Source organism: Streptomyces sp. NPDC048419 (assembly GCF_043200415.1).
GTDB lineage: Bacteria > Actinomycetota > Actinomycetes > Streptomycetales > Streptomycetaceae > Streptomyces.
In genome coordinates, this window is sequence record NZ_JBICXT010000013.1 from 1 (window position 1) to 224,497 (window position 224,497).

Sequence of the window (224,497 nt, forward strand, 5' to 3'; positions counted from 1 at the left end):
ACCAAGGGCCCCTGGCCCGTGCGCCGCCTGGACATCGAGAAGATGAAGAAGACCGCCGACCACGAGCTGCGCGCGATGGGCATCGACCTGGACGACCTGGAACAGCCCATCGGGACGCTGTCCGGCGGCCAGCGCCAGTGCGTGGCCATCGCCCGCGCCGTCTACTTCGGCGCCCGCGTCCTCATCCTGGACGAGCCCACCGCCGCCCTCGGCGTCAAGCAGTCCGGCGTGGTGCTCAAGTACATCGCCGCCGCCCGCGACCGCGGCCTGGGCGTCATCTTCATCACCCACAACCCCCACCACGCCTACATGGTCGGCGACCACTTCAGCGTGCTGCGCCTGGGCACCATGGAACTGTCCGCCTCCCGCACCGAGGTCAGCCTGGAAGAACTCACCAACCACATGGCCGGCGGCGCCGAACTCGCCGCCCTCAAGCACGAGTTGTCACAAGTCAGCGGCGTCGACGTCGAGGAACTCCCGGACAAGGAAGACCTCACCGCACCCGTCGCGGCCGGCCCGGAAGGCAAGGCCTGACATGGCGCCCGCCCTGGACCGCATCCGGGTCGGCTCGGCCCCCGACTCCTGGGGCGTCTGGTTTCCCGAGGACCCGCAACAGGTGCCCTGGGAACGCTTCCTGGACGAGGTCGCCGAGGCCGGGTACGCGTGGATCGAGCTGGGCCCGTACGGCTATCTGCCGACGGACCCGGCGCGGCTCAATGACGAGATCGCCCGGCGCGAGCTGAAGGTCTCGGCGGGCACCGTCTTCACCGGCCTGCACCGCGGGCCTGCCGTCTGGGACGCCACGTGGCGGCACGTCAGCCAGGTCGCTGCGCTCACCCGGGCGACGGGCGCGCGGCACCTGGTGGTCATCCCCTCCTTCTGGCGGGACGACAGGACCGCCGAGATCCTGGAGCCGTCGGAGCTGACCGGCGAGCAGTGGGCCCACCTGACCAAGGGCATGGAGCGCCTCGGCCACGAGGTGAAGGAGACCTACGGCCTCGAGCTCGTCGTGCACCCGCACGCGGACACCCACATCGACACCGAGGACCACGTCGAGCACTTCCTCGACTCCACCGACACCGACCTCGTCAACCTCTGCCTGGACACCGGTCATTACGCCTACTGCGGCGGCGACAGCGTCAAGCTGATCGAGACCTACGGCGAGCGCATCGGCTATCTGCACCTCAAGCAGGTCGACCCGGCGGTCCTGGCCGACGTACAGGCCAAGGGCACGCCGTTCGGGCCGGCCGTCGCACAAGGCGTGATGTGCGAACCACCCGCCGGAGTACCGGAGTTGGGGCCGGTGCTGGAAGCGGCGCAGAAGCTGAACGTCGAGCTGTTCGCCATCGTCGAGCAGGACATGTACCCCTGCGCGCCGGACGCGCCACTGCCCATCGCGACGCGCACCAGAAAATTCCTGAGGTCCTGCGGCGCCTGACCGCTCGACCGTCCCGAGGGGGTCACCATGGCTCGGCCCGAGACGCTGAGAGTCGCCGTCGTCGGCGCGGGGAAGATGGGCACCGACCACGTCCGCCGTATCCAGGAGGTCATCAGCGGCGCCCGGGTGACCGCCGTCGCCGACGTCGACGCGGAACGGGCCAAGACCGTCGCGGCCCGCGTCGACGGCTGCACCGCCTACACCGATCCGGCTGCCGCGATGGCGGCGGCCGACGTCGACGCCGTCCTGATCGCCTCCCCGGGACCCGCCCACGAGGCGGCCCTGCTGGCGGCGTTCGCCCGCGACCTGCCGGTGCTGTGCGAGAAGCCGCTCACCCCGGACGCCGCCTCGGCGTTGCGCGTCATGGAAGCCGAGACGCGACTGGGCCACCGCCGCGTCCAGGTGGGCTTCATGCGGCGCTACGACGCCGAATACATGAAGCTCAAGTCCCTCCTGAAAACAGGACAGTTGGGCCGTCCCCTCCTGCTGCACAACCGGCACCGCAACGTCGCCTCGCCGCCCGGCTGGACGAGCGAGATGCTCATCAACGACTCCGTCGTGCACGAGATGGACGTCACCCGCTGGCTGCTCGGCCAGGAGATCACCGCCGTCACGGTGCTGCGTCCGACACTGTCCGCGAACGCGCCGGACGCCGTGCAGGACCCCCAGTTCGTCGTCTTCGAGACCGGCGGCGGCGCGATCGTCGACGTCGAGATCTTCGTCAACTGCGGCTTCGGCTACCAGGTCCAGGCCGAGGTGGTCTGCGAACGCGGCACCGCCCGCATCGGCGACGGCCACGCCATGGTCACCAACATGGCCGGCCGCTGGGGCGGCACCATCACCCAGGACTACATCGAACGCTTCGCCGACGCCTACGACCGCGAGGTCCAGGCCTGGGCCGACGCCACCCGCCGTGGCGAGGTCACCGGCCCGAGCGTGTGGGACGGCTACGCGGTCGCCGCGGTCTGCGAGGCGGGCGTGCGCTCGCTCCAGGAGGGGGGCCGCACGGAGGTGGAGCTGGTGGAGCGGCCGGCGCTGTACGACCTCAGCTGAGCGCCCGCGAGAACACGACCCGGTCCTCACCGGGCCCGTTGTAGTCCTCCTCCACCCGCACGTCGAAGCCTAGGCTGCGGTGGAACGCCACGGACCCCGTGTTGCCGAGACTCGTGATCGCCTTCAGCCGGACCGCCCCCTGTTGCCGCGCGGCCTCGGTGAAGGCGGCGTACAGCTCGCGGCCCAGGCCCGTGCCCCGGGCGTCGTCCCTCGTCGCGATCAGGTGCACGTACCCGGTGCGGGCAGGCGTGACGAAGCCGATCAGATAGCCGAGGATGCCGTCGTCGGCGGAGCGGGCGACCAGGCAGGTCTCGCCGAACTCCTGTACCAGGGCCAGGAGATGGAGATCCCGGAGGTCGCGCTCGCCCCAGCAGCGGGAGTGGTCGGCCAGGACCTGCCGGAGGTCGTGGACTTGGGCGGGGGTGATGTGAACGGCCATGGCGCCGATCATTCCAGAGCCACGCCGGGGCTTTCGGGAGTGCGGGTACGGGGGCCGGTCGCGGGCGCCAGAAGGATGGCGGAGGAGACGAACACCAGGACCACCACCATCGCCGAGCGCAGGCCGTAGTGGTCGCCCAGGAATCCCAGGGCCGGTGGCCCGACGAGGAAGGCGACGTAGCCGATGACGGCGACCAGCGAGACACGGGCGGCCTGGTTCGCACCCGAGTCACCGGCCGCCGACAGAGCGACCGGGAAGCCGAGCGATGCCCCGAGTCCCCAGAAGAGGACGGCGGTTGCCGCGATGCCGGCGTTGTCGGAGAAGATCACCAGGACGAGTCCCACGGCACCGGACACCGCGCTCGCGCGCATCACCGCCGGCCGCCCGAAGCGGTCGAGGAAGAACGAGCCGCAGAAGCGCCCCAGCGTCATCGAGGCGGCGAACCCGACGTAGACGAGTGACCCTACGGCCGCGTCCAGGCCGTGGCCGTCGACCATGAGCAGCGGCAGCCAGTCGTTGGCGGCCCCCTCGGCCAGCGCCATGGCCAGCACGATGGCGCCGATCAGCAGCAGCTTCAGGTCCTTCCAGACCCGCGGCCCGGAGTGCCGCGCCGAGCCCGAGGCCCGAGACCCGGTGCTGATGCCGACGCCGGCCGGAACGGAGCGCAGCGCGTAGGCCAGGAGTGCCGTGGCGATCAGCGTGACCGCGGCCAGATGCCAGTGGGCCGGGAAGCCCGTGGCCGTCGCCGCCATTCCGGCCAGGCCGCCGACCACCGTGCCCAGGCTGAAGCAACCGTGCAGCGTGGGCAGGACCGTTGTGCCGGTGATGCGCTCGACGTCGGCGCCGTCCACGTTGACCGCCACCTCGCCCGACCCCATGCCCGCGCCGAACAGGAACAGCCCGGCCGTGACCGCGGGCGCCGACGAGGCGGCACTGCCCACGCCTATGACAGCCGTGGCGGCGATGATCAGAGCAGTGCCGAGCGCGATGACCGGCCGGGTGCCGAGGCGTGCGACGAAGCGGCCGGAACACAGGATGCCGATCATGGACCCGACGGAGAGACCGAACAGGATCAGCCCCATCTGCCCGGTGGACACGCCCAGTTGGTCACGCACGTCCGGGGTCCGCGTGACCCACGAGGACAGGGCGATGCCGGGGAGGAAGAAGAAGAGGTACAGGGCTTGGCGGCGTCGGCGCACGGCCGGATCTCCTACGGCGCGGTGCGCGGGCGCGGTTCGAAGCCCGCGGCCCGGTAGCACTCGTCGATCAGCGTCATAGTCGCCACCGCGTCGTCCGGGTCCAGGGGCAGCGGCCTGCCCTCGCGGATGCGGGCCGCGAACGCCTCCAACTGGTAGGTGTACGACGACCTGGTGCCCAGATTTTCGGTGCGCTCGCCCTCGTCCGTGCGGATCACGATCCGGTCGTCGAGTTGGGGGAGGACGAAGTTCGCGGCCCGGGCCTCGCCGCGGGTGCCGACGACGCGGCAGCTCATCTCGAGCTCGTCGTGGGCCATGTGGCAGCGTGCGCTGCCGGTGGCGCCGTTCGGGTACTCCAGGTCGGCGTCGAGCCATTCGTCGACTCCGGGTGCGCCCGCCCGTTCGCCGCCCCGCGCGGAGACCAGCCGGGGTGCGCCGCCCGCCCAGGGGGCGAGCATGCGCACGGCGTGCAGGCCGTAGCAGCCGAGGTCCATCATGGCGCCGCCGGCCAGGGCGAGGGACCAGCGGGGGTCGGTGTCGGCGGGGGCCGGGATGGCGACCGTGGTCTCCACCCGCTGCAGCTCGCCCAGTTCGCCGTCGGCCAGGAGTTCGTGCAGGCGGCGGGTGACCGGGTGGAAGAGGTAGTGGAAGGCCTCCATGAAGACGGTGCCGGCCTTGGCCGCCGCCTCCCGTACCTCGGCGGCCTCCTCGGCGTTGCTCGCCGACGGCTTCTCGCTCAGGACGTGCTTGCCGGCCGCGAGGGCGGCCAGGTTCCACGGGCCGTGCAGGCCGTTGGCGAGCGGGTTGTAGACGACCTCGACCTCGGGGTCGGCCAGCAGGTCCGCGTAGGAGTCCGCGACCCGCTCCACGCCGTGCTCGGCGGCGAAGACCTCGGCGCGGGACCGGTCGCGCGCGGCCACGGCGACGAGGCGGTGGCCGCCGGTGCGGGCGGGGTCGAGCAGAGCGCGTTCGGTGATGCGTGCGGCGCCCAGGACGCCTATACGCAGCGGTGCGCGGTCGTCTTGGCTCATGACGTGCGTTCCTCCTTGATCCGTTCCTGCGTGATCAGTGTGCCCTGTGCCGGTGGGAAGTGGCGGCGGACGAGGTCCTGGGCGTGGGCGACGGTGGACTCGACCAGCTCGAAGGCGGGCAGGCCTCCGGTGTAGCAGGTGCGGCTCCGGCCCTGGAGCGCTTCGAGGCGGTCCAGCGCGCCGTCCCGGAGGTCGTCGCTGCCGAAGTGCGGCATGAACGCCCACGGTTGGTGCAGGTGCACCTCCTGAAGACGCCCGCCGAGCCGTGCGATGTCCTGCCGCAGCAGCGTGGCGACCTCCTCGGGGCGGCCGTAGGAGTAGAAGGTCCGTACGTCGCTGTCCGGGTAGCGGTGGTGGTACGAGACGCAGTGGCCCGTCGCCGTGCGGTGCCCGGTGTGGGGGGTGAGGAAGTAGAAGGCGTTGTCGGGCAGGTCGCAGGCGGTGGCGACGGTGGTGTGGTACGCGTTGCTGCGGACCCGGCCGGCCAGGTCGCGTTCCTGGGCGGTGGCGTCCAGGGCCGGCAGGATCCGGTCCAGGGGTACGGCGAGCACCAGGTCGTCGGCCTCCAGCGGACCCGAGTCCGTCAGGACCCGTACGCCGTCCGCGTGCCGTTCCACCGACGTCACCCGCACGCCGCACCGCACGTCCTTCAGCTCCGCGGCGACCCGGCGCCACAGTGTCGCGAACCCGCCCGCGACGGTGAACGAGCCCTCGTGGCCCAGCAGTTCGGGGCCGGGGGAGAGCAGTCCGGTCATCTCGGCGTACTTGACGAAGTACAGCGCGGGCATGGCGTCGTCGAGATAGCCGTAGCCGGCCGCCGTGTAGCCGGGGCCGAACGACGCGGCCATGGACTGCAGCCGGTGATCGGCGAGCCAGTCGGTGACCGGCCTGGCGAGGGCCCGTGCGGAGTGGGCGAGGCCCGGTTCGGCGATGTACGGGAACTCCCGCTCGCGCAGGGCCCGGTAGCGGCGGAAGGCCGGGTCCCGTAAGAAGGACATGGCCTGGCGGGACGCGATGCGCCGCTCGACGTCGAGGATGCGGTAGCGGGTGGTGCGCTCCGTCTCCACACCGAGCTCGTCGATCAACTGGGCCGTCCGCTCGTACCGGTTGGTGCATATGTGGCCGCCCAGGTCGTGGGCCTGGCCCTCGACCTCCAGGCTCCGGCACTTTCCGGCGACCGTGTCCTGCTCCTCCAGGACCGTCACCCGGTGCCCGGCGCCCTCCAGCTCGCGGGCGGCCGTCAGCCCGCTCGGTCCGGCGCCGACGACGATCACACGGCGGGGGCCGTCGGGCCGGGGCGTCTCGGCGTTGTTCATACGGTGGTCGCTCCTCGGTCGGTCGGGCATGAGTGGATCTCATGGTGGTACGGGGGATCCCGTGATGGTGACCGTCGGGGGCAACGTGGTGGTCGACACACTCTCGTGCTCCGGGCGCCGGAGGCCGGCCAACGCCCGGAGCACGAGGGACTGGGGCCGCCGTCAGGCGGTGCGCACCTCGGCGATCGTCACCGGGCGGTGCTCGTGCAGCGAGAGCGTGCAGGCGTCGGCGATCCAGCCTGCCTCCAGCGCGTCCGCGACCGTGCAGGGCGAGGGGCGGGTGCCGGCCACGACCTCGGTGAACGCGGTCAGTTCGGCGCGGTAGGCGGCGGTGAAGCGGTCCATGAAGAAGTCGTGCGGGGTGCCTGCGGGGAAGGTCACGCCGGGCTCGACGGAGCGCAGCGGCAGCTTGTCCTCCAGGCCGACGGCGATGGAGTCCGCGAAGCCGTGGATCTCCATACGGACGTCGTAACCGCGGGCGTTGTGACGGGAGTTGGAGACCACCGCGATGGTGCCGTCGTCGAGGGTGAGGATCGCGCCGGTGGTGTCGGCGTCGCCCGCCTCCTTGATGTACTCGGCGCCGCGGTTGCCGCCGACGGCGTACACCTCGACGACCTCGCGGCCGGTCACCCAGCGGATGATGTCGAAGTCGTGCACCGAGCAGTCGCGGAAGATGCCGCCGGAGGCGGCGATGTACGCGGCCGGCGGCGGCGCCGGGTCCAGGGTGGTCGAGCGCACGGTGTGCAGCTTGCCGAGCTCGCCGCTGTGCACCGCGGCGCGGGCGGCGACGAATCCGGTGTCGAAGCGTCGGTTGTAGCCGATCTGGATCGGCACGTCGCTGCCCTCGATCGCCTTCAGCACCTGTACGCCCTCGGCCATCGTCTTCGCGACGGGCTTCTCGCAGAAGACGGGGATGCCGGCCTCGACACCGGCCAGGATCAGCCCGGGGTGGGCGTCCGTCGCGGCCGCGACCACGATGCCGTCGACGCCGGCGGAGAGCAGGGCCTGAGGCGAGTCCACGACCTCGCCGCCGAACCGCTCCGCGGCGGACTTGGCGGCGTCCGCGAACGGGTCGGTGAGCACGAGCGACTCGACCGCGTCGAGTCCGGAGAGGGTCTCGGCGTGGAAGGCGCCGATGCGGCCGAGGCCGAGGATTCCAATACGCATGGGGGTGTTGCTCCTAGAGAGGGTGCGAGTGCCTTGAACAGTTGTCAGTCGAGGCCGCCGAGTACGTTCTGGTCCCAGTCGATCACCGAACCGGTGACCACGCCCGAGCGCTCCGACAGCAGGAGGACCACGAAGTCGGCGATCTCGTCCGGCTGCCCGAGCTTGCCCATCGGCAGCCGGGTGGCGGCCTCCTCGCGCCAGTCGTCCCCGGCGCCGTGGAAGCGCTTCTGCGTCGCGTCCTCGCCCTCGGTCTGCGTCCAGCCGATGTTGAGGCCGTTGATGCGGACCCGGTCCCAGCGGTGGGCGTGCGCGGCGTTGCGGGTCAGGCCGATCAGGCCCGCCTTCGCGGCGACGTAGGGCGCGAGGAAGGGCTGACCGCCGTGCGCCGAGGACGTGATGATGTTGACGATCGTGCCGGGTGCCTTGCGGGAGACCATGTCGGCGACGGCGGCCTGCATGGCGAAGAACGGCGCCCTGAGGTTGATCGCGATGTGCTGGTCGAACAGCTCGGGCGTGGTGTCCAGCAGCGTGCCGCGGGAGGTCAGACCCGCGGAGTTGACCAGGCAGTCGATCCGCCCGTACGCCGCGACCACGTCGCCCACCGCCGTCCTCGCCTGCTCCGCGTCGGCGAGGTCGGCGCGGACGAACATCGCCTTGCCGCCCTCGGCCGTCAACTCGGCGACCAGCGCCTCGCCCGGGGCCGGGCGCCGCCCGGTCACGGCCACGACCGCCGCGCCCTCGCGGACCGCGGCCCGGGCGACGGCGGCGCCGACGCCCTGACTGCCGCCGTTGACGAGGACGACCTTGCCGTCGAGAAGTCCCATGCGTTCCAGTTCCTTTCAGCTTTCCCGGCGCTCGGCGCCGGCCCGCAGCTCCTGCCGTAGAGCCTCGGGGGTCCATGACTCGCGCAGCGCGCGCCGGACGACGTCCGCCTGCGCGGGCGGGGCGAGGCCGTCGACGGGCGGGTCGCTGTCCAGGTTGGTGGGGAAGGCGTACCCCTCGGCGCTCGCGGCGATCACGTGCTCCAGCCACTCCTCGCCGGCGCCCTCGGCCGCGCGCCTGAGCAGCACGGGGAAGACAGCGTTGGCCACGGCCTCGCGGTCCACCGTCTCCATCGCCCGCCCGAACGCGGAGGACACCTGGAGCAGGTTGGCCATACGGCGGACACCGGTGGAGCGGTTGCCGCCGGCCGCGTGGAACAGCGCGGGGTTGAAGAAGACCGCGTCGCCCTTGGCGAGCGGGAGCTGGACGCGGTGGGCGTCGAAGTACGCCTGGAACGTGGGCAGCCGCCAGGCCAGATAGCCGGGCTCGTACTGCTGCGAGTACGGCAGGTACAGCGTCGGGCCGCTCTCCACCGGCATGTCGCAGTGCGCGACCGCGCCCTGGAGGGTGAGCACGGGGGACAGGACGTGCACATGGGCCGGGTAGGCGGCCGCCGCCTCGCCGGACAGGAAGCCGAGGTGGTAGTCGCGGTGCGCGGTCTGCGCCGCGCCGCCCGGGTTGACCACGTTGACCTGCGAGGTGACCTGGTAGCCGGGGCCGAGCCAGGCCGCCGAGGCCAGCGCGAGCATGTCGTTGGCGTAGTAGTCGGCGAACGCCTCGGGATCGTACAGGGCCGCCTTCTCCAGCGCGTTCCACACCCGGTCGTTGGCGCCCGGCTTGGCGAAGTGGTCCCCGGAGGCCGCGCCCGAGGCGCGCTGCTCGGCGATGAGGGCGTCGAACACGGTGCTGAGCCGGTCGACGACGGACGGGTCGGGGAAGGCGCCCTTGAAGACCACGATGCCGGGCCCCTCGGTGAACGCCCGCACCAGCTCGGAACGGACCGGACGCCGTTCGGCCGCGCGCAGCCGCTCGCTGTCGTAGACCAGGACGTTCTGCTCCACCCCGACGGCGTGCGGGTAGTCCGCGAGGTCCGTGCCCCGTTCGACCAGCTCACGGAAGTCGGACAGGTCGCAGTCCTGTTCGGACAGCCGGTAGCCGTGATCCACGGAGGTGGGGGACATCGTCGTTCCTTCGGTCGGAGGCGCCACGCAGCGCTCGGTGACAGTCCTGGGCTGCCCTGTCATTCTTGTCATGACAAACCTGGCGAACAACCGGCACGCTGCCATCAAAAACCCCTCAAGAAGAGCCCCCAGGGACCCAGCGAGAGGAGCCCGCGCATGGGCCATCCCTTCCCGATCCGGGAGATCGCCCGGCAGGCGGGCCTGAGCGAGGCCACCGTCGACCGGGTCCTCAACGGCAGGGGCGGGGTGCGGGAGAGCACCGCACGGGAGGTCCGGCAGGCCATCGGCGACCTGGACCGGCAGCGCACCCAGGTCCGCCTGGTAGGCCGCGCCTTCATGATCGACATCGTGATGCAGGCGCCGGAGCGGTTCTCCACCGCCGTCCGCAGCGCCCTGGAGGCGGAGCTGCCCGCGCTGCACCCGGCGGTGGTGCGCTCGCGTTTCCACTTCCGCGAGACCGGCCCGGTGGCGGAGCTGACCGCGACCCTGGACCGGACAGCCCGGCGCGGCTCGCAGGGCGTGATCCTCAAGGCGCCGGACGTCCCCGAGATCACGGCCGCCGTCGGCCGGCTCGCCGAGGCGGGCATCCCCGTCGTCACCCTGTTCACCGACCTGCCCGCCACGGCCCGCCTCGCCTACGTCGGCATCGACAACCGCGCCGCCGGCGCCACCGCCGCCTACCTGATGGGGCAGTGGCTGGGGGAGCGGCCCGGCAATGTGCTCACCAGCCTCAGCAGCGGCTTCTTCCGCAACGAGGAGGAGCGCGAGATGGGCTTCCGCAGCGCCATGCGCACCCGCCACCCGGACCGCAGGCTGGTCGAGATCGCCGAGGGGCAGGGCCTGGACGCCACCCAGTACGACCTGGTGCGCGCCGCGCTCGCCCGCGACCCGGACATCCGCGCCGTCTACTCCATCGGCGGCGGCAACATCGCCACCCTGCGCGCCTTCGAGGACCTGGGCCGCGAGTGCGCGGTGTTCGTCGCGCACGACCTCGACCACGACAACACCCGCCTGCTGCGCGGGCACCGCCTGTCCGCCGTCCTCCACCACGACCTGCGCCAGGACCTGCGCGAGGCCTGCCACGTCGTCATGCGTGCTCACGGCGCGCTGCCGCCGGCGGGGCCTACGCTGCCCTCGGTGATCCAGGTGGTGACGCCGTACAACATGCCACCACAGGCGACGGGGTGAGGAGACGGGTCATGACGAGGACCGAACTCGTGGAGATCGAGGGCGTCCGCCTGCTCGCCACGCTCACGACGGGAGGCGAGATCGGGCTGCTCGCGCTGCACGGCAGCAACGAGGGCGGCACGGCCGAACTCGCCCGGTCGGTGTCCGAGCGCTGCGGCGCCACCAGCCTGGTCTTCACCCAGCCGGGAGTGCCCGAGCCGGTGCACATCCCCTCGCCGCGCATGGCGGTGGAGCACTGCGCCCTGCTGCGGGTGTTCCTGTCCCAGGTCACCGTTGCGGTGTCGCTGCACGGGCACATGAGACGGGCGACGCCGCGGTCGATCTTCCTCGGCGGGGCCAACCGCCCGGCCGCCCGGCTGCTCGCCTCGGGACTGAGCGCCCTGCGGCCGCAGTTCGACCCGGTCACCGACCTCGCCGAGATCCCGGCCGGCCTGCGCGGCGTGCACGCCAGGAACCCGGTCAACCTGCCCCGCCGCGGCGGCGTCCAGGTCGAACTGCCGCTGTCCGCCCGCACTCGCAGGCCGGGCTGGGACCGGGAGACCCCCGACAACCCGCCGCGCCCCGTCATCGACGCCCTGGTCACCGGCGTCCGGCTGCTGGCGGCCAAGTCCGTCACGCATCCGGCACGTTGACCCAGGCGCCGCTCGCGGCCGACCGGACCATCGCCTCCAGTACGGCGGCGCTGCGCACGGCGTCCGGCAGGGTGGCCCCGTGCGGCTTGCCCTCCGCGATCGAGCGCAGGAAGCGGTGGGCCTCGATCACCTTCAGGTCGTCGTAGCCCATGCCGTTGGCGGCGCCCGGCTGGAACGCGCCGTACTCACCTGCGCCCGGGCCGACGTACACCGTGCTGACGGGCTGGTCCTGATAGCCGGTGCCCGGGCCGGAAGACCCGCCTGCCCCGCGGCTGACGCCGAGTTCGTTCATGCGGCGGAAGTCCCAGAAGACGGCGCCCTCGGTGCCGTGCACCTCGAAGCCGTAGTTGTTCTGCTCGCCGACCGAGACCCGGCAGGCCTCCAGCACGCCGCGGGCGCCGGAGGCGAAGCGCAGCAGGCAGTTGACGTAGTCCTCGTTCTCGACCGGACCCAGTTCGCCGCCGGTGGCGCGGGTGTGGCCGGCGGTGGCGCCGGTGGGGCGGGCCCGCTCCGGGATGAACACGGCCGTGTCGGCGGTGAGGGACTCGATGTCGCCGAGCAGGAAGCCAGCCAGGTCGGCGCCGTGCGAGGCGAGGTCGCCCAGCACGCCGCTGCCGCCGCGCTCCTTCTCGTAGCGCCAGGTGAGGGCGGACTCGGGGTGGGCGGCGTAGTCGCTGAAGAGGCGGACGCGGACGTGCGTGACGCGGCCGATCCCGCCGGAGGCGATGAGCGCGCGGGCGGTCTCGACGGCGGGCGCGTTGCGGTAGTTGAAGCCCACCGCGCCGTGCACGCCCGCGTGGGCGACCGCGTCGGCCACGGCCTGCGCGTCGGCCGTGTTCAGGCCGACCGGCTTCTCGATCCAGACGTGCTTGCCCGCCTCGGCCATGGCGACGCCGATCTCGCGGTGCAGGAAGTTCGGGGCGGTGATGGAGACGGCCTGCACGCGCGGGTCCTCGGCGACCTCGCGCCAGTCCCGTGCCGTGGAGGCGAATCCGAACTGCGCGGCGGCCTCCTCGGCCCGGCCCGGCACCTCCTCGGCGACCGTCACCAGCCGCGGGCGCAGGCCCAGCCGCGGGTAGTGGTGCGGGACGCGGGCGTACGCCTGCGTGTGCACCCGGCCCATCCAGCCGAACCCGATGACGGCGACACCGAGCGAATCCACCATGACGGCCCCTCTTCGGCACTTCTTGGAACGGTCCACGATCTGTCCAGGCCACCCTGAAGGCCCGAATCCGCCGCTGTCAACCCTCTCCGGACCCGCACGGGCGCCCACCTGACCCTTTGACAAGCCCACCGGTCCATGGAACGGTCCAGGCCATGAAACCGCCGACCATCCGCGACGTGGCCGAAGCCGCCGGCGTCTCCAAGTCGCTGGTCTCGCTCGTGCTGCGCGGCTCCGGGCAGGTCCGGCCGGAGAAGCGGGACGCCGTGCTGCGGGCGGCGCGCGAGCTCGGCTACCGGCCCAACGCCGCGGCGCGCAGCCTCAGTGAGCAGCGCACGCGCACCGTCGGCGTGCTCCTGAATGATTTGCGCAACCCCTGGTTCGTCGACCTGCTCGACGGCCTCAACCCGCTGCTGCACGACAACGGCCTGCGGATGCTCCTTGCCGACGCCCGCCTCAACCGCCGCGCCGGCCAGGACCCCGCCGACCCGCTCCTCGACCTGCGGGTGGACGGCCTGGTCGTCGTCGGCACCCTGCCCGACCCGGCCGCGCTGGGCACGGCCGCCGGGCGCGTCCCGGTCGTCGTGGCCGGGGCCCGGGAGCCCGCCCCGGCCGGTGTCGACGTGGTGGCGTGCGACGACGAGCAGGGCGCGCGGCTGGTCACCGAGCACCTCATCGGGCTCGGCCACCGCCGCATCGCGCACATCGCGGGCTACGGAGCCGTCGGCGAGCTGCGCAGACGCAGCTTCGAGGCGACGATGCGGGCGCACGGCCTCGCGGACCGGGCACTGGTGGAGCCCAGCGACATGACGGAGGAGGGCGGCTACCGCACCACCGTGCGGCTGCTCAGCCGCCCCGAGCGGCCCACCGCCCTGTTCGCGGTCAACGACATCGCCTCCGTCGGCGCGCTCTCCGCCGCCGAGGAGCTCGGCCTGCGCGTCCCGCACGACGTGTCCGTCGTCGGCTACGACAACACGAGCATCTCCCGGCTGCGGCACGTCTGGCTGACCACGGTCGACAACGCCGGGCACGAGGTCGGCCGGCGGGCCGCCCGCTGCCTCCTGGACCGCTTCGAGCAGCCCGGGGGAGCGGGTCAACTGCACCTGGCCGCACCGACGTTGGAGATCCGTGGCACGACCGCGGCGCCACCCGCCGAGTGACTACCGACGCGGGCTCACAGATTGATCGCGTACGCCTTGCGCAGCGTCTCGTGCACCGTCCACGTCGTACGGTCGCCCTCGCGCAGCACGGCCAGGTCACCGGGTCCCACCCGCAGCGTGGGGCCGCCCTCGAACTCGATGGTCGCCGAACCGCTGAGCACGACGAACAGCTCATCCGCCTCGGTGTCGGTGACGACGCCCGGCGTGATCTGCCAGACGCCGCGGATCTGCCTGCCGTCCGCCGACTCCCAGACGACCTTGCCGGTCACCTCCGGCGTGCCGGAGACGATCTGCTCCGGGTCGAGGGGCTCCGGCTCGAGCTCGGCGTCCGGGACGTGCACGACGAAGCTGTGGGGCATGGCGAGGCTGTCGGTCATGCTGCGACCCTAACGAGCGCGTCCGCCGGCCGTGCGTGGACATTGTGTGCGGTATCGGCCCAGGTGGAGGGACACTTCGTCGCGGCGGCCGCGAACTGGCGCGCCGCCCGGACCCGGGTGATCGTTGAGGGTATGGCCGACTCCACGGCGGACTCGACGACGGCCGTCGCCCGGCGGGGCCACGACACCCGCGAGGCCCTGCTCTTCGGCGGCGTCTATGGCTCAGTGCTGGCCTGCTCGATGGTCGCGGCGCTCTCCCAGTACGGCCACACATCCCGGGCCAGCCGCCGCTACGACGCCCTGTGGCTGCTGGTCACCGCGCTGGCCTCCGCCCTGGCCCACGGCTACGCCCACTACATCGCCGAACGCGAACCGCACCGCCGCTGGGACGTCCTGCGTGTCCTCGTCGACGAGTGGCCCCTGATCGCCGCCGTGCTGCCGACCGTGCTGCTGCTGGCGGGCGCCGGGTGGGGCTGGTGGCCGCCGAAAGGCGTGGAGTACGCGGCGTTCGTGCTGAACATCGTCCTGCTGTTCACCCTCGGTCTGGTGACCGCCCGCTGGTCGCACCGCACCTGGCTGGTGGCCGCGGGCACCGGCCTGGTGGACGCGCTCCTCGGCGTGATCGTGGTCGTGGCGAACGCGATCATCAAATGATGGCGTCACAGACCGGCCGTCCTGCCATAAGGTCTGCCGCGTGGGGACGGACATGGATGGTGCCATCGAAAGCCGCCGCGCCGACGGACGCTGGCGGATGGAGTTCGATCTGCTGGACTTCAGCCCGCCGCGGGACTACGTCGCCTGGGACTGCCTCTTCGGCGTGCGCGGAACCGGAGACGTGGAGCGCCCGCTCTTCGCCGACCGCGGACTGCCCGACGACGTGGCGGACCCGGTGCGCGAGGCGGCGTTCGGCGACGGACAGCACGGCCACACGCACCTCAGCTGGGCCGAGGCCGGCGCGGTCGACTGGGACGAGCCGCTCGCCTCCCGGCCCGCCTGGTACTGGACGCACCGCTCGGACCCGGGCGGCGAGCACCTCGTACGGGTGACGCCCACCCTGCGCACGGCCGCCGGCGAGGCCTTCGGCGGCGGTGGCCTGCTGCTCGCGCCGCCGGAATGGCCGCCCGGCGCCGAGGTGCGGCTGGACGGCGCGGTGTACCGGCCCGTGGTCCTCACCGCCCGCATGCTCGCCCCGCCGGACGAGGGATGCTGGGCACAGGTATGGGGCGCCATGCGGCACCTCGCGGCCGACCACGGCGACGACCACGTACGGCTCACCGTCTGGTTCGGTTGACCCGCGCACCCGGGAAGGGAGCTGCCATGACCACCGACGCCACCGGCACGACCACCGAGACGACCCCCACCGAGGCGACCGTCACCGACGAGGCCGTCGGCAGCCTGGCCGGCACCGCCGACCCGCGGCTGCGCGAACTGCTCACCGGCCTGATCCACCACCTGCACGCCTTCGCGCGCGAGACGCGACTGACGCAGGAGGAGTGGGAGAAGGCCGTCGGCTTCCTCACCAGGACCGGCCAGACCTGCACGGACACCCGCCAGGAGTTCATCCTCCTGTCCGACGTGCTCGGCCTGTCGATGCTCGTCGAGACGATCAACGGCGACCGCGCCGCCGGTGCCACCGAGTCCACGGTCCTCGGTCCCTTCCACATGACCGAGTCCCCGGTGCGTGAACTGGGCGCCGACATCGACCTGGTGGGCGGCGGCGAGCCCTGCGTGGTCAGCGGCCGGGTCCTGTCCCGGGACGGAACTCCCCTGCCGGGCGCGGCGATCGACGTCTGGCAGGCCGACGGCAACGGCTTCTACGACGTCCAGCGCCCGGACGTGCAGCCGCCGGGCAACGGCCGCGGACTGTTCACCGCGGACGCCGAGCGCCGCCTCCGGTTCCGCACCTGCGTGCCCAGCCCGTACCCGATCCCGACGGACGGCCCGGTCGGCGGCCTGCTCAGGGCGACCGCCCGGCACCCCTACCGCCCGGCCCACATCCACTTCATCGCGTCGGCCGAAGGGCATGTGCCGGTCACCACGCACATCTTCGTCGCGGGCACCGACCACCTCGACTCCGACGCCGTGTTCGCCGTCAAGCCGAGCCTCGTCAAGGACTTCGCCAGGACGGACGACCCTTCCCTGGCACGGGAGTTCGGCGTCGCGAACCCGTTCCGGCACGCCCGCATCGACCTCGTACTGGAGCGGTCGTGAACGACGTCCTGGACTTCTCCTACGAGTCCCGGCCCGTGCGGGTCGTCTTCAGGCCCGGGGCCGCCACCACCGCCACCCCCGGCGAGGCCGCCGCGCTCGGCCTGCGCCGGCTGCTGGTGGTCTGCGGCAGCCGCGGCGCGGCCACCGCACGCGCGGTCGCCGACTCCCTCGGGCCCGCCTGCGTGGGCCTGCACGACGGCGCCCGGATGCACGTCCCCGCCGAGGTCGCCGCCCGCGCCGTCGAGGTGGCCCGCGCGGCGGGTGCCGACGGCTGCGTGGCGGTCGGCGGCGGCTCCTCGATCGGCCTCGGCAAGGCGGTCGCGCTGCGCACCGGACTGCCGCTGATCGCGGTGCCCTCCACCTACTCCGGCTCGGAGATGACCCCGGTCTGGGGCCTGACCGAGGACGGCGTCAAACGCACCGGCCGCGACCCCGTCGTCATGCCGCGCAGTGTCGTCTACGATCCCGAACTCACCGTCTCCCTGCCCGCGCCGCTCTCCGCCACCAGCGGCATCAACGCCGTCGCCCACGCCGTCGAGGCGCTCTACGCCCCCGACACCTCGCCCCTGGTCGCGCTGATGGCCGAGGAGGGCGTACGGGCCATGGCGGGCGCACTGCCCGCGGTGGCCGACCGCCCGGACTCCCTCAAGGCCCGGGGCCGCGCCCTGTACGGGGCCTGGCTGTGCGGCTCCTGCCTCGGCGCCACCACCATGGGCCTGCACCACAAGCTGTGCCATGTCCTGGGCGGCACCTTCGGCCTGCCGCACGCCGAGACGCACACGGTGGTCCTGCCCTACGCCCTCGCCTACAACGCCCCCGCGGCCCCGGAGGCGGCCGCCGCGGTGGCCCGCGCCCTGTCCGCCACCGACGCCCCGCACGCGCTGCGCTCCCTCGCCGCCCGCCTGGGCGCGCCCCGCTCATTGGCCGAACTCGGCCTGAAGGAGACGGACTTGGCGGAAGCGGCCGCCCAGACGGTGGGCCAGGCGTACGCCAATCCGCGCCCGGTCACGGCGGAGGGGGCGCTCGCGGTGCTGCGGGCGGCGTACGAGGGCGGGGCGCCGGAGTTTCCCGGCAGCTGACCCGGCCCGCGCGTCCTGATCGCGACGTGTCCTGCCCGAGCTGTGCCCGCAATACGGCAGACAAAATTGTTGACAATCTTGTTTGGCTAGATTTAGGTTCGACAGGCACTCACTCAGGGAGGGCAACGATGCCGAAGGAAGCCCGTCCGAGCACCGGAGAGCAGGCCAAGCAGCATGCGTTCGCGCAGCTGCGGCAGGCGATCCTGCACGGCGAGATGGCACCGGCGCAGCGGCTGGTGGAGAACGAACTCGCCGAGCAGTTCGGTGTGACACGGGCCAGCATCCGTGCGGCACTCATCGATCTGGAGGCCCAGGGCCTCGTCGAGCGGATCCGCAACCGCGGCTCGCGGGTGCGGGTGGTGTCCGTCGAGGAGGCGGTCGCCATCACCGAGTGCCGCATGGTCCTGGAGGGGCTGTGCGCGGCGAAGGCGGCCACCCTGGCCAGTGACGAGCAGCTCACCGAGCTGACCGAGCTGGGCACGGCGATGACCAAGGCCGTGGCCGACGGAGAGCCGGTGACCTACTCCGAGCTCAACCAGGAGCTGCACGCCAGGGTCCGGGAGTTCTCCGGCCAGCTCACGGCCGTGGACCTGCTGGAGCGGCTGAACGCCCAACTGGTGCGCCACCGCTTCCAGTTGGCGCTCCGCCCGGGCCGTCCGCAGCACTCCCTGAACGAGCATCTGGCGATGATCGAGGCGATCAGGACCAGGGACCCGCAGGCGGCCGAGACGGCCGTCCGCGCCCACCTCACCAGCGTGATCGAGGCGCTGCGCGACTGACCCACGCGCGCCGGACGCGGGGGAGGCGGGCGCCCACCTGTCCAGCAAGGAGAGAGCAGTAATGACTCAGGCCAACGCGCCCGCCGGCCCGCGCTCCACACTCGTGGTCACCGCGCACGCCGGGGACTTCGTGTGGAGAGCGGGCGGCGCCATCGCCCTGGCCGCCTCCCGCGGCGAGAAGGTCACCGTCGCCTGTCTGACCTTCGGCGAGCGCGGCGAGTCCGCCAAGGCGTGGCGCGAGGGCAGGAAGCTGGAGGAGATCAAGGCGATACGCCGGGACGAGGCCGAGCGCGCCGCGGCCACCCTCGGCGCCGAGGTCCGCTTCTTCGACGCCGGCGACTACCCGCTGGTGGCCACCGCCGAGCTGACCGACCAGCTCGTCGCCGTCTACCGCGACACCCAGCCCGACGTCGTGCTCACCCACCCCGTCGAGGACCCGTACAACGGTGACCACCCGGCCGCCAACCGCATGGCCGTCGAGGCCCGTATCCTCGCGCAGGCCATCGGCTACCCGGGCCAGGGCGACATCATCGGCGCCCCTCCGGTCTTCTACTTCGAGCCGCACCAGCCCGAGATGAGCGGCTTCAGGCCCGAGGTGCTGCTCGACATCACCGAGGTCTGGGACATCAAGCGCAAGGCGATGGAGTGCCTGGGCGCCCAGCAGCACCTGTGGGACTACTACACCGACCTCGCGGTACGCCGGGGCGTGCAGCTCAAGCGCAACGCCGGCCCCAACCTGGGCCTGGCCCACAAGACCCTGGCCGAGGCGTACATGCGCCCCTACCCGCAGATCGCGAAGGAGCTGGCATGAGCGGCGTCATCGTCACCAACCCGCCGAAGGCCGACGCCGACGACGTCCAGGCGCTGGCCGGCTACGGCGTGGCCACGGTCAGCGAGGCGATGGGCCGCACCGGCCTGCTCGGCCCTGGGATCCGCCCGATCCAGCAGGGCGTACGCGTCGCGGGCACGGCGGTCACCGTGCTGAGCTGGCCGGGCGACAACCTCATGATCCACGCGGCCGTGGAGCAGTGCGGCGAGGGCGACTTCCTCGTCGTCACCACCACCTCCCCGTCCACCGACGGCATGTTCGGCGAACTGTTCGCCACCGCGCTGCACAAGCGGGGCGTCAAGGGGCTGATCACCAACGCCGGCCTGCGCGACACCCAGGAGCTGCGCGAGATGGGCTTCGCCGCCTGGACCCGGGCCGTCTCGGCGCAGGGCACCGTCAAGGCCACCGGCGGCTCGGTCAACGTGCCCGTCGCCATCGACGGCCAGGTGATCCGCCCCGGCGACGTGATCCTCGCCGACGACGACGGTGTGGTCGTCGTCCCGCGCGAACGCGCCCGCGAGACGGTCGAGAGGTCCGAGGCCCGCGAGGCCAAGGAGGCCGCCACGCGCGCCGCCTTCCTGGAGGGCCAACTCGGCCTGGACCGCTACAACTTGCGCGAGAAGCTCAAGGAACTCGGCGTCGAGTACCGCACGTACGAGGAGTACGAGGGAGTACGGCCGTGACCGAGGAGCTGCCCTGTCTGCTGATGCGCGGCGGCACCTCCAAGGGCGCCTACTTCCTCGCCGACGACCTGCCCGCCGAACCCGCCCTGCGCGACGCGCTGCTGCTGCGCGTCATGGGCAGCCCCGACGACCGCCAGATCGACGGCCTGGGCGGCGCGCACCCGCTCACCAGCAAGGTGGCCGTGGTCTCGCCCTCCGCCGACCCGCGAGCCGACGTCGACTACCTCTTCCTGCAAGTCGTCGTCGACCGGCCCGAGGTGAGTGACCGTCAGAACTGCGGCAACCTCCTCGCGGGCATAGGGCCGTTCGCCGTCGAACGCGGACTGGTCCCGGTGGAGGGCGAGCGGACCTCCGTCCGCATCCGCATGGTCAACTCCGGCGACTACGCCACCGCGACCTTCCCCACCCCGGGCGGCCGCGTGGACTACACGGGCGACGCCGAGATCTCGGGCGTGCCCGGGACGGCCGCCGCCGTGGTGATCGAGTTCCCGCCGAGCGCGAACCCGCTGCTGCCCACCGGCAACGTCCGCGACGAGATCGCCGGCGTCCCCGTGACCTGCGTGGACAACGGCATGCCGACGGTGCTCATCGCCGCCTCGTCGCTCAAGGTCACCGGCTACGAGTCGCCCAAGGACCTGGAGGAGGACCTGGCGCTCGCCGACCGGCTGCGCGAGATCCGCCTCGAGGCCGGCCGGCTGATGGGCCTCGGCGACGTCTCCGACACCACCGTGCCCAAGCTGACACTGCTCGCCCCGCCGCGCGACGGCGGCGCGGTCAGCACCCGCACCTTCATCCCGATCCGCTGCCACACCTCGATCGGTGTGCTCGGCGCCGCCAGCGTCGCCGCCGGGCTGCGGATCGAGGGCAGCGTGGGCGCGGACCTCGCGCGCATCGACGCCGGCACCGACCGGGTCCGTATCGAACACCCCACGGGATTCCTGGACATCGAGAGCAGCCTCACCTGCCCGGCCGGCGGCCGGCCCTCGGCCCGCCGCACCGCCGTGGTCCGCACCGCCCGCAAGATCTTCGACGGGACCGTGTTCCCGCGATCCGCCGAGACGGCACCGATCCCCCCGCAACCCCAAGGAGGTCAACGATGACTCCGCCGCTCGGCGACATCGCCCACATCGGCCACGCCCAGCTGTTCACGCCCGAACTGGACGCCAGCGTCGCCTTCTTCACCGACTACCTCGGCCTCACCGTCAACGGCCAGGACGGCGACACAGTCTATCTGCGGACCTTCGACGACTACGAGCACCACAGCCTGGTCCTGACCGCCCGCGAACAGCCCGGCCTCGGCCGGCTCGCCCTGCGCACCTCCAGCGAGGAGGCCCTGCACTGCCGTATCAAGGCGGTCGAGGAGGCGGGCGGCAGCGGCAAGTGGGTCGAGGACGAACCGGGCCTGGGCAAGCTGTACCTGACCACCGACCCCGACGGCCACGAGCACGCGCTGTACTGGGAGAGCGAGCACTACCAGGCACCGCCGGAACTGCGCCCGGCGCTGAAGAACCAGCCGCAGGCCAAGCCCAACCGGGGCGTGGGCGTGCGCCGCCTGGACCACATCAACTTCCTCGCCGCCGACGTGCTCGCGAACGCCGAGTTCCAGCAGCAGGTGCTGGGAGCCCGGGCAACCGAGCAGATCCAGCTCGACTCGGGCCGGATCGCCGCGCGTTGGCTGACGTACACGAACAAGTCGTACGACGTCGTCTACACCGAGGACTGGACCGGCTCCGAGGGCCGGCTGCACCACGTCGCCTTCGCCACCGACACCCGCGAGGACGTCCTGCGCGCCGCCGATCTCGCCATCGACAGCGGCGTGTTCATCGAGACGGGCCCGCACAAGCACGCCATCCAGCAGACGTTCTTCCTGTACGTCTACGAGCCGGGCGGCAACCGCATCGAGCTGTGCAACCCGCTCACCCGCCTCGTCCTGGCGCCCGACTGGCCGCTGATCACGTGGACCGAGGAGGAGCGCAAGAAGGGGCAGGCCTGGGGCCTGAAGACCATCGAGTCGTTCCACACGCACGGGACGCCGCCGGTCGCGTAACAGCGCCCGTCGAAGCGCCGTAGGAGCCGCACCGAAGCCGTCGTGTCCAGGGGATCCCTGGATTGTCGATGAGATTGTTGACAAAAACGTTGACTCTTCGGGTGTGGCTCCTTAGCGTCTAGCGCACCCGCACGAGAGGAAGAACAAAGATGTCCCCCCTCGCTCCATCCGCCCGCGGCAGCAGACTGGCCCTCCTGGTCGTCGGCCTGTGCTGGCTGGCCGTGCTCTTCGACGGCCTCGACATGTTCATCTACGGCTCCGTCCTGCCGCGCCTGCTGGAGACGAAGACCTTCGGCCTCACCGCCGACCAGGCCGGCGACCTCGGCAGCTACGCCACCTTCGGCATGCTGGTCGGCGCGCTCACCGCGGGGACGGTCGCGGACCGGATCGGCCGCAAGAAGCTGATGATCGGCTGCGTGACGCTGTTCTCGCTGGCCTCCGGGATCTGCGCGATCTCCGGCAGCGTCGCCGCCTTCGGTCTCGGCCGGACCCTGGCGGGCGTCGGGCTCGGGGGGCTGCTGCCCACCGCGATCAGCATGGTCTCCGACTACGCCCCGCGCGGCCGCGGCGCCATCGTCATCGGCCTGCTGATGACCGCGCACCACGCGGGCGGCATCCTCTCCGCGTACGTGGCCAAGTGGCTGGTCGACCCGGCCGGCTGGCGCGCCGCCTTCTGGGTCTGCGTCGTCCCGCTCGTCTTCACCCCGGTGCTGGTCAAGTTCCTGCCGGAGTCGCTGAGCTTCCTCGTCGCCAAGGACCGTGACGACGAGGCGCGCGCCCTGGCCGACCGCTTCGAGGTCGAACTGCCCGCCGCCACCGGCAGGAAGACCGCCGCCGACCGCTGGGACGCCCTGGTCGGCCTCTTCCGGGGCGGCGAGTGGATCCAGACCCTGCTGTACTGGCTCGCCTCCTTCGGCGGCCTCCTCCTGGTCTACGGCGTCGCCACCTGGCTGCCCACCCTGATGCGCACCCAGGGCTACGAGCTCGCCAACGCCCTGACCTTCGTCGTCGTCTTCAACCTCGGCGGCATCGTGGGCATGCTGGTCGCCGGCCGGGCGGCCGACAGGTTCGGCGCCCCGCGCATCTCCGCGATCTGGTTCGCGCTGACCGCCGCGGGCGTCGCCCTGCTCAGCGTCCACATGCCGACGGGCGTCACCACGCTGGTCGTCTTCCTCACCGGCGTCTTCCTCAACAGCGCCCAGACGATGATCTACGCGACGGTCTCCATCCGCTCCACGCCCGACAACCGCGCCACCCGCCGTCGGCTGGACCTCCGGCATGGGCCGCTTCGGTGCCGTCTTCGGCCCCTGGCTCGGCGGCCAGCTCCTCGCCGCGGGCCACGGCGGCTGGGGCTTCACCGCCTTCGCCCTCGCCGGCGTCTCGTCCATGATCTTCATCGGCGTCGCGGCCCTGCGCACGGCGAAGTCCGGTGCACCGGCGGGCCGGGACCAGGAGCTGGTCACCGCCCACTGACCGGTGCTCTGACCCGGTCACCGGGTATGCGCCCCTGCCCGGTCAGGGGGGACGGGGACGGACGCCGGCCACCGCAGCGGATGCGGGGGCCGGCGTCCGGCGTCACGCTCGGAGTATGAACGAGCGGTGGCACATCCGCCGTGCGGGCCCCGAGCAGGCTCCGCACCGGGTGCTGATGATCCCGGGCGGGCTGTGCTCGACCGAGTTCTACGCCGACGTGATGGCCGAACCGGCCCTGGCGGGACAGGGGTTGGTCGCGGCCACCATGCCCGGCTTCGGCGGCACCACGGCGTGGGCCGGCAGCCGGGCGTGGTGCTCCATGCTCACGTCCTCGGGCACGAGGACCATCCCACGTGGCCGGGTCGTCGGCGGCCATGTCCGCGGCCGGCGCCTCGGCGAGGTGCGCGGGCAGTTCACGTTTCATGGCCCTGGGCAGCAGCTTCCACATGAGGGTCCAGCCCGCGCTGCCGAGGCCGGGCACCCGGCCCAGAGCGTTCATCACCGCCAGGAACGTCGCCTCGTCGGCGCGGGAGAAGATCGGTGACAGCAGCACGGGCGGTCCGCGGCGACCACGACGAGATCGGGCTGACGGACGGCGAACAGCGGGGCCTTCAGGCCTGCCCGCACGTCCGCATGGTCACGGTGCGCGACGCCGGGCACGCCGTGCTGGTCGAGCGGCCCGCACCGGTCGCCGACGTCGTGGTGGACGCGGTCGCGGCGACGGGCTGGGGGAAAACCCCCAGGTGAGGACGGAGGGCAGCCGCGTTCCGGGCGCCGGTCCGCGCGGCTAGCTTCGGTGGTACGAGTGCGGCCACCACCTCGGTGGCCTGAGCGCAGCCACCAGGAGCAGCCATGATCGAAGCGCGCGGTCTGACCAAACGCTACGGACCGACCCTCGCCGTCGACGGGCTCGGCTTCGACGTCCGGCCGGGCGCCGTCACCGGCTTCCTCGGCCCCAACGGGTCCGGCAAATCCACCACCATGCGCCTGATCATGGGCCTGGACCGCCCCGACCGGGGCACCGTCCGCATCGACGGCCGGGCCTACCACGAGCTGCGCCGGCCGCTGCGCGAGGTCGGCGCACTGCTGGAGGCCCGCACCCACCACCCCGGCCGCAGTGCGGCGGCGCACCTGGCGGCGCTCGCGGCCTCGAACGGCATCCCCCGTGCCCGGGTGGGCGCCGTCCTGGACACCGTCGGTCTCACCGGCGTCGCGCGCAAGCGGGCCGGCGGCTTCTCGCTCGGCATGGCGCAACGGCTCGGCATCGCCGCCGCGTTGCTCGGCGATCCGGCCGTGCTGCTCTTCGACGAGCCGGTCAACGGGCTCGACCCGGAGGGCGTGCGCTGGATCCGCACCCTGATGAAGTCCCTCGCCGCCGAGGGGCGCACCGTCCTGCTCTCCAGCCACCTCATCAGCGAAATGGCGCTCACCGCCGACCACTTGATCGTGATCGGGCAGGGACGCCTGCTCGCCGACACCTCCGTCGCCGAACTGACCGCGGGCGGCCGGTCGTTGGAGGAGGCGTTCTTCGCGATCACCGGGTCCAGCGCCGACTACCGGGGCGTCGCCCCCGCCGAGAACAGGAGGCAGCCGTGAGCGCCGTGGAGACGAGCCTTCCGGCCGGCCACCACCGGTTCGGGCATGCCGCACACATGGAGTGGATCAAGCTGAGCAGCCTGCGCTCAACGCTCTGGGCACTGCTCGCCACCGTGGCCGGGATGATCGCCATCGGGGTCGTCACGATGGCCAACACCAAGGTGCCCGGCCCGGACCACGCGGACACCTTCGACCCGGTGAACAACGTGCTGGCCGGCATCGCCCTCGGCCAGATGATCGTCGGCGTGCTCGGCGTGCTCGTGATCACCGGCGAGTACTCCTCCGGCGCGATCCGGTCCGCCTTCGCCGCGGTCCCGAACCGGCCGCTGCTGCTCGCCGCCAAGGGCGCGGTCCTCGGCGCCGTCACGCTGGCCGTCGGCGAGGTCGTCACCTTCGCCACCTTCCTGGCCGGGCGGCTCGCCCTGACCGACGGGGTGCCCCGGCCCGGGCTCGGCGATCCGGGGGTGCTGCGCGCGCTGCTGCTGTCGGGCGCCTACCTCGCCCTGGTCGGGCTGATCGGTCTCGCCTTCGGAGCGATCGTGCGGCACACGGCCCTGGCCATCGGGCTGCTGGTCGGCGTGCTCTACGTCGTGCCCGCGGTGCTGGCCGGGCTGACCGGGGTCACCGTCGCCAAGTTCTTCCCGACCATGATCGCGGCGAATTCACTGGCCGTGAGCAAGCCGGTCGCCGGGTGCCTGTCTCCGTGGTGCGGGTTCGGGGTGTTGTGTTTCTACGTGGCGGTCGTGCTCGGTATCGGCGGGCGACTGCTTGTGCGGCGCGACGTGTAACCCTGGCCGCTGGTCGGCTGCGGGTGCGTCGTGGCTGGTCGCGCAGTTCCCCGCGCCCCTGGAGGGTGGTGCGGAACCGCAGCGCGCAGAGTGACGGGACACTGGGATCATGCAGGAGACACAAACGGGGGCGGTTCGACTGCGGGCCGTGCTGCGTGCTCCGTTCACAGCCCGGGCCGGGAGCGAGGCCGCGTACTGTCTGGCCGGCCTTCCCCTCGCGCTCGTCGGGTTCGTTCTCGTCCTCGTGCTGCTCGCGCTCGGCGCCGCCTTCACCGTGTCCCTCGTGGGGGCCGTGCTCGGACTGCTGCTCGTCGTCACCGCGACCGGGCTCGCCCGTGCCTTCGCCGCCGTGCATCGCGCGCTGGCCGCGCGGCTGCTGGGGGAACGGGTGCCGGCACCCGCGCAGCTCAGGCCCGAGGGCAAGGCGTTCGCGCGGCTCGACGCACGGCTGCGGGACGCCGCGGGCTGGCGCTCGGTGGCGTACGTGCTGGTCAAGCTGCCCGTCGCCGCCGTTCAGTACTACGCCCTGAGCTGGTGGATCACCGGCCTGCTCAACCTGTCCGCGCCGCTGCGCTGGGCCGCCTTCGGCCAGCGCCCGCACCCCGGCGGGGAGGGCATGGCGACCATCACCCCGATCCCGGTCGGCGGCGGCGCCCCGCACAGCACCGGCTTCGCGGGAACCCTCGTGGCCGCAGCGGTCGGCGCCGCCACGCTGCTCGCGGCGCCGTGGCTCACCCAAGGCATCGTCGCCGTGGACCGCTGGCTGATCCGCGCGCTGCTGGGTCCCGGTGAACTCGCCCAGCGCGTACGGAACTTGGAGGAGACCCGGGCTCTCGCCGTCGACGACTCCGCGGCCCTGCTGCGCCGCCTGGAACGGGACCTGCACGACGGCGCGCAGGTACGGCTCGTCGCGCTGGCCATGAGCCTCGACATGGCGCGGGAGCGGCTGGGCGCCGGGGGCGAACCCGTCGCCGACCCCGAACGGCTGCGCCGGCTGATCGAGACCGCCCACACCAACGCCACCGAAGCCCTCACCGAACTGCGCGACCTGGCCCGCGGTCTCCACCCGCCCGTACTGGACGACGGTCTGCCCGACGCCCTCGCGAGCCTGGCGGCGCGCAGCACCGTACCCGTGGAGCTGGCCGTGGACGTCCCCGAGCGGCCCACCCCGGCGATCGAGACCATCGCCTATTTCTGCGCCGCCGAACTGCTCACCAACGTCATCAAGCACAGCGGCGCCGGCCGGGCGGTCCTCCGCGTCACCCTGGAGGACGGCCTGCTGCGGCTACGGATGACGGACGACGGCCACGGCGGCGCGACGCTCGGCGCGGGCAGCGGTCTGACGGGACTCGTGCAGCGGGCGCGCACGGTCGACGGCACCCTGGACATCAGCAGCCCCGCGGGCGGCCCGACGTCCGTGACGATCTCGCTGCCGCTGCACGCATGACCGACGACCAGGAGGCCGACAGCCGTGAGAGCATTCCCGCCATGCGCGTCGTGATCGCCGAAGATGCCGCGGTGCTACGGGAGTTGCTGGCCCTGATGCTCACCGACCGCGGCCTTGAGGTGTGCGCGGCCGTCGGTGACGCCGACGCGCTCAGGGCGGCCGTGGCCGAGCACCGGCCGGACGTCGCGGTCGTCGACATCCGGATGCCGCCCACCCACACCGACGAGGGCCTGCGCGCGGCCATCGCCGTCCGGCAGGAGTTCCCCGGCACCGGGGTGCTGCTGTTCTCCCAGTACATCGAGACGAAGTACGCGACGAGACTGCTGGCCGCGGGGTCGGCCGGGGTGGGCTATCTGCTCAAGGACCGGGTCGCGAACGTCGCCGAGTTCACCGACGCCCTGCACCGCGTGGCGGGCGGCGGCACCGCCCTCGACCCCGAGGTCGTCACCCAGCTCGCCGGCGCCGCCCGCGGCGCCGAGGCCCTGGAATCGCTGACGGCCCGCGAGCGCGAGGTGCTGGCGCTGATGGCGGAGGGCCGGTCCAACGCCGCGATCGCGCAGGCGCTGACGGTGTCGGCCGGCACGGTGGAGAAGCATGTGGCCGCCGTCTTCGGCAAGTTGGGCCTCCCGGCGTCGGAGGACGCGAACCGGCGGGTGCTGGCGGTGCTGCGGTACCTCGGGGCGCTCGGCACCTGAGGTCCTGCCCGGACGCCCGGCGCGGGTGCCCGGGGTGCGTGCTTCAGCCCCCGGTCCGCACCCCGTCCAGCGCGATGGCCAGCACGCGGTCCCGCTGGGTGTCGTCGGCGAACACCGTCCCGGTGATGCCCGCGACCATGCGGATCAGGTCGCCGAAGTCCATGTCCTCGCGGGCCACGCCCGCCTCCTGCGCGCGCGTGAACAGCGGCCCGCCGGCGGCGTACATCGACTCGCGGCAGGCGTCGAAGATCTCGGACTCCTCGTCCAGCGCCTCGCGCACCGCCCGCTTGGTCACCATGTAGTCCGCGAACCGGGCGAGCCAGGAGGTCAGCGCCTCCCACGGCTCCCGGCCGGCGACCTCCTCGGCGACCCGGACGAGTTCGTTGACCTCCTCCGCGTACACGCTCTCGAACAGCTCGCGGCGGGAGGGGAAGTTCCGGTACAGGGTGCCGATGCCGACGCCCGCGCGCCGCGCGATGTCCTCCAGGGACGCCTCGGCGCCGTGCTCGGCGAACGCCTCGCGCGCGGCGGCCAGCAACGCGTCGTAGTTGCGCGCGGCGTCCTTGCGGTGCGGGCGCCGGGACGCCACGAGCTCTCGGACGGGGTACGGCTGGGCCGACACTGCTGCCTCCCGGGCGGGACGAGGTTGAACCGGAGGGATACCTCCGCTACAGTGGAGGCGTACCTCCACTTTACCAGTGCGAGTTGCGATCGCCGTGGCTGCGTGCGGCCGCACGCAGCACACCCCCTCACCTTTCCGCGACCGCTCACCGCGGCCGTCGGCGTGCCCCAGGGCGCCCAGCAGGCGCCGCGGGCCCGTACGACCGCGCCCGAGGACCTCGGCCGCACCCCGTTCGTTCGGAGAGGCACTTCCATGCCCCGCAAGTCCACCCGTCTCACCTTCGCCGTCCTTGCGACCGGCGCCGGTGTGTTCGCCATGCTGCAGTCGCTGATAGCGCCGGCCCTGCCGACGGTCCAGCACGCGCTGCACACCTCACAGTCCACCGCGACCTGGGTGATGACGGCCTACCTGCTGTCCGCCTCCGTCTTCACCCCGATCCTCGGCCGGGTCGGCGACCTGATCGGCAAGAAGCGCACGCTCGTCGCCGTCCTGTTCGTCGTGCTGCTCGGCTGCCTGCTCGCCGCGCTCGCCCCGAGCATCGGCGTACTGATCGTCGCCCGCGTCGTCCAGGGCGTCGGCGGCGCGCTCTTCCCGCTCTCCTTCGGCATCATCCGCGACGAGTTCGACGCCTCGCAGGTCAGCGGCAACATCAGCAACCTGTCCGCCGTGATCGCCGCGGGCGGCGGCGTCGGCATCGTCGCCGCCGGGCCCATCGTGTCCGCGCTCGACTACCGCTGGCTGTTCTGGATCCCCGTCGCCGTCGTCGCGGCCACCGTCGTCATCGCGATGCGCTACGTCCCCGAGTCGCCCAGCAGGGCCGAGGGCAACGTCAGCTGGCTGGGCGCGGGCCTGCTGTCGGCCTGGCTCGTGGCGCTGCTGCTGCCGCTGAGCCAGGCGGGCACCTGGGGCTGGGGTTCGGTCAAGGTGGTCGGGCTGTTCGCCGCGGCGGTCGTCCTGTTCACCGCCTGGCTGCTGACCGAGGCCCGCTCCCGCTCCCCGCTGATCGACCTGCGCGTCATGCGGCTGCCCGCCGTGTGGACCACCAACACCGTGGCCCTGCTGTTCGGCGCGGGCATGTACGCGCTGTGGTCCTTCCTGCCCGGCTTCGTGCAGACGCCCGGTGCCGCGGGATACGGCTTCGGCGCAAGCGTCACGGCCTCCGGCCTGCTGATGCTGCCCATGCTGGTGACCATGTTCTGCTCCGGCATCCTCAGCGGCCGCCTGGAGCCGGTCGTGGGTGCCAAGACCCTGCTGACCGCAGGCGCCGCGCTTGGTGCCGTCGCCCTCGGGATGCTCGCCCTCTGGCACCACCAGCAGTGGCAAGTCGCCCTCGTCTCCGGGGTGTTCGGCCTCGGCATCGGACTGGCCTTCGCCTCGATGGCCAACCTGATCGTGGGCAGCGTCCCGGCCTCCCAGACCGGCGCCGCGACCGGCATGAACGCCAACATCCGCACCATCGGCGGCTCCATCGGCGCGGCCGTGACCAGCGTCCTGGTCACCGGCCACCTCCAGCCCTCGGGCCTGCCGTACGCCTCCGGCTACACCCATGGCTTCACCCTGCTGGCGATCCTCTGCCTGGGCGCGGCCCTCGCGGCCCTGCTCGTCCCGGTGGCCCGCGCCGGCCGCCTTACCCCCGCGGCGAGCTCCACGGACACCCCGGCCCCCGCGGAGCCGCAGGCCGCCGTGCCCGCCGCGCGCGGCTGACGTACGGCGTCGGCCCGGCCCCGCAGCCGGGCGCCGGGCCGACGCGGACACCGCTGCCCGTACGGTAAGGTCGACCTGCGCGTTCACGCGGTTCACCGCGCGAGACGCACCGGGACGTGGCGCAGCTTGGTAGCGCACTTGACTGGGGGTCAAGGGGTCGCAGGTTCAAATCCTGTCGTCCCGACTTCGCGAAGTCGGATCGCAAGGGGCTGTTTCGGAGGACATCCGAGACGGCCCCTTGAGCGTTCCCGGGGGTCGGTGGGACACCGGGCAACTGTTCACGAAGCCGACCGTACGCCGGACCTGACAGCCTCCCGACGCCCGCGGCGGATCTTCCCGGAAGAGGAGCGCGACGAGTGACGTCCCGACAGCAACCTGACGACCGCCGTGCGGAACGCAGCCCCGCCGCACCGGCACCGTGCCGCGTCGTGGTCTGCCGGGACTGCTGCTGCGGCAGCCCGAAAGTGAGTGGGGTCGACCACGAAGGGCAGACGGCGCGTCTGACCGACCAGGTCCCCGTACGCATCTCGGCCTGCCTCGACGTGTGCGAACACGCCAACGTGATCGTCGTCCAGCCCTCCGCCGCAGCACGCGCCACCGGCGCCCGTCCTGTCTGGCTCGGCCTGGTCAACGACCCGGACGCCACCGACGACATCGCCGCGTGGGTGGAGGCAGGGGGCCCCGGCGTCGCGCCCTGCCCCGACATCCTCGACCTGTACGTCTTCACACCGCCCCGGAGGGCGCGATGAGCCGGTGCCCCATCCGTTCGGCGGGCGACGGGTGACCCGTACGGTCAGCGGCTGACCAGCAGACCCCGGCTGCGCAGCACCCACCGCTCCAGCGGGCTGAAGATCAGCAGGTCGATGGCGATGCCGACGAGCAGGATCAGGAAGATGGCCAGGAACACCTGGGACATGCTGCTGTTGGTGCGCCCGTTCTCCAGCAACTGGCCGAGTCCCACGCCCAGATCGGGCGAGGAGGCGATGATCTCGGCGGCCATCAGGGACCGCCAGGCGAACGCCCAGCCCTGCTTCAGCCCGGCCAGATAACCGGGCAGCGCACCTGGCATGACGATGTGCCAGGCTCCGCGCAGCCCGGTCGCGCCGAGCGTGCGTCCGGCCCGCAGATACAGCGGGGGGATCTGGTCGATGCCGGCGACGAGGCCGTTGGCGATGGAGGGGACCGCGCCCAGCAAAATCACCGCGTACATCATCGAGTCGTCCAGGCCCAGCCAGATCACGGCGGGCGGCACCCAGGCCACCGACGGCAGCGACTGCAGGCCGGACAGGACGGGCCCGATGGCGGCCCGGACGAACGGCACCCGGGCGACCAGCAGACCGAGCGGCGTGCCGATGACGAGGGCCAGCAGGAAGCCGAGCAGGCCGCGCGAGACGCTGGTCCAGATGTAGTCGAGCAGCGTGCCCTGGAGCCAGGCCGTGCGCAGTTCGCCCCACACCTCGGCCGGCGAGGCCAGTTTGTAGTCGGGCACGGTCCCGCTCCACACCAGCGACTGCCAGACCACCAGCACCAGGGCGACGGCGGTGAGGGGCGGCAGGACCTTGCGGACCAGGGTCTCGCGCAGCGGAGTCCGGCCGGTCTGCACCGAGTCCAGGGCGTCGAGCCCGGCCTCCAGTCCCGCCAGTCCGCTCACGGGCCGGGGCTCCCCGGCCGCGGGCGCGTCGTCCTTGGTGACGTCGACGCCGGTGTCAGTGCTGGCCATGGCGGCGGATCTCCCCACGCAGTTCTTCGGTGATCTCGACGGACAGTTCGGCGACCGCGGCGTCCTCGATACGGCGCGGCTGCGGAATGCCGACCGTCCACTCCCGGGCGATGCGGCCCGGGCGGGAGGAGAGCAGGACGACCCGCTGGGCCAGCCGTACGGCCTCGCGCACGTTGTGCGTCACGAACAGGACGGAGAGGCCGGTCTCGGCCCAGATGCGGGTCAGTTCGTCGTGCAGGACGTCCCGGGTGATGGCGTCCAGCGCCGCGAACGGCTCGTCCATCAGCAGCAGCCGGCTGTCCTGGGCCAGGGCACGGGCGAGCGCGACACGCTGGCGCATACCGCCCGACAGCTCGTGCACGCGCTTGCCGTACGCGCCCTGCAGCCGGACCAGTTCGAGCAGCTCCTCGGCCCTGCCGCGCCGCTCCGGCTTCGCGACTCCGCGCAGTTTCAGCGCGAGTTCGATGTTCTTGCCCGCGGTCAGCCACGGGAACAGGGCGTGCTCCTGGAACATCAGGGCCGGGCGCCCGTCGGTGCCGATGGTGCCGGCCGACGGCAGGTCCAGCCCCGCCACCAGGTTGAGCAGGGTGGACTTGCCGCAGCCGGAAGCTCCCAGGAGGGTGACGAACTCGCCCGGTGCGACATCGAGCGTGATGTCGTCCAGCACGAGCTGCTGCCCGCCGGGCGTGCCCGGGGCGGGGAAGGACTTCGAGACATGCTCGATGCGGGCGGCGTGCGTCACCGCCGTGGTGGTGTCCTCGACCGCCTTGCCGATCGCGGTGGCCATGGTCGTCATCTCCTGGGAACTCGTCCTGTGCGGTGGGTCGTTACCGGGCGCCGAGACCGGCGTCGTCGACCGTGGCCTTGCCCGCGGCCTTGAGGACCTTGTTCAGCGGCGCGAGGTCGTAGATGCCCTTGAGGTCGGGCTTGTCCAGCAGCCCGGCCTTCACCGCGTGCTTCGCCTCGGTGTCGAGGGTCGAGGCCAGCGGGTCGTCGGTGAACTGGATCGACTTCCAGGCCAGGTCGATGACCTCGGCGGGCAGCGCCTTGCCCGACAGCTTCTGCAGCGCCGTGTTGGCGGACGCCTTCGCCTTGTCGGGGTTGGCGTTGATCCACTGGTTGGTCTTCACCGAGCCGCGCAGCACGGCCTCGACGACGTCCGGGTGCTCCTTGAGGAACTTCTGCGACACGATGATGTTCGTGATCACGAACTTCTTGTCCGGCCACAGCGTCGACTCGTCGAGGAGCACCTTGCCGCCCTCGGCGACCAGCTTCGACGCGGTCGGCTCCGGCACCCAGGCCCCGTCGATGGAGCCGGACTTGTAGGCGTCCGGGGTGATCTTGTTGTCCGAGCGGACGACGGAGACGTCACCCTTGCCGCTCTGCGGGTCGACCTTCCAGCCCTTCTCCGCGATCCAGTTGAGGAACGCGACGTCCTGCGTGTTGCCGAGCTGCGGCGTGGCGATCTTCTTGCCCTTGACGTCGTCCAGGGACTTGATCTTCTTCGGGTTGACGACGAGCTTCACCCCGCCCGAGGCCGAACCGCCGATGATCTTCAGGCTCTTGCCGTTCGACTTGGTGTAGCCGTTGATGGCGGGGGAGGGGCCGATCCAGCCGATGTCGATGGAACCGGCGTTGAGCGCCTCGATCTCGGAGGGCCCCGCGTTGAAGGTCGACGGCTTGATCTTGGTGCCGCCCAACTCCTTCTGGAACAGGCCTTCCTGGACGCCCACCAGCGCGGTGGCGTGCGTGAGGTTGGGGAAGTAGCCGATCTTCACCTCGTCGGCGGAGAGCTTCTTGGCCCCTGCCGCGACCGCGTTCTGCTTGCTGTCGTCGTCGGTGGACTTCGAGCCGTAGCCGCAGGCGGTGAGCAGAAGGGGAAGCGCTGTGATGACAGCGAGGGTGCGCAGGGTCTTGAGCGGTCTTACGGCAGACACGGAGGTGTCCTCTCAGGGAACGGGCGGATCGGGGAGATGCCGATGGCGCGAGGCGCGGTGCCGCGGCGCCAGGCGTGGAACTACGGCGCGAGGCGTGAAGCCGAAGAGCGCGCAGGGGCGCTTCGCCCGCCGGGCCCGCGGAGACAGGAGTGCGTCGCGGGTTCGGCGGCGGAGACGCATGGCGCGGGGCCGGCCGAAGAACGTTCTGCGGACGGCCTTCAGACGGGCCGACAGATGGCGCTGGACGTGCGGCCGAAGTCGATGTGGCGACGCGAGGTCAACAGGGGAAGCGGCCGCCGCGCGCGCTTGAGCGTTCTCATGGCCCCCCGATCCCTAGTATTCCTACCTGGCTGGTAGGGATCGTGGCAGAAAGTTGCGCCTACCCCAAGGGCGTGTTCATATGATGGACGCCTCTATCTCGGATATTGGGATAGCGGCAGGGCTCGGGCTGTTCTCCCAGGTCAGGAGGGCAGGACGAACGGAGGGTGGGCGCCGTTGAGGACGTAGTCCCCGACATCGCGGAGCCGGTGGGTGACGGGCGCGTGCAGGGTGTGGGCCCGGGCGTTGCGCCAGAAGCCGTCGAAACCCAGCCGTGCGGAGGTGGAGCGGGCGCCGACGATGTCGAGGGCGCGGGCGGTGGACTCCTGAGCGGCACGGGAGGCGGCGGCTTCGGCCATGGCCACCAGGGCGGCCGTCTCGGCGTACTCGTCGTAGGTCACGTCCTCGCCATGTGCCAGCAGGTCCTGCACCCCCTCCATCGCCTGATCGGCGAGGGCGGAGGCGGAACGGGTGAGGACGGTGAGTTCTCCGTAGGCGGTCAGCACCTGTGGGTCGTGGGAGGTGCCGACCGGCCAGGTGGGGTGCTGCCACGGCGTGTGTCCCGTCCGGATGTACTCACGGACCTCGGCGAGCACACCCTCGGCCATGCCGAGACAGAGCTGCACGGAGACGAGGCGCCCGACCGGCGATGCCAGGGCGGACCGCGGCGACAGGATGTCCTCGTCCGCGGACAGGGAGCCGAGCACGTCGTCGGCCTTGACCGGTACGTCGTCGAACTCCACGCTGCCGCCGGCCGCGAGGCGCTGGCCGAAGGCGTCGGTGTCGTCGTCGATCCGCACGCCGCGATGGGCGGTGTCCACCAGGACGGCGAAGGGTTCGCCCGTGTCCTCGCGCACGGCGCACACGGCGAGACGGTCGGCGACCAGGGCCCCGGTGGTGTAGCTCTGCCGGCCGTTGAGCACCAGGCCGCGGGAGGTCCGGGCCAGCGGCAGCGGCGGTTCCTGGCGGGCGAAGGCGCCGCCCCAGCACCACTCCCCGGCCGTGGACCGCTCCTCGATCCGCGCGGCGAGGGCGGGTTCGGCCAGGAGCCGGGCGCTGTACGACAAGAAGTAGTGACAGCCGAGGAGTTGACCGATCGCGCCGTCGGCCGCGGCGATCTCCCGGACGACGGCGTAGACCGTGGTCAGGTCGGCGCCGCCGCCTCCCGACCCGGCCGGCGTCAGAAGCGTCAGCAGCCCCGCCTCGCGCAGCCGGGACACCTCGTCGAACGGGGCCTTGCCCGCCTGCTCCCTGGCCACCGTGTCCGTGGCGAGGTCGTCCGCCACCTCCCGCGCCACGCGCAGCCAGTGCGCGTGGCCCGGCCCGGGGCGGTCGGACGGCGAGGTGGGGCGGAACGGCGGCGAGGCCAGGCCCATGGAAGTGCTCTCCTCAGTCTCGGCGGCAGGGCGCGGCGTCGGCGCCCTGCCGCTGGTCGGGCACGTACTTGTAGCCCAGGCGCCGTACGGTGACGATCCGGTGCCGGTTGGCCGCGCCCAGCTTGCGGCGCAGGCGGGCGATGTGGACGTCGACGGTGCGGCCGTCGCCGATGTGGTCGTAGCCCCAGACGGCGGTCACCAGCTGGTCGCGCGTCTGCACGTGGTGGGGGTGCTGAACGAGCTGCGCCAGCAGCCCGAACTCCAGGTAGGTGAGCTCGAGTTCGCGTCCGTCCACCTCGGCGACATGGCGCGCGGGATCGATGCGTACGACTCCGTCGTCCTCCGCCGGGCGGGCAGGTGCCGGGGCCTGGGCCGGGGCCGTGGTGACGACCGGCCGGATCTCGGGCCGCGGCCGGTCCTTGGCGAACAGCTCGGCGGGATCCGTGCCCTCGGGGACGAGGACGAGATAGCCGACGAGCGGGGCGGAAGTCCGGCTCTGTGCGTCGCCGAGCACGGCGTCGCCCACCAGGCGGAGATGGCGGGCGTCGGGCAGTGGCTGGTCGTGCGGGGCGGCCTGGGCCGGAAGCGCTGTGGTCATGGGGGTTGTCCCTCGGAAGTGTGTCGAGCCATCGGGCGCGGTGGGTGAGTCGCCTGATCGCCTGGAAAGGGGGCGGAGGGGCACCGGCGAAGGGGTGGGCCGGGTGCCTTACGCGTGACAGCAGGCGGCGCTGACGACGTGACCGAAGTCGACATGCCGACGACGAACGAGTCGTTGCTGCGTACGGGACATGTCCATCATGCTGCGCATCCGCCTCGAACGCCGTCAAGCTTTCCCTAGTAATTCGATAGGGAAAGTAGGGAAAGTCTCACACTCTGAGAAAAGGACGGGCGTCGACTGCTCGCCCGGGGTGTCTTCTCGCCCCGCCCGACGGCTAATTGGTGAGGTCCGCGACCAGTTGGTCCACCCCGGGGAGCGCGAGCATCTGCCGCTGGAATCCGCGTGCGCGCTGCCGGAAGCCGGGGTCGTCGAGGACGCGACGACAGGCGTCCGCGAGGGCCGTGCCGGCGTCCTCGGGCCGCACCGTGAGGCCGAGCCCGAGCTCGGCCAGCCGGTCCGCGTTGACGGGCTGGTCGGCGAAGAGCGGGACCGCGACCATCGGCACGCCGGCGGCCAGGGATTCGCGGATGCCGTTGGCCCCGGCGTGCGTGACGAACAGATCGCAGGCGGGCAGCAGCAGCCGCTGCTGGACGAAGGAGGTGAGATGCGCGTTGGCGGGCCCGCGGCCCGGTCCACCCGGCAGGGTCCAGGTGGGAGCCGAGAGCGACCACGCCCTGGCAGGGGACCTCCCCGAGCGCCGCGACGACGTTCTCCAGGACGGAGTCGTCGGCCTGCATGTGGCCGGTGTTCGACCCCAGCGTCGCCAGCACCAGCGGACGATCCGAGGGCAGCGCGGCGATCGCCGGGTCGAGGGGAGCCTGGTCCGGGGCGGGGGCCAGCCGGTAGTGGCCTTCGGCGGAGGACTGCGATGCGGCGGGAGACCACTCCACGGGCATCGCCCCGAACCACCGGTGGCGGGCGAGGTCGGCCACGTCCGTGATCGGCGGCAGGCCCAGTGCGGCCCGGGACCCGTTCAGCCGGCCGAGCATCCCCGGGTGGCGGGTGGGCACCAGCGGCACATGGTCGAGTACGGCCTGCGGGACGCCGAGCCGTTCGCCCGCCAGGTAGCCGCCGAACTCGGTGCACTCCCGGATGATCAGGTCCGGCGGCCATCCGTCGAGCGCCTCGAGGAGATCCTCGGCGGCGCGCACGGCTACGCGCCCGCGAAGAGCCGGCCGAACGCCTCACCGGGATCGATCGGCGCCGCGTCGGCGATCGGTGCTCCGTTCGCGTCCAGCCCGATGCTCCTCGCCAGCTCCGGATCCTGCCCGAACTGGTGTGGGGCGAGCGCGCGTTGGAGCGGCAGATGCCGTACGCCGTGCCGGTCGAGCTCTTCGGCCATCGCGGCACCCGTCGCGACCGCCACCTCGTGACCGGCCTGCGCGAGAGCCTGCGCCAAGGGCATCACCAGGGGCACCAGATGAGACATGACCGGCATGCTGGTCAGCACGATGCGCACGCAACTCTCCCCGTTCCGGCTCAGCGACAGTCACGTCGGCTGCCGCGACGGCCAGTGTGCACCGCCGGTCAGCCCATCCGCAGAACATCAAGTGCCGCCAGCGCCACATGCAGTTCGGTGCGCTGCTCGCCCGATTCCAGGTCGCGGTCCAGCAGCCGTTCGACGGTGCGCAGTCGCTGGTAGACCGTCTCGCGGGAGAGGTTGCCGTGGCGGGCCGTGGTGGTCTTGTTGCCGGCCGCGTCGAGGTAGTGGCGCAGGGTCGTCAGGAGGTCCGTGCCGTGGCGGGCGTCGTGGTCGACCAGACGGCCGAGGAGGCGCTCGGCGTACTCCTGGATGCGGACGTCCTCGCGCAGCGCGAACAGCAGACGGCGCAGGCCGATGTCGGACAGCTCGTGGAAGGGACGGCCCTCGGGCGGCGACGCGCCGGGCGGCACGGCCTCCGCCACCCGCCCGGCCTCGCGGAAGGAGCGGGCGGCGTCGGAGAGGTCCGTGACCTCGGAGCCGACGCTCACCACCGCCTCCGGATCGAGGGCGAGGACGGCGCGGCTCAGCCGCTCGACCGCCGGGCGCCAGGACCCCGCGGCGGCGCGCAGGGCGAGCAGGACGCCGAGCCGGCCGGGCGCCAGGACGCCGACGAGCGCCGGCACGCCGGCCGCCCGCAGGTCCTCGGCCAGCCGGCTCTCCGCCTCCGCGTCGCCGGCCTCCGTACGCAAGTCCACCCGTACGGCGACGAAGGCGCAGTCCGCGACGGGCAGGCCCAGCGCGGCGAACCGGGCGGGCGCGTCCGCGGGGGAGCGGTGGCGCTGTTCGGCCAGGTCGCGCAGGGCGTCCCGGTGGGCGGTGCGCTCCCAGGGCGTGGCGTGGATGAGGCGGGCGATGGTCAGGGCCATCGCCGTCCGCTCCAGGACGGTGACGTCCTCCGGTCCGAAGGCGGAGGACCCGACGGCGGAAGATCCGGAGGCCGAGGACCCGACGGCGGCGGAACCCGCGCGGGCCGGGAGCATGACCGCGCGGCCCCGGCGCTCGCCCTGGTACTCCACGGGCGCCACGAGCCAGCCCTCGGGACCGCGCACCTCGGTGCGCTCGCGGGGCGGTACGGCCCTGGAGCGCCGTTCCCAGCCGGTGAGCGCCTCCTCCACCGTGCAGCCGGAGGGCTCGCAGATCAGCGCCTGGTGCACCAGGTTCTCCAGGACGACCGTCCGGCCGCTCATCTCCGCCGCCGCACGCACCACCTCCTCGGGCCCCGCACCGCGCAGCGTCAGCGCGGTGAACGCCTCGTGGATCCGCTGGGTGCGGCGCATCGCGTCCGCCTGGTTGCCAAGGAGCAGCGCGTGCACGACCTGGGTCACGTCCAGGAAGTTGACGTCCGCGGCGAGCGTGACCAGGGGCAGGCCGCGGGCCCGGCAGGCGTCCACGAGCGCGGGCGGCGGGCGGTGGTAGCGCCGTACGAGCTCGATGACCAGGGCCGCCGCCCCGACGTCGGCGAGCTCGTCGACGTACCGGCGCACGCCTGCCGGCTCCTCGGGCAGGGGCATGCCGGTGGTCAGGACGAGTTCGCCGCCCTTGAGGAAGGACGCCGGGTCCGTCAGCTCGGTGATGTGCACCCAGCGCACCGGCCGGTCCAGGTGGGCCACCCCGGTGACGACCTGCGGCTGCCCGGCGGCGAGCACCGGCAGGGCCAGGGCGTCGGCGACGGTGAGCGGACGCCTCGCCAAGCCGGAGGTCGTGTCGGTGGTCGGGTCGGTGGTCTCGCGCAGGGAGGGCTCGTTCTCGCGCATAGGGCCTACCTGCCCGCCCGGACACTGTGACAAGCGGCGCTGACCTGCACATGGGGGGCCGGACCCCCGTCCCGGCGTCCTGGATCGGCAGGCCGGTCCGCGGCGCGGCTGACACAACGTCCGAACACCGTCCTCCGGCTGGACAGTTCAGGCGTTGTCGTCTCCCACCGGGGCCGGGACGCTCGAAAGGACGGAGTCCCCCCGTACGGCCCAGGAGGCCACCATGACCGCACTGTCGCCGCACCTCCGCCAGGCCACGCCCGTCGTGGCGGCCCGGGGCGAAGGCGTCCACCTCTACGACGAGGAGGGCCGCCGCTACCTCGACTTCACCGCCGGCATCGGCGTCACCAGCACCGGCCACTGCCACCCCAAAGTCGTGGCCGCCGCTCAGGAACAGGTCGGCACGCTCATCCACGGGCAGTACACGACCGTCATGCACCGGCCCCTGAGGCAGCTCGTCGAGAAGCTCGGGGAGGTGCTGCCGGCCGGTCTGGACAGCCTGTTCTTCACCAACTCCGGCAGCGAGGCCGTCGAGGCCGCACTGCGGCTGGCCCGCCAGGCCACCGGCCGCCCGAACGTGCTCGTCTGCCACGGCGGCTTCCACGGCCGTACCGTCGCCGCCGCCTCCATGACCACCTCCGGCATCCGCTTCCGCTCCGGCTTCTCCCCGCTGATGGGCGGTGTGGTCGTCGCCCCGTTCCCCACGGCGTTCCGCTACGGCTGGGACGAGGAGACCGCGACCCGCTTCGCCCTCACCGAACTCGACTACACCCTGCAGACCATCTCCTCGCCCGCCGACACCGCCGCCGTCATCGTCGAACCGGTCCTCGGCGAGGGCGGCTACGTGCCCGCCAACCGCGCCTTCCTGGAGGGTCTGCGCGAGCGGGCCGACCGCCACGGCTTCCTGTTGATCCTCGACGAGGTGCAGACCGGCGTCGGCCGCACCGGCCGCTTCTGGGGCCACGACCACTTCGGCGTCACCCCCGACATCCTGGTCACCGCCAAGGGCCTGGCCAGCGGCTTCCCCCTGTCGGGCATCGCCGCATCCGAGGAGCTGATGAGCAAGGCCTGGCCGGGCTCGCAGGGCGGCACGTACGGCGCCAACGCCGTTGCCTGCGCCGCCGCTTGCGCCACCCTCGACGTCGTACGCGAGGAGAAGCTCGTCGAGAACGCCGACGCCATGGGCGCACGCCTGCGCGCGGGCCTTGAGGAGATCGCCGACCGTACGGCCGCCATCGGCGACGTACGCGGCCTCGGCCTCATGCTGGCCAGTGAGTTCGTCACCGAGGACGGCAGCCCCGACCCGGACACCGCCTCCCGCGTGCAGCGGGCCGCCGTCGAGGAGGGCCTGCTCCTGCTCCTGTGCGGGGCCTGGAACCAGGTCGTACGCATGATCCCCGCGCTGGTCATCGACGAGAGCGCGGTGGACGAGGGACTCCAGGCGTGGGCGAAGGCAGTAGCGGCCGGGACCGCCGGGCAGGCGGGCCGATGACCGACGCCCGCCCCTCCGCACAGCCGGCCCAGCCACCAGGAGAGACCCCATGACCGACACACCCACGCAATTGTTCATCGGCGGAGCCTGGGTCGACGCCTTGGACGGCGCCACCATGCCCGTCGACGACCCCGCGACCGGCGACATCCTCGCGCACGTCGCCGACGCCGGCCCCAAGGACGCCCGGCTCGCGGAGGACGCGGCCGTCGACGCCCAGCGGGAGTGGGCCCGTACGGCACCTCGCGCCCGCAGTGAGATCCTGCGCCGCGCCCACGAGATCATCCTCGACCGCACCGACGAACTCGCCCGCCTGATGACCGCCGAGATGGGCAAGCCGCTGGCCGAGGCACGCGGCGAAGTCGCCTACGCCGCCGAGTTCTTCCGCTGGTTCTCGGAGGAGGCGGTCCGTATCGACGGCGGTTACGGCACCGTCCCCGACGGCCGCAACCGCATGCTGCTCACCCGCCGCCCGGTGGGCCCCTGTCTGCTCATCACCCCGTGGAACTTCCCCCTGGCCATGGGCACCCGCAAGATCGGCCCCGCCATCGCCGCGGGCTGCACCATGGTGCTCAAACCGGCCCCGCAGACGCCCCTGGCCAGCCTGGCGCTCGCCGCGATCCTCAAGGAGGCCGGGCTGCCCGAAGGCGTGCTGAACGTCGTCACCACCTCCCGCGCGGGGGAGGTGTGCGAACCGCTCCTGCGCGGCGGGCGCATCCGCAAGCTCTCCTTCACCGGCTCCACCGCCGTCGGGCGGCTGCTGCTCGCCCAGTGCGCCGAGACCGTCGTACGGACCTCGATGGAGCTGGGCGGCAACGCGCCGTTCATCGTCTTCGACGACGCCGACCTCGACGTGGCCGTGGCCGGCGCCATGGTCGCCAAGATGCGGAACATGGGGGAGGCGTGCACGGCGGCCAACCGCTTCTTCGTCCACCGTGCCGTGGCCGAGGAGTTCGGGCGGCGGCTGGCCGAGCGGATGGGCGCGCTCGTGGTGGGCCCCGGCACGCGCGACGGCGTCGACGTCGGACCGCTCATCGACGCGGCCGGCCGCGCCAAGGTCGAGGAACTCGTGGCCGACGCGGTGGAACGCGGTGCCCGCGTGCTCGTCGGCGGCCGTAGGCCCGAGGGGCCGGGCTGCTTCTATCCGCCCACCGTGCTCACGGACGTCGCCCCCGGAAGCCGTCTGATGGACACGGAGATCTTCGGACCCGTGGCGGCGATCCTCACCTTCGACGAGGAGGACGAGGTCGTCGACCGCGCCAACGACACCCCCTGGGGACTGGTCGGCTACCTCTTCACCGAGGGCCTGGACCGGGCCCTGCGCATCGGGGAGCGGCTGGAGGTCGGCATGGTCGGCCTCAACACGGGCCTGGTCTCCAACCCGGCAGCGCCCTTCGGAGGCGTCAAGCAGTCCGGACTCGGACGCGAGGGCGGCCGGGTCGGCATCGAGGAGTTCCTGGAGTACCAGTACTTGGCGGTACCCGTGCGCTGACCTATGCGCCGGATGCGAGGATGAGGGCGCCATGACAGCAGGGTGGTGTTCTCGCACGCTACGGGCCGCGGTGTTCGCGGCCGTCTGCGTGCTGCTCGCCGCCCTCGGCCACGTGATGATGTCCGGAACCGACGTGCCCGCGTGGGCACTTGCCGCTGCCGCGATCGTCACAGGTGGCGCCGGCTGGTGCCTGGCGGGCCGTGAACGCGGCCTCCCGCTGATCGTGACGGTCGTGGTCGCCGCCCAGACGGCGCTGCACTCGGCGTTCTCGCTGGCGCAGTCGGCGACGGGCGGTACGGACTCCATGAGCTCCATGAACTCCATGTCCATGGCGCAGATGGACGCGACCCACATGTCCATGGCGCACATGGACATGGACATGGGCATGGGCATGGCCTCGATGCCCGGCAGCGGCGACATGGGTGGCATGGGCCAATCCGCCGGTGGCTCCTGGTCGTTCGGCATGCTCGCCGCCCACCTCCTCGCCGCGCTCCTCTGCGGGCTGTGGCTGGCCTACGGCGAACGCGCCGCCTTCCGCATCCTGCGGGCGCTGGTCGGCTGGCTGACGGCGCCGCTACGGCTGCTGCTCGCCCTGCCCGACACCCCGGACCGCCCGCGCGTCCGCGCCCGCCGGCGCCGCTCGGCACGGGCGCCGCGACTCCTCCTCGTCCACGCGATCACCTCTCGGGGCCCGCCTCCGGGGACCGCTGTCGTCTGAAGACAGCCGGTACCCCGAGGACGCCCAACTGCGCCTCGGGCCACGGTCGTACGCCCGCACAGGCGCCGTACGGCCGTCTCCCCGTCGCGGACCACCCGAGAAGGACACCAGGTGATCACTCCTGCCCTCCGCTCCACCCATTGCCGCCATGCCGCACAGGACGAGTCGACGACCGCTTGGGCGCTGGCCGCCCGCGGTGGCGACACCGTCGCCGTGGACCACCTCGTCCGCGCCCTGCACCGAGACGTCCGGCGCTACGTCGCCCATCTGTGCGCCGATCCGCAGGCGGTCGACGACCTGGCGCAGGACACGTTCCTGCGCGCGCTCGGCAGCCTGCACCGGTTCGAGGGCCGCTTCTCGGCACGCACCTGGCTGCTGGCCATCGCCCGCCGCGCGGTGACCGACAGCTACCGGTACGCCGCCGCCCGGCCCCGCCTGTCCGACGTGCCGGACTGGCAACTGGCCGTGGAGAAGGCCCAACCGCGCGGCCTGCCCGGCTTCGACGACGGCATCGCCCTGCTCGACCTCCTCGCCGCCCTGCCCGAGGAACGCCGCCAGGCCTTCGTCCTGACCCAACTCCTCGGCCTGCCCTACGCCGAGGCGGCCGAGCTGACCAACTGCCCGGTGGGCACAGTCCGTTCGCGGGCGGCCCGAGCGCGCGAAACCCTGCTGAACCAGTTGGACGAACACGCACGCACATGAACGACCGGCCCTCACACGCGGTGCTTGTGAGGGCCGGTCGGTGCAGCCAACCCATAGGGGCGCGGGGAACTGCGCGACCAGCCCCCACGCACCCGCAGAGACGAACCGGCCGAATCCAGCGAAAGCGCTACCGCCGAGCGGCCCTGCGGCGGCGCGCCACCACGACCGCCCCCGTACCCGCGGCGACAGCCGCAGCCGCCGCCCCCGCGATGGGCAGCGTCGCGCCGGATCCGGTGCTCGCCAAGTCGCCATCCGCGGCAGGGGAGTTCGAGGTGCCAGCGGTGGAGTCGCCGCCCGAGGAGCCGTCGCCGGAGCCGGCGCCCGCGCTCGGGGTGGCGGTCGAGGAGCCCCCGGAACCGCCGGCCGAGCCGGAGCCGCCCGTCGCTGATCCGGAGCCGCCCGTCGAGCCGCCGCCGGAGACGGCGAGCGTGATGGCGGCCGTGTCGTCCGCCGTGTTCTTGTCGAACGGCCGGGGCTCACCGGCCAGCGTCACCGAACCCTTGGCCCCCGGCACCGCCTTGTCGATCCGCAGCTTGAAGGTGTAGGTCTCCCCGGTGCCCTCGTCCTGCCAGGACTCGCTGGTGCCGCACTCGTAGGTGCCGGAGGCCACCTTGTCGCAGAAACCGTGGCCCTTGGTCACCGTCGTACCGGCCGGCATCTTGATGCGGACCTTGGTCACCGAGACGGTCCCGTCCCGCAGCACCCAGCCCGGCCCCGCGTTGGTGAAGTTCACCTTCAGGTCGACCGTGTGGCCGACGGCGCCCTTGAGCTGGTCGCCCGTCACCTTGAAGTCGGCCGTGTTGTCCGCGGTCACCTTCACGTTGGCGTCGTCCCAGTCGGGGTGGTCGCCGCCCGGGCCGGCCGGGGAGGCGTTCGGCTGCTCCACGAGCTTGACCGCGGGACCGGTGCCGCGCACGGGCTCGCTCGCGTTGTCGTCGAGGCCGGGTTCGGTGGTCTCCACCACGACGCGCAGCCGGTCGTAGAGCGCGTGGTCGAGGACCTTCAGCGTCAGCGCCTTCTCGGGCGCGTAGACCGTGCCGGGCTTGACGGTCTGGTCGAACTCGCAGACCGCCTGGGACTGGCTCGGCGCCTCGTCGTAGGCGGGGACCTCGTAGCGAAGGCAGTTGGAGGGGAGTTCGGTGTGGCTCAGGCCGCGCGTGACGGTGTACGAGAGCCAGACCTTGTCCGCCGCCGCGGTGCCCGTGTTGGTGAAGGTGACCGGAACGTCGACGCTGCTGCCCGGCTTCACTCCGTCCATCGGGGCCACTTCGCCCAGTCTCACGGCCGCGGAGCCGTCGTCGGCGACAGCCGGTGCGGCACCCAGCGCGATCAGCGCGACGGCGCCGACCGCGCCTGCGGTCTGGCGAAGCGGACGGAGACGGGAAGAGCTCTGGAGCATGTGGGGGGTCCTCTGGTGAAGCATCGGTGGCGGGCGAACAAACTGCGTGGGAACGCGAGTTCCACCACAGGAGACATACCGAAGCGCCGGATGGTTGCACTGGGACCCATGGGTGCGCCGGTGATGCGAGGGGCGCGTTCCATCGAGGTGTCCGCGATGCGGGACGGCTCTCTTGACGTGGCTCCGTGCCGGACCGACACTCCAGATGGGAATCCTAGTGAATGGGTAGGGAAGTATGAGGCGCCTTGAGCCGGTCACCGTCCGCGTGATTCGTGCGCTCCTTCTCACGTCCCGCCGGCACATCGACCTGCAGCGCGTGTGCAGCTCGATCAGCCCCCAGGGCTGAGCAGCCCGACGTCGCCTCCGCCGCGCGTACGTCCGCGCCCACTCCCGGGGAGAACCATGTCCGTCACACCGCTGGCCGCCCACATCTCCGACCGGTCCGAGCCCGTCTTCCGGGGCCGGATCGGCAGCGACGCCCGCAGCGGCCACTACGCCGTGCCCGGCCGCTACCGGCTGCATCTGTCGACCGCCTGTCCCGACGGCCTGCGCATCGCCGTCACCCACAGCCTGATCGGCCTCGGCGCCGTGTGTCCCGCCACCTTCCTGCCCGCCGTCCCCGACTGCCCCGAGAGCGGCCACGCGGTCCTGCGTCCGCTGTACGAGGCGAGTGCCCACCGCTACACCGGTCCGGCGACCGCGCCGGTCCTCAGCGACGACTGGTCCGGACGGATCGTCAGCACGCACGCCCCGGACATCATGCGCGACCTCGCCCGGCGCTTCGGCCGCGACCGGCCCCAGCCGTACCCGTGCGGCGCGGAGTCGGAGATCGAGGCCGTCGAGCGGATGTGCGCCCAGGGCATCGAGGACGCCGCCCAGCGAGCCGGAACGGCCGGCGGCGAGCCGGCGCAGCGTACCGCGGCACTCGAAGCACTCCTGGAGACGCTGGGCGCGCTGGAGCGGTGGCTCGACGGCCGCACGTACCTGATCCGCGACGAAGTGACCGCCGCGGACGTCGAGTTGTGGGTCGCGCTGGTCCAGCTCGACACCGTGCACCGTCACCACCTGGACGCCTCGGCCGTGCAGCGCATCGCCGCCCACCCGGCGCTGTGGGCCTACGCCCGCCGCCTGACCGCCCACCCCGCCTTCGGCCGGCACCTCGACCTCGACGGCATCGAGCTCCGCCACCACGCCCGCTGCCGGGGGCTGGAGGACGCCGGGGCGGCCGTCCAGATCCTGGACTGGGCCAGGTACGCGGGCTGTCAGCAGGTCCACTCGGTGGACCGGCGTTGACAGGCGATCGGACACATGTCTTGAATTCCGGGCAACCGTCTTGATCGACGGCCCCTTTCCAGCAAGCGCGAGGCCCGCAGGGCCGGAACAGCGACGGTGACCTCATGTACGCAGCTCCCAGGACGGCCGCGAGCCGCCTCCAGGGCTGCGTACGGCCGTACGCGAACCCGCTCGTCGCCGACCGCGCCGTCGATCTGCTCCGCGTGAACAGCGCACTGTGTACCGCGTGCACCGCACCGGGCCGCGCCCGCTGCCAGGGCTGACACCTCGCCGAGCCCTCCGCGAGGGCTGACAGCTCCCCGCAGTCCCCGCATCCCCTGACGAACACCGCCCGTGCGGTGTGCCGTCGTCCGCCCAGCCCACGGTTCACGCGCATCCGCGTGCGCTGCGCCCTGCCGCAGCGCACGCCCACCGCGGCCCGGGCTGTCCCACTCCGCCGGAGCCCGCCATGACCCAACCCCCAGGCGCCGCCGTGTCCCTCGCCGAGGCGCCGCCCGCCGACACCCCGTCAAAACCACTCACCGCACAGCGAGTTCTGCCGCTGAGACGCCCCGGACGCTGGATCGCCACCGCCGTCGTCCTGGTCCTCGTCGTGCAGTTCGTGCACGGCCTGACCACCAACCCCTTCTACCAGTGGGACCGCTTCGGCTACTGGTTCCTGCGGCCGACCATCCTCGACGGCCTCCTCATCACCCTCGAAGTGGCGGCCTACAGCGCCGTGTTGGGCCTGGCCGGCGGCATCCTCCTCGCGCTGGCCCGGCTCTCCGGGAGCCCCGTGCTACGGGCGGTCAGCTGGACCTACACCTGGGCGCTGCGCTCCATCCCGCTCATCGTGGTCCTGCTCTTCCTGTACAACTTCAGTGCCCTGTACAAGACGTTGAGCGTCGGCGTTCCCTTCGGTCCCGCGTTCTTCTCCTTCGACGAGTCCAGGCTCGCCACCGACATGGCCGTCGCGGTCATCGGCCTCAGCCTCAACGAGGCGGCCTACGCCGCCGAGGTCGTCCGCGGCGGCATCCTCTCCGTCGACCAGGGCCAGCACGAGGCGGCCGCGGCGCTCGGCCTGCCGAAGGGCTACCAGTTCCGGCGGATCGTCTTCCCGCAGGCGCTCAGGTCGATCACCCCGAACTACGTCAACCAGCTCATCGGCCTGATCAAGAGCACCTCGCTGGTCTTCTACGTCTCGCTGCTGGACCTGTTCGGCTCCGCGCAGACGATGGGCGCGACCTACCCCGGCGACATCGTGCCGCTGCTGCTGGTCGTCACCGTCTGGTACCTGATCCTGACGAGCGTCGTCTCCGTCATCCAGTTCTACGTCGAGCGGCACTACGCCCGGGGCGCCACGCGCTCCCTGCCGCCGACGCCGTTGCAGAGGCTCCGCACCGGCCTGACCGAGCTGCGCGCCCGCATCCGCAGGGAGGCCGCCGTATGACCGCCAAGACCTTGGAGCCCCTGGCGGAGGTCGCCCCCGCCGCCGTTGAGGTGCACGACGTACACAAGTGGTACGGCACCCACCGGGTGCTGGACGGGGTCTCCCTGACCGTACGGGCGGGCGAGGTCACCGTGATCCTCGGCCCGTCCGGCTCCGGCAAGTCCACCCTGCTGCGGGTCGTCAACCACCTGGAGAAGCCCGAGATCGGCCACGTCAGCATCAACGGCGAGCCGATCGGCGTGAAGCGGCACGGCGACCGCCTGAAGGAGCTGAGCGAGCGGGCGATCCTGGCCCAGCGCGGCCGGATCGGCTTCGTCTTCCAGAACTTCAACCTCTTCCCGCACCTGACCGTGCTGGACAACGTGGCCGCCGCGCCCGTCGCCACCGGCCGGCTCGGCAGGCCCGAGGCCGAGGAACTCGCCCGCGAACTGCTCGGCCGCGTCGGCCTCGCCGACAGAACAGGCGCCTACCCGCGGCAGCTGTCCGGCGGCCAGCAGCAGCGCGTCGCCATCGCCCGCGCCCTCGCGCTGCGCCCCGGCGTCGTCCTCTTCGACGAGCCCACCTCCGCCCTGGATCCCGAACTCGTCGGCGAAGTCCTCGCCGTCATCAAGGACTTGGCGGCCACCGGCACGACCCTCGTCATCGTCACCCACGAGATCGGCTTCGCCCGCGAGATCGCCGACCGGGTCGTCTTCATCGACGGCGGAAAGATCGTCGAACAGGGCCCGCCGTCGGAGGTCCTGGACAAGCCCCGCCACGAGCGGACCCGCGACTTCCTCAGCAAGGTCCTCTGACCGCACCGCCCTCCTCCTCCACCTTCACCCTCTCCCAGCGACAAGGAACGGCCATGTCTGTCCACTTCACCCGACGCAGCCTGATACGCGGCCTCACCACGGCGACCGCCGTCGCCACCCTCGCCACCGGGCTCGCCGCCTGCGGTGGGGACAGCGACGCCGCCACCACCACCGGCGCCTCCTCCGGGGGCGTGACCATCGGCCAGGTCTCCAACGGCGCCGCCGAACCGACCACCCTCAAGGTGTCCGAGGTGAAGTCGATCAGCGCCGAACTGCCGGCCGCCGTCAGAAGGAGCGGCACGCTCTCGATCGGCATCGGCGCCCTGCCGTCCGGCTTCCCGCCGCTGGCCTACGTGGGCAGCGACCAGAAGACCCTCACCGGCGCCGAGCCCGACTTCGGCCGCCTGGTCGCCGCCGTCCTCGGCCTGAAACCCGAGACGAAGAACTTCACCTGGGAGAACCTCTTCGTCGGCATCGACAGCGGCAAGGTCGACGTGGCCTTCTCCAACGTCACCGACACCGAAGAGCGTAAGAAGAAGTACGAGTTCGCCTCCTACCGGCAGGACAACCTCGCCTTCGTGGTGCCGAAGAAGAGCACCTGGAACTTCGACGACGACTACGAGAACCTCGCCGGCAGGACCGTCTCCGTCAGCTCCGGCACCAATCAGGAGAAGCTCCTGCTGGAGTGGAAGGCCAAGTTGGCCAAGGAGGGCAAGAAGCTGACGGTCAAGTACTTCCAGGACAGCAACAGCGTCTACCTGGCCCTGTCCAGTGGCAAGATCGACACCTACCTCGGCCCCAACCCCGGCATCGCCTACCACAACCGTCAGGTCGCGAACACGTCCAACGCCACCCGCACCGCGGGCACTTACTCCGGCGCCGGCGCCAAGCTCCAGGGCCTGATCGCGGCCACCTCGAAGAAGGGCAGCGGGCTGGCCAAGCCGATCGCCGACGCCATCGACCACCTGATCGAGAACGGCCAGTACGCCCGGTGGCTCAAGGCCTACAACCTCTCCAACGAGGCCGTCGCCAAGTCCGAGGTAAACCCGCCCGGCCTGCCGCTCGACAACTCCTGACCCACCACGCGACGTCAGCACCGGAGCCGACACCCCATGTCCTCTCACGTCCTGGACAACCCCGCCTGGGCCGCGCTCACCGGCCCCCACGCCCACTTCGCCGAGCGGGTCGGCAAAGCGGCCCGCTACCCGGCCGACGTAACCTCCTTCCACGCCGTCGCCGACACAGCCGACGCGCGCGCCTGGGCCGACCTGGCCGCCCTCGTCGGCCCGGGCGGCACGGCGTCGGTGCGCGGTGTCACGCAGCCACCGCCCGGCTGGGAGACCGTACGCACAGGCCACGGCGTGCAGTTGACCGACACCGGCCTGCGCGCCGAGGCCGACCCGGAGGCCGTACGCCTCCGTCCCGCCGACGTGCCCGAGATCCTCGACCTGGTCGCCCGCACCCGGCCCGGCCCCTTCCTGCCGCGTACGGTCGCGATGGGCACGTATATCGGCATCCGCCGCCACGGCCGGCTCGTCGCCATGGCCGGTGAACGGCTGCACCCGCCCGGCTGGACCGAGATCAGCGCCGTGTGCACCGACCCCGGTCACCGCGGGCAGGGCCTGGCGACCCGACTGGTGCGCGCGGTCGCCGCAGGGATCAAGGAGCGCGGCGAACGCCCCTTCCTGCACGCCAGTGCCACCAACGCGGGCGCGATCCGCCTGTACGAGTCGATCGGCTTCACCCTGCGCAGCCGTACCGTCTTCGCCCTCCTGCGACCGGTCGAAGCCGCCGTGCTGGAAGAAACGGCGTAGCGATGCCGTTCTCCTTGTCCAAGGCACTCGTACGGAGGTGGGACACGTGACGCGGATACGCCGTGCCGTCCGCCTCCACTCCCGGCCCCACATCGATCTGCAGCGCGTGGCCGGCGCCCTCTGTTGCTCCTGACCCGTTGCCCCGCCCCGCCGCGCGCCCCTGCCCGCGCGCCGGCGATCCCGTACGGACCTTCAGGAAGGCACCTCCGTGTCCTCAACTCGCTCTACCCCTCTGCACCTTGCCGTCGCCCTCGACGGCACCGGCTGGCACCCCGCCTCCTGGCGCGAGCAGGTGGCCCGCCCCCGCGACCTGTTCACCGCCGGATACTGGGCCGACCTGGTCGCCGAGGCCGAGCGCGGACTGCTCGACTTCGTGACCCTGGAGGACGGCCTCGGCCTGCAGTCCTCCCACTACGGTGAGCTCGACGGCCGCACCGACCAGGTCCGCGGCCGCCTGGACGCCGTACTGACCGCCTCCCGGATCGCGCCCCTGACCCGGCACATCGGTCTGGTGCCGACCGTGATCGCCACCCACACCGAGCCGTTCCACATCTCCAAGGCGATCGCCACCCTCGACTACGTCAGCGCCGGCCGCGCGGGCCTGCGGGTGCAGATCAGCGCCCGCCCGCACGAGGCCGGCCACTTCGGCCGCCGCACCCTCCCGCCGATCAGCCTGGACGAACTGCGCACCCCGGCCGGCCAGGAGCGGCTGACCGGGCTGTTCGACGAGGCCGCCGACCATGTCGAGGTCGTGCGCCGGCTCTGGGACAGCTGGGAGGACGACGCCGAGATCCGGGACGCCGCCACCGGCCGCTTCATCGACCGCGACAAGCTGCACTACATCGACTTCGAAGGCAGCCACTTCAGCGTCAAGGGCCCCTCCATCACACCCCGCCCGCCCCAGGGCCAGCCCCTGGTCACCGCGCTCGCCCACCAGACGGCGCCGTACCGGCTGGTGGCCCGGCAGGCCGACGTCGGCTACGTCACCCCGCACGACACCGGTGATGCCCGCGCGATCGTCGCCGAGATCCGCGCCGAGCAGGAGGCCGCCGGGCGCGGAGACGAACTCCTGCACGTCTTCGGGGACCTGGTGGTCTTCCTAGACGACGACCAGGCCGCCGCCGAGGACCGGCGCGCACGCCTCGACGCCCTCGCGGGAGAACCGTACGAGAGCGACGCACGCGTCTTCACCGGTACGCCCGCTCAACTCGCGGATCTGCTGCAGGAGTTCGGCGAGGAGGGGCTGAGCGGCTTCCGGCTGCGGCCCGCCGTCGCCGGACACGACCTGCCGGCGATCTCCCGGGGCCTGGTCCCCGAACTCCAGCGCCGAGGCGCCTTCCGCACTGCCTACGAGGCCGACACCCTGCGGGGCCTGCTGGGCCTCGCCCGCCCCGCCAACCGCTACGCCGCCAGCGCCAGCGTCACCGCCTGAGCCGGAAGGACCGCACCGACATGAGCAAGCCGCAGAAGCAGATCCATCTGGCCGCGCACTTCCCGGGCGTCAACAACACCACCGTATGGAGCGACCCGGAGGCCGGCAGCCACATCGAGTTCAGCTCCTTCGCGCACTTCGCGCGGACCGCCGAGCGCGCCAAGTTCGACTTCCTCTTCCTCGCCGAAGGACTCAGGCTGCGCGAACAGGGCGGGAAGATCTACGACTTGGACGTGGTCGGCCGCCCCGACACGTTCACCGTGCTCGCCGCACTCGCCGCCGTCACCGAACACCTCGGCCTGACCGGCACCATCAACTCCACCTTCAACGAGCCCTACGAGGTGGCCCGCCAGTTCGCCAGCCTCGACCACCTCTCCGGCGGCCGCTCCGCCTGGAACGTCGTCACCTCCTGGGACGCCTTCACCGGCGAGAACTTCCGCCGCGGCGGCTTCCTGCCGCAGGAGGAGCGCTACTCCCGCGCCAAGGAGTTCCTGGCCACCGCGAACGAACTCTTCGACTCCTGGCACGGCGCCGAGATCGTCGCCGACCAGGCGACGGGCGTCTTTCTGCGGGACGCCCAGGCCGGCTCCTTCGTGCACAGCGGGCAACACTTCGACATCCAGGGCCAGTTCGACGTCCCGCGCTCACCGCAGGGCCGCCCGGTCGTCTTCCAGGCGGGCGACTCCGAGGAGGGCCGCGAGTTCGCCGCCGCCGGTGCGGACGCGATCTTCAGCCGGTACGCCGCGCTGGAGGCGGGCCAGGCCTTCTACCAGGACGTGAAGAAGCGGCTCGCCAAATACGGCCGCCGGCATGACCAGTTGCTCATCCTGCCCGCCGCGAGCTTCGTCCTCGGCGACACCGACGCCGAGGCGCAGGAGCTGGCCAAACAGGTACGCCGGCAGCAGGTCAGCGGAGCCACCGCCATCAAACACCTGGAGTTCGTCTGGAACCGGGACCTGTCCTCCTACGACCCGGAGGGCCCGCTGCCCGACGTCGACCCGGTGGTCGGCGAGGACCACATCTCCCGCGGCCGGGCCCAGGTGCGCATGTACCGCGATCCGCTGGCCACGGCCCGTGAGTGGCGCGAACTGGCCGCCGCCAACAACTGGTCCATCCGCGACCTGGTCATCGAGACCGGCAATCGCCAGACCTTCATCGGCTCCCCGGCGACGGTCGCGAAGACCATCGACGACTTCGTGCAGGCCGACGCGAGCGACGGCTTCATCCTCGTCCCGCACATCACCCCCGGCGGCCTCGACGTCTTCGCCGACAAGGTCGTACCGCTGCTCCAGGAACAGGGCGTGTTCCGCACGGAGTACGAGGGCTCGACCCTCCGGGACCACTTGGGCCTCGCGCACCCCGACGCGGCCGGCGACGAGGTGCGGGTGGCGTCGTGAAGGCGGCCGCGCGGGCTCAGAAGACGCCCTGACCGGGGACCAGGATCCCGCACGGGTCGTAGCTGCGCTTCGCCGCCGCCAACCGAGGCCAGGCGGAGCCGAAGTGGGTGCGCCAGTCCGCGCGGGTGAAGGGGATGCTGCCGACCGGGTACTGCGTGCCGCCGACCGCCGCGGCCGCCTCGTAGGCCGAGCGGTTGGCGGCCAGGAGGCGGTCGACGGTGGCGGTGTCCTCGGGCGGCGTGGTGCGCAGGACGGCGAAGAGGTACGGCACGGGGTCGTCGGGCGTGCGCAGCAGGGGAGTGGTGAGGCGCTCGCGCAGGACCGGGTAGACGAGGACGATGCCGGGGCCGACGTCGCCGGGGGTCAGGGCGTCCAGCAGGTCACCCGTGACGGCGGCCGCGGCCCTCCCGGGGAGCAGCAGATTGAGCCAGGGGTGGGCGTACGTCCACAGACCGGCCTTCTTGAGCGCCTCGACGGAGGGCGCGATCCGGTCGAGGAAGTCGTAGTAGGGACGGTCGGTCCGCTCGACGCCGGCAGGGTCGTGGCGCAGGCCGCGCAGCAGGACGGCGTCGTCCGGTGCCGGGCCGGCCGGTGGTCCGTAGGCCGCGGCCTCCAGGGTGAGGACGCGGAAGACTCCGTCGGCGTCCGCGGAGACCTGGCCCTCGACGTAGGCGAAGCGTTCCTCCTGGACGAGGAGGCGCTGGTCGTCGAGGAAGGTCTCCAGGTCGTCGTACGGCAGCAGGTAGTGCCGTACGGTCTCCGGCGCCCGCACCAGGCGCAGGGTGGCGCCGACGACGATCGCGCACTGGCCGAGACCGGCCAGGACGGCGTGGAAGAGGTCCGGGTGGCGGGTGGGGGAGCAGTCGGTGAACTCGCCGGCTCCGGTGACGACCTGGAGTCCGGTGACGTTGTCGACCTGGGCGCCGTGCCGGTGGGTCATGCCGCCGAAGCCGCCGACGGACAGGGTGCCGCCGACGGAGAGTTCGAGGTAGTCGGTGAAGACGGGCGGGGTGAGGCCGTGGGCGAGGGCGGCCTCGGCCACCTCGCTCCAGCGGGCACCGGCGCCCACCGTGACCGTCGTGCTGTGCGGCCCCACGGGGCCGATGTCCGCTAGCGTCGCGGTTTCGACGACCAGCCCGCCCTCGACCTGCGCCTGGCCGTTGGTGGCATGCCCCTGGCCGCGAGGTGCGACCGGCAGACGGTGCGTGTTGCAGAACCGGACCATGGCGACGACGTCCCGGACCGAGCCGGGGCGCAGGACGGCGACGGGGCGGCGGTGCACGATGTGGCCGTAGTCGTCGGAGGCGGCCGAGAGCGAGGCGTCGTCCATGACGAGCGTCCCGTCCAGGGCGGGAACCCTCGCAAGGCCGGACCCGGACCCGGACCCGGAGGCGGTCGTGGCCCAGCTCCGCGTGCCGGTGTCGAAGCCCATCACGACCGCACCGGTGATCGCGACTCCACGCAGAACAGCACGCCGTGACGGTGTGTGGGGCATGTTCACTACCACCTCGTACGCAGCTCGGGACGGTCAACGCCAGCTCATACTAGGGGAGTTGGCGGACGCGGACATGGGTTGGAGGACGTCCCCCTCCCCCGAAGGTGACGTCCTCCAACCGCTCCCCCGGCGCCGGACTGTGGGCCGGCCGACCGCGTGGGGTGGCGGTCCGTGCTGTCACCAGCACATGACCGCTGTCTCCCCCGGACCCCACGCGGAGTACAGACGGACGCGGACGTAATAGCGGCGTCCTTTGACCAGGCGGGCCTTCATCGTGGCGTTGTGCGGCTCTCCGCCGTCGTCGCGCCCTGCGACGTAGCGGGGCACGTCGTCCCGTTCCTCGAAGAGGACCAGGACGGAGTCGTTCGCGCCGAACGTGCCCACGGTGTACTCGCGGGTCTCCGGCGGGTCGATCACGAAGTCGGCCTGCTCACCGGGCGCGAGACGCAGCGGCACCGAGCGGAAGGGCTCCAGCGCGGGCAGCTTCGGCGAATCGGCCGGCGGGTACCAGCGCAGCGCGAACTCCTTGTCTGCGGGCGAGAGCGTGCCCTGCGGGTTCAGGCCCGCACGGAACTGCTCCGGCTCCAGGATCAGCCCGCCCGGGAACGGATACTCCATGATCGACTGCGGGTCCCAGACCGAGCCGTTGACCTCGGAGGGGTCCAGCTTGCGCAGGATGTTGAAGAACGTCGTGTCCCGGCTCCAGAAGTTCGGCGGCCCCGCCAGCTCGGCGTAGACGGCCTCGTCGTCCCAGTGGATGCCGGCGAACGGGCTCTGGTGCTCGTGCAGCATGCCGAGCGCGTGCCCGATCTCGTGCAGGGCCGTCCCGCGCTCCCCGGGCACGGTCAGGTCCCAGCCGAAGTTCATGGTGCGCTCCTGCTGCCCGGCCTGCAGGCAGTCCTTGCCCACGGTCGACCAGGAGCCGTCGCCGAGCTGGAAACCGATGCGCAGTTCGGCCTCGGAGCGGTCGCCGACCTCGACGAAGGAGACCCCCATGCCGAGGTCCTGCCACTCCCGGAAGCACTCGCGCACCACGTCCTGCTGCTCCTTGGCACCGGCCCACGACACCCGGCGGGACTGGCCCGTCCCCGGTACGGGGATGACCGAGCCGTCCTCGTCGCCGTCGAAGAAGTAGTAGTGCAGGACCGTGCCGTTGACCCACATCGCCCGTCCGGCGATGAGCGCACCGAGCCTCTCGGCGGTCAGCCCCGGTGTGAAAGCGGGGGCCGACTGCTGCGCGAGGGAGCAGTAGCGTCCGGTCATGCGCACAGACTGCCGCGAGGGACGGCACAGGCGCCTGAGTCGAGGTCTACTCAAGTCGCCCTGTATCAGGAATGAGTACTCGCACTCATACTCCCGTGACGACCTTCGAACGCGACGCGAAGACCCTGGAACTGCCCTGGCCGTTCACCGGACGTGAGGACGAGCTCGAGCTGATCCGCCGGTCCCTGAGCGCCGGTCACCACGGCATCGTGGTGACCGGCCCGGCCGGCTCCGGCAAGACCCGGCTGGTCACCGAGGCCGTGCGGGGCAGCGACCGCGCCCGCGCGGCCGGCACGCCCGAGACGCGTCACATCCCCTTCGCCGCGTTCGCCCACCTGCTGCCCGAGGCGGTCTCCCTGCACCGGGCGGTCCAACTCCTCTCCGACGTACGGCTGCTGGTCGTCGACGACGCGCATCTGCTCGACGACGCCTCCGCCGCCCTCGTGCACCAGCTCGCCGTGCACGGCCGCACCCGGCTGATCGCCGTCGCCGTGGACGGCGGCCCGTATCCCGGCGCGGTCTCCCGGCTGTGGACCGGGGAGCTGCTGCCGCGCCTCGCCCTGGAGCCGCTGCCCCGCGAGGACACCGAGCAGCTGCTGGCCGCGGGCGTCGGCGGCAGCCTGGAGCCGCTCACCCTCAACCGCCTGCAGCACCTGTGCCGGGGCGATCTGAGGCTGCTTCGCGACCTGGTGGACGCGGTGCGCGAGCGCGGCCTGCTCACCCGCGCCGCGGACGCGGACGGCTGGGTCTGGCGTGGCCCGGTGCCGGTCACGGCGACCGTCCGCGAGCGCACCGCCCGGGTCCTGGAATTCGCGGGCCCGCAGGAGCGCGGGACGCTCGAACGGCTCGCCTTCGCCGAGCCCCTGCCGCTGCACCTGGACGACCTCGACCTGCGGATCCTCGAGAACCTCGAGGCCGGCGATCTGATCCGCGTCGACGACCACGGCACCGTCCGCCTCGCGCACCCGCTGCACGGCCCGGTGCTGCGCGCCGCGGCCGGCCGGCTCAGGGCGGCCCGCCTGTCCCGTACGCCGGCCCAGTGCGACGCGGCACTCACCGCCGAGGCGGCCATGCTGGCCGGGCGGATCGAGCGGGGGGACGTACGACCTGCGGCCACGCCGGTGGGGGAGTGGCTGGCCCAGGAGGGCGCGACGGTACCGGCGGGGTATGCCGCCGTGCGCGCCCGATTCGCGCGGCTTCGGGGGGAGCTGCGTGAAGCGGCGGCCTGGGCGAGGGAGGGGCTGCGGGACACTGTGCACGACGTGTCCTGCCGCACCGAACTCGCCCTGGCCGCCGCGCAGTCGGGGGACGCGGCCACGGCCCGGGAGACCGTGGCGGGCTGCCCGGACCTTCCGGAGGCGTCGGCCTGGCTGGCCGCGGCCCGCGGGGACGCCGACGCGGCGGTGGCGGCGATCGGCGACGTCACCGACGGCATGGTGCAGACGTACGGCGCGGGCGGCGACTGCACGGACACGGCGTTCGCGCTCTACGACCTCGTACGCCTCGGAGCCCCTGAGAAGGCCGCCGGGCGCCTTCCGGCCGAGGGCGTGTTCGCCCGGCACGCCGAAGCGCTGGCCCGCGCGGACGGGCCGGCTCTGGACCGGGCGGCCGAGGCCCTGGAGGAGCGCGGGTTCGTGCTGTTCGCCGCCGAGGCGCACGCGCAGGCCGTCCGCGCCCACCGCGACCCGCACGCCGCACGCACCTCACGCACGCGTGCCGCCGCGCTGGCCCGCCGCTGCCAGGGCGCCCGCACCCCGGCCCTGTCCGGCCTGGTTCTGGGCGAACTGACCGCCCGCCAGCGCCAGATCGTCACCCTCGCGGCCGCGGGCCTGAGCAACCGGCAGATCGCGGAACAGCTCACGCTGTCCATCCGCACCGTCGGCAATCACCTCTACAGCGCCTACGCCCGCCTCGGCGCGAGCGACCGGGGCGCGCTGCCGTGGCTCGTCGAGCTGCCGGAGGTGCAGCCCGCCTGAGCCGCGCCCATGAACCGGCGGTCTGACCCCCAGTATTCGGGGGAGGGGTCAGGCCGCCGCCTTGTGCCGTGACGCCCTTGCCGCGCCGGGCCGTTCAGGCCGCGCCGAACGCCGTGAACGCCCAGCCCGTCGCCTGGTGCAGCGCGTCCCAGGGCAGGGATGCGCGTGCGTCGCGCAGCGCCTCCGCCAGCGACAGGCCCGTGTCCAGGCCCTTGTGCAGCGCGAGCATCAACGGCACCACGGCGGCGTCGTTGACGGGTGCGCTGCTGGCCACCACGCCCGCCGTGCCCAGCGGCAGCAGGGCGGTGACCAGGCCGAGGAGCTCGTCCGCGCCGACCGAGGCGAGACGGGCGGTGTCGCAGCAGGACAGGATGATCCGGTACGGGCTGCGGTCCAGGCGCTCGAAGTCGTGCACGATCAGCGGGCCGTCGGCCATCCGCAGCGAGGAGAACAGCGGGCTGTCGGCCCGGAACGTGCCGTGCGCGGCGATGTGGGCGAGCGCCGCGCCGTCGAGCTCCTGAAGGACGCGCGTCGCGCGCGCGGCGTCCTCCTCGAGGAGCAGCGGTGTGCCGTAGCGATCGGCGAGTTCGGACACCTCCGCGCCGCCGGTGGCCAGGCCCGGGCCGCGCACCAGGACATGGCGGCCGCCGGGCGGCGGCTCGGTCTCGCGGGCGCGCAGCCAGCTGCTCGCCGACGGGGACACGCTCAGCACCCGTTCGCGCAGTGAGGGCAGCAGCGCCCACGGCACGCTGTGCAGCCGGCCCGGCGGCACGATGACGACCGGCCCGGAACCCAGGTGCGCGGCGGCCGGGCCGAGCAGCAGTTCCTCCAGGCGGCGGCCCATGGCCTCGACCACCGGGAGCCGGCCCTCCGCGCCGGGATGGGCGAGCCGGCGGAGCCCGGCCTGCACATGCTCGGTCTCGGTCTCGGCGTCGGCGAGCCGCCCCGCCTCGAACCGCCGCACCCGCCCCTGACCGCACAACAGCACCTGCACGCGCCCGTCGAGCACGGCGAGCTCCACCAGCCGTACCTCGCCCAGCCGGTGCAGCAGCCGGGCGGGCTCGAAGCGGTCCTCGGCACCGGGCGCGGCGCCCTTCAGGTGCAGGGTCCGGGCGCGGATCTCCCGCTCCAGACGCCGCTGTTCGCGCTCCAGGACGGGGATCGGGCGGCCGTCCCTGCGTCCCTCCTCCGCACGTGCGGCGATCTCCCGGAACGCGGTCAGATCGCCGAGCAGGGCGGGGTCGGCGGGCGGCCTGGTCGGCGGTGCGGTCAGGACGGTGGCCCGCCAGCGTTCGCTCCACGTCAGCAGCCGGCGCGGGCCGCCGGAGTCGAGGCTGGCCTGCTGCGCCAGCGCGGCCAGTTCGGCGCCCTGCTCGGTGGCGCGGGCCCTGAGCTCCGAGGCGCCCAGCGTCATCCGGTGGTCGTCGAGCACGTCGAGGCCGCGCCTGCACGCCTCCAGCACGCCCCGCCCGGAGCCGGCCGCCCGGGCCCGCAGCGCCTGCGCGGCCCAGCCCGTCATCCGCGCCAGCGGCGGCCCGCCGTGCCGGCTGCGGGCGGCGACGGCCAGATGCCGCTCCGCGTCCGCCGTCCAGCCCAGGCCGAGCGCGATCCGGCCGGCCAGCAGCGAGGCCTCCGGCGCGGCCGGTGCGCCGAAGGACGCCAGCCGTTCGGCCACCGCCGCCGCGTCCGCGACCAGCCGTCCCGAGCGGCGCCCGGAGGCCACCCGCGCCTGGAGCAGCACCAGCTGGGCGTGCGTCTCCCACCAGGTGCGGCGCTGTCCGGCGAACAGCCGCACCGCCAGCGCCGCACGCGCGATCGCGGTGTGCGGGTCGCCCGCGAGCCGGGCCGCGCGGGCCGCGACCAGCAGCAGCTCCGCCTTGCGGGTGGACTGCCCGCCGATGCCGTCCAGCGCCCCGATCACCGCGTCCGCGACGGTGAGCGCCTCCGGGGCGAGCCCGGCCGCCATCAGGACGTCACAGCGGCGGATGGAGAGCATGAAGGACGGTGTGCCGAGCTTGGCGTAGCGTTCCTCGGCCTCGTCCATGAGCCGCAGCGCCGCCGGGATGTCGCCCTGGCGGAAGGCGGCCAGGCCCCGGCTCTCCACCACGTCCGCCTTGTCGTGGTCCTGGCCGGTGGTGTCCCACAGCGCCTCGGCCGCGGTGAAGTCGGCGTCCGCCCGGTCCACCGCGCCGAGCGCCAGATGCACGGTGGCCCGCAAGGTCAGCGCGCGCGCCGTCCAGATGACGTCGTCGGCCTGGCGCAGCACCGGGATGGCCCGGCGTACGTCGTCCAGTGCCTCGCGGTGGCGGCCCAGCACCCAGGAGGCGTAGGCCCGCCGGAACAGCACCCGCGCGCGGGTGTGGCCGCTGCTGACGGTGACGCCCCGCTCCAGCGCCTCCAGGCCCTGCCGGGTGCGGCCGGCGTGCACCAGCGCCACGCCGAGCGCGGCCAGGACGTCCGCCTCCCGGTCGGGTGCCTGTGCGCGTGCCGCGAGGTCGCGGGCCTGGCGCAGATGGTGCAGGGCGATCTTCATGTCGCCCCAGTCGCGCTGCCAGATGCCGATCACCTGGTGGGCGACGGAGGCGCGCCAAGGCGACGGATCGGCGTCGAGTACGCCCTGCGCCCGGGCCCGGGCCTCGCCCGGGTCGGCGAACACCATCGGCAGCAGTTCGAGCACCGTGTCGCTTGCCCCTGTCACTCCACGGATAGTAGTGGCCCCTGGTAGCGGCCACACCGGTTTGGTGCTGTATCAACCAAAGGCCCCGAGACTCTGATTGACGACTGCCGCCTCAACGGGAGGACCTGCCATGGCGCCTCAGCGATTCCGAGAGCAATTCGACCAGATCCAGCGCTCGATGCCCGATGTCTCCCTGGCCCTGGGGCCCGACGACGCGGCCGAGTTCATCTACGAGAAGGGTGTGGTCCTGGCTCGTGACGGCGAGGAGGCGCGGCTCGTCGAGGACACCGTGCGCACCCACTTCACCGAGGCGACCGGCCTGAGCGCCGACCGTGTGCAGCGGGTCAGCCCGGAGACCAACCGCTCGGGCATCACCCGCATCCAGGTCGGCGACCCGGGCCACGGCGACCGGCACGGCGACCGGTCGGTCGCGCACGCCCTGCGGGCCATGCGCGAGCACGAGGGCCGTCAGCAGCGCCGGCTCGTCAGCCGCAACCACGTGGTGTCGATCGCGGTCAACTCCTGTCCCGGCGACGAGCCCGTGCCCGCCCCGCTCGCCCAGGGCACCAACCCGGCCGCGGCCGAGGGCCGGCACGACGCGGACAGCGCGGTCGGCGTCCTGGTCATCGACAACGGCCTCACGCACGACTACGGCATGGTGCCCCTCCTCGCCCACGTCCAGGGCGACCTGCACGGCATCGAGACCGACGACCAGGGCAACCTGCTGCAGTACGTCGGCCACGGCACCTTCATCGCGGGCCTGGTCGCGGCCGTCGCGCCCAACACGGACATCACCGTGCGCAGCACCCTCAACGACGCAGGCGCGATCCTGGAGTCCGAGTTCGGTGAGCGGCTGTTCGCGGCGGTGGACGAGCACGGCTGGCCGGACATCATCAGCCTGTCCGCCGGCACCTCAAACGGCCGCGTCGACGGCCTGCTCGGCGTCGAGGGCTTCATGCAGGAACTGCGCGGGAAGCGCACCCTGATGGTCGCCGCCGCCGGCAACAACGCCAGCGCCACCCCGTTCTGGCCCGCCGCCTACGCCTCCCTGCCCGACTTCGCGGACGTCGTCCTGTCGGTCGGCGCGCTGCGCAGCGACGGCGAGTTCGGCGCCTGCTTCTCCAACCACGGTGCCTGGGTGAGCGCCTTCGCCCCCGGCGAGCGCCTGACCAGTGCGCTGACCGGCTTCGACGCACCGGTGCCGTACCTGTACCAGCATTCCACCTACGACGCCTGCCGCTTCGGCTTCGGCTACGCCTGCACCTGCCAGTACCCGCGCCACACCGGGGCGCTCAGCGAGGCCGGCACGCCCACCGCCGCCAAGGCCGACCAGGTGATGTTCGAGGGTTACGCGCACTGGAGCGGCACCTCCTTCGCGGCGCCCGTGGCCGCAGGCATGGTCGCCGCCTACATGACGGCCAACAAGGAGGGCGACGCGCGCGCCGCGTGCAAACAACTGCTCACCGCGAACACCGAGTTCGCGGAGGTGCGCGGGGCGCATGTACCGGCGCTGCGCCCGGCCGGCTGGCGCCCGGCTTCGGTCGTGCAGCTGTCCCCCGGAGCATGAGGTCAGGAACGGCCCCTTCCACGGCGTACGATGTCATGCCGTACTCGAGGGGTGGAACCGTGGACCGAGCAGATGTCGGCGCGCTGGTCCAGTCCGCCGTCGACGGTGACGCGGCGGCCTGGAAGGCGCTCGTGGAAGGGCTGAGCCCACTGGTGTGGTCCGTCGTGCGCTCGCACCGGCTCTCCGAGGCCGACGCGCACGAGGTGTACCAGACGGCCTGGTTCCGTTTCGCCCAGCACCTGGGCCGGATCCGGGAACCGGAGAAGGCCGGGGCATGGCTGGCCAGTACCGCGCGGCACGAGTGCCTGAAGGTGCTCAAGAGCTTAAGGCGGCTGACCCCGACGGACGATCCGCAGCTGCTCGACCGGGTCAGTGAGGACCGTACGCCCGAGCAGTCGTTCCTCGACCTGGAGGAGGCGGCCGCCCAGAGCGAGCGGATCCGGCACCTGTGGCAGGAGTTCGAGGAACTGGGCGAACGCTGCAGGCAGTTGCTGCGGGTCCTGATGTCCACGCCGCCGCCCAGCTACCAGGAGGTGTCCGCGGCGCTGGGGATCGCCGTGGGCAGCATCGGACCGCTCCGCCAGCGCTGTCTGCGGCGCCTGCGGGCACGACTCGAGGCACGGGGAGCGGTGTGAGGGACATGGACGACGACATGAGTGACATGAGCGGCGAGGACGCCTTCGAGGGCGAGTTGCAGGGCGACGACCTGGAACTCGACCTGCTGGAGGAGGAACTGCGCCGGGCCACGGCCATCCTGGACCCGGTGCCGCCCGAGCTGCGCCAGATCGCCGTCGAGGCGTTCGCGCTGCACGACCTCGACGAGAAGATCGCCGAGCTGACGTTCGACTCGGTCGTCGACGCGATCCCGGTGCGGGGAGCGGTGGACGTGCCGCGGATGCTGACGTTCCACGCGGGCGGGGTGACCGTCGACGTGGAACTGTCCGCGCAGGGCCTGATGGGGCAGGTGCTGCCGCCCCAGACGGCCGGGATCGAGGTGCTCAGCGGCCCGGTCTCGGGCTCGCCCCTGGAGACCGACGCCATGGGGCGCTTCACCTACGGCGAGCCTCCCGCCGGCCCGTTCGCGCTGCGGCTGCGGACCGGCGAGGGCGTGCTCGTCACGGACTGGCTGACGGTCTGAGGTTCCGGGGCCCTGCCCTCACCAGGTGACGGGCAGGGTCTGCGGGCCGCGGATCATGGTCTTGCGGCGCCAGACGACCTCGTCGGCGGGCACCGCGAGCCGCAGGCCGGGCAGCCGCTCCAGCAGCGTGCCGACGAGCAGTTCGGTCTGCAGGCGGGCGAGGACGGCTCCGGTGCAGTGGTGCGGGCCGTTGCCGAACGCCAGATGCGCGTTGGGGTCGCGGTCGGGGTCGATCCGGTCCGGGTCGGGGAAGACCTCCGGGTCGCGGTTGGCGGCCAGGTAGGAGACGTACACGGGCTCGCCGGCGGTGATGCGGTGGCCGTGCAGCTCCACGTCCTCCAGGGCGATACGGGCCAGCCCGACCGAGGCCCGGTGCGGGATGAAGCGCAGCAGCTCGTCGAGCGTCTCTTCGCGCGTGTGCGGCTCCTTGACGCGCTCCTTCAACTCCGGGTGGGAGAGCATCAGGAACAGCATCTGACCGCAGTTGTGGGTGACCGCCTCGCCGCCGATCTGCAGCGGTCCGGCAAGGCCCACGGCCTCCTCCTCGCTGATCTCACCGCGGCCGACGGCGGCACCGAGCAGCGAGTACACGTCCTCGTCCGTGCTGCCGGCCCGTGCGCGGACGGTGGCGGTGATCCACCCGTACATGCCCTTCTTGGCACGGTCGGCGGCCTCGGCCCCGCCGGAGGTGGAGATGATCTGGCGCGTCCAGGCGTGCACCCGCTCCCGGTCCGCCACAGGTACCCCCATCACCTCGCTGACCACGGTGATCGGGAACGGCTCCAACACCCGCTCGACCAGATCGGCCGGCGGCCCATCGCCTACGACACCGTCCACCAGACCGTCGAGGATGGTCTGCGCCCGGGGCCGCAGCCGCTTCATCGCACCCACCGTGAACGCGCCCGCGATCGGCTTGCGCAGCCGGTTGTGCTCCGGCTGGTCGGCCCAGGCGAGCGAGCCGGACCGGGGAGCGAAGTTGGGGGCGAGCCGGGTGACTTGGCGGCGGGTGACCTCGGTACGGCTGAACCGCGGATCGTTCGTGATCAGCTTCACGTCGTCGTACCGGGTGGCCAGCCACGCCCAGCCCTCACCGTGCGGCAACCGGATCCGCGTCAACGGCCCCTCACGCATCAGCTCCGCGAGCACCGGATCGAACTCGGTCCCGCCCAGATCGAGCGCCGGCCACTCCCGCACCGGCGGCGGCACCTGCTCCGTCAACGTGCTGATCTCCTCGCTCATGCCTCCCACCCTGGGCCTGCGCGCGGGGGCTGTCGCGCGGGAGTGCTCCAGGCGGAGGCCGGTGATCACGCGCGAGATAACGGGACACCTGGTCAGAACTTCGTCGTCACGTCCGTCCTGGCCACCTTCCGGATCGCCGCCGCGGTGATGCCCCGAGCACCCGTCAGGTCGGCACCCCTGAGATCCGCGTCCTCCAGATTCGCTCCGGTCAGGTCCGCATATCTCAGAGACGAGCCCGTCAGACGTGCGTCGCTCAGCTCCGCGTGGCTCAGGTTCGCCTCGGTCAGGTTCATGTAGCTCGCGCGCGCAAAGGCCAGGTTCGCGCCCTTCAGGTCGGCGCGGAAGAGGTTCATCCCCGACAGTGTCCGGGTCGGCAGCTCGACGCCAGGGACCCTGATCCGGTGCAGGTCGGTGAACTCATGCGACGCACGAGGGAGTCGCCCCAGCACGGTCAGCGCGGCCTGGACGTCCGTATCCGGCTCCGGCGGGAGCTTGGCGTCCGGGACGGACGTCGCCGGATCGTGTTCGCGCACGAACGCCGCCAGCACATCGATGATGGTGGCCCGGTCCCGCGCGGAGTCGTGGGCGATGCGCTCCAGGGCGTAGACGGCACTGGTCCGGACATCACGCCCCGAAGCGCCCAGCTCCTCGGTGGCTCTGGTGTACCGGTCGATGATCTGGCCTTCCCGGGCCGTGCGCAATTCGTTCTGCCCGGTCCGCCACGACAACGCGGTGGCGACCAGGCCGGCCGCGGCGAAGAACACTCCGAACAGGATGCCGATGCTGTTGAACCACTGGTGCCGGCTCTGACGCCGCCGCTCCCGCTCCTCGGCTTCGTACTGCTTCTCCTGCTGGAGCAGCTCCCAACGGCGTTCCGCGGGCAGCGCGTTCAGCTCGTCCTGGGTCGGTTCGGTGACGCGGACCGGGGTCGGCTGCGCCGGTGCCGGCCCGTCTGGATTCTCCGAGTCCGCGGCATTGGGTGCCGGGTCACCGGGCCCCTCATCGGGATCCTCACGGGATTCGGGATCGCGGTTCACGCACGGCACGATACGGGTCGTGATCGCCGTGCAACAGCCTGCTACGTGACCGGACTTGAGGCGCGGCCAGTCGGCCCGTCAGCATCCCGTCACGGCGGCGGCGAGTGTGGACAGGGCCGTTGCCGGGCGGGTGAGTGCGGGGGTGGCAGGGCCGCCCGGTTCGATCATGTACGTGTCGCGGCGGATCTCCACCATCAGCGCGCTGACACGGGTGTCCTTGCCGTAGAACTCCAGTGGTACGTAGGCGCCGCCGAAGGGGCTGTCCAGGGCCGTTTCCCCGCAGGGTGCGAACGCTTTTTTCGCCGCCGCGAGCAGTTCGGGCGGTGTGTGGAAGGGGTCGGTGCCGAGGCAGATCGGTGGGCGGGGGCCCGTGCCGTGGAGTTCGTAGGGGAGTGGGGCGGTCGGGTAGGAGTGGACGTCGATGATCACGGCTCGTCCGGTGGTGGTGAGGCGGTCCGCGACCGCCTCGGTCATGGCCTCGGCGTACGGCCGGAAGTAGCGGGCGATCAGCGGCTCGGGGTCGGTGGCCGTGGGCCGCAGTGCCTCGCGGTGCGTGGTGCGGGTGTAGACCGCGCCCATGCCGACCGACAGCATCTCCTCCCGCTCGTCGGGGAAGCGCTCGGGGTCGACGACCAGCCGCGAGAGCCTGTTGACGAACCTCCAGGGAGTCACCGCCGACAGCTCGGCCGCCGCCTCGGCGATCTCGGCCGTGTGCGCGTCGGTGATGTGGTCGAGCTCCCGCTCCAGCGCCGCGTCGTCCAGCACGATGCCCGCGCGTACGTCGGCGGGTATGTCCCGCGCCGAGTGCGGCACATGGAGGATCACGGGGGAGTCGGCGGCGCCGGGCAGGTACGCGAACGACGGGGCGCTGTGGGGCATGGGCTGCTGCTCCTGGGGTGGCGATGCGGCCAGGGCCGCGGAAACGACCCACGGCCAATGATCGCGCAGCGGTCCCGCCCGGCCCCGGCCTCGCAGGGTGGGCTTGTCAGACCCCTCGCCTACTCTCGATCCATGACCGTCCACGAGCTCTCGCGCACCGACGCCCGGCGTATCGCCGTCCGCGCCCAACTCCTGGATGCCACGCGGCCGGACGGGCTGCTCGACGTGGTGCGCGGGCTGACCCTGCTGCAGATCGACCCGATCGCCGCGGTCGCGCCCAACGCCGACCTCGTGGCGTGGAGCAGACTCGGATCGGCGTACGCGCCGGACGAGCTGGCCGCGGCGCTGGAGAAGCGGACGCTGGTGGAGCTGCAGGCGATGGTCCGGCCGGCCGAGGACCTCGCGCTGTACCGCGCGGAGATGGCCGAGTGGCCCGAGCGGGGGACGCCGTCGTCGTGGCGGGAGTACCACCGGACGTGGGTGGCGGCCAACGAAGCCTGCCGCCGGGACATCCTCGACAGGCTCGGAGCCGACGGGCCCCTGCCCTCCCGCGAGCTGCCGGACACCTGCGCCGAGCCGTGGAGATCGAGCGGCTGGACCAACAACCGCAACGTCACCAAGCTCCTGGAGCTGATGGTGCAGCGCGGCGAGGTCGCCGTCGCCGGACGCCGGGGCGGCGACCGCCTGTGGGACCTGGCCGACCGGGTCTATCCCGGGACGGCGCCCCTCCCGGTCGAGGACGCCCTGCGCCTGCGCGACGAGCGACGGCTGAGAGCCCTCGGCATCGCCCGCGCCCGCGGACCGGAGTGCCAGGTCGAGCCCGCCGATGTGGGCGAGGCGGGCGAGCCGGCCGTCGTCGAGGGCGTCCGGGGCAAGTGGCGGGTGGATCCGGCCCAGTTGGGCCTGCCCTTCGAGGGACGGGCGGCCCTGCTCTCCCCCTTCGACCGCCTCGTGCACGACCGCAAGCGCATGGCGGAGCTGTTCGCGTACGAGTACCAACTGGAGATGTACAAGCCCGCCGCCAAGCGCCGCTGGGGCTACTTCGCGCTGCCGGTCCTGTACGGCGACCGGCTGGTCGGCAAGCTGGACGCGGCGGCCGACCGCAAGGCCGGCGTCCTGCGTGTCAACGCCCTCCATGAGGACGAGCCGTTCACGAAGGCGATGAGCGCGGAGATCGGCCGGGAGACCGAGGATCTGGCCCGGTGGCTGGAGCTGGAGCTCGTTCTGCCCGACCGGACGGGTGTCAGCCGACGCCGCTGACTCCGGAGGCGACGAAACGGCGGTGCATCGGGGAGAACGTGACCTCGGGCTCGCCGGTGATGCCGGCCTGCTTGATGGCGGGCATCAGCCGCTCGGCGAAGAAGCGCTGGAAGTTTGCCTGGTCGTTCCAGACGTCGGTGACGTGCAGCGCGCCTGCGTCGAACCAGGCCACGTGCAGGGCGATGCCCTCCGGCTGGTCGTTCTCCCAGTCGACCGCGTTTCGCAGGGTGTCATAGTGATCGGGCGTGAGCCCTGTCCAGGTGAGGGACAGCACAACAGCCATAGGAGGGCCTCCTCAGTTCGGTTTCCCCTGCGCCCAGTACACCGACCCGGGCCACCGATCTCCCGCCGGGCTACGCCGTTCGTGACACGGCTTCGCCCCGGCCGGGCAGTGTGCCGGCCGGGGCGAAGTCAGGAACGGGCCGTCGAGGCCAGGCGCGTCAGCTCAGCGACGCGAGCGCCTCGTTCCACGTGGCCGACGGGCGCATGACCGCGGCGGCCTTGGCCGGGTCGGGCTGGTAGTAGCCGCCGATGTCGACCTGCTTGCCCTGGACGGCGATCAGCTCGTCGACGATCTTCTGCTCGTTCGCGGCGAGCGTCTCGGCGAGCGGGGCGAAGGCCTTCGCCAGATCCGCGTCGTCGGTCTGCTTCGCCAGCTCCTGCGCCCAGTACAGGGACAGGAAGAAGTGGCTGCCGCGGTTGTCGATGCCGCCGACGCGGCGGGTCGGGGACTTGTCCTCGTTGAGGAAGGTCGCCGTGGCGCGGTCGAGGGTGTCGGCCAGCACCTTGGCGCGGGCGTTGCCGGTGGCCGTGGCGTACTGCTCGAAGGCCGGGACCAGGGCGAAGAACTCGCCGAGGGAGTCCCAGCGCAGGTAGTTCTCCCTGACCAGCTGCTGCACGTGCTTCGGCGCGGAGCCGCCGGCGCCCGTCTCGAACAGGCCGCCGCCCGCCATCAGCGGGACGACCGACAGCATCTTGGCGCTGGTGCCCAGCTCCAGGATCGGGAAGAGGTCGGTGAGGTAGTCACGCAGCACGTTGCCGGTCACCGAGATGGTGTTCTCGCCGCGGCGGATGCGCTCGACCGACAGCTTGGTCGCGTCGACCGGGGCGAGGACGCGGATGTCCAGGCCCTCGGTGTCGTGCTCCGGCAGGTAGGCCTCGACCTTGGCGATCAGGTTGGCGTCGTGCGCGCGGGTCTCGTCCAGCCAGAACACCGCCGGGTCGCCGGTGGCGCGGGCGCGGGTGACGGCGAGCTTCACCCAGTCCTTGATCGGCGCGTCCTTGGTCTGGCAGGCGCGGAAGATGTCACCCGGGGCGACCGGCTGTTCGATGACGGCGTTGCCGCCGCCGTCGACCAGGCGGACCGTGCCGGCGGTCTTGATCTCGAAGGTCTTGTCGTGGGAGCCGTACTCCTCGGCCTTCTGCGCCATCAGGCCGACGTTCGGCACCGAGCCCATGGTCGAGGGGTCGTAGGCGCCGTTGGCCCGGCAGTCCTCGATGACGGCCTGGTAGACGCCCGCGTAGGAGGAGTCGGGCAGGACCGCGAGGGTGTCGGCCTCCTGGCCGTCCGGGCCCCACATGTGGCCGGAGGTGCGGATCATGGCCGGCATCGAGGCGTCGACGATCACGTCGGACGGTACGTGCAGGTTGGTGATGCCGCGGTCGGAGTCGACCATCGCCAGCTCGGGGCCGTCGGCGATCTCGGCGTCGAAGGAGGCCTTGATCTCGGCGCCCTCGGGCAGGGCCTCCAGGCCCTTGTAGATGCCGCCCAGTCCGTCGTTCGGGGACAGGCCGGCCGCGGCGAGCGTCTCGCCGTACTTCGCGAAGGTCTTCGGGAAGAAGGCGCGCACGACATGGCCGAAGACGATCGGGTCGGAGACCTTCATCATCGTCGCCTTGAGGTGCACGGAGAACAGGACGCCGTCCTGCTTGGCGCGGGCGACCTGCGCGGCGAGGAACTCGTTCAGCGCGGCGGCGCGCATCACGGAGGCGTCGACGACCTCGCCCTCGAGGACCGGCACGGACTCGCGCAGCACGGTGGTGGTGCCGTCCTCGCCGACCAGCTCGATCCGCAGGGAGCCGGCCTCGGAGATCACCACGGACTTCTCGGTGGAGCGGAAGTCGTTCTCGCCCATGGTCGCGACGTTGGTCTTCGAGTCGGAGGACCAGGCGCCCATGCGGTGCGGGTGGGTGTGGGCGTAGTTCTTGACCGAGGCGGGGGCGCGGCGGTCGGAGTTGCCCTCACGCAGGACCGGGTTCACGGCGGAGCCCTTGACCTTGTCGTAGCGGGCCTGGATCTCCCGCTCCTCGTCGGTCTTCGGGTCGTCCGGGTAGTTCGGCAGCGCGTAGCCCTGGCCCTGCAGCTCGGCGACCGCGGCCTTGAGCTGCGGGATCGACGCCGAGATGTTCGGCAGCTTGATGATGTTGGCCTCGGGCGTCTTGGCCAGCTCGCCCAGCTCGTGCAGCGCGTCAGGAATGCGCTGGTCCTCGGTCAGGTACTCCGGGAACACCGAGATGAGGCGTCCGGCCAGCGAGATGTCCCGCGTGGACACGGCGACACCCGCCTGCGAGGCGTACGCCTGGACCACCGGCAGGAAGGAATACGTCGCCAGGGCCGGGGCCTCGTCAGTGTGCGTATAGAAGATGGTCGAGTCAGTCACCGGGTGCTCCGCTCCACGTCTGCAACATTGCTCGACATCAAGATATCTCGTGAGCGGGCCGGGCTCGAAAGGGGTCGGCCACACGTCCCACACTCCGGTACCCGATCAGAGCGGTCGATGCGCCCCGGCGGTGCGGGCGAAACGGCTGTTGGTGCAACCAAAGGGGTCCCTGCCGGGTCCTGGAAGTTGATCGTGCATTTGATCGTCGACGGCCGGATCTGACCACCCGGCCGCCCGAGCGAAAGCTGACCATGAGATATCGCGCCAGAGTGACGGCCCCCGTGGCCGCCCTGATCGGTACCGCAGCCGCCCTGACCACGGCAAACGCGGCCTATGCCCGCCCCTCCAACCTGAAGGACCCCGGTACCCCGGGCCCCGAGACCCTCGGCGACTCCGTCTTCCCCGGCCTCGGCAACGACGACTACCGGGTCTCGGCCTACCACCTCGACATCGCCTACGACGGCACGACCCGGCTGGTCGACGCCGCGGTGACGATCTCGCTGACCACCACCCAGGCCCTGAGCCGCTTCTCCCTCGACGCCCTCGGCCTCGACATCCGCACGGTCCGCGTCGACGGCCACAAGGCCACCTTCGAGCAGGCCGGCGAGAAGCTGCGCATCACGCCGAAGACCGCCCTGGCCGCGCGGGCCCGGGGCAAGGTTCGGGTGGAGTACTCCGCCGACCCGCGCCGCACCCTGGCCCACACCGCCTGGGTGCCCACGCCGGACGGCTTCGCGCTGTGCCCGCAGCCGGACTCCGCGCACACCGCCTTCCCGTGCAACGACCATCCCTTGGACAAGGCCGACTTCAGCTTCCGCATCACCGTCCCGAGCGGGCTGCGCGGCGTCGCGAACGGCGTCCAGACCGGCACCGAGAGCCTGTCCGGCGGCCGTACGGCGTACTGCTACCGGTCCCGCTCGCCGATCGCCACCGAACTGGTGCAGATAACCGTCGGCGACTACGTGATCAAGGACCGGCAGGGCCCCAACGGCCTGCCGCTGCGGGACGTCGTGCCCACCGCCCGCGCCGCCGCCCTCGAACCGGCGCTCGCGCTCACCCCGAACCTGGTCCAGTGGCTCGAGGCGCGGCTGGGGGCCTTCCCGTTCGAGACGTACGGGCTGCTGCCGTGCAACTCCGACGACGCCAACGCCTTCGACTTCACCGGCCTGGAGACGCAGACCCTCACCCTGTACAAGCCGAACTTCCTGCTCCAGCCGGAGAAGAGCATCGGCTCGCACATGATGCACGAGCTGGTCCACTCCTGGTTCGGCAACCTCGTCAGCCCCGGCAACTGGGCCGACCTGTGGCTGAACGAGGGCCACGCCGACTTCTACGGACTGCTCTACCGGTACGAGCGCGGCTGGGCCGACTCCCTCGGCCTGACCACCATGGAAGCCCGGATGAAGGACACCTACGCCCGCGGCGACCAGTGGCGCCACGACTCGGGTCCGGTGGCCGCGCCGAACGCGGCCGATCTCTTCGACAGCCAGCGCTATCTGGGCGGCGTGCTGGTCCTGTACGCCCTGCGCCAGGCGGTCGGCGAGGACGTCTTCAGCGCGATCGAGCGGACCTTTCTGGACCGGCACCGCAACTCCTCGGCGACGACGCAGGACTACATCGCCGTCGCCTCGGAGGTCTCGGGCCAGGACCAGTCCGGCTTCCTGACGGACTGGCTGTACGGCACGAAGACGCCGCGGATGCCAGGCCACCCGGACTGGACGGTCACGCCGGTGAACTCGGCGCTCGCCTCACCGCACAGCCGCAGGGGCGGGCACTACCACGACAACTCGGCGACCCTGTAGGTCAGTCGAGGCGGGTGGCGCTCGCGTCGCCCGCCTCCTCGTACGCGTGGCGCTGCTGCGGGATCACCACGGAGCCCTGCTGCAGCGCCACCGTGCGCGCGGGCGACGGGATGCGGATGCCCTCCTCGCGGTAGCGGCGGTGCAGTGCCTTGATGAACTCGTGCTTGATGCGGAACTGGTCGCTGAACTCGCCCACGCCCAGGATGACCGTGAAGCCGATGCGCGAGTCGCCGAAGGTGTGGAAGCGGATCGCCGGCTCGTGTTCCGGGACCGCGCCGTCGACGTGGGTCATCACGTCGCCGATGACCTCCGTCGTCACGCGCTCGACGTGGTCCAGGTCACTGTCGTAGGCGACGCCCACCTGCACCAGGATCGTCAGCCGCTGCTCGGGACGCATGTAGTTGGTCATGTTCGTCCGGGCGAGTTCGCCGTTGGGGATGACGACGAGGTTGTTGGAGAGCGCGCGGACCGTCGTCTGACGCCAGTTGATGTCCTCGACGTAGCCCTCCTCGCCGCTGCTCAGCCGGATGTAGTCGCCGGGCTGCACGGTCTTGGAGGCGAGGATGTGGATGCCGGCGAAGAGGTTGGCGAGCGTGTCCTGAAGCGCGAGCGCGACCGCGAGTCCGCCCACGCCCAGGGCGGTGAGCAGCGGCGCTATGGAGATGCCCAGCGTCTGCAGCACCACCAGGAAGCCGATCGCCAGGACCAGCACCCGGGTGATGTTGACGAAGATCGTGGCCGATCCGGCGACGCCGGAACGGGAGGTGGTGACCGCCCGCACCAGGCCGGCGATCACCCGGGCCGCCGTCACGGTGACGACGAAGATGAGCACCACGGTCAGCACCTGGTTGACGTGGTTCTGAACGGTTCTGGTCAGCGGCAGCGCCGCGCCCGCCGAGGCGGCGCCCGCGACGATCGCCGCCCACGGCAGCACCGTTCGCAGCGCGGCGACGATGACGTCGTCGCCGCTCCAGCGGGTGCGGTCGGCGTGCTTGCCCAGCCAGCGCAGCAGAACGCGCAGCAGGAACGCGGCCAACAGGCCCGCGGCCACCGCGATTCCGGCGATGACCAGGTCGTCCACGGTGACTGCGCGGTTCACCGGTCACCTCCGGAAAGCCGATCTGCGGCGGACGGCGCCGCGGAGTACCGGATGTGAAGTGTCGTCACGTTCCCACCTGCTCGAATCCGAATGTACGACCGCCCATCCTGCCGTACCGGGCACCGTGGTACCGCACGGGAACGCAGCGAGGCCGAACCGGGTCCGTCACATGTCCTGGAACGACCCGTGCCGCCCCGCCCCCGAGGCGAACCGGGCCGCCCCCTCCAGGCTTTCCGTCAACACGCTCATTCCGTGGCGGAGTTCGCCGTGCATGGCCGTCGTCTCGTCCTGGCCGGCCTGTTCCAGTACCGACGCGCGGTCGCCGCGGAGGCATGCCTGGGGGAAGCGGGCGATCTCGGCGGCGAGGGACTCCGCCTCGGTTCGGGACGCGCCGGTGGGGACCACGCGGTTGGCGAGGCCCATGTCGTACGCCTCCTGGGCCGGGACCGGGCGGCCCGTGAGGATCATGTCCATCGCGCGGCTCTGACCGATCAGTCGGGGGAGTCGCACCGTGCCGCCGTCGATCAGCGGTACGCCCCAGCGGCGGCAGAACACGCCGAAGACCGCGTCCTCCTCGGCCACCCGCAGGTCGCACCACAGGGCCAGTTCCAGACCGCCGGCCACCGCGTGCCCCGCGACCGCCGCGATCACCGGCTTGGACAGCCGCAGCCGCGTGGGGCCCATCGGGCCGTCGCCGTCCTCCGCGACCTGGTTGCCGCGTTCGGTGCCGATCGCCTTCAGGTCGGCGCCCGCGCAGAACATGCCGCCCTCGCCCCACAGCACCGCCACCCGCGCCTCCTCGTCCGCCTCGAACTCCCTGAAGGCGTCGGCGAGTTCGGCGGCCGTCGGGCCGTCCACGGCGTTGCGGGCCTCGGGGCGGGACAGGACGACGGTGCTGACGTGTCCCTGGCGCTCGGTACGGACCGGCATCTCGGGTCCCCTTTTCCTGTGCGAGTTTTCCTGTGCGAGGCTGAAGTTCCCTACAGAGGGAGTGTTCCTGATGGCGGTCGAAGGCGTGGCCCTGCCGGTCGCCGTCGTGACCGGAGCCAACCGCGGCATCGGGTACGAGGTCGTACGGCAGCTCGCCGGGCGCGACCACCGCGTCGTGCTCGGCTCGCGCGACCTCGGCAAGGGCCGGGCCGCCGCCGCGCGCATCGACCCGAGCGGGGAGCGGGTCGTCGCCGTACGGCTCGACGTCGCCGACGCCGCGAGCGTGGCCTCCATGAGCGAGCGGGTCACCCGCGAGTTCGGGCGCACGGACGTCGTCGTCAACAACGCCGCCATCCTTTACGACACCTGGGCCCAGGCCCGCACCGCCGACCTCGGCGAGGTCCAACGCGCGCTGGACACCAACCTGTTCGGTGCCTGGCGCGTCACCCAGGCGTTGCTGCCGCTGCTTCGGCGCAGCCCGCACCCTCGCGTGGTCATGGTGAGCAGCGAGGGCGGTTCGCTCGAGTCGATGAGTGGCGGGACGCCCGCCTACAGCGTCTCCAAGGCCGCGCTCAACGCCCTGACCCGGCTGCTCGCCGGTGAGCTGAGCGGGCCGCGCATCCTCGTCAACGCGATCTGCCCCGGCTGGGTCGCCACCGACATGGGCGGCCGCGGCGGCCGTCCCGTCGGCGAGGGCGCCGCCGGGATCGTATGGGCGGCGACGCTGCCCGACGACGGGCCGAGCGGGGGCTTCTTCCGGGACGGCGAGCCCGTGCCGTGGTGACGTCCGCCCGGCTCAGATGACCTTCAGCCGCACCAGTGCGCCCAGCGTCAACGCTCCCGGCACCAGCGGGAGCCAGACCGTGATGATCCGGTAGGCGAGGACGACGGCCGTGGCCACGGCGGCCGGGGCGCCCGCCGCCACCAGCGCCACGATCAGCGCCGCCTCCACCGAGCCGATGCCGCCCGGCGTCGGCACCACCGCGACGGCGACCGTAGCCGCCAGATACGCCACGGCCATGTGCACGGGCGGCACCGGCAGCCCCAGCGACAGGCCGACCAGGACCAGCCCGGCCGCCTGGAGCGCGGGGAAGGCGAGCGAACCGCCCCACAGCGCCAGCGCCCGGGAGGGACGGGTGTGCACCGAGCGCAGCTCGCCCAGCGCCGTGCGCAGGAAGGACAGCGCGGCCGTCCGCAGCCGTCGTACGAGAAGCAGGAGTGCGGCGGCCACCAGCACGACCGCGGCGACGGCGAGCAGCAGCGGGGCCGTCGAGCCGTGGGGCAGCAGGCTGCCGAAGCGCAGCGCGCCGGGGAACACGAGCAGCAGCGTGATCAGCAGCGCCACCCGGGTGACGGACTCCGCCAGCAGATACAGGGCCAGGGCGGCCGAGGAGCGGGCCAGCGGAATGCCGCAGACCGTCATGAAGCGCAGGTTCACCGCCCCCGCGCCGAGACCGGTGGGCAGCAGGTGGTTGGCCGAGCCGGCCGCGAACTGCGTGGCCAGCAGCCGCCGCCTGGGCAGCCGGTCGACGACCGCGCCCTGCCGGGTGAAGGCGGCCGCCACCCAGGTCAGACAGGTGGCACCGGCCGCCGCCAGCAGCCACGGCCACTCGGCCGCCCGCAGATGACCGAAGCCCTCTTCGAGGACCGACCGGTGCTGCACGGCGACGACGGCGACCAGCAGGAGCGGAACCAGGCACAGGATCTGGCGGACCGGGACGCGACGGGGGAGTCGTCCCGGAGGAGGGCCTTGGGGAAGTTGAACCGCAGTCACACCTGGAGAGGTTCTCCGCACCGCGCCAACTGCGGGTTGCGGGATCGCGGACAGCGTCTTACGGACGGGAAGCGGCTGGGGAGGCAGGGCCATGGATGCCTTCGTGCGGGGGGACGGAGCAGCGGAAGTGTTGACCTCAACAACGCTCGAGGTTCTAAGTTCTCTCCCATGAGCATGGAGACCACAGCGTGGACACAGCTGCACAGTGTCATGACGGCCCAGCAGCAACGGCATCCTGTGGCGCGTGCCACGCTGCGCCGTATCGCCGCCTTCGCCCGCCCGCACCGCGCCCGTATGGCGCAGTTCGTGCTGCTCGGGGTGGTGACGGCACTGCTCGCCGTCGCGACCCCCGTCCTGGCCGGCCGCGTCGTCAACGCGATCGTGTCGGGCGGCGACGAGGGCAAGGTCGTACACCTGGCCCTGCTCATCGCGCTGATCGCGGTCGCGGAGGCGGCCCTGGGCATCCTCGGCCGCAGGCTCTCGTCGACGCTCGGCGAGGGGCTCATCCTCGATCTGCGCACGGCTGTGTTCGATCATGTGCAGCGGATGCCGGTCGCGTTCTTCACACGCACACGTACGGGCGCGCTGGTCTCCCGACTCAACAACGACGTCATCGGCGCGCAGCGTGCCTTCAGCAACACGCTGTCCGGCGTGGTCACCAACCTGGTCACCCTGGTGCTCACGCTCGTCGTGATGCTCACGCTGTCCTGGCAGATCACCCTGCTCGCACTGGTGCTGCTCCCGGTCTTCGTGGTGCCCGCCCGGCGCATGGGCAGCCGGATGGCCCGTATGCAGCGGGAGGCGGCCGAGCTGAACGCGTCGATGGGCACCCGCATGACCGAGCGGTTCTCCGCCCCCGGCGCCACCCTGGTCAAGCTCTTCGGACGTCCCGAGGAGGAGTCCGTCGAGTTCGCCGCGCGCGCCCGCCGGGTCGCCGAGATCGGGGTACGGACCGCCACCGCCCAGTCGGTGTTCATCACCGCCCTGACCCTGGTCTCCTCGCTGGCCCTGGCGCTCGTCTACGGCCTCGGCGGCTGGTTCGCCCTGCGCGGCAGCCTGCAGCCGGGCGCGGTGGTCTCACTGGCGCTGCTGCTGACCCGGATGTACGCGCCGCTCACCGCGCTCGCCGGCGCCCGCGTGGAGGTGATGAGCGCCCTGGTCAGCTTCGAGCGCGTCTTCGAGGTGCTCGACCTCAAGCCGCTCATCGAGGAGAAGCCTGACGCGCGCGCCGTGCCCGACGGCCCGGTCGCGGTCGAGTTCGACGACGTCCGCTTCGGCTACCCGTCCGCCGACAAGGTCTCCCTCGCCTCCCTGGAGGAGGTCGCCTCCCTCGACACGCGCGGCGGCGCCGAGGTCCTGCACGGCATCTCCTTCCGCGCCGAACCGGGCCAGACCGTCGCTCTCGTCGGCTCCTCCGGCGCGGGCAAGTCGACCATCGCGCAACTCCTGCCGCGCCTGTACGACGTGGACGAGGGCGCCGTACGCATCGGCGGCACGGATGTCCGTGACCTCACGGCCGCCTCGCTGCGGGCAACGCTCGGCATGGTCACCCAGGACGGGCACCTCTTCCACGACACCGTCCGGGCCAACCTCCTGCTCGCCGCCCCCGCGGCCACCGACGCCGAACTGTGGGACGCGCTGCGCCGCTCCCGCCTCGACGATCTCGTACGGTCCCTGCCGGACGGCCTGGAGACGGTGGTCGGCGAACGCGGCTACCGCCTCTCCGGCGGCGAGCGCCAGCGCATGACCATCGCTCGTCTGCTGCTGGCCCGCCAGCGCGTCGTCATCCTCGACGAGGCCACCGCCCACCTCGACAACACCTCGGAGGCCGCCGTCCAGGAGGCCCTGACCGAGGCCCTGGCCGGCCGCACCGCCGTCGTCATCGCCCACCGCCTGTCCACGGTGCGGGCGGCGGACGTGATCCTGGTGATCGAGGCCGGTCTGATCGCCGAGCGCGGCACGCACGAGGAACTGCTCGCGGCGGGCGGACGGTATGCGGAGCTGTACCGGACGCAGTTCGAGGAGGGCACCGAGGTCGCGCCCGCGGCCTAGGGGGTGTCTGACAATTCCCGCCTGCTCCGCGGCGCCTGGCACGCACTCCCCCAGAGGGGGCGCCCCCAGCCGCGTTGCCGGACCGCCCACGTGACTCCGCCACGCGAGCGGTCCGGCGCCTTGCGATCGCACGCACCAGACGCCGCGGGGCCCGCCCTCCGAGCGGACGACGGGAATTGTCAGACACCCCCTGGAGCGGGTTGCGAAAGCGGTCCCCGGTGCTCAGCCCGCCAGCAGGGCGCCGGCGCCCGGGACCACCGGGTCGAGGTCGAGGGCGCGCAGGGTGCGCCAGACGGTGGCGGCGGACGCGGTCACCACGGGGATGTCGAAGGCGTCCTGGACGGTCTGCAGGGCGGGCAGCGACGGCATCTGCACGCAGGCGCTCAGCACCAGCGCGTCGACGCCCTTGGTGTCCACCTTCTGCGCCAGGCCGGGCAGTTGGCCCGGGTCCAGCCGGCCCACCTCCAGGTTGTCCGGCACCTCCAGGCTCAGCGCGTCGTGCACCTGGAGGCCCTCGGCCTCCAGGTAGTCGCAGACCATGGTCGTCAGCGGCTGCATGTAGGGCGTGATGACGGAGATCCTCTTCGCGCCCAGATGCTGCAGCGCCTCGCCGAGCGCGCCCGCCGACGACAGCACCGCCGGCGCCTTGCGCTCGCCCGCCGACTCGGCGGCCGCGGCGCCGAGGCGCTCCTCGCTGCGGCGGTGGTAGCCGGCGCCCTGCGCCATGATGGCGACCAGGCACGCGTAGGCCATGACGTCCACGTCGGCGTCGGCGAGTTCGACGGCGCAGCGGTCGGAGGCCGCGTCCATCGCGGCCAGCTGATCGGGCGTCACCTGCTGCATGCGCATCCGGGCGGAGTGGAAGGTGAAGCGCTCCGGGCGGATCTTCTCGCGGGCCTGGAGCATGGCCGGGATCTCCGTCTCCATCGTGGTGTTGGAGCTCGGGACGATCATGCCGATGCGGTAGGCGCTGCTCATGGGGGTGCCCTTTCAAGGGGAAGCACGAGGGGGAGGAAGAAGGTGTGCGGGGCACGCCGAGGGAAGGCCGCGGGACAACCGGCGGCCCTGGCGCGGCCCGGAGGCGACTGCGGGTGAGGTCAGTCGGCGGGACGGTGCTCGACGTTGGCGGTACGGGCCTGCGGCATGGCGACCGCGCCCGGCCGCACCCACTCCAGGCGCACCGGCCGGGTGACGCTGCCGTCCGGAGCGTGCTGAAGGTGCACGCCCAGACCCTTGGCGGCCGTCAGCAGGGCGTCGAAGCGGTAGTCGGGATCGATGTCGAGTGCCATGCCGAGGGCCGCGTCGATCAGGTGCAGTTCGAGCAACTGGCGGGCGAGCTCGCCCTCGTGGGCACGCACGGCCTCCAGGAACTGGCGGTCGACCTGGGTGAAGTGCTCGGGGACGGCGGGCCGGGACATGTACAGCCGCTGGTGGCGGAAGATCCGCGAGTACTGCTGGTTGGTGATCTCGGCCAGCAGGGGCGGGTAGCGGTGCAGGAGGGTGGCGTGGAACTGCAGGTGCGCCTTCTGGAAGTCGCGGGTGCGCCCGGCGAGGCGGTCCATCTCCTCCAGGGCCTCGCCCATGGCCTTGATGTCCTGGTCGGTGATCTCCTTGACCAGGGCCGCGACCAGCGGCGGCTCCATCAACAGCCGTGCCGCGTACGACTGTTCGGCCTGGTCGTGGTGGGCCGGGCTGACCGTCATGCCGCGGTTGGCCTCGGCGATGACGAGCCCGTCGGCCTCCAGGCGATGCAGGGCCTCGCGCAGCGGGGTGCGGCTGACGCTGAGCTCGTCGGCCACGGCCTGCTGGGACAGCCGTATGCCCGGCGCGTAGGTGCCGTCGACGATACGGTCGCGCAGCTCGGTGTAGATCTCCTCCACGGTGCGCCCTGACCTGGCCATCAGTTGCCGTCCTCCTCGTCGGAGCCGAACTGGACCGCGAACAGCTCACTGAACCGCTCCGGGTCCTGGGCGGCGACGATCTCCAGCTGCATGGCGTCCAGCAGGATGCGGTGGCCGCGCTTGGGAACCTCGATCTCCAGCCGCTCGCCCTGCGGCGTGAAGACCTTCCGCAGCCGGACACCGGTGAATTCGTTGCCGATGCCGATCCAGTCGCCGTGACGGACGATGCCGTCGTCTTGTCGGTCACTCATCGTGCGGGCTCCTGTGTCGGCTCGGGTCGGCGGGTGGCGCCGGCGTTCAGTCGGCCGGGGGTGCGGGCGTAGGCGTCGGTGCGGATCTGCTGGAGCACCGGCAGGGCGGCCCTGGCCTTCGCCACCTGCGCGAGGTCGAGTTCGACGACGCGGTGGGCGAAGGGTGCCTCGCCCAGGTCGGCCATGACCTCGCCCCAGGGGGTGACGGCCATGGCGTGCCCGTAGGTGTCGAAGGCGTCGGCGCCGGGCTGCTCGCCGTGGACCGTGGCCGAGGCCACGACGAAGGCGCCGTTCTCGATGGCACGCGAGCGCAGCAGCACGTCCCAGTGGGCGCGCCCGGTGGTGCGGGTGAACGCGGCCGGGACGAGCAGGACTTCGGCGCCCGCGCGGGCGAGGGAGCGGTACAGCTCGGGAAAGCGCACGTCGTAGCAGATGGTGATGCCCACCGTGACGCCGTTCACCTCCAGCAGCAGCGGCTCGGAGCCGGCCTGTTCCACACCGGACGCCTCGAAGGAGCGCCCGTCGATCCGCGCGTCGAACAGGTGAATCTTGTCATAGGCGCCCAGCACCGCCCCGTCATGGCCGATGACGAGCGCGGAGTTGGTGACCCGGTCGGGCCTGCGGTGCTTCATGCCGCCGAGGACCACGACGGTGCCGGCCCGCCGTGCCGCCTCGCGCAGCTCGGTGATCTCCGGGGAGTCGGGGGTGAAGGCGTGCGCGCGCATGTCGCCGCCGGTGCCGAGCATCAGCCCGTTCTCGGGCAGCAGCACGAGATCGGCGCCGTCGGCCGCCGCCCGGGCGACGGCCGTGCGGGCAAGCTCGGTGTTGCGCGCCGGGTCGCCGGTGGCGTGCCACTGGGTCAGGCCGACCCGCAGCAGGCGTCGCTCACTCATCGCGGGCGCCCTGCTGCGGGAGGACCATGTTGACGACGGCCCAGCCGCCGCCGGAGGCCTCCATCGGCTCGTAGGCGTAGACCTCGCCGCGCACACCCGGGCCGACCATGCCCAGCATGATGAGCCAGTTGGGGAACTCGTACTGGCCGTGGTCGAGCAGGGCGTACGGCTCGAGGTTGGCGATGTCGGTGCCGCGGCCGGCCTGGAGCATCTGCAGCAGATAGGTGTCGAACTCCACGTCGGCCTTGCCGAACTTGCCCGGGTCCAGCCAGTGCGACAGGCCGCCGGTGGCCAGCACGGCCACCCGCAGGTCGCGGGATTCCAGGACGTCGCGCAGCACCTCGCCGAAGACGCGGGCGCCGAACGGCGAGAAGGACCGGCCGGGCTGGGTGACGATCGGGACCACCGGCAGGTCCGGGCGGGGCAGCAGCAGCCGCAGCGGCACGATCTGGCCGTGGTCCAGGGGGAATTCGGGGCTCTCCTCCACTTCCAGGCCCTCGGCGCGGATCGCGTTCGCCATCGCCCGGGCGAGCTCCGGCGCCCCGCTCACGGTCAGATCGAGGTCGGGGCGCTTGAAGAACTCCATGGAACCGGAGTACGACGCCCCGGTGCCGATGACGTACGCGCCGGTGCGGAAGGACTGGAAGTGGCAGTCGGCGGTGATCAGCAGGACGTCCGGGTCGGCCGCCGCGAGGTCCTTGCGCAGCCGCTCGTACCCGGCCGTGAGCCGGCCGACCGCGTCCGGCGGGTCGATCTCCGGGCGGGCCAGCAGGTCGGGGACGTGCGAGGCGCCGCCGGCGAAGACCAGGTTGGCCGGGACGTCGGGGTCGGGCAGCGGCGATGTGGTGTCGACGTGGAAGGCGCCCGTGCTGGCCGAGTCGGCCAGGTCGTCGGCGAACCAGCGGCTGACCAGGATGGTCACGCCGTCGGGCAGACCGGCGGAGCGGAGCCGGTCGCGGTCGCCCGCGGCGATGACGCCGGACCATTCGGCGTCGAGGCCGAGGCCGGCGCCGACCGACGTGGCGTCGGCGCGGAAGGAGCGGAGCAGTTCCTGGTCCCGGGCGAGCGTGAGGATCGCCTGCTCCAGAGTGGTGCGGTCCACGGTGCCTCCTTGGGCTGTGGCGGGGGAGGAGGGTCGGGTCAGACGAGCCGGCCGTCGACGACCACGGCCTCACCGTCGATACGGACGGTGCAACCGCGCATCGGGATGTCCAGGTGCGCCGGGGTCTCGCGGTCGGCGAAGCGGTTGGGCCCGGTGGACCACATGAAGTTGCCCGCGGTGGAGCGCAGTTCCTGGCCGTAGAGGCTGCGCGGGTCATAGACGTCGAAGGCGGACCAGCGGGCGGCGGGCAGCAGGCCCCAGCCCATGTGGGAGACGGCGTAGACCTCGTTGTCGTCCCACGCCTCGAAGTAGTCCCGCAGCAGGTGGGCGTCGGCGCCGGTGCCCTCGACCTCGGTGATGAAGCCCTTCTCGACGCTGATGGCGACCTCGTCGCGGACGTAGCGCTGCCAGGGGATGAGCGCGTCGCCGGGCTGCAGGACGATACGGCCCTCGGCGGTGCGGTCGTGCGGGAAGCAGGCGACGAAGCCGCTCGGCCAGTGGTCCCAGCGGTGCTCCTGGTCGACGTAGCCCCACTGGTGGGTGATGGGCAGGTCGCCGCCGCTGATGTCGGCGGTCAGGTCGGTGCCGGCGGCGCTGGTGACGTGCAGGGTGGAGCCGGCCCGCAGCCGGTCGCCGCCCGCCTCGACGGAGGCGCGCAGGGCCTGGTCGCCCATCAGCCGCTCCAGTACGTCGGCGGGTTCGGCGACGAAGAGCATCCGCTTGCCGTTGCCGGTGATGCGGGTGCGGACGTCGGAGTGGATCAGCCCGCCGACGGTGACGTCGACGACCATGTCGCACTCGGCCGCGGCGGCGAGCAGCGCGGGCACTTCGCGGCCGTCGGCCTCGTAGGGCGGCAGCATCGGGTTGGACAGGCTGGAGGCGGTCAGCACCAGGGCGGAGGCGCCGAGGTCGCGGGCGGCGGCGACGGCCGCCTCGACGTACTCGCCCTTCTGGCCGAGTTCGGCGATGACGGCCACCTGCTGGTCGGTGCCGACGTGGCACAGACGCAGCTGCTCGACGAAGAGTTCGCGCAGGGTACGGGGCATGGCGGGGGTCCTTTCGGGTGCGTGGACGAGGGGGGCCGCGGGGGAGCGGCTACGGCAGGGAGCGGACGGCGCCGCCGTCGACGGTCAGCGAGGCTCCGGTGGTGAACGAGGAGCGCGGTGAGGCGAGGAAGGCCACGGTGTCGGCGATCTCCTCGGCCTCGGCCCAGCGGCCGAGTGGGATGTCCTTCACGACCTTGTCGATCTCCTCGTCCTCGGTGGTCCGGTTGGCGGCGGACTTGGCGGCGACGATGTCGCGCATCCGGTCGGTGCCGGTGGCGCCCGGCATCACCTGCACGACCCGCACCCCGAAGGGGGCGACCTCGGCGGCCAGTTGCTTGGCCATGGCGGCGACCGCGGAGCGGAACGAGGAGGAGAGCACTCCGCCGGGGGCGGGCTGGCGCACCCAGGTGGAGGTGAGGAAGACGATGCAGCCGCCGCCCTGCTGTGCCATCTGCCGCGCGCCGGCCCGGGCGAGCTGTACGGCGGGGCGCAGCAGCAGGTCGTAGCCCGCCGCCCAGTCCTCGTCGGTGGTGTCGAGGAACGGGCCGAGGCGCGGTCCCGCGGTGTTGACGACCAGGACGTCGACGCGGCCGTGCTCGGCGACGACGTCCGGCACGAACCGGGCCGTCGCCGCCGCGTCGGACAGGTCCAGCTTCACGGGCAGGACGCGGCCGGGACCGGTCTGCGGTACGGCCGGGGCGGTGCGGGAGGCGGCCACCGCGGTCGCTCCCTCGGCGGCGAACCGGCGGGCGACGGCGGCCCCGATCCCGCGGCTGGCGGCGGTGACGGCGGCGACATGGCCGGTGAGGCCGAGATCCATGGGTGTTCCCTCCTGGGTGGTGCCGGTGTCCGGTGCGGTGACGCGGGTCAGTCCTCGGTCAGGGTGATGGCCTTCTCGGGGCAGTCGGCCAGCGCGGCGCGGGCGGACTCGAGGGCCTCGGCGGGGACGGTTCCGTCGCCCACCACGGCGGCGTAGCCCCACTCGTCGAGCTGGAAGACCGACGGGCAGATCTCCGTGCAGGTCCCGTAGGCGTTGCATTTGGTCGCGTCGACTGCGGCTTTCATCTGATGGCTCCTCACTTTCGGTCACGGCAGGGCCGGGAAGACTTCCGGGTATTGGGTGACGGCGGAGCGGGCCAGGGTGGCCGCCCCGTCCAGGAAGGCGCACGCGCCGCGGCGGGGCAGGGTCTGCCCCCAACGGGCGAGGCGGCCGGTGTCGTCCGCGGTGCCGGCTCCGTCGGCGAGCCGGGCGAAGGTGTCCCGGATCGCCTTGGTGCCGTTGACGCACACGCCGCACTGCGCGGCGGACTCGCGGGCGTACCAGACGGACAGTTCGGCGGCGACGCGCAGCGGGGAGTCGTCCGTGCCGAGGGCGGTGATGGCCCCGCAGCCCAGGCCGCTGCCCAGGGTGCGCAGCGCGTCGTAGCAGCAGGCGGTGGCGAGGTGGTCGTGGCGCAGCATGCCGCCGAACCAGCCGCCCATCAGCACGCCGTGCACCCCGTCGGCGAGGCCGCCGCCGACCTCGTCGAAGAGCTGCCGCACCGTCAGGCCCAGCGGGACCTCGTACACGCCGGGCCGGGCGCAGGCGCCGCCCAGGGTGACCAGGGTGGTGCCCGGCGAGGTGTCGGTGCCTTCGGCGCGGTAGGCCTCGGCGCCGTGCCGGGCGATCCAGGCGGCGTGCGCCAGCGTCTCGACGTTGCTGACGAGGGTGGGCCGGCCGTCGACGCCGCTCTCGTGCGGGCGCGGTGGTTTGGCGGTGGGCAGCGCGGGGCCGCCGCTGATTGAGCGGCACACCGCGCTCTCCTCGCCTGCCACGTAGGTGGGTTCCACGGTGTGGATCTCCACGCGGTGGGCGCGTTCGTCGCCGTCCGCGGCGAGTTCGTCGAGCGCCGTGCGGACGGCCTGGACGGTCTCCGGGTGCGAGAGGTAGACGACGGCGCGGTCGGCGCCGACGGTGCGGGCGGCGTGCAGCAGCCCGTCCAGGACGAGGTGCGGGCGGCGGGTGAGCAGCCAGCGGTCCTTGGCGGAGGCGGGTTCGCCCTCCTCGCCGTTGGCGACGACCACGCGGGGGCCCTCGCCGGCGGCGACGCCGCGCCACTTGAGGTGGGCGGGGAAGGCGGCGCCACCCCGGCCGCGCAGCCCGGAGGCTTCAAGAGTGTCGAGGAATACGGCGGGGTCGGCGTCGTACACGCGGGGCAGGTAGGTGCCCAGGTCGTGTTCGGCGTCCAGGCCGAGCGGGGCGTCCGCGGCGCCGGGGACGACCAGCCGGGGGGTGATCGCGGGGTGGGCGGCCGCGGTGAGGGTGGCGCCGGTGTGGGCCAGGGTCGGGGCGGCGGTCATGAGGCGGCCCTCCCGGTCGACGGATCGGGCAGGAGGGACAGGGCGTGTTGCAGGCCGACGACGTCCGCGTACTTGGCGTCGATGTCGAACAGGCTCGCCTCGTGCGGTGCCGCGGCGCGGTCGCCCACGCAGTCGGCGACGACGAAGGCCGGGTAGCCGGCCGCGCAGGCGTCCACGGCGGTGGCGCGGACGCAGCCCGAGGTGGTGGCCCCGGTGACGATCAGGCTGTCGGCGCCGAGGGAGGTCAGCAGGGCGGTGAGTCCGGTGCCGGCGAAGGCGGACGCGGCGCGCTTGACCACGAGGGGTTCGTGCCCCGTGCGGCCGAGTCGCTCGTCCGTCTCGACCCAACGGCTGCCCTCGGCAAGGATTTTGAGGGCCGGCATCTTGCGCAGCCACAGCGTGCCCTCGACGCCGTCGGCGGCGAACGCGATGGTCGTGAACACCACAGGGGTGTCGGTGGCCCGGGCCCGGTCGAGCAGGGTGCGGGTGGCGGCGACGACGGCGTCCAGGTCGCTGCCGGGCGGGCAGTCGGGGTCGGTGAAGCCGTTGATCAGGTCGACGACCAGGAGGGCCGGCCGGCGTCCGGGGGTGAGCCGGCCGCCGAGGCCACGCGCCGCGTAGAGGTCCTTGACCGCGGAGGGGGTGCTCACAGGTCGTCACCTCCCGCCGGTGCGGCCAGACCGCGGGCGAGCAGTCCCGAGTCGGCCACCAGCACCGAGCCGGTGACGGCCGCGGTGTCCGCCGCCGAGGCGAGGGTGACGTACAGGCCGGCCAGGTCGTCTCCGGTGGGTATCCGGTGCAGCGGCAGGGCGTCCTCGGTGCCGGGCAGGACGGCGTCGCGCGTGCCCTGTCCGAGGGCGCCGATGCCTGTCATGACGGTGGGCAGGACGCCGGGCGCGACCGCGTTGACCCGCACCTTGGGGGCGAGTTCGTGGGCGAGCTGCTTGACCACGCCCAGCACGGCGTGCTTGGAGGAGGTGTAGAGCACTCCGCCGCCGGCGGCCGCGTAGGAGGCGTAGGAGCCGGTGAGCACGACCCGGCCGCGGGTGGCGATCAGGTCGTCCAGCGCGGCGCGGAGGTTGACCAGGATCGAGCCGACGTTGATGCGCCAGCACTCCTGCAGGGCCTCGGCCAGCTGCTCGCCGGGCAGGTCCACCAGGCGCACGTTGTGGTCGTACACGCCGACGCAGGAGGTGTAGACGTCGATCGGGCCGAAGTGGCGGTGGGCGGTGTCCACCATCTCCACGGAGGTCTTCCAGTCGGAGGCGTCGCCCGCGACCACGGCCAGTCCGGCGGGGCGGCCGAGCCGGTCGGCGAGTTCCCGGAGCGGATCCGGTCGCAGGTCGGCGGCGACCACGCGGGCGCCCTCGGCGAGGTAGCGGCGCACGACCGCCGAGCCGAGGCCGCCGGCCGCTCCCGTGACCAGGGCGACCTGCCCGTCAAGCCTGCTGCTCATGGCTGCCCTTCGCCTCCTGCGGGGCGCCGTCCCGGCTCTCGGGGAAGACCAGGTCGGGCCAGGTGCCGGGAGCGGCGCGCATCATGTCGGCGTAGAAGGCGTACATGTTGCGCTGCACGCCCTCCTCGTAGCGGGTCCACTGGACGCGGCCGGGGCCCGGCCAGTCCTTGACCGGCTCGGAGATGCCGATGCCGGGCTTGCCCATCTCGTAGTTGAGCTGGAAGTCGAGGAGTTCGGCGGCGGTGGAGCGGCCGGTGCGGCCGACGGTGATCCACGGCTCGGTGTCGTCGACCTCGAAGGCGCCACCCATGGAGAAAGTGCCGAGACCCGCACGGTAGGCGCGGTCCTTCTGCTCGGGGGTGAGGTTCTTGTAGGCGGCGAACCAGTTCCACACCTCGACCTGGCCGGGGCCGTGCGGCTGCCAGGTGCGCAGGGTGAGGATGCCGGTCGGCGCGTGGTGGGCGCCGTCCTCGGTCATGGGCAGGGCGAGGAGGGAGAAGTTGGGGAAGACATTGGCGACCATGACGCGCGAGCGCTGGGCGACCGAGAGCTGTTCGGCGCTGATCCTGCTGGTGTCGAAGGTCTGCGCCAGTTCCTCGGGGAAGCCGAAGAACTTCGGGCCGGGCTCGTTCTCGTCCGGGGCCATCGAGAAGGACAGCGAGTGCCCGGGGGAGGCCTGGATGTGATAGCCCATCATGTTCTCCCGGAACGGCACCGGGAAGGCGCCGATCTCCCACACCGAGCGGTGCAGGGTGCCCAGGTGGTAGTCGTCGCCGGAGAAGTTGTCCGCGCCGGACTTCCAGTTGGCGTCGATCACGAAGCGCTGCGGCGGGCCCAGCACCTCCATGCCGTGCTCGTTGAGCCCGAAGAGCAGGTCCAGGTACCAGGCCATGCCGCCCAGGTACTCCTTGAGCGGGGGCGCGCTCTCGTCCAGGGTGGCGAAGACGAGCCCCTGGTAGGAGTCGGCCTGGGCGGCCTTGACCAGGCCGTTGCCCTCCTTGGACATGCCGCCGAAGGCGTTGCGCCACAGCGGGGCGCCCACCAGGTTGCCCTTGGTGTTGTACGTCCAGCCGTGGTACGGGCAGCGGAAGTGGGAGGTGTTGCCGGAGTCCGCGCGGCACACCTGGACGCCGCGGTGCCGGCAGGCGTCGAACAGGACGTTGACGCCGCCCTCTTCGTCGCGCACGACGATGAAGTTGTCCTCGCCGATCTTCCGCAGGACGTAGTCGCCCTTGGCGGGTATCTCGGACTCGTGGGCGAGGAACACCCAGCAGCGTCCGAAGACGTTGCGCAGTTCCTGGCGGTAGAGGTCGGGGTTGCCGAAGATGGTGGCCGGGATGCTGCCCCGGTCGGCGCCCTCGGCGACCGCGTCCAGCAGCCGGCCGGTGTCGGTGTGGCTCGTCATGATGGGTTCCTCGCTCAGAAGAAGATCGCCAGGTTGTGCGTGCGGATGACGGTCAGGTCGAGCAGGACGTCGCGGCGCAGCAGCATGAACCGGCCGTCCTCGCGGCGCAGCAGGTCGACGCGCTCGCCGGACAGCAGCTGCGGGACGCTCTGGTCCTGGCGGGTGCGGTGCAGCAGCAGGTTGCTGCGCACCTCGACGGTGTCGGGCTCCTCGGTGGCGCGGACCCGGACGTTGGTGACGAAGTGCCGGATGCGGGAGGGCGGGTCCTCCGCCCAGGCGTACTGGGTCTCGTTGCGGGCGACCCGGCTGCCGAGCGAGCCGTAGCTCTCCAGCAGGTGGTAGGTGTCCTTGGCGAAGCCGCGTCCGCGGGCCCGCTCCACCGTCTGCCGCAGTGGCACGGTGTAGGTGATGTCGCGGCTGACCATGGTCTCGAGCCACTCGCGCTCGCGGAGATCGTCCAGTAGTTCGGCCTCGGTGTGGATCCAGTCGAGGACCTCCGCGTAGAGCGCGGTGTCCGCCGGGACCCGGGACAGTGTCGAGTCCATCCGTCACACTCCTCCGGTGGGTTGAACACACTTTTGCATGCACTTTTGTGTGCGGCAAGACCTGGCGCGGAATTCTGCGTGTCCGCGGACCCGCGTACCCGGCCATTCTCGCCGCGGCGGCGCGCCCGTGCAGGGCGTGCCGCAGCCCGGCCCCGCCCCGTTCGACGGGGCCTGGGCGGGCCGCCGGGACACCGGCGGCAGCAGGGCCGGGGTCAGATCAGGCGGGCCGCGAAGAACGCCGTGTGCAGGGCGTCGTAGACCCGCCCCGGCGCCGTGGCCGAACCGATGGCCGTGACCGGTACGCCCGCCTTTTCGACCTCGGCCGCCAGGGTGCCGGACGACGGCTCCCGGCCGAGGGCGAGCAGCACCGCGTCCGCCTCCACGGCCTCCTCGGTACCGTCCGCGCGGCGCACGCGCACGCCCTTGGCCTCGACGGCGACGACCTCGGCACCGGTCCGCACCTCGACGCCCGTCTCGTCGAGACGGCTGGGCAGCACCAGCGCGTCGTACTTGACCTCGTCGCCGCGCAGCAGGCCCTCGCCGGCTTCGAGTACGACGACGGAGGTGCCGGACAGCTCGGCCAGCCGCAGGGCCGATTCGCAGCCCTGGAAGCCGCCGCCGACCACCACCACACGCCGCCCCGCCAGGTCCTCGCGCCGGGCCGTGATGTCGGCCGGGGACAGCACCAGGGCAGCCTCGGCGACGGGGCCGGTGAAGGTGCGCTGCGGAGCCCCGGTCGCGACCACGACCTCGTCGAACCCGCCGGTGACGGCGGCGTCCGCGGCCACCTGGCGGACTTCGATCCCCCGCCGGGTCACCTCGTGCACCAGGTGCTCGCGCAACCCGGCGAGGTCCTGCTTCACGGTCGATCCGAGAGCGTGGTTGAGCGCTCCGCCCAGCTCGCCGGGCTCGAAGAGGACGACCGTGTGGCCGCGGTCGTGCAGGATCGCGGCGGCGCGCAGTCCGGCCGGTCCGCCTCCGGCGACGGCCACCCGCTTGGGCACCGGGGCCGTGCCGATCGGGAACCGGCCCTCCTCCGTGACCTCGGGGTTGACCGTGCAGCCCGTACTGCGTTTCTGGTCCAGGCCGCGCTCCAGGCAGCCGTCGTTGCAGCGGATACAGGGCACGATCTCCAGCTGGCGGCCCTCGCGGGCCTTGTTCGCCCAGTCCGGGTCGGCCAGCATGGCGCGGCCCAGCGAGACGAAGTCGGCGCTGGAGGAGGTGAGGATCTCGTCGGCGATCTCGGGTGTGATCAGCGAGCCCGAGGCGATCACCGGGATGGACACCGCGTCCTTGATCGTCTCCCAGCCCCAGCGGTGCGGCTGCCGCGGCATGTACCAGGAGCTGACCTCCCACTGCTGCAGGGCGTGGTGCCCGCCCGAGGCGTGGATGACGTCGACGCCGTGCTGCTCCAGCAGCCGGCACAGCTCCACGGTCTCCTCGAGCACGATGCCGTCCGGCTCGTAGTCGGTCACCGACAGCCGCACGCTGAGCGGGAAGCTGCGCGGCACCCGGTCCCGGACGCTGTCGACGATCTCCAGCAGGATCCGGGCGCGGTTCTCGAAGGAGCCGCCGTACTCGTCGGTGCGGTCGTTGGTGTGCGGGGAAAGGAAGTTGGTGATCATGTAGCCGTGCCCGGCGTGGACCTCCACCAGGTCGAACCGCGCCATGTACGCGCGCTGCGCGGCCTCGCCGAAGCTGCGCACCACCCCGGCGATCTCGTCGACGGTCAGCGGTGTCGGGACCACGCCGAACGGCATCTCGGCCACCTCCCAGGAGGAGGTCGAGGCCGACTTCATCGGGCTGGTGCCCAAAAAGCGCTGGCGTCCGGCGTGCACCAGCTGCAGCCCGACCGCCGCGCCGGTCGAACGGACCTCGTCGGCGAGCAGGCCGAGGCCGGGGACGTGGTCCTGCCGGCTGGCCCCGGGCTGGCCGTGGATGGACTTGCTGGCGTCGTCGTCGACGTAGGTGTACTCGACCATCACCAGGCCGGTGCCGCCCTCACCGAGCCGCCGGTAGTGGCTGACCGTGCGCTCGCTGACGGTGCCGTCCGGGTTGCAGGTGGCCGTGGTGTTGGGGGACTTCACGACGCGGTTGCGCAGGGTCAGGTCCCCGATCGCGCCGGTGCGGAACAGGCTGTCGAAAGCCATTCTGTCTACCTTCTTCTGTCGGGGGAGGTCAGGAGCGTCCGGGCACGAGGCTCGCCGTGGCGCAGGCGTCGCAGACCGCCGCTCCGCCCGCCGCCGGCTCGCGGTCCATCTCCAGGACGACGTATGCCTTCTCGCAGCGGTGGCACTCGGCCCAGGTGCCGGCCGGTTCGGCCACCTCGGCGCGCGGGTCGGGCCGGTCCGGGACGGCCGGCGGGCGCAGCTTCACGGCGATCGCGTACAGCACCGCGCTGACGACCAGCGCCACCAGCGGCGCCGCTCCGGCGAGCGCCGCGGGCACGCCGTGCGCCTCGGCGAGGAAGATGCCGACGGCGGAGGCGAGCACCCAGGCCGCGAGCCCCCAGGTGACCCGGGGCAGGCGCAGCGCGCGGAACTCCGGCCCGGCCGCGCGGTCCTGCGGCACCAGCACGTAGTGCGTCAGCGCGATGCCGACCCAGCTGACCAGGAACACGCCCTGCCAGGTCAGCGCGGACTGCAGATAGCTGAAGACGTCGGTCAGCATCAGCAGGAACACCACGGCCGAGGTGGCGACGACCAGCAGGGCGCGGTTGAGCCGGACGCCGGTCAGGTCCCTGATCAGCCGTCCCCAGTTCGCGGACGACAGGTAGTAGTTGATGCTGTTGATCCTGGCCTGGGACACCACGATCAGAAGCAGCCCGGCCACTCCGAGGCTCGCGATGATCGCCTGCACCACGCCGGTCTCGGCGCTGGGCTGGTCCGGGATGGCCGCGCGGACGAGGAAGATGCCGGCCGCGCCGTTCGCGGCGAACAGCCAGATGTAGAAGACCCAGCCGAAGGTGACCTTGCGGTGGAAGCCCTCGTCCTCGACCTTGGCGAAGCGCGCGAAGTCCGCCGTGACCGGCATGCACAGGTAGATGCCCATGTAGAGGATCGCGCCCAGCAGCCAGCCGGGCAGGGCCCGTGCCTGCGGCGGGACGACCCCGCCGAAGGAGAGCCAGTCCGAGGCGCCCGGGAAGCGGACGGCGGCGAACACGACGGCCGCGATGATGCCCACGACGTAGAGCGGCAGCAGGATGCCGTTCAGCCGTGCCATCCAGGTCTGCACGCCGCCGAGCATCAGCGGCAGCATGGCGACGACGATGATCGCGTACCAGATGCGGATGTCCCAGCTCGGCGTGTAGTGGCCGAACGCGACCGCGAGCGTGCTGCTCTCGAAGACCGCGTAGTAGGTGGCGTTGGCGGCGATGAGCAGGGCGGTGAGCGAGGCGCCGAGCACGCCGAACATCCGGCGCGAGAGCAGGGTGCTGTTCAGGCCGCTGCGCAGACTCCACCGGGTGAACAGGGCGTTGATCAGGGAGTACGTCACGACGGAGACACCGATGGCGATGAGCGCGTCGACGGTGCCGTACAGGCTGGCCGCCAGGGCGCCGTAGAACAGCCAGACCATCGCGCTGAGCAGGGACCAGAACGACATCGTCAGCTGCCAGCGCCCGACGCGGGCGGTCAGCGGGACCAGATGGTTGCTGTAGTCGTCGGCGCGCTGCTCGGCCACGACGGCGGGGTCGTCGGTGGATCTCGTCCGCAGCGGTGAGAGGGAGACTTCCGGGGCTAGCGACATGGCCGCTCCTGAGGGAGGGAGGTCGGGAGTGCACACTAAAGTGCATGCAGAAGTGAATACTTTGCATCCCGGGGAGGTCCCGTCAATGGGTGTGCCGATGATTTTCCGGGGGTGGAGCGGGGCCGGTGATCGGGGCGGTCGGTGCCGGACGCGGCAGTGATCATGGGGTTGTTGATCTCCGGGAAGGGGTCGGCGGGCCGCCGTGGGCGGTCGCGGTGCCGAGCACGACGCCCACGTCCCCGGTGTCGGCCGGGCGGCAGCCACACCTCGGTGCTGAGATCGCTCAGCGGCAGCCGGTCCCAGCCGCTGTGCGGTAGCGGGCGATCGCGCACACCCGGCCGGTCCTCGGCACGGACGCCGTCATTGTGCCGTTCCCGCGGGGGTGTTGCCCGCGCCGATGAGGTCGGCCGCCTTCTCCGCGGCCATGATCGTGGGCGCGTTGGTGTTGCCGCGCGTCACCGCCGGGAACACGGACGCGTCCACGACCCGCAGACCCGCCACGCCGAACACGCGCAGCTCGGGATCGACCACGGCGCCGATCGCACAGGTCGACGTCGGGTGGTACAGCGTCTGCCCGGTGCGCTGCGCCCAGGCCAGCAGGTCGGCGTCCGCATCCGAGGCCGGCATCTCCCCGAACGGACCGGTGACCAGGTCGGTCACGGCCTGCTGCGCCGCGATGTCCAGGGCGATCCGTATCCCGGCGACGATGCAGTCCCGGTCCTCGGCCGTCGTCAGGTAGTTGTGCACGATCCGGGGCGCGGCGTCCGGGCGCGGGGAGCGCAGGGTCACCGCCCCGCGGCTGGTCGGGGAGAGCACGCACGGACCGAAGGCGAAACCGTGCTCGGCGACCGGGCCGAGCCCCTCCTGGTGGAAGAGCACGGGCGCCGCGTGGAACTGCACGTCGGGCGCGGCCAGCCGCTCACGGCTGCGGAAGAACCCGCCGGCCTCACCGATGTTGGAGGTCAGCGGGCCGCGGCCCTCGCCCTGCAGCAGCGCGGCGTTCTCCGGACTCGCCGCGCTGATCAGCGACTCGGCGTCGGTGCGGAAGTTCAGCAGCGCCATGTAGTGGTCCTGCAGCCCCTGACCGACCGGCAGGTCCCCTACGACCTCGATGCCGAACGCGGACAGAACCGCGGCCGGCCCGATCCCGGACAGCATCAGCAGCTTCGGCGACTCGTAGGCGCCCGCGGACAGGATGACCTCGCGCTCGGCGCGGACCACCTCGACGGCGCCGCCCCGCTCCACCTCCACACCGGCCGCCCGGCCGCCCTCGACCACCACGCGCAGGGCGCGCGCCGCGGACAGCACGGTCAGGTTCGGCCGCTCGAGCGCGGGATGCAGATAGGCGACGGCGGTGCTGCAGCGCATGCCCCCACGCTGCGTCAACTGGTAGCGCCCGACACCGAATTGGGACTCGCCGTTGAAGTCGTCATTGGCCTTGTGCCCGGCCTGCTGGGCGGCTTGCACGAAGGCCGAGGCGAGCGGATGCCCAGACCGTCCCTCACTGACCGTCAACGGCCCGCCCACACCGTGGAATTCGTCCTCACCGCACTCGTTGTCCTCGGAGCGCCGGAAGTACGGCAGGACCTCGTCGTACGACCAACCGGTGGCCCCGGCCGCCGCCCAGCCGTCGTAGTCGGCGCGGCTGCCCCTGATGTAGATCATCGCGTTCATCGAGCTGGAGCCGCCGAACACCTTGCCCCGGGGCAGATATCCGCGCCGCCCGCCGATCCCCGGCTCCGGCTCGGTGTCCAGGTCCCAGTCGAGGTCGGACTTGAACAACTGAGGGAACGCGGCCGGGACATGGATGTCCGGAGAGGTGTCGGGGCCGCCCGCCTCGATCACCGCCACCAGGACCCCCGGGTCCTGCGACAGCCGCCCCGCGAGAACGCAGCCCGCGGATCCGGCGCCGACGATGACGTAGTCGTACGTGTTCATGTCCATCCCCTTCGATCGCGAGTACAGGTGCCGTAGGCCCGCCCGCCGGCGGCGAACTTCAGGGCGCGGTCCCCGACGGGCCCGTTGCACATGGCCTGCGCTGAGGTCCATGTACGGCACCCGCTTCATGCCGGGGGCGCCGGCACCGGGTGCTCGCGGACCAGATCCACCTTGAGCGGCGGGGTGGGGTTCGTACAGCCCAGCGTGAAGACAAAGTCGGACAGCTCGAAAGCATCTGTCGGCGAGGCCGACCTCAGGAGTCGCAAAGCGCAAGGTGACCTAGATCGCGTCGTCAGCGAGCCCGGCGCCATAGGCACGGGACGGACGCCCGCCGTACCCTGTGCGGCGTCGGCGCGTACCCGACCGCGGGACGCGACCCTCTTCACCACGGGAGCCTCAGCCCATGCTGCGCACCATGTTCAAGTCCAAGATCCACCGCGCCACCGTCACCCAGGCCGACCTGCACTACGTCGGCTCGGTGACCATCGACGCCGATCTGCTCGACGCCGCCGACCTGCTGCCCGGCGAGCTGGTGCACATCGTCGACATCACCAACGGCTCGCGCCTGGAGACGTACGTCATCGAGGGCGAGCGGGGCTCGGGCGTGATCGGGATCAACGGCGCCGCCGCCCATCTCGTCCACCCCGGCGATCTGGTGATCATCATCAGCTACGCTCAGGTGACCGACGCCGAGGCCAGGGCACTCGAACCGCGGGTCGTGCACGTGGACCGCGACAACCGCATCGTCGCCCTGGGCGCCGACCCGTCCGAGCCGGTGCCGGGCTCGGACCAGGAGCGCAGCCCGCAGGCCGTTTCGGCCTGACCTTCACCACCTTCGGACCAGGAGCGTGCCGATGAGCGAGATCGAGATCCGCGACGACCGGGCGGCGGGCCGCCTGGAGGCGATCGGCGACGGCACGGAGGGCGACGTCGTCGGCCACATCGAGTACTTCGTCCTCGAAGCTCCCGCACACGCCCTGGTCCCCGTGCACACCCTCGTGGAGCCGGCCCACGAGGGGAAGGGCATCGCGGGCTCGCTCGCCCGTGAGCTGTACGCCATCGCCGAGCGCGACGGAGTCGTCGTCGCCCCGCTGTGCCCGTACGTCGTCAAGTGGGCCGAGCGCCACCCCGACGAGGCCCCGGCGGCCGACCCGGAGCTGCTGCGGGCGGCGAAGCGCTGGCTGGCGGAGCACCCCGGGCGGTTCTGACAGGTCGCGTACGGCCCGCTCGGCCACCTTCGATCGGGCACCCTCCCGACCCGGCCCCCTGGACAGGACTGCCCGCCCCCGTCTGGACCTGCCCGGACTGCGCAGTTGATGCCGTAGGCAGGACTCTGGAAGCCAGTGCCCGGTCGAGGAGGCAGCATGGCTGACCAGCAGGAGAAGACGGACCGCATCGTGGTCGGGGTGGACGGTTCGGAATCGTCCAAGCTGGCCCTGCGCTGGGCCGCGCGCCAGGCGGAGCTCACCAAGGGTGTGGTGGAGGCGGTGACCGCCTGGAACATCCCGCACCTCTACGGCGCCCGCGCCTGGCTGCCCCCGTCCAGCTCGGACGAGGCGGCACTGGAGGGTCAGGCGCGCAGAGAACTCACGCAAGCCGTGGAAGAGATCCTGGGACCGTCGCCGCATTCGGTCGAGGTACGTGTCGAGGCGCGCTACGGCACCGCCGCCGGCGTGCTGATCGACGCGTCGCGTGACGCCGCCGTACTCGTGGTGGGCAGCCGGGGGCTCGGCGGCTTCTCGGGGCTGCTGCTGGGATCGGTGGCCCAGCACTGCGTTCAGCACGCCGCCTGTCCGGTTCTCGTGGTCCGGGGCGGCGAGGAGTGAGCCCCGGGGGCCCGGGCGCGGCATCCAGGGCCGCTGCGCCGAGCGACTCCTGATATCACCGGAAAGCACCATTGCATCGGTCGGCCGGATCGCGGTCCAGCCCCATTCCCGCGAACGTGGAAGCAAGAGCGGCGCAGGCAACGGCCCCCCAGGCGCAGGGCGCCGACTCGTTCTGCATCGCAGCCCGACAGGACCATCGCCACGAGCCGCCGCCTCGGAGGAAGACTGCGCATGCACGATCCCGATCCGCCGTTCCGGCCGGTCCGAAGCCGCGACGGCTATCTGCCGCTGGAGGATCTCGGCCTCATCGGGGACGGAGCCACCGCCGCCCTGGTGGGCCTGGACGGTTCCATCCCGTGGATGTGCCTGCCCCGCTTCGATGCCGAGCCGCTGTTCTGCGGCTTGCTGGACCACGCGCGAGGCGGCCGCTTCACCCTGGCGCCGGAGGACCTGGTGGAGGCGCGGCAGCGCTACGAACCGGACACCGGCATCCTGACGACCGAGTTGCGCAGCCGCACCGGCCTGGTGCGCGTCACCGATGCACTGGTCCTGCGTTCCGGCGCAGACCTCACCGACGACGTCCCGGCCGACCGGTCCGAACTCGTGCGCTCGGCGGTCGTGCTGGACGGAAGCGTCCGCCTGCGCGCGGACCTGGAGCCCCGCGGCGGCGCACAGGTGCGCGCCCTGTTCAGCGGACTGGAAGTGCGCCCCTCCCGGCGGCCGGACCTGCGCCTCCACCTGCGCTCCAACCGGCCCCTGACCGGTCTGCACAGCATCCACGACCTGCGGCAGGGCGATCGCCTCGATCTCGTGCTGTCCTGGGGCCGCTTCCACCGCCACCACCGCTTCGACACCGACACGATGCTGCAGACCACCGCCGACGCATGGCGGCGCTGGATGCGGCACTTCGACTACGGCGGCCCCGAGGAGCCCCTGGTCAGGCGGGCCGCGATCACCTTGAAGCTGTGCGACGACTGGGCCAACGGCTCGCTCGTCGCGGCACCCACCTCCTCCCTGCCCGCGCCCATCGGCGGCATCCGCAACTGGGACTACCGCTACGCCTGGATCCGCGACGCGGCGTACGCGGTGTTCGCCCTGCGCCGCATCGGCTTCCGCGGCGAGGCCGACGCCTTCCTCGGCTGGGTCCTCGACGCCTTCGAGTACAGCGGGCGGCCGAGGATCATGTACGGCCTGCGGGGCGGGCTCGTACCGGACGAGGTCGAGGACGCCGAGCTGGAGGGCTACCAGCGCTCCGCCCCGGTGCGCTGGGGCAACGGCGCCGCCGACCAGCGCCAGCACGACGTCTACGGCGAGATCCTGGACTGCGCCCACCAGTGGCTGCGCTCCGGCGGTGAGATCCAGCCCGCCCTGTGGGCCGGTCTGGCCGGGCTCGCCGACACCGCGGAACAGGCCTGGCGGCAGCCGGACCAGGGCATCTGGGAAGTGCGCAGCGAGGGCCGGGTGTTCACGTACTCGGCCGGGCTGTGCCAGGTCGCCCTGGACCGGGCCGCGCAGATCGGCGAGCGGCTCGGCCTGCCCGGGCGGGTCGCCGAGTGGCGGGCCTCGGCCGAGGAGTTGCGCCGGCTCGTCCTGGAGCAGTCCTGGGACGAGAAGACCCAGACCCTGAGCGCCCACCTGGACGGGGGCGGCCTGCTGGACGCGAGCCTGCTCGCGCTCCCGCTGCGCCATGTGATGCCGGCCGATCACCCGCGGATGGTGGCGACCACCAAGGCCGTCGCCGAGCGGCTGTCGGCGGGCGACGGCCTGCTCTACCGCTATCTGCACGAGGAGTCCCCCGACGGCCTGGCGGGCGACGAGGGCGCCTTCGTGCTGTGCAGTTTCTGGCTGGTCGACAACCTGATCGGACAGGGCCGGATCGAGGAGGCCGAAGAGCTGTACGCCTCGCTGTGTGCCCGCAGCAGCCCGCTGGGGCTGCTGTCGGAGCAGATCAACCCCTCGACAGGAGAGTTCATGGGCAACTTCCCGCAGGCGTTCAGCCACATCGGCGTCATCGCCAGTGGCGTGAACCTCGCCCGAGCGAAGGCAGGCGGACGGACATGATCAACCGGCTGGCCGTCTTCGGCGGGACGGGCGACCTCACGGCGCGCTATCTGCTGCCCGCGCTGGCCGCCCTGCACGCGGCAGGTCACCTCGGCGACCGCCTGGAGTGGACCGGAGCCGGCAGGGAGGACTGGGACACCGAGCGGTACCGGCAGTGGATCGCCGAGCAGTACGAGCGTCACGACGACTTCAATCCGGCCGCCTCCCGGCAGGCGATCACGGCCGCGGCCCGCTACGTGCGGGCCGATGTCACCGACCCCGCCGAGGCCGCCGCCGCCATCGCGGGCGACGGCCCCGTCGCCGTCTACCTCGCCCTCCCCCCGGCGCTCTTCCCGCCCGTGGTCACCGCCCTGCACGAATCGGGCCTGCCGGCGGGCAGCAGGATCGTGCTGGAGAAACCGTTCGGGGAGGACCTGGCCGGTGCGCAGCAGCTGAACCGGCTGCTCGCCGACCTCGTACCGGAGCAGGCCGTGTTCCGCGTCGACCACTTCCTGGCCATGACGACCGTCCAGAACGTCCTGGGCAGCCGCCTGGCCAACCGCGTGCTCGAACCCATCTGGAACAGCACCCACATCGCCGAGATCGAGATCATCTGGGACGAGACGCTGGCGTTGGAGGGCAGGGCCGGCTACTACGACCACGTCGGGGCGCTCAAGGACATGCTCCAGAACCACCTGCTGCAGCTGCTCTGCCTGGTGGCCATGGAACCGCCGGTCACCCTCGGCGAGCGGGACCTGCGCGACCGGAAGGTCGACGTACTGCGCTCCGCGCGGATGCTGACCGAGTACGACGTCGTCCACCGCACGCGCCGCGCCCGTTATCAGGCCGGCCGGATCGCAGACCACGACCTGCCCGCCTACGTCGACGAGGAAGGCGTGCGCCCCGAGCGCCGTACGGAGACGTACGCCGAGGTGGAGCTGGAACTGGACAGCTGGCGCTGGGCCGGGACGACCTTCCGGCTGCGCAGCGGCAAAGCGCTCAGGGCGGACCGCAAGGAGGTCGCGGTGCGCTTCCGCCCCGTGCCGCATCTGCCCTTCGGGCACAGCGGGGAGGCGCTGCCCAACGTGCTGCGCTTCAACCTCGAGCCGGAGGGGCTGGCCCTGGACCTGACGGGCATCGGCGCCCACACCGACGAGCTCGCCCCTCTCGAACTGACCGCGCGGATGGAACCGCCGGGCCTGCCCGCCTACGGCCGGCTCCTGCTGGACGTCCTGCGGGGCGACCCCGCCCTGTCCATCCGAGGCGACGAGGCCGAGGAGGCGTGGCGGCTCCTGGAGCCCGTCCTGTCCGCCTGGGAGAAGGACCTTGTGCCCATGGAGGAGTACCCGGCCGGCTCGGACGGGCCGCCCTCGCGCGAGCGGCACGCGGACGGCCTACGGCGCCGGGAGGCCCTGCTCCACGATCCGGCGCTTCCACCGGACCACCTCTGAACGGCCGCACCGGCAGGAGAGCACCGTGACGTCCCGCAGCAGCGAGCCTCGCGTCCCGTGCATCGTGGTCATCGGGGTCTCCGGCACCGGCAAGACCACGGTGGCCCGGCTGCTCGCCAAGCGGCTCGACCTTCCCTTCGCGGACGCGGACGACGCCCATCCGCCGGGCAACATCGCCAAGATGGCGGCCGGCGTGCCGCTCGACGACGCGGACCGCGAGCCCTGGCTGCAGGCCGTCGGCCACTGGCTGCACGAACGACAGGCGGCGGGTACCGGCTGCGTCGTCGCCTGCTCGGCACTGAAGCGGCGCTACCGGGACACCTTGCGGGCGGCCTGTCCGGGCGTCTTCTTCCTCCACCTGACGGCCCGTCACGAGCTGCTGGAGCAACGCCTCGACCACCGCAGAGGCCACTTCATGCCCCCCTTGCTGCTCGACTCGCAACTGGCCGCGCTCGAACCGCTCGAACCGGACGAGAGGGGCGCCTCACTGGACGCGGGACCGACACCCGACGTGATCGCCGAGACGGCCGTGCGGCTGCTGCCCCGCGCATGAAAACCTGGCACACCACGTCCGCGTACGTCCTGCCCGTGAAAGGCCCCGCGACCACATGCTCGCCCTCCTGCACACCTCGCCCCGGCACGTCCCGGTCTTCGACGCCCTGCGCGACGAGCACCACCAGGCCCTGGAACTCCGGCACTTCGTCGACGAGGAGCTGCTGGCCCGGGCCCGCCGCGAGGGCCCCGAGGCGGTGGCGCACGAGGTACGAGCCGTCCTGGACAAGGCAGTCGGCGAGGGCGCCTCGGCCGTCCTGTGCACCTGCTCGACCATCGGCGCCGTCGCGGAGGCGACCGCGGCCGGAGTACCCGTCCTCCGGTCCGACCGCCCGATGGCGGCAGCCGCGGTGGCCGCCGGCCCGAGGATCGTGGTCCTGGCCACGGTGGACAGCACCTTCGGCCCCACGACGTCCCTGATCCGGGAGGAGGCGCGACGCGCCGGACGCGACATCGACGTACGCACCCGCCTCGTCGAGGGCGCCTGGGCCCGTTTCGAGTCCGGCGACACCGAGGGCTGCGCCCGTCTCGTCGCGGCCGCGATCGACACGGTCACCGACGCCGACGCGATCGTCCTGGCCCAGGGCTCCATGGCCCCGGCCGAACACCTGACGACGACCACGGTCCCGGTCCTGTCCAGCCCCCGCCCCGGCCTCGCCGCGGCCGCGGCGGCGGTCCGCATCGGCTGACGGCAGGCCCACTTGGGGCCCTCACCGTCCTGCGGGCGGGTGAGTGGGGAGGCGGGCGTCGGGTACGCGGGGGATTAGTCGAGAGCCGACGTCGACCGACTGGCGGGAGGACCCCATGACCGACCCGTACCCCGAGCCCGTGCCACCAGGACCCACACCCGGCGGACCGGACCCGCAGCCCCCCGACCCGTATCCCTCACCGGTTCCGACTCCGCAGCCTCCCGGCCCGGAGCCCACTCCGCCGCCGCAGCCGCCCTCACCCCCGACCCCCACCCCGGACCCCTCCCCGTCCCCGGTCCCCCCGGGCCCGGAACCGGTCCCGAACCCGCAGCCGGGCCCACCTCTGAGGTAGGCGGACCAAGAAAGCGAAAGCGGTGGGCGAGTGTGAGAACACCGCCCACCGCAACGCCCTCAGGGGCGCGGGGAACTGCGCGACGAGCCAGGAACAACCCGCACACGCGCAATCAAAGAACCCCCCGCCCCGCTAGGCGGAAACCTCCGACCGATCCCCGCCCCACAGCGTGTGGAACGCGCCGTCCTGGTCCACCCGCCGATACGTGTGCGCTCCGAAGAAGTCCCGCTGCCCCTGCGTGAGCGCCGCAGGCAACCGCTCGGCACGCAGCGCGTCGTAGTACGCCAGCGCCGCGGCGAAGCCCGGCGTCGGAACCCCCTGGCGCGTCGCCGCGATCAGCACCTCGCGCCAGTCGTCCTGCGCGGCCGCGATCTCCTGGGCGAAGGTGTCGTCGGAGAGCAGGCTGGGCAGGTCGGCGCGGGCGTCGTACGCCGCGCGGATGCGGTCCAGGAAGGCCGCGCGGATGATGCAGCCGCCGCGCCAGATCGCGGAGACCGCGCCCAGGTCGATGTCCCAGTCGTACTCGTCGCTGCCTGCCTGGACCTCGTGGAAGCCCTGGGTGTAGGACACGATCTTGGAGGCGTACAGCGCCTGCTCGACGCGGTCGGCGAAGGCCGCCGCCTCCGACTCGGAGAGGGGAGCGGCCTTCGGGCCGGCCAGGCCGCGGGAGGCCTCGCGCAGCGCCGCGTGACCGGACAGGGAGCGGGCGAAGACCGCCTCCGCGATGCCGGAGACCGGCACGCCGAGGTCGAGGGCGATCTGGACGGTCCAGCGGCCGGTGCCCTTCTGCTCCGCCTGATCCACCACGACGTCCACGAACGGCTTGCCCGTCGCGGCGTCCACGTGGGACAGCACCTCGGCGGTGATCTCGATCAGGTAGGAGTCCAGGCGGCCCGTGTTCCAGGTGCGGAAGATCTCGGCGATCTGCGCGGGGGAGTACCCGGCGACATCGCGCAGCAGCTGGTACGCCTCGCCGATCAGCTGCATGTCGGCGTACTCGATGCCGTTGTGGACCATCTTCACGAAGTGGCCGGCGCCGTCGGGGCCGACGTGCGTCACGCAGGGTGAGCCGTCCTTCGCCTTCGCGGAGATCTTCTCCAGCATCGGGCCGAGGGAGTCGTAGGACTCCTTGGGGCCGCCGGGCATGATGCTCGGGCCGTTGAGCGCGCCCTCCTCGCCGCCGGAGACGCCCATGCCGACGAAGTGGATGCCCTGCTCGCGTAGTTCGCGCTCCCGGCGCCGGGTGTCGGCGAAGTGCGCGTTGCCACCGTCGATGATCATGTCGCCGGGCTCCAGGAGCGGGGCGAACTCGTGGATCACCGCGTCGGTGGGCTCACCGGCCTTGACCATGATGACCAGGCGCCGCGGCCGCTCCAGTGCCGCCACGAACTCCTTGGCGGTCTCGGCCGCGATGAAGTCGCCCTCGTTCCCGAACTCCTCGACCAGGGCGTTCGTACGCGCCACTGTGCGGTTGTGCAAGGCGACCGTGTAGCCGTTGCGCGCGAAGTTACGGGCGAGGTTGCGGCCCATGACCGCCAGTCCCGTGACGCCGATCTGGGCTGAAGTGCTCATTCGGTTTGGCTCCTAAGGATCCGTTATCGGTGCTGCCGGTCGTGCCCGTCAGTATCGCCCCACCGACCATCCTGGCTTGCCGGTACGCCGGGCGCATGTCCGGGGTGTCCCGACGTGCCGCAGGCAGATACGCACCAGAAGTCCCACCCGCCTCGGCCGGTGTGCAACTGCCGTGAATATCTGGGTGCTTGTGTGTTCAGAGCGGCCGATTGCCGCCTTGTCATGGCCTGTTCGCGGCGCTTACTTTTGGCCCTTCTGACGCATGTCGAGGGGGATCTCCATGGCCCTACGCGGCCGGCACCGCCGGTATCAGCCGAACAGGATCAACCGCGCCTCACTCACCGTCACCGCCGGCAGCGCCGGCATGGCGATCCCGCTGATCGGCGCCGGCACCGCCCATGCCGCCGACGTGTCCACCTGGAACAAGGTCGCCGCCTGCGAGTCGACCGGCAACTGGAGCGTCAACACCGGCAACGGCTTCTACGGCGGACTGCAGTTCACCCGGTCCACCTGGGAGGCGTACGGCGGCACGAAGTACGCGGCGCGCGCGGATCTGGCCACCAAGGACCAGCAGATCGCCGTCGCCGAGAAGGTCCTGGACGGACAGGGGCCGCGCGCCTGGCCGGTGTGCTCGGTGAAGGCTGGCCTGACCCGGGACGGCGGCACCGCGGACGTCCACCCCGACGGGCGCGCCCGGAGCACCGGCAGCAGCGTCAGGAAGAGCTCCGTGCAGGACGTGCAGCCGCAGACCACGCCCCAGTCGCGGGCGGGCAGCGCGGAGATGTACACCGTGGTGCGCGGCGACAGCCTCTCCGAGATCGCCGACGCCGAGCACGTGAGCGGCGGCTGGCACCGGCTGTACGCGGCGAACCGCGGGACCATCGGCGCGGACCCGGACCTGATCCTGCCGGGCCAGCGGCTGAACCTCCACGGCAAGGCCCCCGCCACGCACACGACCGGGGCGAGCGACACAAGCTCGTCCACGCACCCCAAACACCACAAGGCCAAGACGGAGAAGGCCTCTTCGGCCACCGAGGAGAAGGCCACCACCGGCAGTCACTCGCTCGTCGCGCCGGTCCCCGGCTCCACCGGCACCCCGTACCACGAGGCCGGCTCCTCCTGGTCGAAGGGCTACCACACCGGCGTCGACTTCCCCGTACCCACCGGCACGACCGTCAAGGCGATCGCCGCGGGCCGGGTGGTCTCCGCCGGCTGGGGCGGCTCCTACGGCTACCAGGTGGTCATCCGGCACGCCGACGGCCGCTACAGCCAGTACGCCCATCTGTCGGCGATCTCCGTGAAGGCCGGGCAGGGCGTCGGCGGCGGGCAGCGCATCGGCCGCTCGGGCGCGACCGGGAACGCCACGGGCCCGCATCTGCACTTCGAGGTGCGGACCGGGCCCGGTTTCGGTTCCGACATCGACCCTGTCGCCTATCTCAGGGCCGGAGGCGTCAGGATTTGACGCGCTCCCGATGCCGGTCGAGGTCCGGCATCGGGACGTACGAGCCGCCGTAGAAGGGGCCGTAGAAGCGGTACCGGGCCGGGTCGCCGGCCGGGGAGTCGTCCGCGTCGTAGGCCACGGCGAAGACGGTGGGACCCACCTGGGTGGGGACCAGCGTCTCCTCGCGGGGCGCGTCCGCCGGCTGCTCCGGGATCGTGGCGAGCAGCTCCTCGACGGGCGTCGGCCCGGCCGCGGATGCGGCGATCGCGGGCTCCACCGGCTCCGGTACGCCCTGGGGCTCCGGCGCGGTCTCGGTGGCGGTGCGCGTGAGGCGCTCCGTCGTCAGCAGGATCAGGCCACCCGCCGCCACCACGCCGCAGCTCAGGGCGAGCGCGGTGCCCGTGGTGCCGTAGCGGAAGCTCTCGCCGAACATCGTGATGCCGACGGCGGCCGCGACCACCGGGTTCACGACGGTCAGCGTGGCCAGCGGGGCCGCGAGGCCCGCGCCGCGGTAGGAGGCCTGGGAGAGCAGCATGCCGGCCGTGGCGAAGACACCGATCACGGCCAGGAAGGGCAGGTCCGCCGCGGACACGCCGCCGGTCCAGTCGACCGCGACGGTCTTGGTGAACACCGAGGACATGCCGAACGCTATGCCGGACGCGGTGGCGAGCAGCATGCTGCGCACCGCCGGGTGCCGGTGGGCGGCCCGGCCCGCGATCATCAGCGCCACGACCACACCGCCGGAGATGACGGCCACGGCGACCCGCTGGGTGGTGGACAGCGACTGCGACTCGGAGGAACCCACCAGGGACAGCAGACCGGCCAGGCCCACGGTCGCCATGATCGCGCCCCGCCAGGCGGTCGCACCGGCCCTGCGGCCGACGAACAGCGCCGCCATCGGCAGTGCGAACACGATCGTCAGCGCGCCGAGCGGCTGCACCAGGCTGAGCGGGCCGTAGGCCAGCGCCACCACGTGCAGCAGTCCGCCCAGGCCGTTGAGCGCCACCGCGGCCCACCAGGTCGGCCGGCGCAGCGGCGCGTACTGCTGGTCGGGGGAGGACACCGCCACGTGCTCCTGCACGATCGCCCCGCCCGCGTACGCCACGGCGGAGACGAGCGAGAGCAGAACGGACAACGCGAGGGCACTCATGAGCTGCTCCTCTGCGTGTGGCGGGGGCGGTGCGCCCCGCGCGACGAACGGTCGGCCTTCATAACCAACACGATGCCTTGCCGATCTCTTCCCGTCGTCGTCCCTGAGCAGTCAATGGGTCCTACTGCCGATGGAGTACGAATCGGGCGCTGTCCTCCCCAAGGTGGGCGACAGCGGGTGGAGACCCCCCAAGGGGAACCCTTAGGGCCCCCTGGGGTCCACTGGTTTTCGCGGATCGGGTACTACTGCCCTTCGTGGAGCTCGACCAGGATCTCGCCGCCCTCGAACCGCTCGGCGGCTTCTTCGTACTGCGCACCGGCGGGACGCCGCAGGGGCCGTTGCCGGCGCTCGCCCGCGCGTACGGTGACCAGTCCTCGGATGCTGAATCCGACGCTGAAGCAGATCCTATTACTTTTCGGGTCGAAAAGGTTGCCCGATCCCTGCACGCCCCCGAGTCGCGGATCGCGGCCTCGGTGGCCCAGCAGGGTCTCGCGGCCCGCCTGTGGTCGGTGACGCTGGGCTGCGCCGCCCTCTACGACCGTATCCCCGACCTCGATCCCGCCCTGCTGCACTGGGACCCCGACGCCGCCGCCCCCGACGACCTGTGGCTGTCCGAGGTCCGCGCCCTGCCCGCCCATGCCGCGAGCGTCGCGGGCACCGTGCTGCACGGCCACCTGGAGCCGCTGACGGCGGCCCTGCGCGCCCGCCACCGCATCGCGCCCGGCCTGCTGTGGGGCAACGCGGCCTCGGCATTGGCGGGCGCCGCCCGGCAGCTGGAGCAGTGGGCGGCCCGGCACGGCCGTACCGAGGCCGCCGCCCGCACCCGCGCCCTGACCGCGCAACTCCTCGCCCACCCCCTGCTGTCCGCCACCGGCACCCTCACCGGCACCGCCTTTCGGCGCCGCAGCTGCTGCCTGTACTACCGCGTGCCGGGCGGTGGCGTGTGCGGCGACTGTTGCTTCCTACGGCCGCCGCGCTCTTCCGCGCGCGACACATCTGGGTGACCATGAGGGAACCGGTCGCCGAGAGCTGGGGGTTGCGGGTGCGAGTGGGACTGCTGACCCGGGAGTACCCGCCGGATGTGTACGGCGGCGCGGGCGTCCATGTGGAGTTCCTCGCCCGGGAGTTGAGCTCCCTGGTCGACCTGGAGGTGCACTGCTGGGGCGAGGGCCGCGGCGTCGGCGTCGTACGCCACCGCCCCTGGGCCGCCCTGGACACCGCCAACGACGCGCTGCGCACCTTCTCCGTCGACCTCGCGATGACGGCCGGCGTCGAGGGTCGCGAGCTCGTGCACTCCCACACCTGGTACGCCAACCTCGGCGGCCACCTCGCCAAGATGCTGTACGGCATCCCGCACGTGATGACCGCACACTCCCTGGAGCCCCTGCGGCCCTGGAAGGCCGAGCAGCTCGGCGGCGGATACGCCCTGTCCAGCTGGGCCGAGCGCACCGCGATCGAGTCCGCCGACGCGGTGATCGCCGTCTCCGGAGCCATGCGCGCGGACATCCTCAGCTGCTACCCGGCGCTGGACCCCGCCCGGGTCCACATCGTGCACAACGGCATCGACACCACGCTGTACCGCCCCGACCACGGCACCGACGTGCTGGAGCGCATCGGCCTGGACGCCAAGCGCCCCTTCGTCCTGTTCGTCGGCCGCATCACCCGGCAGAAGGGCGTGCCCCATCTGCTGCGCGCGGTGCGGGACATCGACCCGTCCGCGCAGGTCGTGCTCTGCGCGGGGGCACCCGACACACCGGAGATCGACCGGGAGTTCCGCGAGCTCTACGAGGACCTCAGCCGCACGCGCGATGGCGTGCACTGGATCCCGCAGATGCTGCCGCGCCCCGAGGTGATCCAGCTGCTGACCCACGCGGCGGCGTTCGTCTGCCCGTCGGTCTACGAGCCCCTCGGCATCGTCAACCTCGAGGCCATGGCCTGCGGGACGCCCGTCGTGGCCTCCCGGGTCGGCGGGATCCCCGAGGTCGTGGACGACGGCGGGACGGGCCTGCTCGTCGACGTGGACGACGGCTTCGAGGCGTCCCTCGCGCAGGCCCTGGACTCGGTGATCGGCGACCCGGAGACCGCGCGGCGGATGGGCGAGGCCGGGCGGGAGCGTGCGGTGGAGGAGTTCGGCTGGGACGCGGTGGCCCGCCGTACGGTCCGGCTCTACGAGGAGACCCTCAAACAGGACTAGATGAACAGAACGGCGGTAGTTGTTCGAACAGGCTTACACCGCCCTGGGCAGGGGCAAGCATGGATCATCCACGGTGAGGGGAGCGGTCATGCGTCGTGGCGGACCTTCGGTGCTCGGGATCGTACTGGCGGGCGGAGAAGGCAAACGCCTGATGCCCCTGACCGCGGACCGGGCCAAGCCAGCGGTCACCTTCGGCGGCACGTACCGCCTGGTCGACTTCGTCCTGTCCAACCTCGTCAACGGCGACATCCTGCGCGTCTGCGTCCTGACGCAGTACAAGTCGCATTCGCTGGACCGGCACATCACCACCACCTGGCGGATGTCCAGCCTGCTCGGCAACTACGTCACCCCGGTCCCGGCCCAGCAGCGGCTCGGCCCGCGCTGGTACCTGGGCAGCGCGGACGCCATTCTGCAGTCCCTGAACCTCGTCTACGACGAAGGGCCCGAGTACGTCGCGGTGTTCGGTGCCGACCACGTGTACCGCATGGACCCGCGCCAGATGCTCGCCCAGCACATCGAGAGCGGCGCGGGCGTCACGGTCGCCGGCATCCGCGTCCCGCGCTCGGAGTCCTCGCAGTTCGGGGTGATCTCCCCGGGCACGGACGGCCTGTCGGTCGAGCGCTTCCTGGAGAAGCCCGCCGACCCGCCGGGCCTGGCGGACGACCCGGAGTGCGTCTTCGCCTCCATGGGCAACTACATCTTCACCACCAAGGCGCTCATCGAGGCGCTGCAGCGCGACGCCGAGGACGAGCACTCCGTGCACGACATGGGCGGCTCGATCCTGCCCCAGCTCACCGACCGCGGCGAGGCGCAGCTCTACGACTTCAGCGCCAACCACGTGCCCGGCGAGACCACCCGCGACCAGGGCTACTGGCGCGACGTGGGCACCATGGACGCCTACTACGACGCCCACATGGACCTGATCGCCGAGCGGCCCGCGTTCAACCTCTACAACCGGCAGTGGCCCATCTACACCCACTCCAACCAGCTCTCCCCGGCCCGCTTCAACGCGGGCGGCATGGCCAGCGAGTCCATCATCAGCGCGGGCTGCCTCATCCGCGGCCAGGTCACCCGCTCGATCCTGTCCCCGGGCGTCCTCGTCGACCCCGGAGCCGTCGTCCAGGGCTCGATCCTGCACGACAACGTCCACATCGGGCGGGGCGCGGTCGTGCGCGGAGCGGTCCTGGACAAGAACGTCGAGGTGCCCCCGGGCGCGACGATCGGCGTCAACCCGGAGCGGGACGCGGAGTTGTACACCGTCTCCAAGGGCGGCGTGATCGCCCTCGGGAAGGGCCAGGTGGTGTCGTAGGCGCCGGGCCGGTCAGCCCTGGGCCTGCAGGGACTGGAAGTTCTCCATGATCACCTCGCTGGTCCGCCGCAGCTCGTCGGCGGGGCTGAACTGCAGGTACTCCGTGCCCGGCTCGGTGTGCACCGGTACATGGCCGGGCGGGGCGTAGAAGGCGTCACCGGCCTCGTAGGTCTCCTCCCGGTCGGCGTAGCGGAAGACGAGCCTGCCGGTGAACACATAGCCCCAGTGCGGGCATTGGCAGCGGTCGTCGGGCAGTCCCTTGAGCAGAGCGCTGTGGTCGACGTTCTCGCGGAACGTCAGGAAGTTCACGGCCTGGTCGGCGAACTCCTCGGCGCGATCGAGGACCGGACCGTAGTCCCCGCCCCCGGTGGCCGATTCCCTGGAAACCTTGGGCATCGTTCTCGCCTTCTCTCCGCGGAGGTGGCCTTGTCTCCATTGTCCGCGCGGTCGGCGGCCCGGCCACTCCGCTCTTGTCATGTCCCTGGACGCACGCCGGAATCCGTGTTGTCATGCCAACTGCTGCCAGTGACAACGTTGTTATCGGAGGAGACAACGTTGTCAGAGGTGGCTCTCCAGGCCATGATCCGCACCCACCCGACGGAGGTCTTCCCGTATGAGATGGACCCGGCGCCTGCGTCTGGGCCTCGCGGGAGCGGTGGCAGCGTCCTCGCTGCTCGCCGTTCCCGCCGCCCGGGCCGCCGAGCCGAGCGACACCCACCTCACCGACCTGGTGAACCCGTTCATCGGAACCCAGAACGAGGGCAACACCTATCCCGGCGCGGCCGTGCCCTTCGGCATGGTGCAGTTCTCGCCCGACACCGGCCACAACACCGGCTACGACTACGCGCAGAACCACATCCGCGGCTTCTCGCTGGTCCATCTGTCCGGTGTCGGCTGCGGCCTGGGCGGAGACCTGCCGGTGCTGCCGACGACGGGTGACATCACGCAGACGGACTACGCGAAGTACGCGGCCGAGTTCAGCCACGACGACGAGAAGGCGAGCCCCGGCTACTACGAGGTCGGCCTGAAGACCGGCATCCGGGCCGAGCTCACCGCGACCGCCCGCACCGGCGTGCAGCGCTACACCTTTCCGGCCACCGACAAGGCCAACGTCCTGCTGAACGCGGCCCAGTCGCTGCACACCGGCGTGTCGAGCAAGGTCGAGGTCCTCGACAACCGCACCGTGCGCACCGCCATCACCGGCCGCGGTTTCTGCCAGGACACGAAGCCGTACACCGTCTACACGATCACCCGCTTCGACCGTCCCTTCACCACGTACGGCACCTGGGACGGCTCGACCGTGACTTCGGGCTCCAAGGCCGGCTCCGGCGGCGCCTACGTCCGCTTCGACACCACCAAGGACCGCACGGTCGAGGCGACCACGGCCCTGTCGTACGTCGACGCGCACGGTGCCGCGGTCAACCTCCGTGCCGAGGGCGGCCGTTCCTTCGACGCCGTGCGCCACGGGGCGGACCGGGCGTGGGAGGACCGGCTGGACGACGTGCGCGCGCAGGGCGGCGACGCCAGTCTGCGCCGGACCTTCTACTCGTCGCTGTACCGGTCCTTCCTCGCGCCCAACATCGGCAGCGACGTCGACGGCCGCTACACCGGCTGGGACCAGAAGATCCACCGGACCAAGGGCTTCACGTACTACCAGAACTGGTCGCTGTGGGACACCTACCGCACTCAGTCCCAGCTGCTGTCGCTGCTCGCGCCCCGCGAGGCCCGCGACATGGCGATCTCGGTGATCAAGATCTCCGAGGAGAGCGGCTGGCTGCCCAAGTGGGGCTACGGCACGGTCGAGACGAACATCATGACCGGCGACCCGGTCACCCCGTTCCTGACCAACGCCTACCAGCAGGGCCTGCTGGGAGGCTACGAGGAGCGGGCGTACCGGGCGCTGAAGCAGAACGCCGACGGGGTGCCGCCCGCGGACTCGCCGGCGGTGGGCCGGGAGGCGAACAAGGAGTACATCTCCGAGGGGTTCGCGCCGTACATCAAGAACCGCCCGCACGTGAAGCCGGGCGACTCGGACTACGACCACGGCGCCTCGGCGACCCTGGAGTACGCCCTGTCGGACGCGATGCTCGCGCAGATGGCCCGCGACCTCGGGCACGACGCCGACGCGGCGCGCTATGCCGGCCGCGCCCAGAGCTACCGCCACATCTTCGACCCCTCGACCGGTTTCTTCCGCGCCCGTGACGCCTCCGGCGCCTTCACCGGCCCGGCCGACCCTGCGCAGAGCGAGGGCTTCCACGAGGGCACGTCCTGGCAGTACCAGTGGCTGGTGCCGCAGGACCTGCCGGGCATGGTCTCCCTGATCGGCGGCGAGCAGGCCGCGAACGCCCGGCTGGACTCGTTCTTCGCCTACGACCAGCTGCTGGCCGACCCCGCGAAGACGGCCCGCGAGGTGTGGGTCAACGGGCCCTACGACTACTACAACGCCGACAAGTACAACCCGCAGAACGAGCCCGACCTCATCGCTCCGTACACCTATCTGTCCACCGGGCAGCCGTGGAAGACGACCGACGTCGTGCACGCGGCACTGACCCTGTTCACGGACACGCCGACCGGCATGACCGGCAACGACGACCTCGGCACCATGTCCGCCTGGAACGTGCTGTCCTCGATCGGCGTCTTCCCGGTCCAGCCCGGCTACGACACCTGGGGGCTGTCCACACCGGTCTTCGACCGCGTCGACCTGACCCTGGACCGCCACTACTACCCGCGCGGCGCCCTGACGATCACCGCCAAGGGCACCTCGGGCACCGACCGGTACATCCAGTCGGCCCGGACGGACAAGAAGGCGTACGACCGGACGTATCTGACGACCGGTTCGTTGCGCTCTCTGCGCTCGCTCGACTTCACGGTCGGCCCGCAGCCGTCTGAGTGGGGTACGTCACCGAAGGCGGCGCCACCTGCGCTGAAGTGACCTCAGGAGTCACATGAGTCCCGTCCCTCAACAGGGGGGCGGGACTTAATCTGCTGTTAACTGTGCGTAGCGTGATCGTACTTGACCGTAATCTCCCCGGAGAGGTTGACTGCTGGCTCACCCGTCCGTCGACGCGAGGCAAGCCATTGACCACTGACCTGCTCGCTCCACTCGACCTGGCGTTCTGGAACATCGAGTCCGCCGAGCACCCCATGCACCTGGGTGCCCTCGGGGTGTTCTCCGCGCACTCGCCCACCGCCGGCGCCCACGCCGCAGACCTGCTCGCCTCGCGGGCCGCGGCGGTCCCCGGACTGCGGATGCGCATCCGGGACCTGTGGCAGCCCTCGCCGCTCAAGCCGATGTCCTTCGGCAGCGCCAGCCGCGAGCCCGACCCCGACTTCGACCCCCTCAACCACGTCGTCCTGCACGCGCCCACCGCCGACTTCCACGCCGAGGCCGGCCGGCTCATGGAGCGCTCGCTGGTGCGCGGCCGGCCGCCGTGGGAGGCCCATGTGCTGCCGGGCGAGGACGGCGTCTCCTTCGCCGTGCTGTTCAAGTTCCACCACGCCCTGGCCGACGGCCTGCGGGCGCTGACGCTCGCCGCCGCCGTCCTGGACCCGATGGACCTGCCGGAGCGCAAGCCCCGCCCCGAGGAGCCCAGGCGCGGCCTGCTGCCCGATGTGCGCAAGCTGCCCGGCCTGGTCAGGGGCGCCCTGTCCGACGTCGGCCGTGCCCTCGACATCGGCGCCTCCGTGGCCGTCTCCAGCCTCGGCATGCGCTCCTCCTCGGCCTTCACCTCCGAGGCCACCGGCACCCGCCGCACCGCCGGCGTCGTCATCGACCTCGACGACGTGCAGCGCGTACGCAAGACCCAGGGCGGCACCGTCAACGACGTCCTGATCGCGGTCGTCGCCGGCGCCCTGCGCCGCTGGCTGGACGAGCGCGGCGACGGCAGCGACGGCGTCGCACCCCGCGCCCTCATCCCCGTCTCCAAGCGCCGCCCGCGCACCGCCCACCCGCAGGGCAACCGGCTCTCCGGCTACCTGATACGGCTTCCCGTCGACGACCCCGACCCGCTCGGCCGGTTCGACGCGGTGCGCACCGCCATGGACCGCAACAAGGACGCGGGCCCCAACCGGGGTGCGGGCGCCGTCGCCCTGCTCGCCGACCATGTGCCCGCGCTCGGCCACCGGCTCGGCGGCCCGCTGGTCAGCCAGGCCGCCCGGCTCTGGTTCGACATCCTGGTCACCAGCGTGCCGCTGCCCAGCCTCGGACTGAAGCTCGGCGGCAACCCGGTCACCGAGGTCTACCCGTTCGCCCCGCTGGCCCGCGGACAGTCCCTGGCGGTGGCGGTCTCGACCTACCGCGGGCGGGTCCACTACGGCCTCGTCGCCGACGCCAAGGCCGTACCCGACCTGGACGTCCTGGCCGCCGCCCTCACCGAGGAGGTACAGGCGCTGATCGCCGCCTGCGGCTCCTGAGGGTCCGGGTTTGGTGGACCGGCCCGGCGCTCCGTTAAAATTCGCCCTTCGAAAGCGAGCGCGACCGGAGCGCCGCCACGGAAGAGCAGGGAACGGCAGCGGCCATGACGGTGACAGACAACGGCTCGGCGATCACGGACGAGATCGTCTTCGGGCCCGGCATCGACCCCGAACGGCTCGCCGTCTGCCTCAGCGTGCTCGAGGAGCTCGACAAGCTGGAGGTCGACCACCCGGACGCGATCGCCGTGCGCCGGGCCACCGCGGGCGTCTACCGCACCGTCAAGCAGCGCCGCCGCCAGGAGCGCCGGGCCGCCAAGACCGCCCACGACAAGGCGGTCACGGAGGCCACGGCGACCGGCTCGGCCCAGCGCATCGACGACGAGACGGAGGGCCTGCTGCCGTCGTCTGCCACCGGCGAGGGCAAGATCGCGGGGATACTCCAGCGCCCGCGCTCCTGCTACACCTGCAAGTCCCGGTTCGTGGAAGTCGACTACTTCTACCACCAGCTGTGTCCGGACTGCGCCCGCGTCAACCGCGTCAAGCGCGAGGTGCGCGCCGACCTCAGCGGAAAGCGCGCCCTGCTCACCGGCGGCCGCGCCAAGATCGGCATGTACATCGCGCTGCGGCTGCTGCGCGACGGCGCCCACACCACGATCACCACGCGTTTCCCCAAGGACGCCATCCGCCGCTTCAAGGCCATGGACGACTCGGCGGACTGGATCCACCGCCTGGAGGTCGTCGGCATCGACCTGCGCGACCCGGCGCAGGCCGTGGCCCTCGGCGAGCAGATCGCCGAGGCTGGCCCGCTCGACATCCTGATCAACAACGCCACGCAGACCGTGCGCCGCCTGCCCTCCGCCTACGCGGCCCTCGTCGACGGCGAGAGCGCGCCGCTGCCCGCCGGTGAGCTGCCCGCCCACCACGTCATCGGCGCCTTCAACTCCGGCGCGGTCGACGGCCTGGCCGCCCTGCCGCTCGGCACCAGCGGCCTGGACGCGCAGAAGGTCGCCGACCTCGCGCTGGTCGCGGGCAACGCCAGCGTCGCCCGGCACCTCGACGGCACCGCCATCGACGCCGGCGGCCTGGTTCCGGACGTCGTCGACAGCAACACCTGGGTGCAGACCATCGACCAGATCTCCCCGGTCGAGCTGCTGGAGACCCAGCTGTGCAACTACACCTCGCCGTTCATCCTGATCAGCGCGTTGCGGCCGGCCATGGCCGTCGCCGCGAAGAAGGCGGCGAGCGGACGCGCCTACGTCGTGAACGTCTCCGCCATGGAGGGCGTCTTCGGCCGCGGCTACAAGGGCGCGGGCCACCCGAACACCAACGCCGCCAAGGCCGCCATGAACATGGTCACCCGGACCAGCGCCCAGGAGATGTTCCAGGCCGACGGCATCCTGATGACCTCCGTCGACACCGGCTGGATCACCGACGAGCGCCCGCACTACGACAAGCTGCGCCTGGCCGAGGAGGGCTTCCACGCTCCGCTCGACCTGGTCGACGGGGCCGCCCGGGTTTACGATCCGATTGTGCGCGGCGAACAGGGCGAGGACCTGTACGGCGTCTTCTTGAAGGACTACGCGCCCGGGAAGTGGTGATCCACGATCGTGCGTGTGGCCCGGCGTCCGTCGGGAACCCGGCTCCTGCTGGCAACCGCGTCAGGGAGTGATCATGGGCAGTCCGGGCAACATCGATCCGCGAGCGCACGACGATCCGCGCAACCGCTATCCCACCGATGAGCAGTTCTACGCGAACGACCGTACGGACCAGTCGGAAATACCGGAGGACAGGCCCCGAGGCGGTGCCCCGGCAGATCCCTACAAGCACCCCCGGACGTGGGGCACGGTCGCCATCGTCGTGTTCATCATCGTCATCGTCATCCTGGGCATCGCGCTGTTCCCATGAGGGAGCCGTAGCCGCCGTCAGGAGCGAGGTGGTGCGTATGAGCGAAGAAAGTCACCGACGGCGTACCCCGGCCCGGGGTACGCCGTCCTGACGCGTGTCCCCCCGTCCACCAGCAGATCCGCGCCGGTGATCCACTCCGCCTGGTCCGAGGCCAGCCAGACCGCGGCCCGTGCGACGTCGTCCGGCTCGCCGATGCGCCCCAGCGGCAGCCCCGCCGCGACCTCGTCCTCGCCCGCCTCCCACACGAACCGCGCCATCTCGGTGCGCACCAGGCCGGGGGAGACCGAGTTGACCCGCACCCTCGGCGCCAGCTCCCCGGCGAGCTGAGCGGTCAGGTGCAGCAGGGCCGCCTTGCTCGTGCCGTAGGCGCCCACGTTGGGCCCCACGTGCCCGGCGCCCTCCGTGCAGACGTTGACCACCGCGCCGCCGTGCTCGCGCATCCACGCCCGCCACGCACACTGCACCAGCCGCAACGGCGCCTCGACGTTCACCGTGAACGCCTCCCGCCAGGCCTGCGGGTCGACGTCCATGAGGGGGCCGTACGGCTGGTTCGTCGCCGCGTTGTTGACCACCACGTCGATCCGGCCGAAGGTACCCAGCGCCAGCTCCGTGACCGCCCGCAGATGTTCCGGGTCCCCGACGTCGCCGGCCAGCCCCACGCCGCCCAGCTCCTCGGCCGTGCGCCGCACCTCGTCCGCGTCCCGCGCGGTCACGCACACCTGTGCCCCCGCCTCGGCCAGCCGCGCGGCGATCGCGCGCCCGATGCCGCGCGTCGCCCCGGTGACGACGGCGGCCCTGCCCCTCAGCCCGTACGACGACGTCATCGCCGTACCGTCTCATGACGGGCCGTCAGTCGACAGCCCCGAGACGGGAGTTGCGGGCGGCGACCAGTTCCAGCACGGTGCGCCAGTCCTCCAGCACCCCGGCGTCGACGCCGGGGGCGCGGCCCTCCTCGTCCGCCTGGCGCAGACGGGCCAGATCGTCGTCGGCGGGCCTGCCGGAGCGGTGGTGCTCGCGGACCAGCCGGGCGACGCGCTCGCCGAGCAGGCCGCGCACCGCGTCCGCGGCGCTGCCGGGGTGGGCGGCCGCGTCGCCCGGCCGCAGCAGCGGGCCGATCGCATGCACCAGACCCGCCACCTGGAGTTCCTTGTCGGCGGGGCGGCGGCGCCGCAGCAGCGCGGCGGTCTGCAGCGCGTGCTGGTGCAGGTCGACCCGGCCCCTCATCAGGCCCGGGGCGTCCCACGAGCCCCGGCAGGCGTACAGCAGATCCATCAGCTCTTCGACACTGCGCAGCTCCATGCGTCGGTCCTCCCGCAGGACAAGCCGTTGCCGTCCGTCAGCAGATCATGGCCGCCTTGCGATTCGGCCAACGGGACTTGAACTGCGTGGCCTGTTCGGTGCGCCGGGTTGCGGCTCAGTTCACCGGTGCCGTGTCCCCGGGCAGCCGCTGCCCCGTCACGGCCGAGAAGCAGTGCACGTCCCCGGCGCGGATCGCCACCCGCAGCGAGGCCCCCGTGCCGTAGGTGGGGCGTCCCGGGAGGCGTACGACGATCTCGGTGTGCTCCGGGCCGGAGCGTGCGGTGGTGTGGAGGTAGACGACCGCGCCCGTGTCCTCGACGGAGTCGACGACCAGATCCAGCCCGGGCGTCTCGCGGTCCTCGCGGGAGAGGAACTCGAACTGCTCGGGCCGGACGCCGAGCACGATCTCGCGGGTGCCGGCCGCCCGCAGCGTGCCGCGGGCCAGGGGTATGTCCAGGGCGCCGAGCCGGGCCCCGGCCGCGGACAGCGGAAGCCGGAAGAGGTTCATCGCGGGCGAGCCGATGAAGCCGCCGACGAAGGTGTTGGCCGGGTGCGCGTAGACCTCCCTCGGCGTGCCCACCTGCTGGAGCATGCCGTCCTTGAGCACCGCGAGGCGGTCGCCGACGGCCATGGCCTCGAGCTGGTCGTGGGTGACGTACACGGTGGTGATGCCGAGGTGGTGCTGCATCCGGACGATCCGCGTGCGGGTCTCCACGCGCAGCCGGGCGTCGAGGTTCGACAGCGGCTCGTCCATCAGATAGACCCGCGGGTCCCGCACGAGCGCCCGCCCGGTCGCGACCCGCTGCTGCTCGCCTCCGGCCAGCGTGCCGGGCCGGCGGCCTAGGTACTGCTCGATGTCGAGGACGGCGGCGGCGTGCTGCACCCGCTGCCGGGCCCGCGGCCTGGCCATGCGGGCGATCTTCAGGGCGAACCCCATGTTGTCGGCAGCCGACAAATGCGGGAACAGGGCGTAGTCCTGGAACACCATCGCGATGTCCCGGTCCCCGGGCGGAAGATGGGTGACGTCCCGGACGCCGATGAGGACCGAACCCGAGTCGACGTCCTCAAGGCCGGCGAGCATGCGCAGGCACGTCGACTTCCCGCACCCGGAGGGACCGAGGAGGACCATGAACTCACCGTCCTCGATCTCGAGGTCGAGCGAGTCCACGGCCGGCCGGTCCATCGCCGGGAAGCACCGGGTGGCTCTGTCGAAGGTGACCGACGCCATGACGTCCCCCTCCCGGACGTGTCTCTCGGACCCAGCATGGAACGCGTGTTGGCCGTTCGGCACGTCTGTAGGCCGAACGAGTGACAGAAGAGAGGGCTGAAGTCGAATAACTTAGGACATTAAGCCCAAGTTTTGAGCCCCATAGAGCGGTCCTCCGCTCATTTGGTTAATCTGGATCGGACGGACAGCTCCACCGGGTCCAACCCACACCCACGTCCGTCCCGGGGCAAGCCGGTTCACAGCGGCCTGTTCTCAGACGAGTTGCAGGCGCCACCGCGTCCGAACTGCTTTCGACTCACACCTGAGCGGGCGTCAGGCGCCGGACCGCAGAGTGGCCGGCACGCCCCGAGGGTGACCCGACACATAAGGAGTGCGCGGTGACACCAGAGAAGACGAATCGCGAACAGCGCCCCAAGGAACGCACGGAGCGCGCCGGCCGTCGGCCCGGCGAGATCGGCAGCCTGGACGTGTGGGCCCGATCCGCACCGATCCGCCTGGCAGGCTACGAGGAAGACCTGGCCGAGCCCCACATCCTGCCCAGCGTGGACTGAGCCACCCGGCAGGATCCTCGCGATCGCCGACCGCATGGGCGTGCCAGACTCACGCCCATGCAGATCAGAGAAGCCGCGGCCGACGACTGGCCGCGGATCTGGCCTTTCTGGCACCGCATCGTCTCCGCCGGCGAGACCTACGCCTGGGACCCGGACACCTCCGAGGAGGCCGCCCGGGTCCTGTGGATGAACCCCGCCAAGCGGGTCTACGTCGTCGAGGACGACACCGGCGCCGTCGTCGCCTCCGCCTACGTCACTCCCAATTACGGCGGTCCCGCGGCCCACATCGCCAACGCCGGTTTCATGGTCGATCCGGACCAGGCCGGCCGCGGCTTCGGCCGCGCCCTCGCCGAACACATCCTGGCCGCCGCCAGGTCCGACGGCTTCGACGCGATGGTCTTCAACGCCGTCGTCGAGACCAACCCGGCCGTCGAGCTGTGGCTGTCGCTCGGCTTCACGATCCTGGGCACGGTGCCGGACGCCTACGAGCATCCCCGGTACGGGCGCGTGGGGCTGCACGTGATGCACCGGGCGCTGTAGGACCTGTTGCGAAAGTCCCGCCGACTCAGTCCTTGCGGCCGGTGACGGCCACGGTCACGCCCAGGCCGATCATCGTCAGCCCGCCGGCCCCGCCCACCATCGACAGCCGGCGCGGGGAGCGGGCGAACCAGTCGCGTGCGGTGGACGCCGCCAGGCCCCAGACGCTGTCGGAGGCGAGGGCGATGGCGTTGAACACCACCCCCAGCAGCAGCATCTGCAGCGTGACGTGGGCCGCCTCACGGTCGACGAACTGCGGCAGCACGGCCGCGAAGAACACGATCGTCTTGGGGTTCGTCACCCCGACCGCGAACCCCTCCCAGAACGTGCGCAGCCCGCTGTGGGCCTCCGCCTCGCCCGCGAACACGGCCCGCAGCGACTCCCGCGCCCGCCACGCCTTGATCCCGAGAAACACCAGATAGGCGGCGCCGGCCAGCTTCAGCACGGTGAACACCAGCACCGAGCGCTCCACGAGCGACCCGATGCCCACGGCCACTGCGACGACGAGCAGATACGCCCCGAGCGTGTTCCCCACGACGGTCGTCAACGCGGCCCGCCGCCCCTGCGCCAGCGCCCGCCCGACCACGAACAGCACACTCGGCCCAGGGACCACGATCAGCAGAAAGGACAGCGCCGCGAAGGCGAGCAGTCGGTCGGTGGAAAGCATGCCCCCATGCAAGCACGGGGGCGGTCCGTCCTTCACCGGATTTTTCTGCCGCTACGTGCTAGACGCCGGTCCGGCCGTCGACGAGTTCGCGCACGATGTCGAGGTGGCCGTTGTGGCGGGAGATCTCTTCGATGAGGTGCAGGAGCACCCAGCGCAGATCCACGTGGCGGCCGTCGCGGATGGGACGTGCGGCCCGTGCGGAGAGGTCGTGGTCGGACAGCAGACGACGGTAGCGCTCGCTCTGATCCTCGTACTCGGCCAGCAGCCGGGGCAGCGGGATGTCGACCGCTGTCCGCATCTCCGGGTCGGGGTCGTCGTCGGTGGCCTCGGTGAGCGGTCCCGCGGGTTCCTCACCCAGGAACATCACCTGGACCCAGTGGTGCTCGACCCACCGCAGATGGCTGATCAGCCCGCACATCGTCATCAGCGGCGAGTTCGGCAGCGGGGCCTTACGGGCGTCTGCCGCGGACACCCCCTCGCACTTCGCCCGCGCGGTGGCACGGGCGTAGTCCAGGAAGGTGGTCAGCTGCGTGCGTTCGTCCCAGGCGGGAGGCGTATCGGTTCGTTGCGTCATCGGGGGGAGTTTTCCGCAGCCCGCAGGAGGCGTCGAGCGATTATCGACCGGCCCCCTGGGCGAGCGGGGCCGTCCGCTCCCACGGATGCAGCTGCTCCAGTTGTCCGGCGATCTCCAGCAGCAGCGTCTCCGAGCCCGGGAGGCCGACCAGTTGGACGGCGGTGGGGGCGCCGGAGGGGAGTGTGCCGAAGGGGACGGCCATGGCGGGCCAGCCGGCGAGGTTCCAGGGCGGGGTCAGGGGCGAGTAGTTGGTGTTGGCGAGCAGGTTGGGCAGCCAGCCCCGCTCGTGCCAGGCCACGGACTTGGGGGAGCGGCGGGCCAGGGCAGGGGTGAGCAGGACGTCGTACTCGGCGAAGAACGGTTCCATGCGGCGGCGCAGCTGCTCGCGGCTGTCGCTGGTGCGGACGTTGTTCACGAAGCGGCGGCCGATGGCGGCGTGCACGCGGGTGCGCCGGGTGAGCAGGCGCGGGTCGAGGTCCTTGGCGTCGACCGCCGTGCCGGCCGTCCAGTGGGTGAGGGACATGGTGCTCAGCGACAGCGGGTAGGGCGGGTCCGCGCGCCGGACCTGGTGGCCGGCCTTGATCAGGACGCCGCCGGCGTCGCGGGCCGCGGTCGCGTACGGGCTGCTGATCGTGACGCCGAGCAGCGGGCTGCGCAGCGAGACGGCGACCCTGCGCATGGCCGGCTCGGACGGCCGTAGCGCGTCGGTGTCCGCGAGGACCGTCAGCATCAGGCGCGCGTCCTCGACGGTCGTGGCCATCGGGCCGTTCTCGGACATGCCGAACCAGTCGCCCTCGCCGATGCCCGCCGGGACCACGCCGTGTCCCGGCTTGATGGTGACCAGGCCGCAGTTGGCGGCCGGGATGCGCAGCGAGCCCATGCCGTCGTTGCCGAGCGCGATCGGCACCAGGCCGGCGGCGACCGCGGCCGCGCTGCCGCCCGAGGAGCCCCCCGCGGTGCGGGTCAGGTCCCAGGGGTTGCGGGCGGTGCCGTGTACGCCCTCGGTGGTGCCGAAGACGCACAGTTCGGGCACGTTGGTCAGGCCCACGATCACCGCGCCCGCCGCCCGCAGCCGGGCCACCGTGACGTGGTCCTCCTCGGCGGGCGTGGCCGGCGTCGCCGCGGAGCCGACCCGGTTGGACTCGCCGCGTACCGCGAGGTTGTCCTTGACCGCCACCGGCACGCCGGCCAGGGGCAGTTCGGCCAGGTCGCCGCGGTCGGCCACCGCGTCCGCCTCGGCCAGCGCCGCCCGGGCGCGCACCACCCGGAACGCCCCCACGCGCGCATCGAGCCGCTCGATCCGGTCCAGGTGCTCGGCCACCACCTCACGAGGGGTGGCCCGCTTCTCGCGTACGGCGGCGGCGATCTCGGCGGCGGTCCGGCCGACCCAGCTGGTCACGGGTGCTCCTCGGGGATGCGAAGCCTGGGCTTACTCGTCAGTACGCACAGCACTCTGCCCCGCGGCGGGCCGCACGTCGAGAGCTACTGCCCTTGGACAATCGCGGCGCTGTTCTTGGACTTTTGGCGAGGACCTTTCGGTCACCGCCCTCGGGACCGCAGCTCATCCGATCACTGGCTCAACTTTGGCTCATCCTGGCCCCATTGACAGGCTTACGAGCCCGTCCAATCATCAGACATCCGATGAATTGGGAGCCGCTCATGAGTGTGAGTCCGTATCCAAGACGTCAGGTCCTCGGTGCGGCGGCCACGGTCGCCGCCGCGGCCGCCCTGCCCCTCGCGGTGCCCGGCGAGGCACGCGCCGCCACCTCCACCGGCGACGACCAGGCCGCACCACCGCAGTGGGCCACCGTCCCCGACCCGGTCCCCGTCCCGCTCGACACCCTCTACGACAACGACGGCCTCGACACCGCCGCCGCCCGCGGCGGCGACTTCGACGGCTCCGGCTACACCTTCCCGGGCGAGGAACTGCCCGCCGGCCGCGTCGAGGTCGACGGCATCGTCTTCGACTTCCCGGCCGCCACGGCGGGCGCCAAGAACAACGTCGTCGCCCTCGGCCAGCGCGTCGAGCTGCCCAAGGGCCGCTACCTGTCGGCCGTGTTCCTCACCGCCGGCAGCTACGGCAACGCCTCCGGCAAGGCCACCGTCCACTACGCCGACGGCACGACCAGCACCGCCGGCCTCGGCGGCGCCGACTGGTACGCGGCGGGCGGCTCGCTGTCGGCGCCGTACCGCTACAAGCCGGACGGTACCAAGGACGAGCACAGCGTCGGCATCGGCACCTCGGAGGTCTGGCTCGACCCGGGGCGTGAGGCCGTCGCCCTCACCCTGCCGGTGACCAACCCGGCACAGGAGAACAAGACTTCCCTGCACGTCTTCGCGCTCTCCCTCCAACCCGCCGCCCAGGGAAGGGCGTTGACCCTCCGCGACGCCCGCTCCACCTCCTCCCTGCTGGAGTCCACCGGCGCCCAGAGCGTCGAGGCCACCGTCGTCAACGCGGGTACCGTCGCCATCCTGAGCGGCGACGACGTGACCGTGCGCGTCGACGTCCCCGGCGCCCGCACCGTCGAACCCGCCCGCATACGACGCCTGGACCCCGGCGAGCAGGCACGCGTCCACGTCGGCATCCGCAACCGCGCGGGCACCGCTCCCGGCACCCGGCAGGACGGCGCGGTGACCGTCCGCGGGCGGGGAGCCCAAGCCGCCACCGGGCGACGCACGTTGACCCTGGGCACGGCCGACTACCAGGCCACCGAGGCTTCGCTGGCCGGCCACCAGGCGCCGTACTGGTTCAACGACGCGAAGTTCGGCGTCTTCATCCACTGGGGCGTCTACTCGGTGCCCGCCTGGGCGCCGGTCGGCGTGCAGTACGCCGAGTGGTACTGGGACCAGATGCAGGACCCGAACAACCCCACGTACGCCTACCACCGCGACACCTACGGCGCGGACTTCGCCTACGACGACTTCATCCCGCGCTTCACCGCGGAGAAGTTCGACCCGCGCGCGTGGGTGGAGCTGTTCCGGGACGCGGGCGCGCAGTACCACGTGCTGACCTCCAAGCACCACGAGGGCTTCGCCCTGTGGGACACCAAGGTCTCCGACCGCAACGCCGTGAAGCTGGGCCCGAAGCGGGACCTGGTCAAGGAGCTGTTCGCGGCGTCGCGCCGGTACGCGCCCGAACTCCACCGCGGCCTGTACTTCTCGATGCCCGAGTGGTTCAACCCGGACAACCCGTGGATGGGCCACGCCCCGCGCAACCCGTACACGCTGGAGCCGGTGCCCTACACCGGCTACACCGCGGGCAAGGACTACGTGAAGGACTTCCAGGCCCCGCAGATGCTGGAGTTGATCCACGGCTACGACCCGGAGATCATCTGGTGCGACATCGGCGGCGCGAACGACAGCCTCCACGTCCTCGCCGAGTACTTCGACCACGCCAAGAACCGGGCCCGTCCGATCGACGTCACGGTCAACGACCGCTCGGGCATCGGCTTCCACGACTTCACCACGCCCGAGTACACGACGTACGACAACACCGTCGTCGCCAAGTGGGAGGCCAGCCGCGGCCTCGACCCCCGCAGCTACGGCTACAACCGAGCCACCCCGGACGACGCCTACATGAGCGCCGAGGAGGTCGTGCACAGCCTTGTCGACATCGTCTCCAAGAACGGCAACTTCCTGCTCGACATCGGCCCGCGGGCCGACGGCACCATCCCGGAGATCATGCAGACCCGGCTGCGCGAGACGGGCGCCTGGCTGAAGGTCAACGGCGAGGCGATCTACGACACGACGTACTGGTCCCGCATGGCCCAGCTCGGCGACGACCTGCGCTTCACGATCCGCCCCGACGAGGCGTTCTACATCCACTCCCTGACCCGGCCGGGCGCCAAGCTCACCGTGGAGGCGCCCGTACCGGTCCGGGCCGGCGACAAGGTGACGATGCTCGGCCACGACCGGCCGCTGACCTGGACCGTCAGCAACGGAGCACTCGTGATCGACGTACCCGAGTCGGCCCGCAAGGCGGGACAGCACGTGTGGGTGTTCAAGGTGGAGTGGCATGGCTGAGTTCAGGAAGAGACTGCTGCGGCTGCTCGGGGTCACGGCGGCGCTGACGCTGCTGATGGCGCCGACCTCGGCCCTCGCGCGGGACGACCGGGGCACGGCGCCGGTCACCGTGCCCGCGCTGACCAACTGGACGGCGGAGCAGGGAAGTTACACCTACAGCCATGGTGTCCGGCTGGTCGCCGGCAGCGCGGCCGAACGCCGGATAGCAGGCACCCTCGCCGACGATCTCGAGGCGGCGGGCCACGGCAGCGTCCCGGTCGTCCGCGGCGGCGCCCGCACCGGCGACATCGAGATCGACGTCCGGGCGTCCAGGAGCTCCCTGGGCGCCGAGGGCTACGAACTCCACGCCGGCAAGCGGCTGTCGGTCACCGGCGCCACCGAGACCGGCGCCTTCTACGGCACCCGCACCCTCCTCCAACTCCTCGCCCAGGGCGACCGGATCCCCGCCGGACGCACCACGGACACCCCGCGCTACAAGGAACGCGGCGTCGGCGTGTGCGCCTGCTACATCCACATCACGCTGCCCTGGCTGGAGAACCTCGTCCGCGAGATGGCGTACAACAAGCTCAACCAGCTGCTCGTCGAGCTGAAGGTGAAGAGCGACGCCCACCCCGAGGCCAATACCTGGGGCTACTACAGCAAGGACGAGATCCGCCGGCTGGTGGCCCTCGGCGAGAAGTACCACGTCGAGATCATCCCCGAGATCAACTCCCCGGGGCACATGGACCCGTGGATCGAGAATCGCCCGGATCTCCAGCTGACCGACTCCGACGGCAACAAGCAGCCCGCCCGGCTCGACGTCACCCAGCCGTCGGCCTTCGACTACTACACGGGCCTGATGGACGAGTACGCCCAGGTCTTCACGGCCAAGTCCTGGCACATGGGCGCCGACGAGTACATGCTCGGCTCCGACTACTCCAAGTACCCGCAGATGCTGCGCCACGCCCAGGACAAGTACGGCGCGAGCGCCACCCCGCAGGACGCCTACATCGACTTCATCAACAGCGTCCACGCCTATGCGGCGGCCAAGGGCAAGCAGCTGCGCATCTGGAACGACGGCCTGACCGGCGCCAACACCGTCCCGGTGGCCGCCGGGACGACCGTCGAGCACTGGCTGAACGTGACCACCAAACCCAGCCGGATCATCGCCCAGGGCTACCCGTTGATGAACGCCGCCTACTCGCTCTACCTCGTCCGCGGCGGCTTCCACAGCGACACCAGGTCCCTGTACGACCACAGCTGGGACCCGCGCAGCTTCGAGGGCGAGAAGCTGGCCTCCGGCAAGGGGATCACCGGCGCGAAGATCAGCCTGTGGCCGGACAACGGCCGCGGGGAGACCGAGAACGAGGTCTCCGCCGCACTCTGGCCCGCACTGCGGCACATCGCGCAGGCCACCTGGGGCGACCCGCACCCCGACGCCACCTACGACGCGTTCACCGCGCGCGGCACGGCCGTCGGACACGCACCCGGATGGCGCGACCTCACCCGGCTGCCGGTCGCGGACGGCACCTACACCTTCCGTACGGCCGGACTCTCCTTCGACGCCCAGGTCACCCGCACGGCCGACGGCTACGCGAGCGTCCGCGGCGACGAGGGCTGCCTGGAGATGAGCGGCGGCACGCTCACCCTCAACGCGCCGCTCCAGCCGGGTCTGGCGGCGAGCTGGAAGACCTGCGACCCCTCCAGCACGCTGCAGCGCTGGCAGCTCGTCGGCGCGTCCGGCGGCCACCAGCTCGTCAACACGATCACGCAGATGGCGCTGAGCGTGGGCGACGACGGCCGTCTCGTGCAGTACCCGCCGGACCAGCACACCCCCGCCATCTGGCACCTCACCGCTCACTGAACCACCGACTGCGCCACCCTCCGACCCCGAGGAACTCCGATCACATGGCCCTCTCCAGACGCCTCTTCGTCACCTCGGCCGTCGCGTCGGCCGCCGCGCTCGCCGCACCCGCCCTGCCCGCTGCCGCCGCGCCGGCCTCCCCGGCCGACCGCTCCCGCATCCCCGTCGGTCCTGACGACACTGCGGACGACCTGGTCCGCAAGGCCGCCCAAGTCCGGCCCACCGCACGGCAGATCGCCTGGCAGTCCCTCGAACAGACCGCGTTCCTGCACTTCGGCGTGAACACCTTCACCGGCCTGGAGTGGGGTACCGGCGACGAGGACCCGAACGTCTTCCAGCCCACCGGCCTCGACACCGACCAGTGGGCCCGCAGCCTGCGCGACGGCGGCTTCAAGCTCGCCATCCTCACCGTCAAGCACCACGACGGCTTCGTCCTCTACCCCTCCCGCTACACCGACCACACGGTGGCGTCGAGCAGTTGGCAGGGCGGCCACGGCGACGTGCTGCGCTCCTTCGCCGACTCCATGCGCCGCCACGGCCTCAAGGTCGGCGTCTACCTCTCGCCCGCGGACGAGAACCAGTACCTGCACGGTGTGTACGCAAACGGCAGCGCCCGCACCGGCCGCACCATCCCGACCCCGGCCGAGAGTGACGACCGCGCGCCGGAGCGCACCTTCCAACTGCCGGCCACCGACTACGGCGCCCATATGCTCAACACGCTCTACGAAGTTCTCACCGAGTACGGGCCGGTGGACGAGGTGTGGTTCGACGGCGCCCAGGGCCGTATCCCGCCGGGCAAGGTGGAGGACTACGACTGGGACAGCTGGTACACCCTGGTCCGCGCGCTCGCCCCGGACGCGGCGATCGCCGTCACCGGACCCGACCTGCGCTGGGTCGGCAACGAGAGCGGACTGGCGCGCGAGGACGAATGGAGCGTCGTCCCGGTCAAGGAGAACCAGTACGGCCGCACCGACTGGGCCCTGTCCTACGACACCCCCGACGAGGGCAGCCGCGACGCGCTGGCCAAGGCGCAGCCCACGACCGACTACCTGCGGTGGTGGCCCGCCGAGTGCGACGTGTCCATCCGCGACGGCTGGTTCTACCACGCGGACCAGCTGCCCAAGAGCGTGGACACGTTGACGGAGATCTACTTCGGATCCGTGGGCCGCAACGCGGTGTTGCTGCTGAACGTCCCGCCGGACACGGACGGCCGGCTGCACGACACGGACGTGACCCGGCTGCGCGAGTTCCGTGAGCGGATCGCGCACGAGCTGCCCGAGGACCTGGCCCGCGGGGCGCGGGTCACCGGCTCGTCCCGGGAGCGGACCGTCGACCTCGGCGCCGAGCGCGAGGTGGACCGTGTCCGGCTGGCGGAGGACATCCGGCACGGCCAGCAGATCGAGAGCTGCGTCGTCGAGGCGTACCGCGACGGTGCCTGGACGGAGGTGACCCGGGCCGGAACGGTCGGCGCGAGCCGCATCCTGCTCCTGCCGTCGCCGGTACGGGCCCGCCGGTGGCGGCTGCGGATCACGGCGGCGCGGGGGACCGTGCAAGTCGATCGTTTCCAGTTGTACCGCTCACGGATCTAGGGGTACCCGCAGGACAGGCGGTCACCAGGGTGTCGGCGCTCTGGTGACCGTCCCGAGCTCCGGTGACCGTCCCGTGCTCCCGGACCGTCCCGTCAGGCCTGTGAGCGGCGGTGCCGGCGGACCCGCCAGACGATCAGTCCCACGACGACGAGTACCGCCGAGATCAGGGCGACGGTGTTGCCGACGACGCCCTCGACGCGCTGGAAGGCGGCGCCCGCGGCATAGCCGGCGGCGACGTTCCCGAGGCCCCAGACCAGGCCGCCCAGGGCGTTGTAGAGCAGGAAACGGCGGTACGCCATGCTCGAAGCGCCCGCCAGCGCGGGCACCAGCGAGCGCAGGAAGGCGAGGAAGCGGCCGACGAAGACCGCCGCCGGGCCGCGTCTGCGCAGCAGGTCACGGGCCTTGTCCACCCGCTTGGCCCGCCGCCGCAGGGGCCGGGTGCGCAGCAGCGGCGGGCCCAGGTGCCGACCGATCTCGTAGCCGACGCTGTCCCCGGCGATCGCCGCGAGGACGACGGCGACCGTCAGCCAGAGCAGGTCCACGGTGCCCCGCCGGGCCAGCACACCTCCGACGATCACGGCGGTCTCGCCCGGCAGGACGAACCCGAAGAACAGCGCGTCCTCGGTGAAGACCAGCGCCACGATCACGGCGTAGACCACCGGCCCGGACAGGCCGGTGAGCCAGCCGACCAGAGCGTGCATCCACGGGCTCCCTTCTCCGACTGTGCCGCATCTCTTGCTGTGCCGGGTTCCCTGGAGACGCCCTGCGCATCATGTGGGAATCTGGCAGCCGGTGCAGGCAGGCTGGGAACGGGACGGTGAGGGACGGATGCGAGAGACCTACCACAAGGAGCTGGAATCGATCAGGGAGGCCCTGGTGGAGATGGCGAACCTGGTGGGTTCCGCCATGGGCCGCGCGACCAGTGCCCTGCTGGACGCCGACCTTCACCTCGCGGAGAGCGTGATCTCCACCGAGGAGCAGGTCGAGGTCATGCAGCGGGATCTGGAGGAGAAGACGATCACGGTGCTGGCCCGGCAGCAGCCCGTGGCCACCGATCTGCGGGTGGTGGTCACCTCACTGAGGATGAGCGCCGACCTCGAGCGCTGCGGAGTCCTCGCTCAGCACGTCGCCACGCTGGCCCGGCGCCGCCATCCCGACCAGGCGGTGCCGCGCGATCTGCGCCGTACGATCCTGGAGATGGGCCAGCTCGCGCAGCGGCTGATGGCGCAGGCCGCCGAGGTGATCATGACTCAGGACGTCGACGCCGCACTGCAGTTGGAGCGTGACGACGACCGGATGGACGAGCTGCACCGGCTGATCTTCCAGCACCTGCTGGACGACCAGTGGCACCACGGCGTGGAGACGGCCGTCGACGTCACCCTGGTCGGGCGCTACTACGAGCGCTTCGCCGACCATGCCGTCTCCATCGCCCAGCGCGTGGTCTACCTGGTCACCGGTGAGCACGCCGGGGACCTGCTGGACAACCCGCCCACGCCTGTGTGATCACCGGCCGCCGCCCTGGTCCCCGGCGGCGGCCCGCCGCAGCAGGAAGTTCACCGCGGTCATGGTCAGGACGGGCTCGCCGTGCTGGTTGAGGACCTCGATGCCGGTGTGGACGAGCCCGCGGTCCGGCTTGGAGCGTGAGAGGCGGGCCTCATGGATCGTCGTGCGCAGGGAGAGGCTGTCGCCCGGGCGCACGGGCCGTACCCAGCGCAGTGCGTCGACGCCGGGGGAGGCCAGGCCGCCGGCCTTGCTGATGTAGTGGTCGGCGTACATGCGCATCATGAGGGCGCAGGTGTGCCAGCCGCTGGCGATCAGGCCCTGGTACGGCCCCTTCAGCGAGGCCTCGGGGTCGGTGTGGATGAACTGCGGGTCGAACTCGCGGGCGTAGCGCAGGATGTCGTCCTCGGTCACGGTGATGCTGCCGTAGACGTAGACCGCTTCCGGCACATAGTCCTCGAAGCAGCGGTCCTCGATCGGGACGGCGAAGTCCGCCTCACTGAGCGTGGTGGTGATCGGTGGCGTCATTGGCGCACGATAGCCGCCGGGCGCACCGGTGTTGTGCCGGGGCGCGCTCAGGTCTGCTCGAGGACCTGTTCCAGGAAGGACACCGAGTCACCGGCGGGGGAGGCGACCAGGCTGAGGCGGTCCATGACCGCGAGGTAGTGGTCGACCTCATCGGGCTTGTCCAGGTACAGGGCGCTGGAGAGCTGCTCGAGGTAGACGACGTCGGGCAGGTCGGGCACCGGGAAGCGCAGCACGGTGACCGGGCCGCCGGCCGCCGCGTGGCCGCCGACGTGGAAGGGCAGCACCTGGAGCGTGACGTTGGGCCGCGCGGCGACCTCGACGAGGTGCTCGAGCTGTGCGCGCATCACACCGGCCCCGCCGAGCGGACGGCGCAGCGCGGCCTCGTCCACGACGACCCACAGCTTCGGCGCGTCCGGCCCGGAGAGCAGCGCCTGCCGGGTCATGCGCAGCTCGACGCGGCGCTGGATCGCCTCGGGCGAGCTGATGGGGTGGCCGAGGCGGATGACGGCCTCGGCGTAGTCGGGGGTCTGCAACAGGCCGGGGATGAACTGGACTTCGTAGGTGCGGATGAGGGAGGCGGCCTCCTCCAGGCCCAGATGCTGCTCGAACCAGTTGGGGAAGGCGTCTCCGTACGCTCGCCACCAGCCGGGTTCGTTGGCCCGCTGCACCGAGTCCAGGTACTCCTGGCGGGCGTCGGGTTCGTGGACGCCGTAGAGCGTGAGCAGGTCGGCGACGTCGCGCTGCTTGAAGCCGACGCGGCCGAGCTCCATGCGGCAGAGCTTGGCGTCGGAGGCGCGTATCGACGAAGCGGCCGTGTCCCGGCTGATGTTGAGGGATTCCCGCAGTCGGCGCAGGCGCGTGCCCAGCATGATGCGCTGCACGGTGGGACCGCCGCGCCGGAGGCTGAGGACGTCGGAGCCGGTGGCGATCGGATCGGGTCGAACTGCGGTCATGGTCATCCCCTCGGCCGCCGAGCCGGCTGCGTCTGCATGTTTTCCGGGACTCAACCAAGGAGAGTAGCACCGTGGTGCCGAACGGCTGCGGTGCGTGAAGTGGCCGGAAGGCGCCTGCCGTTGACCTGCGCCTTCCGGCCGCCCGCGGGTGTGCGAAACCTCAGCCGCCGGGGAGTAGGCCGTCGAAGTCGCCGTCCTTCACGCCGCGGACGAAGGCGGAGATCTCGGCGCTGGTGTAGACGAGAGCCGGACCTTCGGGGTGACGGGAGTTGCGCACGGCGACACTTCCGTCCGGGAGTGCGGCGAGTTCGACGCAGTTGCCCTCGGGGTTGCTGTGATGGCTCTTGCGCCAGATCGCCCCTCTCAGCTGGGTGGCAGGTATGCCGTTGCTCACGTGCTGCATCTTGAATGCCTCTTTGAGATGAAGTCGCGCTACCGGCTCTGCAATTGCATCTTCAATTGCATCCACGGGTGGTGCGGGGGACGATAGCGCCCGGCGCGCGCCGCTTGCAAGATCGTCTGCAATTGCAGCGGTAATTGCCGATGCACTTGCGTACAGACTTGCGGGCGTAGCACGATACTTCGCACAGGTGCAGCGCTCGGCAGTTCTCTCCGCAGGGGTACCAGGGGTCGCGATGTCCGCAGAGCAAGTCGCAGAACCGGCCGACCCCCCGCGTATCGAGGCGACTTGGCAGTGGCTGTGCCAGGCCGTGGATCACATAGGCCGCCCCGGACCCGGGATCACCTTCCCCCTCGCACCCGCCTCCGAGGACGGCCACGGCCCCGCCCGCTGCTCGGTCCTCGTCGTACCGCCCCTGCCCCAATCCGCGCACATCGCCCGCGACTTCATCAGGACGACCCTCGCCGACCGCGTCACCCGCGACCGTATCGACGACGTCGCGGTCACCGTCTCGGAACTGGTCAGCAACGCCCTGCGCTACGGCCGGTCCCCGCGCTCCGAGGGCGAGTTGCAGCCGGCGCTGTGGCTCGCCTACTGGGACCGCTGGTCCTGCGCGGTGTGCGGAGTCACCGGCGAGAGCGATCTGGGGCCCGTGGCCGTGGAGGCGGAGGAACTCGCGGAGTCGGGCCGCGGACTCCAGGTCGTCTCGGCGCTGAGCGACGGCTGGGGCTGGAACCCGCGGGCGGACGGCGGGAAGGTCGTCTGGGCGTTGTTCAGGCTCTGATTCAGCAGGGCAGAGCCCGGGCACCGGGTGACGCGTCGTCCGGTTCGGCGCGCAGGCGGCTCGCGTCCCGCCCCGGTGGGAGGCCGAAGTGGCGCCGGTACTCGCGGCTGAACTGGGACGCGCTGTCGTAGCCGACCGCGAAGCCGACGGTGGCCACGTCCTCGGTGCTGCTCATCAGGCGCAGCCGGGCCTCCTGGAGGCGGATCTGCTTCTGGTACTGGATCGGGGTCATCGCGGTCAGCGCGCGGAAGTGGCGGTGGAAGGGGGACAGGCTCATGCCGGACATGCGGGCCAGGTCCTCGACGCGCAGAACGTCGCTGTAGTGGTCGCGGATCTGGCGCAGGGCCCGGCCGATCTGGGTGACGCGGCTGTCGGCCAGGCCGATCTGCCGTACCAGCGCGCCCTGTTGACCGTTGATCAGCCGCCAGAGAATCTCCCGTTCGAGCATCGGGGCGAGCACCGGGATGTCGGCGGGGCGGTCCAGGAGCCGGATCATGCGGACGAAGGCGTCGACGAGGTCGGCGCAGGCGTCGCTCACCGCCAGGGGCGGGGAAGGGGGTTTGCCGGCCGGGGCCGCGTCCGTCTCCAGGAGCAGTGAGGCGATCGCGGCGGGTCTGAGGGCGAGACCCGCGCCGAGCTCCGGACGCTGCGGGCTCGCCTCGGTGACATGGCCGGTGACCGGCAGGTCCAGCGGCACGACCAGGTACTGTCCGGCGCCGTAGTCGTAGACCCGGTCGCCCAGGACGATCCGCTTCGCGCCTTGGGCGACGAGCGCCAGCACTGGGTCGGCGATGCCCGCCTGCGGCGGCGTCGGCCGGTACTCGGCGGACAGCAGCAGGCCGTCGATCGCAGCGGTGGACCGGCCCACGTGCCGGGCGATCAGGGTGCGCAGCTCCTCCATGGACACCCCTCGATTGAATGCCGGAGACGGGCCCACCGCAAGACCGACCCAGGCGACTTCGACAGGATCGTGCAAGAGGCCGACGGGATCGCACTAACAACTGCCCTGCTCAGGCTGCTTTCCTCGAAGTGTCCCTTTCTCTCCGCATCTCTCACGGAGCATTTCATGGCACTCGATGCGTACGTCGGTCTCGGTCGCAGCGGCCTCAAGGTCAGCCCCTTCTGCCTGGGCGCGATGAACTTCGGCGAGGACGGCGGCTTCGGCTGCGGCGTCGAGGAGTCCGAGAAGATCCTTGAGGCCTACCTCGACCGGGGCGGGAACTTCGTCGACACCGCGAACTTCTACACCAACGGCCACTCCGAGGCGATCCTCGGCGACTTCCTCGCCGCCCGCCCGGGCCTGCGCGACCGCCTGGTACTGGCCACCAAGTTCTACGGCAACCTCCACCTCGGCGACCCCAACGGCGGCGGCGCGGGCCGCAAGGCGATCATCGGGCAGCTGGAGGAGTCGCTGCGGCGGCTGCGCACCGACTACGTCGACCTGTACTGGCTGCACAACTACGACCGCTCCACCCCGATCGAGGAGACCCTGCGCACCCTGGACGACCTCGTCACCGCGGGGAAGATCCGCTACGTCGGCTTCTCCGACACCCCCGGCTGGTTCACCGCCAAGGCCCACACCACCGCCCTGCTGCGCGGCTGGACCCCCGTCACCGCCCTGCAGATGGAGTACTCCCTCCTGGAACGCACCATCGAGGGCGAGTTGGTCCCGCTCGCGCAGGACGCCGGCATGGGCGTGCTTCCGTGGAGCCCGCTCAAGAGCGGCTATCTGTCGGGCAAGTACCGCCGCGGGCAGGCGGATCCCGCCGACGCCCGGCGGTCGGCCGTCCTCGGGCAGCCCAGCGAGGCCCAGTTCACGGTGATCGAGGCGCTCGCCGCCGTGGCGGAGGAGATCGGCGCGAGCCCGGCGGCCGTCGCCCTGTCCTGGGTGCAGAACCGGCCGGGCGTCAGCTCCACCCTCATCGGCCCGCGCACCCTGGACCATCTCGAGTCCAACCTCGCCGGTCTCGACGTGGAGCTGACGGCCCGGCAGACGGCGCTCCTGGACGAGGTGTCGGCGCCCAGCCTCAACTTCCCGTACGAGCTCAACCGGCAGGTCGGACCCATGCTCAAGTACGCGGGCGCCACCGTGGACGGCGTCACCAGCCCGGTGTATCCGCCGCTGCTGCAGAGCACCGCCCGCTACTGAGGAGGACGCCTCGCGGCACCCGGAGCCGAGCGGCGGCGACGAGGGTTCGAGGAATGCCGCTCGGCGACCGGGGTATCAGGGTGCTTGCCGGGCTTCGGCCCGGCGGGACCAGAACTTACCGACCGGGAGGGACGCAAGATGACGGCGACGACCGCGCAGACTGCCGAGCAGACGCTGGACGTGCCGGAGATCGCAGACCCCTCCAAGGTCGCGCCCAAGGACGCACGGGAGCTCTCGAAGCTGTTCTTCGACCAGCTGTCGGTGCTGGAGGAGGGCACGCCCGAGTACCAGTACGCCCGTAACACGCTGATCGAGATGAACATGTCCCTCGTGCGCTTCGCGGCCGGCCGCTTCCGCAGCCGGGGCCCGGAGGAGATGGAGGACATCGTCCAGGTCGGCATGATCGGCCTGATCAAGGCGATCGACCGGTTCGAGCTGATCCGCGAGGTCGAGTTCACCTCCTTCTCGATCCCCTACATCGTCGGTGAGATCAAGCGGTTCTTCCGCGACACCACCTGGGCCGTGCACGTACCGCGCCGGCTCCAGGAGGCCCGCTTCCAACTCGCCCGCGCCAGTGAGGAACTGCGCAGCCGGCTGGGCCGCACCCCGACGACCAAGGAGCTCTCCGAGCTGATGAGCCTCCCGGAGGGCGAGGTCGTCGAGGCCCAACTCGCCTCCAACGGCTACAAGTCGGCGTCCCTGGACGCGGCGATCAACGGCAGCGTGGACGGCGAGGCCGCACTGGCGGACTTCATCGGCGACGAGGACGCCGCCCTCGGCCTGGTCGAGGACTTCCACGCCCTCGCGCCGATGATCGCCGAACTCGGCGACCGCGACCGCAAGATCATCCACTGGCGCTTCGTCGAGGAACTCACCCAGGCCGAGATAGGCGAACGCCTCGGCGTCTCCCAGATGCATGTCTCCCGGCTGCTCTCCCGTCTCCTGGCGGGTCTGCGCGAGGGCATGCTCACCACCGGCTGACCGCCGGGCGGCCTCGGCTCCGCCGCTGCCGCACCGCGTTCGCCGCACCGCCTCGCGCCGCGTCGCCGTGCCTGGCTGTGGCAGGCCGCTGCACAACAGTTGCCGTTTGACAACTATGGCCATGAGGCAACAAAGTATGCGAGTCGTACTGCACGGGGAAGGATCTGCAATGTTCCGGTGGGCGGACTCCGCTCCGTGCGCCGGCCGTCCGGGCCCCGTCGTGTCGGGCCGCCCGGTGGCCCGGCCCGGTGTTCAGGCCGTCCGGTCCCCAGAGGTGTGCGAGGCGCTGTCGTGTATCTGCAACGCAGCGGTGTCGCAGAACGCCTCCAGTCCTTCGAGGAGCGCGGTCCGCTTGGCGGCGGGCATCAGCTCCAGCACCGCCTGCAACTCCCGCTCCCGGCGCGAGCGCAGGTCGTCGAGGAAGGCGCGGCCGTGGCTGCTGAGGTGCAGCCGCACCTCGCGCCGGTCGGCGGAGCTGACGACGCGCTCCAGGAAGCCCGCGGCCACCAGCCGGTCGCAGAGCCTGCTGGTGGACGGGGGAGTGGAGGCCAGGGAGTCCGCGAGGGAGCGCAGGTTGATCCCGTCCTGGTGCTCGACCATGAACAGCACGCGCAGCTGCGAGGGAGAGGCCGGCGCGGTCGAGGCCCTGCCCCACAGGACTTCCAGCAGCTCCACCGTCGTCAAGGTCATGCGTGCGACCTCGGCGGCCTCGGGGCGGGGGCGGAAGACAGTCACCGTCACACTCTCGCAGGTACTGGGACGGTCGTCAGCGTACTAGGTGCCGGAAGCGGCAAGAGATGGCTCGGACAGTCGGTGCGGCTCGACCCGGACCGGCTCGTCGCCCGGAGCCGGTCCCGTGTGTCAGACGAAGGAATGGTGTAGCTCCCATCGTGAACAGATTTTTGACCGCTGAGCGTGCTCTGCGCACGGCGGCCCCTCATGAGTTGCTCGACGCCATGAGCCGCGTGCTCGTCGAGGAGTACGCGGCGCAGTCCGTCGAGCTGTTCCTGGCCGACTACGGCCTGACCGTCCTGCAGCCGGTGTCCGAGCTGCCGCACACCGCGGATGCGGTGTCGGTGCACAACAGCCCAGCCGGCCGTGCCTTCGGCGCACAGGAGCCGTTCCTGGAGGGCGTCCGCGACGGCGCCGTGCGCGTGCATCTGCCGGTGACGGTGCGCGGGGACCGGCTGGGGGTGCTGTCGGTCACCATGCGGGACCGGGAGGCCGTGCGTGAGCTGCTGGGCGAACTGGCGGACGTCGCCGAGGTGCTGGCGCACGAGGTGCTCGTGGCCGAGCGCGACACGGACGTCTACCTGCGGGCCCGGCGCAAGGACCGGCTGACCCTGGCCGCCGAGATGCAGTGGCAGCTGCTGCCCGGCCGCTCCTGCTCCCGGCCGGAGTACGACCTCGGGGCCCAGCTGGAGCCGGCCTACGCGATCTTCGGTGACAACTTCGACTGGTCCACCGACGCGGACCGCCTGATGCTCTACGTCACCAACGGCATGGGGGAGGGCATAGAGGCCTCCCTGCTGACGAACCTCGCCATCAACGCGCTGCGCAACGCCCGGCGGGCCGGTATCGCCATCGACGACCAGGCCGCCCTGGCCGACCAGGCGGTCTACGCCCACTACCGGGGGCGCTGCTACCTGTCGGTGCTGATGCTGGACTTCGAGCTGTCCACGGGCCGGGTGAAGGTCGTGGACGCCGGATCCCCGCAGCTGCTGCGGCTGCGGGAGGGCGTGGTCGAGCGCGTCGACTTCGAGGCGCAGCTCCCGCTGGGGATGTTCGAGGAGACCGACTACGTGGTCCAGGAGTTCCAGGCCGAGCCCGGCGACCGGCTCGTCTTCGTCAGCGACGGGGTGTACGCGGTCGCCTCCCCCAAGGGCGAGGCCTACGGAGACGCCGCCCTGGCGCGGGCGATCACGTCCACCCGGCTGCTGTCCGCCGCCGAGGTGCCGCGGGCCCTGCTGCGGGAGCTGACCGGCCATCGCGGCCAGTCCGCCCCGCAGGACGACGCGGTGGTGGTCTGTCTGGACTGGCGCGGGCACTGAGCCGCCTGCGCGAGCCGCCGATGTGTCGATGCGGTGTCGTTTCCACGGCACGCACGGCGTCAATACTTGTCGTGTGGCAATAATTGCCGGAGTGTGCCGGACGTGGCGCAGCGTTCGTACGGAAGGGAGTCGATGCGGGGTGTCGGAGCAGGAGGCGGCCGATGCGGCGGCGCGGGAGCTGGGAGCCTTCCTGGAGCGCCGCCGTGAGCAGATCGCCCAGCGATGGGCGGACGCGGCTCTGTTCCGCTCGGTCTTCACCGTCTCGCGCGACGAGGCCGTCGAGGCGGGCAAGGCCGTCGTGGACGCCCTGCGTGAGGTGGCGTCGAGCGGCCGGCTGGAGGACGTCGCGGCACCCGGGTTCGACTCCGTGCGTGATCAGCTGGGGCGTATGGCCGCCTCCCGGGCCCGTAGCGGATTCGGACCGGCCCGGATCGCGGACGAGGCCGCCGTTCTGCGGGTGGCGGCCTCCGAGCTGCTGCGCCACGAGAGCCGCGGGCCGGGCGACGCCGAGGCGCAGGAGGTGCTGCTGGCCCTGACCGTCCTGATGGGGACGCTGCGTCTGGTGATCATGCAGACCACGGTCGACGCCGGCGAGGAACTGATCGCGCGGCAGCGGCTGCAACTGCTCGAAGTGGCCACCCCCGTGATCAGCCTGTGGGAGGGCGTCGTCGCCGTGCCGCTGATCGGGACGCTGGACAGCGCCCGCAGCCAGGTGGTCATGGAGTCGCTGCTCCAGGCCATCGTGGAGCAGCGGGCCCGCTACGCGATCCTCGACATCACCGGCGTGTCCACGGTCGACTCGCTCGTCGCGCAGCACCTGATGAAGACGGTCGCCGCGGCGCGTCTGATGGGGGCCGACTGCATCGTCTCCGGCATCCGCCCGGCCATCGCGCAGACCATCGTGCACCTGGGCATCGACCTGGGCCCGGTGCTCACCTGCGGCTCGCTCGCCGACGCCCTGGCCCACGCGCTCACCCAGCAGGGCATCGAGGTCTCCCACCGCCTGGCAGGTGCGACCCCGCGATGACCTTCCCGCCTCCGGCCGACATGGCCACGGTGCCGGTCCTGGCGCTGGGGGACGTCCTGCTGGTCACCCTCCAGGGGGAGCTGCACGACGGTACGGCCGAGCAGCTCCAGCAGGACATCGCCCACCGGGTGGCCGGCAGCACGGCGACCGGCGTGGTCATCGACGTCTCCGGGGTCGAGATCGTGGACTCGTTCCTGGGCCGGATCATCGCCGAGATCGCCGCCAACGCCCGCCTGCCGGCCGCCCGTACCGTCCTGTGCGGCATGCGCCCCGCGGTGGCGATCACCCTGGTCGAACTCGGCCTGACGCTGCCCGGCCTGGTGACCACGCTCGACGTCGACCGCGCCTTCGAGTGGCTACGGCAGTCCGTCCCGGGCGGTCCTGAGGTGGGCACGTGACGGCGACCGACCCCGCAACCACGACGAGCCTGCCGATCGGCTCGGACGCGGATCTCGCGTGGCTGCGTCACCAGGTGCGGCAGGTCGCGGCCGAGCTCGGCTTCGGGCTCGTGCAGCAGACCAAACTGGTCACCGCGGCCAGCGAGCTGGCCCGCAACACCCTGGTCCACGGAGGCGGGGGCCAGGCGAAGATCACCCCGCTGGAGAGCGGCCCGAGGCGGGGGCTCCAGCTCGCCTTCGCCGACACCGGACCCGGAATCGCCGATGTCGAGCAGGCGCTGGCCGACGGCTACACCAGCGGGGGCGGCCTCGGGATGGGACTCGGCGGAGCCAAGCGGCTGATGGACGAGTTCTGCATCGACACCGCGCCGGGTCGGGGCACGGTCGTCACCGTCGCAGCCTGGATCACCGGCGTGCCCGCGGCCCGTCCGGGAACGGGCTGACCCGGACGACGGCCGCACGGCATCGGCCCCCATCCAGGTACCGGCATCCGTCGCGATAGCGTGGAGGTGGCAAGGGGAGAGGATGGAGACTTCGTGAACAGCTCCGACGCGGTCCCGTCCGTGGAAGCCCGGCTGCGGTCCGCTCCGCCGCACGCCCTGGTGGCCACCGCCGGCCGTCTGCTGGCGGAGCGCTTCGGCGCGGGCGAGGTGACGCTGCTGCTCGCCGACTACGCCCTCACGGTTCTGCAGCCGGTCGAGCAGCTGCCGGACACCGGCGAACCGGTGTCCGCGTACGACGGCCCCGCCGGTACCGCCTTCACCACCCAGAAGCCGGTGCTGGAAGTCACCGCCGCCCCGGCCACGGACCTGGTCCACCTGCCCGTCACCGTCCGAGGCGACCGCCTCGGAGTGCTCTCCGTCCACGTGCCCGGCACCGCCGCAGACCCGGCCACGGTGCTCCGGCTCGGCGAGTTCGCCACCGCGCTGGGCCACGAGCTGACCACGGCCAGCCGGGACACCGACCTCTACCTCCAGGCCCGCCGCACCCGCCGTCTCACCCTCGCCGCCGAGATGCAGTGGCAGCTCCTGCCGGGCCGGGGATGCGCCCGCGACGAGTTCGTCATCGGCGCCCATCTGGAGCCGGCCTACGCCATCGGCGGCGACAACTTCGACTGGTCCACGACCGCCGACCACCTGACCCTCAGCGTCACCGACGGCATGGGCGAGGGCATCGACGCGTCCCTGCTCACCAGCCTCACGGTCGGCGCGCTGCGCAACGCCCGCCGCGCCGGCATCGGCCTCGCCGACCAGGCGTGCCTGGCCGACCAGGCCCTCTTCTCCCAGTACGGCGGCAAGAAGTACGCCTCCACCCTGCTGCTGCGCTTCGACCTCGCCACGGGCTCGGTGTCCGCCGTGGACGCCGGGTCCCCGCAGCTGTACCGGCAGCGCGGCACCACGGTCGAACGCGTCGGCCTGGAGGCCCAGATGCCGCTCGGCATGTTCGAGGAGACCCCGTACGAGGAGCAGGCCTTCCAGGTCGAGCCGGGCGACCGCCTGGTCGTGCTCAGCACCGGCGTGCACAGCCCCCGGTCGGTGGCCGGGGACATGTTCGGGGAGGGCGTCCTGCGCCAGATCCTGGGCGCGACCCGCGAGACCTCCCCGCACGAGGCGGCGCGCTCGGTCGTCGCCGGACTGATCGAACACGTCGGCAGCGAGGACCTCCTCGCCGACGCCTCCGTCGTCTGCCTCGACTGGACGGGCCGCGAGGTCGCGAGCCCTCACGAAGAGCGGCCGAACCGCTGACCTACGGGTCCTCCGGCGGCCGCAAGCCGGCTTCGTCCGGTGTGGCGAGAACGGCCTTCATGCCGCTGACCAGTGCCGACCGCTCCGCGGGCGCCATGGACGAAAGGACGCCCGCCAGGGCCTGGGCGCGCCGACGGGCCACGTCCTTGAGCACACGGCGCCCCTGACCCGTCAGGGTCAGCTGCACCTCGCGGCGGTTGTCCGGGTGCAGCGTGCGCTCCAGCATCCCCGCGGCCTCCAGCCGGTTGCACAGCCGGCTGGCGGTGGGAAGCCCGATGTCCAGCCGCTCCGCCAGGCCCGTGAGATTCAGCTCCGGCGCCGCCTCCAGCGCCCGTAGCGCCCGCAGCTGGTGCAGGGACAGCCGTACGGCCGCCTCCTGGGCGGCCACGGACCACAGGTTCGCAAGACGCTCCACGGCATCGGCGATCTCTCGCGCGTCGGCGCTCGGATCGTCGCCCAAGCCCTCCGCGCGGTCGTCGGCGCCGCCGGGAAGAGTCACGAAGGCATCACTTTCCGTAAGATCCGGTCCTGCGGGGACATCCCATATTCCAACGCTGTACCCGAAGAGCCGGGACGCAAGCAGTGCTACGAGTGTTCCGTCACCGGTACGGGCCGCTCGACCGGCGCCCGTGGCACCGGCTTCGCCAGCTCCGCGTTGAACTGGGCGCCCATCAGCAGGGCCAGGTTGGACAGCCACAGCCAGATCAGGAAGATCACGACGCCGGCCAGTGAGCCGTACAGACGGTGGTAGGCGCCGATGTGGGACGTGTAGACGGCGAACCCGACCGAGACGGCCAGCAGGAGCACCACCGCCAAGGTGCCGCCCGGCGCCATCCGGCGTACCGGGCGGGACGACGCGGGGCCCGATCGGTACAGGACGAGCACCATGGCCACGGCGGCCACGGCCACCACCGGCCAGCGCAGTGCGTCCCACGCGGCCTGCGGGCCGCTGCCCAGGTCCAGCGCACGGCTCAGCCGCCGGGCCAGGCTGCCGGTCAGGAACAGCGTGAGTGTGGAGATGAGCAGCAAGGAGATCATCACGAGGGCCGTGACGATGATGCGCGGAGCCGTGCGCCAGACCGGGCGGTGCGCGCTGATCCGGTGCATGGAGTGCAGCGCGCGGCGGAAGACGCTCAGATAGCTGGAGCCCGACCACAGGGCTCCCGCCCCGCCGAGGAAGACCAGCGTCCACGCCGTCGACTGCTGTCCGGTCAGCTGCCGCAGGGTGCTGCGCAGCAAAGGCTGCGACGCGACCGGGGCGGCCTGCGCCATGCGGTCGATGACCTCGGGCTTCGCGGTGGGCATGGTCAGCCCCACGATCGAGAGGATCACCAGCAGCACCGGGAACAGGGCCAGGACGGCGTAGTACGTCAGGGCGGCGGCCCAGTCCGTGACGTCGTCGTTCCAGACGGCCACCGGGGTGCGGCGCAGCGCCGCCCACCATCGGGTCCTGCGGCCGTCTGCATCGTCCATGGGGCGGACTCTCTCACCTTCGTTGTTGCTCGGGCCGCGCTTGATCGGTCGGCGGCCTCGGCTGGCTCATGCCCCCCGGGCCACCCCCGTACTCTCCCGCACGACCACCTGAGGCACCGGCACCCGCACCGTGCGCGCCGGGCCGCCGTCCAGCAGTGCGGTCAGCTCCCTGGCCGCGGTGCGGCCGAACTCCACGCTGTCGCGGGAGAGGGCGGACAGCCAGGGCCGGACCATGCGGCACAGAGCCGAGTCCTCCCAGGCCACCACCGACACGTCGGCCGGCACGGTGAAGCCGAGTTCGGTCGCGGTGGCGACGCCCGCGACGGCCATCACGTCGTTGTCGTAGATCAGGGCGGTCGGGGGAGCGGGCCGGCCCAGGACGCGGCGGGTCACGGCCGCGCCCTCCACGTCGGAGTAGTCGGTGGTCACGGACTCGACCTCGTGCAGGCCGCGTCGCTCGGCCTCGGTGCGCAGGGTGCGCACCCGGCGCTCGGTGTGGGCCAGGCCCGGCAGGCCCGCGATGTGCACGATGCGGCGGTGGCCCAGCCGGTACAGCTCGTCGACGACGGAGGCCATCGCGCCCGCGTCGTCCGCCCAGACCGTGGAGAGGCCGGGGTGGCGTTCGTCGGGAGCGCCGCCGATCACCACGGCGGGCAGGCCGAGTTCGTCCAGCAGGCCGGGTCGCGGGTCGTCGGTGCGCGGGTCGACCACCAGGACGCCGTCCACGCGATGCTCGGCCCACCAGCGGCGGTAGACCGCGCACTCGTCGGCGACGTCCTCCACCACCTGGAACAGCAGGCCGAGATGCCGCTCCGCCAGCACCTCCTGTATGCCCGAGACGAGCTGGAGGAAGAAGGAGTCCACGCCGAGGGTGTCGGCGCGCCGGGCCAGCACGAAGCCGACCGTCGCCGCGCCCTCCCCGGACAGCTGGCGCGCCGCCGTGCTGGGCCGCCAGCCCAGCTGGTCGGCGACCCTGCGCACCCGATCGCGGGTGACCTCGGAGACGCCCGGGCGGTCGTTGAGCGCGAAGGAGACGGCGCTCTCGGAGACACCGGCGCGCTGAGCGATGTCCTTCATCGTCGGCCGGCGGGCCGGGGAACGCCTGGCTGGCACCTGGCTCACCCTTTTCTCGGCAGTCGTAGCTAATGCGCTTGAGTGCGAGAACGGTAAAGCGCATTAGTGATGAAGCGCAAGTCCTCGATCACGACAGCTTTGACCTGCACTAATGAGGAATGGATTTCTTTAGTGGAGGCAAATCCATTGACTTCTCATGAACGCCCCGGGCATGGTCCCTGGCGTCACCGCCAACGACACTCCGAGGGAGTCGTGTCACCGTGCCCACATCCCGCAGAACCTTCGCCGCCGTAGCCGTCGCCGCTCTCGTCCTGCCGCTGAGCGCCTGCGGCTCCGGCGGCGACGACAGCGGATCCTCCGACGCCTCCGGCAAGGTCGAGGGCGACATCACCTTCCAGACCTGGAACCTGAAGGCCAACTTCAAGCCGTACTTCGACGGCCTGATCACCGACTTCGAGAAGAAGTACCCCGGCACCCATGTGAAGTGGATCGACCAGCCCGCCGAGGGCTACGCCGACAAGATCAGCGCGGACGCGGCCGGCGGCACCCTGCCCGACGTCGTCAACGTCTCCCCGGACCTCGTCGCCCCGCTCGCCAAGGCCGGCCTCGCACTCGACCTCGACAAGTCCGCCGCCAAGTACAAGAAGGAGTACCTGGCCGGCGCCTGGGCCAGCCATCAGATACCGGGCATGACCGGCACGTACGCCTTCCCCTGGTACCTCAACACCGGGCCGCTGTTCTACAACAAGTCCCTGTTCAGGAAGGCCGGGCTCGACCCGGCGCAGCCGCCGAAGACGTACGGCGACCTCTTCGCCGACTCGCTGCAGATGGCGAAGAAGAGCGACGGCAAGGTCGCCACCCTCGCCAACGTCCCCACCATCGAGGACTTCGGCCGCTACGGCGTCGAGCTGATGGACAAGCAGGGCGGCGCCTTCACCTTCAACGACGCCAAGGGCATCGAACTGCTCACCAAGTACAAGCAGTTGTACGACGCCAAGGCCCTCGACCCGCAGGCGCTGACCGCGACCCCCGAGTCCTCCGGCAAGAAGTTCCTCACCGAGGCCGTCGCCATGAACCCCGGCAGCGCCCTCGACCTCGGCAACTTCAAGAAGCAGGCGCCGAACCTGTACAAGAACATCGGCATCACCGACCAGATCACCAGCACCGGCCACGTCAACATGTACGTGATGGGGGTGATGGTCAACTCCAAGACCAAGCACACGCCCGCCTCCGTCGCCTTCGCGCACTACGTCACCGACGCCGAGCACCAGATGTCGTTCGCGAAGAAGGTCGCCATCTTCCCCTCCACCGCCGGCTCGCTCGACGACCCGTACTTCACCAAGGAGGACGGCACCGACGAGACGCGGGTGCGCATCGCCGCCGCCAAGTCCCTGAAGAACGCGGTCAATTACACGCCCGTGCTGTTCAGCGACCAGATGAAGACGGCGCTGCGCAACGAGGTCGCCAAGGCGCTCCAGGGCAAGGAGAGCCCCAAGGAAGCGCTCGACAACGCTGTCAAGCAGTGCAACACGCTGCTCCAGCAGCAGGGATAGGACTCGGAGATGGCCCTGTCCACCCTGTCCGGCCGGCGCGTGCCCGGGGCCGGAGGCATGCGGCGAGTGCGGCGCCAACTGCCCACCAGCCCCTGGCTGTTCGCCGCTCCCGGGCTGCTGATCACCGGTATCTTCATCCTCTACCCGTTCGTCTCCACGGTGATCAACTCCTTCACCGACCGCCGGACGCTGATCCCGGGCGAGTTCGTCGGGCTCGCCAACTTCCGCGAGCTGCTGCACGACGACATGTTCTGGATCGGACTGCGCAACAGCACGCTCTACGTCGTCGGCGTCGTGCCCGCGCTGGTGATCCTGCCGCTGCTGCTCGCGCTGCTGGTGCAGAAGAACATCCCCGGCATCACCTTCTTCCGCTCCGCCTTCTACACCCCGGTCGTCGCCTCGATCGTCGTCGTCGGGCTGATCTGGGTATGGCTGCTCGACGAACGCGGCCTGATCAACTCCCTGCTGGAAGGCATCGGGATCGGCCGGGTCGGCTTCCTCAGCGACCAGTGGCTGCTCCTGCTGAGCGCGATGGCCGTGACGGTGTGGAAGGGCCTCGGCTACTACATGATCATTTATCTGGCGGCGCTGGCGAACGTGCCCCGTGAACTCCACGAGGCCGCCGCCGTCGACGGCGCGGGCGCGGTGCGCCGCTTCCTCGCCGTCACCGTCCCCGCCGTCCGCTCCACCATGGTCCTGGTCGGCGCGCTCTCCTCGGTCGCCGCCTTCAAGGTGTTCTCCGAGGTGTACCTGATGGCGGGCCCCAGCGGCGGTCCGGCCGGCGAGGACACCACGCTGGTGATGCTGGTCCAGCGCACCGGCACCGGCCTGACCGGCCGCGTCGGCTACGCCTCCGCCCTCTCCCTCGTCGTCTTCGTCGTCACCGTCGCGCTGATGCTCCTCGTCCTGCGCGCCGACCGCAGGGAGGAGACATGAGCGTCGCCGAGAAGGTACGGCCCGCCGAGACACCGGCTCCCGTCCGTGAATCCCGCGTCACCGACGAGCACGGCCGCCGCATCCGGGTGTGGGAACTCGTCCTGCGCTACGCGCTGTTGCTCGCCGTCCTCGCCCTGACCGTCGGCCCGTTCCTGTGGCAGCTGTCCACCTCGCTCAAGGGACCGACCGAGGACATCTACAGGTCCACGCCGAGTTTCCTGCCCGCCCACCCCACCCTGCACAACTACACCCGGGTCGCCGACACCATCCCCGTGTGGGACTACGCCTTCAACTCCCTGAAGGTCGCCGCAGGCAACGTCGTCACCAACTGCGTCGGTTCGGCCCTGGCCGGCTACGCACTGGCCCGGCTGCGCTACCGCGGCCGCCGCATCGCCACCCTCACGTTCATCCTGGCGATGCTCGTGCCGGTGGAGGGCATCATCATCGCCCAGTTCACCACCATGCGGGAGCTCGGCCTCAACAACACCCTCATAGGTGTCGTCCTGCCGGGCTGCATCGGCGCCATGAACGTGCTGCTGATGCGCAACGCCTTCCTCAACCTGCCCTACGAGATCGAGGAGGCGGCCTACGTCGACGGCGCCAACGCCTGGCAGCGTTTCCTGCGCATCGCCCTGCCGTCGGTCAAGGGCACCCTCGCCGTCGTCGCGATCTTCGCCTTCATGGGCGCCTGGGACGACTTCCTGTGGCCGCTCATCGTGCTCAGCGACCCCTCCAAGTTCACCCTGACCATCGGCCTCAACTATTTGCACGGCACCTTCGCCAACGACGAACGCCTCGTCGCCGCGGGCACGGTCATCGCCGTGGCACCGCTGATCGCCCTCTTCGCCTGTCTGCAGCGGTACTTCTTCCGCGGCGTGGGCGAGGGGGCCGTCAAGGGATGACCGCCGCACCCGAGTTCAAGGACACAGGACACCGCATGCCTTCTGCCGTGCGCTTCGGCGTCAACTACACCCCCAGCAAGGGGTGGTTCCACCATTGGCTCGACTACGACCCCGACTCCGTACGCGCCGATCTCGACTCCATCGCCGCCCTCGGCCTTGACCACATCCGCGTCTTCCCCCTGTGGCCCTACTTCCAGCCCAACCGCACCCTGATCCGCCCCCGCGCAGTCGAGCAGCTGGTCCAGCTCGTCGACGACGCCGCCGTACGCGGCCTCGACGTCAACGTCGACGGCCTGCAAGGGCACTTGAGCAGCTTCGACTACCTGCCCGCCTGGACCCGCACCTGGCACCGCCGCAACCTCTTCACCGACCCGGACGTCCTCGACGGCCAGGCCGCCTACCTGCGCACCCTCGCCGCCGCCCTCGCCGACCGCCCCACCTTCCTCGGCATGACGCTCGGCAACGAGGTCAACCAGTTCTCCGCCGGCCCGCACCCCGACCCCGACCGCGCCACCGAGGATCAGATCGACGCCTGGCTGGCGCGCATGCTCGCCGCCTGCGAGCAGGGCGCCCCCGGCAAGCTCCATCTGCACGCCGAGTACGACGCCACCTGGTACCAGGACGACCAGCCCTTCACCCCCGCCCAGGCCGCCCGCCACGGCGCCCTCACGGCCGTGCACTCCTGGGTCTTCAACGGCACCGCCCAACGCCACGGCCGCACCGCCGTACCGACCGAACACCACGCCGCCTACCTGATCGAACTCGCCAAGGCATGGGCCGACGACCCGCACCGCCCCGTCTGGCTCCAGGAGGTCGGCGCGCCCGCACCCCTCGTACCGCCCGAGCACGCCGCCGCATTCACCGAGGCCACCGTCACCCACGCCCTGGACTGCCCGGACCTGTGGGGCATCACCTGGTGGTGCTCCCACGACGTCTCCCGCGACCTCGCCGACTTCCCCGAACTCGAATACGGACTCGGCCTGTTGACCAACGACCGGCAGCCCAAGGACACGGCCCGCGCGCTCGCCGACGCGGCCGCCCGCGCCCGCACCCTCACGCCACCGGCCCCCCGCACCACCGCCCTCACCGTCCCCGCCGACCCGGCCCGGCGCTCACACTGCGCCCCCGGCGGAGAGGTGTTCGACGCCTTCTTCCGGCTGACCGCCGACGGCGCCCGCCCGACGACGGTCCTGGACAGCCAGGCGGACGACAAGGACCACCTCAGCGCACGGGGCATCACCGAGGTCGTCACTCCCGAACAGGTACTCCCATCCCCACAAGGAGGCACCAGCTCGTGAACCCCACCAGACGCACCGTCCTCGTCACCGGCGCCGCGGCAGCGGCGTCCCTGCTCTCGCCGCTGCCCGCCGTCGCGGCACCCCACAGGACGAAGGCCGCCGCCACGCCGCCGTACGCCTCGTACTGGTACCCGGACTCGCTGCCCTCCGGTAGCCCCGGCGCCGGCATCACCTGGCGCAGCCTGAAACGCTGGAAGGCCGCCGACGACGCCGACCTCGCCTTCAACGCCGCGTCCGTGCCGCTCGCGGACCGCTTCACGCCGACCCCGGCGAACACCACCGCCCGTAGCGGGCAGGCGCGTATCCAGTCGCTGGTCTCCTTCGGGCCGACCTCGAGCAACCCCTCGCAGGGCGCGGCGACGGCCGACTACTACGCCCTGACGCACTGGGCGTACATGGACGAGCTGGTGTTCTGGGGCGGCTCGTCCGGCGAGGGACTGATCCTCGCGCCGAACGCCCCGGTCGTGGACGCCGCCCACCGCCACGGCGTGCCCGTCCTCGGCAACATCTTCCTGCCGCCCACCGCCTACGGCGGGCAGCTGCAGTGGACCCGCGACCTGGTGCAGAAGGACGCCTCCGGGCACTACCCGCTCGCCGCCCGACTGGTGGCGGTCGCCGCCGCGTACGGCTTCGACGGGTGGTTCGTCAACGCCGAGACCGGCGGCGGGAACAGCGCGCTCGGCGCCGACATGCTCGGCTTCGTCAAGGAGCTCAAGTCGCTCGCCGTCGCCCGCGGTCAGCGGGTGACCTGGTACGACGCGATGACCGTGGGCGGCACGGTGAGCTGGCAGGGCGCACTCAACAGCCAGAACCAGGCGTTCTTCCAGGCCGCCGACGACATGTTCGTCGACTTCCGGTGGAGCCCGACCTCACTGGCCTCGTCGGGGCAGACCGCCGATCAACTGGGCCGTAGCCGCTACGAGTTGTGGGCGGGCGTCGACGTCGAGTCGAACGGTTCCGGCACGAGCGTGAACTGGGACGCCATCGTGCCCACCACCAAGTTCCACGTCACGTCGGTGGGGTTCTACCGGCCCGAGTGGACGCACAGCCATCTGCCCGACTCCCGCACCCCGGGCGACTTCCACGCCGCCGACGACCGGTTCTGGACCGGCCGCTCCCTCGACCCCTCCCGGCCGGACGCCGGCGATCCCTGGCGGGCGCCCGCGGTGCCGGTCGCGGACCGTTCGACGGTCGGCGGGGTGCCGTTCGCGAGCACGTTCAACACCGGGCACGGGCTGCGCTGGTACGAGGAGGGCGCGGTCACCTCCGATGCGGCGTGGAACCATCTCGGGCTCCAGGACCGGCTGCCCTCGCGCCGCTGGGTGGTGCGCACGCAGGGTCAACGGCCCACCGTCTCCTTCGACTTCGACGACGCCTGGCGCGGCGGCAGCAGTGTCCTGGTCGACGGCGCGCTGGACCAGCCGGCCGTGCTGGACCTGTATGCGACCCGGCTGCCGATCACCGCGGACACGGTGGTCGAACTGACGCACCGGACCGACGCGGGCGCCGTGCGGGTCGAGCTCGCGGTGGCCACCGCAGAACCGGGCGCGGCGGGTGCGGCACCGCCGTACACCTGTCGGCCCGTGGAGTCGGGTGAGGGCTGGCAGACCGTGAGCGTGCCGCTCACCGGGCTGTCCGGGACCGTCCATGCGATCGGCGTGCGGCTGACCGCGAGCGGCGGCCCGGTGAAGTGGCGGCTGGGCGGTCTCGCCGTCCGGGACGCGGTCGTCACGCCCGCCGCCCCCTCCGGCCTGCGCATCACCGCCGCCTCCGGCGGCGATCTGCGCCTGGCCTGGAAGGCGGCCCCATGCGGCGTACGGCACTACACGCTGCACCGCCTGCTGCCCGACGGCACCCGGCGCTTCCTCGGCGCCACCGGCCAGCAAGCCTACTTTCTCGCCGGACTCGAACCCGAACAGGGCGAGAGCGAGGCGCGGTTGGAGTTGCGTGCGGTGGGGGAGCTGTACACCTCGTCGGACCCCGTCACCGTGACCCACCCCTGGTAACACCCGCAATCCGCCCCCACCCTTGGAGCACCCCGCATGCATGACGACCGCAGCCTGGTCGAAGCCCGTCTCAAGCGCGTCCTCGACGAGCGCATCCGCCCCGCCGTGTATCCCGAGTCAGTGCCGCTCCAGGTCGCGGTGTGGCACGCGCCCGGCGGGCCGGTGCCGGTCGCCGAGGGACTGGCGGCCGAGCCCGAGCCGATCGAGGTGGGCGCCCGGTGGGGTGCTCCATGGGGGACCAGCTGGTTCCGTGTCACCGGAACGGTCCCCGAGGCCTGGGCCGGGAGGGCGGTCGAGGCGATCCTCGACCTCGGCTTCGACGAGAACATGCCCGGCTTCCAGTGCGAGGGCCTGGTCTATCGGCCCGACGGCACCCCCGTGAAGGGCCTCAACCCGCGCAACCAATGGGTGCGCATCGGCGCGCCCGTCGCCGGCGGGGAGGAGGTGCGCCTGCACGTCGAGGCCGCCTCCAACCCCGTCATCCTCGACTACCACCCCTTCCTGCCCACGCAGTTGGGCGACAGGGAGACCGCGGGCGCCGAACCGCAGTACACCCTCGTCCGTATGGACCTCGCGGTCTTCGACGAGACGGTGTGGCAGCTGGTGATCGACCTGGAGGTGCTGGGTGAGCTGATGGCCGAGCTGCCCGTGGAGTCCGCCCGCCGCTGGGACATCCTGCGCGCGGTGGACCGGGCTCTCGACGCGGTCGACCTCCAGGACGTCAACGGCAGTGCGGACACTGCTCGTTCGCAGCTGACCGGTGTCCTGGCGGCGCCCGCCGTGCCCTCCGCCCACCGCATCAGCGCCGTCGGGCACGCCCATATCGACTCGGCGTGGCTGTGGCCGCTGCGCGAGACGGTCCGCAAGGTCGCGCGGACGACGGCGAACATGACGGCGCTGCTGGAGGACGAGCCGGACTTCGTCTTCGCCATGTCGCAGGCCCAGCAGTGGGCCTGGGTGAAGGAGCACCGGCCCGAGGTGTGGGCGCGGGTGAAGAAGGCCGTGGCGGACGGGCGGTTCGTGCCGGCGGGCGGCATGTGGGTGGAGTCGGACACCAACATGCCGGGCTCGGAGGCGATGGCCCGGCAGTTCGTGCACGGCAAGCGGTTCTTCCTCGACGAGTTCGGCATCGAGAACGACGAGGCGTGGCTGCCCGACACCTTCGGCTTCGCCGCCGGTCTGCCGCAGATCATCCGCGCGGCCGGCTCCACCCGGCTGCTCACCCAGAAGATCTCGTGGTCGCAGACGAACAGGTTCCCGCACCACACCTTCCAGTGGGAGGGCATCGACGGCACCCGGATCTTCACCCACTTCCCGCCCGTCGACACCTACAACTGCTCCATGAAGGGCAGCGAAATCGCCCACGCGGCGCGCAACTTCAAGGACAAGGGCGTCGCCCGCCACTCCCTGGCGCCCACCGGCTGGGGCGACGGCGGCGGAGGTACCACACGCGAGATGGTCGCCAAGGCGGCCCGGCTGCGTGACCTGGAGGGCTCGGCGACCGTCGCCTGGGAGACCCCGGCGGAGTTCTTCACCAAGGCCGAGGCCGAATACCCCGAGCCGCCCGTCTGGGTCGGCGAGCTCTACCTCGAACTCCACCGGGCCACCCTCACCAGCCAGGCCGGCACCAAGCAGGGCAACCGGCGCAGCGAGCACCTCCTGCGCGAGGCCGAGCTGTGGGCGGCGACGGCCGCCGTACGCACCGGATTCGCCTACCCCCACGAGGAGTTGGACCGCATCTGGAAGACGGTGCTGCTGCACCAGTTCCACGACATCCTGCCCGGGTCGTCCATCGCCTGGGTGCACCGTGAGGCCCGCGCGACCTACGCACGCGTCGCCGAGGAGCTGACCGGGATCATCGACGCGGCGCAGCGCGCCCTGGCAGGCGAGGGCTCGACGCCGCTGGTGTTCAACTCGGCGCCGCACGCCCGCGCCGGTGTCCCGTCGGGCGGTGCCGCCGCGCCCGTCGCCGACGGCCGCACCGTCCTCACACCGCGCGAGGGCGGCGGCCACGTCCTGGACAACGGCCTGCTGCGGATCGCCGTCGACGCCCGCGGACTCGTCGTCTCGGCCTACGATCTCGCGGCCGACCGGGAGACGATCGCCCCGGGCCGGGCGGCGGGCGTCCTCCAACTCCACCCGGACTTCCCGAACATGTGGGACGCCTGGGACGTGGACGAGTTCTACCGCAACACCGTCACCGACCTCACGGACGCCGACGAGGTGACCCCCGGCGCGGACGGCGCGTCGGTGCGGATCGTCCGATCCTTCGGTGCCTCGCACGTCACGCAGGTGCTGTCGCTGGCACCGGGGGAGCGGCGCCTGGTGCTGGACACGGAGGTGGACTGGCACGAGACGGAGAAGTTCCTGAAGCTGGCCTTCCCGCTCGACGTGCACGCCGAACGGTACGCGTCGGAGACCCAGTTCGGGCACTTCTACCGGCCCACGCACACCAACACCTCATGGGAGGCGGCCAAGTTCGAGGCCTGCAACCACCGCTTCGTGCACATCGAGGAGCCCGGCTGGGGCGTGTCCCTCGTCAACGACTCGACGTACGGCCACGACGTGACCCGTGGCGTACGCACCGACGGCGACCGGGGTACGACCACGACCGTACGGGTGTCCCTGCTGCGTGCCCCGCGTTTCCCGGACCCCGAGACGGACCAGGGGGTCCACCGTTTCCGGCATGCGCTGGTACCGGGCGCGGGCATCGCGGACGCGGTGCGCGAGGGCTGGCGGATCAACCTGCCCGAGCGGCGGGCGACGGGCGCGGGGGAGGTGGCGCCGCTGGTGGGCGTCGACCGGGACGCGGTCGTCGTCACGGCCGTCAAGCTGGCCGACGACGGCAGCGGCGACGTGATCGTGCGCCTGCACGAGGCGCACGGGGCCCGCACCCGGGCCACGCTCACGGCCGGTTTCCCGCTGGCCGGGGCGGCCGTGACCGACCTGCTGGAGCGCCCGCTCACCGACGCGGCCGCACCGGAGCGGGAGGGCCCGGCGATCCGCCTGGCCCTGCGCCCCTTCGAGCTGGTCACGCTCCGGCTGGCCAGGACCTGACCCGGCGCAGTTCAAGCGCGGGCGCCCAGTTGGGCTACGCGCGGGTGGCCCGACGAGTCGTCGGCGGGGTCACGCTCTCTGAGAGGCTTTCACAGCCGTACCCCCGTAGCTGAGTGACAGCGGGGCAATCCCGGATGCTCCGCGGCTGTCGATGGCAGCTGAGCAGAGAACCGGGGGTCGAAAATACGACGGAATGGGGGCGCCGTGAGGAGGAGACGACCCTCCTCTTCTCCCGGGCTCACGAGCCCAGTTGCGTCCTCAACCACTGCTCGACCTCGCCCACATGTGCGGCCGCCGCCGCGCGTGCCGCCTCCGGGTCGTGGGCGACCAGGGCGCGGTGGATGGCCGCGTGCTCGCGGCGGGTGCGCTCGAAGGCGCCCTCCTCCTGGTATCCGCGCCAGACCCGGGCGCGGAAGGTGCGCGAGGACAGGCCCTCCAGGATGGCCGCCATGGTGTCGTTGCCCGCGGCGGCCGCGATCTCGCGGTGGAAGGCGAGGTCGTGGGCGAGGATCTCCTCGGGGTCGTCGGTGGCGTTCATCGCCGTGAGGTGCTTCTCGACCTCGGCGAGCTGGTCGGGTGTGATGCGGGCGGCGGCCAGCGCGGTCGCCGTCGACTCCAGGATGCGCCGCACCTCGAGCAGCTCCACCAGCTGCGGGCCGCGGGAGAGGTCGGCGACCACGCCGAAGGTCTCCAGCAGGTCGCCGGCCTCCAGCTGGGTGACGTAGATGCCGGAGCCGTGCCGGGCCTCCAGCACGCCGAGCACCGTCAGCGCGCGGATCGCCTCGCGCATCGAGCTGCGGGAAATGCCCAGTTGGGCCGCGAGGTCGCGTTCGGTGGGCAGCCGCTGGCCGGGCTCGAGGCGGCCCTCGCCGATCATCGCCTTGATCTGCTCCATGGCCCGCTGCGTCACGGTGCCCTTCTGCGGAGCTGTCTCGTCCACGCCGCGCCTCCAGTCACCGGGTCGCCGCAGTCTAACCAGCAGAGTGGTCCGACCACTATGGCCCTGGAGCCACAAAATATGGGGTACGGGGGTGTTGTTTCAGGGAAGTGGTCTGATAAGTATGCCGTCATCTGCTCGAACCCGCTCAACGAGGAGCCGCCAAGATGCCCGGCACGACAGTGCGGAAAAGGAACAGGTCCAACATCCTCGGCGTGGCGGCCATCGCCGCCTGCGCCTCGCTCGCGCTCGCCGCTTGCGGCAGCACCAAGGACACCGGCGGCTCCGCAAGCGCCGGGGGAGGCGGCGGCAGCGGCAAGGTAGGCGTGATCCTGCCCCTGCTGACCTCGCCGTTCTGGCAGTCGTACAACGACTACGTGCCGAAGATGGCCAAGTCCGAAGGCGTCGACGCTCTGAAGACGGTCAACTCCAACAGCGACCCCTCGCAGCAGATCACCGACATCAACAACCAGCTGAACCAAGGCGTGAAGGGCCTGGTGGTGGCCCCGCTGGACAGCGCCGCCATCGAGGCGGGCCTCGACCAGGCCGACCGCAAGGGCGTGCCGGTGGTCGCCGTCGACGTGGCGCCCGACAAGGGCAAGGTCGCCATGGTCGTGCGCGCCGACAACGTCGCCTACGGCACCAAGGCCTGCGACTACCTCGGAGCGCACGTCACCAGCGGCAAGGTCGTGCAGATCATGGGCGACCTCGCCTCGGTCAACGGCCGCGACCGCTCCGAGGCCTTCCGCGCCTGCGTGAAGAAGAAGTACCCGAAGCTCAAGGTCCTGGAGATCCCCGCCAAGTGGGAGTCCGACACCGCGGCCTCCAAGCTCGACACCCTGCTCAACGCCAACCCCGACATCAAGGGCATCTACATGCAGGCCGGCGGCGTCTACCTCGCCCCCACCCTGCAGACCCTCAAGTCGAAGAACCTGCTCAAGACGGTGGGCCAGAAGGGCCACATCGTCATCGTCTCCAACGACGGCATCCCGCAGGAGTTCGACGCCATCCGCAAGGGCCAGATCGACGCGACGGTCTCCCAGCCCGCCGACGCCTACGCCAAGTACGGCATGTACTACATCAAGGCGGCGATGCAGGGGAAGAGCTTCAAGCCCGGCCCGACCGACCACGACTCGACGATCGTCAAGCTGCCCAGCGGCATCCTCGAGGACCAGCTGCCCGCCCCGCTGGTCACCAAGGAGAACGTCGACGACTCCAAGCTCTGGGGCAACACGGTCAAATGAGCACCCAGGAAAGCCCGTTGGCCGAGGGGAGCGCGGTGGTGCCCCTCGTCGAGGCGCGGGACGTCGTCAGGCGCTACGGACCCACCACCGCCCTCGCGGACGGCCGGCTCACCGTGCTGGCCGGCGAGTCCCACGCACTCGTCGGCCGCAACGGCGCCGGCAAGTCGACCCTGGTCCGTGTCCTCACCGGCCTGGAGGCACCGGACGAGGGCACGGTCCGCTTCGACGGCGAGCCCGCACCCGCGCTCGCCGACCGGGACGCCTGGCGCCGCAAGGTCGCCTGCGTCTACCAGCACCCCACGGTCGTACCCGAGTTGACGGTCGCGGAGAACCTCTTCATCAACCGCCAGCCGGTGCACCGCGGCTTCATCAGCTGGCGCCGCCTCAGGAGCGAGGCGGCCCAGCTCCTCGACACCTGGGACGTGCGCGTCGACCCGGAGGCCCGTACGGCCGACCTCAAGGTCGAGGACCGCCAAATGGTGGAGATCGCACGGGCGTTGAGCTTCGGCGCCCGCTTCATCATCCTCGACGAGCCCACCGCCCAGCTCGACAACCGCGAGATCGAGCGGCTCTTCGACCGCATGCGCGCGCTCCAGGACTCGGGCGTCACCTTCCTGTTCATCTCGCACCACCTCCAGGAGGTCTACGAGGTCTGCCAGGCCGTCACCGTGCTGCGCGACGCCCGCTGGATCACCACGGCCCCGGTCGCCGACCTGCCGCGGACGGCGCTGATCGAGGCCATGGCGGGGGAGTCCATCGAGACCCTCGCCGAACAGGGCGTGCAGGAGAAGATCGTCGACGACAGCGCGCCGGTCCTGCTCGACGCCCGCGGGCTCACCTCGGAGACGTACGAGAACATCGACCTGACCGTCCGGCGCGGTGAGGTCGTCGGACTCGCCGGCTCCTCCGCCAGCGGCAAGATCGAGCTGGCGGAGGCCTTCGCGGGCCTGCGCACGCCGACCGGCGGGACAGCCCGACTCGACGGAAAGCGGCTGCCGTTCGGCGACGTCCGTGCCGCGCTGCAGGCCGGGGTCGGCTGCGTCCCGCGCGACCGGCACGACCAGGGCCTGATCACCGGCATGACCGTCGGCGACAACGCCACCATGAGCGTCCTGGACCGGCTTGGCCGCTTCGGCTTCGTCGGCACCGACCGCAGGCGCAGCGTCGCCACCGAGCTGATCGACCGCCTCGACATCCACGCCGAGGGCCCCGGCCAGCCCGTGTCCGACCTGTCGGGCGGCAACGCGCAGAAGGTCGTCATGGCCCGCGCCCTCGCCTCCGACCCACGGCTGCTCGTCCTCATCAACCCCACCGCGGGCGTGGACGTGAAGTCCAAGGAGTCGCTGCTGGCCCGCGTGGACAGCGCCCGCGAGGACGGCACCGCCGTGCTCGTCGTCTCCGACGAACTCGACGACCTGAGGCGCTGCGACCGCGTCCTCGTCCTCTTCCACGGCCGCGTCGTCGCCGAGCACCCGGCAGGCTGGCGCGACCACGAGTTGATCGCCTCCATCGAAGGAGTGGACCACCATGGCTGACACCAAGGCGCCGCCGGTGAAGGCGGTGAGCGTGCCGGACGCCCGGGCGGCGCGGGCCGTACTGGTGCGGCGCGCCCGCGAACTCGCCTTGGTTCCGGCGCTGTTGCTGCTGCTCCTGCTCGGCGCCGTACTGAACGACTCCTTCTTCACCGAGGCCACGCTGATCTCCATCCTGGCCTCGTCGGCGTCGCTGGCCATGGTGGTGCTGGCCGAGTCGCTGGTGCTGATCACCGGCAAGTTCGATCTGTCGCTGGAGTCGGTGGTCGGCATCGCACCGGCCGTCGCGGCCCTGCTGGTGCTGCCCGCGGCGCAGGCCGGCTGGGGCACCGAACTCCCCGCCGGGCTGGCCCTGTTGGCCATCCCCCTGGTGGGCGCGGCCATCGGTGCCTTCAACGGCATCCTCGTGGTGAAGGTGAAGCTCAACGCGTTCATCGTCACCCTCGCCATGCTGATCATCCTGCGCGGGCTCCTCGTCGGCGCCACCAAGGGCAAGACGCTGTTCGGCATGCCCGACTCGTTCTTCTCGCTGGCCACCACCACGTTCCTGCGCATCCCGCTCTCCGTGTGGGTGGCCGCCGCCGCCTTCGCCGTCGCCGGGCTGGTGCTCAAGTACCACCGTGTGGGGCGCTCGTTGTACGCGATCGGCGGCAACCTGGAGGCGGCCCGCGCCGCCGGCATCCGCGTCGACCGCGTCCGGCTCGGCGTCTACGTCGTCGCCGGCGTCCTCGCCTCGATCGGCGGCCTGATGTACACGGGCTACGTCGGCGCGATCGGCGCCAACCAGGGCCAGAACATGATCTTCACCGTGTTCGCCGCCGCGGTGATCGGCGGGATCAGCCTCGACGGCGGCAAGGGCACCATGTTCGGCGCCCTCACCGGCGTACTCCTGCTGGGCGTGGTCAAGACCATGCTCACCATGGCCCAGGTGCCGTCGTTCTGGATCGACGCCATCTACGGCGGAATCATCCTGCTCGCGCTCATCCTCGCCCGCGTGACCACCGGCCGTGCCCAGGACTGACCGCTCCCTGCTCCCGACCGAAAGGCCATCCGTGTCCCCGACGCCCGACCCCTCCCACCGCATCACCGCGGTCGACACCCACGACATCCGTTTCCCGACCTCGCGCGAGCTCGACGGCTCCGACGCGATGAATCCGGACCCCGACTACTCGGCCGCGTACGTCGTGCTGCGCACGGAATCCGAGGAGCGCGGGGAGGGGCCGGAGGGACACGGCTACACCTTCACCATCGGGCGGGGCAACGAGGTCCAGGTCGCCGCGATCCACGCCCTGCGCCACCACGTGGTCGGCCGGTCCGTCGACGAGGTGTGCGCCGACCCCGGAACGCTCTACCGGGATCTGATCGGCGACAGCCAACTGCGCTGGCTGGGGCCCGAGAAGGGCGTGATGCACATGGCGATCGGCGCGGTCGTCAACGCCGTGTGGGACCTGGCGGCCAAGCGTGCCGAGAAGCCCCTGTGGCGGCTGCTCGCCGAGGCCGACCCCGAATGGCTGGTCGAGCAGATCGACTTCAGGTATCTGACGGACGCGCTGACACCCGCGGAGGCGCTGGAGATCCTGCGCCGCGGACGGCAGGGCGCCGCCGAGCGGACCGCCCACCTGCTGGAGCGCGGTTATCCCGCCTACACCACCTCCGCGGGCTGGCTCGGCTACAGCGACGAGAAACTCACCCGGCTCGCCGCGCAGGCGGTCGCCGACGGCTTCAAGCAGATCAAGCTGAAGGTCGGCGCGGACCTGGAGGACGACGTACGGCGCTGCCGCGTCGCCCGCTCGGTGATCGGCCCGGACATCCGTATGGCCATCGACGCCAACCAGCGCTGGGACGTGGCGGAGGCGATCCGCTGGACCAAGGCGCTCGCGGAGTTCGACCCGTACTGGATCGAGGAGCCCACCAGCCCCGACGACATCCTCGGGCACGCCGCGATCCGCGAGGCCGTCGCCCCGGTCAGGGTCGCCACCGGCGAGCACGTGCACAACCGCGTCATCTTCAAGCAGATGCTCCAGGCCGGCGCCCTCGACATCGTCCAGATCGACGCGGCCCGCGTCGGCGGCGTCAACGAGAACCTCGCCGTCCTGCTGCTCGCGGCCAAGTTCGGAGTGCCGGTCTGCCCGCACGCCGGCGGCGTCGGCCTGTGCGAACTCGTCCAGCACCTGTCGATGTTCGACTACATCGGAATCTCCGGGTCCACCGAGAACCGGGTCATCGAGTACGTCGACCATCTGCACGACCACTTCCTCGATCCTGTGGTGATCCGCGAGGCTCACTACACGGCACCCACCGCGCCGGGCTTCTCGGCCGCCATGCGGCCCGAGTCGATCGCGCGGTACTCCTTCCCCGACGGCGCGTTCTGGGCCGCCGACCGCGACGCGAAGAAAGGACGGGCGGCATGACGGACTTCGAGGGCCTGAAGGCTCTGGTGACGGGCGGGGCCTCCGGGATCGGACGGGCCACGGCCGAACTCCTGGCCGCCCGCGGCGCCCAGGTCGCCGTCCTCGACCTCGACCCCTCCTCGGTCGACAAGCCGCTGCTCGCCCACCGCGCCGACGTCACCGACGACGCCTCCGTACGCGAGGCCGTGGCGGCCGCGGTCGCCGAGCTCGGCGGACACGGCGTACTCGATGTACTGGTCAACAACGCGGGCATCGGCGCCCAGGGCACCGTCGAGGACAACGACGACGCCGAGTGGCACCGCGTCATGGACGTCAACGTGCTCGGCATGGTGCGCGTCGCCCGCGCGGCCCTCCCGCACCTGCGCGCCTCGCAGCACGCGGCCATCGTCAACACCTGCTCCATCGCCGCCACCGCGGGCCTGCCGCAGCGCGCGCTCTACAGCGCCTCCAAGGGGGCTGTGTACTCGCTGACCCTCGCGATGGCCGCCGACCACGTCCGCGAGGGCATCCGCGTCAACTGCGTCAACCCCGGCACGGTGGACACCCCGTGGATCGGCCGCCTGCTCGCCAAGGCCCCCGACTCCGCCGCCGAACGGGCCGCCCTGGAGGCCCGCCAGCCCACCGGCCGCCTCGTCACGGCCGACGAAGTCGCGGCCGCCGTCGCCTACTTGGCGAGCCCGCTGTCCGGCGCCACCACCGGCACCTCCCTCGCCGTGGACGGCGGCATGCAGGGCCTGCGCCTGCGGCCGGTGAGCCAGTGACCGTCCTCGGCAGGAGCGGCGTCGAGGTCGCCCCGCTGGGCTTCGGCGCCGCCGGCATCGGCAACCTCTACACCGCGGTGAGCGACGAACAGGCCCACGAGGCGATCGACGCCGCCTGGTCGGCGGGCATGCGCTACTTCGACACGGCGCCGCACTACGGCATCGGCCTGTCCGAACGGCGGCTGGGCGCCGCCCTGCGCGCACGCCCCCGTACCGAGTACACGATCTCCACCAAGGTCGGCCGACGCCTGGAGCCGTCCGACGCGGGCGGCGACGACCTCGCCAACGGCTTCGCCGTGCCCGCAACGCACCGCCGGGTGTGGGACTTCAGCGCCGACGGCGTCCGCCGTTCCCTGGAGGAGAGCCTGACCCGGCTCGGCCTCGACCGCGTCGACGCCGTCTACCTGCACGACCCCGACGACCACGCCGAACAGGCCTTCCACGAGGCCTATCCGGCCCTGGAGAAGCTGCGCTCGGAAGGCGTCGTCGGCGCCGTCGGAGCCGGCATGAACCAGGCCGAGATGCTCACCCGCTTCGTCCGCGACACCGACGTCGACATGGTGCTCTGCGCGGGCCGTTACACCCTGCTCGACCAGCGGGCGCTGGCCGACCTGCTGCCCGCCGCACAGGAACGCGGCACGTCGGTCGTCGTCGGCGGCGCCTTCAACTCCGGCCTGCTGGCCGACCCGAAGCCGGGAGCGACGTACAACTACGCGCAGGCGCCAGCCGAGTTGCTGGAGCGCGCCCTGCGCCTGAAGACCCTCGCCGACCGGCACGGCACCACCCTGCGCGCCGCCGCCCTCGCCTTCTGTGCCGCGCATCCGGCGGTCGCGAGCGTCCTGGTCGGCACCCGCTCGGCGGTCGAAGCCCGCGACTGCGCCGAGCAGTTCGCCGCACAGGTACCGGCCGGTTTCTGGCAGGAGCTGCGCGACACCGGCCTCCTGCCCCCCGACGCCCCCGTCCCCACCGAGGAGCCGTCTTGAGAGTCGCCCTGCACACCAAGGTCCGCGCGGACCGCGTCGCCGAGTACGAGGCCGCCCACCGTGAGGTGCCCAAGGAGCTCACGGACGCGATCCGCGCGGCCGGCGCCACCTCCTGGACGATCTGGCGCAGCGGCACCGACCTCTTCCACCTCCTGGACTGCGAGGACTACGCCCGCCTCCTCGCCGAGCTGGAGAAGCTCCCGGTCAACGTCGCCTGGCAGGCCCGCATGGCGGAACTGCTGGACGTGGTGCACGACTACTCCGACGAGGGCGCGCAAGCCGGCCTGCCCGTCGTCTGGGAGCTGCCATGACGGTCGACGCCCACCACCACGTCTGGGACCTGTCGGTCCGCGACCAGGACTGGATCCCGCAAGGCAGCCCGATCCGACGGGACTTCACCGTCACCGACCTCGAACCCGAGGCCCGCGCGGCCGGCGTGGACCGCACGGTCCTCGTCCAGACGATCACCGTCGCGGAGGAGACTCCGGAGTTCCTGGCCCTGGCCGCCTCGCACGACCTGATCGCGGGCGTCGTCGGCTGGACCGACCTCACCCGCCCGGACATCACCGACGAACTCGCCCGCCTGCGCGAACTCCCCGGCGGCCACCACCTCAAGGGCATCCGCCACCAGGTCCAAAGCGAACCGGATCCCGACTGGCTGCTACGCCCGGACGTCCGCCGAGGCCTCGCCGCCGTGGCCGAAGCGGGCCTCGTCTACGACCTGATCGTCCTGCCGCACCAACTCCCGGCCTGCACCAAGACGGCGGCATCCCTACCCGAACTGACCTTCGTGCTGGACCACTTGGGCAAACCCCCCATCGCCTCCGGCACCCTCGCCCCCTGGTCCGCCGACCTCCGCACCCTCGCAGCGCTCCCCAACACCACCGCCAAACTCTCGGGTTTGCTCACCGAGGCCGCCTCCACCACCTGGACCATCGCCGACCTCCGCCCCTACGCCGAGACGGCCCTGGAGGCCTTCGGCCCCGACCGCCTGATGTTCGGCTCGGACTGGCCGGTGTGCACGGAGCGGGCGACGTACGGAGAAGTTCTGGACACAGCAGGGGAGTTGGCGGCGGGACTGAGCGCCGCCGAGCACGCCGAGGTCTTCGAAGCTACGGCTGCCCGGGTCTACGGTCTTTGAGACGTGGGTCACCTCCCGGGGTGTCGGTGTCACACTCGGCGGCTCGCCTCCCTCTCATGGGGCAACAGGCCCGCCGGGCCGCCGAGAGGGGAAGATTCCTGACCAGGTATCGGAAGACAGGGCGTGCACTGACCGCAGGAGCGGCTCTGCTGGGCCACTGGCGCTTTCGGGACCCGCGCAGGCCGCCAACCGCACCTCCGTCGTCGCCTACGGCGCCCATATCCGCGCGACGGCCGTGTCCTACGGTGCGAACGGCGCCGTCAAGATCTGCGACTCCTATGGAGACAACTGGGGGGTCGCCGTCCACTACTACCGCAAGGTCGGAGGCCCTCAGAGGCTGTCGGACTTCAAGGGCCCCGGCAGTGACAACTGCAACATGACCTCCAACATCGAGAGCAACCCGATCATCCTCTTCACGGCGTGCGTGATCATTGACAACGTCGACTACTGCGCCTCCCCGTACCAGGACACCGGCCGGTAGCCCGCGCGCTCCGCAGGCTCACGATCTCTGAGCCACCCCCGCCAGCCGGGTGGGCGGCAGATACTCCCGTACGAACGTCCGCTCCCAGCACGCCCCCGTCTCCCGCAGTTCGCGCCAGCTCGTGTACTCGTAGCGGAAGAGGCGCGCGCGGATGTAGCGGGGCGGGGCGTCGGGTGGGAAGGGGGAGCGGCGCAGGAGGCGCAGGGTGTCGCGGTCGTTCTCCAGGAGGCGTTCGACCAGGGCGCTGAACCAGGCGCCGGCGTAGGAGGGGGAGAGGGCGGCGAACCACATCAGCCAGTCCAGGCGCAGGTGGTAGGGGGCGAACTGGCGGGGCCAGCGGTGCGGGTCGCCCGGCTTTCCCTTGAACTCGTACTCCCGCCAGTCGGAGTCCTCGCGCGGTACGGCCTCGTCCGTGCCCTCGATGACCACCTCGTAGCGCAGCCGGCTGACGCTGCCGAACGCGCCGTAGGTGTTGACCAGGTGGAGGGGGTCGAAGGAGCGGTTCATGACCTGGCGGCGGGAGATCATGTTGCGGACCGGCTGGTAGCTGAGGGCGAGGAGCAGCGCGGCGACCGCGAGGACCAGGATCTCGTACCAGAGGGGGGTGCCGGGCGCGGGCGAGGGTGCGTGGGCCGGGAGTCGCAGCGCCGAGACGGCGAGCACGATGGTGATCCAGTTCAGCCAGGCGAAGTTGCCCGACAGCACCAGCCACAGCTGGGTGACGATCATCAGGGACGCCGCGGCCGTCGCGATCGGCTGAGGGGTGAACAGGAGCACCGGCACGACGAGTTGGGTGACGTGGTTGGCGGCCACCTCGACCCGGTGCAGGGGCAGGGGCAGGTGGTGGAAGAACCAGCTCAGCGGGCCCGGCATGGGCTGTGTCTCGTGGTGGTAGTCCAGGCAGGTGAGCTTTCGCCAGCAGGCGTCGCCGCGCATCTTGATCAGCCCCGCGCCGAACTCCACCCGGAACAGGATCCAGCGCAGCAGGAAGAGGACCATGAGGGGCGGGGCCACCTCGTCGTTGCCGAGGAAGACCGCCAGGAAGCCGACCTCCAGGAGCAGGGACTCCCAGCCGAAGGCGTACCAGGTCTGGCCGACGTTGACGATCGAGAGGTACAGCGCCCAGGGGACCAACCACAGCAACATTCCCGCCCATAGGGGGAGTTGGGAGTCCGCCCCGGCGAGCAGCGCCGCCGAGACCGCGCAGCCCGTCCACGCGCAGGCCGCGAAGAAGCGGTCGGAGTAGTGCAGTTGGAACAGGCTCGGGGCCTGCCGGAAGCGCACCCGGTCGAGGAAGCGGGGGACGGGCAGCATGCCCCGCTCGCCCATCAGCGCCCGGAACTGCAGGGCCGCCGTCAGGAACGCCACGAGGTACAGGCCGGCCAGAGCCCGCTGGAAGACCAGCCGGCTCAGCCAGTACCCGGGTGCGGTGAACCAGTCCACGGTCGTGCGCTCCTCGCTCCCATTCTCGCGCCCGTCGCGCTTGTCGCGCCGAACCCTGCGTCACTCTCCGCTTATCCGTCTTCCGCTTGCGTAACCCAAGAGGGTGAAGCAAACAATAGTGGCGAATTGCCCGAAATGAGGTGGGAGGACGAGGTGCGGACAGCCACCCGAACCCTCGCCACGGCCTGCTTGCTCTCGGCGGCGCTGCTCGTCGCCGGATGCAGCGGCAGCGGTGAGGCGGACACGAAGGCGGGCGCGGAGGTCTTCCTCCAGCCCGTCGCGGACCGGGGCCCGGACCCCTTCACGGGCTCCACGGTCGTCCCGTCCCCCGTCACCGGTCCGGCCCAGCCCGACGACTCGGCGCGGACCGACGGTTCGCAGACGCCACGGGCGATCTCTGGCTCCATGCCCGGCCTCTACGCGGGCACCGTCCACGTCGGCAGCTGCGACGTGGACCGACAGATCGGCCAACTGACCTCGGACCAGGCCAAGGCCCGCGCCTTCGCCCAGGTCGCCGGCGTCCCTCCGGCATCCCTCCCGGACTATCTGCGCGGCCTCGCCCCGGTGGAGTTGCGCGCCGACACCCTGGTCACCAACCACGGCTACCGCGGCGGCCGGACCACCAGCTTCCAGTCCGTGCTCCAGGCCGGCACCGCCGTCCTCGTAGACAACCGCGGCATGCCCCGGGTCCGTTGCGCCTGCGGCAACCCGCTCCAGGCGGCCGGTACGACGCAGGGCGGCCGGAGCCAGGGCGCCGCCTGGCCCGGCTACCGGCCCGCCCAGGTGATCGTGGTGACACCCACGCCGCAGGTCATCACCGACATCACGATCATCGACGTCGGCCACCGGAGGTGGATCGAGCGGCACGTCGGCCACGATGTCCAGCACGACCACGTCGTGCCCCCGCCCGCGACCCTCACCCCACGGCCGACGCCGAGTCCGGACGCCAGTGCCTCCGGAACCGGCCCGAGCGAGAGCCCCGGCGGCACGTCCCCCGGCGACCGGACTCCGTCGCCGTCCGACCCGTCCGGAGACTGCACGAGCCCGGAGCCGACCGTCACCGTCCAGCCGGGCGCCACCGACGCCGTGACTCCTGCGACGTCCTCCTCCGGGGCCGGCGGCTGCCCGACGGCGACCGCCTCGGCCGTACCGCCCACGACGACCACGCCCGGGCACCCGCGGAGTTCCCCGGCAACGCCGTCCTCGCCGAACGACCCGGCGTCCCCGGCGAACCCGGACGAGACCGGCCCCGACACCGTGCCGGACAACCCCGACCAGCCCGACAGCGGCGGCCTGATCCCCGACGACACCACGACCAGCATCATCTTCGACAGCCCCACGGGCGTCCTGCAGAGCTGACCACCGACGACGGCCGGGGAGCCAGGAAGTCCCGCGTGCTCCCCGGTCGAAGAATCGGGCGATTACTGGCAAGGTGGCCCCATGGTTGATCGGGGAGCGAGCGCCCTGTCTCTCCCGGACGACTGGCCCGCCCACCCGGACCCGATCCTGGCGCTCAACCTGATGGGCAGTTTCGACTGGGACCTGGACAGCGGTCTGTTCCATATGGACGCCCAGGCCCACGAGGTCTTCGACCTGCGCCCAGACGAGTACGACGACCACCCCGAGAGCCTCGCGGTCCGGGTCCCCACGGCCGAGGCCTACCGCCTCGACAGCCTGGTCGCCCAGGCCATGAAGGACGGCAGCGAGAACTACGGCGCCTACTTCCGCCTGCGCCGCCGCGACGGCACCCTGCGCTGGACCCACACCCAGGGCTACATCCGGCGCGACGAGACGGGCCGACCGCGCCGGATCATCGGCATCGTCCGGGACGCCACCCAGGAGCTCGGCGACAGCGAGGCCCGCCACGAGCGGGACGCCCAGGACGAGGCCCGCCGACACCAGACCAACGTCGTCCAGATCACCACGGCCGCCCTCGCCCACGCCCGCACCGTCCAGGACGTCATCGACGTCGTCAAGGACACCCACGGCCTCACCCATCTCGGCGCCACCAGCCTGGTCATGGGCCTGGTCGAGGCGGGCCGCATCCGGCTGATCGCGGAGGGCCCGGCGGGCAGCTTCGTCCCCGGCACCCTGGTCACCCGGATCGACGAGCCCTACCCGATGAGCGACGCCGTACGCACCCTGACGCCGCGCTTCATCGAGTCGCCGGAGGAGTTCGCCAAGGGCTATCCGCTGCTGTGGCCGCACATCACCGACCTGAACATCACGTCGGCCGCCTATCTGCCGCTGATCGTCCAGGCCCGGCCGATCGGTGCCATGGGCCTGCTCTACAACGACCGGCGCGGCTTCTCCGCCGAGGACCGCAACGTCCTGCTCGCCCTCGGCAGCAGCATCGCCCAGAGCCTGCAGCGCGCCATGTTCTACGAACAGGAGAAGGACCTCGCCTCCGGCCTCCAGCAGGCCATGCTGCCGCGCACCATCCCCAGCGTCCGCGGCGCCGACGTCGCCGTCCGCTACCGCTCCGCCTCCCTGGGCCGCGACATCGGCGGCGACTGGTACGACCTCATCCCGCTGCCCGGCGGGCGGGTCGGCGCCGTCATCGGCGACGTCCAGGGGCACGACACGCACGCGGCCGCCGTCATGGGCCAGTTGCGCATCGTCCTGCGCGCCTACGCCGCCGAGGGCCACACCCCCGCCACCGTGATGGCCCGCGCCTCCGTCTTCCTGCACGAGCTCGACACCGACCGCTTCGCGACCTGCCTGTACGCGGAGGCCGACCTGTCCACCGGCGTGGTCCAGGTCGTCCGGGCCGGCCATATCGACCCGCTGATCCGCCACACCGACGGCAGCTGCCGCCGGGTGCCCGTCCCGGGCGGGCTGCCGCTCGGTCTGTCGGCGGAGTTCGGGCGCCTGGAGTACCCGGTAGGCACCCTGGAGCTGGACCCCGGCAACACCCTGCTGCTGTGCACCGACGGCCTGGTCGAACAGCCCGGCGCGGACCTGGACGACGGCGTGCACGTGCTGACCGCGCTCATCGCGTCAGGCCCGGACGACGTACGGGACCTCGCCGACTGCCTGATCGACGTGGCCGAGGAGCGCGGCGGCGACGACGACGTGGCCCTGCTCCTGCTGCGCCGCCGCGGCCTGGACACCACGCAGGCCGGCGGCCGGCTCCAGCAGCACGTGGCACCCGGCGACCCCGAGGCCCTCACCCAGGCCCGGCACATGATCCGCGCCGCGGTCCGCGCCTGGGGGGCGGCGGAGCGCGCCGACGAGATCGAGCTGGTCGCCGACGAGGTGATCACCAACGCGCTGATGCACACCGAGGGCGCCGCCATCGTCACCCTCCGGGTCCTCACCGGCAGCGACCGCCGGCTGCGCGTGGAGGTCGAGGACTCCTCAAGCGCCCTGCCGCGCCGACGCGAGGCGGGGGAGTCGGGCGTCTCCGGGCGGGGCCTGCTCCTGGTCGACCTGCTCACCGACGCGTGGGGCGTGGAGGCGCGGGGCGGCGGCAAGTGCGTCTGGTGCGAGTTCCTGGTCCCGGACGGAGACTGAACCGATCCCACCTGGCACTGTCGGTGCCGGGTGGCACTCTGGACGTATGCCGGAACTGCCCGAGGTCGAAGCGCTCAAGGACTTCCTGACGGAGCACCTGGTCGGTCACGAGATCGTGCGGGTGCTGCCCGTCGCGATCAGCGTCCTGAAGACCTACGACCCGCCGCTCTCCGCCCTCAAGGGGCGCGAGGTCACCGGCGTGCGCCGGCACGGCAAGTTCCTCGACCTGGCCACGGACGGCGGCCCGCATTTCGTCACCCATCTGGCCCGCGCGGGCTGGCTGCACTGGAAGGACAGACTCCCCGACGGCCCGCCGCGGCCGGGCAAGGGCCCGCTCGCCCTGCGCGTCGCCCTGGAGACGGGGGAGGGCTTCGACCTCACCGAGGCGGGCACCCAGAAGCGCCTCGCCGTCTACGTCGTCCACGACCCCCAGGAGATAGCGGGCGTGGCCCGCCTGGGCCCCGACCCGCTCGCCGACGACTTCGACGCCGCACGCTTCGCGGACCTGCTGAAGTCCGAGCGCCGCCAGCTCAAGGGCGCGCTGCGCGACCAGAGCCTGATCGCCGGGGTGGGCAACGCCTACAGCGACGAGATCCTGCACGCCGCGAAGATGTCCCCCTTCAAGCTGGCCGCGTCCCTCACCCCCGAGGAGTCCGGCCGCCTCTACACGGCGCTGAGAGACACGCTCACCGGGGCCGTCGAGCGCTCCCGCGGCGTGGCGGCGGGCCGGCTGAAGGCGGAGAAGAAGAGCGGCCTGCGGGTGCACGGCCGCACCGGCGAGCCCTGCCCGGTGTGCGGCGACACCATCCGCGAGGTCTCCTTCAGCGACTCCTCGCTGCAGTACTGCCCGACGTGCCAGACGGGCGGCAAGCCGCTGGCGGACCGGAGGATGTCACGGTTCCTGAAGTAGCGGCGGGCCCCACCCGTGCCTGGGGTCAGTGGGCCTGAAGGGTCACCAGGTGCTCGCCGTCGGCCGTCCGCACGTCGTAGCGGGCGATGTCGTCGGTGTGCATGGCCGAACTGCCCCGCATGGTGATCGGGCGGGCGTCGTGACCGGGGACGGTCCAGCTGGTCACGGTCTCCTCGGAGTTGTCGTGGCCGACGGCGATCAGCCGGCACGAGCGGGGGCCCGCGCCGTCCTTGATCTCCAGCTTGACCTGGCTGCCCGTCTCCGCGTCCTCGGACGTGACCTGCGCCCAGACGCCCGAGTGGGCGTCGGTCGCCGCCATGCGCACGGTGTTGTCACCGCCGCCGTGGCCCGCCGCCATCGTGATGGCGGGCCCGGTCACGGCGATCGCCGCGGACGCCGCCAAGGCGAAGATGAAGCGCCGCCGGCCGGCCCGGTGCCGGGCCGCCACGGTGTCCATCAGCGTGTCCAGCAGCTGCGGGCCGGGCCTGGTCATGTGGCTGACGAACCGTGGCGTCGCCCGGCGGTACAGCATCATCTGCCGGGTGATGGGCCCGTATTCGGTCACGGAGGCGGCGCAGCGCGCACACTCCATGAGGTGGTCCTCGAAGCGGAAGGCGTCCGCCTCGTCCAGCACGCCGAGCGCGTACGCGGCGACGTCGCGATGCCTCTCCTGGGACGACCACATGCCGAATCCTCGTGCCGTTGGGTGCGGGGGGTGTTACTCCTTGCTCCCACCGGTACGCACCAGACAGTCGAATCACTCAAGGCATCCACAGAATCGCAACCAAGGGATTCGGAGCGGCCGGGCCCGCGGATTGGTCCGAGAACGGACGTGGCTAAAAAAGGTGGATGGCGAGATGCCCGAGCGGCAGCCCCAGTTGCCACGCCTTCGTCCACACCTTCGGTCCGTCGTCCTCGCCGACTACGGCGCCGCCGGGCACCGCGTTCAGATCGGGCGCCAGAAGTTCGGTCTCCTCCAGCCACCGCCAGGCCGCCTCCGCCAGTTCCAGGTCGGGCGCGGGACCGCCAGCTTCGGCCGCGTCGGCGCCCAGCAGGGCCATCCGTTCGCGCACCCAGTCCTGCCACGGCTGGTCGTAGGCCGTCAGCGACAGCCAGTTCTCCAGCTGGGAGACCACCCGGATGCCCGGGAGTTCGCCGTCCGTGTCCGACAGGAAGATGGTCAGCGCCAGGGCGTCGCGACCGGCCCGGAACTCGAAGGACGTCGGCGGCATCAGGTCGCCCGTCCGCAGCAGTTCGTCGGCGATGTACTCGGCGTACAGCCAGGCCATGGGGACGACCAGTTCATCGCCGCCGGCTCCGTCCGTGCTCTTGTGACCTCTGTGCAGCATCCCTTCCTGCCTTCCTCCGGTGCGTGCGCGTCACCCGGCCCAAGATCCCGTCCGGGACCCCGGGCCCCCAGTCCGGAACACGGATGAGGACAGCCCATTGCTCAAGGCATGTCTTCAGCAAGGCGCTTTACCGAGGTTTGACTTGGCAGTCCGTTTCACTGCAGGTCGGCCGCATATCCCGGAAGCACCCGGCGCAGGGCGCGCAGCGCGTAGTACGCGCGGGACTTCACCGTACCGGGCGGAATCCCCAGTGCCTCCGCGGCTTCCGCAACACTCGCCCCCTGGAAGTACACGAGCACCAGGACTTCACGGTGCTCGGGAGTGAGTGTCTTCACAGCCTCGCGCACATCGAGGGCTGCGGCGGCCCGTTCGGCGTGGTCACCGATCACTCGGGTGTTCTCCAGGATCGCGTCCCCCACCTCTGGCGGGCGGGCCTGCCGGGCCCGCCGCGCGTCGATGGCGAGCCGCCGCCCCACGGTCATCAGCCAGGGCCGTACGGAGTCGAAGTCGTCGGCGCGCAGCGCCTCGGGATGCTGCCAGGCGCGTACGAGGGTTTCCTGCACGAGGTCTTCGGCGCGTTGCCGGTCGCCGTCGCACAGCCGGAGCAGGAGGGCGAAGAGAGGCCGTCCGTGCTCCCGCTGGAGCGCGGCGAGTTCGTGCTCGGCGGTCGTCGCGTTCGTGAGAGTGGGTCCGGCCGTCATGGCCGTATGGCACCGCAGGCCGCCGCCCCGGGACAGAGAGCGCACCGGGATCTGCGGCGGACGGTCGATCGCGTCGGCGAACGGTTCGACGAACGGTTCCGGACGGCGCGCGCGGTCGTACCGTGCGCCGGACGTGGGCGCCGGACGGGGATGCCGAACGGGCCAATCGGCGTAGCGGGGTTGTTTGGGGACGCCCTTATCTTCGTACCTATTTGTCCGTAAATAGGATCACAGTGGGGTGAGCCGATGATTGCACGCAGACGACAGGTTGCCCTCGCCCTGACGGTCGTTCTGGCCGCGGGCGCGGCTTGTCAGGCCCAGCACCGTCATTCGACCGCCGCCGGTCGGCCGGCACCGGCCGCGGCGCGCGGATTCACGCTCGTCGCCTCCGGCGACGTCCTGCCGCACAGCCCCATCATCGACCGCGCGCGCTTCGACGGCGGCGGCAACGCCTACGACTTCCGCCCGATGCTCTCCGGCGTCAAACCCGTCGTCTCCCGCGCCGATCTGGCGCTGTGTCACATGGAGACCGTCTACGGCGCGAACGGCGACTACACCGGCTACCCCGACTTCAAGTCGCCGCCCGAGGTCGCCCAGGGCCTCGCCGCCACCGGCTACGACGGCTGCTCCACGGCCTCCAACCACAGCCTCGACGACGGCGCCCAGGGCATCCGCCGCACCCTCGACGCCCTCGACGCGGTGGGCGTACGGCACGCCGGCTCGGCGCGCACGGAGGCCGAGGCGCACACCGTCACGATGCTGCGCGCGGGCCCCGCCAAGGTCGCCCACCTCGCCTACACCTTCGACACCAACGGCAAGCCGCTGCCCGCCGGCCAGCCCTGGGCCGTCAACCTCATGAACGAGAACGCGATCGTCGCCGACGCCCGGGCGGCCCGGCGCGCGGGCGCCGACGTGGTCGTCGTCTCCCTGCACTGGGGCACCGAATGGCAGGACGCCCCCGACCAGCAGCAGCTTGCCCTGGCCCAGCAGCTCACCGCCGCACGCACGGGCGGCCGTCCCGACATCGACCTCATCCTCGGCACCCACGCCCATGTCCCGCAGGCGTACGAGAAGGTCAACGGGACCTGGGTGATCTACGGCATGGGCGACCAGATCGCCGGCGAGATGACCAACAACGAGGGCGCCAAGGACCCGCGCGGCAACGAGTCCACCCTCGGCCGCTTCACCTTCACCCCGCCCGCGAAGCCGGGCGGGCGCTGGGAGGTCACCAAGGCGGAGTTCATCCCGCAGCTCTTCGACGTCGACGCGGGCCGCGTGGTCAACCTCAACCAGGCCCTCCGTCAGGGCGCCGAAGTGAAGGCCGTACGCGACGCGATCCGGGACGTGGTGCTGAGCCGCGGCGCGGCGAAGGACGGCTTGGTGATGGGCGAGTAGCCCAATGCCTGTGCATGACCGGCCGCTCCTCTGCACGACCGACCCCTTGCATCAGGCGGACATCAACATCCCCTTCACCCCCGGCATGGCCTCCCCGCGCGACAGCGCCAACCCCCTGGGCTGACGCGGTCGTAGAGTCCGGCGTCCTGAGCCTGTCGCTGCGATCTCGGGACATCGAGGGTCGGGATACTCGGACGGCGCCTAGGATCGGCCTGTGATCGCTGACGTGCAGTGTGTGGTGCTGGACTGTTCCGAGCCGACGCAACTCGCCGAGTTCTACCAGGCGTTGCTCGGTGGGGCTGTCAATCGGGAGGATCGGCGATGGGCCCTGGGGGACGGCTGGGCGACCCTGCACACGCCGTCCGGACTCGTCCTGGCCTTCCAGCGGGTGGCTGACCACAAGCCGCCGCAGTGGCCCGACCCGACGCGGCCACAGCAGTTCCATCTGGACTTCGGTGTCGCGGACCTGGACCGAGGACAGGAACAGGTGCTGTCCTCGGGGGCGACGCTGCTGGACGAGGGTTCCGGCGTGCGGAGCTGGCGCGTCTACGCCGATCCGGCAGGGCATCCGTTCTGCCTGGTCCGGCACTGACACTCCCTAGTCCCCGGCCGCCGCCGAACTCTGGCCCCGTGCCAGCTCCGACCGCTTGTACGAGTACCCGAAGTAGATGACGACCCCGATCAGGAACCACACCGCGAACCGCACCCACGTCTGCCACTGCAGGTACGTGATCAGCCAGATGGAGGCGACGATGCCCACAGCCGGCACGACCGGCATCCATGGGGTGCGGAAGGCGCGGGGGAGGTCGGGGCGGCGGTAACGCAGGACGATGACCGCCGTGCAGACCACCACGAACGCCAACAGGATGCCGATGTTGGTCAGTTCGGCCGCCTCGGCGATGGGCAGGAAGCCGGCGATGATCGCCGACGCCACTCCGACGATCCAGGTCACGCGCGTCGGCACGTGCCGCGTGGGGTGCGTCTTGGCGAACCACTTGGGCAGCAGCCCGTCCCGGGACATGGAGAACCACACCCGGGTCACGCCCAGCATGAAGGTGAACATCACGGTGAGGATGCCGATGATCGCGCCCACCGCGATCACGTCCGCGAGACCGCTGAGCCCCACCGCCTTGAACGCCGAGGAGAAGCCGCTCTCCGGGTCGATGTCCTTGTAGTTCTGCATGCCGGTCAGCACCAGGCAGGCGGCCACGTACAGGACCATCGAGATGATCAGCGAGTAGATGATCGCCTTCGGCATGTGCCGTGCCGCGTCCTTGGACTCCTCGGCCGCGGTCGACATGGCGTCGTAGCCGAAGACCGCGAAGAACACGGTCGCGGCACCGGTGAAGGCGCCGCCGATGCCGAAGGGGAAGAACGGGTGGTAGTTGCCGGTGTCGATGTGGAAGACGCCGACGCCGATCACCAGCAGCACGACCAGGACCTTGAGCACCACGACGAACGTCTCGAAGCGGGCCGCGTTCTTGATGCCCTGGTTGAGCAGATACGCGATCAGCAGGCACAGGATGGCCGCGAACAGGTCGACCTTGTGCCCGTCGCCGGTGCTCGGGGCGCCCAGCATCCACTTCGGCAGCTCCGCGCCCATGTCCTCGACGAGGAAGCTGAAGTAGCCGGAGATGCCGATCGCGACGACGGCCACGATCGCCGTGTACTCCAGCAGCAGGTCCCAGCCGATGAACCAGCCGGCGAACTCGCCGAGCACCGCGTAGCCGTAGGTGTAGGCCGAACCGGCCTTCGGGATGAGGCCCGCGAACTCGGCGTACGACAGCGCAGCCGCGGCGCTCGCGACGCCCGCGATGAGGAAGGAGACGAGGACCGCGGGGCCCGCCGTGCCGTTGGCGACAGTGCCGGCGAGGGTGAAGATGCCGGCGCCGATGATGCCGCCGACGCCGATCGCGGTCAGCTGCCACAGCCCCAACGATCGTTCCAGACGCGGGCCTTCGCCCACTTCGGTCTCGTCGATGTGCTCGATCGGTTTGCGGCGGAGAATGCCTTCGCCCATACGGAGCCGGGCCATGCGCCTCACCTCTTCACGTTCGGCAACGGCTGACCGCCGATCATGTTGGCTCAGAGGCGCGAGGGAGGGAAGACGCCGCGCACACACCCGCGCGGCGAACGAGTCCTACGGCACCACCGTCACCGGCCACCGCCCGGCCTTGACCAGCCGGATCGCCACCGAGCCCACGATCCGGTGGCCGGCCTGCTCGGAGGCGCCCACCACCACCGCGTCGGCCTTCAGCTCGTCCGCCGCCTTCACCAGGCCGCTGTAGGGGTCGCCGCGGAAGGTGTGGAACTCCCAGCGCACCTCGAATATCCCCTTGAGCCGCTCGGTCGCGTCCCGGATGTAGGCGATCAGCTCCTCGGCGATCTCGTCCGTGGTCTCGGCGACCGGCGCTCCCATGGCCGCGCCGGCGGCCATGACCGGTTGCACGTAGACGACGGCGAGCAGCGCGCGCTGGCGCCGGGCCAGGCCACCGGCATATGCCGCGGCGCGCATCGAGGTATCGGAGCCGTCCACCCCGACCACGATGACCTTGGGCCCGTCCGTGCCTCGCTCGAACTGATGCGAGTGGTGTTCCGTCACGGCTGTGAGGCTATCGGAGGCCGCAGGTCGCACCGATATCCGGGCTCGACGGGCGGGGCGGCCCCGCAGTTCCTACTCTCGAAAGCATGAGTGCCACCGCGGAGGCCTCCCCGCCCCAGGCGACGACGGGCCCGATACAGCCGCCCGGACACGGGCCGATGAGCAAGGTGCCGGAGGCCTTCGGGACCTTCTTCGGCGCCCTGGGACTGCTGTGCGTCCTGCTGGCGCTCATCCGGCCGCTGCGCGTCGTGCTGCGTCCCGTGGTCCGCTTCCTCGACCTCATCATCGTCCCGGTCAGCGCGAACCTCGCCTACGCCGTCTTCCTCTTCCTGCTCGCCGCCGCGACCGCCGCCCGCAAGAAGGTCGCCTGGTGGCTGGTCGTCATCTATCTGGGCCTGCTGGTCCTCACCGACGTCCTCGGTGTGGCGCTGGGCCTGTACGCCGAGTCCCTCGGCTCCCTCGTCGTCTGCTCCCTCGCGCTGGCCCTGCTCATCGTCGCCCGCCGGGAGTTCTACGCCGCCACCCGCCGCGCCGCCCTGCGCCGGGCCCTGCTCGTCCTGCTGGCCGGGCTGCTCGTCGGCATCCTGGTCGGCTGGGGCCTGGTGGAGCTGTTCCCCGGCACCCTGCCGGAGAGCCAGCGCCTGCTGTGGGCCGCCAACCGCGTCTGCGGCGGCCTGGTCTCCAGCCGCTCCTTCGACGGCAGCCCACCGCGCGGCCTGTACTTCCTGCTCGGCCTGCTCGGCGCCCTTGCCCTGCTCAACGCCGCCGCCACCCTCTTCCGTTCGCAGCGCATGGAATCCGCCCTGCACGGCGACGAGGAGCACCGCATCCGCGCCCTGCTCAGGGCCTACGGCGAGGAGGACTCCCTCGGCTACTTCGCCACCCGCCGCGACAAGGCCGTCGTCTTCTCGCCCAGCGGCAAGGCGGCCGTCACCTACCGCGTCGAGGCCGGCGTCTGCCTCGCCAGCGGCGACCCCGTCGGCGACCGGGAGGCCTGGCCGCACGCCATCGCCGCCTGGCTGGACGTGGCCCGCAGGCACGCCTGGGCGCCCGCCGCCATGGGCGCCTCGGAGGACGGCGCCCGGGCCTTCGCCCGCTCCGGACTCGGCGCGCTCCAGCTCGGCGACGAGGCGATCCTGCGCGTCGCCGACTTCGATCTCGACGGCCGCGACATGCGCGTGACCCGGCAGGCCGTGCACCGGGTGCGCCGCACCGGCGCCCACTGCCGCATCCGCCGGCACGCCACCCTCACCGACGAGGAGATGGAGGCGGTCGTCGACAAGGCGGACGCCTGGCGCGACACCGAGACCGAACGCGGCTTCTCCATGGCCCTGGACCGCCTCGGCGACCCGGACGACGGAGACTGCCTCCTCGTCGAGGCGCTCAGCGAGGACGGCCGCCTGCTGGCCCTGCTGTCCTTCGTGCCCTGGGGCCGCGACGGTGTCTCCCTGGACCTGATGCGCCGTGACCGCAGCGCGCCCAACGGCGTCATGGAGTTCATGGTCGCCGAGCTGTGCGCAGTCGCCCCGAAGTTGGGCGTACACCGCATCTCGCTGAACTTCGCCGTCTTCCGCTCCGCCTTCGAGGAAGGCGCCCGCATCGGCGCCGGACCCGTGCTGCGGCTGTGGCGGCGCCTGCTGCTGTTCTTCTCCAAGTGGTGGCAGCTGGAGGCCCTGTACCGGTCCAACGCCAAGTACCGCCCGCAGTGGTACCCGCGTTTCATCTGCTACGGCGACACCGGCTCCCTCGCCCGCATCGGCCTGGCCTCCGGAATCGCCGAGGGTTTCGTCTCCGTACCTTCCATGCGCAAACTCTGGGGAAAGGGGCACCCGAGGGGCGCGTCCAGGCCCGCCACCACCGAGGGCCTGCCGTCGCTGTCGGCGCTCGGCCTCGCCGGAGGGGACGAGGCCGGGCCCGGCGACCCCTACGCCGGCCTGCCCGAACAGGTCCGCATCCGGCACCGCACCCTGGACAGGCTGCGCGCGGACGGCGTCGACCCCTACCCGGTCGGCATCCCCCGCCTCACCCACGCCCTGGCCGACGTCCGAACGGGCGAGGAGGTCACCGTCGCCGGCCGGATCATGCTCGTACGGGACTTCGGCGGCATCGTCTTCGCCGTGCTGCGCGACTGGTCGGGCGACCGTCAACTCGCCCTCACCCGCGACCGCTCCGGCCCCGCCCTCGACCGCTTCACCGCCGACACCGACATCGGCGACCACATCACCGTCACGGGCACGGCGGGCGTGAGCGACAAGGGCGAGCCGACGATCTTCGTCACCGGGTGGCAGCTCATCGGCAAGTGCCTGCGCCCGCTGCCCGACAAACGCCACGGCCTCGCCGACCCCGAGGCCAAGGTCCGGATGCGCTACGTCGACCTGATGTCCAGCCCCGACGCCCGCGCGGCGATCCGCGCCCGCTCCACCGCCGTGCAGGCGCTGCGCCAGGGCCTGCTCGAGCGCGGCTATCTCGAGGTCGAGACGCCGATGCTCCAGCAGATCCACGGCGGCGCCAACGCACGCCCCTTCACCACCCACATCAACGCCTACGACCTCGATCTGTACCTGCGCATCGCACCCGAGCTGTATCTGAAGCGGCTGTGCGTGGGCGGCCTGGAGAAGGTGTTCGAACTCGGCCGCACCTTCCGCAACGAGGGCGTCTCCTACAAGCACAACCCCGAGTTCACGATGCTGGAGGCCTACCAGGCCTTCGCCGACTACGACGTGATGCTCGACCTCACCCGCGACCTGATCCAGGGCGCGGCCACGGCCGCCTTCGGCTCACCCGTCGCCCGCAAGGAGGGCAAGGAGTACGACATCTCGGGCGCCTGGCCGGTCAAGACCGTCTACGGCGCGATCTCCGAGGCGCTGGGGGAGGAGGTCGACGCCGACACGGAACTGCCGCGACTGCACCGGCTGTGCGACCGCGCGCACGTGCCGTACACCGCCGAGGACGGGCGCGGCGACGTCGTCCTGGAGATGTACGAGCGCCTGGTCGAGGAGAAGACGGAACTGCCCACCTTCTACAAGGACTTCCCCACCGACGTCTCCCCGCTCACCCGTCAGCACCGTACCGACCCGCGGCTGGCCGAGCGCTGGGACCTGGTCGCCTTCGGTACGGAACTGGGCACCGCCTACTCGGAGTTGACCGACCCGGTCGAGCAGCGCCGGCGGCTGACCGCCCAGTCCCTGCTGGCCGCCGGCGGCGACCCCGAGGCGATGGAGCTGGACGAGGACTTCCTCGACGCCCTGGAGTACGCGATGCCGCCCACCGGGGGCCTCGGCATCGGCGTGGACCGTCTGGTCATGTTCCTCACGGGCCTGACGATCCGCGAGACCCTGCCGTTCCCGCTGGTGCGCCGCCGCTGACGGCCGGCGGCCCGCGCACCCGCCGCCGACACGCCGTCGCTGGTCCGGCTGCTTGCGCCGGGCGGGTGCTTTCCCGGTGCCGCTGCCGTGTTGCTGTCGGCGGCGGGCCCCAGGTGGGGCGACTGATGATCCATGAAGAAGGATCAGTTGCTCACGCGGCGCCGGGTGTTGATCGCAGGCGCCGCCGCTCTCGCCGCGGCAGGCGGCGCCGGCGCCCTGGCGCTGGACGGGGGAGAGGAGAGAACGGTCGCGCCAGCCCCCGCTCCGGCCGCCGGACCCCAGGCGCGCGCCGTGCTCAGCCCCTCCACGTACCGCCTGCAGCCACTGACCGGATACGGGGGCCCGCCGCGCGCCGCGCCCGCCCCCACCGTCGTACGGCACGAGCCGTTCCTGCGGCTGCCCGGGCACGGCCGCACCATGGTGCTGACCTTCGACGACGGGCCCGACCCCCGCTACACGCCGCGCATCCTGGACACGCTGGCCGACTACGACGTGCGCGCCATGTTCTTCGTGTGCGGGGAGATGGCCGTCGACAACCAGGACCTGCTGGCCCGGATGGCCGACGACGGACATCTCGTCGGCAACCACACCTGGACCCATCCGCTGCTGACCCGGCTCAGGCGCTCGAAGATCCGCTCCGAGATGGAGCGCACCAGCGACGTCATCGAGAAGGCGTACGGGGAGCGGCCGCAGTGGTTCCGCGCGCCCTATGGCGCCTGGAACCGCGCGGCCTTCCAACTCGGCGCCGAAATGGGCATGGAGCCTCTCGCGTGGACCGTGGACTCCCTCGACTGGACCAGGCCCGGCACCCGCACCATCGTCCGCCGGATCGAGCACGGCGCCGCCCCCGGTGTCGTGGTGCTCTCGCACGACGCCGGGGGCAACCGCTCGCAGACCGTCCGCGCCCTGCACAAGTGGCTGCCGCATCTGCTGGATTCCGGCTACCACATCACCGTGCCGAGACGGCGCCCCGCATAAGCGCGCAGAGACGGCGCCGAGTACCGTCGCATTTCCGCCCGTCCGGCCGGGGAACTTTTACTGCACCTCGACCAGGCGGGCGAAGACGACGACATTGCCGTCGTAGCCGTGTTTCTTGGAGAAATCGCCGCCGCAGGTGATGACCCGCAATTCCGGGTCGCCCTTGGAGGCGTAGACGCGGTCGCCGGGGAAGTTGTTCTTGTCGAAGACCTCGATGCCGTAGATCTCGAAAACGGCCGTCTTCCCGTCCTTACGGGCGACTTCGACGCGATTACCCTTCTTCAGGGCTCCGAGGTTGTAGAACACGGCCGGGCCCTGTTTGTTGTCGACATGGCCGACCACGACCGCGGTGCCCTTCTCGCCCGGGGTGACCCCACCGGTGAACCACCCGGCCAGGTTGGGGTCTTCGGGGGGCGGCGCCGACACCCAGCCGTCCGCGTCGAGTCCGACCGGCAGTACCGGTGCGTCGACCCGGATCGTGGGGATCCGAACCCGGTCGGGCAGGGCGTATGGCAGGGGCTGGACCTTGTTGGCCGCGGCGCCGGGTACGCGGCTGTCCGCCGCCGCGGCGTTGGCGGGCTGCGGCGGGCCGACGTCGAACTCGCCCGAGCCGTTGCGGATGAGGGCGAGGCCGGTCAGCAGAACAAGCGCTATGACGCCCCACGGAGCACGCTTCTTGCGCCGCTCCTCCTCTTCAGCCGCTTCGGCCAGCTCCGACGCATCCATTCGTCACCCCTCTCGACGCGGCCGTCGCCGAGTCATTCGCGCATACGGCAACGCTAAATGCCGTGCGGGCAACCGGCGACGGGGCAGGGGCGAACGGGTGGCCCGAACGACTTCGGTGCGCCATACGAGTTGCCGCGGACCGGAATTTTCCGATGCTCCCGTGACCTGCGGCGATATCGCAATGCGAGGTAATTGCCCGGCGTGTCTTCTCACCGGTACGGACCATTACCCGCTGTTGCCGAAATGCGGGCGCGTCCACGGCATCTGAGGGTCTTTCTGGGAGGCGCTTTCTCGCCGACAGACCGGGGACGGCCCCCGGGGTGCCTTCCGCGGAGGATCACATGAGTACTTATCGTGCCCTGGCGGTCTCTGCCGCCGCGGTCGCCGCCCTGGGGCTGGCCACACCGGCGGCCGAGGCCGACGGCATGAACATCAACCCGAGCAACATCGTCGCCCTGCCCAGCGTGATCGCCCGGGGCGGCCAGCTGACCATCACCGTCGACGGCTGCCCGGCCGGCGGCACGGCGACCTCGGATGCGTTTCGGAGCACGCCGCTCACCCCGGTCGACCACTCGCAGACGTCCAGAGGTACGGCGACGGTCAACCGGGACGCTCGCAACGGTTCGCACAGCATCACCGTCAACTGCAACGGCAAGTCGCTGACGAACCCGGCCGCCTTCACCGTCATCGGCGGTGTCCAGGGCGGTCTGGGCGGCAGCAACACCAGCGGTGCGACGCCGACGGACATGGCCATCGGCGGCGGGCTCGTGGCCGCGGCGGTCTTGGCCGGTGGCTTCTTCTGGCTGCGGCGCAGGTCCGAGAGGCGGATCTGACCCTCGCCTTTCAGGACCTTCCCGTTGTGGGACCGTCCCCTTTGGGAGCGCTGCTCGCACGTTGACTTCGCCCCGGAACCCAACAGTGGTTCCGGGGCGAAGTCGTCCCGTCAGGCGCCGTCCTCGTCGCGTCGGCGCGAGAAGTAGTACGCCGCTCCGACGGAGCCCGCGATGAGCGCCGCGCCCATGCCCAGTTCCTTGAGGTCGAACCCGGCGATGCTGCCGCCCTCGCCGGCCTGCACGCCCCGGTGCGGGTTGACCGGCACCGGCGTGGGGTCGACCGGCACGGGCGTGGGGTGGCGCGGATGGCCACCCGCGATGGTCAGATCCGTGGAGCCGCTGGCGCCGTCACAGGTGAACGTCACCTTGTACATCGCACCTGGCTTTGCATCCCAGTCGACGGTGGCGTTGCCCCAGGACTGTCTGGGCGGGATGACGACCGTGTCGAAGACCGCGGAGCGGACCGTGGCCGGTCCCTTGCAGTCGCCGTCGCGGTTCACATGCAGGGTGATGTGACCGCCGGCGGCGATGGTCGAGGGCAGCACGCTGAAGGCGAACGGCGTGATGTTGTGGCCGTCGTCCTTCGCGACTGCGGCCGGTGCGGAGAGGGCGAGGGCGCCGACGCCCAGCAACGCGGCCGAAGCGGCACGTATCGCGCGCATGGTGTTCCTCCGGTCCCGAGGAGCAGGTGCGGACTCTTTCCGCTTTCGGGAGAAATGCACCTCGATGACCGAAACGCTAGGAACAGGCGTGCCGGTGCGCGATTGGTGTAGTGCGAATGGGTCATGGGTGTGGGCCACCCAGGGGACGGCGGCGGCGCGGCGCACGTCCCCCCGGCGGTTTCCGGGGCGTGGGTCCGCCCCGGCTAGATGTGCGGGAAGAGGTTCAGGAAAGGGTCCGCCGAGGCGGTGATGCCGCGGGTGTAGGGCGCGTCGAAGTCCCAGATGAGGAACAGCAGGAACGCGATCAGGGCGGAGAACAGCCCGGCGAGGATCAGTTCGCGCAGGGTGCGCCGGATCTGCAGCGCGAAGACCATGCCGATGGTGATCACGGCGCCGGCGAGCAGCCCGAACCACACCACGCCCGGCATGGTCGCCCCCATGGAGTCGGCCCGGGCGCTGCGCGCCTGGTCCGCCGCGGTGACCTGGTCCAGCAGCGGCTGGTAGGCCTGGGCCTCGAAGTCCGTCCGGGGCTGGTAGTCCGTGACGTCCGCGCGGATGCGGTCGAAGAGCTCGTCGCCGCGCGGGGTGAGACGCCCGTCGTCGGCCATCGTCCTCCACTCGGTATGGACGACTTGTCCGACATAAGCGTTGACATCCTCCCGAATCTGGTCGCGGATGTCGGCCGGATACACCCGCACCCGTTCCGAGATCTCGTGCAGGGCGACGGCCTCCGCCTGGACGTGGTCCTCGGCGGCACTGCGCCCCTCCCACACCCCGGCGATGGCCAGGCCCAGGACGATGGCGTACACCACGCCGATCCACATCGTCATGTACTCGATGACGTCCGGGGTCTCGCTGGTGTCCTCGTCCTCGGGCGCGGCCCGGTGCCGTACGAGGGTGACGATGACCACCACGGCGCACGCGGCCAGCATCGCGAGGGTGAGAACAAGCCATTCCGGCAAGAGTTTCCTCCAGGAGTCAGCGCGCCCGCAGCGCGGCGACGGCGATCACGGCGGGTGCCGTGATGAGCAGGACGAAGACGATCGGTGACGTGCTGCCGTGCGTGGGCCTGGCCCGCACCGGCGCCCGGTAGTGCGGGTAGGCGACGGGGGCCGCGGACGGATGGTGGACGTGCTTGACCGTCGGCGTCGGCGTGGGGGTCGGGGTAGGTGTGGGGACCGGAGGCGGCGGGGGCGGGGGAGTCGGACGCGCGCTCGGGCGGGGTGGGGCGGGCCGCGGGGCCGGCGCGGGGGGAGGGGGCGGCTTGGGCTTCGGCGCGGGCTTGGGAGTGGGCGCCGGCTTGGGCGGTGCCGGGGTCGGAGTCGGTGTCGGGGGAGGGGGCGGGGCCGGGGTCGGCGGCGGCGTGGTGCACTCCGGTGGCATCGGCCAGGGGAGGTCGCCGGCGACCGCCACAGCCTGGGTGCCGTCCGGGCCCGCCGAGGCGTACGCGCAGGCGTCGGCCCTGACCGTACCGGCTGGCATCCCCACCAGGAGCCAGGTCAGCAGCGCCAGCGCCAACACCCGTGTGGTGATGGTGGTTTGGGTCGTTTCGGGTCCATGCACGACGAAGATCATGAGGCCTGGCGCGGCGCGGCACGCCGGAGCGCGCCGGGATTGGCACGAACGGAGGATCAGGCGACTGCGGCCGTTTGACCGGTTCGCCCTCGGGAGCCTGTCGATGCGCACTGGTGTGCGAGTTGGCGCCCCGGTGCCACAGGTTCCGAAAAGAAATTTGTGAGGCGGTTGAACACAACCGGTGGTCGCATTCGTACCCATGGCCGTGCGGCGGCGCAGCAGGGCGCTGCAACACCGTTGTATCTATGGGGAGTTGACCATGAAGACCTCCTGGCGGAGCGCCTCACTCGTGGCGAGCGCTGCGGCTGTGCTGGCGCTGACGACGGCGTGCGGTCAGGAAAGCAGCCCGTCGGTGGGCAGCCAGAATGTGGGCGCCACGGCCGCGGCCGGCGACTACGGCAGCGTCGGCGCCGGTGGTTCCGCCGGCGCCAGCCCCAGCAACGGCTACGGCGCCGACGGGCAGGCCCAGGCCGCCTCCGCGGGCAAGCTCGCGGTCACCCAGAACGCCGAGCTCGGCAAGATGGTGACGGACAGCGCCGGCAAGACGCTGTACCGCTTCGACGAGGACACCGCCGAGCCGCCGAAGTCGAGTTGTGACGGCGACTGTGCCAAGGCCTGGCCCCCGGTCCCCGTGGACGACGCCACGGCCGGCGCGGGCATCGACAAGACCCTGCTCGGTGAGGTCACCCGCTCCGACGGCACCAAGCAGCTGACCATCGGCGGCTGGCCGGCGTACCGCTACGCGAAGGACGCCAAGGCCGGCGACATCACCGGCCAGGCCGTGGGCGGCAAGTGGTACGCGCTCGCCCCCGACGGCAAGAAGGCCACCCTGGCCAACCTGCCCGGACTCTCGGTGCGCAACGACGCCAAGCTCGGCAAGATCGTCGTGGACAAGCGGGGCATGACGGTCTACCGCTTCATCAAGGACGTGGCCTGGCCCGACCCGATCTCCAACTGCACCGGTTCCTGCCTGGCGAAGTGGCCGGCGGTCACCCCGGTGAAGGCCGACGACACCAAGGGCATCGAGAAGAAGGGCCTGATGGGCTTCACCCGCCCCGACGGCGTCAAGCAGATGACCGTCGACTGCTGGCCCGCGTACACGTTCTCCGGCGACAAGGCTCCCGGCGACGTGAACGGCCAGGGCGTGGGCGGCACGTGGTACGCCATGTCGCCCGACGGAAAGCCGGTCGGCGCGCCGAAGAAGTAGGCATCACCTCCCCAGGGTTGATTGCACCGGACGCGCGTACGGCCCCCGCGGCCCGCCCCCTCCGCACCGCACGGAGGGGACGGGCCGCTTTGGTGTGTTGCCCGTACTTCACCGGGCGAATGTGGCAATTGCCGCAGGCAGTGACCGGGAACGGACGGTCAATTTCCGGTTCCACTCGCCCTGTTGGCGGGCGATCAGTAGCCTCAGCTCGAACACCGGATCGCCTACGTCTTGGAGAGCTAGATGGAGCGTCCCGCCTGGGCCCCACGCAGCGTCGACATCTCGGTGCCGAGTGTCTCGCGGATCTACGACTACTACCTGGGCGGTTCGCACAATTTCGAGGTCGACCGGGAGTCGGCCCGCAAGGCGATGGAGTTCATGCCGGGACTCCCCAAGATCATGCAGGCGAACCGGGCGTTCATGCGCCGCGCCGTGCGCTTCGCCCTGGACGAGGGCATCGACCAGTTCCTGGACATCGGTTCGGGCATCCCCACCTTCGGAAACGTCCACGAGGTGGCCCAGTCGGCCCGGCCGGACGCCCGCGTCGTGTACGTCGACCACGACCCCGTCGCCGTCGCGCACAGCCAGGTGGTACTCGACGGTAACGAGAACGCGGGGGTCGCCGCCGCGGACCTCCGCAAGCCCCAGGAGATCCTCGCGAGCCCCGAGGTGGAGCGACTGATCGACCGGAATCGGCCAGTCGCGCTGCTTCTCGTTGCCATACTTCACTTCGTGGAAGACGAGGACGACCCGTACGCGGCGGTCGCCGAGCTGCGCGACGCGCTCGCGCCCGGCAGCCTGCTCATCCTCACCCATGCCTCGTACGAGGGGATCCCGCTCCCGGCCGAACGGGCCGCGGGCACGGTGGACGTGTACAAGGACATTCGCAACCCGCTGATCATGCGTTCGCGCGACGAGATCGCGCGGTTCTTCAAGGGGTACGACATGGTGGAACCGGGACTGGTGTCGATGCCGCACTGGCGGCCGCAGACGGCGCCTGAGGACGAGGATCCCTTTGCCTTCTCCGGGTTCGCCGGCGTAGGACGTACGGCGTGAGCGCGGAACCGGACGGGCCTGAGGACAGACTGCGCAGGTTCGCGACGATCTGGAGCCGGGCGGTCTTCCCGGCGACCTCGACGTCGCTGACCCGGCCGGAGTTCGAGGAACAACTCCTGCCGCTGGCCCGTCGGTTGAGTGAGGCGCTGCACACCCGCACCCTGGACGCGGAGGTGGGCCGGGCGGTCGGTGCCGCACTGGTCGCCGCGCACTGCACCGACCCCGACGCGCTGACCCGCACGCTGGACTGCGTCGACGCCTACCTGGTGCTCTACTGCGGCGAGCAGGGCGACCCGGAGGAACTGCGGGCCCGCTGCGCGCGGTTGGAGCACACCATGGCCGCCGGGTTCGCGCAGGCGCTGCGCGAGCGGACGCGGGCCGAGCAGGAGGCGATCTCCGCGGCCGCGCTGAACGCGCAGGGCGTGGTGGCGCAGGCGCTGCACGCCACCGAGGCCCGCTTCCGCGCGGTCTTCGAGGGCGCGGCCATAGGAATCGGCATCGCGGACCTGGAAGGCAACATCCTCCAGGTCAACGGCGCCCTGCTGCGGATGTTCGGCCTGTCCGAGCCGAACTTCAACGCCCGTAACGTCAGGGGCTGGACCCATCCCGAGGACGCGCCCCAGACGTGGACGCTCTACGACGAGCTCGTCCGCGGCGAGCGCGAGCACTACCACCTCGAGAAGGCGTTCTACCGGCCTGACGGAACGGTCCTGTGGACCAACCTCACGGTCTCCCTGCTGCGGGACGCCGACGGTGAACCGCAGTACCAGCTCGCGCTCATGGAGGACACCACCGAGCGGCGGCTGCTCAACCTCCGGCTGCGCTACGAGGCGACCCACGACGCGCTCACCGGCCTGCCCAACCGGACCTTCTTCTTCGAGCGCCTGGAGAAGGCGCTCGGCGCCGGGCAGGGCCAGCGCTTCGGCCTGTGCTACCTCGACCTCGACGGCTTCAAGACCGTCAACGACAGCCTGGGCCACGCGGCCGGCGACCGGCTGCTGGTGGAGGTCGCCGACCGGCTGCAGGGCTGCGCGACCGCGCCCGGGGAGATGGTCGCCCGGCTCGGCGGCGACGAGTTCGTGGCGCTGACCACCGGCACCGACACCGAGCACGAGGTCGACGAGCTGGCCGGGCGCATCATGAACGCGCTGCTCGCCCCGATCCGTATCGACGGCCGCGAGCTGACCGTGCGCGGCAGCATCGGCATCGTCGAGGGCCCGGCGGGCGAGCGTGGCCCCGCGGAGGTGCTGCGCAGCGCCGACATCACCATGTACCGCGCCAAGTCGGCGGGCGGCAACCGCTTCGAGCTCGCCGACGAGGAGGCCGACGCCCGCGCCATCACCCGGCACGGCCTGACCACCGCGCTGCCGACGGCCCTGGACCGGGGCGAGTTCTTCATCGAGTACCAGCCACTGGTGCACCTCGGCGACGGCAGCGTGCGCGGCGCCGAGGCCCTGGTGCGCTGGCTGCACCCGCAGCACGGCGTGCTCGGCCCGGACCGCTTCATCCCGCTCGCCGAACACACCGGCCTGATCGTGCCGCTCGGCCGCTGGGTGCTGGAGCAGTCGGTTCGCCAGGCCCGCGAGTGGCGCGAACGGTACGTGGACGCGGGCCCGTTGCGCATCAACGTCAACCTCTCGCCCTGCCAGCTCACGCACCCCGGACTGGTGCAGGACACCGTCGACATCCTGGAGCGCGCGGGCGTCGCACCGGACGCGCTGTGCCTGGAGGTCACCGAGTCGGCCCTCATCGGGGCCGACGACGACCTGCTCAAGCCGCTGCGCCGGCTGGCCGAGATGGGCGTCGACATCGCCCTGGACGACTTCGGCACCGGCTACTCGAACCTGGCCAACCTGCGCCGCCTGCCGGTGAGCATCCTGAAGCTGGACCGCTCCTTCACCCAGAGCATGCAGCAGTTCCCGGCGGACCCCGTCGACCTCAAGATCGTCGAAGGGATCGTTTCCCTCGCCCACTCCCTCGACCTCGCGGTGACGGTCGAGGGAGTGGAGACCGGGGCCCAGGCCGAGCAGCTGCGGATACTGGGCTGCGACACGGCCCAGGGCTGGTACTACGCCCGTCCGGGCCCGCCGGACCGGCTGCACGAACTGGCGCTGATGGACGCGACCGGCTGAACAGCGGCCGCCGTCAGGGAAGTTGGAGCGAGCGCAGCGACGCGTGCGTTTGCGCCACGACGAGGAGGTGGCCCGTGTCGCCGCCCGGGACGACGAGCAGCGGGTGCTCGCCGTACCTCGTCTGCGGGTACGGCTCCGACATGCGCGGCGCTGCGGCCCCGGTCGCCCGGGGCCCGGCGTGCAGGCCGATCGTGATCACGCGGCCCCGCCTGGCGCGGTCGTTGACGGGGGTGAAGGTCACGAAGCGGCCGCCGGCCACGGCGGCATCCGCCTCGGTGGCGTAGGAACTCCACAGTCTGCGGCCGCTCTTGAGGTCGTAGGCGTTCCAGTTGCCCGCGCTCGTGTCCTCTGCGCCGGCCTCGTACAACACCACGACCCCGTCGTCGGAGATCAGCCCGTGTACGGGTTTGTCGATCGTGTTTCTCGGGGTCGGCAGCGGCCTCAGTGTCGTCGGGTCCAGGCGCCGCATGGGCGGGAAGGCGTCCACGGCGGAGTACGGGCTGCCGGTGCAGAGCAGGTAGTGGCCTCCGGAGACGAGGTGCTGGCACTCGAAGCCCGTGGGGCTGGTCGCCACGGTGTTGCCGGTGCGGGCGTCGCGGGCGGTGACCTGGGTGCCGTCGGCGGTGTAGACGCGCCCCCGGAAGGCGGCGAGGGGCTCGCCCGACTCCCAGGCGACGGTCCGGCGCCACAGGGAGGTGCCGTCGGAGGCCTGAACGGCCTCCAGGACGGCGGTACTTGACGTGGGGTCCGTTGCGTCGAGGGCGTAGACGACGCCGCCCGCCGCGCCGAGGGCGGCGGCGTCGCCGGACGGCAGTCGATGGGTCCACGCCTGTGTGCCCGTCCGCAGGTTCGCCGCGCGCAGCACACCGGCGGCGCCGGTCACGGCCCGTTCGTCGGCCGCGTCGAGGACCAGGCCGGCGCTCTTGCCGTGGTCGCTCGCGGGCACGCTCCAAGTGATACCGCCGTCGGCTCGCGAACGCCCCACGAATCCGCCGGAGTTGGTGGCGCACACCACCTGGTGCGCCGTCGCGCCGCAGGTGCCGTGGGCCTCCGCGGCGGAGAGCTTGGTGACCCAGGCGCGCCACGGACCGGATACGGGGGCCGGTGCCGCCGCACGGCTCGAGACGTCGGGGGACGGTGCCGGCGCCGTCGTAGGGCTCGAAGCGGCGGGCGACGGATCGCCGGACGATCCACCGCCAGAACCGCTGTCCCCCGCCGTCGAGCAGCCGGTGCCCAGCAGGCCGCACAGCGCCAAGACCGCTGCAACTGCCGCTCTGCGCCTACGCCGTTGCCCTGGCACCGTCGCCTCCCCTGCGGATGCAGCCCCGGGTGAGGGCCGATGGGCACAAGGTAGCGACGGGCCAGGGCCGGTGCTACTCCTCAGGCGGCACTGCCCCGCAGTTCGGTGAGTGCGTCGCTGGTCAGCGGCCGGGGGCTGTGCTCGGGGTCCACGAGGACGACGGTGCACTCGGCGCTGTGGGCCAGGGCCATGGTCAGGCTGCCGTCGGTGAACTGGGCGAGCGGGCCGCGCGGGGAGCGTCCGACGGCGACCGCCCGTGCGTCGATCCGCGCCGCGTGCCGGGCCAGGAGCCGGCCGGCCGCCGCGTGGTCGCCGACGCTGACCAGGATCTGGCCGGTGGCGGTGACGCCCTGGGCGGCGAGCCGGTCGAGGTGGCGGGTGACCGCGTTCCGCGCCGCGTGGGCGGGTTCGGTGTCGGCCGCCTGGTCCTCCACGACCGCGGTCTGCTGGACGTGTACGACCTCCAGCGGGCTGCCGCTCTCGCGCGCCAGCCGGGCGGCCGCGTCCACGATGACCGCGGCCCGGTCGTGCGCGCCCACGGCGACGATGACGGGCGCCGTACCCGGCGCGGCGGGGGCCGTGACAGGGGTGAGGGTCGGACCGACCTGCTCGCCCTCCTCCGCGCTCTCCTCGGCCTTGCGCAGCAGCTTGTGCCCACTGGCCAGGACCGGGACGGCGACGACGAAGGTGGCGGCACCGAGGTAGAACGGCACGCTCAGGTCGGTGGCGTCGGCCAACTTCCCGGCGACGTACGGGGCGAGGCCACCGCCGATGAAGCGCAGGAAGCCGTATGCGGAGGAGGCGACCGGCCGTTCGACGGGCGAGACGAGCATGACGGCCTGGGTGGTCAGGGTGTTGTTGATGCCGATGAAGGCGCCGCTGACGATGACGGCGACGATGACCACGGTCGGTGTGTCGACGCCGGCGGCGATGACGGCCATCACGACGGCGAGGCCGAGCAGGTTGGCGTACAGGACGGGCGCGGTGCCGAAGCGGCCCTGCAGGCGCGGGGCGAAGAAGACGCTGAACAGGGCGACCAGCAGGCCCCAGCCGGTGAAGACGAGGCCGAGCTCATGGGCGCTGAGCTCCATCGGGTAGGGCGCGTACCCGAGCATCGTGAAGAAGCCCCAGTTGTACAGCAGCGCCATGATGCCCATGGTCAGCAGACCGCGGTGGCGCAGCGCCTTCAGCGGGGCGAGGGGGGAGGTGGGCTTGGCGGGTTTGGGCAGCGACGGTACGAAGGCCAGGGTCGCCACCAGGGCTATCGCCATCAGCACGGCCACGCCGAAGAAGGGGCCGCGCCAGCTGATGGCGCCCAACTCGCCGCCGAGCAGCGGCCCGACGGCGATGCCCAGGCCGAGGGCGGTCTCGTAGAGGATGATCGCGCCGCCGAAGCCGCCGCTGGCCGAGGCGACGATGACGGCCAGGGAGGTGGCGATGAACAGGGCGTTGCCCAGGCCCCAGCCCGCGCGGAAGCCGACGATGCCGTTGATGGAGCCCGAGGTGCCGGCCAGCGCGGCGAAGACGACGATCACGGCGAGGCCGACGACGAGGGTGCGCTTGGCGCCGATCCGGCTGGAGACCCAGCCGACGATCAGCATGGCCACGGCGGTCACGATCAGATAGCTGCTGAACAACAGGGAGACCTGGCTGGGCGTGGCGTGCAGGCTGGAGGCCAGGGCGGGCAGGATCGGGTCGACCAGACCGATGCCCATGAACGAGATCACGCAGGCGAACGCGACGGCCCAGACGGCCTTCGGCTGCTTGAAGGGGCTTGCGGCCCGCTCGTGCGAAGCACTCATGTGCGGTTCTCTTCCGGGGAGTTGAGGGTCACGGTGGTGGCGAACGTCAGTCGAGGTCGTGGATCGCGCGCGCGAGGGCGGGCAGAGCGGTCCGCACCGCGTCCTGCTCCGGTCCGGTCAGCCGGTCGACGATCCCCTGCAGTGCCTGGGTGCGCTCGGTGCGCCGCTGCCGGAAGACCTCCATGCCCGCGTCGGTGGCCTCGACCAGCACGCCCCGCCCGTCCCGGCTGTCGGCGGTGCGCCGGACCAGCCCGGCCCGCTCCAGGCGGGTCACCAGCTGGGTCATGTTGGGCTGGGACACGCGCTGGGTGCGGGCCAGATCGGTCAGCCGGTACGCCCCCTCCCGGCCCAGGAAGCCGAGCACGGACGAGGCCGCGGTGCTCAGGCCGCCGGCGGTGGCGCTGCGGCGTACGTAGAGCACCAGTTGCTCCACGGCGATCATCAGCGCTTCCGGCGGCGCTTGCGCATCCGCCGATTCCATAACCCGCTTATGCATAACCGCATTATGCAGATAGCTGTACCTTGAAACAAGGTGCTGAGGGCGACTACCTGGGGGCGACCACCTGACGGGGGCGGGCGCGCTAGCGCTCCAGCAGCATCCGCTGCAGCTCCCGTGCCGCACGCGGCGGAGCCACATCGCTGCGGTGGGCCAGCGCGATCGTCCGGTGCAGCCCGGGCCTGGCCAGCGGTGTCACCCGCAGACCGCGCCCCGACCGGGTGGCCACCATGCGCGGCACGACGGCCAGCCCAAGACCGGCCCGGACGAAGCCCAGCACCGCGTCCATCTCGCCGCCCTCGACCGCGAAGTCCGGCTCGAAGCCCTCGGCGCGGCAGGCGGCCACGGTCAGTTCCCGCAGGTCGTAGCCGTGCCGGAACATCACCAGGCGTTCTCCCTCCAGGTCCGCGACGTGCACGGTGCGCCGGCCCGGGCCGCCCGGCGCGGGCGCCTCCGGGGAGGAGACCACGACGAGGTCCTCGCGCAGCAGCTCCACCGTGGTCAGGGCCGGGGACGGCGTGGGCAGCGGCAGGACGACCAGGGCGAGGTCGAGGGCGCCGCGGGCGAGCTCGCGTACGAGGTCGTGGGAGCCACCCTCCTCGATCAGCAGCCGGATGCCGGGGTAGCGGTCGTGGAAGGCGCGCAGCACGTCCGGCAGCAGGCCCGTGCACACGCTCGGCGTGGCGCCCAGCCGGATCCGGCCGCTGCGCAGCTGCACCAGCTCCTGCACCTCGTGCCGGGCCGTGTCCGCGTCGGCCAGGATGCGCCGGGCCAGCGGCAGCAGCGCCTCGCCCGCATCGGTGAGGCTGATGTTGCCGCGCGCCCGTAGGAAAAGATCGGCCCCCAGCTCCCGCTCCAGCGCCTTGATCTGCTGCGACAGGGACGGCTGGGCGACGTGCACCAGATCCGCGGCCCGGGTGAAGTGCCGGGTCTCCGCGACGGCGACGAAATACTGAAGCTGCTGGAACTGCATGGTGTCACGATAGCTTCCGGCTATCGAATCAAGCCGGACCATGTCTTGGACCGATGGCCCTGTTCGGTTCTAGCGTCTTGACTCATGGCTCTGGCAACGCGGACGGACCGACGGCCGTCCATGGCACGCACTGTCTGGGACAGCTCCGTCGGCAAGAAGACCGTGATGGCAGTCAGCGGCGTGATCATGCTGCTGTACCTGGTCGCGCATGTGATCGGCAATCTGAAGATCTTCTTCGGAGCGGGGGAGTTCAACCACTACGCACACTGGCTGCGCACCGTCGGCGAGCCCTTCATGCACTACGAGTGGACGCTGTGGCTGATCCGTGTCGTGCTGGTCGTCGCGGTCGTCGCGCACGCGGTCTCCGCCTACCAGCTCAGCCGCCGCGACATCAGGGCCCGGCCCAGCAAGTACGTGCACAAGAAGCCCAAGGCGAGCTACGCCACGCGCACCATGCGCTGGGGCGGCATCATCCTCGCCCTGTTCATCGTGTGGCACATCCTCGACCTGACCACCGGCACCGTGCACTCCGGCGGATTCCAGGAGGGCCACCCGTACCAGAACGTCGTGGACACCTTCTCCACCTGGTACGGCAACGTCATCTACATCGTCGCGATGCTCGCGCTCGGCCTGCACATCCAGCACGGCTTCTGGAGCGCCGCACAGACCCTCGGCGTCGGCAGCCGCACCCGCGACCGCGCACTGAAGACCTGCGGCAACGTCCTCGCACTGCTGCTCACGGCCGGTTTCATCGCCGTCCCCGTGGGCGTGATGACCGGAGTGGTGAGCTGAACATGCCTGCTGAGTACGTCGATTACGTCACCGGCGAGCCCGTCGCCGACACCAAGGCGCCCTCCGGCCCCGTCAACGAGCGCTGGGACACGCGCCGTTTCGAGGCCAAGCTGGTCAACCCGGCCAACCGGCGCAAGCACACCGTCATCGTGGTCGGCACCGGCCTGGCCGGCGGCTCCGCCGGTGCCACACTCGCCGAACAGGGCTACCACGTCGTGCAGTTCTGCTACCAGGACTCCCCGCGCCGCGCCCACTCCATCGCCGCGCAGGGCGGCATCAACGCCGCGAAGAACTACCGCAACGACGGCGACTCCGTGCACCGTCTGTTCTACGACACCGTCAAGGGCGGCGACTTCAGGGCGCGCGAGTCCAACGTGCACCGGCTCGCCCAGATCTCCGTGGAGATCATCGACCAGTGCGTGGCGCAGGGCGTGCCCTTCGCCCGCGAGTACGGCGGCCTGCTCGACACCCGCTCCTTCGGCGGCGTCCAGGTCTCCCGCACCTTCTACGCCCGCGGCCAGACGGGCCAGCAGCTGCTGCTCGGGGCGTACCAGGCGCTGAGCCGGCAGATCGCCGCCGGGAACGTGGAGATGCACCCGCGCACCGAGATGCTCGACCTGGTCATCGTCGACGGCAAGGCCCGCGGCATCGTCGCCCGCGACCTGATCACCGGCGAGATCTCCACGTACTTCGCGGACGCCGTCGTCCTGGCGTCCGGCGGCTACGGCAACGTCTTCTACCTGTCGACGAACGCCATGAACTCCAACGCCACCGCGATCTGGCGGGCCCACCGGCGCGGTGCCTACTTCGCCAACCCCTGCTTCACCCAGATCCACCCCACCTGCATCCCGCGCACCGGCGACCACCAGTCGAAGCTGACGCTGATGAGCGAGTCGCTGCGCAACGACGGCCGCATCTGGGTGCCCAAGGCCCGGGGCGACGACCGCCCGGCCAACCAGATCCCCGAGGACGAACGCGACTACTACCTGGAGCGCATCTACCCCGCCTTCGGCAACCTGGTCCCGCGTGACATCGCCTCCCGCGCCGCGAAGAACGTCTGCGACGAGGGCCGCGGGGTCGGTCCCGGCGGCCAGGGCGTCTACCTCGACTTCGCCGACGCCATCGCGCGCATGGGCCGGGGGGCCGTCGAGGCCAAGTACGGCAACCTCTTCGACATGTACCAGCGGATCACCGACGAGGATCCGTACCAGGTGCCCATGCGGATCTATCCGGCCGTGCACTACACGATGGGCGGACTGTGGGTCGACTACGACCTGCAGACCACCATCCCGGGCCTGTTCGCGGTCGGCGAGGCCAACTTCTCCGACCACGGCGCCAACCGGCTCGGCGCCTCCGCCCTCATGCAGGGCCTGGCCGACGGCTACTTCGTGCTGCCGGCCACCATCAACGACTACCTGGCGCGCAACCCGCACCAGGAGTCGGTCACGGACGAACACCCGCTTGTGCAGGACGTGCTGACGGAAACCCAGGACCGGCTGGCGCGACTGCTGGCGGTCGACGGCGACCGCACCCCCGACTCCTTCCACCGCGAAGTCGGCGAACTCATGTGGGAGTTCTGCGGCATGGCCCGCACCGACACCGGACTGCGCAAGGCGCTGGAGCGCATCCCGCAGATCCGCGAGGAGTTCTGGCGGCGCATCAAGGTCCCCGGCACCGGCGAGGAGTTCAACCAGTCGCTGGAGAAGGCCAACCGCGTCGTCGACTACCTCGAGCTCGCCGAGCTGATGTGCCTCGACGCACTGCACCGCGCCGAGTCCTGCGGCGGCCACTTCCGCGAGGAGTCGCAGACCCCGGACGGCGAAGCGGCCCGCGACGACGAGCAGTTCGCCTACGCGGCCGCCTGGGAGTTCACCGGCACCGGCGAGGCTCCCACCCTGCACAAGGAAGACCTGGTCTTCGAGTACGTCCACCCCACTCAGCGGAGCTACGCATGAAGCTCACCCTGCGCGTCTGGCGGCAGAAGAACGCCGACGCCGAAGGCACCATGTCCACGTACGAGGTGGACGGCATCTCCTCCGACATGTCGTTCCTGGAGATGCTCGACACCCTCAACGAGGAGCTCATCCTCAAGGGCGAGGACCCGGTCGCCTTCGACCACGACTGCCGCGAGGGCATCTGCGGCGCCTGCTCGCTGGTCATCAACGGCGACGCGCACGGCCCGGAGCGCACCACCACCTGCCAGTTGCACATGCGGTCCTTCAAGGACGGCGACACCGTCGACATCGAGCCCTGGCGCGCCTCCGCCTTCCCGGTGATCAAGGACCTGGTCGTCGACCGCTCGGCCTTCGACCGCATCATCCAGTCCGGCGGCTACATCACCGCCCCCACCGGCGCGGCACCCGAGGCCCACGCCACCCCCGTACCCAAGCCGGACGCCGACTTCGCCTTCGAGCACGCGGAGTGCATCGGCTGCGGCGCGTGCGTGGCGGCCTGTCCGAACGGCGCGGCGATGCTCTTCACCTCCGCCAAGATCAACCACCTGAACACACTGCCGCAGGGCGCGCCCGAGCGCGAGACCCGCGTCCTCGACATGGTGGCCCAGATGGACGAAGAGGGCTTCGGCGGCTGCACGTTGACCGGCGAGTGCGCCACCGCCTGCCCCAAGGGCATCCCGCTGATGTCCATCACCAGCATGAACAAGGAGTGGCTGCGGGCCACGCGCAAGGTGGCCAAGCGCTAGCACGCGGCGCTTGCGGAAACGTCCGCCGAGAGGGGGCGGACGGGCGGGGCCGGGAGTGGTGCTCCCCGGCCCCGCCCCGTATGTGCGGACTCTGTAAGGTTCCCGCATGATTTTCGGGCGCAAGGAGAGGGAGCGGTTCCTCGAGGCCGTCGCCGGTTTCGAGACCGCGGTACGCGAGCGGGACGGACAGCGTTCCCAGCACGCGATGCAGGAGATACAGCAGCACCACGGCGACGCCGCGGACGGGGAGTTCGTCCAGGCCGGCCCACGGCTCGCGGCACTGCTGGCGGACGTGCCGCCCGGTCCCCGCGCGCTGGTCGCGGTCCTGACCGGAGCGTGCGTGGAGCGGGGCGCCGACGCGAGCGTCTGCGCGCCGTACATCTTCGACGGACTCGCCGAAGCGCTCGCCGCGGCGGGCGAGTTCTGCGAGCGCTGGGCGGCGACGGGCGGGGGCGAACTGCCCGATCCGGACGGGGACGCCCTGGACGAGGCGATGGTCGCACGGGTCGGCGAGGACGCGGCCGTGGCCTGGTGCACGCTGCCGCAGTGGGAGATGGCATCCGTCGCCATGCTCAGCCACGGCGCGGTGCGGACTCAACTCGGCGAGCGGCGCGCCCAGTTGCTGGCCGCGCTGCGTCCCGTCCAGGAAGCGTCCGACCACGACTTCAAGTGCCTCTTCCACGCCCTGCTCGTCCTCGACGACGAACCGCTGGTGGTGCTGCACCGCCCCACCGGCACCGGCTACGCGATGCGCATGAGCGGCCTCGGCGACAACTTCCAGCTGCACACCCTGCTCGCCGGGGTCCTGGTCGGCGGCGGCCATGTCCCCGGTGACGCGCCCTCCGCCCAGGAGGTCGCCGTCTGCCGCGACGCTCCGGGCCAGGTGCCGACCACCGGCGCCTTCAACCTCGTGACGCCGGGCGGGGAATGGGTGTGGAACGAGGGCACGCCCTCCGACGTCCCGGTCGTCGACGGCGTACGCCTGCTCGTCCTGGACCCGCCGCCGTACCAGCGGGGCTGGCCCGCCGGCCGGTTCTTCCCGCGCATGACCGGAGACCTCGTCCTCGAGCGCGTGCTCGACGAGACCGAGACCCGCCGATGGCTGGAGCACTGCGCCCCGGCGAAGTGAACTCCGTGAGGTGTCATGCGCCGGGATCGGCGAGGAGGGGGCCCAGCGGGCCGAGGTCGAGGTTGAGGTCGCTGCGCCGCAGACCGTGCTGCGCGCACAACTCGTCCATGCGCTCGTCCAGCAGCATCAGCGCGGTGCCGAGCCGGTCCTCCTGCTCGGCGCTGAGCGTCCCCTCGTCGAAACGGCGCACCGCCTGGCGTTCCATGAGCTGCCGCAGGAGTTCCACGACGGTCAGGACCAGGGCCGCCAGATCGCTGGTGACCCGCTCGGGATCGAGGTCCACCGCGTGGGCGCGTGGCGCGGTCACAGCGGCCCGCTGTCCGACCAGGGCGCGGGGACCCGGTCGCTGACCGACGCCAGCAGGGCGTGCAGGGAGATCCGCACCAGCGGCACGTCGGCGATGGCCAGCACCAGATCACCGCTGACCACGACGCCGGTCGCCAGCACCCGGTCGAGCAGGTCGACCAGCGGCACCCCGACGGGAGCGTACGGCTCCGGGCCGTCCCAGGGGACCGCCGTGCGGTCCGTGGCGCCGACGACCGGCACGGTCATGCGTGGACCTCCTGACGCCTCGCGCACTCCGCCTCGTCCAACTGGGCGAAGGAGTAAGGGATCCAGGGCCCGGACATGGTGACCTCCACGGCCGAGCGGCCGACGTCGCGGGCCAGTTGGCCCACGGCCCGGACGAAGTCGGTGCGCCGTCCGTCGTCGACCAGATAGGCCGCGTTGAGCAGTTGCGGGACGTTCGTGCCGGTCAACTGCTCGCTCTGCGGCCGGTGCCGCGTCGCGGCGACGGCGTAGCGCCGCAACTCCCGGTCGACGGCATGGGCCTGCGCCAGGGTCGACTCGCGCGCCTCGCGCTCGGTGCGCCGCAGCGCGCTCGCCCGGCGCAGGTAGGACCGCCCGTCGGCCGGACCCTCCCCGGCCGCGACGCACGCTCGCGTGGTGGCGGGACCGTGCACCTTCACCGCCCATTCCGTGCGGTCGCGCAGCCGGTCCAGCAGGGCGCGCAGGGACGCCTCCCGGGCGGTCACGGCGCGTACCGCGTTGGCGTCGTCGAGATACAGCGTCGCCAACGGCAGCGGAACGGCCGTGCCCGCGCTCGCGGCCGTCTCCACTCCGCGGTGGTGGGCCCGGGCGCAACGCTCCAGCTCGTCGGGCCGGTTGAGGCGCTCAGCGAGCGCCTCCTCGCCGAAGTCCGCCGCGGGAGCGTGCTGCACGATCAGATGCAGCGGGCCGGCGGACAGGACCCGCAGCGGACCGCCGCCGTCATGGCCGGGCGTCACCGCGAGCACCTCGTCCGGTGGTGGGGTGTCCGTCACTGCGAACACGCAGGTGACCGTGGTCATTTGGCTCCCGCCGGGGTGTCGGGGTCGACTTCCTCAAGGGCTTCGAGACGGGCGCGCAGCCGCGCGTTCTCCTCGGTGAGCGCGTCCCGCGCGGCGCGCGAGGACAGTGCCGGGTCCGTCTCCCACCAGTCGATGCCCGCCTTCTTGGCGGTCTCGACCGAGGCGATGAACAGGCGCAGCCGGATGGTGAGCAGTTCGATGTCGAGCAGGTCGATCTTGATGTCGCCCGCGATGACGATGCCCTTGTCCAGGACCCGTTCGAGCAGGTCCGCGAGGCTGCCGCTGGGCGGTCCGACGGGCTGCGGATCCGCGCTCGGGGGCCAGGTGCCGAGGTCGGTCATGAGGCGCCTCCGCGGCGCCGATGGCGTGAGGGGGCAGGCTCGCGGCACCGCCGCCGGTCGGGCGCGCCCGGTGCGGGACGGGCCGCTGCCACCGGGCTGCGACCGGTGAACCGGACCGGACTGGCAAGGAGTTGGAGCAGGCGCTCCTCCTCCTTCTCGAAGGTCGCCTCGTCGATCGCGCCCTCCTCCAGGGCCCGGTTGAGTGCCGCCAGTCGCGCCCGCACCGCACGCGGGTCGGCCATCTGGCGTTCGGCCTCCTCCAGAAGGTGGTCGGCGATCCAGAGGGTGCCGCGCAGCGGGGCCAGTGGCAGCAGCAGGAGCCCGCTCACGAGTCCCATCGCGTCACCGGCCGGCCGGGGCGGACGACGCGTCGACGAAGCTGTAGCAAGGCAGCGGACCGGTCACACTGAGGGACAGCCGGTCGCCGACGTCGCGCGCCCGGTCGGTGAGCGCCTGCCGGAAGCGGGGCTCGTCGGCGGAGCGCAGCAGGAACGACGTGCTCAGCACCTGCTCGTCGTCGACCGGTCCCTGCGCCGTGCGCACGGCGAGCGGAGCCAGACAGGCCAGCACCTCGCGTGCCGCGCGCCGGGCTTCCCGGGTGACGCCTTTGGCGAGCCCCTCGCCCAGCCGTACGTTCGCCTCGTAGCCGGGGCGGTTGCGGGTCTTGCGGGCGAGGGCGCGCAGGGTCTCGTCCCTGTGCACGAGGTCGGCGAAGCAGCCGGGCACGACGGTGCCCTTCACGTTCATCTCGACGCAACCCCGCACGCTTTCCAGCTGTGCCGCCAAGTGGGTTCGGTCGGCGCGTAGTTGGCCGCGCAGGTTCTCGGCGTCCGGTGTGAGGACGGCGAACTGCATGGGCAGGACCGGTCCCTGCGCGGTGAGTTCGCCGAGCACCGACTGATGAGCCATCAGGTCCCGTCGTCGAGCCCGGACCTGAGCCGGGGCGTCCGAGACCGCCGCGCACAGCCCGGCCTCGGTCAGCAGCCGCACCGCCGCGCCGTCCACTCCGGGCGCGCGCGGGGGCTGGATTCCCGCGGGGGCGATGCCGTAGACGTAGAGCGTGCCGGCGGTGGTGGGGGCGGCGGTTGCCGTCACGGTCACTCCTCCTCCTCGGCCTTGCGGCGCCGGGTCCGGGGGCGGTCGTCGTCACTGCCGCGGCGACTCGAGGAACTGGAGGCCTTCTTCGCCGGGCTGCGGCGCCTGCGTTCCGGCTGGGCGGCGCGCTCGGAGCCCTCGTCGGCCTCGTCGTCGGCCTCGTCGTCGTCCGTGTCGTCGTCCGGGGTCAGGACGTCCTTCACCTTGCCGGTCAGCGAGCGGGCGGTGCGCTTGGCACCGGCCTTGCCGATGGTCTTGGAGACCGGCCCGCCGCCGAACAACTCGGGCACGGTCTTGGAACGCGAGTCGTGTTCGAGGTCGAGGCGGTTGCACGCTTCGGCGAAGCGCAGGTAGGTGTCGACGCTGGCTACCACGATCCGCGCGTCGATCTTCAGGATCTCGATCCCGACCAGCGAGACGCGCACGAAGACGTCGATCACCATGCCGCGGTCGAGAATCAGTTCCATCACGTCGTAGAGGGTTCCGGCGCGCGGCGCACAGACGACCTCGTCGTTGTAGACGGTCATGCGGCGGTCCTTCCGGGAGACTTGTGCGACGGCCCGGTCACTGGTCCTGGGCTCCGCGCCGGTAGCGGGAGACCCGGCGGTACTGCACGAGCTCGCCCGCCGAGTCGAGTTCCACCTGGTACGTCGCGAGCAGACTGGTGGTGTCGGGGATGCGCGCCAGTTCGAGCACGTCGACGTCGACGATCCAGCCGTCGTCCTCGCCCCGGCACACCGCGGAGACCCCTTCGAGGCGGTGGCGGATCAGCTCGGTCAGCTCCTCCGCGGCGCGCCGGGCGGCCTCCCCGGCACCGCGCACGGTCCGTCGGCGCTTGGTGGACGAGGCCGTGCCACGCCGTCGCTCGTCGGCTCCGGATTCGGTCATGCACTTCACTCTTGCCGCAGGAGCCGGTGCGCGCGTGTACAGCTAGGCCATATGAGCCGGGTTCGTCGTCGGAGGCGAGCTGGGTCCGCGGCGGGCGGGCCGGCCCGGTGGCGCGGCGCGAGTGGTCCGGGGGAGACCCGCAGGTGGCCGTCGCACTGCGCCCCGGCGAACTGACAGGTGCGGCCCGAGCCGTTCAGCAACCTCACACCCGCGCGCTCTGCGCCGGTTACTCGACGGTCAGTCGGCATCGGAAGAACAGGGGCGGCGGACCGCACGACACCGCTCAGCCGCCCCCGCCTCGCCGCCCCGGCCCGTGACCAGGAGAGAGCCATGAACGGCGTTTCCACGCTCGACCGTCCCCCGCAGCCCGCGGCGCCCACCCGCTACAGCGTCTCACTCGCCCGAGACGAGTCCGACGTGCGTGCCGCACAGCGGCTGCGGCACGACGTCTTCGCCGGAGAGATGGGTGCCCTGCTGGCCACCGCGCAGCCGGGCCACGACATCGATGCCTTCGACGCGTACTGCGACCATCTGCTGGTGCGCGAGGAGATCACGGGCCAGGTCGTCGGCACCTACCGGCTGCTGCCGCCCGAGCGCGCCGCGGTGGCCGGACGGCTGTACTCCGAGGGCGAGTTCGACCTCGCCGCGCTCGACGCGATCCGCCCCGGCCTGGTCGAGGTCGGCCGCTCCTGCGTCCATCCCGACCACCGCGACGGCGCCGTCATCGGCCTCATCTGGGCCGGCATCGCCCGCTACATGGTCGACCGCGGCCACGAGTGGCTGGCCGGCTGCTGCTCCATCCCGCTCGCCGACGGCGGCAAGCTCGCCTCCGCGACCTGGGACCGCGTGCGCGCCAAGCACCTGGCCCCGGAGGAGTACCGCGTACGGCCGCTGCTGCCCTGGGTGCCGGGCACCGCCGTCCCGGCCGCGAAAACCGAACTCCCCGCCCTGCTGCGCGGCTACCTCCGCCTCGGTGCCTGGGTGTGCGCGGAACCCGCCCACGACCCGGACTTCGGGGTGGCCGACCTGTACGTGCTGCTGTCGATGCGCCGGGTCAACCCGCGCTATCTGCGGCACTTCCTCTCGCTCGTGCCGGCGTGATGAGCGCCTGGCAGCCCAGCGCTCCCTGCACCCCCGGGGCGTGCATAGAGGCGACGGAGTCCGCCACGGCCGTACCGCGCGCCGTGCTGCGGATGGCGGCAGTCGTGATCGTGATGCTCGCGGGGATCGCGCTGCTGCCACTCGGCGGGCGGATCCCCGCCGAGCTGGTGAGGCGGTGGTGCCGGTGGATCGTACGGGCCGCAGGGGTCCAGGTCCGTATCACCGGCGCCGCCGCGCCCACCGGCGGCCTGCTCCTGGTCGCCAACCACATCTCCTGGCTGGACATCCCGCTGCTCGCCGCCGTCCGCCCCGCCCGGATGCTGGCCAAGTCCGACATCCGGGGCTGGCCCGTGGCCGGCTGGCTGACGGCGCGCAGCGGCGCCCTGTTCATCGACCGCGACCGGCTGCGCGCCCTGCCCCAGACGGTCGCCCAGATCGCGGACGCGCTGCGCCACGGCCACGCCGTCGGAGTCTTCCCCGAGGGCAGCACCTGGTGCGGACGCGCCCAGGGCAACTTCCGGCGGGCCGCCTTCCAGGCCGCTCTCGACGCGGGCGTCGGTGTCCAGCCGGTCCGCCTGCACTACCGGATCGAGGGCGGCACACCCAGCACGGTGCCCGCCTTCATCGGCGACGACTCGCTGCTGACGTCGGTGTGGCGGGTGCTGACGGCACGGGGCCTGGTGGCCGAGGTCGAGGTCCGCGAGGCCATCGCAGCGGGCGCACACGGTGATCGGCGGGCGCTGGCGCGGGCGGCGCAGCCGACGACGGCGGGTCAACTGGGCTGGATCCACACCGCGTTGGTGGCATAGAGCCGGCCCCTCGTCCCGGCCGTCAGCAGACAGGACGCGTCGTCGTCAGGACGCCGGTTCGACGACGAGGTCCGGGAGGGCGACGTCGACCCGTCGCCCGAAGAGCTCCGCGGCCACATCGCGGGCGGTCGCCGGATCCGTGCCCGGCCACAGGTGGGTGAGGACCAGCCGCGCCGCGCCCGCCTGTTGGGCGTACTGACCGGCCAGCCGCGCCGTCAGCAGACAGGGCGCGTCGCCGTCCGGTACCCGGTGGATGTAGGTGGCCTCCGAGAGGAACAGGTCCGCGCCCTCGGCGAGGCGCGGGATGTCGGCGCTGGGGCCGGTGTCGCCGGTATAGGCGAGCACCCCGTGGGGCGTGGCCAGCCGGATCCCGGCGTTGGGCACGAAGTGCGGCAGCAGCCGGGTGCCGACGGTGAACGGGCCGATCTCGAACCGGTCGCCGGGCGTGAACTCGTGCAGCCGGTACGCCGCGGCGAGCATGCTCGGCCGGTCCAGCGCCAGCACCGCATCGAGCGCTCCGTGCGGGGCGTACACCGGCAGGGCGGGCGGAGGATCGTCGCTCAACCCCCGTGCGCGCAACAGGGGATTGAGGTCGGCGCAGTGGTCCGGGTGCCCGTGGCTGACCAGAACGGCGTCGACCGCGTCGACGGTGTGGTGGTGCAGCAACCGCGGCAGGCTGGCGTACCCGGGATCGAGGAGCAGCCGGAATCCGTCGTACTCGACGAGATAGCCGCTGCACGCCTGCACGGCCGTGGGCCAGGCACCGCAGCCGCCGAGAACCGTCAGTCGCATGACAGCAGACCCTAACGTCCCACCACCGGAAAACCAGGCGACGGAGTTTCGGCTCCCTGCTACCGTCGCGTCCGTGAAGGTCAGGACCTGTTGCAGCCCCATCGCGGCCGCGCGAGCGACGAACTCGCCGGCTGCCGACGCCTGACCTCTTCACCTTTCCCCGGCGGCCGGAAACGGACCGCCGGGATGTGGCAGACGCTCGCTTCGCAGCCTCGCCGTCTTGCGGCCTCATAGGCCCGCACCTGCTGATCCCGTGGTCCCTTCCGGCCCCATGACCCGAAGGACGACCGCCATGCACACCGACCAGGTCATGAAGACCTTCACCGAGTTCTACGGCGAGCGCGGACATCGGCTCATCACCGGCAGCACCCTCCTGCCACCGCCTACGGACCCGGTGCTGTTCACCACCTCAGGCATGCACCCCCTCACGCCGTATCTCCTGGGCCGCCCGCATCCGCAGGGCAGGCGCCTGGTCAACGTCCAGCGCTGTCTGCGCACCACCGACCTCGACGAGGTCGGCGACCCGACCCACCTGACGGTCTTCGAGATGCTGGGCTCATGGTCCCTGGGCGACTACGGCCACTCCCGGAGCCTGCGCTGGGGACACGAACTGCTCCGCGACGGCTTCGGCATCCCGCAAGACCGCCTCCACGTCACGGTCTTCGGCGGAGACGACCAGGTCGGCCCAGACACCGAATCCCTGTGCACCTGGCAGGAGTTGGGGCTGCCCGTGGAGCAGACCGGCGGCGAGAACTGGTGGTCCAACGGCCCCGTCGGCCCCTGCGGCCCCGACTCGGAGATCTTCGTCTGGACCGGTGACCCCGACACCCCGCCCCAGGGCACGCCCACCACCGACCCGCGCTGGGTGGAGATCTGGAACCACGTCCACATGCGCTACCACCGCCATGAGGACGGCACCCTGCAACCCCTGCGACAGCCCGGCATCGACACGGGCATGGGCCTGGAACGCCTGCTCACGGTCCTGCAGGGACGAGGCTCGGTCTACGAGACGGACCTGTTCGAACCGTGGACGAGACTGCTGCCGCGACTGTGGGACCTGGACGAACGGTCGATGCGCCTCGTCCACGACCACCTGCGCTCAGGCATCGTCGTCATCGGCGACGGAGTGCGCGTCTCCAACACCGGCCGAGGCTACGTCCTGCGCCGCCTGATCCGCCGCCTGCTCACCACACTCCGCCGCGACGACCCTTCACGCACCCTGGCCGACCTGCCTTCGGAACTGGTCGACCACACCCTGAACCACTTCCACCAGACCTGCGACACCGACCTCGTCCGCCGACTGCTCCTGGACGAGGAGCGACGCTTCACCAGACTCCTGGAACGAGGCCGGCGCATCCTCTCCCGCCCGGAGTTCAAGGGCACGCTGAGCGAAGAGGACTACCACTACCTCCACGACACCCACGGCCTGCCCCGCCACCTGGTCACCGGCCTGCGCACCACGGACTGACGGTCACGGCGGGCGGCGGCTCTCATCGCAGAAGGTCAACGACGAGAGCCGCCGCCGACAGCACCAAGTACCCGCCGGGCCAGGCGAGGTTGTGCACCACGTGCGTACGCAGATGAAGGGCGACCGCCGCGACGAAGAACAGAACGAGCCCGATGGCCGCCGCGACGCCGATGGCGTGGACGCCGAGCAGCCCCAACAGCAGCCCGACCGCACCGGCTGCCTTCAGCGCGGCCAGCAGCGGCAGTTGACGCTGCGGCACCCCGACCTCGGCCATGTTGCCGAGCACGAACTCCACCCTCATGAAGTCCGCCACGGCGGTCCAGGCGACCGCCACGACCGCCGCGACCGTGACGACGACGTAAGCCGCGAACATCCCCTGCCCCTTCCGACGCACCAGCTCTGCGGATCAGGCGAGCCGCCCGTGCCCGCCCCCACCGACAAGCCTTCTCGGTGACCTCCTGCGCGTCCAATACCGGCATCTATAACCAGATGGCATGGATGCGGACGTGTCGGAAGGCGGATAGATTGGGGGTGTCCGGCCGCTGAACGCGGTGTCGACGATGCCGCCCCTCCGGCCCTTGCAGCCCAGTCGCAGCAGGAAGATTCCACCGGCATGGACGTTCTCTTCATCACGAGCATGGCGGCGGTCGTCGCGGACCCGCCGCAGAGCCGCAAGCTGTTCATCGAGGCCCTTGGCCTGCCCTTGGAGGGGGAAGGCGACGGCTACTACTCCAGCGGAAGCATCGCGGGCAGCAAGCACTTCGGCCTCTGGCCGCTCTCGCAGGCGGCCGAGGCATGCTTCGGCACGGCCCAATGGCCCGCCGACCGCGTGGTCCCGCAGGCATCGATCGAGTTCGAGGTGGCGAACGCGGAAGCGGTCTCGGCCGCCGGTGCCGAGCTTCAGCGCGCGGGCTTCGAACTGGTGCACCAGGCCCGCACCGAGCCGTGGGGCCAGACGGTGGCCAGACTTCTCACGGCGGACGGCCTGATCGTCGGGATCTCCTACGCCCCCTCCTTGCATGACGACATGCGGGACGACCGGCGCCCGGGTTGAGCCGACCCGAGACCGGCCCGGACGATGCGGATCGACTCCGCGGCAACCCATTCCCCACTCCCGGGGCTTCGCCGTGATGCCGGCGTCACCTTCCCCCCGAGTCCGGGATCGAGGACTACGCTGGTCGCCCTGCCGAGTTCGTACGACCCGGAGTTACGTATGGCTGAACCGCCGCTGAAGGCACACTTCGTCGCCGAGCCGATCGAGCTCCCCGACGGACGGAAGATCCGCGTCAGCGCTTACCCGGACGGGAGCATTCGCTTCAACGTGGACGGGCTGCCCTACGTCCTCACCGAGGCGTACCTCAGCGGCAACCCTGAGAAAGACAAGGCCATCCTGAAGCTGTCTCCCGGTAGACAGGGGAGCAATGCGGCGCGCAACTATGTGGAGTTGCTGGAAGAGAAGAAGCGCAGCTAGACGCGTGATGGTCGTGCGGGACGGGGTCCGGCTTGCCTGCCGGGACTGGGGCGGGCCGGGAGAGCCCATGGTGCTGCTGCACGGCCTCGCCGGTCACGCGGGTGAATGGGACGCGCTGGCACGGCGGTTGAGTTCCCGGTACCGGGTCGTCGCGGTCGACCAGCGCGGGCACGGCGCCGCGTGCGCCACCCGCAGGATGTCTCCCCTGCCGCCTACGTCGCGGATGTCCTCGCCGTCGTCGACCAATTGGCGCTGCGGAGGCCTGTGCTGGTCGGACCGTCGCTCGGCGGGCACACCGCCATACTCGCCGCGGCCGCACATCCCGGACGGCTCCGGGCACTCGTGCTCATCGAGGCCGGTCCCGGTGGACTTCCTCCGAGGTCTCGACGGCCTCCTCGATCGCCCAGGCGTCCGGTACCGGCATCTATAACCTGAAGGCATGGACGTGGACACCCGCCTGCTGCGCTCCTTCGTCGCCGTGGCGGAGGAAGGCACCCTGACCCGGGCCGCCGGGCGGCTCTACGTGTCGCAGCCCGCGCTCACCAAGCAGATCAGGCAGTTGGAGGAGCAGCTCGGGGTGCGGTTGTTCACGCGGTCGCGGGCCGGGATGGCGCTCACGGAGGCGGGGCGGGTGCTGGCCGAGCGGGTGCCGGGGGTGCTTGCCGGGTGGGAGCAGGCGGTACGGGAGACCAAGGGGGCGGCCAGCCGGGCGGCGCGGGTGCTGCGGGTCGGGTTCCTGGCCAGTGCCGCGAACGAGGCGACGCCGGGCATTGTCGCCGCGTTCGCGGAGCGCAGGCCGGGCTGGCGGGCCGAGATGCGGCAGGCCTCCTGGTCCAACCCGAGCGCCGGCCTGGCCGACGGCGACGTGGACGTGGCGCTGCTGCGGCTGCCCTTCCCCGGTCAGGACGCCCTTCGGGTGGAGGTGCTGCTCACCGAGCCCCGTTGGGTCGCCCTTGCCTCGGCGCACCCGCTGGCCGACCGCGACGAGATCCCTTTCCGGGAGCTGTGGGACGAGCCGTTCGTGGCCGCGCCGGCCGAGACGGGCTGGTGGCGCGATCACTGGCTGGCCACCGACGAACGCGAGGGCAACCCCGTCCGCGTCGGAGCCGTCACCGACCAGCCCGACGACTGGCTCACCGCCATCGCCAACGGCTACGGCATCGCCCTGGCCCCCGCCTCCGCCGCCCGTTTCTACGCCCGCCCCGGCATCACCTACCGCCCCGTGGCCGGCGTCGGCCCCACCCGGGTGGGCGTGGCCTGGGCCCCGGCGGACGACGGCAACCCCGTCGTCCAGGACTTCGTACGCTGCTGCCTGGCCGGCTCAGGCTGAGGCGCCGCCGAAGCCGAACTCGTTGCCGTCCGGGTCGTGGTAGGTCACCTTGCGCACGCCGTTCGCGTACGTCTCCCTGCTCGTCGGCTCCAGACCCCGTTCGGCGATCCCGGCGACGCGCGCGTCGAGGTCGTCGACGAACACGGTGTGCAGCGCGTGGCCGCCGTGGCCGGGACGGTGCTCGATGTAGACGTAGCGATGTTCGGCGAGCTCCCACACCGCTTCCTTGTCGTCCGGGAAGAACGCCGGCTGGGTGCCGAGGAGCCGTTCGTACCAGGCCAGCGCCGTCGCGTAGTCGTCGACCGGGATGCCTGCGAAGAGCGTGAGGGTCATGCGGTCACGATAGGTCGGGCGCCGGGCGGGACATGCGGATTCGCCGCCGCTGTAGGGTGCGCAGGATGAAGCGGATCTTGGTGGTCGGTGTCACGGGTGCGGGCAAGTCCACGCTCGCGCGGGCCGTGGCCGCACGCCTGGACGTGCCGTTTCACGAGATGGACGCGCTGTACTTCGCCGGTCCCGGCTGGGCCGTCAACGACAAGCTGGCCGAGGTGGTGTCGCGCATCGCCGCCGGGCCCCGCTGGATCATCGACTCGATCGGCTGTCCGGAGGTGCGTGACCTGCTGTGGGAGCAGGCCGACACGGTGCTCTGGCTGGACTACGGCAAGCGCGTCGTGCTGCCTCGCGTCCTGCGCCGTTCGCTTCGGCGCACGCTCACCCGCGAGCGCGTCTTCGGCGGCAACCGGGAGACCTGGGCGGGCTGGTTCAGCAGGGAGCACCCGGTGTGGTGGTCCTGGTCCCAGCACGCCGGCCGGAGCGAGGAGATCGCGCGCCGTACGAGCGATCCGCGGTTCGCGCCCCTCGAAACGGTGCGCTTCGCCCATCCCGACGACGCTTCGGCCTGGCTGGCAGCTCTGTGACCCGGGGAGCCGGAGCGCCCGCTTCCACCTTCACGCCGTCCGCGGGTCCAGCACCTGCCGCAGATACGGCGCCGTAGCGCTCCCCTCCGCCTCCGCCACCCGCGTCGGCGTCCCTGCCGCCACGATGCGGCCGCCCGCGTCGCCGCCGCCCGGGCCCATGTCGATCACCCAGTCCGCGCCGGCCACGACCGACATGTCGTGCTCGACGACGATCACGGAGTGGCCGGCGTCGACCAGGCCGTGCAGCTGGCGCATCAGGACCTCGACGTCGGCCGGGTGCAGGCCGGTGGTGGGCTCGTCGAGGAGGTAGAGGGTGTGGCCGCGGCGGCCGCGCTGCAACTCGCTGGCCAGCTTGATGCGTTGGGCCTCGCCGCCGGAGAGTTCGGTGGCGGGCTGGCCCAGGCGGAGGTAGCCGAGGCCCACGTCGAGGAGGGTGGCCAGGCTGCGGGCCACCGCCGGGGTGTCCGCGAAGAACTCCGCCGCACTCTCCACCGTCAGGTCCAGCACCTGCGCGATGTTCCGTCCCCGGTACGTCACTTGGAGCGTCTCGGGGTTGTAGCGGGCCCCGGCGCAGTCCGGGCACGGCGCGTAGGTGCTGGGCAGGAACAGCAGCTCCACGCTGACGAAGCCCTCGCCCTGACAGGTCTCGCAGCGGCCCCCGGCGACGTTGAAGGAGAAGCGGCCGACGCCGTACCCCCGCCCGCGTGCTTCCTCGGTGGCCGCGAACTCCTTGCGTACGACGTCGAACAGGCCTGTGTACGTGGCCAGGTTGGAGCGCGGGGTGCGGCCGATGGGCTTCTGGTCGACCGAGACCAGCCGCTCCACGCCCGCCAGGTCCTCGGTGATCTCGCCGATGAGTGTGGACTTGCCGGAGCCGGACACGCCGGTGACGGCGGTGAACACGCCCAGCGGGAACTCGGCGATCACGCCCCGCAGGTTGTGCCGGGTGACCGGGCCGACCTTCAACTCCTCTCGTGCGGGACGCACTTGGCGTGCGGCGGCGGGGGAGCGGCCGAAGAGGAAACGCGCTGTCGCGGACTCGGCGACCGACGCCAGATCTGCCACCGGGCCGCTGTGCAGCACCTCGCCGCCGTGCTCTCCGGCGTGCGGGCCGACGTCCACGAGCCAGTCGGCACCGCGCATCACGTCGAGGTGGTGCTCGACGACGAACACCGAGTTGCCCGCGGCCTTCAGCCGATCCAGGACGGTGAGCAGGGCTTCGGTGTCCGCCGGGTGCAGTCCCGCGGACGGCTCGTCGAGGACGTAGACGACTCCGAACAGGCCGGAGCGCAGTTGCGTCGCGAGGCGCAGCCGCTGCAGCTCGCCGGCCGAGAGGGTGGGGGTCGAACGGTCCAGGCTGAGATAGCCCAGGCCGAGTTCGAGGATCGGCGCGATCCGGGAGTGCAGGTCCTCGGTGAGGACGCGGGCGGTCTCCGAGGTGGCGTGCAGCGCGGAGTCGAGGTCCGTGAGCGGCAGCGCCGCGAACTCGGCGATCGTGCGGCCGGAGAAGGTCACCGCCAGCGACTCCGGCCGCAGCCTGCTGCCACCGCAGACCGGGCAGGGCGCACTGGCCAGGAAGCGTTCCGCCTTCGTGCGCAGGGTGAGGCTCTTGGAGTCGGAGAAGGTCTTCATGACGTAGCGGCGGGCGCTCATGTACGTGCCCTGGTAAGGCCGTTGGATACGGTCCGCGTCGCGCACCGGGTGCACCGTGACGACGGGTTGCTCGTCGGTGAACAGGATCCATTCCCGTGCGTCGGCGGGCAGTTCGCGCCACGGCCGGTCGACGTCGTACCCGAGCGCGTCCAGGATGTCGCGCAGATTCTTGCCCTGCCAGGCACCCGGCCACGCGGCGATCGCGCCCTCCCGGATCGACAGCGACGGATCGGGGACCAGCAACTCCTCGCTCGTACGGTGGACTTGCCCCAGACCGTGGCACTCGGGGCAGGCCCCGGTGGCCGTGTTGGGGGAGAAGGCGTCGGAGTCGAGACGCTCGGCACCCGGCGGATAGTCCCCGGCGCGGGAGAACAGCATCCGCAGCGAGTTCGAGAGGTTGGTGACCGTGCCGACGGAGGAGCGGGACGTCGGCGCCGAGCGCCGCTGCTGGAGCGACACCGCGGGCGGCAGCCCGGTGATCTCCCCGACCTTCGGCGCCCCGACCTGGTGGATCAGCCGGCGAGCATACGGCGCCACCGACTCGAAGTACCGGCGCTGCGCCTCGGCGTAGATCGTCCCGAAGGCGAGCGAGGACTTCCCGGACCCGGACACTCCGGTGAACACGGCCAGCACGTCCCGCGGAATGTCGACGTCCACGCCCTTGAGGTTGTGCTCGCGGGCACCACGGACGCGGACGTAGGGGTCGTGGACGTCGGGGGTGGTGTGGCCGTCGTGCGGGACATGGGGGCCGTGCATGAGGGGAGCACTCCGTACGGTCTTCGGTTGCTGCGGCGGGACAAACCCCGCAATCCTAATCCCGCCCGGTGCATCACGCTCGGTGACCGGCGCGAGTGCGGGTGTCCCGGGTCTGTGCCAGGTTGGAACACGGACGCCTGGCTCCGCAGGGAAGGCCCGTGGACATGACTACTCCCGGTTTCGGTTTCGGACGCAGTCCCTTCGAGGAGTTCGACGAGTTGATGTCCCGGTTCTTCGGAGGCACCGGGGGTGGATCGCCGAGCCGGAGGGCGCAGCGGGTCGACATCGGCAGCCTGCTGTCCGAGCGGGCCCGGGAGCTGGTGGCCGACGCGAGGGACATCGCCGCGGTCGAGGGCAGCGAGGAGCTGGACGCCCGGCATCTGCTGGCCGCCGCCACCCGGCACGACTCCACCCGCCGGATGCTCACCGAGGCCGGCGCGGACCCGGACCGGATCAGGGAGCGGCTGGAGGCCGCCGAGGCCGGCGGCGAGAAGACCGAGCCCACCACACTGACCCCGTCGGCCAAGCGCGCCCTGCTCGACGCCTACCAGCTCTCCCGTGCCGAGGGCTCCTCCTACATCGGCCCCGAGCACCTGCTGCGGGCGCTGGCCGCCAACCCGGAGTCGGCGGCCGGGCACCTCCTCAACGAGAACGGCTGGGAGCCCGCCCGGCTGCCCTCCGGCGCCGGCGAGGGCGCGGCCGAGCGCAAGCGGCCCAGCAGCACGCCCACCGTCGACGAATACGGCCGCGACCTCACCGAGGACGCCCGCGCCGGCCGTCTCGACCCGGTGATCGGGCGGGACGAGGAGGTCGAGCAGACCATCGAGGTCCTCTCCCGCCGCAGCAAGAACAACCCGGTCCTGGTCGGCGACCCGGGCGTCGGCAAGACCGCGATCGTCGAGGGCATCGCCCAGCGCATCGTCTCCGGCGACGTACCGAAGACACTGGAAGGCAAGCGGCTGGTCTCCCTGGACCTGGCCGGCATGGTCGCCGGCACGAAGTACCGCGGCGAGTTCGAGGAGCGGCTGAAGAAGCTCCTCGACGAGGTGAGCGAGCACGGACACGAACTGGTGCTCTTCCTCGACGAGTTGCACACCGTCGTCGGCGCGGGCGGCGGCGGCGAGGGCGCCATGGACGCGGGCAACATGCTCAAGCCCGCTCTGGCCCGCGGCGAACTGCACCTGATCGGCGCCACCACCATCGACGAGTACCGCCGGCACATCGAGAAGGACGCCGCCCTGGAGCGCCGCTTCGCGCCGATCCTGGTCGGCGAGCCGACGGTCGACGACACGGTGGAGATCCTGCGCGGGCTGCGCGACCGCTACGAAGCCCACCACCAGGTCCGTATCACCGACGAGGCGGTCGTCGCGGCGGCCGAACTGTCCGACCGCTACATCACCTCCCGCTTCCTGCCGGACAAGGCGATCGACCTGATGGACCAGGCGGCGGCGCGGGTCCGGCTGCGCGCCAAGACGCCGCTCGCCGACACCCGCGAGATCGAGGACCGGATCGCCGCCCTGGGCCGGGAGAAGGACCAGGCGGTCGCCGACGAGGAGTACGAGCGCGCCAAGGAGCTGCGCGACCGCATCAAGGAGACCGAGGCACAGCTCACCGAGGCCGGTAAGGGCGAGGCACAGGTGCCCAAGGTGACGGCCGAGGACATCGCCGAGGTCGTCTCCCGCACCACCGGCATCCCCGTCGCCCAGCTCACCGAGGAGGAGCGGGCCCGGCTCATGAAGCTGGAGGAGCACCTGCACGAGCGGGTGGTCGGCCAGGACGAGGCGATCGCCGCGATCGCCCGGGCGGTACGCCGCGCACGCGCCGGCATGAGCGACCCCAACCGCCCGGTCGGCAGCTTCCTCTTCCTCGGTCCCACCGGTGTCGGCAAGACCGAGCTGGCCCGCGCCCTGGCCGCGGCGCTGTTCGGCGACGAACACCGCATGATCCGCCTGGACATGAGCGAGTTCCAGGAGCGGCACACCGTCTCCCGACTGGTCGGCGCGCCTCCCGGATACGTCGGCCACGAGGAGGCCGGCCAGCTCACCGAAGCCGTACGCAGGCAGCCGTACGCCGTGGTGCTGCTGGACGAGGTGGAGAAGGCGCACCCGGACGTCTTCAACACACTGCTGCAACTGCTGGACGACGGCCGTCTCACCGACTCCCGGGGCCGCACGGTCGACTTCAAGAACACCGTGATCATCATGACGTCGAACATCGGCGCCGACCGCATCCTGGCGGCGGGCGTGGACGACTACGCCAAGGTCCGCGAGACCGTGATGCCGATCCTGAACCAGCACTTCCGCCCCGAGTTCCTCAACCGCATCGACGAGATCATCGTCTTCCGAGGCCTCGACCGCACCCAGCTGCGCCAGATCGTCGAACTCCTCCTGGAGCACACCCGGCGCCGGCTGCACGCCCAGGACGTCACGCTGGAGGTCACCGACGCGGCGGCCGACCTCCTGGCGAACATCGGCCACCAGCCCGACTTCGGCGCCCGCCCGTTGCGCCGAACGATCCAGCGCGAGGTCGACGACCGGCTTGCGGACCTGCTGCTGTCGGGTGAGCTGAAGGCCGGGGATCACGCAGTGGTGGACGCGAGGGACGGGACGATCGCTGTTCGGGCGGAGCGGGGGGAGTCGGTGTAGCAGTACCGCCGTGCGCCCGGCAGCGTCCAACCCACCTGTAGTGTCGGCACACATGACAACAGAGTCACCGGTGCAGACTGTGCAGCGCCTGTTCCCGCTGCTCGCCGAGGGAAAGAATGCGGAGGCGGCGGCGCTGTTCGCCGACTCGGTGTCTTTCTCGATCCCGCACCCGCCGGGCATCCCGTGGGTACCGGAGGTCGACTCGGCAGAGGGCATGCGGACGTTCTTCGAGCTGCTGCAGACCCATGTGCGGGCCAAGGAGTTCGACCTGCGCCAGGTCATCGCCGACGGCGACGACGTGGTGCTCATCGGGCGCATGGTCTCCGAGGTCAGGAAGACGGGCCGGGCCATCGACACGGCGTTCGCCCTCCACACCACGGTCCGGGACGGGCGCATCACCCGCTACCACCTCTACGAGGACACCTACGCCGTCGCCAAGGCCTACTTCGGCGACTGATCGTTCACGTCCGTATCAGCGCAGTTCAAGCGTGAGCAGCGGCTCGGCGAACACAGGGGCCGGGCCGTCGGGGTCCACGGCCACGGCCTGTTCCAGCCGGCGGAAGCCGGCTTCGAGCTCGGCCGGAGTGAGCTGGGCGAAGAACGAGAGGGTGCGCAGACGTAGCCGTTCGAGCATGTCGCCGCGGGTGCCGGCCGACGGCTCGGTGACCGTGCGGAAGTCGGCGACGCGCCAGCCCGCCGACGTGAACGTCTCGATGACTTCGTGCAGCGGCTGGAATATCGAGGCGTCCGCCTCGTAGCCACGGGGGAAGTACTCCAGCCACCACGGCCGCGGATGGTGGTCGCTGAAGTTCGTGCGCAGGAGCAGCCGCCCACCGGTCCTGAGCACTCGGGCCAACTCCGGGACTGCCCGGGGCTTGTCCCGGACGTGGTGCCATGACCAGCCCAGGAGCGCGTAGTCGGCGCTGCCGGACGGCACGGGTATGTCCTCGGCGCTGCCCGGGAGATACCGCACGCCGGGATGCGGGGAGTGCGCCTGGGCCACCTCGCGCATCCGGTCCGACGGCTCGACGCCGACGACGGGCCCGAACGCGCTCGCCAGGGCCGGCGTGAACCTGCCGGTCCCCGAGCCGATGTCCATCCCCGTCAGCGGGCGCCGATCGGGCAGCACGGCTGCGAAAGCGCTGATCCATACCTGCAGTTGCTGCTGGGTGAGCACCCGGCCGCGCGCGTAGTGCTCGTGCTGTTCGGTGTCGTAGTCGATCGGTCTCATCGCTTCTCCAGCCACAAGGCGTGGCGACAAAGGTGATCGTGGACCCGCCTACGTGCCGATCAGCGTGCGCGCCTGCTCCACCCACCCCGACACGGCCTTGGCACCGCATTCCTCGGCGACCGTCTGCGCCTCGTCGAGGTGGCGGAAGGCCGTCGGCCGGTCACCGGTCTCGGCCGCGAGGTAGGCCAGCGCCACCAGGCCCGCCGCCTCCCCGGGCCGGAAGCCGATCGCTCGGCGCAGCGTCACCGATTCGGTCAACCGCTCGCGGGCCTGGTCGAATCGACCCGCGTCCTTGTCGGAGAAGCCGAGGTGGCGGATCGCGTACGACATCGTCATCCGGTCGTCGACGGACTTCGCCAGCGCGTACGACCGCTCGAAGTACGGCCTGCCGGTGATGCCGTCGCCCTTCACCACCTGATGCCAGCACCCGATCCAGAACAACGCGTCGGCCTCACCCGGCACGTCCCCCAGCCGCCGGTACAACTCGGCCGCGCGCTCGAACAGTTCCAGTTCCCGGCCGTTCTCCTCGCGGTCGTTGAGGAACCGGACGTGCAGGACCTTGCCCCGCGCCATGGACAAGGGAGCCTCGACCGCGTCCAGCACCTCGTCGGATCGATCCAGCGCGGACGCGTCATCGCGGAACATCGCGGCCTCGAAGAGCTCTCCCGCCCGTCCGACCCAGTCCTGCTGCTGCATGCCGTACCCCTCCCCGTTGGACGATGGCAGTGCTGAGGCTAACTCCGTACCCTCGAAGGGAGTTGAGAATTTCCGGGGCGCGGCGTGAAGTCGGTCCCCACGCGACTACGCCTTCCGCCAGACGGTCATGTCAGCGGTCAGGAAGCTGGTCCCGGGCTTGTCCCACAGGGCGGTCGACTTCACCTGGACGACGAGCAGGGCGATGGCTCCGGAAGGGCCCTGGACGCAGATCTCGCTGCCGGGTGCCACGGCGGCCAGCGGGAGGCGGTGGGTGTCCACGCCGGCGACGGCGGAGCGGCACGAGTCGTAGGTGGCGCCCGGCTTGCTGTAGAGCAGGGCCAGGTCGCTGGTGTCGCTCTGCAGCGCGCAGCCGACCTGCTTGCAGTCGAAGCGGATGTCGCCCTTGCGGCTCTTGTGGGCGACCGGCTCTTCGAGGCTGAGTGAGGTCTTCTCGTCCAGCCATTGCTGGGGGTACGGCACGGGTCGCGGGGTCGCGGGCGCGGTGGGGGAGGGGCTCGACTGCTCCGGGGAGCGGGTGCCCGCGGCCGACGCGGACGCCGATCCGGACCCGGGCCCGGACCCAAGCGCAGACCGGGACGGCCGCACGGACCCGGACCCTTCCGAGCCCGGCCCCGAGGACGCGGCCGTATCCCGGTAACGCTGCCCCTGCGCCACGTCATGGAGCATCCACGTCAGCCCCGTCAGCAGCAACGCGCCCCCGGCCACGGCGGCGGCCGTCACCAGCGCCGTACGTCTTCGGCGGGCCGAGCGTCCGCCCGGTGCCATCGGCCGGGTCTGGAGCTGAGGTTGGGCGAGCAGCGGCCCCGCGTGGGCGGGGATCGTCTGCGCTGCCGCGATCGTATGGAAGCGCGTGGGGTCGGGGGCCGGAGCGGGAACGGTGACCTCGGGTCCCGCGGCCTCCCGCCACACGGCCGGCCCGCCGCCCGCGTCGGCGGCCCGTCCCAGCCGCTGCCGGCACCACTCGACGATCTCCGCCGGGGTGATGCGCTCCGCGGGTTCTGCGGCCAGGCACTTGGCGATCAGCGGACGCAACTGCTCAGGGAGCAGGGAGAGTTCGGGCTCGGAGTGCACGATGCGGTAGAGCACGGTGGCTGAAGGGCCGTCCCCGTAGAGCGGTTCGCCGAGCGCTGCGAACGCCGCGGTCTGGCCGAGCGCGAACACGTCGGTCGCCGCGGTGACTTCACCGGCCGTCGCCTGTTCGGGGGCCATGAACTGTGGCGTGCCGACGGCGGAGCCGGTGGCGGTGTGCCAGGTGGCGTCCGCTGCGAGCGAGATGCCGAAGTCGATCACGCGGGGTCCGTCGGCGGCCAGCAGCACGTTCGACGGCTTCAGGTCGCGGTGCACGATGCCCGCGTCGTGGATGGCCTGCAGCGCCTCGGCCACTCCGGCCATCAGCCACAGCACCGCGGGCACCGGCAGCGGTCCGCGCCGGGTGACCGCCTCGGCCAGGTTGGGCCCGGGCACGTAGAGCGTGGCGAGCCAGGGCGGTATGCCGTCCGCGTCGGCGTCGATCAGTTCGGCGGTGTAGGCACCCCGGACCCTCTGTGCCGCCTTGATCTCGCGGCCGAAGCGCCGCCGGAAGGCCGGGTCGTCGGCCAGCTCCGGCCGCACGACCTTGATCGCGACGGGCCGTCCGCCCTGTGTGTGCGAGAGATAGACCCGCCCCATGCCACCGGCGCCGAGCCGCGCGGCCAGCCGGTAACCGGCCACCATGGGCGGATCGTCCACCTGCAACGGCTGGAACACCTCGGTGGCATCGTTCATCGGCCCTTGTTCCCCCCTTGTCCCCGTGTCCCCCGACAGGCAGACCAACAAGAGAAGACTAAAGGTTGTCGTGTGCCTGATGATCGGGGTGGTGCGCCTGTTGCCGCGCCCTCACACCGCGCCCTGCGCCATGAGGCTCTCCGCGCAGTCGAGCACCGTCTGCCGGGCGGTCCGTGGCTGCCAGCCGAGCGGCGTGCGCGCCTTTTCCGTGCTGTGGCGGTTGCGGCGGCCGAACGCGGGGGTGATCTCCCGCAGGGACGGGTCGCGGAAGCGGGCCAGCAGGCGGATGACGAAGTCCGGGACCTGGCGGGTGGGCCCCTTGCGGCCCCCGCTCGCCCAGACCGTCGCGGAGGGTGCGTGCCATGTCCGCCCTCCACAGGAACTCGCCGGTGGCGAGGAAGCGTTGGCCCGCGGCGGCCGGTGACGTCATCGCCAGGATGTGCACCTCGACGAGGTCGCGCACGTCCACGATCTCCAGGCCGATCCGCGGGATGCCGGCCATCTCGCCGGTCATCATGCGGGCCACGATGCCGACGGACCCGGTCGTGTCCGCCGTCAGGACGGGGCCGAAGACGGCGGCAGCACGGTGGTCAGTTCGGTCGGGCCGGCGTGGCTCTCCATGAAGTCCCAGGCCGTGCGCTCGGCGAGGGCCTTGGAGCGGCGGTAGGGGATCAGGGTGGGATCGGTCGGGCCACAGCGTCTCGTCGGTGACGCCTTCGGCGGCGTACGACGACGGGCTCTCCGAGTGGTTCACCGCGGAGCTCGCCCCCGTGGCCGGGCCCGAGTTCACGCGCCGCCTGAACCGGCACATGGTTCCGCAACGGGGAGCCCTCCGCATCACCCACCTGTCCGGCGGCGACCCTGCGGCTCAACCGCGAGATCCTCGAACTCGCGGCGGACAGCCGGCAGTTGGTCGTGCTTCTGCCCGCGGACGAGCGGACCGCTCAGGCCGTCGAGCAACTCCGGCACCGGCCCCACGGCAGGCTGCGGGCGATCTCGTAGACCAGCTTTGGGCGATGTCGTAGGGCGCCGGAGGCCGGGAGGTCACCACAGGCGGGCGAGGCGTCGATACGAGTCCACCAGGGCCGCACGGTCGTACGTGCTGGTCGTCACCAGTACCTCCTGTGCGCCGGTCTCCTTCAGCACCGTCTCCAGCTCGTGCGCGACCTGGTCCTCGGTCCCGGCGATGTGGCCCGCGAGACCGGACTCGTAGAAGCCGCGCTCCTTGTCCGTCATGGGCAGGCCCTCGACGCGCTCCGCGGGCGGCAGGGGCGGGAAGGTGCCGTGGGTGCGGGAGTACGCCATCGACCAGGCCTCCGGGATCAGCAGTCGCCGGGCCTCCTCGGGTGAGGCGGCCACGGCGATGGTTCCGGAGATGACGACGTAAGGTTCGCTCGCCCAGAGGGAGGGCCGGAAGTGGGTGCGGTAGTGGTCGATGCCGCGCTGCATCTTGTCGCGGTTGCGGAGATCGCCGATGACCATCGGCAGGCCCGCACGGGCGGCGATCGCGGCGCCCTCGCCCATGGCCAGGACGAACGGCGGCACGGTCAGGCCCTCGGCGGGCCGCGCATGCACCCCCGTCGGCGAGGTCCCGCGGAACCAGCCGAGCAGCTCGTGCAGCTGCGCCTCGAAGTCCTCCGCGTCGTCCTTGTCCCGGCCCAGCGCCTTGCGCACCCCGCCGGTGAACCCGACGGAGCGGCCGAGTCCCATGTCGATCCGCCCGGGGAAGAGGGACTCCAGCACCCCGAACTGCTCGGCCACGACCAGAGGTTGGTGGTTGGGCAGCATCACGCCGCCGGTGCCGACCCGGATCGACCGCGTGGCGCCCGCGACGGCGGCGGCCAGCACGGTCGGCGCGGACCCGGCGACCCCGGGCACCCCGTGATGCTCCGAGACCCAGACGCGGTGGTAGCCCAGCGTCTCCAGCTCCCCGGCCAGCCCTACGGTGTCACGCAGGGCCTCCGCGTCGGTGTGGCCCTCGCGGGTGCGGGAGCGGTCGAGGACGGAGAAGCGGGTCGAGGCGATCGCGGAGCTCATGCTTGCTTCAACACCTGGGAGTCCCCAGGATTCCTCCGGCGGCCGGGGCCGCGGGCGGAAAGGGTCTCCGGTCGGTCGCGGCCGGTTGCTAGCGTGTACGCGTCACGGCCGATCCACGACGCCTGGGAGCACCGCCTGTGAGTGACTGGCCGCTGACCAAGACCTTCCGCAGCTCCTCGGGCGACGTCCGCTGGGACACGCTCGGCGAGCCGGGCCGGGACCCGGTCGTCCTCTGTCACGGCACACCGTTCTCCTCGTACGTCTGGCGTGCCGTCGCCCGCTCGCTCGCCCGCCGCCACCAGGTGTTCGTGTGGGACATGCCCGGTTACGGCGCCTCGCAGATGACCGCCGGGCAGGACGTCTCCCTCGCGGCTCAGGGCCGGGTCTTCACCGAACTCCTGGCGCACTGGGACCTGATGGAACCGCTCGTGGTGGCCCACGACTTCGGCGGCGCCGTCTCCCTGCGGGCGCATCTGCTGCACGGGGCGCGCTACCGGGCCCTCGCGCTCGTCGACCCGGTCGCGCTGCAGCCCTGGGGCTCCCCGTTCTTCCGGCTGGTCGGCAAGCACGCCGACGTCTTCGAGCAGCTGCCGCCCGCTCTGCACGGCGCCCTGGTGCGTGAGCACGTCGGCTCGGCGAGCAGCCGCGGCCTGCACCCCGCCGTTCTGGAACGGCTCGTCGCGCCCTGGCTCGGCGACCCGGGCCAGGCGGCCTTCTACCGGCAGATCGCGCAGGCCGACCAGCGCCACACCAACCAGGTGCAGCACCGCTACGGCGAGATCGGCATCCCCACGCTGGTCTGCTGGGGCCAGGAGGACACCTGGATCCCGCCGGCGAAGGGGCGCGAACTCGTCGCCCGCATCCCGGGTGCGCGCCTGGAGCCGATCGCCGGCGCCGGTCACCTCGTGCAGGAGGACGCCCCGGCCGAACTCACCGCCGCGCTCATCGCCTTCCTCGCGCAGGCCACTTGACCACTGCTTAGGGTGGCCGTGTGACCGACAGCAGCAGACGTCCTCTCGCCGTGTTCGACCTGGACAACACGCTCGCCGACACGGCCCATCGGCAGCGGTTCCTGGAGCGCAAGCCACGTGACTGGGACGCGTTCTTCGCCGCCGCACCGGCCGACCCGCCGATCCCGGAGGGCATCGCGCTGGTGCTTCAGAGCGCGCAGGAGTGCGAGGTCGTGTATCTCACCGGCCGGCCCGAGCGCTGCCGCCGCGACACTCTCGCCTGGCTCGCCGCGCAGGGGCTGCCCGACGGGACGGTGCACATGCGGCGCAACGACGACCGCAGGCCCGCCCGCCGCACCAAGCTGGAGATCCTGCGCCGCCTCGCCCGCGACCGGGACGTCCGCGTGGTCGTGGACGACGACGAGCTGGTGTGCGACGACGCCGAGCGGGCCGGTTTTCCCGTCGTACGGGCACGCTGGACGGCCCCGTCGGCCGCGCTGAAGACGGCGCAGGAGGGCGAGGGACGGACCTGAGCCGGGCGGGCCGCCTGTCCGCTCGCCCGCCGTACCGCTCGCCCGCCTGACCGCTCAGCCGCTCGCCCGCCTGTCCGCTCAGCCGCCTGTCCGCTCGGCGGCTCGCCCGCCTGTCCGCTCGGCCGCCTGTCCGCTCGGCCGCCTGTCCGCTCGGCGGCTCGCCCGCCTGTCCGCTCGGCCGCCTGTCCGCTCGGCGGCTCGCCCGCCTGTCCGCTCGGCCGCCTGACCGCTCGGCGGCTCGCCCGCCTGTCCGCTCGGCCGCCTGACCGCTCAGCCGCTCGGCCGCCTGTCCGCTCGGCCGTGCGGGCGCCGACACGTCTCTCCGACCCCTCAGCTGTCCTCGTCCAGTCGGAAACCCACCTTCAGACCGACCTGCCAGTGCGCGACGTCCCCCTCCTCGATCTGACCCCTGACCTGGGTCACCTCGAACCAGTCCAGATTGCGCAGGGTCTGCGAGGCACGGGAAAGGCCGTTGCGGATGGCCTGGTCGACGCCGTCGGGCGAGGTGCCGACGATCTCCGTGACCCGGTAGGTGTGGTTCGACATGCCGGTGCTCCTCTCCGCCGTGACACCTGTGTCACGGGTCACTCCACCGTGCCCCAAGGCGCGGCGGAGCGCGACATGTCCGACCGACCGGTGAGCGTCAGGGCTTTCGGGCCAGGCCGCCGTGCTCGCCGATGAGTTCCGGGGCCGGCGTGTCGGTCTCCGGACGCCACAGCGGAACCGACACGACACCGGGCTCGACGAGCTCCAGGCCCTCGAAGTACGCGGTGATCTCGTCGACGGTGCGCAGGTTGTAGGGGACGGCCCCGCTCTCGTTGTAGGCGTCCTGCGCCTGCTCGAATACCGGGTCGATGCCCCGCGAGCCGTCGTTGATCGACAGGTAGCTGCCCGAGGGCAGCGCGTCCATCAGCCGGGTCACGATGGCGCGGGCGTCCTTGTAGTCGCCGACGTGGCCCAGGATGTTGCTGAGGATCAGCGCCGTGGGGCGGGTGAAGTCCAGCGTCTCGGCAGCGGCGGCCAGGATGCGGTCCGGGTCCGTCACGTTGGCGTCGACGTAGGCCGTCGCCCCCTCGTGGGAGGAGTAGAGCAGCGCCCGCGCGTGGGAGAGGACCATCGGGTCGTTGTCGACGTAGACGATCCGCGCCTCGGGTGCCAGCTTCTGGGCCACCTCGTGCGTGTTGTTGGCGGTCGGCAGGCCGGTGCCGATGTCCAGGAACTGCCTGATTCCGGCCTCGGTGATCAGGTAGGTGATGTTGCGTCGCAGGAAGGCGCGGCTGCTGCGGGCGATGGTGACGATGCCGGGGAACACGGCGGTGTACGCGTCGCCCGCCTCCTCGTCGACCGGGTAGTTGTCCTTGCCGCCCAGCCAGTAGTTCCAGATCCGGGCCGAGTGCGGCACCGAGGTGTCGATCTTCGCGTGTGCCGCAGGTCCGTGCGTCGTCTCAGGGTCCGTCATGCGTGGCGTCCGTCTTTCAGCCGAGGCGTCGTGAATGCTTCCACGCATAACCTAGAGGCCAACGCCCTCGTCCCATAGACCAGTTCGCCCTGCAATTGCATTTGCCGGGGTCGCCCTGCCGCCGACGTCCACGCCTCGGACTCGATGCCGCGCTCGCCCGCGCCCGACGCTTTGATGGTTGCGCAACTCGCGGACTATTAGACTCGCGGCCCACTACAGGTGCTCGACTGCAAGTGTGCAGGCGGCGAGGCGATCAGGATCGGGGGATGAGTGATGGATCCTGATCCGTCGGGCTCGGATCCCACTGCCACATTCGCGCGAGTGCTGGACCAGGCCCTGCGCCTGGAACAGATCTCAGGGCCCCTCGACCGGTGTACGGCCGCCGTCAGCCGCGAGGAACTGCGTGAGGCGGCGCTGCAGGCGCAATGCGCGATCGAGGGCGCCGTGGACGCCGAGTACCGCGCGTATCTCGGGCTGCCGGCCTCGGCGTCCGGGCGTACGGGCTCGCGGCACTCCGCCGCCTGCCGGACGGCCAAGTCCCGTGCTGCCGAGGGACAGTCCGCGATCTCGATGCTCCTGCGGCGCGCGGCGGCAGGGGCAGGGCTCGCGCTGCTGCTGGCCGGGCATTGGGTGCGGTCGCTGGAGGGCCGTCCCTACGTCGGCGACGCGCTGCTCACGGCTGGTCTGCTCATCGGCGCGATGGCCGTGGGGGCGGCGGTCGGTGACGTGATCTGGCTGGTGATGGAGGTGCGGAAATCTTCCGCCGGCGGGAACGCCGCCTCGGGCACCGCCGACCCGGAGGTGACGAAGGCGCGTGAGGCCTGGGAGGCGGCGCTGCTGGAGCGGGGGATGCTGCCCTTCCTGCTCGGACGTCTTGAGAAGGCGCGGACGGGCGAACGGGGCGATCGAGCGGAGCGTTAGCCCCTTCGGCAAGGCAAGGCAAGGCAAGGCAAGGCAAGGCAAGGCAGGCAAGGCAAGGCAGGCAAGGCAAGGCAGGCAAGGCAAGGCACGCCCCGGCCCGCTCCCGCGCCGCGATGCGACTGATCCCCCGATCAGTCCGCTCAGTCCTCTCGCGTCCACGACCCGAGCACCATCAGGGTCCTGGTGCCGATCACCTTGCCCGAGCCGCGCAGGCGGTCGATGACCTCCTGCAGGTGGTTGATGTCGCGCACCCGCATGTGGACCAGAGCGTCCAGGTCGCCGGCGATGGTGAAGACCGCCTGCACCTCCGGGGTGCGCGTCGTGCTGGCGATGATGTCCTTGATGCTGGTGGTGCCTGCGTAGCGCAGTTCGGTGAACGCCTCGATGCCCCAGCCGAGTTTGGCGTGGTCGACCTGGACGGTGAAGCCCGTGATGACCCCGGCGTCGCGCATGCGGTCGATCCTGCGCTTCACCGCGGCCACGGAGAGGCCGACCTCGGGGGCCATCTCCGAGAACGTGCGCCGCCCGTCCGCCTGGAGCAGACGCAGCAGCCGGTGATCGGTCTCGTCCAGTTCGTACGGCGTCATCGCCACCCCTTCCACGGCGTGCAGTGACGCAATGGAATCAAGCAAGTCGGGCCATGTCCATGAGTTCTTTGCGTCTTTGGAGCGTTTGGCCTCACAGGTCTTGCGTCGGATGTCGGACGGTTGTGTGCTGTGCCCACTCTGCTCCCCGGATCCAATGGAGGAACTCGTGAGCATCCCGGCCCTCTCCTCGTCGCTCGACGCCAAGTACACGGCCGACGACGGGCGTGCCCTGATGTCAGGGGTGCAGGCGCTGGTGCGGCTCACGCTGGAGCAGCGGCGCCTGGACCGGGACCGGGGGCTGGACACCCGCGTCTACGTCTCCGGCTACCAGGGCTCACCGCTGGGCTCGGTCGACCTGGAGATGGGCCGCGCGGCCCGGTTCCTCGACGAGGCCGGAGTCGTCTTCAAGGCCGGCCTGAACGAGGAGCTCGCCGCCACCGCGGTCGGCGGAACCCAGCTGCTCGGCCGGCTGCCGGGAGCCCGCCACGAGGGCGTCACCGGATTCTGGTACGGCAAGAACCCGGGCCTGGACCGGGCCGCGGACGCCATCCGGCACGCGACGATGGCCGGCACGGCGCCGCTGGGCGGGGCGGTCGCGTGGATCGGGGACGACCCCGACTGCAAGTCCTCCACGCTGCCCAGCTCGTGCGAGGCGATGTGCCAGAGCCTGTACCTGCCGCTGTTCGCGCCCGGATCGGTGCGCGAACTCATCGACTACGGCCTGCACGCGGTCGCCCTGTCCCGAGCCGCGGGGCTCTGGACCGCCCTGAAGATCGTCTCCGACGTCGCGGACTCCTCGGCGACCGTCGAGCTGAGCGACCTCGGCCGCGACGTACCGGTGCCTGAGCGCCGGCCGGCCGGCAAGCCGCCGGTGCTGGTCGGGCCCGCCGCGCTGGACGCCGAGCAGGACCTGCTGACTCGCCGGCTGGCCATCGCCCGCGCCTACGCCCGCGAGCACCGCCTCAACCGCGTCGTCGCCTCCGCACGGCAGGCCACCCTGGGCGTCCTCGCCTCGGGCACGTCCTTCGCCGTGGTGCGCCGGGCCCTGAGCGATCTCGGCATCGACGAGGCCGAGTTGGAGCGGCTCGGCATCCGGCTCATCGCGCTGGGCATGCCCTATCCGCTGGACGGCGAGCACCTGGCGGAGCTGACCGAGGGCCTGGAGCGCCTGCTGGTGGTGGAGGACAAGAGCGACTTCCTGGAAGGCCACCTCAAACAGGCCCTCTACGGGCGACCGGGCGCACCGGTCGTTCTCGGCCGCCGCGACGCGACCGGCCGCACGCTGCTGCCGGTCCGCGGCACCCTCAAGGCCGACGAGGTGGCCCGGGCGCTGGCCCGTCTCATCGGCGCCGAGCACCTGCCGAGCCAGGCCCGGGCGCTCGTCGCGCAGCCGCGCCCCTCGGGACTGCGCATGCTGCCGCTCGTCGCCTCCCGCACCCCCTTCTTCTGTTCCGGCTGCCCGCACAACCTCTCCACCCGCACGACCGAGGACACCCTGGTCGGGGTCGGGATCGGCTGCCACGCCATGGTCGCCCTCGACGACAGCGGCATGCGCGGCAACCAGATCGGCGTGACGCAGATGGGCGGTGAGGGAGCGCAGTGGTTCGGCCTCGCGCCCTTCACCGACGACCGGCACTTCGTGCAGAACCTCGGCGACGGCACCTTCCACCACTCCGGCTCGCTCGCCGTCCGCGCCGCCGTCGCGGCCGGCGTGACCATGACGTACAAGCTCCTCTAC

216 protein-coding genes, 1 tRNA gene and 3 pseudogenes (1 of these 220 cut by a window edge) are annotated in these 224,497 nt (G+C 71.7%); 122 read left to right on the forward strand and 98 right to left on the reverse strand.

Annotation, left to right across the window (positions count from 1 at the left end; genetic code table 11):
* The 3 genes from ACGFYN_RS25625 to ACGFYN_RS25635 form a co-directional block, all read left to right on the forward strand.
* Positions 1-534, forward strand: a 534-nt coding sequence (locus ACGFYN_RS25625) for an ATP-binding cassette domain-containing protein (RefSeq protein ID WP_393868193.1), incomplete at its 5' end; no start/stop codon positions are given.
* A gap of 1 nt (position 535) precedes the next feature.
* Positions 536-1,438: a sugar phosphate isomerase/epimerase family protein gene (locus ACGFYN_RS25630; protein WP_393868194.1), complete on the forward strand. Its 903-nt coding sequence runs from the start codon at positions 536-538 to the stop codon at positions 1,436-1,438.
* A gap of 27 nt (positions 1,439-1,465) precedes the next feature.
* Complete coding sequence (locus ACGFYN_RS25635) at positions 1,466-2,491, forward strand: Gfo/Idh/MocA family protein (RefSeq protein WP_393868195.1); 1,026 nt, start codon at positions 1,466-1,468, stop codon at positions 2,489-2,491.
* Here the strand turns inward: ACGFYN_RS25635 and ACGFYN_RS25640 are convergent.
* The 7 genes from ACGFYN_RS25640 to ACGFYN_RS25670 form a co-directional block, all read right to left on the reverse strand.
* Complete coding sequence (locus tag ACGFYN_RS25640; protein WP_393868196.1) at positions 2,484-2,930, reverse strand: GNAT family N-acetyltransferase; 447 nt, start codon at positions 2,928-2,930, stop codon at positions 2,484-2,486. The genes ACGFYN_RS25635 and ACGFYN_RS25640 overlap by 8 nt on opposite strands.
* 8 nt (positions 2,931-2,938) lie before the next feature.
* Complete coding sequence (locus ACGFYN_RS25645) at positions 2,939-4,129, reverse strand: MFS transporter (protein ID WP_393868197.1); 1,191 nt, start codon at positions 4,127-4,129, stop codon at positions 2,939-2,941.
* Positions 4,130-4,140: 11 nt separating this feature from the next.
* On the reverse strand, positions 4,141-5,157 hold the full coding sequence (locus ACGFYN_RS25650; RefSeq protein ID WP_393868198.1) for a Gfo/Idh/MocA family protein: 1,017 nt from the start codon (positions 5,155-5,157) through the stop codon (positions 4,141-4,143).
* Positions 5,154-6,473 carry a protoporphyrinogen/coproporphyrinogen oxidase gene (locus tag ACGFYN_RS25655; RefSeq protein ID WP_393868199.1) on the reverse strand — a complete coding sequence of 440 codons (1,320 nt, stop codon included), beginning with the start codon at positions 6,471-6,473 and terminating at the stop codon, positions 5,154-5,156. Before ACGFYN_RS25655 ends, ACGFYN_RS25650 begins: the two co-directional genes overlap by 4 nt.
* 162 nt (positions 6,474-6,635) lie before the next feature.
* The gene (locus ACGFYN_RS25660) at positions 6,636-7,640 is read right to left on the reverse strand and encodes a Gfo/Idh/MocA family oxidoreductase (protein ID WP_393868200.1); all 1,005 of its coding nucleotides are present in this window, start codon (positions 7,638-7,640) and stop codon (positions 6,636-6,638) included.
* A 44-nt stretch (positions 7,641-7,684) separates the two neighbouring features.
* A complete protein-coding gene (locus ACGFYN_RS25665; RefSeq protein WP_393868201.1) occupies positions 7,685-8,464 on the reverse strand; it encodes an SDR family oxidoreductase in 780 nt (259 codons plus the stop codon).
* Positions 8,465-8,479: 15 nt separating this feature from the next.
* Entirely contained in the window at positions 8,480-9,643 is a 1,164-nt protein-coding gene (locus ACGFYN_RS25670; protein ID WP_393868202.1) for a phytanoyl-CoA dioxygenase family protein, read from the reverse strand.
* Positions 9,644-9,799: 156 nt separating this feature from the next.
* Between ACGFYN_RS25670 and ACGFYN_RS25675 the strand changes: the two genes are divergently transcribed.
* Both ACGFYN_RS25675 and ACGFYN_RS25680 read left to right on the forward strand, forming a co-directional pair.
* On the forward strand, positions 9,800-10,831 hold the full coding sequence (locus ACGFYN_RS25675; protein WP_393868203.1) for a LacI family DNA-binding transcriptional regulator: 1,032 nt from the start codon (positions 9,800-9,802) through the stop codon (positions 10,829-10,831).
* An 11-nt stretch (positions 10,832-10,842) separates the two neighbouring features.
* On the forward strand, positions 10,843-11,463 hold the full coding sequence (locus ACGFYN_RS25680) for a poly-gamma-glutamate hydrolase family protein (RefSeq protein WP_393868204.1): 621 nt from the start codon (positions 10,843-10,845) through the stop codon (positions 11,461-11,463).
* Here the strand turns inward: ACGFYN_RS25680 and ACGFYN_RS25685 are convergent.
* Positions 11,444-12,628, reverse strand: coding sequence for a Gfo/Idh/MocA family protein (locus ACGFYN_RS25685; protein ID WP_393868205.1), 1,185 nt, complete (start codon positions 12,626-12,628; stop codon positions 11,444-11,446). The genes ACGFYN_RS25680 and ACGFYN_RS25685 overlap by 20 nt on opposite strands.
* A 152-nt stretch (positions 12,629-12,780) precedes the next feature.
* On the opposite strand from ACGFYN_RS25685, the gene ACGFYN_RS25690 reads away from it, so the two are divergent.
* Entirely contained in the window at positions 12,781-13,785 is a 1,005-nt protein-coding gene (locus tag ACGFYN_RS25690) for a LacI family DNA-binding transcriptional regulator (protein ID WP_393868206.1), read from the forward strand.
* Between the two features lie 14 nt (positions 13,786-13,799).
* Here the strand turns inward: ACGFYN_RS25690 and ACGFYN_RS25695 are convergent, their stop codons facing one another.
* Complete coding sequence (locus tag ACGFYN_RS25695; RefSeq protein WP_393868433.1) at positions 13,800-14,144, reverse strand: cupin domain-containing protein; 345 nt, start codon at positions 14,142-14,144, stop codon at positions 13,800-13,802.
* Between the two features lie 150 nt (positions 14,145-14,294).
* On the opposite strand from ACGFYN_RS25695, the gene ACGFYN_RS25700 reads away from it, so the two are divergent.
* The 16 genes and pseudogenes from ACGFYN_RS25700 to ACGFYN_RS25775 all read left to right on the forward strand — a co-directional run bounded on the left by ACGFYN_RS25700 (position 14,295) and on the right by ACGFYN_RS25775 (position 27,789).
* Positions 14,295-14,816 carry a hypothetical protein gene (locus ACGFYN_RS25700; RefSeq protein ID WP_393868207.1) on the forward strand — a complete coding sequence of 174 codons (522 nt, stop codon included), beginning with the start codon at positions 14,295-14,297 and terminating at the stop codon, positions 14,814-14,816.
* Between the two features lie 40 nt (positions 14,817-14,856).
* Positions 14,857-15,453 carry a hypothetical protein gene (locus tag ACGFYN_RS25705; protein WP_393868208.1) on the forward strand — a complete coding sequence of 199 codons (597 nt, stop codon included), beginning with the start codon at positions 14,857-14,859 and terminating at the stop codon, positions 15,451-15,453.
* A 26-nt stretch (positions 15,454-15,479) separates the two neighbouring features.
* On the forward strand, positions 15,480-16,373 hold the full coding sequence (locus ACGFYN_RS25710; protein ID WP_393868209.1) for a dioxygenase: 894 nt from the start codon (positions 15,480-15,482) through the stop codon (positions 16,371-16,373).
* Complete coding sequence (locus tag ACGFYN_RS25715) at positions 16,370-17,452, forward strand: maleylacetate reductase (protein ID WP_393868210.1); 1,083 nt, start codon at positions 16,370-16,372, stop codon at positions 17,450-17,452. The genes ACGFYN_RS25710 and ACGFYN_RS25715 overlap by 4 nt, the downstream gene beginning before the upstream one ends.
* 128 nt (positions 17,453-17,580) lie before the next feature.
* Positions 17,581-18,231: a GntR family transcriptional regulator gene (locus ACGFYN_RS25720; RefSeq protein ID WP_393868211.1), complete on the forward strand. Its 651-nt coding sequence runs from the start codon at positions 17,581-17,583 to the stop codon at positions 18,229-18,231.
* A gap of 61 nt (positions 18,232-18,292) precedes the next feature.
* Positions 18,293-19,042, forward strand: a complete 750-nt coding sequence (locus ACGFYN_RS25725) for a PIG-L deacetylase family protein (RefSeq protein ID WP_393868212.1) — start codon at positions 18,293-18,295, stop codon at positions 19,040-19,042.
* Positions 19,039-19,743: a 4-carboxy-4-hydroxy-2-oxoadipate aldolase/oxaloacetate decarboxylase gene (locus tag ACGFYN_RS25730; protein WP_393868213.1), complete on the forward strand. Its 705-nt coding sequence runs from the start codon at positions 19,039-19,041 to the stop codon at positions 19,741-19,743. The genes ACGFYN_RS25725 and ACGFYN_RS25730 overlap by 4 nt, the downstream gene beginning before the upstream one ends.
* The gene (locus ACGFYN_RS25735; RefSeq protein WP_393868214.1) at positions 19,740-20,843 is read left to right on the forward strand and encodes a 4-oxalomesaconate tautomerase; all 1,104 of its coding nucleotides are present in this window, start codon (positions 19,740-19,742) and stop codon (positions 20,841-20,843) included. The genes ACGFYN_RS25730 and ACGFYN_RS25735 overlap by 4 nt, the downstream gene beginning before the upstream one ends.
* Positions 20,840-21,790: a catechol 2,3-dioxygenase gene (locus ACGFYN_RS25740; protein ID WP_393868215.1), complete on the forward strand. Its 951-nt coding sequence runs from the start codon at positions 20,840-20,842 to the stop codon at positions 21,788-21,790. Before ACGFYN_RS25735 ends, ACGFYN_RS25740 begins: the two co-directional genes overlap by 4 nt.
* A gap of 149 nt (positions 21,791-21,939) precedes the next feature.
* Positions 21,940-23,263, forward strand: a pseudogene (locus ACGFYN_RS25745) (MFS transporter).
* 115 nt (positions 23,264-23,378) lie between these two features.
* Positions 23,379-23,807 carry a hypothetical protein gene (locus tag ACGFYN_RS25750; RefSeq protein ID WP_393868216.1) on the forward strand — a complete coding sequence of 143 codons (429 nt, stop codon included), beginning with the start codon at positions 23,379-23,381 and terminating at the stop codon, positions 23,805-23,807.
* Entirely contained in the window at positions 23,804-24,010 is a 207-nt protein-coding gene (locus ACGFYN_RS25755; RefSeq protein ID WP_393868217.1) for a hypothetical protein, read from the forward strand. Before ACGFYN_RS25750 ends, ACGFYN_RS25755 begins: the two co-directional genes overlap by 4 nt.
* Before the next feature lie 105 nt (positions 24,011-24,115).
* Positions 24,116-24,859, forward strand: coding sequence for an ABC transporter ATP-binding protein (locus ACGFYN_RS25760; RefSeq protein ID WP_393868218.1), 744 nt, complete (start codon positions 24,116-24,118; stop codon positions 24,857-24,859).
* On the forward strand, positions 24,856-25,647 hold the full coding sequence (locus ACGFYN_RS25765) for an ABC transporter permease (RefSeq protein ID WP_393868219.1): 792 nt from the start codon (positions 24,856-24,858) through the stop codon (positions 25,645-25,647). Before ACGFYN_RS25760 ends, ACGFYN_RS25765 begins: the two co-directional genes overlap by 4 nt.
* Before the next feature lie 109 nt (positions 25,648-25,756).
* Entirely contained in the window at positions 25,757-27,094 is a 1,338-nt protein-coding gene (locus ACGFYN_RS25770) for a sensor histidine kinase (protein ID WP_393868220.1), read from the forward strand.
* Positions 27,095-27,135: 41 nt separating this feature from the next.
* Complete coding sequence (locus ACGFYN_RS25775; protein WP_393868434.1) at positions 27,136-27,789, forward strand: LuxR C-terminal-related transcriptional regulator; 654 nt, start codon at positions 27,136-27,138, stop codon at positions 27,787-27,789.
* Positions 27,790-27,832: 43 nt separating this feature from the next.
* On the opposite strand, the gene ACGFYN_RS25780 is transcribed toward ACGFYN_RS25775, so the two are convergent.
* Complete coding sequence (locus ACGFYN_RS25780) at positions 27,833-28,411, reverse strand: TetR/AcrR family transcriptional regulator (protein ID WP_393868221.1); 579 nt, start codon at positions 28,409-28,411, stop codon at positions 27,833-27,835.
* A gap of 252 nt (positions 28,412-28,663) precedes the next feature.
* Between ACGFYN_RS25780 and ACGFYN_RS25785 the strand changes: the two genes are divergently transcribed.
* The 3 genes from ACGFYN_RS25785 to ACGFYN_RS25795 all read left to right on the forward strand — a co-directional run bounded on the left by ACGFYN_RS25785 (position 28,664) and on the right by ACGFYN_RS25795 (position 30,864).
* The gene (locus ACGFYN_RS25785; RefSeq protein ID WP_393868435.1) at positions 28,664-30,115 is read left to right on the forward strand and encodes an MFS transporter; all 1,452 of its coding nucleotides are present in this window, start codon (positions 28,664-28,666) and stop codon (positions 30,113-30,115) included.
* A 110-nt stretch (positions 30,116-30,225) separates the two neighbouring features.
* Positions 30,226-30,299 (forward strand) — tRNA-Pro (locus tag ACGFYN_RS25790).
* 172 nt (positions 30,300-30,471) lie between these two features.
* On the forward strand, positions 30,472-30,864 hold the full coding sequence (locus ACGFYN_RS25795; protein WP_393868222.1) for a (2Fe-2S) ferredoxin domain-containing protein: 393 nt from the start codon (positions 30,472-30,474) through the stop codon (positions 30,862-30,864).
* Positions 30,865-30,908: 44 nt separating this feature from the next.
* On the opposite strand, the gene ACGFYN_RS25800 is transcribed toward ACGFYN_RS25795, so the two are convergent.
* From ACGFYN_RS25800 to ACGFYN_RS25835, 8 genes are all read right to left on the reverse strand, one after another.
* Positions 30,909-31,835: an ABC transporter permease gene (locus ACGFYN_RS25800; protein ID WP_393868223.1), complete on the reverse strand. Its 927-nt coding sequence runs from the start codon at positions 31,833-31,835 to the stop codon at positions 30,909-30,911.
* On the reverse strand, positions 31,822-32,622 hold the full coding sequence (locus tag ACGFYN_RS25805) for an ABC transporter ATP-binding protein (protein ID WP_393868224.1): 801 nt from the start codon (positions 32,620-32,622) through the stop codon (positions 31,822-31,824). Before ACGFYN_RS25805 ends, ACGFYN_RS25800 begins: the two co-directional genes overlap by 14 nt.
* Positions 32,623-32,662: 40 nt before the next feature.
* Complete coding sequence (locus tag ACGFYN_RS25810; protein WP_393868225.1) at positions 32,663-33,772, reverse strand: aliphatic sulfonate ABC transporter substrate-binding protein; 1,110 nt, start codon at positions 33,770-33,772, stop codon at positions 32,663-32,665.
* Between the two features lie 461 nt (positions 33,773-34,233).
* A complete protein-coding gene (locus ACGFYN_RS25815) occupies positions 34,234-35,466 on the reverse strand; it encodes an acyl-CoA dehydrogenase family protein (protein ID WP_393868226.1) in 1,233 nt (410 codons plus the stop codon).
* Positions 35,467-35,479: 13 nt separating this feature from the next.
* Positions 35,480-36,064, reverse strand: coding sequence for a winged helix-turn-helix domain-containing protein (locus ACGFYN_RS25820; protein WP_393868227.1), 585 nt, complete (start codon positions 36,062-36,064; stop codon positions 35,480-35,482).
* Between the two features lie 334 nt (positions 36,065-36,398).
* Complete coding sequence (locus ACGFYN_RS25825; RefSeq protein WP_393868436.1) at positions 36,399-36,905, reverse strand: glycosyltransferase; 507 nt, start codon at positions 36,903-36,905, stop codon at positions 36,399-36,401.
* 372 nt (positions 36,906-37,277) lie between these two features.
* Positions 37,278-37,583 carry a hypothetical protein gene (locus ACGFYN_RS25830; RefSeq protein ID WP_393868228.1) on the reverse strand — a complete coding sequence of 102 codons (306 nt, stop codon included), beginning with the start codon at positions 37,581-37,583 and terminating at the stop codon, positions 37,278-37,280.
* A 68-nt stretch (positions 37,584-37,651) separates the two neighbouring features.
* Positions 37,652-39,361 (reverse strand): PucR family transcriptional regulator, encoded by a 1,710-nt coding sequence (locus ACGFYN_RS25835; RefSeq protein WP_393868229.1) that lies wholly within the window; start codon positions 39,359-39,361, stop codon positions 37,652-37,654.
* A 223-nt stretch (positions 39,362-39,584) separates the two neighbouring features.
* On the opposite strand from ACGFYN_RS25835, the gene ACGFYN_RS25840 reads away from it, so the two are divergent.
* From ACGFYN_RS25840 to ACGFYN_RS25855, 4 genes are all read left to right on the forward strand, one after another.
* The gene (locus ACGFYN_RS25840) at positions 39,585-40,853 is read left to right on the forward strand and encodes an aspartate aminotransferase family protein (RefSeq protein ID WP_393868230.1); all 1,269 of its coding nucleotides are present in this window, start codon (positions 39,585-39,587) and stop codon (positions 40,851-40,853) included.
* A 49-nt stretch (positions 40,854-40,902) separates the two neighbouring features.
* On the forward strand, positions 40,903-42,342 hold the full coding sequence (locus ACGFYN_RS25845; RefSeq protein ID WP_393868231.1) for an NAD-dependent succinate-semialdehyde dehydrogenase: 1,440 nt from the start codon (positions 40,903-40,905) through the stop codon (positions 42,340-42,342).
* A 31-nt stretch (positions 42,343-42,373) separates the two neighbouring features.
* Positions 42,374-43,060, forward strand: coding sequence for a hypothetical protein (locus ACGFYN_RS25850; RefSeq protein WP_393868232.1), 687 nt, complete (start codon positions 42,374-42,376; stop codon positions 43,058-43,060).
* A 111-nt stretch (positions 43,061-43,171) separates the two neighbouring features.
* A complete protein-coding gene (locus tag ACGFYN_RS25855) occupies positions 43,172-43,762 on the forward strand; it encodes a sigma-70 family RNA polymerase sigma factor (RefSeq protein WP_393868233.1) in 591 nt (196 codons plus the stop codon).
* Positions 43,763-43,889: 127 nt separating this feature from the next.
* Here the strand turns inward: ACGFYN_RS25855 and ACGFYN_RS25860 are convergent, their stop codons facing one another.
* The gene (locus tag ACGFYN_RS25860; protein ID WP_393868234.1) at positions 43,890-45,161 is read right to left on the reverse strand and encodes a hypothetical protein; all 1,272 of its coding nucleotides are present in this window, start codon (positions 45,159-45,161) and stop codon (positions 43,890-43,892) included.
* 235 nt (positions 45,162-45,396) lie between these two features.
* On the opposite strand from ACGFYN_RS25860, the gene ACGFYN_RS25865 reads away from it, so the two are divergent.
* From ACGFYN_RS25865 to ACGFYN_RS25910, 10 genes are all read left to right on the forward strand, one after another.
* Positions 45,397-45,507, forward strand: coding sequence for a putative leader peptide (locus ACGFYN_RS25865; protein WP_384262904.1), 111 nt, complete (start codon positions 45,397-45,399; stop codon positions 45,505-45,507).
* Between the two features lie 56 nt (positions 45,508-45,563).
* Entirely contained in the window at positions 45,564-46,454 is an 891-nt protein-coding gene (locus tag ACGFYN_RS25870; protein WP_393868235.1) for a glutathione S-transferase C-terminal domain-containing protein, read from the forward strand.
* A 104-nt stretch (positions 46,455-46,558) separates the two neighbouring features.
* Positions 46,559-46,717, forward strand: coding sequence for a hypothetical protein (locus ACGFYN_RS25875; RefSeq protein ID WP_393868236.1), 159 nt, complete (start codon positions 46,559-46,561; stop codon positions 46,715-46,717).
* Between the two features lie 185 nt (positions 46,718-46,902).
* Positions 46,903-47,883: an amino acid ABC transporter permease gene (locus ACGFYN_RS25880; protein WP_393868237.1), complete on the forward strand. Its 981-nt coding sequence runs from the start codon at positions 46,903-46,905 to the stop codon at positions 47,881-47,883.
* Positions 47,880-48,677: an amino acid ABC transporter ATP-binding protein gene (locus tag ACGFYN_RS25885; RefSeq protein WP_393868238.1), complete on the forward strand. Its 798-nt coding sequence runs from the start codon at positions 47,880-47,882 to the stop codon at positions 48,675-48,677. Before ACGFYN_RS25880 ends, ACGFYN_RS25885 begins: the two co-directional genes overlap by 4 nt.
* 53 nt (positions 48,678-48,730) lie before the next feature.
* Complete coding sequence (locus ACGFYN_RS25890; RefSeq protein WP_393868239.1) at positions 48,731-49,753, forward strand: ABC transporter substrate-binding protein; 1,023 nt, start codon at positions 48,731-48,733, stop codon at positions 49,751-49,753.
* 36 nt (positions 49,754-49,789) lie between these two features.
* Entirely contained in the window at positions 49,790-50,491 is a 702-nt protein-coding gene (locus ACGFYN_RS25895) for a GNAT family N-acetyltransferase (RefSeq protein ID WP_393868240.1), read from the forward strand.
* 46 nt (positions 50,492-50,537) lie between these two features.
* Entirely contained in the window at positions 50,538-50,624 is an 87-nt protein-coding gene (locus ACGFYN_RS25900) for a putative leader peptide (protein ID WP_393868437.1), read from the forward strand.
* A 75-nt stretch (positions 50,625-50,699) separates the two neighbouring features.
* Complete coding sequence (locus ACGFYN_RS25905) at positions 50,700-51,923, forward strand: LLM class flavin-dependent oxidoreductase (RefSeq protein ID WP_393868241.1); 1,224 nt, start codon at positions 50,700-50,702, stop codon at positions 51,921-51,923.
* Between the two features lie 20 nt (positions 51,924-51,943).
* Positions 51,944-53,320 carry an NtaA/DmoA family FMN-dependent monooxygenase gene (locus ACGFYN_RS25910; protein ID WP_393868242.1) on the forward strand — a complete coding sequence of 459 codons (1,377 nt, stop codon included), beginning with the start codon at positions 51,944-51,946 and terminating at the stop codon, positions 53,318-53,320.
* Between the two features lie 16 nt (positions 53,321-53,336).
* Here ACGFYN_RS25910 and ACGFYN_RS25915 read toward each other — a convergent pair whose 3' ends face one another.
* Both ACGFYN_RS25915 and ACGFYN_RS25920 read right to left on the reverse strand, forming a co-directional pair.
* A complete protein-coding gene (locus ACGFYN_RS25915) occupies positions 53,337-54,815 on the reverse strand; it encodes an FAD-binding protein (RefSeq protein ID WP_393868243.1) in 1,479 nt (492 codons plus the stop codon).
* A 177-nt stretch (positions 54,816-54,992) separates the two neighbouring features.
* Positions 54,993-56,078 (reverse strand): M12 family metallopeptidase, encoded by a 1,086-nt coding sequence (locus ACGFYN_RS25920; protein WP_393868244.1) that lies wholly within the window; start codon positions 56,076-56,078, stop codon positions 54,993-54,995.
* 71 nt (positions 56,079-56,149) lie between these two features.
* Here ACGFYN_RS25920 and ACGFYN_RS25925 point away from each other — a divergent pair, with 71 nt between their 5' ends.
* A complete protein-coding gene (locus ACGFYN_RS25925) occupies positions 56,150-58,054 on the forward strand; it encodes a LuxR C-terminal-related transcriptional regulator (RefSeq protein ID WP_393868245.1) in 1,905 nt (634 codons plus the stop codon).
* A gap of 94 nt (positions 58,055-58,148) precedes the next feature.
* Here ACGFYN_RS25925 and ACGFYN_RS25930 read toward each other — a convergent pair whose 3' ends face one another.
* Positions 58,149-60,713: a CHAT domain-containing protein gene (locus ACGFYN_RS25930; RefSeq protein WP_393868438.1), complete on the reverse strand. Its 2,565-nt coding sequence runs from the start codon at positions 60,711-60,713 to the stop codon at positions 58,149-58,151.
* Positions 60,714-60,861: 148 nt separating this feature from the next.
* On the opposite strand from ACGFYN_RS25930, the gene ACGFYN_RS25935 reads away from it, so the two are divergent.
* The 3 genes from ACGFYN_RS25935 to ACGFYN_RS25945 are packed head-to-tail and all read left to right on the forward strand — an operon-like array spanning position 60,862 to position 63,436.
* Entirely contained in the window at positions 60,862-62,298 is a 1,437-nt protein-coding gene (locus ACGFYN_RS25935; protein ID WP_393868246.1) for a S8/S53 family peptidase, read from the forward strand.
* A gap of 59 nt (positions 62,299-62,357) precedes the next feature.
* Positions 62,358-62,933: an RNA polymerase sigma factor gene (locus tag ACGFYN_RS25940; RefSeq protein WP_393868247.1), complete on the forward strand. Its 576-nt coding sequence runs from the start codon at positions 62,358-62,360 to the stop codon at positions 62,931-62,933.
* A 5-nt stretch (positions 62,934-62,938) separates the two neighbouring features.
* Positions 62,939-63,436, forward strand: coding sequence for a hypothetical protein (locus tag ACGFYN_RS25945; RefSeq protein WP_393868248.1), 498 nt, complete (start codon positions 62,939-62,941; stop codon positions 63,434-63,436).
* 18 nt (positions 63,437-63,454) lie between these two features.
* Here ACGFYN_RS25945 and ACGFYN_RS25950 read toward each other — a convergent pair whose 3' ends face one another.
* The 3 genes from ACGFYN_RS25950 to ACGFYN_RS25960 form a co-directional block, all read right to left on the reverse strand.
* Positions 63,455-64,675, reverse strand: coding sequence for a cytochrome P450 (locus ACGFYN_RS25950; RefSeq protein ID WP_393868249.1), 1,221 nt, complete (start codon positions 64,673-64,675; stop codon positions 63,455-63,457).
* Positions 64,676-64,767: 92 nt separating this feature from the next.
* Positions 64,768-65,712 (reverse strand): pentapeptide repeat-containing protein, encoded by a 945-nt coding sequence (locus tag ACGFYN_RS25955; protein WP_393868250.1) that lies wholly within the window; start codon positions 65,710-65,712, stop codon positions 64,768-64,770.
* Positions 65,713-65,790: 78 nt separating this feature from the next.
* Positions 65,791-66,591, reverse strand: coding sequence for an N-formylglutamate amidohydrolase (locus tag ACGFYN_RS25960; protein ID WP_393868251.1), 801 nt, complete (start codon positions 66,589-66,591; stop codon positions 65,791-65,793).
* A gap of 132 nt (positions 66,592-66,723) precedes the next feature.
* Between ACGFYN_RS25960 and ACGFYN_RS25965 the strand changes: the two genes are divergently transcribed.
* Positions 66,724-67,851 carry a DNA glycosylase AlkZ-like family protein gene (locus tag ACGFYN_RS25965; protein ID WP_393868252.1) on the forward strand — a complete coding sequence of 376 codons (1,128 nt, stop codon included), beginning with the start codon at positions 66,724-66,726 and terminating at the stop codon, positions 67,849-67,851.
* Here the strand turns inward: ACGFYN_RS25965 and ACGFYN_RS25970 are convergent.
* Complete coding sequence (locus ACGFYN_RS25970; protein ID WP_393868253.1) at positions 67,835-68,134, reverse strand: hypothetical protein; 300 nt, start codon at positions 68,132-68,134, stop codon at positions 67,835-67,837. The genes ACGFYN_RS25965 and ACGFYN_RS25970 overlap by 17 nt on opposite strands.
* Before the next feature lie 157 nt (positions 68,135-68,291).
* Positions 68,292-70,511, reverse strand: coding sequence for an NADP-dependent isocitrate dehydrogenase (locus tag ACGFYN_RS25975; protein ID WP_393868254.1), 2,220 nt, complete (start codon positions 70,509-70,511; stop codon positions 68,292-68,294).
* Positions 70,512-70,762: 251 nt separating this feature from the next.
* Between ACGFYN_RS25975 and ACGFYN_RS25980 the strand changes: the two genes are divergently transcribed.
* The gene (locus ACGFYN_RS25980) at positions 70,763-72,313 is read left to right on the forward strand and encodes a M1 family metallopeptidase (RefSeq protein WP_393868255.1); all 1,551 of its coding nucleotides are present in this window, start codon (positions 70,763-70,765) and stop codon (positions 72,311-72,313) included.
* A gap of 1 nt (position 72,314) precedes the next feature.
* On the opposite strand, the gene ACGFYN_RS25985 is transcribed toward ACGFYN_RS25980, so the two are convergent.
* Both ACGFYN_RS25985 and ACGFYN_RS25990 read right to left on the reverse strand, forming a co-directional pair.
* Positions 72,315-73,412: a mechanosensitive ion channel family protein gene (locus tag ACGFYN_RS25985; protein ID WP_393868256.1), complete on the reverse strand. Its 1,098-nt coding sequence runs from the start codon at positions 73,410-73,412 to the stop codon at positions 72,315-72,317.
* Between the two features lie 165 nt (positions 73,413-73,577).
* Positions 73,578-74,342, reverse strand: coding sequence for a crotonase/enoyl-CoA hydratase family protein (locus ACGFYN_RS25990; RefSeq protein ID WP_393868257.1), 765 nt, complete (start codon positions 74,340-74,342; stop codon positions 73,578-73,580).
* Positions 74,343-74,412: 70 nt separating this feature from the next.
* Between ACGFYN_RS25990 and ACGFYN_RS25995 the strand changes: the two genes are divergently transcribed.
* A complete protein-coding gene (locus tag ACGFYN_RS25995) occupies positions 74,413-75,126 on the forward strand; it encodes an SDR family oxidoreductase (RefSeq protein WP_393868258.1) in 714 nt (237 codons plus the stop codon).
* 12 nt (positions 75,127-75,138) lie between these two features.
* Here ACGFYN_RS25995 and ACGFYN_RS26000 read toward each other — a convergent pair whose 3' ends face one another.
* Positions 75,139-76,116, reverse strand: a complete 978-nt coding sequence (locus ACGFYN_RS26000) for a YbhN family protein (protein WP_393868259.1) — start codon at positions 76,114-76,116, stop codon at positions 75,139-75,141.
* Positions 76,117-76,290: 174 nt separating this feature from the next.
* Here ACGFYN_RS26000 and ACGFYN_RS26005 point away from each other — a divergent pair, with 174 nt between their 5' ends.
* Positions 76,291-78,168 carry an ABC transporter ATP-binding protein gene (locus ACGFYN_RS26005; protein WP_393868439.1) on the forward strand — a complete coding sequence of 626 codons (1,878 nt, stop codon included), beginning with the start codon at positions 76,291-76,293 and terminating at the stop codon, positions 78,166-78,168.
* A 222-nt stretch (positions 78,169-78,390) separates the two neighbouring features.
* Here the strand turns inward: ACGFYN_RS26005 and ACGFYN_RS26010 are convergent, their stop codons facing one another.
* The 16 genes from ACGFYN_RS26010 to ACGFYN_RS26085 form a co-directional block, all read right to left on the reverse strand.
* Positions 78,391-79,146 (reverse strand): Asp/Glu racemase, encoded by a 756-nt coding sequence (locus ACGFYN_RS26010; protein WP_393868260.1) that lies wholly within the window; start codon positions 79,144-79,146, stop codon positions 78,391-78,393.
* A 119-nt stretch (positions 79,147-79,265) separates the two neighbouring features.
* Positions 79,266-80,069 carry a GntR family transcriptional regulator gene (locus tag ACGFYN_RS26015; RefSeq protein ID WP_393868261.1) on the reverse strand — a complete coding sequence of 268 codons (804 nt, stop codon included), beginning with the start codon at positions 80,067-80,069 and terminating at the stop codon, positions 79,266-79,268.
* Positions 80,069-80,320, reverse strand: a complete 252-nt coding sequence (locus ACGFYN_RS26020) for a dihydrodiol dehydrogenase (protein WP_393868262.1) — start codon at positions 80,318-80,320, stop codon at positions 80,069-80,071. Before ACGFYN_RS26020 ends, ACGFYN_RS26015 begins: the two co-directional genes overlap by 1 nt.
* Entirely contained in the window at positions 80,317-81,213 is an 897-nt protein-coding gene (locus tag ACGFYN_RS26025; RefSeq protein ID WP_393868263.1) for a nitrilase-related carbon-nitrogen hydrolase, read from the reverse strand. Before ACGFYN_RS26025 ends, ACGFYN_RS26020 begins: the two co-directional genes overlap by 4 nt.
* Positions 81,206-82,315 carry a hypothetical protein gene (locus ACGFYN_RS26030; RefSeq protein ID WP_393868264.1) on the reverse strand — a complete coding sequence of 370 codons (1,110 nt, stop codon included), beginning with the start codon at positions 82,313-82,315 and terminating at the stop codon, positions 81,206-81,208. Before ACGFYN_RS26030 ends, ACGFYN_RS26025 begins: the two co-directional genes overlap by 8 nt.
* Positions 82,316-82,353: 38 nt before the next feature.
* Entirely contained in the window at positions 82,354-83,361 is a 1,008-nt protein-coding gene (locus ACGFYN_RS26035) for a hypothetical protein (protein WP_393868265.1), read from the reverse strand.
* Positions 83,362-83,410: 49 nt separating this feature from the next.
* A complete protein-coding gene (locus tag ACGFYN_RS26040) occupies positions 83,411-84,181 on the reverse strand; it encodes an SDR family oxidoreductase (protein ID WP_393868266.1) in 771 nt (256 codons plus the stop codon).
* Positions 84,182-84,228: 47 nt separating this feature from the next.
* Positions 84,229-84,426, reverse strand: coding sequence for a ferredoxin (locus ACGFYN_RS26045; RefSeq protein WP_393868267.1), 198 nt, complete (start codon positions 84,424-84,426; stop codon positions 84,229-84,231).
* 21 nt (positions 84,427-84,447) lie between these two features.
* Complete coding sequence (locus tag ACGFYN_RS26050) at positions 84,448-85,701, reverse strand: NADH-ubiquinone oxidoreductase-F iron-sulfur binding region domain-containing protein (RefSeq protein ID WP_393868268.1); 1,254 nt, start codon at positions 85,699-85,701, stop codon at positions 84,448-84,450.
* Complete coding sequence (locus ACGFYN_RS26055; protein ID WP_393868269.1) at positions 85,698-86,351, reverse strand: isochorismatase family protein; 654 nt, start codon at positions 86,349-86,351, stop codon at positions 85,698-85,700. Before ACGFYN_RS26055 ends, ACGFYN_RS26050 begins: the two co-directional genes overlap by 4 nt.
* Complete coding sequence (locus ACGFYN_RS26060; protein WP_393868270.1) at positions 86,348-87,157, reverse strand: SDR family oxidoreductase; 810 nt, start codon at positions 87,155-87,157, stop codon at positions 86,348-86,350. Before ACGFYN_RS26060 ends, ACGFYN_RS26055 begins: the two co-directional genes overlap by 4 nt.
* A complete protein-coding gene (locus tag ACGFYN_RS26065) occupies positions 87,141-88,562 on the reverse strand; it encodes a Rieske 2Fe-2S domain-containing protein (RefSeq protein WP_393868271.1) in 1,422 nt (473 codons plus the stop codon). The genes ACGFYN_RS26060 and ACGFYN_RS26065 overlap by 17 nt, the downstream gene beginning before the upstream one ends.
* Before the next feature lie 14 nt (positions 88,563-88,576).
* The gene (locus tag ACGFYN_RS26070) at positions 88,577-89,107 is read right to left on the reverse strand and encodes an aromatic-ring-hydroxylating dioxygenase subunit beta (protein WP_393868272.1); all 531 of its coding nucleotides are present in this window, start codon (positions 89,105-89,107) and stop codon (positions 88,577-88,579) included.
* Between the two features lie 212 nt (positions 89,108-89,319).
* Positions 89,320-91,257: an FAD-dependent oxidoreductase gene (locus ACGFYN_RS26075; RefSeq protein ID WP_393868273.1), complete on the reverse strand. Its 1,938-nt coding sequence runs from the start codon at positions 91,255-91,257 to the stop codon at positions 89,320-89,322.
* Between the two features lie 28 nt (positions 91,258-91,285).
* The gene (locus ACGFYN_RS26080) at positions 91,286-92,854 is read right to left on the reverse strand and encodes a purine-cytosine permease family protein (protein ID WP_393868274.1); all 1,569 of its coding nucleotides are present in this window, start codon (positions 92,852-92,854) and stop codon (positions 91,286-91,288) included.
* Positions 92,855-93,214: 360 nt separating this feature from the next.
* Positions 93,215-94,792, reverse strand: a complete 1,578-nt coding sequence (locus ACGFYN_RS26085) for a GMC family oxidoreductase (RefSeq protein ID WP_393868275.1) — start codon at positions 94,790-94,792, stop codon at positions 93,215-93,217.
* Positions 94,793-95,195: 403 nt separating this feature from the next.
* Here ACGFYN_RS26085 and panD point away from each other — a divergent pair, with 403 nt between their 5' ends.
* The 7 genes from panD (at position 95,196) to ACGFYN_RS26120 (ending at position 101,350) form a co-directional block, all read left to right on the forward strand.
* Complete coding sequence (panD, locus tag ACGFYN_RS26090) at positions 95,196-95,615, forward strand: aspartate 1-decarboxylase (RefSeq protein ID WP_393868276.1); 420 nt, start codon at positions 95,196-95,198, stop codon at positions 95,613-95,615.
* Between the two features lie 31 nt (positions 95,616-95,646).
* Complete coding sequence (locus ACGFYN_RS26095) at positions 95,647-96,000, forward strand: GNAT family N-acetyltransferase (RefSeq protein ID WP_393868277.1); 354 nt, start codon at positions 95,647-95,649, stop codon at positions 95,998-96,000.
* A 156-nt stretch (positions 96,001-96,156) separates the two neighbouring features.
* Positions 96,157-96,618 (forward strand): universal stress protein, encoded by a 462-nt coding sequence (locus tag ACGFYN_RS26100; protein WP_393868278.1) that lies wholly within the window; start codon positions 96,157-96,159, stop codon positions 96,616-96,618.
* 231 nt (positions 96,619-96,849) lie between these two features.
* A complete protein-coding gene (locus ACGFYN_RS26105; protein WP_393868279.1) occupies positions 96,850-98,679 on the forward strand; it encodes a glycoside hydrolase family 15 protein in 1,830 nt (609 codons plus the stop codon).
* On the forward strand, positions 98,676-100,109 hold the full coding sequence (locus ACGFYN_RS26110) for a glucose-6-phosphate dehydrogenase (protein ID WP_393868280.1): 1,434 nt from the start codon (positions 98,676-98,678) through the stop codon (positions 100,107-100,109). Before ACGFYN_RS26105 ends, ACGFYN_RS26110 begins: the two co-directional genes overlap by 4 nt.
* Before the next feature lie 25 nt (positions 100,110-100,134).
* On the forward strand, positions 100,135-100,662 hold the full coding sequence (locus ACGFYN_RS26115; RefSeq protein WP_393868281.1) for a gluconokinase: 528 nt from the start codon (positions 100,135-100,137) through the stop codon (positions 100,660-100,662).
* A gap of 55 nt (positions 100,663-100,717) precedes the next feature.
* The gene (locus tag ACGFYN_RS26120) at positions 100,718-101,350 is read left to right on the forward strand and encodes an aspartate/glutamate racemase family protein (protein ID WP_393868282.1); all 633 of its coding nucleotides are present in this window, start codon (positions 100,718-100,720) and stop codon (positions 101,348-101,350) included.
* A gap of 484 nt (positions 101,351-101,834) precedes the next feature.
* On the opposite strand, the gene gndA is transcribed toward ACGFYN_RS26120, so the two are convergent.
* On the reverse strand, positions 101,835-103,274 hold the full coding sequence (gene gndA / locus ACGFYN_RS26125) for an NADP-dependent phosphogluconate dehydrogenase (protein WP_393868283.1): 1,440 nt from the start codon (positions 103,272-103,274) through the stop codon (positions 101,835-101,837).
* Between the two features lie 280 nt (positions 103,275-103,554).
* Here gndA and ACGFYN_RS26130 point away from each other — a divergent pair, with 280 nt between their 5' ends.
* On the forward strand, positions 103,555-104,736 hold the full coding sequence (locus ACGFYN_RS26130; RefSeq protein WP_393868284.1) for a transglycosylase family protein: 1,182 nt from the start codon (positions 103,555-103,557) through the stop codon (positions 104,734-104,736).
* Here ACGFYN_RS26130 and ACGFYN_RS26135 read toward each other — a convergent pair.
* Positions 104,726-105,865, reverse strand: coding sequence for a DMT family transporter (locus ACGFYN_RS26135; protein WP_393868285.1), 1,140 nt, complete (start codon positions 105,863-105,865; stop codon positions 104,726-104,728). The two genes, ACGFYN_RS26130 and ACGFYN_RS26135, sit on opposite strands and share 11 nt — an antisense overlap.
* Before the next feature lie 254 nt (positions 105,866-106,119).
* Here ACGFYN_RS26135 and ACGFYN_RS26140 point away from each other — a divergent pair, with 254 nt between their 5' ends.
* The 3 genes from ACGFYN_RS26140 (at position 106,120) to glgC (ending at position 109,368) form a co-directional block, all read left to right on the forward strand.
* On the forward strand, positions 106,120-106,869 hold the full coding sequence (locus tag ACGFYN_RS26140; RefSeq protein WP_393868286.1) for a (2Fe-2S)-binding protein: 750 nt from the start codon (positions 106,120-106,122) through the stop codon (positions 106,867-106,869).
* A 38-nt stretch (positions 106,870-106,907) separates the two neighbouring features.
* Entirely contained in the window at positions 106,908-108,059 is a 1,152-nt protein-coding gene (gene glgA / locus ACGFYN_RS26145) for a glycogen synthase (protein WP_393868440.1), read from the forward strand.
* Positions 108,060-108,147: 88 nt separating this feature from the next.
* On the forward strand, positions 108,148-109,368 hold the full coding sequence (glgC, locus tag ACGFYN_RS26150; RefSeq protein WP_393868287.1) for a glucose-1-phosphate adenylyltransferase: 1,221 nt from the start codon (positions 108,148-108,150) through the stop codon (positions 109,366-109,368).
* A 12-nt stretch (positions 109,369-109,380) separates the two neighbouring features.
* Here glgC and ACGFYN_RS26155 read toward each other — a convergent pair whose 3' ends face one another.
* A complete protein-coding gene (locus ACGFYN_RS26155; protein ID WP_393868288.1) occupies positions 109,381-109,764 on the reverse strand; it encodes a hypothetical protein in 384 nt (127 codons plus the stop codon).
* Positions 109,765-109,981: 217 nt separating this feature from the next.
* Here ACGFYN_RS26155 and ACGFYN_RS26160 point away from each other — a divergent pair, with 217 nt between their 5' ends.
* The 4 genes from ACGFYN_RS26160 (at position 109,982) to ACGFYN_RS26175 (ending at position 115,686) form a co-directional block, all read left to right on the forward strand.
* The gene (locus ACGFYN_RS26160) at positions 109,982-112,300 is read left to right on the forward strand and encodes a GH92 family glycosyl hydrolase (RefSeq protein WP_393868289.1); all 2,319 of its coding nucleotides are present in this window, start codon (positions 109,982-109,984) and stop codon (positions 112,298-112,300) included.
* A 146-nt stretch (positions 112,301-112,446) separates the two neighbouring features.
* Entirely contained in the window at positions 112,447-113,781 is a 1,335-nt protein-coding gene (locus tag ACGFYN_RS26165; protein WP_393868290.1) for a wax ester/triacylglycerol synthase family O-acyltransferase, read from the forward strand.
* 104 nt (positions 113,782-113,885) lie between these two features.
* A complete protein-coding gene (locus ACGFYN_RS26170) occupies positions 113,886-115,379 on the forward strand; it encodes an SDR family NAD(P)-dependent oxidoreductase (protein ID WP_393868291.1) in 1,494 nt (497 codons plus the stop codon).
* Between the two features lie 73 nt (positions 115,380-115,452).
* A complete protein-coding gene (locus ACGFYN_RS26175) occupies positions 115,453-115,686 on the forward strand; it encodes a hypothetical protein (protein WP_393868292.1) in 234 nt (77 codons plus the stop codon).
* 17 nt (positions 115,687-115,703) lie between these two features.
* Here ACGFYN_RS26175 and ACGFYN_RS26180 read toward each other — a convergent pair whose 3' ends face one another.
* The 3 genes from ACGFYN_RS26180 to ACGFYN_RS26190 all read right to left on the reverse strand — a co-directional run bounded on the left by ACGFYN_RS26180 (position 115,704) and on the right by ACGFYN_RS26190 (position 118,213).
* A complete protein-coding gene (locus tag ACGFYN_RS26180; RefSeq protein ID WP_393868293.1) occupies positions 115,704-116,510 on the reverse strand; it encodes an SDR family oxidoreductase in 807 nt (268 codons plus the stop codon).
* Between the two features lie 25 nt (positions 116,511-116,535).
* On the reverse strand, positions 116,536-116,985 hold the full coding sequence (locus ACGFYN_RS26185) for a hypothetical protein (protein ID WP_393868294.1): 450 nt from the start codon (positions 116,983-116,985) through the stop codon (positions 116,536-116,538).
* Positions 116,986-117,100: 115 nt separating this feature from the next.
* Positions 117,101-118,213 (reverse strand): ABC transporter ATP-binding protein, encoded by a 1,113-nt coding sequence (locus tag ACGFYN_RS26190; protein WP_393868295.1) that lies wholly within the window; start codon positions 118,211-118,213, stop codon positions 117,101-117,103.
* 377 nt (positions 118,214-118,590) lie between these two features.
* Here ACGFYN_RS26190 and ACGFYN_RS26195 point away from each other — a divergent pair, with 377 nt between their 5' ends.
* Entirely contained in the window at positions 118,591-118,764 is a 174-nt protein-coding gene (locus ACGFYN_RS26195) for a hypothetical protein (RefSeq protein ID WP_103782545.1), read from the forward strand.
* Positions 118,765-118,821: 57 nt separating this feature from the next.
* Positions 118,822-119,304 carry a GNAT family N-acetyltransferase gene (locus ACGFYN_RS26200; protein ID WP_393868296.1) on the forward strand — a complete coding sequence of 161 codons (483 nt, stop codon included), beginning with the start codon at positions 118,822-118,824 and terminating at the stop codon, positions 119,302-119,304.
* A gap of 25 nt (positions 119,305-119,329) precedes the next feature.
* Here ACGFYN_RS26200 and ACGFYN_RS26205 read toward each other — a convergent pair whose 3' ends face one another.
* The 3 genes from ACGFYN_RS26205 to ACGFYN_RS26215 are packed head-to-tail and all read right to left on the reverse strand — an operon-like array spanning position 119,330 to position 121,941.
* Positions 119,330-119,968 carry a LysE family translocator gene (locus tag ACGFYN_RS26205; protein ID WP_393868297.1) on the reverse strand — a complete coding sequence of 213 codons (639 nt, stop codon included), beginning with the start codon at positions 119,966-119,968 and terminating at the stop codon, positions 119,330-119,332.
* A 58-nt stretch (positions 119,969-120,026) separates the two neighbouring features.
* Positions 120,027-120,542, reverse strand: coding sequence for a DinB family protein (locus ACGFYN_RS26210; protein WP_393868298.1), 516 nt, complete (start codon positions 120,540-120,542; stop codon positions 120,027-120,029).
* A gap of 40 nt (positions 120,543-120,582) precedes the next feature.
* Complete coding sequence (locus ACGFYN_RS26215; RefSeq protein ID WP_393868299.1) at positions 120,583-121,941, reverse strand: amidase; 1,359 nt, start codon at positions 121,939-121,941, stop codon at positions 120,583-120,585.
* A gap of 260 nt (positions 121,942-122,201) precedes the next feature.
* Between ACGFYN_RS26215 and ACGFYN_RS26220 the strand changes: the two genes are divergently transcribed.
* From ACGFYN_RS26220 to ACGFYN_RS26230, 3 genes are read left to right on the forward strand one after another with little or no spacing between them, the layout of a single operon-like run.
* Complete coding sequence (locus ACGFYN_RS26220; protein WP_393868300.1) at positions 122,202-124,565, forward strand: alpha-L-fucosidase; 2,364 nt, start codon at positions 122,202-122,204, stop codon at positions 124,563-124,565.
* Positions 124,558-126,408: a family 20 glycosylhydrolase gene (locus ACGFYN_RS26225; RefSeq protein WP_393868301.1), complete on the forward strand. Its 1,851-nt coding sequence runs from the start codon at positions 124,558-124,560 to the stop codon at positions 126,406-126,408. Before ACGFYN_RS26220 ends, ACGFYN_RS26225 begins: the two co-directional genes overlap by 8 nt.
* Before the next feature lie 44 nt (positions 126,409-126,452).
* Positions 126,453-127,997 carry an alpha-L-fucosidase gene (locus tag ACGFYN_RS26230; protein WP_393868302.1) on the forward strand — a complete coding sequence of 515 codons (1,545 nt, stop codon included), beginning with the start codon at positions 126,453-126,455 and terminating at the stop codon, positions 127,995-127,997.
* A gap of 92 nt (positions 127,998-128,089) precedes the next feature.
* On the opposite strand, the gene ACGFYN_RS26235 is transcribed toward ACGFYN_RS26230, so the two are convergent.
* Positions 128,090-128,698: a DedA family protein gene (locus ACGFYN_RS26235; RefSeq protein ID WP_393868303.1), complete on the reverse strand. Its 609-nt coding sequence runs from the start codon at positions 128,696-128,698 to the stop codon at positions 128,090-128,092.
* 127 nt (positions 128,699-128,825) lie between these two features.
* Here ACGFYN_RS26235 and phoU point away from each other — a divergent pair, with 127 nt between their 5' ends.
* Positions 128,826-129,500, forward strand: a complete 675-nt coding sequence (gene phoU / locus ACGFYN_RS26240) for a phosphate signaling complex protein PhoU (protein ID WP_393868304.1) — start codon at positions 128,826-128,828, stop codon at positions 129,498-129,500.
* On the opposite strand, the gene ACGFYN_RS26245 is transcribed toward phoU, so the two are convergent.
* The 3 genes from ACGFYN_RS26245 to ACGFYN_RS26255 form a co-directional block, all read right to left on the reverse strand.
* Entirely contained in the window at positions 129,501-130,025 is a 525-nt protein-coding gene (locus tag ACGFYN_RS26245; protein ID WP_393868305.1) for a MaoC family dehydratase, read from the reverse strand.
* Positions 130,026-130,072: 47 nt separating this feature from the next.
* Entirely contained in the window at positions 130,073-130,978 is a 906-nt protein-coding gene (locus tag ACGFYN_RS26250) for a helix-turn-helix domain-containing protein (protein WP_393868306.1), read from the reverse strand.
* A 160-nt stretch (positions 130,979-131,138) separates the two neighbouring features.
* Entirely contained in the window at positions 131,139-131,381 is a 243-nt protein-coding gene (locus ACGFYN_RS26255; protein WP_393868307.1) for a DUF397 domain-containing protein, read from the reverse strand.
* Positions 131,382-131,613: 232 nt separating this feature from the next.
* Here ACGFYN_RS26255 and ACGFYN_RS26260 point away from each other — a divergent pair, with 232 nt between their 5' ends.
* A complete protein-coding gene (locus tag ACGFYN_RS26260; protein WP_393868308.1) occupies positions 131,614-132,162 on the forward strand; it encodes an ATP-binding protein in 549 nt (182 codons plus the stop codon).
* A 1-nt stretch (position 132,163) separates the two neighbouring features.
* Here ACGFYN_RS26260 and ACGFYN_RS26265 read toward each other — a convergent pair whose 3' ends face one another.
* On the reverse strand, positions 132,164-133,069 hold the full coding sequence (locus ACGFYN_RS26265) for an AraC family transcriptional regulator N-terminal domain-containing protein (RefSeq protein ID WP_393868309.1): 906 nt from the start codon (positions 133,067-133,069) through the stop codon (positions 132,164-132,166).
* 159 nt (positions 133,070-133,228) lie between these two features.
* On the opposite strand from ACGFYN_RS26265, the gene ACGFYN_RS26270 reads away from it, so the two are divergent.
* Positions 133,229-134,311, forward strand: a complete 1,083-nt coding sequence (locus tag ACGFYN_RS26270) for an aldo/keto reductase (RefSeq protein ID WP_393868310.1) — start codon at positions 133,229-133,231, stop codon at positions 134,309-134,311.
* Between the two features lie 138 nt (positions 134,312-134,449).
* Positions 134,450-135,292, forward strand: coding sequence for an RNA polymerase sigma factor SigF (locus ACGFYN_RS26275; protein ID WP_393868311.1), 843 nt, complete (start codon positions 134,450-134,452; stop codon positions 135,290-135,292).
* 252 nt (positions 135,293-135,544) lie between these two features.
* Here the strand turns inward: ACGFYN_RS26275 and ACGFYN_RS26280 are convergent, their stop codons facing one another.
* Positions 135,545-135,982 (reverse strand): MarR family winged helix-turn-helix transcriptional regulator, encoded by a 438-nt coding sequence (locus ACGFYN_RS26280; RefSeq protein ID WP_393868441.1) that lies wholly within the window; start codon positions 135,980-135,982, stop codon positions 135,545-135,547.
* A gap of 200 nt (positions 135,983-136,182) precedes the next feature.
* Between ACGFYN_RS26280 and ACGFYN_RS26285 the strand changes: the two genes are divergently transcribed.
* From ACGFYN_RS26285 to ACGFYN_RS26305, 5 genes are all read left to right on the forward strand, one after another.
* Positions 136,183-137,343 carry a PP2C family protein-serine/threonine phosphatase gene (locus ACGFYN_RS26285; RefSeq protein WP_393868312.1) on the forward strand — a complete coding sequence of 387 codons (1,161 nt, stop codon included), beginning with the start codon at positions 136,183-136,185 and terminating at the stop codon, positions 137,341-137,343.
* A 139-nt stretch (positions 137,344-137,482) separates the two neighbouring features.
* Positions 137,483-138,370, forward strand: a complete 888-nt coding sequence (locus tag ACGFYN_RS26290; protein WP_393868313.1) for an STAS domain-containing protein — start codon at positions 137,483-137,485, stop codon at positions 138,368-138,370.
* Positions 138,367-138,768, forward strand: coding sequence for an STAS domain-containing protein (locus tag ACGFYN_RS26295; RefSeq protein WP_393868314.1), 402 nt, complete (start codon positions 138,367-138,369; stop codon positions 138,766-138,768). Before ACGFYN_RS26290 ends, ACGFYN_RS26295 begins: the two co-directional genes overlap by 4 nt.
* Entirely contained in the window at positions 138,765-139,211 is a 447-nt protein-coding gene (locus tag ACGFYN_RS26300) for an anti-sigma regulatory factor (RefSeq protein WP_393868315.1), read from the forward strand. The genes ACGFYN_RS26295 and ACGFYN_RS26300 overlap by 4 nt, the downstream gene beginning before the upstream one ends.
* Before the next feature lie 93 nt (positions 139,212-139,304).
* On the forward strand, positions 139,305-140,513 hold the full coding sequence (locus tag ACGFYN_RS26305; RefSeq protein ID WP_393868316.1) for a PP2C family protein-serine/threonine phosphatase: 1,209 nt from the start codon (positions 139,305-139,307) through the stop codon (positions 140,511-140,513).
* Position 140,514: 1 nt separating this feature from the next.
* Here the strand turns inward: ACGFYN_RS26305 and ACGFYN_RS26310 are convergent, their stop codons facing one another.
* The 3 genes from ACGFYN_RS26310 to ACGFYN_RS26320 form a co-directional block, all read right to left on the reverse strand.
* The gene (locus ACGFYN_RS26310) at positions 140,515-141,012 is read right to left on the reverse strand and encodes a MarR family winged helix-turn-helix transcriptional regulator (RefSeq protein ID WP_393868317.1); all 498 of its coding nucleotides are present in this window, start codon (positions 141,010-141,012) and stop codon (positions 140,515-140,517) included.
* Positions 141,013-141,098: 86 nt separating this feature from the next.
* Entirely contained in the window at positions 141,099-141,986 is an 888-nt protein-coding gene (locus ACGFYN_RS26315; RefSeq protein ID WP_393868318.1) for a YihY/virulence factor BrkB family protein, read from the reverse strand.
* Positions 141,987-142,052: 66 nt separating this feature from the next.
* Positions 142,053-143,099: a LacI family DNA-binding transcriptional regulator gene (locus tag ACGFYN_RS26320; RefSeq protein ID WP_393868319.1), complete on the reverse strand. Its 1,047-nt coding sequence runs from the start codon at positions 143,097-143,099 to the stop codon at positions 142,053-142,055.
* A gap of 221 nt (positions 143,100-143,320) precedes the next feature.
* Between ACGFYN_RS26320 and ACGFYN_RS26325 the strand changes: the two genes are divergently transcribed.
* The 6 genes from ACGFYN_RS26325 to ACGFYN_RS26350 are packed head-to-tail and all read left to right on the forward strand — an operon-like array spanning position 143,321 to position 152,812.
* Positions 143,321-144,613, forward strand: a complete 1,293-nt coding sequence (locus tag ACGFYN_RS26325; protein ID WP_393868320.1) for an ABC transporter substrate-binding protein — start codon at positions 143,321-143,323, stop codon at positions 144,611-144,613.
* A gap of 9 nt (positions 144,614-144,622) precedes the next feature.
* Positions 144,623-145,549 (forward strand): carbohydrate ABC transporter permease, encoded by a 927-nt coding sequence (locus ACGFYN_RS26330; RefSeq protein WP_393868321.1) that lies wholly within the window; start codon positions 144,623-144,625, stop codon positions 145,547-145,549.
* Positions 145,546-146,451 carry a carbohydrate ABC transporter permease gene (locus tag ACGFYN_RS26335; RefSeq protein ID WP_393868322.1) on the forward strand — a complete coding sequence of 302 codons (906 nt, stop codon included), beginning with the start codon at positions 145,546-145,548 and terminating at the stop codon, positions 146,449-146,451. The genes ACGFYN_RS26330 and ACGFYN_RS26335 overlap by 4 nt, the downstream gene beginning before the upstream one ends.
* Before the next feature lie 35 nt (positions 146,452-146,486).
* Positions 146,487-147,749, forward strand: a complete 1,263-nt coding sequence (locus ACGFYN_RS26340) for a glycosyl hydrolase (protein WP_393868323.1) — start codon at positions 146,487-146,489, stop codon at positions 147,747-147,749.
* Positions 147,746-149,755: an endo-beta-N-acetylglucosaminidase gene (locus ACGFYN_RS26345; protein WP_393868324.1), complete on the forward strand. Its 2,010-nt coding sequence runs from the start codon at positions 147,746-147,748 to the stop codon at positions 149,753-149,755. The genes ACGFYN_RS26340 and ACGFYN_RS26345 overlap by 4 nt, the downstream gene beginning before the upstream one ends.
* Positions 149,756-149,791: 36 nt before the next feature.
* Complete coding sequence (locus ACGFYN_RS26350; RefSeq protein WP_393868325.1) at positions 149,792-152,812, forward strand: alpha-mannosidase; 3,021 nt, start codon at positions 149,792-149,794, stop codon at positions 152,810-152,812.
* A 238-nt stretch (positions 152,813-153,050) separates the two neighbouring features.
* On the opposite strand, the gene ACGFYN_RS26355 is transcribed toward ACGFYN_RS26350, so the two are convergent.
* Positions 153,051-153,752, reverse strand: a complete 702-nt coding sequence (locus tag ACGFYN_RS26355; protein ID WP_393868326.1) for a FadR/GntR family transcriptional regulator — start codon at positions 153,750-153,752, stop codon at positions 153,051-153,053.
* 164 nt (positions 153,753-153,916) lie between these two features.
* Between ACGFYN_RS26355 and ACGFYN_RS26360 the strand changes: the two genes are divergently transcribed.
* From ACGFYN_RS26360 to ACGFYN_RS26400, 9 genes are all read left to right on the forward strand, one after another.
* Positions 153,917-154,993, forward strand: a complete 1,077-nt coding sequence (locus ACGFYN_RS26360; protein WP_393868327.1) for a sugar ABC transporter substrate-binding protein — start codon at positions 153,917-153,919, stop codon at positions 154,991-154,993.
* Positions 154,990-156,528 (forward strand): sugar ABC transporter ATP-binding protein, encoded by a 1,539-nt coding sequence (locus tag ACGFYN_RS26365; protein WP_393868328.1) that lies wholly within the window; start codon positions 154,990-154,992, stop codon positions 156,526-156,528. Before ACGFYN_RS26360 ends, ACGFYN_RS26365 begins: the two co-directional genes overlap by 4 nt.
* Positions 156,521-157,546 (forward strand): ABC transporter permease, encoded by a 1,026-nt coding sequence (locus ACGFYN_RS26370; RefSeq protein ID WP_393868329.1) that lies wholly within the window; start codon positions 156,521-156,523, stop codon positions 157,544-157,546. Before ACGFYN_RS26365 ends, ACGFYN_RS26370 begins: the two co-directional genes overlap by 8 nt.
* Before the next feature lie 31 nt (positions 157,547-157,577).
* Positions 157,578-158,936, forward strand: a complete 1,359-nt coding sequence (locus ACGFYN_RS26375; RefSeq protein ID WP_393868330.1) for an L-fuconate dehydratase — start codon at positions 157,578-157,580, stop codon at positions 158,934-158,936.
* On the forward strand, positions 158,933-159,697 hold the full coding sequence (locus ACGFYN_RS26380; protein WP_393868331.1) for an SDR family NAD(P)-dependent oxidoreductase: 765 nt from the start codon (positions 158,933-158,935) through the stop codon (positions 159,695-159,697). The genes ACGFYN_RS26375 and ACGFYN_RS26380 overlap by 4 nt, the downstream gene beginning before the upstream one ends.
* Positions 159,694-160,680, forward strand: coding sequence for an aldo/keto reductase (locus tag ACGFYN_RS26385; RefSeq protein ID WP_393868332.1), 987 nt, complete (start codon positions 159,694-159,696; stop codon positions 160,678-160,680). Before ACGFYN_RS26380 ends, ACGFYN_RS26385 begins: the two co-directional genes overlap by 4 nt.
* A complete protein-coding gene (locus tag ACGFYN_RS26390; protein WP_393868333.1) occupies positions 160,677-160,991 on the forward strand; it encodes an L-rhamnose mutarotase in 315 nt (104 codons plus the stop codon). Before ACGFYN_RS26385 ends, ACGFYN_RS26390 begins: the two co-directional genes overlap by 4 nt.
* A complete protein-coding gene (locus ACGFYN_RS26395) occupies positions 160,988-161,821 on the forward strand; it encodes an amidohydrolase family protein (RefSeq protein WP_393868334.1) in 834 nt (277 codons plus the stop codon). The genes ACGFYN_RS26390 and ACGFYN_RS26395 overlap by 4 nt, the downstream gene beginning before the upstream one ends.
* 235 nt (positions 161,822-162,056) lie before the next feature.
* Positions 162,057-162,302 (forward strand): hypothetical protein, encoded by a 246-nt coding sequence (locus ACGFYN_RS26400; RefSeq protein ID WP_393868335.1) that lies wholly within the window; start codon positions 162,057-162,059, stop codon positions 162,300-162,302.
* An 18-nt stretch (positions 162,303-162,320) separates the two neighbouring features.
* On the opposite strand, the gene ACGFYN_RS26405 is transcribed toward ACGFYN_RS26400, so the two are convergent.
* On the reverse strand, positions 162,321-163,745 hold the full coding sequence (locus ACGFYN_RS26405; RefSeq protein WP_393868336.1) for a lipase maturation factor family protein: 1,425 nt from the start codon (positions 163,743-163,745) through the stop codon (positions 162,321-162,323).
* A gap of 153 nt (positions 163,746-163,898) precedes the next feature.
* On the opposite strand from ACGFYN_RS26405, the gene ACGFYN_RS26410 reads away from it, so the two are divergent.
* From ACGFYN_RS26410 to ACGFYN_RS26420, 3 genes are all read left to right on the forward strand, one after another.
* Positions 163,899-165,104, forward strand: coding sequence for a DUF6777 domain-containing protein (locus ACGFYN_RS26410; RefSeq protein ID WP_393868337.1), 1,206 nt, complete (start codon positions 163,899-163,901; stop codon positions 165,102-165,104).
* Positions 165,105-165,185: 81 nt separating this feature from the next.
* Complete coding sequence (locus ACGFYN_RS26415; protein ID WP_393868338.1) at positions 165,186-167,261, forward strand: SpoIIE family protein phosphatase; 2,076 nt, start codon at positions 165,186-165,188, stop codon at positions 167,259-167,261.
* A 46-nt stretch (positions 167,262-167,307) separates the two neighbouring features.
* Positions 167,308-168,171, forward strand: a complete 864-nt coding sequence (locus ACGFYN_RS26420) for an Fpg/Nei family DNA glycosylase (protein ID WP_393868339.1) — start codon at positions 167,308-167,310, stop codon at positions 168,169-168,171.
* A gap of 25 nt (positions 168,172-168,196) precedes the next feature.
* On the opposite strand, the gene ACGFYN_RS26425 is transcribed toward ACGFYN_RS26420, so the two are convergent.
* The 3 genes from ACGFYN_RS26425 to ACGFYN_RS26435 all read right to left on the reverse strand — a co-directional run bounded on the left by ACGFYN_RS26425 (position 168,197) and on the right by ACGFYN_RS26435 (position 170,221).
* A complete protein-coding gene (locus ACGFYN_RS26425) occupies positions 168,197-168,856 on the reverse strand; it encodes a zf-HC2 domain-containing protein (protein ID WP_393868340.1) in 660 nt (219 codons plus the stop codon).
* A 151-nt stretch (positions 168,857-169,007) separates the two neighbouring features.
* Positions 169,008-169,520 (reverse strand): hypothetical protein, encoded by a 513-nt coding sequence (locus ACGFYN_RS26430; RefSeq protein ID WP_393868341.1) that lies wholly within the window; start codon positions 169,518-169,520, stop codon positions 169,008-169,010.
* A 155-nt stretch (positions 169,521-169,675) separates the two neighbouring features.
* Positions 169,676-170,221, reverse strand: coding sequence for a sigma-70 family RNA polymerase sigma factor (locus tag ACGFYN_RS26435; RefSeq protein ID WP_393868342.1), 546 nt, complete (start codon positions 170,219-170,221; stop codon positions 169,676-169,678).
* A 246-nt stretch (positions 170,222-170,467) separates the two neighbouring features.
* On the opposite strand from ACGFYN_RS26435, the gene ACGFYN_RS26440 reads away from it, so the two are divergent.
* Together ACGFYN_RS26440 and ACGFYN_RS26445 are read left to right on the forward strand one after the other, a co-directional pair.
* Positions 170,468-171,616 carry a CapA family protein gene (locus ACGFYN_RS26440; protein ID WP_393868343.1) on the forward strand — a complete coding sequence of 383 codons (1,149 nt, stop codon included), beginning with the start codon at positions 170,468-170,470 and terminating at the stop codon, positions 171,614-171,616.
* Between the two features lie 214 nt (positions 171,617-171,830).
* Positions 171,831-172,208 carry a VOC family protein gene (locus ACGFYN_RS26445; RefSeq protein ID WP_393868344.1) on the forward strand — a complete coding sequence of 126 codons (378 nt, stop codon included), beginning with the start codon at positions 171,831-171,833 and terminating at the stop codon, positions 172,206-172,208.
* A gap of 6 nt (positions 172,209-172,214) precedes the next feature.
* Here ACGFYN_RS26445 and ACGFYN_RS26450 read toward each other — a convergent pair whose 3' ends face one another.
* The gene (locus tag ACGFYN_RS26450; RefSeq protein ID WP_393868345.1) at positions 172,215-173,651 is read right to left on the reverse strand and encodes an amino acid permease; all 1,437 of its coding nucleotides are present in this window, start codon (positions 173,649-173,651) and stop codon (positions 172,215-172,217) included.
* 105 nt (positions 173,652-173,756) lie between these two features.
* Positions 173,757-174,218, reverse strand: a complete 462-nt coding sequence (locus tag ACGFYN_RS26455) for a universal stress protein (RefSeq protein WP_393868346.1) — start codon at positions 174,216-174,218, stop codon at positions 173,757-173,759.
* An 86-nt stretch (positions 174,219-174,304) separates the two neighbouring features.
* Here ACGFYN_RS26455 and lysX point away from each other — a divergent pair, with 86 nt between their 5' ends.
* Both lysX and ACGFYN_RS26465 read left to right on the forward strand, forming a co-directional pair.
* Positions 174,305-177,583, forward strand: a complete 3,279-nt coding sequence (lysX, locus tag ACGFYN_RS26460; protein WP_393868347.1) for a bifunctional lysylphosphatidylglycerol synthetase/lysine--tRNA ligase LysX — start codon at positions 174,305-174,307, stop codon at positions 177,581-177,583.
* A gap of 132 nt (positions 177,584-177,715) precedes the next feature.
* Positions 177,716-178,561 (forward strand): polysaccharide deacetylase family protein, encoded by an 846-nt coding sequence (locus tag ACGFYN_RS26465; protein ID WP_393868348.1) that lies wholly within the window; start codon positions 177,716-177,718, stop codon positions 178,559-178,561.
* A gap of 57 nt (positions 178,562-178,618) precedes the next feature.
* On the opposite strand, the gene ACGFYN_RS26470 is transcribed toward ACGFYN_RS26465, so the two are convergent.
* Positions 178,619-179,287 carry a class F sortase gene (locus ACGFYN_RS26470; RefSeq protein ID WP_393868349.1) on the reverse strand — a complete coding sequence of 223 codons (669 nt, stop codon included), beginning with the start codon at positions 179,285-179,287 and terminating at the stop codon, positions 178,619-178,621.
* 341 nt (positions 179,288-179,628) lie between these two features.
* Here ACGFYN_RS26470 and ACGFYN_RS26475 point away from each other — a divergent pair, with 341 nt between their 5' ends.
* Positions 179,629-180,120 carry a hypothetical protein gene (locus tag ACGFYN_RS26475; protein ID WP_393868350.1) on the forward strand — a complete coding sequence of 164 codons (492 nt, stop codon included), beginning with the start codon at positions 179,629-179,631 and terminating at the stop codon, positions 180,118-180,120.
* Between the two features lie 110 nt (positions 180,121-180,230).
* On the opposite strand, the gene ACGFYN_RS26480 is transcribed toward ACGFYN_RS26475, so the two are convergent.
* From ACGFYN_RS26480 to ACGFYN_RS26490, 3 genes are all read right to left on the reverse strand, one after another.
* Entirely contained in the window at positions 180,231-180,782 is a 552-nt protein-coding gene (locus tag ACGFYN_RS26480; RefSeq protein ID WP_393868351.1) for a hypothetical protein, read from the reverse strand.
* Between the two features lie 203 nt (positions 180,783-180,985).
* Positions 180,986-181,744, reverse strand: a complete 759-nt coding sequence (locus ACGFYN_RS26485; protein WP_393868352.1) for a DUF4239 domain-containing protein — start codon at positions 181,742-181,744, stop codon at positions 180,986-180,988.
* A gap of 16 nt (positions 181,745-181,760) precedes the next feature.
* Entirely contained in the window at positions 181,761-182,345 is a 585-nt protein-coding gene (locus ACGFYN_RS26490) for a hypothetical protein (RefSeq protein WP_393868353.1), read from the reverse strand.
* A 271-nt stretch (positions 182,346-182,616) separates the two neighbouring features.
* On the opposite strand from ACGFYN_RS26490, the gene ACGFYN_RS26495 reads away from it, so the two are divergent.
* The 3 genes from ACGFYN_RS26495 to ACGFYN_RS26505 all read left to right on the forward strand — a co-directional run bounded on the left by ACGFYN_RS26495 (position 182,617) and on the right by ACGFYN_RS26505 (position 186,752).
* Positions 182,617-183,564 (forward strand): SCO0930 family lipoprotein, encoded by a 948-nt coding sequence (locus ACGFYN_RS26495; RefSeq protein ID WP_393868354.1) that lies wholly within the window; start codon positions 182,617-182,619, stop codon positions 183,562-183,564.
* Between the two features lie 243 nt (positions 183,565-183,807).
* Positions 183,808-184,620 (forward strand): SAM-dependent methyltransferase, encoded by an 813-nt coding sequence (locus ACGFYN_RS26500; RefSeq protein WP_393868355.1) that lies wholly within the window; start codon positions 183,808-183,810, stop codon positions 184,618-184,620.
* Positions 184,617-186,752, forward strand: a complete 2,136-nt coding sequence (locus tag ACGFYN_RS26505; protein ID WP_393868356.1) for a putative bifunctional diguanylate cyclase/phosphodiesterase — start codon at positions 184,617-184,619, stop codon at positions 186,750-186,752. The genes ACGFYN_RS26500 and ACGFYN_RS26505 overlap by 4 nt, the downstream gene beginning before the upstream one ends.
* A gap of 13 nt (positions 186,753-186,765) precedes the next feature.
* Here the strand turns inward: ACGFYN_RS26505 and ACGFYN_RS26510 are convergent, their stop codons facing one another.
* The 4 genes from ACGFYN_RS26510 to ACGFYN_RS26525 all read right to left on the reverse strand — a co-directional run bounded on the left by ACGFYN_RS26510 (position 186,766) and on the right by ACGFYN_RS26525 (position 191,323).
* Positions 186,766-188,007 (reverse strand): PQQ-binding-like beta-propeller repeat protein, encoded by a 1,242-nt coding sequence (locus tag ACGFYN_RS26510; RefSeq protein ID WP_393868357.1) that lies wholly within the window; start codon positions 188,005-188,007, stop codon positions 186,766-186,768.
* A gap of 125 nt (positions 188,008-188,132) precedes the next feature.
* The gene (locus tag ACGFYN_RS26515) at positions 188,133-189,854 is read right to left on the reverse strand and encodes an MFS transporter (protein ID WP_393868358.1); all 1,722 of its coding nucleotides are present in this window, start codon (positions 189,852-189,854) and stop codon (positions 188,133-188,135) included.
* 46 nt (positions 189,855-189,900) lie between these two features.
* Complete coding sequence (locus tag ACGFYN_RS26520; RefSeq protein WP_393868359.1) at positions 189,901-190,350, reverse strand: MarR family winged helix-turn-helix transcriptional regulator; 450 nt, start codon at positions 190,348-190,350, stop codon at positions 189,901-189,903.
* A gap of 85 nt (positions 190,351-190,435) precedes the next feature.
* Positions 190,436-191,323: a LysR family transcriptional regulator gene (locus tag ACGFYN_RS26525; RefSeq protein ID WP_393868360.1), complete on the reverse strand. Its 888-nt coding sequence runs from the start codon at positions 191,321-191,323 to the stop codon at positions 190,436-190,438.
* A 120-nt stretch (positions 191,324-191,443) separates the two neighbouring features.
* On the opposite strand from ACGFYN_RS26525, the gene ACGFYN_RS26530 reads away from it, so the two are divergent.
* The 4 genes from ACGFYN_RS26530 (at position 191,444) to ACGFYN_RS26545 (ending at position 195,945) form a co-directional block, all read left to right on the forward strand.
* Entirely contained in the window at positions 191,444-192,115 is a 672-nt protein-coding gene (locus tag ACGFYN_RS26530; protein ID WP_393868361.1) for a succinate dehydrogenase, read from the forward strand.
* A gap of 2 nt (positions 192,116-192,117) precedes the next feature.
* Complete coding sequence (locus ACGFYN_RS26535) at positions 192,118-194,070, forward strand: fumarate reductase/succinate dehydrogenase flavoprotein subunit (protein ID WP_393868362.1); 1,953 nt, start codon at positions 192,118-192,120, stop codon at positions 194,068-194,070.
* Complete coding sequence (locus tag ACGFYN_RS26540) at positions 194,067-194,816, forward strand: succinate dehydrogenase/fumarate reductase iron-sulfur subunit (protein ID WP_393868363.1); 750 nt, start codon at positions 194,067-194,069, stop codon at positions 194,814-194,816. The genes ACGFYN_RS26535 and ACGFYN_RS26540 overlap by 4 nt, the downstream gene beginning before the upstream one ends.
* Before the next feature lie 106 nt (positions 194,817-194,922).
* Complete coding sequence (locus ACGFYN_RS26545; protein WP_393868364.1) at positions 194,923-195,945, forward strand: hypothetical protein; 1,023 nt, start codon at positions 194,923-194,925, stop codon at positions 195,943-195,945.
* 13 nt (positions 195,946-195,958) lie between these two features.
* On the opposite strand, the gene ACGFYN_RS26550 is transcribed toward ACGFYN_RS26545, so the two are convergent.
* The 8 genes from ACGFYN_RS26550 to ACGFYN_RS26585 are packed head-to-tail and all read right to left on the reverse strand — an operon-like array spanning position 195,959 to position 199,618.
* On the reverse strand, positions 195,959-196,252 hold the full coding sequence (locus ACGFYN_RS26550; protein WP_393868365.1) for a gas vesicle protein K: 294 nt from the start codon (positions 196,250-196,252) through the stop codon (positions 195,959-195,961).
* Positions 196,249-196,497 (reverse strand): gas vesicle protein, encoded by a 249-nt coding sequence (locus ACGFYN_RS26555; protein ID WP_393868366.1) that lies wholly within the window; start codon positions 196,495-196,497, stop codon positions 196,249-196,251. Before ACGFYN_RS26555 ends, ACGFYN_RS26550 begins: the two co-directional genes overlap by 4 nt.
* Positions 196,494-197,294, reverse strand: coding sequence for a GvpL/GvpF family gas vesicle protein (locus tag ACGFYN_RS26560; RefSeq protein ID WP_393868367.1), 801 nt, complete (start codon positions 197,292-197,294; stop codon positions 196,494-196,496). Before ACGFYN_RS26560 ends, ACGFYN_RS26555 begins: the two co-directional genes overlap by 4 nt.
* Positions 197,291-197,635, reverse strand: a complete 345-nt coding sequence (locus ACGFYN_RS26565; protein ID WP_393868368.1) for a gas vesicle protein — start codon at positions 197,633-197,635, stop codon at positions 197,291-197,293. The genes ACGFYN_RS26560 and ACGFYN_RS26565 overlap by 4 nt, the downstream gene beginning before the upstream one ends.
* On the reverse strand, positions 197,632-197,973 hold the full coding sequence (locus ACGFYN_RS26570) for a gas vesicle protein GvpG (protein ID WP_393868369.1): 342 nt from the start codon (positions 197,971-197,973) through the stop codon (positions 197,632-197,634). Before ACGFYN_RS26570 ends, ACGFYN_RS26565 begins: the two co-directional genes overlap by 4 nt.
* A gap of 4 nt (positions 197,974-197,977) precedes the next feature.
* On the reverse strand, positions 197,978-198,736 hold the full coding sequence (locus ACGFYN_RS26575) for a GvpL/GvpF family gas vesicle protein (RefSeq protein WP_393868370.1): 759 nt from the start codon (positions 198,734-198,736) through the stop codon (positions 197,978-197,980).
* A complete protein-coding gene (locus ACGFYN_RS26580) occupies positions 198,733-199,257 on the reverse strand; it encodes a gas vesicle structural protein GvpA (RefSeq protein WP_393868371.1) in 525 nt (174 codons plus the stop codon). Before ACGFYN_RS26580 ends, ACGFYN_RS26575 begins: the two co-directional genes overlap by 4 nt.
* A gap of 37 nt (positions 199,258-199,294) precedes the next feature.
* The gene (locus ACGFYN_RS26585; RefSeq protein WP_393868372.1) at positions 199,295-199,618 is read right to left on the reverse strand and encodes a gas vesicle protein; all 324 of its coding nucleotides are present in this window, start codon (positions 199,616-199,618) and stop codon (positions 199,295-199,297) included.
* A 330-nt stretch (positions 199,619-199,948) separates the two neighbouring features.
* Here ACGFYN_RS26585 and ACGFYN_RS26590 point away from each other — a divergent pair, with 330 nt between their 5' ends.
* Complete coding sequence (locus ACGFYN_RS26590; RefSeq protein ID WP_393868373.1) at positions 199,949-200,719, forward strand: GNAT family N-acetyltransferase; 771 nt, start codon at positions 199,949-199,951, stop codon at positions 200,717-200,719.
* The gene (locus ACGFYN_RS26595) at positions 200,719-201,528 is read left to right on the forward strand and encodes a lysophospholipid acyltransferase family protein (RefSeq protein WP_393868374.1); all 810 of its coding nucleotides are present in this window, start codon (positions 200,719-200,721) and stop codon (positions 201,526-201,528) included. Before ACGFYN_RS26590 ends, ACGFYN_RS26595 begins: the two co-directional genes overlap by 1 nt.
* A gap of 45 nt (positions 201,529-201,573) precedes the next feature.
* Here ACGFYN_RS26595 and ACGFYN_RS26600 read toward each other — a convergent pair whose 3' ends face one another.
* Positions 201,574-202,320, reverse strand: a complete 747-nt coding sequence (locus ACGFYN_RS26600) for an MBL fold metallo-hydrolase (protein ID WP_393868375.1) — start codon at positions 202,318-202,320, stop codon at positions 201,574-201,576.
* A gap of 292 nt (positions 202,321-202,612) precedes the next feature.
* Between ACGFYN_RS26600 and ACGFYN_RS26605 the strand changes: the two genes are divergently transcribed.
* Positions 202,613-203,788, forward strand: a complete 1,176-nt coding sequence (locus ACGFYN_RS26605) for an alanine--tRNA ligase-related protein (RefSeq protein ID WP_393868376.1) — start codon at positions 202,613-202,615, stop codon at positions 203,786-203,788.
* 22 nt (positions 203,789-203,810) lie between these two features.
* On the opposite strand, the gene ACGFYN_RS26610 is transcribed toward ACGFYN_RS26605, so the two are convergent.
* The gene (locus tag ACGFYN_RS26610) at positions 203,811-204,161 is read right to left on the reverse strand and encodes a DoxX family protein (RefSeq protein ID WP_393868377.1); all 351 of its coding nucleotides are present in this window, start codon (positions 204,159-204,161) and stop codon (positions 203,811-203,813) included.
* Between the two features lie 240 nt (positions 204,162-204,401).
* Here ACGFYN_RS26610 and ACGFYN_RS26615 point away from each other — a divergent pair, with 240 nt between their 5' ends.
* From ACGFYN_RS26615 to ACGFYN_RS26630, 4 genes and pseudogenes are all read left to right on the forward strand, one after another.
* Complete coding sequence (locus tag ACGFYN_RS26615; protein ID WP_393868378.1) at positions 204,402-204,842, forward strand: VOC family protein; 441 nt, start codon at positions 204,402-204,404, stop codon at positions 204,840-204,842.
* Between the two features lie 159 nt (positions 204,843-205,001).
* Positions 205,002-205,259 (forward strand): hypothetical protein, encoded by a 258-nt coding sequence (locus tag ACGFYN_RS26620; protein ID WP_393868379.1) that lies wholly within the window; start codon positions 205,002-205,004, stop codon positions 205,257-205,259.
* Positions 205,225-205,637 (forward strand): annotated as a pseudogene (locus ACGFYN_RS26625) (alpha/beta fold hydrolase); the annotation flags it as partial. The gene ACGFYN_RS26620 and the pseudogene ACGFYN_RS26625, both read left to right, overlap by 35 nt.
* A 61-nt stretch (positions 205,638-205,698) precedes the next feature.
* Positions 205,699-206,589, forward strand: a complete 891-nt coding sequence (locus ACGFYN_RS26630; protein WP_393868380.1) for a LysR family transcriptional regulator — start codon at positions 205,699-205,701, stop codon at positions 206,587-206,589.
* Here the strand turns inward: ACGFYN_RS26630 and ACGFYN_RS26635 are convergent.
* Positions 206,581-206,922, reverse strand: a complete 342-nt coding sequence (locus tag ACGFYN_RS26635) for a VOC family protein (protein ID WP_393868381.1) — start codon at positions 206,920-206,922, stop codon at positions 206,581-206,583. The genes ACGFYN_RS26630 and ACGFYN_RS26635 overlap by 9 nt on opposite strands.
* Before the next feature lie 65 nt (positions 206,923-206,987).
* On the opposite strand from ACGFYN_RS26635, the gene ACGFYN_RS26640 reads away from it, so the two are divergent.
* Complete coding sequence (locus tag ACGFYN_RS26640) at positions 206,988-207,506, forward strand: AAA family ATPase (RefSeq protein WP_393868382.1); 519 nt, start codon at positions 206,988-206,990, stop codon at positions 207,504-207,506.
* A gap of 30 nt (positions 207,507-207,536) precedes the next feature.
* Here ACGFYN_RS26640 and ACGFYN_RS26645 read toward each other — a convergent pair whose 3' ends face one another.
* On the reverse strand, positions 207,537-209,915 hold the full coding sequence (locus tag ACGFYN_RS26645) for an ATP-binding cassette domain-containing protein (RefSeq protein WP_393868383.1): 2,379 nt from the start codon (positions 209,913-209,915) through the stop codon (positions 207,537-207,539).
* Between the two features lie 164 nt (positions 209,916-210,079).
* Between ACGFYN_RS26645 and ACGFYN_RS26650 the strand changes: the two genes are divergently transcribed.
* Together ACGFYN_RS26650 and ACGFYN_RS26655 are read left to right on the forward strand one after the other, a co-directional pair.
* Positions 210,080-212,560: an ATP-dependent Clp protease ATP-binding subunit gene (locus ACGFYN_RS26650; protein WP_393868384.1), complete on the forward strand. Its 2,481-nt coding sequence runs from the start codon at positions 210,080-210,082 to the stop codon at positions 212,558-212,560.
* Positions 212,561-212,630: 70 nt separating this feature from the next.
* Positions 212,631-213,017, forward strand: a complete 387-nt coding sequence (locus tag ACGFYN_RS26655) for a nuclear transport factor 2 family protein (RefSeq protein ID WP_393868385.1) — start codon at positions 212,631-212,633, stop codon at positions 213,015-213,017.
* A gap of 15 nt (positions 213,018-213,032) precedes the next feature.
* Here ACGFYN_RS26655 and ACGFYN_RS26660 read toward each other — a convergent pair whose 3' ends face one another.
* The 3 genes from ACGFYN_RS26660 to ACGFYN_RS26670 form a co-directional block, all read right to left on the reverse strand.
* Positions 213,033-213,791 (reverse strand): class I SAM-dependent methyltransferase, encoded by a 759-nt coding sequence (locus tag ACGFYN_RS26660; RefSeq protein ID WP_393868386.1) that lies wholly within the window; start codon positions 213,789-213,791, stop codon positions 213,033-213,035.
* A 48-nt stretch (positions 213,792-213,839) separates the two neighbouring features.
* A complete protein-coding gene (locus ACGFYN_RS26665) occupies positions 213,840-214,487 on the reverse strand; it encodes a tetratricopeptide repeat protein (RefSeq protein WP_393868387.1) in 648 nt (215 codons plus the stop codon).
* A gap of 105 nt (positions 214,488-214,592) precedes the next feature.
* Complete coding sequence (locus ACGFYN_RS26670) at positions 214,593-216,272, reverse strand: serine/threonine-protein kinase (protein ID WP_393868388.1); 1,680 nt, start codon at positions 216,270-216,272, stop codon at positions 214,593-214,595.
* 439 nt (positions 216,273-216,711) lie between these two features.
* Between ACGFYN_RS26670 and ACGFYN_RS26675 the strand changes: the two genes are divergently transcribed.
* Together ACGFYN_RS26675 and ACGFYN_RS26680 are read left to right on the forward strand one after the other, a co-directional pair.
* The gene (locus ACGFYN_RS26675) at positions 216,712-216,939 is read left to right on the forward strand and encodes a hypothetical protein (RefSeq protein ID WP_393868389.1); all 228 of its coding nucleotides are present in this window, start codon (positions 216,712-216,714) and stop codon (positions 216,937-216,939) included.
* A gap of 76 nt (positions 216,940-217,015) precedes the next feature.
* Positions 217,016-217,274, forward strand: a pseudogene (locus ACGFYN_RS26680) (transcriptional regulator); the annotation flags it as partial.
* Between the two features lie 42 nt (positions 217,275-217,316).
* Here the strand turns inward: ACGFYN_RS26680 and ACGFYN_RS26685 are convergent.
* Positions 217,317-218,309 (reverse strand): LLM class flavin-dependent oxidoreductase, encoded by a 993-nt coding sequence (locus tag ACGFYN_RS26685; protein ID WP_393868390.1) that lies wholly within the window; start codon positions 218,307-218,309, stop codon positions 217,317-217,319.
* A 137-nt stretch (positions 218,310-218,446) separates the two neighbouring features.
* On the opposite strand from ACGFYN_RS26685, the gene ACGFYN_RS26690 reads away from it, so the two are divergent.
* Positions 218,447-219,280 carry an alpha/beta fold hydrolase gene (locus ACGFYN_RS26690; protein WP_393868391.1) on the forward strand — a complete coding sequence of 278 codons (834 nt, stop codon included), beginning with the start codon at positions 218,447-218,449 and terminating at the stop codon, positions 219,278-219,280.
* 20 nt (positions 219,281-219,300) lie between these two features.
* The gene (locus ACGFYN_RS26695; RefSeq protein ID WP_393868392.1) at positions 219,301-219,792 is read left to right on the forward strand and encodes a hypothetical protein; all 492 of its coding nucleotides are present in this window, start codon (positions 219,301-219,303) and stop codon (positions 219,790-219,792) included.
* Between the two features lie 330 nt (positions 219,793-220,122).
* Here the strand turns inward: ACGFYN_RS26695 and ACGFYN_RS26700 are convergent, their stop codons facing one another.
* Both ACGFYN_RS26700 and ACGFYN_RS26705 read right to left on the reverse strand, forming a co-directional pair.
* Positions 220,123-220,338 (reverse strand): dodecin, encoded by a 216-nt coding sequence (locus ACGFYN_RS26700; RefSeq protein WP_393868393.1) that lies wholly within the window; start codon positions 220,336-220,338, stop codon positions 220,123-220,125.
* A gap of 97 nt (positions 220,339-220,435) precedes the next feature.
* Positions 220,436-221,251, reverse strand: a complete 816-nt coding sequence (locus ACGFYN_RS26705; RefSeq protein ID WP_393868394.1) for an SAM-dependent methyltransferase — start codon at positions 221,249-221,251, stop codon at positions 220,436-220,438.
* A gap of 321 nt (positions 221,252-221,572) precedes the next feature.
* Between ACGFYN_RS26705 and ACGFYN_RS26710 the strand changes: the two genes are divergently transcribed.
* Positions 221,573-222,172 (forward strand): hypothetical protein, encoded by a 600-nt coding sequence (locus tag ACGFYN_RS26710; RefSeq protein ID WP_393868395.1) that lies wholly within the window; start codon positions 221,573-221,575, stop codon positions 222,170-222,172.
* Between the two features lie 140 nt (positions 222,173-222,312).
* Here the strand turns inward: ACGFYN_RS26710 and ACGFYN_RS26715 are convergent, their stop codons facing one another.
* Complete coding sequence (locus ACGFYN_RS26715) at positions 222,313-222,759, reverse strand: Lrp/AsnC family transcriptional regulator (RefSeq protein ID WP_393868396.1); 447 nt, start codon at positions 222,757-222,759, stop codon at positions 222,313-222,315.
* 166 nt (positions 222,760-222,925) lie between these two features.
* Here ACGFYN_RS26715 and ACGFYN_RS26720 point away from each other — a divergent pair, with 166 nt between their 5' ends.
* Positions 222,926-224,497, forward strand: the 5' portion of a protein-coding gene (locus ACGFYN_RS26720) for an indolepyruvate ferredoxin oxidoreductase family protein (RefSeq protein ID WP_393868397.1). 1,866 nt of this gene lie beyond the right edge of the window; 1,572 of the gene's 3,438 nt are visible here — the first part of the coding sequence; it begins with the start codon at positions 222,926-222,928; the stop codon falls past the right edge of the window.

Bases quoted from the DNA above. Each gene is read 5' to 3' on its own strand.
- ACGFYN_RS25890 (WP_393868239.1), top strand. From the start codon at position 48,731: ATGTCTGTCCACTTCACCCGACGCAGCCTGATACGCGGCCTCACCACG.
- ACGFYN_RS26235 (WP_393868303.1), bottom strand. From the start codon at position 128,698: ATGCACGCTCTGGTCGGCTGGCTCACCGGCCTGTCCGGGCCGGTGGTC.
- ACGFYN_RS25740 (WP_393868215.1), top strand. From the start codon at position 20,840: ATGACTCCGCCGCTCGGCGACATCGCCCACATCGGCCACGCCCAGCTG.
- ACGFYN_RS26615 (WP_393868378.1), top strand. From the start codon at position 204,402: ATGGACGTTCTCTTCATCACGAGCATGGCGGCGGTCGTCGCGGACCCG.
- ACGFYN_RS25710 (WP_393868209.1), top strand. From the start codon at position 15,480: ATGACCACCGACGCCACCGGCACGACCACCGAGACGACCCCCACCGAG.
- ACGFYN_RS25860 (WP_393868234.1), bottom strand. From the start codon at position 45,161: ATGCTCCAGAGCTCTTCCCGTCTCCGTCCGCTTCGCCAGACCGCAGGC.
- ACGFYN_RS26425 (WP_393868340.1), bottom strand. From the start codon at position 168,856: ATGTGGTCGTCCCAGGAGAGGCATCGCGACGTCGCCGCGTACGCGCTC.
- ACGFYN_RS25910 (WP_393868242.1), top strand. From the start codon at position 51,944: ATGAGCAAGCCGCAGAAGCAGATCCATCTGGCCGCGCACTTCCCGGGC.
- ACGFYN_RS26705 (WP_393868394.1), bottom strand. From the start codon at position 221,251: ATGACGGACCCTGAGACGACGCACGGACCTGCGGCACACGCGAAGATC.
- ACGFYN_RS26105 (WP_393868279.1), top strand. From the start codon at position 96,850: ATGCACGATCCCGATCCGCCGTTCCGGCCGGTCCGAAGCCGCGACGGC.
- ACGFYN_RS25820 (WP_393868227.1), bottom strand. From the start codon at position 36,064: ATGACCACAGCGCTTCCGGCCCAGGCCGCCCCGCACGACCAGCCACTG.
- ACGFYN_RS26570 (WP_393868369.1), bottom strand. From the start codon at position 197,973: ATGGGACTCGTGAGCGGGCTCCTGCTGCTGCCACTGGCCCCGCTGCGC.
- ACGFYN_RS25950 (WP_393868249.1), bottom strand. From the start codon at position 64,675: ATGAGCGAGGAGATCAGCACGTTGACGGAGCAGGTGCCGCCGCCGGTG.
- ACGFYN_RS26280 (WP_393868441.1), bottom strand. From the start codon at position 135,982: ATGACCTTGACGACGGTGGAGCTGCTGGAAGTCCTGTGGGGCAGGGCC.
- ACGFYN_RS26635 (WP_393868381.1), bottom strand. From the start codon at position 206,922: ATGACCCTCACGCTCTTCGCAGGCATCCCGGTCGACGACTACGCGACG.
- ACGFYN_RS26685 (WP_393868390.1), bottom strand. From the start codon at position 218,309: ATGAGCTCCGCGATCGCCTCGACCCGCTTCTCCGTCCTCGACCGCTCC.
- ACGFYN_RS25915 (WP_393868243.1), bottom strand. From the start codon at position 54,815: ATGCCCCACACACCGTCACGGCGTGCTGTTCTGCGTGGAGTCGCGATC.
- ACGFYN_RS26665 (WP_393868387.1), bottom strand. From the start codon at position 214,487: ATGCAGCAGCAGGACTGGGTCGGACGGGCGGGAGAGCTCTTCGAGGCC.
- ACGFYN_RS25725 (WP_393868212.1), top strand. From the start codon at position 18,293: ATGACTCAGGCCAACGCGCCCGCCGGCCCGCGCTCCACACTCGTGGTC.
- glgC (WP_393868287.1), top strand. From the start codon at position 108,148: ATGCGTCGTGGCGGACCTTCGGTGCTCGGGATCGTACTGGCGGGCGGA.
- ACGFYN_RS26370 (WP_393868329.1), top strand. From the start codon at position 156,521: ATGGCTGACACCAAGGCGCCGCCGGTGAAGGCGGTGAGCGTGCCGGAC.
- ACGFYN_RS26520 (WP_393868359.1), bottom strand. From the start codon at position 190,350: ATGCATAAGCGGGTTATGGAATCGGCGGATGCGCAAGCGCCGCCGGAA.
- ACGFYN_RS25920 (WP_393868244.1), bottom strand. From the start codon at position 56,078: ATGACCGGACGCTACTGCTCCCTCGCGCAGCAGTCGGCCCCCGCTTTC.
- ACGFYN_RS26170 (WP_393868291.1), top strand. From the start codon at position 113,886: ATGACGGTGACAGACAACGGCTCGGCGATCACGGACGAGATCGTCTTC.
- ACGFYN_RS25925 (WP_393868245.1), top strand. From the start codon at position 56,150: ATGAGTACTCGCACTCATACTCCCGTGACGACCTTCGAACGCGACGCG.
- ACGFYN_RS26560 (WP_393868367.1), bottom strand. From the start codon at position 197,294: ATGACCACGGTCACCTGCGTGTTCGCAGTGACGGACACCCCACCACCG.
- ACGFYN_RS25805 (WP_393868224.1), bottom strand. From the start codon at position 32,622: ATGGCCACCGCGATCGGCAAGGCGGTCGAGGACACCACCACGGCGGTG.
- ACGFYN_RS25785 (WP_393868435.1), top strand. From the start codon at position 28,664: ATGCCCCGCAAGTCCACCCGTCTCACCTTCGCCGTCCTTGCGACCGGC.
- ACGFYN_RS26315 (WP_393868318.1), bottom strand. From the start codon at position 141,986: ATGGACGATGCAGACGGCCGCAGGACCCGATGGTGGGCGGCGCTGCGC.
- ACGFYN_RS25930 (WP_393868438.1), bottom strand. From the start codon at position 60,713: ATGGTGTTCGCCGACCCGGGCGAGGCCCGGGCCCGGGCGCAGGGCGTA.
- ACGFYN_RS25880 (WP_393868237.1), top strand. From the start codon at position 46,903: ATGACCCAACCCCCAGGCGCCGCCGTGTCCCTCGCCGAGGCGCCGCCC.
- ACGFYN_RS26020 (WP_393868262.1), bottom strand. From the start codon at position 80,320: ATGAGTGACCGACAAGACGACGGCATCGTCCGTCACGGCGACTGGATC.
- ACGFYN_RS25895 (WP_393868240.1), top strand. From the start codon at position 49,790: ATGTCCTCTCACGTCCTGGACAACCCCGCCTGGGCCGCGCTCACCGGC.
- ACGFYN_RS26605 (WP_393868376.1), top strand. From the start codon at position 202,613: ATGCACACCGACCAGGTCATGAAGACCTTCACCGAGTTCTACGGCGAG.
- ACGFYN_RS26420 (WP_393868339.1), top strand. From the start codon at position 167,308: ATGCCGGAACTGCCCGAGGTCGAAGCGCTCAAGGACTTCCTGACGGAG.
- ACGFYN_RS26075 (WP_393868273.1), bottom strand. From the start codon at position 91,257: ATGGCTTTCGACAGCCTGTTCCGCACCGGCGCGATCGGGGACCTGACC.
- ACGFYN_RS26645 (WP_393868383.1), bottom strand. From the start codon at position 209,915: ATGCACGGCCCCCATGTCCCGCACGACGGCCACACCACCCCCGACGTC.
- ACGFYN_RS26700 (WP_393868393.1), bottom strand. From the start codon at position 220,338: ATGTCGAACCACACCTACCGGGTCACGGAGATCGTCGGCACCTCGCCC.
- lysX (WP_393868347.1), top strand. From the start codon at position 174,305: ATGAGTGCCACCGCGGAGGCCTCCCCGCCCCAGGCGACGACGGGCCCG.
- ACGFYN_RS26600 (WP_393868375.1), bottom strand. From the start codon at position 202,320: ATGCGACTGACGGTTCTCGGCGGCTGCGGTGCCTGGCCCACGGCCGTG.
- ACGFYN_RS26160 (WP_393868289.1), top strand. From the start codon at position 109,982: ATGAGATGGACCCGGCGCCTGCGTCTGGGCCTCGCGGGAGCGGTGGCA.
- ACGFYN_RS26270 (WP_393868310.1), top strand. From the start codon at position 133,229: ATGGCACTCGATGCGTACGTCGGTCTCGGTCGCAGCGGCCTCAAGGTC.
- ACGFYN_RS26350 (WP_393868325.1), top strand. From the start codon at position 149,792: ATGCATGACGACCGCAGCCTGGTCGAAGCCCGTCTCAAGCGCGTCCTC.
- ACGFYN_RS26610 (WP_393868377.1), bottom strand. From the start codon at position 204,161: ATGTTCGCGGCTTACGTCGTCGTCACGGTCGCGGCGGTCGTGGCGGTC.
- ACGFYN_RS26065 (WP_393868271.1), bottom strand. From the start codon at position 88,562: ATGACGAGCCACACCGACACCGGCCGGCTGCTGGACGCGGTCGCCGAG.
- ACGFYN_RS26180 (WP_393868293.1), bottom strand. From the start codon at position 116,510: ATGACGTCGTCGTACGGGCTGAGGGGCAGGGCCGCCGTCGTCACCGGG.
- ACGFYN_RS25730 (WP_393868213.1), top strand. From the start codon at position 19,039: ATGAGCGGCGTCATCGTCACCAACCCGCCGAAGGCCGACGCCGACGAC.
- ACGFYN_RS25815 (WP_393868226.1), bottom strand. From the start codon at position 35,466: ATGGGCCTGGCCTCGCCGCCGTTCCGCCCCACCTCGCCGTCCGACCGC.
- ACGFYN_RS26585 (WP_393868372.1), bottom strand. From the start codon at position 199,618: ATGACCGAATCCGGAGCCGACGAGCGACGGCGTGGCACGGCCTCGTCC.
- ACGFYN_RS26450 (WP_393868345.1), bottom strand. From the start codon at position 173,651: ATGGCCCGGCTCCGTATGGGCGAAGGCATTCTCCGCCGCAAACCGATC.
- ACGFYN_RS26525 (WP_393868360.1), bottom strand. From the start codon at position 191,323: ATGCAGTTCCAGCAGCTTCAGTATTTCGTCGCCGTCGCGGAGACCCGG.
- ACGFYN_RS26225 (WP_393868301.1), top strand. From the start codon at position 124,558: ATGGCTGAGTTCAGGAAGAGACTGCTGCGGCTGCTCGGGGTCACGGCG.
- ACGFYN_RS25770 (WP_393868220.1), top strand. From the start codon at position 25,757: ATGCAGGAGACACAAACGGGGGCGGTTCGACTGCGGGCCGTGCTGCGT.
- ACGFYN_RS26110 (WP_393868280.1), top strand. From the start codon at position 98,676: ATGATCAACCGGCTGGCCGTCTTCGGCGGGACGGGCGACCTCACGGCG.
- ACGFYN_RS26640 (WP_393868382.1), top strand. From the start codon at position 206,988: ATGAAGCGGATCTTGGTGGTCGGTGTCACGGGTGCGGGCAAGTCCACG.
- ACGFYN_RS26620 (WP_393868379.1), top strand. From the start codon at position 205,002: ATGGCTGAACCGCCGCTGAAGGCACACTTCGTCGCCGAGCCGATCGAG.
- phoU (WP_393868304.1), top strand. From the start codon at position 128,826: ATGCGAGAGACCTACCACAAGGAGCTGGAATCGATCAGGGAGGCCCTG.
- ACGFYN_RS26190 (WP_393868295.1), bottom strand. From the start codon at position 118,213: ATGGCGTCGGTCACCTTCGACAGAGCCACCCGGTGCTTCCCGGCGATG.
- ACGFYN_RS26380 (WP_393868331.1), top strand. From the start codon at position 158,933: ATGACGGACTTCGAGGGCCTGAAGGCTCTGGTGACGGGCGGGGCCTCC.
- ACGFYN_RS26365 (WP_393868328.1), top strand. From the start codon at position 154,990: ATGAGCACCCAGGAAAGCCCGTTGGCCGAGGGGAGCGCGGTGGTGCCC.
- ACGFYN_RS25700 (WP_393868207.1), top strand. From the start codon at position 14,295: ATGGCCGACTCCACGGCGGACTCGACGACGGCCGTCGCCCGGCGGGGC.
- ACGFYN_RS26670 (WP_393868388.1), bottom strand. From the start codon at position 216,272: ATGAACGATGCCACCGAGGTGTTCCAGCCGTTGCAGGTGGACGATCCG.
- ACGFYN_RS25690 (WP_393868206.1), top strand. From the start codon at position 12,781: ATGAAACCGCCGACCATCCGCGACGTGGCCGAAGCCGCCGGCGTCTCC.
- ACGFYN_RS26360 (WP_393868327.1), top strand. From the start codon at position 153,917: ATGCCCGGCACGACAGTGCGGAAAAGGAACAGGTCCAACATCCTCGGC.
- ACGFYN_RS26335 (WP_393868322.1), top strand. From the start codon at position 145,546: ATGAGCGTCGCCGAGAAGGTACGGCCCGCCGAGACACCGGCTCCCGTC.
- ACGFYN_RS25995 (WP_393868258.1), top strand. From the start codon at position 74,413: ATGGCGGTCGAAGGCGTGGCCCTGCCGGTCGCCGTCGTGACCGGAGCC.
- ACGFYN_RS26155 (WP_393868288.1), bottom strand. From the start codon at position 109,764: ATGCCCAAGGTTTCCAGGGAATCGGCCACCGGGGGCGGGGACTACGGT.
- ACGFYN_RS26415 (WP_393868338.1), top strand. From the start codon at position 165,186: ATGGTTGATCGGGGAGCGAGCGCCCTGTCTCTCCCGGACGACTGGCCC.
- ACGFYN_RS26130 (WP_393868284.1), top strand. From the start codon at position 103,555: ATGGCCCTACGCGGCCGGCACCGCCGGTATCAGCCGAACAGGATCAAC.
- ACGFYN_RS25850 (WP_393868232.1), top strand. From the start codon at position 42,374: ATGACAGCAGGGTGGTGTTCTCGCACGCTACGGGCCGCGGTGTTCGCG.
- ACGFYN_RS25980 (WP_393868255.1), top strand. From the start codon at position 70,763: ATGAGATATCGCGCCAGAGTGACGGCCCCCGTGGCCGCCCTGATCGGT.
- ACGFYN_RS26060 (WP_393868270.1), bottom strand. From the start codon at position 87,157: ATGAGCAGCAGGCTTGACGGGCAGGTCGCCCTGGTCACGGGAGCGGCC.
- ACGFYN_RS26135 (WP_393868285.1), bottom strand. From the start codon at position 105,865: ATGAGTGCCCTCGCGTTGTCCGTTCTGCTCTCGCTCGTCTCCGCCGTG.
- ACGFYN_RS26250 (WP_393868306.1), bottom strand. From the start codon at position 130,978: ATGACCGCAGTTCGACCCGATCCGATCGCCACCGGCTCCGACGTCCTC.
- ACGFYN_RS25695 (WP_393868433.1), bottom strand. From the start codon at position 14,144: ATGCCCCACAGCTTCGTCGTGCACGTCCCGGACGCCGAGCTCGAGCCG.
- ACGFYN_RS25885 (WP_393868238.1), top strand. From the start codon at position 47,880: ATGACCGCCAAGACCTTGGAGCCCCTGGCGGAGGTCGCCCCCGCCGCC.
- ACGFYN_RS26185 (WP_393868294.1), bottom strand. From the start codon at position 116,985: ATGGAGCTGCGCAGTGTCGAAGAGCTGATGGATCTGCTGTACGCCTGC.
- ACGFYN_RS26530 (WP_393868361.1), top strand. From the start codon at position 191,444: ATGGCACGCACTGTCTGGGACAGCTCCGTCGGCAAGAAGACCGTGATG.
- ACGFYN_RS25665 (WP_393868201.1), bottom strand. From the start codon at position 8,464: ATGGGACTTCTCGACGGCAAGGTCGTCCTCGTCAACGGCGGCAGTCAG.
- ACGFYN_RS26045 (WP_393868267.1), bottom strand. From the start codon at position 84,426: ATGAAAGCCGCAGTCGACGCGACCAAATGCAACGCCTACGGGACCTGC.
- ACGFYN_RS26340 (WP_393868323.1), top strand. From the start codon at position 146,487: ATGCCTTCTGCCGTGCGCTTCGGCGTCAACTACACCCCCAGCAAGGGG.
- ACGFYN_RS26025 (WP_393868263.1), bottom strand. From the start codon at position 81,213: ATGAGTGAGCGACGCCTGCTGCGGGTCGGCCTGACCCAGTGGCACGCC.
- ACGFYN_RS26430 (WP_393868341.1), bottom strand. From the start codon at position 169,520: ATGCTGCACAGAGGTCACAAGAGCACGGACGGAGCCGGCGGCGATGAA.
- ACGFYN_RS25840 (WP_393868230.1), top strand. From the start codon at position 39,585: ATGACCGCACTGTCGCCGCACCTCCGCCAGGCCACGCCCGTCGTGGCG.
- ACGFYN_RS25865 (WP_384262904.1), top strand. From the start codon at position 45,397: ATGAGGCGCCTTGAGCCGGTCACCGTCCGCGTGATTCGTGCGCTCCTT.
- ACGFYN_RS26535 (WP_393868362.1), top strand. From the start codon at position 192,118: ATGCCTGCTGAGTACGTCGATTACGTCACCGGCGAGCCCGTCGCCGAC.
- ACGFYN_RS25990 (WP_393868257.1), bottom strand. From the start codon at position 74,342: ATGCCGGTCCGTACCGAGCGCCAGGGACACGTCAGCACCGTCGTCCTG.
- ACGFYN_RS26330 (WP_393868321.1), top strand. From the start codon at position 144,623: ATGGCCCTGTCCACCCTGTCCGGCCGGCGCGTGCCCGGGGCCGGAGGC.
- ACGFYN_RS26220 (WP_393868300.1), top strand. From the start codon at position 122,202: ATGAGTGTGAGTCCGTATCCAAGACGTCAGGTCCTCGGTGCGGCGGCC.
- ACGFYN_RS26650 (WP_393868384.1), top strand. From the start codon at position 210,080: ATGACTACTCCCGGTTTCGGTTTCGGACGCAGTCCCTTCGAGGAGTTC.
- ACGFYN_RS26040 (WP_393868266.1), bottom strand. From the start codon at position 84,181: ATGGATCTCGGCCTCACCGGCCATGTCGCCGCCGTCACCGCCGCCAGC.
- ACGFYN_RS26395 (WP_393868334.1), top strand. From the start codon at position 160,988: ATGACGGTCGACGCCCACCACCACGTCTGGGACCTGTCGGTCCGCGAC.
- ACGFYN_RS26465 (WP_393868348.1), top strand. From the start codon at position 177,716: ATGAAGAAGGATCAGTTGCTCACGCGGCGCCGGGTGTTGATCGCAGGC.
- ACGFYN_RS26540 (WP_393868363.1), top strand. From the start codon at position 194,067: ATGAAGCTCACCCTGCGCGTCTGGCGGCAGAAGAACGCCGACGCCGAA.
- ACGFYN_RS25660 (WP_393868200.1), bottom strand. From the start codon at position 7,640: ATGCGTATTGGAATCCTCGGCCTCGGCCGCATCGGCGCCTTCCACGCC.
- ACGFYN_RS25675 (WP_393868203.1), top strand. From the start codon at position 9,800: ATGGGCCATCCCTTCCCGATCCGGGAGATCGCCCGGCAGGCGGGCCTG.
- ACGFYN_RS26120 (WP_393868282.1), top strand. From the start codon at position 100,718: ATGCTCGCCCTCCTGCACACCTCGCCCCGGCACGTCCCGGTCTTCGAC.
- ACGFYN_RS25935 (WP_393868246.1), top strand. From the start codon at position 60,862: ATGGCGCCTCAGCGATTCCGAGAGCAATTCGACCAGATCCAGCGCTCG.
- ACGFYN_RS26590 (WP_393868373.1), top strand. From the start codon at position 199,949: ATGAACGGCGTTTCCACGCTCGACCGTCCCCCGCAGCCCGCGGCGCCC.
- ACGFYN_RS26085 (WP_393868275.1), bottom strand. From the start codon at position 94,792: ATGAACACGTACGACTACGTCATCGTCGGCGCCGGATCCGCGGGCTGC.
- ACGFYN_RS26515 (WP_393868358.1), bottom strand. From the start codon at position 189,854: ATGAGTGCTTCGCACGAGCGGGCCGCAAGCCCCTTCAAGCAGCCGAAG.
- ACGFYN_RS26475 (WP_393868350.1), top strand. From the start codon at position 179,629: ATGAGTACTTATCGTGCCCTGGCGGTCTCTGCCGCCGCGGTCGCCGCC.
- ACGFYN_RS25640 (WP_393868196.1), bottom strand. From the start codon at position 2,930: ATGGCCGTTCACATCACCCCCGCCCAAGTCCACGACCTCCGGCAGGTC.
- ACGFYN_RS26470 (WP_393868349.1), bottom strand. From the start codon at position 179,287: ATGGATGCGTCGGAGCTGGCCGAAGCGGCTGAAGAGGAGGAGCGGCGC.
- ACGFYN_RS26440 (WP_393868343.1), top strand. From the start codon at position 170,468: ATGATTGCACGCAGACGACAGGTTGCCCTCGCCCTGACGGTCGTTCTG.
- ACGFYN_RS25670 (WP_393868202.1), bottom strand. From the start codon at position 9,643: ATGTCCCCCACCTCCGTGGATCACGGCTACCGGCTGTCCGAACAGGAC.
- ACGFYN_RS25870 (WP_393868235.1), top strand. From the start codon at position 45,564: ATGTCCGTCACACCGCTGGCCGCCCACATCTCCGACCGGTCCGAGCCC.
- ACGFYN_RS26275 (WP_393868311.1), top strand. From the start codon at position 134,450: ATGACGGCGACGACCGCGCAGACTGCCGAGCAGACGCTGGACGTGCCG.
- panD (WP_393868276.1), top strand. From the start codon at position 95,196: ATGCTGCGCACCATGTTCAAGTCCAAGATCCACCGCGCCACCGTCACC.
- ACGFYN_RS25835 (WP_393868229.1), bottom strand. From the start codon at position 39,361: ATGCGCGAGAACGAGCCCTCCCTGCGCGAGACCACCGACCCGACCACC.
- ACGFYN_RS26260 (WP_393868308.1), top strand. From the start codon at position 131,614: ATGTCCGCAGAGCAAGTCGCAGAACCGGCCGACCCCCCGCGTATCGAG.
- ACGFYN_RS26005 (WP_393868439.1), top strand. From the start codon at position 76,291: ATGGAGACCACAGCGTGGACACAGCTGCACAGTGTCATGACGGCCCAG.
- ACGFYN_RS26010 (WP_393868260.1), bottom strand. From the start codon at position 79,146: ATGAGCAGCGCCTACCGCATCGGCATGATCGTCCCGAGCTCCAACACC.
- ACGFYN_RS26095 (WP_393868277.1), top strand. From the start codon at position 95,647: ATGAGCGAGATCGAGATCCGCGACGACCGGGCGGCGGGCCGCCTGGAG.
- ACGFYN_RS25680 (WP_393868204.1), top strand. From the start codon at position 10,843: ATGACGAGGACCGAACTCGTGGAGATCGAGGGCGTCCGCCTGCTCGCC.
- ACGFYN_RS26035 (WP_393868265.1), bottom strand. From the start codon at position 83,361: ATGCCCCGTACCCTGCGCGAACTCTTCGTCGAGCAGCTGCGTCTGTGC.
- ACGFYN_RS26070 (WP_393868272.1), bottom strand. From the start codon at position 89,107: ATGGACTCGACACTGTCCCGGGTCCCGGCGGACACCGCGCTCTACGCG.
- ACGFYN_RS25875 (WP_393868236.1), top strand. From the start codon at position 46,559: ATGTACGCAGCTCCCAGGACGGCCGCGAGCCGCCTCCAGGGCTGCGTA.
- ACGFYN_RS26050 (WP_393868268.1), bottom strand. From the start codon at position 85,701: ATGACCGCCGCCCCGACCCTGGCCCACACCGGCGCCACCCTCACCGCG.
- ACGFYN_RS26255 (WP_393868307.1), bottom strand. From the start codon at position 131,381: ATGCAGCACGTGAGCAACGGCATACCTGCCACCCAGCTGAGAGGGGCG.
- ACGFYN_RS25760 (WP_393868218.1), top strand. From the start codon at position 24,116: ATGATCGAAGCGCGCGGTCTGACCAAACGCTACGGACCGACCCTCGCC.
- ACGFYN_RS26555 (WP_393868366.1), bottom strand. From the start codon at position 196,497: ATGACCGTGCCGGTCGTCGGCGCCACGGACCGCACGGCGGTCCCCTGG.
- ACGFYN_RS26495 (WP_393868354.1), top strand. From the start codon at position 182,617: ATGAAGACCTCCTGGCGGAGCGCCTCACTCGTGGCGAGCGCTGCGGCT.
- ACGFYN_RS25970 (WP_393868253.1), bottom strand. From the start codon at position 68,134: ATGGCTGTTGTGCTGTCCCTCACCTGGACAGGGCTCACGCCCGATCAC.
- ACGFYN_RS26080 (WP_393868274.1), bottom strand. From the start codon at position 92,854: ATGTCGCTAGCCCCGGAAGTCTCCCTCTCACCGCTGCGGACGAGATCC.
- ACGFYN_RS25650 (WP_393868198.1), bottom strand. From the start codon at position 5,157: ATGAGCCAAGACGACCGCGCACCGCTGCGTATAGGCGTCCTGGGCGCC.
- ACGFYN_RS26565 (WP_393868368.1), bottom strand. From the start codon at position 197,635: ATGACCGACCTCGGCACCTGGCCCCCGAGCGCGGATCCGCAGCCCGTC.
- ACGFYN_RS25685 (WP_393868205.1), bottom strand. From the start codon at position 12,628: ATGGTGGATTCGCTCGGTGTCGCCGTCATCGGGTTCGGCTGGATGGGC.
- gndA (WP_393868283.1), bottom strand. From the start codon at position 103,274: ATGAGCACTTCAGCCCAGATCGGCGTCACGGGACTGGCGGTCATGGGC.
- ACGFYN_RS25635 (WP_393868195.1), top strand. From the start codon at position 1,466: ATGGCTCGGCCCGAGACGCTGAGAGTCGCCGTCGTCGGCGCGGGGAAG.
- ACGFYN_RS26660 (WP_393868386.1), bottom strand. From the start codon at position 213,791: ATGAGACCGATCGACTACGACACCGAACAGCACGAGCACTACGCGCGC.
- ACGFYN_RS26545 (WP_393868364.1), top strand. From the start codon at position 194,923: ATGATTTTCGGGCGCAAGGAGAGGGAGCGGTTCCTCGAGGCCGTCGCC.
- ACGFYN_RS26200 (WP_393868296.1), top strand. From the start codon at position 118,822: ATGCAGATCAGAGAAGCCGCGGCCGACGACTGGCCGCGGATCTGGCCT.
- ACGFYN_RS25630 (WP_393868194.1), top strand. From the start codon at position 536: ATGGCGCCCGCCCTGGACCGCATCCGGGTCGGCTCGGCCCCCGACTCC.
- ACGFYN_RS25655 (WP_393868199.1), bottom strand. From the start codon at position 6,473: ATGAACAACGCCGAGACGCCCCGGCCCGACGGCCCCCGCCGTGTGATC.
- ACGFYN_RS26435 (WP_393868342.1), bottom strand. From the start codon at position 170,221: ATGACGGCCGGACCCACTCTCACGAACGCGACGACCGCCGAGCACGAA.
- ACGFYN_RS25720 (WP_393868211.1), top strand. From the start codon at position 17,581: ATGCCGAAGGAAGCCCGTCCGAGCACCGGAGAGCAGGCCAAGCAGCAT.
- ACGFYN_RS25800 (WP_393868223.1), bottom strand. From the start codon at position 31,835: ATGGCCAGCACTGACACCGGCGTCGACGTCACCAAGGACGACGCGCCC.
- ACGFYN_RS26500 (WP_393868355.1), top strand. From the start codon at position 183,808: ATGGAGCGTCCCGCCTGGGCCCCACGCAGCGTCGACATCTCGGTGCCG.
- ACGFYN_RS26175 (WP_393868292.1), top strand. From the start codon at position 115,453: ATGGGCAGTCCGGGCAACATCGATCCGCGAGCGCACGACGATCCGCGC.
- ACGFYN_RS26715 (WP_393868396.1), bottom strand. From the start codon at position 222,759: ATGACGCCGTACGAACTGGACGAGACCGATCACCGGCTGCTGCGTCTG.
- ACGFYN_RS26230 (WP_393868302.1), top strand. From the start codon at position 126,453: ATGGCCCTCTCCAGACGCCTCTTCGTCACCTCGGCCGTCGCGTCGGCC.
- ACGFYN_RS25750 (WP_393868216.1), top strand. From the start codon at position 23,379: ATGAACGAGCGGTGGCACATCCGCCGTGCGGGCCCCGAGCAGGCTCCG.
- ACGFYN_RS26100 (WP_393868278.1), top strand. From the start codon at position 96,157: ATGGCTGACCAGCAGGAGAAGACGGACCGCATCGTGGTCGGGGTGGAC.
- ACGFYN_RS26205 (WP_393868297.1), bottom strand. From the start codon at position 119,968: ATGCTTTCCACCGACCGACTGCTCGCCTTCGCGGCGCTGTCCTTTCTG.
- ACGFYN_RS25960 (WP_393868251.1), bottom strand. From the start codon at position 66,591: ATGCCCCACAGCGCCCCGTCGTTCGCGTACCTGCCCGGCGCCGCCGAC.
- ACGFYN_RS26595 (WP_393868374.1), top strand. From the start codon at position 200,719: ATGAGCGCCTGGCAGCCCAGCGCTCCCTGCACCCCCGGGGCGTGCATA.
- ACGFYN_RS25775 (WP_393868434.1), top strand. From the start codon at position 27,136: ATGCGCGTCGTGATCGCCGAAGATGCCGCGGTGCTACGGGAGTTGCTG.
- ACGFYN_RS26480 (WP_393868351.1), bottom strand. From the start codon at position 180,782: ATGCGCGCGATACGTGCCGCTTCGGCCGCGTTGCTGGGCGTCGGCGCC.
- ACGFYN_RS26210 (WP_393868298.1), bottom strand. From the start codon at position 120,542: ATGACGCAACGAACCGATACGCCTCCCGCCTGGGACGAACGCACGCAG.
- ACGFYN_RS26580 (WP_393868371.1), bottom strand. From the start codon at position 199,257: ATGACCGTCTACAACGACGAGGTCGTCTGTGCGCCGCGCGCCGGAACC.
- ACGFYN_RS26630 (WP_393868380.1), top strand. From the start codon at position 205,699: ATGGACGTGGACACCCGCCTGCTGCGCTCCTTCGTCGCCGTGGCGGAG.
- ACGFYN_RS26295 (WP_393868314.1), top strand. From the start codon at position 138,367: ATGACCTTCCCGCCTCCGGCCGACATGGCCACGGTGCCGGTCCTGGCG.
- ACGFYN_RS26245 (WP_393868305.1), bottom strand. From the start codon at position 130,025: ATGACGCCACCGATCACCACCACGCTCAGTGAGGCGGACTTCGCCGTC.
- ACGFYN_RS25845 (WP_393868231.1), top strand. From the start codon at position 40,903: ATGACCGACACACCCACGCAATTGTTCATCGGCGGAGCCTGGGTCGAC.
- ACGFYN_RS25965 (WP_393868252.1), top strand. From the start codon at position 66,724: ATGACCGTCCACGAGCTCTCGCGCACCGACGCCCGGCGTATCGCCGTC.
- ACGFYN_RS26015 (WP_393868261.1), bottom strand. From the start codon at position 80,069: ATGGCCAGGTCAGGGCGCACCGTGGAGGAGATCTACACCGAGCTGCGC.
- ACGFYN_RS25945 (WP_393868248.1), top strand. From the start codon at position 62,939: ATGGACGACGACATGAGTGACATGAGCGGCGAGGACGCCTTCGAGGGC.